The 230,686-nt window shown below is 44.2% G+C and carries 211 protein-coding genes and 1 tRNA gene; 88 read left to right on the top strand and 124 right to left on the bottom strand.

The features are described 5' to 3' along the window. Positions 1–47: 47 nt before the first annotated feature. A complete protein-coding gene (locus L3V35_RS13500; RefSeq protein WP_017092496.1) occupies positions 48–329 on the bottom strand; it encodes a DUF1315 family protein in 282 nt (93 codons plus the stop codon). 113 nt (positions 330–442) lie between these two features. On the opposite strand from L3V35_RS13500, the gene L3V35_RS13495 reads away from it, so the two are divergent. Then, positions 443–1,249, top strand: a complete 807-nt coding sequence (locus tag L3V35_RS13495; RefSeq protein ID WP_029222678.1) for a DUF2989 domain-containing protein — start codon at positions 443–445, stop codon at positions 1,247–1,249. 143 nt (positions 1,250–1,392) lie between these two features. Here L3V35_RS13495 and msrB read toward each other — a convergent pair whose 3' ends face one another. Next, positions 1,393–1,830 carry a peptide-methionine (R)-S-oxide reductase MsrB gene (gene msrB / locus L3V35_RS13490; RefSeq protein ID WP_017072517.1) on the bottom strand — a complete coding sequence of 146 codons (438 nt, stop codon included), beginning with the start codon at positions 1,828–1,830 and terminating at the stop codon, positions 1,393–1,395. A 319-nt stretch (positions 1,831–2,149) separates the two neighbouring features. Here msrB and gap point away from each other — a divergent pair, with 319 nt between their 5' ends. From gap to L3V35_RS13450, 8 genes are all read left to right on the top strand, one after another. Then, positions 2,150–3,145 (top strand): type I glyceraldehyde-3-phosphate dehydrogenase, encoded by a 996-nt coding sequence (gene gap / locus L3V35_RS13485; RefSeq protein WP_026012234.1) that lies wholly within the window; start codon positions 2,150–2,152, stop codon positions 3,143–3,145. Between the two features lie 287 nt (positions 3,146–3,432). Further along, positions 3,433–4,317, top strand: coding sequence for a D-hexose-6-phosphate mutarotase (locus tag L3V35_RS13480; protein ID WP_237300041.1), 885 nt, complete (start codon positions 3,433–3,435; stop codon positions 4,315–4,317). A 334-nt stretch (positions 4,318–4,651) separates the two neighbouring features. Next, entirely contained in the window at positions 4,652–6,688 is a 2,037-nt protein-coding gene (locus tag L3V35_RS13475) for a methyl-accepting chemotaxis protein (protein WP_237300039.1), read from the top strand. A gap of 193 nt (positions 6,689–6,881) precedes the next feature. Next, on the top strand, positions 6,882–7,697 hold the full coding sequence (rlmA, locus tag L3V35_RS13470) for a 23S rRNA (guanine(745)-N(1))-methyltransferase (RefSeq protein ID WP_237300038.1): 816 nt from the start codon (positions 6,882–6,884) through the stop codon (positions 7,695–7,697). A gap of 75 nt (positions 7,698–7,772) precedes the next feature. Then, on the top strand, positions 7,773–8,732 hold the full coding sequence (locus L3V35_RS13465; protein ID WP_237300036.1) for a ChaN family lipoprotein: 960 nt from the start codon (positions 7,773–7,775) through the stop codon (positions 8,730–8,732). A gap of 253 nt (positions 8,733–8,985) precedes the next feature. Then, on the top strand, positions 8,986–9,339 hold the full coding sequence (locus L3V35_RS13460) for a hypothetical protein (protein WP_237300034.1): 354 nt from the start codon (positions 8,986–8,988) through the stop codon (positions 9,337–9,339). A 193-nt stretch (positions 9,340–9,532) separates the two neighbouring features. After that, positions 9,533–11,419, top strand: coding sequence for a BCCT family transporter (locus L3V35_RS13455; protein WP_017079506.1), 1,887 nt, complete (start codon positions 9,533–9,535; stop codon positions 11,417–11,419). Positions 11,420–11,612: 193 nt separating this feature from the next. Next, a complete protein-coding gene (locus tag L3V35_RS13450) occupies positions 11,613–13,190 on the top strand; it encodes an alkaline phosphatase (protein ID WP_237300032.1) in 1,578 nt (525 codons plus the stop codon). A gap of 150 nt (positions 13,191–13,340) precedes the next feature. Here the strand turns inward: L3V35_RS13450 and L3V35_RS13445 are convergent, their stop codons facing one another. After that, positions 13,341–13,778 (bottom strand): YcgN family cysteine cluster protein, encoded by a 438-nt coding sequence (locus tag L3V35_RS13445; protein ID WP_017067609.1) that lies wholly within the window; start codon positions 13,776–13,778, stop codon positions 13,341–13,343. A gap of 159 nt (positions 13,779–13,937) precedes the next feature. Between L3V35_RS13445 and L3V35_RS13440 the strand changes: the two genes are divergently transcribed. Both L3V35_RS13440 and aqpZ read left to right on the top strand, forming a co-directional pair. Beyond that, positions 13,938–14,186, top strand: coding sequence for a YkgJ family cysteine cluster protein (locus L3V35_RS13440; RefSeq protein WP_237300029.1), 249 nt, complete (start codon positions 13,938–13,940; stop codon positions 14,184–14,186). A gap of 93 nt (positions 14,187–14,279) precedes the next feature. Next, a complete protein-coding gene (aqpZ, locus tag L3V35_RS13435; RefSeq protein WP_004734154.1) occupies positions 14,280–14,969 on the top strand; it encodes an aquaporin Z in 690 nt (229 codons plus the stop codon). A 95-nt stretch (positions 14,970–15,064) separates the two neighbouring features. Here aqpZ and recR read toward each other — a convergent pair whose 3' ends face one another. The 6 genes from recR to L3V35_RS13405 all read right to left on the bottom strand — a co-directional run bounded on the left by recR (position 15,065) and on the right by L3V35_RS13405 (position 21,068). Continuing rightward, positions 15,065–15,664: a recombination mediator RecR gene (recR, locus tag L3V35_RS13430; protein ID WP_017111149.1), complete on the bottom strand. Its 600-nt coding sequence runs from the start codon at positions 15,662–15,664 to the stop codon at positions 15,065–15,067. Between the two features lie 80 nt (positions 15,665–15,744). Then, entirely contained in the window at positions 15,745–16,074 is a 330-nt protein-coding gene (locus L3V35_RS13425) for a YbaB/EbfC family nucleoid-associated protein (RefSeq protein WP_004734156.1), read from the bottom strand. A 168-nt stretch (positions 16,075–16,242) separates the two neighbouring features. Beyond that, complete coding sequence (gene dnaX, locus L3V35_RS13420) at positions 16,243–18,507, bottom strand: DNA polymerase III subunit gamma/tau (protein ID WP_237300028.1); 2,265 nt, start codon at positions 18,505–18,507, stop codon at positions 16,243–16,245. 18 nt (positions 18,508–18,525) lie between these two features. Then, entirely contained in the window at positions 18,526–19,071 is a 546-nt protein-coding gene (apt, locus tag L3V35_RS13415) for an adenine phosphoribosyltransferase (RefSeq protein WP_004734171.1), read from the bottom strand. Positions 19,072–19,232: 161 nt separating this feature from the next. Further along, positions 19,233–19,604 carry a YbaN family protein gene (locus L3V35_RS13410; protein ID WP_065204975.1) on the bottom strand — a complete coding sequence of 124 codons (372 nt, stop codon included), beginning with the start codon at positions 19,602–19,604 and terminating at the stop codon, positions 19,233–19,235. A 360-nt stretch (positions 19,605–19,964) separates the two neighbouring features. After that, positions 19,965–21,068 carry a response regulator gene (locus tag L3V35_RS13405; protein ID WP_004734168.1) on the bottom strand — a complete coding sequence of 368 codons (1,104 nt, stop codon included), beginning with the start codon at positions 21,066–21,068 and terminating at the stop codon, positions 19,965–19,967. Between the two features lie 228 nt (positions 21,069–21,296). On the opposite strand from L3V35_RS13405, the gene L3V35_RS13400 reads away from it, so the two are divergent. Continuing rightward, a complete protein-coding gene (locus L3V35_RS13400; protein WP_004734167.1) occupies positions 21,297–22,172 on the top strand; it encodes a LysR family transcriptional regulator in 876 nt (291 codons plus the stop codon). Between the two features lie 79 nt (positions 22,173–22,251). On the opposite strand, the gene purF is transcribed toward L3V35_RS13400, so the two are convergent. The 10 genes from purF to fabB all read right to left on the bottom strand — a co-directional run bounded on the left by purF (position 22,252) and on the right by fabB (position 37,716). Then, positions 22,252–23,766, bottom strand: coding sequence for an amidophosphoribosyltransferase (gene purF / locus L3V35_RS13395; RefSeq protein WP_004734166.1), 1,515 nt, complete (start codon positions 23,764–23,766; stop codon positions 22,252–22,254). A gap of 33 nt (positions 23,767–23,799) precedes the next feature. After that, a complete protein-coding gene (locus L3V35_RS13390; RefSeq protein WP_004734165.1) occupies positions 23,800–24,291 on the bottom strand; it encodes a CvpA family protein in 492 nt (163 codons plus the stop codon). A gap of 61 nt (positions 24,292–24,352) precedes the next feature. After that, entirely contained in the window at positions 24,353–24,925 is a 573-nt protein-coding gene (locus L3V35_RS13385) for an SPOR domain-containing protein (protein ID WP_017084069.1), read from the bottom strand. Then, positions 24,926–26,188 carry a bifunctional tetrahydrofolate synthase/dihydrofolate synthase gene (gene folC / locus L3V35_RS13380; protein ID WP_108087026.1) on the bottom strand — a complete coding sequence of 421 codons (1,263 nt, stop codon included), beginning with the start codon at positions 26,186–26,188 and terminating at the stop codon, positions 24,926–24,928. Positions 26,189–26,230: 42 nt separating this feature from the next. Continuing rightward, positions 26,231–27,157 carry an acetyl-CoA carboxylase, carboxyltransferase subunit beta gene (accD, locus tag L3V35_RS13375; RefSeq protein WP_004734162.1) on the bottom strand — a complete coding sequence of 309 codons (927 nt, stop codon included), beginning with the start codon at positions 27,155–27,157 and terminating at the stop codon, positions 26,231–26,233. A gap of 176 nt (positions 27,158–27,333) precedes the next feature. Beyond that, positions 27,334–28,128, bottom strand: coding sequence for a tRNA pseudouridine(38-40) synthase TruA (gene truA / locus L3V35_RS13370; protein ID WP_004734161.1), 795 nt, complete (start codon positions 28,126–28,128; stop codon positions 27,334–27,336). A 196-nt stretch (positions 28,129–28,324) separates the two neighbouring features. Next, positions 28,325–33,652, bottom strand: coding sequence for a FimV/HubP family polar landmark protein (locus L3V35_RS13365; RefSeq protein ID WP_237300026.1), 5,328 nt, complete (start codon positions 33,650–33,652; stop codon positions 28,325–28,327). A 207-nt stretch (positions 33,653–33,859) separates the two neighbouring features. After that, a complete protein-coding gene (locus L3V35_RS13360) occupies positions 33,860–34,873 on the bottom strand; it encodes an aspartate-semialdehyde dehydrogenase (RefSeq protein WP_004734159.1) in 1,014 nt (337 codons plus the stop codon). 12 nt (positions 34,874–34,885) lie between these two features. Then, positions 34,886–36,019 (bottom strand): 4-phosphoerythronate dehydrogenase, encoded by a 1,134-nt coding sequence (locus L3V35_RS13355; RefSeq protein WP_237300024.1) that lies wholly within the window; start codon positions 36,017–36,019, stop codon positions 34,886–34,888. Positions 36,020–36,504: 485 nt separating this feature from the next. Continuing rightward, positions 36,505–37,716, bottom strand: a complete 1,212-nt coding sequence (fabB, locus tag L3V35_RS13350; RefSeq protein WP_010436883.1) for a beta-ketoacyl-ACP synthase I — start codon at positions 37,714–37,716, stop codon at positions 36,505–36,507. A gap of 128 nt (positions 37,717–37,844) precedes the next feature. On the opposite strand from fabB, the gene mnmC reads away from it, so the two are divergent. After that, entirely contained in the window at positions 37,845–39,920 is a 2,076-nt protein-coding gene (mnmC, locus tag L3V35_RS13345; RefSeq protein WP_237300022.1) for a bifunctional tRNA (5-methylaminomethyl-2-thiouridine)(34)-methyltransferase MnmD/FAD-dependent 5-carboxymethylaminomethyl-2-thiouridine(34) oxidoreductase MnmC, read from the top strand. 204 nt (positions 39,921–40,124) lie between these two features. Here the strand turns inward: mnmC and L3V35_RS13340 are convergent, their stop codons facing one another. The 3 genes from L3V35_RS13340 to L3V35_RS13330 all read right to left on the bottom strand — a co-directional run bounded on the left by L3V35_RS13340 (position 40,125) and on the right by L3V35_RS13330 (position 41,624). Further along, positions 40,125–40,646 (bottom strand): NADPH-dependent FMN reductase, encoded by a 522-nt coding sequence (locus tag L3V35_RS13340; RefSeq protein ID WP_017111158.1) that lies wholly within the window; start codon positions 40,644–40,646, stop codon positions 40,125–40,127. 174 nt (positions 40,647–40,820) lie between these two features. Beyond that, positions 40,821–41,084 carry a YfcL family protein gene (locus tag L3V35_RS13335; protein WP_102475303.1) on the bottom strand — a complete coding sequence of 88 codons (264 nt, stop codon included), beginning with the start codon at positions 41,082–41,084 and terminating at the stop codon, positions 40,821–40,823. Positions 41,085–41,093: 9 nt separating this feature from the next. Then, positions 41,094–41,624, bottom strand: a complete 531-nt coding sequence (locus L3V35_RS13330) for an elongation factor P hydroxylase (RefSeq protein WP_017079495.1) — start codon at positions 41,622–41,624, stop codon at positions 41,094–41,096. Positions 41,625–41,923: 299 nt separating this feature from the next. On the opposite strand from L3V35_RS13330, the gene L3V35_RS13325 reads away from it, so the two are divergent. After that, positions 41,924–42,547 (top strand): trimeric intracellular cation channel family protein, encoded by a 624-nt coding sequence (locus L3V35_RS13325; protein WP_108196203.1) that lies wholly within the window; start codon positions 41,924–41,926, stop codon positions 42,545–42,547. 108 nt (positions 42,548–42,655) lie between these two features. Here L3V35_RS13325 and aroC read toward each other — a convergent pair whose 3' ends face one another. Further along, complete coding sequence (gene aroC, locus L3V35_RS13320; protein ID WP_004734182.1) at positions 42,656–43,741, bottom strand: chorismate synthase; 1,086 nt, start codon at positions 43,739–43,741, stop codon at positions 42,656–42,658. A gap of 297 nt (positions 43,742–44,038) precedes the next feature. On the opposite strand from aroC, the gene L3V35_RS13315 reads away from it, so the two are divergent. Then, positions 44,039–44,542 carry a GNAT family N-acetyltransferase gene (locus tag L3V35_RS13315; RefSeq protein WP_237300021.1) on the top strand — a complete coding sequence of 168 codons (504 nt, stop codon included), beginning with the start codon at positions 44,039–44,041 and terminating at the stop codon, positions 44,540–44,542. Between the two features lie 113 nt (positions 44,543–44,655). Here L3V35_RS13315 and L3V35_RS13310 read toward each other — a convergent pair. Beyond that, positions 44,656–44,732, bottom strand: a tRNA-Arg gene (locus L3V35_RS13310). 210 nt (positions 44,733–44,942) lie between these two features. Here L3V35_RS13310 and folD point away from each other — a divergent pair. Then, entirely contained in the window at positions 44,943–45,800 is an 858-nt protein-coding gene (gene folD / locus L3V35_RS13305; RefSeq protein WP_004734180.1) for a bifunctional methylenetetrahydrofolate dehydrogenase/methenyltetrahydrofolate cyclohydrolase FolD, read from the top strand. Between the two features lie 158 nt (positions 45,801–45,958). Here folD and L3V35_RS13300 read toward each other — a convergent pair whose 3' ends face one another. The 5 genes from L3V35_RS13300 to L3V35_RS13280 all read right to left on the bottom strand — a co-directional run bounded on the left by L3V35_RS13300 (position 45,959) and on the right by L3V35_RS13280 (position 51,803). After that, entirely contained in the window at positions 45,959–47,773 is a 1,815-nt protein-coding gene (locus tag L3V35_RS13300; RefSeq protein WP_237300019.1) for a sodium:proton antiporter, read from the bottom strand. A 215-nt stretch (positions 47,774–47,988) separates the two neighbouring features. Then, on the bottom strand, positions 47,989–49,188 hold the full coding sequence (locus tag L3V35_RS13295; RefSeq protein WP_102445067.1) for a NupC/NupG family nucleoside CNT transporter: 1,200 nt from the start codon (positions 49,186–49,188) through the stop codon (positions 47,989–47,991). A 204-nt stretch (positions 49,189–49,392) separates the two neighbouring features. Further along, entirely contained in the window at positions 49,393–50,313 is a 921-nt protein-coding gene (locus L3V35_RS13290) for a LysR family transcriptional regulator (RefSeq protein WP_004734177.1), read from the bottom strand. A gap of 170 nt (positions 50,314–50,483) precedes the next feature. After that, complete coding sequence (locus tag L3V35_RS13285; RefSeq protein ID WP_017079489.1) at positions 50,484–51,482, bottom strand: lytic murein transglycosylase; 999 nt, start codon at positions 51,480–51,482, stop codon at positions 50,484–50,486. Between the two features lie 30 nt (positions 51,483–51,512). Then, positions 51,513–51,803 carry a YcgL domain-containing protein gene (locus L3V35_RS13280; protein WP_017079488.1) on the bottom strand — a complete coding sequence of 97 codons (291 nt, stop codon included), beginning with the start codon at positions 51,801–51,803 and terminating at the stop codon, positions 51,513–51,515. Positions 51,804–52,024: 221 nt separating this feature from the next. Between L3V35_RS13280 and minC the strand changes: the two genes are divergently transcribed. Genes minC through minE form a run of 3 tightly spaced genes read left to right on the top strand, consistent with a single transcriptional unit; the run spans position 52,025 to position 53,791 of the window. After that, complete coding sequence (gene minC / locus L3V35_RS13275) at positions 52,025–52,687, top strand: septum site-determining protein MinC (RefSeq protein WP_017084080.1); 663 nt, start codon at positions 52,025–52,027, stop codon at positions 52,685–52,687. 21 nt (positions 52,688–52,708) lie between these two features. Beyond that, positions 52,709–53,521, top strand: coding sequence for a septum site-determining protein MinD (gene minD, locus L3V35_RS13270; protein ID WP_009848498.1), 813 nt, complete (start codon positions 52,709–52,711; stop codon positions 53,519–53,521). Between the two features lie 6 nt (positions 53,522–53,527). Beyond that, positions 53,528–53,791 (top strand): cell division topological specificity factor MinE, encoded by a 264-nt coding sequence (gene minE, locus L3V35_RS13265; RefSeq protein WP_010436847.1) that lies wholly within the window; start codon positions 53,528–53,530, stop codon positions 53,789–53,791. Between the two features lie 113 nt (positions 53,792–53,904). Here minE and rnd read toward each other — a convergent pair whose 3' ends face one another. The 8 genes from rnd to L3V35_RS13225 form a co-directional block, all read right to left on the bottom strand. Beyond that, positions 53,905–55,023, bottom strand: a complete 1,119-nt coding sequence (gene rnd / locus L3V35_RS13260) for a ribonuclease D (protein WP_032500282.1) — start codon at positions 55,021–55,023, stop codon at positions 53,905–53,907. A gap of 144 nt (positions 55,024–55,167) precedes the next feature. Then, complete coding sequence (fadD, locus tag L3V35_RS13255; RefSeq protein WP_004734190.1) at positions 55,168–56,862, bottom strand: long-chain-fatty-acid--CoA ligase FadD; 1,695 nt, start codon at positions 56,860–56,862, stop codon at positions 55,168–55,170. A 106-nt stretch (positions 56,863–56,968) separates the two neighbouring features. Beyond that, on the bottom strand, positions 56,969–57,925 hold the full coding sequence (locus L3V35_RS13250; RefSeq protein ID WP_237300017.1) for an alpha/beta hydrolase: 957 nt from the start codon (positions 57,923–57,925) through the stop codon (positions 56,969–56,971). 47 nt (positions 57,926–57,972) lie between these two features. After that, positions 57,973–58,533 carry a Slp family lipoprotein gene (locus tag L3V35_RS13245; protein WP_065204983.1) on the bottom strand — a complete coding sequence of 187 codons (561 nt, stop codon included), beginning with the start codon at positions 58,531–58,533 and terminating at the stop codon, positions 57,973–57,975. 39 nt (positions 58,534–58,572) lie between these two features. Further along, on the bottom strand, positions 58,573–58,878 hold the full coding sequence (locus tag L3V35_RS13240) for a hypothetical protein (RefSeq protein ID WP_017074520.1): 306 nt from the start codon (positions 58,876–58,878) through the stop codon (positions 58,573–58,575). Positions 58,879–58,969: 91 nt separating this feature from the next. Further along, positions 58,970–59,671: a tRNA (adenosine(37)-N6)-threonylcarbamoyltransferase complex dimerization subunit type 1 TsaB gene (gene tsaB, locus L3V35_RS13235; RefSeq protein WP_102422979.1), complete on the bottom strand. Its 702-nt coding sequence runs from the start codon at positions 59,669–59,671 to the stop codon at positions 58,970–58,972. Between the two features lie 59 nt (positions 59,672–59,730). Further along, complete coding sequence (locus L3V35_RS13230; protein WP_017080713.1) at positions 59,731–61,659, bottom strand: ATP-dependent DNA helicase; 1,929 nt, start codon at positions 61,657–61,659, stop codon at positions 59,731–59,733. A 160-nt stretch (positions 61,660–61,819) separates the two neighbouring features. Continuing rightward, positions 61,820–62,020 (bottom strand): hypothetical protein, encoded by a 201-nt coding sequence (locus L3V35_RS13225; RefSeq protein WP_054547191.1) that lies wholly within the window; start codon positions 62,018–62,020, stop codon positions 61,820–61,822. A 282-nt stretch (positions 62,021–62,302) separates the two neighbouring features. Between L3V35_RS13225 and purU the strand changes: the two genes are divergently transcribed. Beyond that, positions 62,303–63,136 (top strand): formyltetrahydrofolate deformylase, encoded by an 834-nt coding sequence (gene purU / locus L3V35_RS13220; protein WP_017093523.1) that lies wholly within the window; start codon positions 62,303–62,305, stop codon positions 63,134–63,136. Positions 63,137–63,314: 178 nt separating this feature from the next. Here the strand turns inward: purU and L3V35_RS13215 are convergent, their stop codons facing one another. Beyond that, the gene (locus tag L3V35_RS13215; protein WP_017080714.1) at positions 63,315–63,911 is read right to left on the bottom strand and encodes a VOC family protein; all 597 of its coding nucleotides are present in this window, start codon (positions 63,909–63,911) and stop codon (positions 63,315–63,317) included. Between the two features lie 350 nt (positions 63,912–64,261). On the opposite strand from L3V35_RS13215, the gene argS reads away from it, so the two are divergent. After that, positions 64,262–65,995: an arginine--tRNA ligase gene (gene argS, locus L3V35_RS13210; protein ID WP_237300015.1), complete on the top strand. Its 1,734-nt coding sequence runs from the start codon at positions 64,262–64,264 to the stop codon at positions 65,993–65,995. A 268-nt stretch (positions 65,996–66,263) separates the two neighbouring features. Then, on the top strand, positions 66,264–66,692 hold the full coding sequence (locus L3V35_RS13205) for an HIT domain-containing protein (RefSeq protein WP_237300013.1): 429 nt from the start codon (positions 66,264–66,266) through the stop codon (positions 66,690–66,692). A gap of 137 nt (positions 66,693–66,829) precedes the next feature. Here L3V35_RS13205 and L3V35_RS13200 read toward each other — a convergent pair whose 3' ends face one another. From L3V35_RS13200 to znuA, 5 genes are all read right to left on the bottom strand, one after another. Then, positions 66,830–67,060 (bottom strand): FeoC-like transcriptional regulator, encoded by a 231-nt coding sequence (locus L3V35_RS13200; RefSeq protein ID WP_017074512.1) that lies wholly within the window; start codon positions 67,058–67,060, stop codon positions 66,830–66,832. Beyond that, positions 67,057–69,330, bottom strand: coding sequence for a Fe(2+) transporter permease subunit FeoB (gene feoB / locus L3V35_RS13195; protein ID WP_237300012.1), 2,274 nt, complete (start codon positions 69,328–69,330; stop codon positions 67,057–67,059). Before feoB ends, L3V35_RS13200 begins: the two co-directional genes overlap by 4 nt. Then, the gene (locus tag L3V35_RS13190) at positions 69,331–69,552 is read right to left on the bottom strand and encodes a FeoA family protein (RefSeq protein ID WP_004734203.1); all 222 of its coding nucleotides are present in this window, start codon (positions 69,550–69,552) and stop codon (positions 69,331–69,333) included. Between the two features lie 697 nt (positions 69,553–70,249). Then, positions 70,250–73,609, bottom strand: coding sequence for an AraC family transcriptional regulator (locus L3V35_RS13185; protein ID WP_237300280.1), 3,360 nt, complete (start codon positions 73,607–73,609; stop codon positions 70,250–70,252). Positions 73,610–73,878: 269 nt separating this feature from the next. Further along, positions 73,879–74,763, bottom strand: a complete 885-nt coding sequence (znuA, locus tag L3V35_RS13180; RefSeq protein ID WP_237300010.1) for a zinc ABC transporter substrate-binding protein ZnuA — start codon at positions 74,761–74,763, stop codon at positions 73,879–73,881. A gap of 83 nt (positions 74,764–74,846) precedes the next feature. Between znuA and znuC the strand changes: the two genes are divergently transcribed. Together znuC and znuB are read left to right on the top strand one after the other, a co-directional pair. Further along, positions 74,847–75,626 (top strand): zinc ABC transporter ATP-binding protein ZnuC, encoded by a 780-nt coding sequence (znuC, locus tag L3V35_RS13175; RefSeq protein WP_004734207.1) that lies wholly within the window; start codon positions 74,847–74,849, stop codon positions 75,624–75,626. Beyond that, complete coding sequence (znuB, locus tag L3V35_RS13170; RefSeq protein WP_004734208.1) at positions 75,626–76,411, top strand: zinc ABC transporter permease subunit ZnuB; 786 nt, start codon at positions 75,626–75,628, stop codon at positions 76,409–76,411. Before znuC ends, znuB begins: the two co-directional genes overlap by 1 nt. 174 nt (positions 76,412–76,585) lie before the next feature. Here znuB and sucD read toward each other — a convergent pair whose 3' ends face one another. The 8 genes from sucD to sdhC all read right to left on the bottom strand — a co-directional run bounded on the left by sucD (position 76,586) and on the right by sdhC (position 86,204). After that, a complete protein-coding gene (gene sucD / locus L3V35_RS13165; protein ID WP_004734209.1) occupies positions 76,586–77,458 on the bottom strand; it encodes a succinate--CoA ligase subunit alpha in 873 nt (290 codons plus the stop codon). After that, the gene (sucC, locus tag L3V35_RS13160) at positions 77,458–78,624 is read right to left on the bottom strand and encodes an ADP-forming succinate--CoA ligase subunit beta (protein WP_004734210.1); all 1,167 of its coding nucleotides are present in this window, start codon (positions 78,622–78,624) and stop codon (positions 77,458–77,460) included. The genes sucD and sucC overlap by 1 nt, the downstream gene beginning before the upstream one ends. 206 nt (positions 78,625–78,830) lie before the next feature. After that, the gene (odhB, locus tag L3V35_RS13155; protein ID WP_114633858.1) at positions 78,831–80,039 is read right to left on the bottom strand and encodes a 2-oxoglutarate dehydrogenase complex dihydrolipoyllysine-residue succinyltransferase; all 1,209 of its coding nucleotides are present in this window, start codon (positions 80,037–80,039) and stop codon (positions 78,831–78,833) included. A gap of 21 nt (positions 80,040–80,060) precedes the next feature. After that, the gene (gene sucA / locus L3V35_RS13150; RefSeq protein WP_017079473.1) at positions 80,061–82,880 is read right to left on the bottom strand and encodes a 2-oxoglutarate dehydrogenase E1 component; all 2,820 of its coding nucleotides are present in this window, start codon (positions 82,878–82,880) and stop codon (positions 80,061–80,063) included. Positions 82,881–82,977: 97 nt separating this feature from the next. Further along, the gene (locus L3V35_RS13145) at positions 82,978–83,691 is read right to left on the bottom strand and encodes a succinate dehydrogenase iron-sulfur subunit (RefSeq protein WP_004734213.1); all 714 of its coding nucleotides are present in this window, start codon (positions 83,689–83,691) and stop codon (positions 82,978–82,980) included. A gap of 12 nt (positions 83,692–83,703) precedes the next feature. After that, the gene (sdhA, locus tag L3V35_RS13140) at positions 83,704–85,470 is read right to left on the bottom strand and encodes a succinate dehydrogenase flavoprotein subunit (protein WP_009847321.1); all 1,767 of its coding nucleotides are present in this window, start codon (positions 85,468–85,470) and stop codon (positions 83,704–83,706) included. Then, positions 85,471–85,818, bottom strand: a complete 348-nt coding sequence (sdhD, locus tag L3V35_RS13135; RefSeq protein WP_004734215.1) for a succinate dehydrogenase, hydrophobic membrane anchor protein — start codon at positions 85,816–85,818, stop codon at positions 85,471–85,473. Then, a complete protein-coding gene (gene sdhC, locus L3V35_RS13130; protein ID WP_012604532.1) occupies positions 85,812–86,204 on the bottom strand; it encodes a succinate dehydrogenase cytochrome b556 subunit in 393 nt (130 codons plus the stop codon). The genes sdhD and sdhC overlap by 7 nt, the downstream gene beginning before the upstream one ends. A 414-nt stretch (positions 86,205–86,618) precedes the next feature. Here sdhC and L3V35_RS13125 point away from each other — a divergent pair, with 414 nt between their 5' ends. Beyond that, on the top strand, positions 86,619–87,908 hold the full coding sequence (locus L3V35_RS13125) for a citrate synthase (protein ID WP_004734217.1): 1,290 nt from the start codon (positions 86,619–86,621) through the stop codon (positions 87,906–87,908). Between the two features lie 136 nt (positions 87,909–88,044). On the opposite strand, the gene L3V35_RS13120 is transcribed toward L3V35_RS13125, so the two are convergent. Further along, a complete protein-coding gene (locus tag L3V35_RS13120; RefSeq protein ID WP_054547183.1) occupies positions 88,045–88,803 on the bottom strand; it encodes a Nif3-like dinuclear metal center hexameric protein in 759 nt (252 codons plus the stop codon). 90 nt (positions 88,804–88,893) lie between these two features. On the opposite strand from L3V35_RS13120, the gene L3V35_RS13115 reads away from it, so the two are divergent. Next, on the top strand, positions 88,894–89,652 hold the full coding sequence (locus L3V35_RS13115; protein ID WP_054547182.1) for a DUF1853 family protein: 759 nt from the start codon (positions 88,894–88,896) through the stop codon (positions 89,650–89,652). A gap of 135 nt (positions 89,653–89,787) precedes the next feature. Here the strand turns inward: L3V35_RS13115 and pgm are convergent, their stop codons facing one another. Both pgm and seqA read right to left on the bottom strand, forming a co-directional pair. After that, positions 89,788–91,434 (bottom strand): phosphoglucomutase (alpha-D-glucose-1,6-bisphosphate-dependent), encoded by a 1,647-nt coding sequence (pgm, locus tag L3V35_RS13110; protein ID WP_237300007.1) that lies wholly within the window; start codon positions 91,432–91,434, stop codon positions 89,788–89,790. A 92-nt stretch (positions 91,435–91,526) separates the two neighbouring features. Beyond that, positions 91,527–92,066 (bottom strand): replication initiation negative regulator SeqA, encoded by a 540-nt coding sequence (gene seqA / locus L3V35_RS13105; protein ID WP_004734221.1) that lies wholly within the window; start codon positions 92,064–92,066, stop codon positions 91,527–91,529. A 93-nt stretch (positions 92,067–92,159) separates the two neighbouring features. On the opposite strand from seqA, the gene L3V35_RS13100 reads away from it, so the two are divergent. From L3V35_RS13100 to fldA, 3 genes are all read left to right on the top strand, one after another. Beyond that, complete coding sequence (locus tag L3V35_RS13100; RefSeq protein WP_054547180.1) at positions 92,160–92,921, top strand: alpha/beta fold hydrolase; 762 nt, start codon at positions 92,160–92,162, stop codon at positions 92,919–92,921. A gap of 108 nt (positions 92,922–93,029) precedes the next feature. Then, positions 93,030–93,248, top strand: coding sequence for a DUF2788 domain-containing protein (locus tag L3V35_RS13095; protein WP_004734223.1), 219 nt, complete (start codon positions 93,030–93,032; stop codon positions 93,246–93,248). 57 nt (positions 93,249–93,305) lie between these two features. Continuing rightward, on the top strand, positions 93,306–93,839 hold the full coding sequence (gene fldA, locus L3V35_RS13090; protein ID WP_004734224.1) for a flavodoxin FldA: 534 nt from the start codon (positions 93,306–93,308) through the stop codon (positions 93,837–93,839). 96 nt (positions 93,840–93,935) lie between these two features. Here fldA and L3V35_RS13085 read toward each other — a convergent pair whose 3' ends face one another. After that, entirely contained in the window at positions 93,936–94,442 is a 507-nt protein-coding gene (locus L3V35_RS13085) for a DUF4442 domain-containing protein (RefSeq protein ID WP_146456020.1), read from the bottom strand. A 207-nt stretch (positions 94,443–94,649) separates the two neighbouring features. On the opposite strand from L3V35_RS13085, the gene fcrX reads away from it, so the two are divergent. Beyond that, positions 94,650–95,099 carry a ferric iron uptake transcriptional regulator FcrX gene (fcrX, locus tag L3V35_RS13080; protein WP_004734226.1) on the top strand — a complete coding sequence of 150 codons (450 nt, stop codon included), beginning with the start codon at positions 94,650–94,652 and terminating at the stop codon, positions 95,097–95,099. Between the two features lie 198 nt (positions 95,100–95,297). Here fcrX and glnS read toward each other — a convergent pair whose 3' ends face one another. Beyond that, positions 95,298–96,965 carry a glutamine--tRNA ligase gene (gene glnS, locus L3V35_RS13075; RefSeq protein WP_017085952.1) on the bottom strand — a complete coding sequence of 556 codons (1,668 nt, stop codon included), beginning with the start codon at positions 96,963–96,965 and terminating at the stop codon, positions 95,298–95,300. A 302-nt stretch (positions 96,966–97,267) separates the two neighbouring features. Beyond that, entirely contained in the window at positions 97,268–98,827 is a 1,560-nt protein-coding gene (gene nagE, locus L3V35_RS13070; RefSeq protein ID WP_017079465.1) for an N-acetylglucosamine-specific PTS transporter subunit IIBC, read from the bottom strand. Between the two features lie 475 nt (positions 98,828–99,302). On the opposite strand from nagE, the gene nagA reads away from it, so the two are divergent. The 4 genes from nagA to asnB all read left to right on the top strand — a co-directional run bounded on the left by nagA (position 99,303) and on the right by asnB (position 105,232). Continuing rightward, a complete protein-coding gene (gene nagA, locus L3V35_RS13065; protein ID WP_237300006.1) occupies positions 99,303–100,439 on the top strand; it encodes an N-acetylglucosamine-6-phosphate deacetylase in 1,137 nt (378 codons plus the stop codon). A 2-nt stretch (positions 100,440–100,441) separates the two neighbouring features. Continuing rightward, a complete protein-coding gene (locus L3V35_RS13060) occupies positions 100,442–101,656 on the top strand; it encodes an ROK family protein (RefSeq protein WP_004734232.1) in 1,215 nt (404 codons plus the stop codon). Between the two features lie 84 nt (positions 101,657–101,740). Continuing rightward, positions 101,741–103,327, top strand: a complete 1,587-nt coding sequence (locus tag L3V35_RS13055) for a cation:proton antiporter family protein (protein WP_017093863.1) — start codon at positions 101,741–101,743, stop codon at positions 103,325–103,327. A 234-nt stretch (positions 103,328–103,561) separates the two neighbouring features. After that, the gene (gene asnB, locus L3V35_RS13050; protein ID WP_237300004.1) at positions 103,562–105,232 is read left to right on the top strand and encodes an asparagine synthase B; all 1,671 of its coding nucleotides are present in this window, start codon (positions 103,562–103,564) and stop codon (positions 105,230–105,232) included. An 87-nt stretch (positions 105,233–105,319) separates the two neighbouring features. Here asnB and rfaH read toward each other — a convergent pair whose 3' ends face one another. Further along, on the bottom strand, positions 105,320–105,826 hold the full coding sequence (rfaH, locus tag L3V35_RS13045) for a transcription/translation regulatory transformer protein RfaH (RefSeq protein WP_004734235.1): 507 nt from the start codon (positions 105,824–105,826) through the stop codon (positions 105,320–105,322). 502 nt (positions 105,827–106,328) lie between these two features. Between rfaH and L3V35_RS13040 the strand changes: the two genes are divergently transcribed. After that, on the top strand, positions 106,329–107,714 hold the full coding sequence (locus L3V35_RS13040) for a peptide MFS transporter (protein ID WP_004734236.1): 1,386 nt from the start codon (positions 106,329–106,331) through the stop codon (positions 107,712–107,714). A 90-nt stretch (positions 107,715–107,804) separates the two neighbouring features. Here the strand turns inward: L3V35_RS13040 and hemH are convergent, their stop codons facing one another. The 3 genes from hemH to htpG form a co-directional block, all read right to left on the bottom strand. Then, positions 107,805–108,767, bottom strand: a complete 963-nt coding sequence (gene hemH, locus L3V35_RS13035) for a ferrochelatase (protein WP_171308855.1) — start codon at positions 108,765–108,767, stop codon at positions 107,805–107,807. 277 nt (positions 108,768–109,044) lie between these two features. After that, a complete protein-coding gene (gene adk / locus L3V35_RS13030) occupies positions 109,045–109,689 on the bottom strand; it encodes an adenylate kinase (protein ID WP_004734238.1) in 645 nt (214 codons plus the stop codon). Positions 109,690–110,077: 388 nt separating this feature from the next. Then, a complete protein-coding gene (gene htpG / locus L3V35_RS13025) occupies positions 110,078–111,982 on the bottom strand; it encodes a molecular chaperone HtpG (protein WP_004734239.1) in 1,905 nt (634 codons plus the stop codon). Between the two features lie 269 nt (positions 111,983–112,251). On the opposite strand from htpG, the gene L3V35_RS13020 reads away from it, so the two are divergent. The 3 genes from L3V35_RS13020 (at position 112,252) to L3V35_RS13010 (ending at position 114,148) form a co-directional block, all read left to right on the top strand. After that, positions 112,252–113,163 (top strand): transcriptional regulator, encoded by a 912-nt coding sequence (locus L3V35_RS13020; protein ID WP_237300002.1) that lies wholly within the window; start codon positions 112,252–112,254, stop codon positions 113,161–113,163. Position 113,164: 1 nt separating this feature from the next. Then, positions 113,165–113,680, top strand: coding sequence for a regulatory protein ToxS (locus L3V35_RS13015; protein ID WP_054547640.1), 516 nt, complete (start codon positions 113,165–113,167; stop codon positions 113,678–113,680). Between the two features lie 147 nt (positions 113,681–113,827). Beyond that, positions 113,828–114,148 (top strand): SelT/SelW/SelH family protein, encoded by a 321-nt coding sequence (locus L3V35_RS13010; protein ID WP_004734242.1) that lies wholly within the window; start codon positions 113,828–113,830, stop codon positions 114,146–114,148. Between the two features lie 30 nt (positions 114,149–114,178). On the opposite strand, the gene yfcE is transcribed toward L3V35_RS13010, so the two are convergent. Genes yfcE through L3V35_RS12985 form a run of 5 tightly spaced genes read right to left on the bottom strand, consistent with a single transcriptional unit; the run spans position 114,179 to position 117,041 of the window. After that, positions 114,179–114,724, bottom strand: a complete 546-nt coding sequence (gene yfcE / locus L3V35_RS13005; protein ID WP_004734243.1) for a phosphodiesterase — start codon at positions 114,722–114,724, stop codon at positions 114,179–114,181. Between the two features lie 47 nt (positions 114,725–114,771). Then, on the bottom strand, positions 114,772–115,179 hold the full coding sequence (locus tag L3V35_RS13000) for a CBS domain-containing protein (RefSeq protein ID WP_050651629.1): 408 nt from the start codon (positions 115,177–115,179) through the stop codon (positions 114,772–114,774). Then, complete coding sequence (locus tag L3V35_RS12995) at positions 115,176–115,526, bottom strand: P-II family nitrogen regulator (RefSeq protein WP_054547637.1); 351 nt, start codon at positions 115,524–115,526, stop codon at positions 115,176–115,178. Before L3V35_RS12995 ends, L3V35_RS13000 begins: the two co-directional genes overlap by 4 nt. Continuing rightward, positions 115,516–116,310: a DUF1538 domain-containing protein gene (locus L3V35_RS12990; RefSeq protein ID WP_017090179.1), complete on the bottom strand. Its 795-nt coding sequence runs from the start codon at positions 116,308–116,310 to the stop codon at positions 115,516–115,518. Before L3V35_RS12990 ends, L3V35_RS12995 begins: the two co-directional genes overlap by 11 nt. After that, complete coding sequence (locus L3V35_RS12985; RefSeq protein WP_017079455.1) at positions 116,307–117,041, bottom strand: DUF1538 domain-containing protein; 735 nt, start codon at positions 117,039–117,041, stop codon at positions 116,307–116,309. The genes L3V35_RS12990 and L3V35_RS12985 overlap by 4 nt, the downstream gene beginning before the upstream one ends. 300 nt (positions 117,042–117,341) lie before the next feature. Between L3V35_RS12985 and L3V35_RS12980 the strand changes: the two genes are divergently transcribed. The 5 genes from L3V35_RS12980 (at position 117,342) to L3V35_RS12960 (ending at position 121,956) form a co-directional block, all read left to right on the top strand. Continuing rightward, a complete protein-coding gene (locus tag L3V35_RS12980; protein WP_237300000.1) occupies positions 117,342–118,256 on the top strand; it encodes a TIGR01777 family oxidoreductase in 915 nt (304 codons plus the stop codon). Between the two features lie 43 nt (positions 118,257–118,299). Beyond that, entirely contained in the window at positions 118,300–119,127 is an 828-nt protein-coding gene (locus L3V35_RS12975) for an SDR family oxidoreductase (RefSeq protein WP_237299998.1), read from the top strand. 394 nt (positions 119,128–119,521) lie between these two features. Further along, on the top strand, positions 119,522–120,376 hold the full coding sequence (locus L3V35_RS12970; RefSeq protein WP_054547634.1) for a co-chaperone YbbN: 855 nt from the start codon (positions 119,522–119,524) through the stop codon (positions 120,374–120,376). Between the two features lie 197 nt (positions 120,377–120,573). Next, positions 120,574–121,503, top strand: a complete 930-nt coding sequence (locus L3V35_RS12965) for an SPFH domain-containing protein (protein WP_004734251.1) — start codon at positions 120,574–120,576, stop codon at positions 121,501–121,503. A 3-nt stretch (positions 121,504–121,506) separates the two neighbouring features. Beyond that, positions 121,507–121,956, top strand: coding sequence for an NfeD family protein (locus tag L3V35_RS12960; protein ID WP_017079451.1), 450 nt, complete (start codon positions 121,507–121,509; stop codon positions 121,954–121,956). Between the two features lie 582 nt (positions 121,957–122,538). On the opposite strand, the gene cueR is transcribed toward L3V35_RS12960, so the two are convergent. The 6 genes from cueR to zipA form a co-directional block, all read right to left on the bottom strand. Then, on the bottom strand, positions 122,539–122,931 hold the full coding sequence (cueR, locus tag L3V35_RS12955) for a Cu(I)-responsive transcriptional regulator (RefSeq protein ID WP_054547633.1): 393 nt from the start codon (positions 122,929–122,931) through the stop codon (positions 122,539–122,541). A gap of 123 nt (positions 122,932–123,054) precedes the next feature. Then, positions 123,055–123,858, bottom strand: a complete 804-nt coding sequence (locus L3V35_RS12950) for a DUF2057 family protein (protein ID WP_054547632.1) — start codon at positions 123,856–123,858, stop codon at positions 123,055–123,057. A 98-nt stretch (positions 123,859–123,956) separates the two neighbouring features. Further along, entirely contained in the window at positions 123,957–125,072 is a 1,116-nt protein-coding gene (locus L3V35_RS12945; RefSeq protein WP_054547631.1) for a porin, read from the bottom strand. Next, positions 125,053–125,208, bottom strand: coding sequence for a hypothetical protein (locus tag L3V35_RS12940; RefSeq protein WP_054547630.1), 156 nt, complete (start codon positions 125,206–125,208; stop codon positions 125,053–125,055). Before L3V35_RS12940 ends, L3V35_RS12945 begins: the two co-directional genes overlap by 20 nt. Positions 125,209–125,597: 389 nt before the next feature. Beyond that, a complete protein-coding gene (gene ligA, locus L3V35_RS12935; RefSeq protein WP_054547629.1) occupies positions 125,598–127,610 on the bottom strand; it encodes an NAD-dependent DNA ligase LigA in 2,013 nt (670 codons plus the stop codon). Between the two features lie 92 nt (positions 127,611–127,702). Further along, positions 127,703–128,761 carry a cell division protein ZipA gene (gene zipA / locus L3V35_RS12930; protein WP_054547628.1) on the bottom strand — a complete coding sequence of 353 codons (1,059 nt, stop codon included), beginning with the start codon at positions 128,759–128,761 and terminating at the stop codon, positions 127,703–127,705. 229 nt (positions 128,762–128,990) lie between these two features. On the opposite strand from zipA, the gene cysZ reads away from it, so the two are divergent. The 5 genes from cysZ to crr all read left to right on the top strand — a co-directional run bounded on the left by cysZ (position 128,991) and on the right by crr (position 133,979). Then, positions 128,991–129,749 (top strand): sulfate transporter CysZ, encoded by a 759-nt coding sequence (cysZ, locus tag L3V35_RS12925; protein ID WP_054547627.1) that lies wholly within the window; start codon positions 128,991–128,993, stop codon positions 129,747–129,749. Positions 129,750–129,972: 223 nt separating this feature from the next. After that, the gene (cysK, locus tag L3V35_RS12920) at positions 129,973–130,941 is read left to right on the top strand and encodes a cysteine synthase A (RefSeq protein ID WP_017079444.1); all 969 of its coding nucleotides are present in this window, start codon (positions 129,973–129,975) and stop codon (positions 130,939–130,941) included. A 302-nt stretch (positions 130,942–131,243) separates the two neighbouring features. Next, on the top strand, positions 131,244–131,501 hold the full coding sequence (locus L3V35_RS12915; RefSeq protein ID WP_004734263.1) for an HPr family phosphocarrier protein: 258 nt from the start codon (positions 131,244–131,246) through the stop codon (positions 131,499–131,501). A gap of 137 nt (positions 131,502–131,638) precedes the next feature. Next, entirely contained in the window at positions 131,639–133,363 is a 1,725-nt protein-coding gene (ptsI, locus tag L3V35_RS12910) for a phosphoenolpyruvate-protein phosphotransferase PtsI (protein WP_017079443.1), read from the top strand. A gap of 106 nt (positions 133,364–133,469) precedes the next feature. After that, entirely contained in the window at positions 133,470–133,979 is a 510-nt protein-coding gene (gene crr / locus L3V35_RS12905) for a PTS glucose transporter subunit IIA (RefSeq protein ID WP_004737851.1), read from the top strand. A 591-nt stretch (positions 133,980–134,570) separates the two neighbouring features. Here the strand turns inward: crr and L3V35_RS12900 are convergent. The 4 genes from L3V35_RS12900 to L3V35_RS12885 form a co-directional block, all read right to left on the bottom strand. Further along, positions 134,571–135,704, bottom strand: a complete 1,134-nt coding sequence (locus tag L3V35_RS12900; RefSeq protein ID WP_004736189.1) for a flagellin — start codon at positions 135,702–135,704, stop codon at positions 134,571–134,573. Between the two features lie 297 nt (positions 135,705–136,001). Next, positions 136,002–137,135 carry a flagellin gene (locus tag L3V35_RS12895; RefSeq protein WP_237299996.1) on the bottom strand — a complete coding sequence of 378 codons (1,134 nt, stop codon included), beginning with the start codon at positions 137,133–137,135 and terminating at the stop codon, positions 136,002–136,004. 122 nt (positions 137,136–137,257) lie between these two features. Beyond that, positions 137,258–138,181: a Dyp-type peroxidase gene (locus tag L3V35_RS12890; protein WP_237299994.1), complete on the bottom strand. Its 924-nt coding sequence runs from the start codon at positions 138,179–138,181 to the stop codon at positions 137,258–137,260. Positions 138,182–138,246: 65 nt separating this feature from the next. Further along, on the bottom strand, positions 138,247–138,708 hold the full coding sequence (locus L3V35_RS12885; RefSeq protein WP_237299992.1) for a DUF2919 domain-containing protein: 462 nt from the start codon (positions 138,706–138,708) through the stop codon (positions 138,247–138,249). Positions 138,709–138,817: 109 nt separating this feature from the next. On the opposite strand from L3V35_RS12885, the gene L3V35_RS12880 reads away from it, so the two are divergent. Then, entirely contained in the window at positions 138,818–139,162 is a 345-nt protein-coding gene (locus L3V35_RS12880; protein ID WP_237299990.1) for a DUF2956 domain-containing protein, read from the top strand. Positions 139,163–139,174: 12 nt separating this feature from the next. Then, positions 139,175–139,507: a DUF4156 domain-containing protein gene (locus L3V35_RS12875; RefSeq protein ID WP_171312551.1), complete on the top strand. Its 333-nt coding sequence runs from the start codon at positions 139,175–139,177 to the stop codon at positions 139,505–139,507. A gap of 122 nt (positions 139,508–139,629) precedes the next feature. Here L3V35_RS12875 and L3V35_RS12870 read toward each other — a convergent pair whose 3' ends face one another. Continuing rightward, positions 139,630–139,917 carry a helix-turn-helix domain-containing protein gene (locus L3V35_RS12870; protein ID WP_004734273.1) on the bottom strand — a complete coding sequence of 96 codons (288 nt, stop codon included), beginning with the start codon at positions 139,915–139,917 and terminating at the stop codon, positions 139,630–139,632. A 205-nt stretch (positions 139,918–140,122) separates the two neighbouring features. Here L3V35_RS12870 and L3V35_RS12865 point away from each other — a divergent pair, with 205 nt between their 5' ends. The 4 genes from L3V35_RS12865 to L3V35_RS12850 all read left to right on the top strand — a co-directional run bounded on the left by L3V35_RS12865 (position 140,123) and on the right by L3V35_RS12850 (position 142,645). Further along, on the top strand, positions 140,123–140,470 hold the full coding sequence (locus tag L3V35_RS12865; RefSeq protein WP_017079437.1) for an ArsC family reductase: 348 nt from the start codon (positions 140,123–140,125) through the stop codon (positions 140,468–140,470). A gap of 99 nt (positions 140,471–140,569) precedes the next feature. Beyond that, the gene (dapE, locus tag L3V35_RS12860) at positions 140,570–141,706 is read left to right on the top strand and encodes a succinyl-diaminopimelate desuccinylase (RefSeq protein WP_237299989.1); all 1,137 of its coding nucleotides are present in this window, start codon (positions 140,570–140,572) and stop codon (positions 141,704–141,706) included. Positions 141,707–141,752: 46 nt separating this feature from the next. After that, positions 141,753–142,427: a M15 family metallopeptidase gene (locus L3V35_RS12855; protein ID WP_171312549.1), complete on the top strand. Its 675-nt coding sequence runs from the start codon at positions 141,753–141,755 to the stop codon at positions 142,425–142,427. Between the two features lie 8 nt (positions 142,428–142,435). Next, positions 142,436–142,645 carry a DUF2897 family protein gene (locus tag L3V35_RS12850; RefSeq protein WP_065205017.1) on the top strand — a complete coding sequence of 70 codons (210 nt, stop codon included), beginning with the start codon at positions 142,436–142,438 and terminating at the stop codon, positions 142,643–142,645. 166 nt (positions 142,646–142,811) lie between these two features. Here L3V35_RS12850 and bamC read toward each other — a convergent pair whose 3' ends face one another. Both bamC and dapA read right to left on the bottom strand, forming a co-directional pair. Beyond that, positions 142,812–143,858, bottom strand: a complete 1,047-nt coding sequence (gene bamC, locus L3V35_RS12845; protein WP_065205018.1) for an outer membrane protein assembly factor BamC — start codon at positions 143,856–143,858, stop codon at positions 142,812–142,814. A gap of 49 nt (positions 143,859–143,907) precedes the next feature. Next, on the bottom strand, positions 143,908–144,786 hold the full coding sequence (gene dapA / locus L3V35_RS12840; RefSeq protein ID WP_004734279.1) for a 4-hydroxy-tetrahydrodipicolinate synthase: 879 nt from the start codon (positions 144,784–144,786) through the stop codon (positions 143,908–143,910). Between the two features lie 374 nt (positions 144,787–145,160). Between dapA and L3V35_RS12835 the strand changes: the two genes are divergently transcribed. Both L3V35_RS12835 and bcp read left to right on the top strand, forming a co-directional pair. Then, positions 145,161–145,703 carry a glycine cleavage system protein R gene (locus L3V35_RS12835; protein WP_017079431.1) on the top strand — a complete coding sequence of 181 codons (543 nt, stop codon included), beginning with the start codon at positions 145,161–145,163 and terminating at the stop codon, positions 145,701–145,703. 12 nt (positions 145,704–145,715) lie between these two features. Continuing rightward, a complete protein-coding gene (gene bcp, locus L3V35_RS12830; protein WP_017079430.1) occupies positions 145,716–146,186 on the top strand; it encodes a thioredoxin-dependent thiol peroxidase in 471 nt (156 codons plus the stop codon). 138 nt (positions 146,187–146,324) lie between these two features. On the opposite strand, the gene L3V35_RS12825 is transcribed toward bcp, so the two are convergent. Together L3V35_RS12825 and L3V35_RS12820 are read right to left on the bottom strand one after the other, a co-directional pair. Beyond that, positions 146,325–147,401: an AI-2E family transporter gene (locus tag L3V35_RS12825; RefSeq protein WP_054547617.1), complete on the bottom strand. Its 1,077-nt coding sequence runs from the start codon at positions 147,399–147,401 to the stop codon at positions 146,325–146,327. Then, positions 147,394–147,633, bottom strand: a complete 240-nt coding sequence (locus L3V35_RS12820; RefSeq protein WP_017107216.1) for a sulfurtransferase TusA family protein — start codon at positions 147,631–147,633, stop codon at positions 147,394–147,396. The genes L3V35_RS12825 and L3V35_RS12820 overlap by 8 nt, the downstream gene beginning before the upstream one ends. 178 nt (positions 147,634–147,811) lie before the next feature. On the opposite strand from L3V35_RS12820, the gene L3V35_RS12815 reads away from it, so the two are divergent. From L3V35_RS12815 to L3V35_RS12800, 4 genes are all read left to right on the top strand, one after another. Beyond that, the gene (locus tag L3V35_RS12815) at positions 147,812–149,266 is read left to right on the top strand and encodes a M48 family metallopeptidase (RefSeq protein ID WP_237299987.1); all 1,455 of its coding nucleotides are present in this window, start codon (positions 147,812–147,814) and stop codon (positions 149,264–149,266) included. A 140-nt stretch (positions 149,267–149,406) separates the two neighbouring features. Then, the gene (arsC, locus tag L3V35_RS12810) at positions 149,407–149,757 is read left to right on the top strand and encodes an arsenate reductase (glutaredoxin) (RefSeq protein WP_102557184.1); all 351 of its coding nucleotides are present in this window, start codon (positions 149,407–149,409) and stop codon (positions 149,755–149,757) included. A gap of 6 nt (positions 149,758–149,763) precedes the next feature. Continuing rightward, positions 149,764–150,357 (top strand): NAD(P)H:quinone oxidoreductase, encoded by a 594-nt coding sequence (gene wrbA / locus L3V35_RS12805; RefSeq protein ID WP_237299985.1) that lies wholly within the window; start codon positions 149,764–149,766, stop codon positions 150,355–150,357. Further along, on the top strand, positions 150,354–150,791 hold the full coding sequence (locus L3V35_RS12800; protein ID WP_004734315.1) for a DUF2069 domain-containing protein: 438 nt from the start codon (positions 150,354–150,356) through the stop codon (positions 150,789–150,791). Before wrbA ends, L3V35_RS12800 begins: the two co-directional genes overlap by 4 nt. Before the next feature lie 128 nt (positions 150,792–150,919). Here the strand turns inward: L3V35_RS12800 and L3V35_RS12795 are convergent, their stop codons facing one another. Beyond that, positions 150,920–152,185 (bottom strand): DUF2066 domain-containing protein, encoded by a 1,266-nt coding sequence (locus L3V35_RS12795; protein ID WP_237299983.1) that lies wholly within the window; start codon positions 152,183–152,185, stop codon positions 150,920–150,922. 278 nt (positions 152,186–152,463) lie between these two features. Between L3V35_RS12795 and L3V35_RS12790 the strand changes: the two genes are divergently transcribed. Next, complete coding sequence (locus L3V35_RS12790) at positions 152,464–153,702, top strand: uracil-xanthine permease family protein (RefSeq protein ID WP_004734317.1); 1,239 nt, start codon at positions 152,464–152,466, stop codon at positions 153,700–153,702. 149 nt (positions 153,703–153,851) lie between these two features. Here the strand turns inward: L3V35_RS12790 and upp are convergent, their stop codons facing one another. Then, positions 153,852–154,478 carry a uracil phosphoribosyltransferase gene (upp, locus tag L3V35_RS12785; RefSeq protein ID WP_004734318.1) on the bottom strand — a complete coding sequence of 209 codons (627 nt, stop codon included), beginning with the start codon at positions 154,476–154,478 and terminating at the stop codon, positions 153,852–153,854. Positions 154,479–154,647: 169 nt separating this feature from the next. Here upp and purM point away from each other — a divergent pair, with 169 nt between their 5' ends. Next, positions 154,648–155,688, top strand: coding sequence for a phosphoribosylformylglycinamidine cyclo-ligase (purM, locus tag L3V35_RS12780; RefSeq protein ID WP_054547613.1), 1,041 nt, complete (start codon positions 154,648–154,650; stop codon positions 155,686–155,688). A 120-nt stretch (positions 155,689–155,808) separates the two neighbouring features. Then, entirely contained in the window at positions 155,809–156,495 is a 687-nt protein-coding gene (gene purN / locus L3V35_RS12775; protein WP_237299981.1) for a phosphoribosylglycinamide formyltransferase, read from the top strand. A 141-nt stretch (positions 156,496–156,636) separates the two neighbouring features. Here the strand turns inward: purN and L3V35_RS12770 are convergent, their stop codons facing one another. Further along, on the bottom strand, positions 156,637–157,482 hold the full coding sequence (locus L3V35_RS12770; RefSeq protein WP_017079424.1) for a class II glutamine amidotransferase: 846 nt from the start codon (positions 157,480–157,482) through the stop codon (positions 156,637–156,639). A gap of 65 nt (positions 157,483–157,547) precedes the next feature. Beyond that, on the bottom strand, positions 157,548–158,123 hold the full coding sequence (gene lpcA, locus L3V35_RS12765; RefSeq protein WP_017063379.1) for a D-sedoheptulose 7-phosphate isomerase: 576 nt from the start codon (positions 158,121–158,123) through the stop codon (positions 157,548–157,550). 327 nt (positions 158,124–158,450) lie between these two features. On the opposite strand from lpcA, the gene fadE reads away from it, so the two are divergent. Further along, positions 158,451–160,916: an acyl-CoA dehydrogenase FadE gene (gene fadE, locus L3V35_RS12760; RefSeq protein WP_237299978.1), complete on the top strand. Its 2,466-nt coding sequence runs from the start codon at positions 158,451–158,453 to the stop codon at positions 160,914–160,916. 161 nt (positions 160,917–161,077) lie between these two features. Here the strand turns inward: fadE and L3V35_RS12755 are convergent, their stop codons facing one another. Next, positions 161,078–162,325, bottom strand: a complete 1,248-nt coding sequence (locus tag L3V35_RS12755; RefSeq protein ID WP_237299977.1) for a TIGR03503 family protein — start codon at positions 162,323–162,325, stop codon at positions 161,078–161,080. 9 nt (positions 162,326–162,334) lie between these two features. Continuing rightward, on the bottom strand, positions 162,335–163,102 hold the full coding sequence (gene dnaQ, locus L3V35_RS12750) for a DNA polymerase III subunit epsilon (RefSeq protein ID WP_017084141.1): 768 nt from the start codon (positions 163,100–163,102) through the stop codon (positions 162,335–162,337). A gap of 56 nt (positions 163,103–163,158) precedes the next feature. Here dnaQ and rnhA point away from each other — a divergent pair, with 56 nt between their 5' ends. After that, positions 163,159–163,623: a ribonuclease HI gene (gene rnhA, locus L3V35_RS12745; protein ID WP_004734327.1), complete on the top strand. Its 465-nt coding sequence runs from the start codon at positions 163,159–163,161 to the stop codon at positions 163,621–163,623. 118 nt (positions 163,624–163,741) lie between these two features. On the opposite strand, the gene L3V35_RS12740 is transcribed toward rnhA, so the two are convergent. Then, the gene (locus tag L3V35_RS12740) at positions 163,742–164,524 is read right to left on the bottom strand and encodes a class I SAM-dependent methyltransferase (RefSeq protein WP_237299975.1); all 783 of its coding nucleotides are present in this window, start codon (positions 164,522–164,524) and stop codon (positions 163,742–163,744) included. Between the two features lie 53 nt (positions 164,525–164,577). Between L3V35_RS12740 and gloB the strand changes: the two genes are divergently transcribed. The 3 genes from gloB to L3V35_RS12725 all read left to right on the top strand — a co-directional run bounded on the left by gloB (position 164,578) and on the right by L3V35_RS12725 (position 167,664). Further along, entirely contained in the window at positions 164,578–165,336 is a 759-nt protein-coding gene (gene gloB, locus L3V35_RS12735; RefSeq protein WP_171312532.1) for a hydroxyacylglutathione hydrolase, read from the top strand. Positions 165,337–165,406: 70 nt separating this feature from the next. Next, on the top strand, positions 165,407–166,981 hold the full coding sequence (locus L3V35_RS12730) for a LysM peptidoglycan-binding domain-containing protein (protein WP_237299973.1): 1,575 nt from the start codon (positions 165,407–165,409) through the stop codon (positions 166,979–166,981). Further along, positions 166,978–167,664, top strand: coding sequence for a YIP1 family protein (locus L3V35_RS12725; protein ID WP_004734331.1), 687 nt, complete (start codon positions 166,978–166,980; stop codon positions 167,662–167,664). Before L3V35_RS12730 ends, L3V35_RS12725 begins: the two co-directional genes overlap by 4 nt. Before the next feature lie 131 nt (positions 167,665–167,795). Here the strand turns inward: L3V35_RS12725 and L3V35_RS12720 are convergent, their stop codons facing one another. The 21 genes from L3V35_RS12720 to rpsB form a co-directional block, all read right to left on the bottom strand. Next, positions 167,796–168,638 carry an endonuclease/exonuclease/phosphatase family protein gene (locus tag L3V35_RS12720; RefSeq protein WP_237299971.1) on the bottom strand — a complete coding sequence of 281 codons (843 nt, stop codon included), beginning with the start codon at positions 168,636–168,638 and terminating at the stop codon, positions 167,796–167,798. 61 nt (positions 168,639–168,699) lie between these two features. Next, positions 168,700–169,038: a nitrogen regulatory protein P-II gene (gene glnB / locus L3V35_RS12715; RefSeq protein WP_004738609.1), complete on the bottom strand. Its 339-nt coding sequence runs from the start codon at positions 169,036–169,038 to the stop codon at positions 168,700–168,702. A gap of 130 nt (positions 169,039–169,168) precedes the next feature. Further along, complete coding sequence (locus L3V35_RS12710; RefSeq protein WP_029222103.1) at positions 169,169–169,480, bottom strand: cytochrome c; 312 nt, start codon at positions 169,478–169,480, stop codon at positions 169,169–169,171. Between the two features lie 58 nt (positions 169,481–169,538). Then, positions 169,539–170,873 (bottom strand): tRNA lysidine(34) synthetase TilS, encoded by a 1,335-nt coding sequence (gene tilS, locus L3V35_RS12705; RefSeq protein ID WP_237299969.1) that lies wholly within the window; start codon positions 170,871–170,873, stop codon positions 169,539–169,541. A gap of 124 nt (positions 170,874–170,997) precedes the next feature. Beyond that, complete coding sequence (gene accA / locus L3V35_RS12700) at positions 170,998–171,957, bottom strand: acetyl-CoA carboxylase carboxyl transferase subunit alpha (protein WP_237299967.1); 960 nt, start codon at positions 171,955–171,957, stop codon at positions 170,998–171,000. 45 nt (positions 171,958–172,002) lie between these two features. After that, entirely contained in the window at positions 172,003–175,482 is a 3,480-nt protein-coding gene (gene dnaE / locus L3V35_RS12695; RefSeq protein ID WP_061022344.1) for a DNA polymerase III subunit alpha, read from the bottom strand. A 193-nt stretch (positions 175,483–175,675) separates the two neighbouring features. Beyond that, positions 175,676–176,296 carry a ribonuclease HII gene (gene rnhB / locus L3V35_RS12690; RefSeq protein ID WP_102444482.1) on the bottom strand — a complete coding sequence of 207 codons (621 nt, stop codon included), beginning with the start codon at positions 176,294–176,296 and terminating at the stop codon, positions 175,676–175,678. Between the two features lie 33 nt (positions 176,297–176,329). Beyond that, positions 176,330–177,526, bottom strand: coding sequence for a lipid-A-disaccharide synthase (lpxB, locus tag L3V35_RS12685; protein ID WP_237299965.1), 1,197 nt, complete (start codon positions 177,524–177,526; stop codon positions 176,330–176,332). A gap of 129 nt (positions 177,527–177,655) precedes the next feature. Beyond that, on the bottom strand, positions 177,656–178,444 hold the full coding sequence (gene lpxA, locus L3V35_RS12680) for an acyl-ACP--UDP-N-acetylglucosamine O-acyltransferase (RefSeq protein ID WP_102475234.1): 789 nt from the start codon (positions 178,442–178,444) through the stop codon (positions 177,656–177,658). 1 nt (position 178,445) lies between these two features. Next, entirely contained in the window at positions 178,446–178,898 is a 453-nt protein-coding gene (fabZ, locus tag L3V35_RS12675; protein WP_004734341.1) for a 3-hydroxyacyl-ACP dehydratase FabZ, read from the bottom strand. A gap of 93 nt (positions 178,899–178,991) precedes the next feature. Further along, on the bottom strand, positions 178,992–180,023 hold the full coding sequence (lpxD, locus tag L3V35_RS12670) for a UDP-3-O-(3-hydroxymyristoyl)glucosamine N-acyltransferase (RefSeq protein ID WP_017079409.1): 1,032 nt from the start codon (positions 180,021–180,023) through the stop codon (positions 178,992–178,994). Positions 180,024–180,027: 4 nt separating this feature from the next. Next, positions 180,028–180,528, bottom strand: coding sequence for an OmpH family outer membrane protein (locus tag L3V35_RS12665; RefSeq protein WP_004734343.1), 501 nt, complete (start codon positions 180,526–180,528; stop codon positions 180,028–180,030). Between the two features lie 27 nt (positions 180,529–180,555). Then, positions 180,556–182,961 (bottom strand): outer membrane protein assembly factor BamA, encoded by a 2,406-nt coding sequence (gene bamA / locus L3V35_RS12660; RefSeq protein ID WP_004734344.1) that lies wholly within the window; start codon positions 182,959–182,961, stop codon positions 180,556–180,558. Positions 182,962–183,009: 48 nt separating this feature from the next. After that, complete coding sequence (gene rseP / locus L3V35_RS12655; RefSeq protein ID WP_171312522.1) at positions 183,010–184,368, bottom strand: sigma E protease regulator RseP; 1,359 nt, start codon at positions 184,366–184,368, stop codon at positions 183,010–183,012. Continuing rightward, positions 184,365–185,573 (bottom strand): 1-deoxy-D-xylulose-5-phosphate reductoisomerase, encoded by a 1,209-nt coding sequence (ispC, locus tag L3V35_RS12650; protein ID WP_065205031.1) that lies wholly within the window; start codon positions 185,571–185,573, stop codon positions 184,365–184,367. Before ispC ends, rseP begins: the two co-directional genes overlap by 4 nt. Positions 185,574–185,624: 51 nt before the next feature. Continuing rightward, positions 185,625–186,467, bottom strand: a complete 843-nt coding sequence (locus L3V35_RS12645) for a phosphatidate cytidylyltransferase (protein ID WP_017084153.1) — start codon at positions 186,465–186,467, stop codon at positions 185,625–185,627. Positions 186,468–186,482: 15 nt separating this feature from the next. After that, positions 186,483–187,235: an isoprenyl transferase gene (locus L3V35_RS12640; protein ID WP_029222668.1), complete on the bottom strand. Its 753-nt coding sequence runs from the start codon at positions 187,233–187,235 to the stop codon at positions 186,483–186,485. A gap of 98 nt (positions 187,236–187,333) precedes the next feature. After that, positions 187,334–187,891: a ribosome recycling factor gene (gene frr, locus L3V35_RS12635; protein WP_004734349.1), complete on the bottom strand. Its 558-nt coding sequence runs from the start codon at positions 187,889–187,891 to the stop codon at positions 187,334–187,336. A gap of 98 nt (positions 187,892–187,989) precedes the next feature. Further along, positions 187,990–188,721, bottom strand: a complete 732-nt coding sequence (gene pyrH / locus L3V35_RS12630) for a UMP kinase (protein WP_017072669.1) — start codon at positions 188,719–188,721, stop codon at positions 187,990–187,992. 156 nt (positions 188,722–188,877) lie between these two features. Beyond that, positions 188,878–189,723 carry a translation elongation factor Ts gene (gene tsf, locus L3V35_RS12625; RefSeq protein WP_017084154.1) on the bottom strand — a complete coding sequence of 282 codons (846 nt, stop codon included), beginning with the start codon at positions 189,721–189,723 and terminating at the stop codon, positions 188,878–188,880. 137 nt (positions 189,724–189,860) lie between these two features. Next, the gene (gene rpsB / locus L3V35_RS12620; protein ID WP_032500394.1) at positions 189,861–190,592 is read right to left on the bottom strand and encodes a 30S ribosomal protein S2; all 732 of its coding nucleotides are present in this window, start codon (positions 190,590–190,592) and stop codon (positions 189,861–189,863) included. 458 nt (positions 190,593–191,050) lie between these two features. Here rpsB and map point away from each other — a divergent pair, with 458 nt between their 5' ends. From map to L3V35_RS12605, 3 genes are all read left to right on the top strand, one after another. After that, entirely contained in the window at positions 191,051–191,929 is an 879-nt protein-coding gene (gene map, locus L3V35_RS12615; RefSeq protein ID WP_004734352.1) for a type I methionyl aminopeptidase, read from the top strand. Between the two features lie 138 nt (positions 191,930–192,067). Then, a complete protein-coding gene (glnD, locus tag L3V35_RS12610) occupies positions 192,068–194,689 on the top strand; it encodes a bifunctional uridylyltransferase/uridylyl-removing protein GlnD (protein WP_065205032.1) in 2,622 nt (873 codons plus the stop codon). A gap of 218 nt (positions 194,690–194,907) precedes the next feature. Then, entirely contained in the window at positions 194,908–195,291 is a 384-nt protein-coding gene (locus L3V35_RS12605) for a DUF3461 family protein (RefSeq protein ID WP_004734354.1), read from the top strand. A gap of 125 nt (positions 195,292–195,416) precedes the next feature. Here the strand turns inward: L3V35_RS12605 and truC are convergent, their stop codons facing one another. Then, a complete protein-coding gene (gene truC / locus L3V35_RS12600; RefSeq protein WP_237299963.1) occupies positions 195,417–196,166 on the bottom strand; it encodes a tRNA pseudouridine(65) synthase TruC in 750 nt (249 codons plus the stop codon). Continuing rightward, on the bottom strand, positions 196,166–196,480 hold the full coding sequence (locus L3V35_RS12595; RefSeq protein WP_102449914.1) for a YqcC family protein: 315 nt from the start codon (positions 196,478–196,480) through the stop codon (positions 196,166–196,168). Before L3V35_RS12595 ends, truC begins: the two co-directional genes overlap by 1 nt. Before the next feature lie 87 nt (positions 196,481–196,567). Here L3V35_RS12595 and L3V35_RS12590 point away from each other — a divergent pair, with 87 nt between their 5' ends. Beyond that, the gene (locus L3V35_RS12590; RefSeq protein WP_237299961.1) at positions 196,568–197,608 is read left to right on the top strand and encodes a DUF3549 family protein; all 1,041 of its coding nucleotides are present in this window, start codon (positions 196,568–196,570) and stop codon (positions 197,606–197,608) included. Positions 197,609–197,706: 98 nt separating this feature from the next. Next, the gene (locus tag L3V35_RS12585) at positions 197,707–198,015 is read left to right on the top strand and encodes a DUF3301 domain-containing protein (RefSeq protein WP_004734358.1); all 309 of its coding nucleotides are present in this window, start codon (positions 197,707–197,709) and stop codon (positions 198,013–198,015) included. On the opposite strand, the gene L3V35_RS12580 is transcribed toward L3V35_RS12585, so the two are convergent. Then, entirely contained in the window at positions 197,981–198,499 is a 519-nt protein-coding gene (locus tag L3V35_RS12580) for a GNAT family protein (RefSeq protein ID WP_102449913.1), read from the bottom strand. The genes L3V35_RS12585 and L3V35_RS12580 overlap by 35 nt on opposite strands. 770 nt (positions 198,500–199,269) lie before the next feature. Between L3V35_RS12580 and L3V35_RS12575 the strand changes: the two genes are divergently transcribed. From L3V35_RS12575 to L3V35_RS12565, 3 genes are all read left to right on the top strand, one after another. Further along, positions 199,270–199,554 (top strand): hypothetical protein, encoded by a 285-nt coding sequence (locus L3V35_RS12575; RefSeq protein WP_065205035.1) that lies wholly within the window; start codon positions 199,270–199,272, stop codon positions 199,552–199,554. 57 nt (positions 199,555–199,611) lie between these two features. Next, a complete protein-coding gene (locus L3V35_RS12570) occupies positions 199,612–200,055 on the top strand; it encodes a YaiI/YqxD family protein (RefSeq protein ID WP_004734361.1) in 444 nt (147 codons plus the stop codon). 118 nt (positions 200,056–200,173) lie between these two features. Beyond that, complete coding sequence (locus tag L3V35_RS12565) at positions 200,174–200,929, top strand: MipA/OmpV family protein (protein ID WP_237299959.1); 756 nt, start codon at positions 200,174–200,176, stop codon at positions 200,927–200,929. 105 nt (positions 200,930–201,034) lie between these two features. On the opposite strand, the gene L3V35_RS12560 is transcribed toward L3V35_RS12565, so the two are convergent. The 3 genes from L3V35_RS12560 to L3V35_RS12550 all read right to left on the bottom strand — a co-directional run bounded on the left by L3V35_RS12560 (position 201,035) and on the right by L3V35_RS12550 (position 203,395). Further along, on the bottom strand, positions 201,035–202,621 hold the full coding sequence (locus L3V35_RS12560; protein ID WP_065205037.1) for an AbgT family transporter: 1,587 nt from the start codon (positions 202,619–202,621) through the stop codon (positions 201,035–201,037). Positions 202,622–203,009: 388 nt separating this feature from the next. After that, positions 203,010–203,135, bottom strand: a complete 126-nt coding sequence (gene ykgO / locus L3V35_RS12555; protein ID WP_010436457.1) for a type B 50S ribosomal protein L36 — start codon at positions 203,133–203,135, stop codon at positions 203,010–203,012. Beyond that, on the bottom strand, positions 203,135–203,395 hold the full coding sequence (locus tag L3V35_RS12550) for a type B 50S ribosomal protein L31 (protein ID WP_237299957.1): 261 nt from the start codon (positions 203,393–203,395) through the stop codon (positions 203,135–203,137). The genes ykgO and L3V35_RS12550 overlap by 1 nt, the downstream gene beginning before the upstream one ends. Positions 203,396–203,518: 123 nt before the next feature. Here L3V35_RS12550 and tsaA point away from each other — a divergent pair, with 123 nt between their 5' ends. The 6 genes from tsaA (at position 203,519) to L3V35_RS12520 (ending at position 208,065) form a co-directional block, all read left to right on the top strand. Beyond that, positions 203,519–204,214 carry a tRNA (N6-threonylcarbamoyladenosine(37)-N6)-methyltransferase TrmO gene (gene tsaA, locus L3V35_RS12545; RefSeq protein ID WP_237299955.1) on the top strand — a complete coding sequence of 232 codons (696 nt, stop codon included), beginning with the start codon at positions 203,519–203,521 and terminating at the stop codon, positions 204,212–204,214. Between the two features lie 101 nt (positions 204,215–204,315). Continuing rightward, positions 204,316–206,034, top strand: a complete 1,719-nt coding sequence (locus L3V35_RS12540; RefSeq protein ID WP_237299953.1) for a proline--tRNA ligase — start codon at positions 204,316–204,318, stop codon at positions 206,032–206,034. A 199-nt stretch (positions 206,035–206,233) separates the two neighbouring features. Next, the gene (locus L3V35_RS12535) at positions 206,234–206,923 is read left to right on the top strand and encodes a tellurite resistance TerB family protein (RefSeq protein ID WP_171329167.1); all 690 of its coding nucleotides are present in this window, start codon (positions 206,234–206,236) and stop codon (positions 206,921–206,923) included. Positions 206,924–207,109: 186 nt separating this feature from the next. Next, on the top strand, positions 207,110–207,313 hold the full coding sequence (locus L3V35_RS12530; RefSeq protein ID WP_017072685.1) for a YaeP family protein: 204 nt from the start codon (positions 207,110–207,112) through the stop codon (positions 207,311–207,313). Between the two features lies 1 nt (position 207,314). Next, positions 207,315–207,506 carry a DUF4250 domain-containing protein gene (locus L3V35_RS12525; RefSeq protein WP_004736793.1) on the top strand — a complete coding sequence of 64 codons (192 nt, stop codon included), beginning with the start codon at positions 207,315–207,317 and terminating at the stop codon, positions 207,504–207,506. Positions 207,507–207,738: 232 nt separating this feature from the next. Further along, positions 207,739–208,065, top strand: coding sequence for a hypothetical protein (locus L3V35_RS12520; protein WP_146457461.1), 327 nt, complete (start codon positions 207,739–207,741; stop codon positions 208,063–208,065). A 338-nt stretch (positions 208,066–208,403) separates the two neighbouring features. On the opposite strand, the gene glyA is transcribed toward L3V35_RS12520, so the two are convergent. Beyond that, positions 208,404–209,654: a serine hydroxymethyltransferase gene (glyA, locus tag L3V35_RS12515; RefSeq protein WP_017084166.1), complete on the bottom strand. Its 1,251-nt coding sequence runs from the start codon at positions 209,652–209,654 to the stop codon at positions 208,404–208,406. A 347-nt stretch (positions 209,655–210,001) separates the two neighbouring features. Between glyA and L3V35_RS12510 the strand changes: the two genes are divergently transcribed. From L3V35_RS12510 to L3V35_RS12500, 3 genes are all read left to right on the top strand, one after another. After that, positions 210,002–210,604, top strand: a complete 603-nt coding sequence (locus L3V35_RS12510; protein WP_016784986.1) for a YitT family protein — start codon at positions 210,002–210,004, stop codon at positions 210,602–210,604. Between the two features lie 89 nt (positions 210,605–210,693). Further along, positions 210,694–212,202, top strand: coding sequence for a winged helix-turn-helix domain-containing protein (locus L3V35_RS12505; RefSeq protein ID WP_146457463.1), 1,509 nt, complete (start codon positions 210,694–210,696; stop codon positions 212,200–212,202). Between the two features lie 145 nt (positions 212,203–212,347). Continuing rightward, positions 212,348–213,277, top strand: coding sequence for a hypothetical protein (locus L3V35_RS12500; protein WP_171312514.1), 930 nt, complete (start codon positions 212,348–212,350; stop codon positions 213,275–213,277). Between the two features lie 98 nt (positions 213,278–213,375). Here the strand turns inward: L3V35_RS12500 and treC are convergent, their stop codons facing one another. From treC to gmhB, 5 genes are all read right to left on the bottom strand, one after another. Next, positions 213,376–215,061, bottom strand: a complete 1,686-nt coding sequence (gene treC, locus L3V35_RS12495) for an alpha,alpha-phosphotrehalase (RefSeq protein WP_237299951.1) — start codon at positions 215,059–215,061, stop codon at positions 213,376–213,378. A 120-nt stretch (positions 215,062–215,181) separates the two neighbouring features. After that, positions 215,182–216,606, bottom strand: a complete 1,425-nt coding sequence (gene treB, locus L3V35_RS12490; RefSeq protein ID WP_016791314.1) for a PTS trehalose transporter subunit IIBC — start codon at positions 216,604–216,606, stop codon at positions 215,182–215,184. Between the two features lie 204 nt (positions 216,607–216,810). After that, the gene (gene treR, locus L3V35_RS12485) at positions 216,811–217,755 is read right to left on the bottom strand and encodes a trehalose operon repressor TreR (protein ID WP_054547585.1); all 945 of its coding nucleotides are present in this window, start codon (positions 217,753–217,755) and stop codon (positions 216,811–216,813) included. A gap of 89 nt (positions 217,756–217,844) precedes the next feature. After that, positions 217,845–218,180 (bottom strand): MliC family protein, encoded by a 336-nt coding sequence (locus L3V35_RS12480; protein ID WP_054547584.1) that lies wholly within the window; start codon positions 218,178–218,180, stop codon positions 217,845–217,847. Between the two features lie 118 nt (positions 218,181–218,298). Then, a complete protein-coding gene (gene gmhB, locus L3V35_RS12475; RefSeq protein WP_004734374.1) occupies positions 218,299–218,850 on the bottom strand; it encodes a D-glycero-beta-D-manno-heptose 1,7-bisphosphate 7-phosphatase in 552 nt (183 codons plus the stop codon). Between the two features lie 240 nt (positions 218,851–219,090). Here gmhB and metN point away from each other — a divergent pair, with 240 nt between their 5' ends. From metN to L3V35_RS12460, 3 genes are all read left to right on the top strand, one after another. After that, a complete protein-coding gene (gene metN, locus L3V35_RS12470) occupies positions 219,091–220,125 on the top strand; it encodes a methionine ABC transporter ATP-binding protein MetN (RefSeq protein WP_054547583.1) in 1,035 nt (344 codons plus the stop codon). Further along, positions 220,115–220,798, top strand: coding sequence for a methionine ABC transporter permease (locus tag L3V35_RS12465; protein WP_004734372.1), 684 nt, complete (start codon positions 220,115–220,117; stop codon positions 220,796–220,798). Before metN ends, L3V35_RS12465 begins: the two co-directional genes overlap by 11 nt. Positions 220,799–220,879: 81 nt before the next feature. Beyond that, positions 220,880–221,689, top strand: a complete 810-nt coding sequence (locus tag L3V35_RS12460) for a MetQ/NlpA family lipoprotein (protein ID WP_065205049.1) — start codon at positions 220,880–220,882, stop codon at positions 221,687–221,689. A 92-nt stretch (positions 221,690–221,781) separates the two neighbouring features. On the opposite strand, the gene L3V35_RS12455 is transcribed toward L3V35_RS12460, so the two are convergent. From L3V35_RS12455 to L3V35_RS12445, 3 genes are all read right to left on the bottom strand, one after another. Continuing rightward, positions 221,782–222,987, bottom strand: a complete 1,206-nt coding sequence (locus L3V35_RS12455; protein ID WP_237299949.1) for a carbohydrate porin — start codon at positions 222,985–222,987, stop codon at positions 221,782–221,784. 394 nt (positions 222,988–223,381) lie between these two features. Beyond that, on the bottom strand, positions 223,382–224,158 hold the full coding sequence (locus L3V35_RS12450; RefSeq protein WP_146457473.1) for a Zn-ribbon-containing protein: 777 nt from the start codon (positions 224,156–224,158) through the stop codon (positions 223,382–223,384). A 229-nt stretch (positions 224,159–224,387) separates the two neighbouring features. Continuing rightward, a partial coding sequence (locus L3V35_RS12445; protein WP_237299948.1) for a VCBS domain-containing protein occupies positions 224,388–230,686 on the bottom strand: 6,299 nt, incomplete at its 5' end.

Genomic DNA, 230,686 nt, shown 5'->3' with positions numbered 1-230,686 from the left:
ACAGCTAAAGGGGTGGCACAGTGCCACCCCTTTGTTGTAATTTAAGCCTAATGATTCGGGTTAACCCTAACAATATCTTCTTGGTCTGACTTAAATTGCTTCTTAAGCTCAGACTTAGATTTAAAGCTAATATCACCACCAGCTGCAACTGTCATATGTTGAGCTTCGGAGTTATGTTTAGATTGATATAACATAACGGCTTGCATACACGAGTCGCGCTGTTCTTTAGAGAGCGCCGTACCTTCTGGCCATTTACCCGTCTCAACGGCGTAAGTTAAACGTTCGTAGACCTCGGGTGTCATTGCGCTAAGAAGTTGTTCTGCATCCATGATAAAGCCTTAGTTTTAACAATTTTCACCAGAAAATAACCCGTAACAGAATTGAGTCAAGAACCTGACCGATAATAAGTGCATTCGATCACAAGTGAAGGAATATGAAAATGATGAAACGGTTGGCAATTAGCCTATTACCTTTCACTCTGGTTGGGTGTCTTGAAGGAAATAAAAATACCGATCAACTCTGTCAAAGTAATCCGGGGCTGCAGTGTGAGGAATTGAACATGAACGATGGGCAATGTCGCGTCGCACGAACCGACCTCATCTGGCATCGATTTGAAGTTCAGAAGCAACCCTCAGAAGCCAATAAGATTAAAGAGTTCAAATTAGTCACGGCGTACAAAAAGTGCCTAGAGCTTGCGGCGCAGATCGAGACGATTGACCAATCTAAGCTGCAAGAGCGTCGCTTTACCTCTTTAATGCATAGCATCGAAGAGTCTGAGCGTATTGTAGATGAACTATCGCAATCCAATACACCGGAAACGCTTTACTTCTTGTGGTCGCAAACTGGGGATACCAATGCAAGGCGCAGTTTCTTACAGCTAGAAGGGAAAGAAGCGTTAAATACGGCAGAAATGCAATATGCCTTAGCAACCTTCTATACCACCCGTGATCATGCAAAAACGCTTAAGCTACTCAATAATGCGTTAACGCTTTCAAATGGTTCGGTCGTCAACACTGAAATCTTCAAGTCGATGGCCAGTATCAACCACAGCCTTGGTCATATGGAAAAAGCGTATGTGTGGGCAATGGTTGCCAAAGACTTTGATGTGCCCATTGCTTCTGAAGCTGAGCTCACTGTGCTGTATCGTTTCGACAAACCTCAATACAAACAATTCAATGATGATGCTGAAAAGATTGTCGAAGCCATTGAAGACGGCGTTTACACCGCGTCTATAGTGCCGAACTATTAGTTTTGATTTCTTAATGCATAAAAAAACAGCTACCGTCATGGTAGCTGTTTTTATTTGTACTAGAGTTAATTCTGAAATCTTGGGCTGTTCAATAGTCCTTAATCGACAAGTACGACCTGTAAGGATTAAACAATAGTTACAAGTTATTTCGTACTTTTGTCATTTTTGTTGAAAATTAACGACACAGAATTAACACAGAATCGCTCACCTGTTGTCTGCGGGCCATCAGGAAAAACGTGACCTAAATGGCTATCACATGCAGTACAACGGATCTCCACACGCTTCATTCCGTGACTTAGATCCTCTATATAGCGTACCGCTTCATCACTTACTGGGGCATCAAAGCTTGGCCAACCGCACCCAGAGTCATATTTGTTATCCGACAGAAACAAAGGGCTTTCACAGCATGTGCAGCTATAGACACCAGTGTTATGGTTGTGCAGTAACTTACCGCTATATGGGGCTTCAGTACCACGTTCACGGCACACAGCAAATTCGTCGTCCGTTAGGCGCTCACGCCAGTATTCATCAGGCTTTATCATATTTCCTCCCTTTTGAACCACGTTAATATCTCTCCACATTCTCAGTTATTATATTTACTTTTTTCTATAAAGGCTTGCATATCAGTCGTTTTGTAGCACATACTTTCTCACCAGGAAACATTGTACATATACACTCATAAGTGAATCATCATTTAGGGGTATTTTACCCAACTGGAAGGGTACAGAGCCACTTGCAATGGTCAATTTTCAACCACTTACGCCCAATTGTTAAGAAAAGCGTCGCTTTTTTTTGACATTAAACAAGTTAAGTCGGATTATCTATTGCAGATGTATACTGGATTCTGTAATTTTACTACCAGTTATCTTTAATCAGAAATTAAGTTGTGGAGCAACTACAATGACTATCAAAGTAGGTATTAACGGTTTTGGCCGTATCGGCCGTTTCGTATTCCGCGCAGCTCAAGAGCGTGCAGACATCGAAGTAGTAGGTATTAACGATCTAATCGACGTAGAGTACATGGCATACATGCTTAAGTACGACTCAACTCACGGCCGTTTCAACGGTACTGTTGAAGTTGAAGGCGGTAACCTAATCGTTAACGGTAAAACTGTACGTGTTACAGCTGAGCGTAACCCAGAAGATCTTAAGTGGGATGCTATCGAAGTAGACGTAGTTGCTGAAGCAACTGGTCTTTTCCTAACTGACGAGACTGCACGTAAGCACATCACTGCTGGCGCTAAGAAAGTAGTTCTTACTGGTCCTTCTAAAGATGCAACTCCAATGTTCGTAATGGGCGTTAACCAAGCATCTTACGCTGGTCAAGACATCGTTTCTAACGCTTCTTGTACTACTAACTGTCTTGCACCTATCGCTAAAGTACTTAACGATAAGTGGGGCATTGAGTCTGGTCTTATGACTACAGTTCACGCTACTACAGCAACTCAAAAAACTGTAGATGGCCCTTCTGCTAAAGACTGGCGCGGTGGCCGTGGTGCTTCTCAAAACATCATCCCATCTTCAACTGGTGCTGCTAAAGCTGTAGGCGTTGTTCTTCCAGAACTAAACGGCCTTCTAACTGGTATGGCTTTCCGCGTACCAACTGCTAACGTATCTGTAGTTGACCTAACTGTTAACCTTAAAGCATCTGCATCTTACGAAGAAATTTGTGCTGCAATGAAAGAAGCTTCTGAAGGCGAAATGGCTGGCGTTCTTGGTTACACTGAAGACCAAGTAGTATCACAAGATTTCATCGGTGAAGTTCAAACTTCAGTATTCGATGCTAAAGCTGGTGTTGCTCTAACTGACAAATTCGTTAAAGTTGTATCTTGGTACGACAACGAAATCGGTTACTCAAACAAAGTTCTAGACCTAATCGCTCACATCTCTAAGTAATTTCTTTTTAGAAATAGCTTTAGATAAGCATTAGCGAAGACTGTTTTGAGCAGACTTTGAAAAAGGCGACCTTAGTGTCGCCTTTTTAATACCTGCTATCTTTTAAGCGGCTTCGACCCCGATCACCAAAATGCCTTGGCTAGTCACACACTAAAACTTAACCTAAACCTAAAACTTAAGTCAAAACGCAAAATTTAATTCCAATACTGGCTCTGCTTGTCACTCACAAAATCACAAGCACTGTTCTAGCCAGCATTTGAATTCAATTTCCTTAGAAGGATCATGTAATGGATTTATCTACTCTACCTACACTGACAGTACTTTCTGACAACGTGACTATCGTTGAACACGAAGGTGTAAAATTGGTTCGCGTTATCCACGATAAAGCAAACGCAGCCATTTCATTGTTTGGCGGCCATGTGGTGTCATTCCAACCACAAGGTCAACAAGACCTTATTTGGATGAGCCAACAAGCTAAATTCGATGGAAAAACAGCCTTACGTGGGGGTATTCCAGTATGTTGGCCTTGGTTTGGTCGCATTGCTGCACCTGCTCATGGTTTTGCACGTTCAAGCGAATGGCAATTAGTTGAGCACCGTGAAAGCGAAGCGGGTGTGATTGTAAGTCTAGGCCTAAAGCCGAATGAAGAAACTCTAGCAGTATGGCCGCATCAGTTCGATGCACGTTTAAATGTTGAGATTGGTGACCAATTAAAAGTAACTTTGGATGTGAAAAACACAGATTCACAACCATGGACTTTCTCTGGCGCGCTGCACACTTACCTAAACGTTGGTGATATTCACAACACAACCACAACCGGTATGGGTGCTGAGTACATTGATAGCCTGCAAGGTGGCAAGATCTGCCAAGGTGGTTCTGAACTGGTACTAACCGACACGATTGACCGCGTTTACACGCAACCAGAAGCGCAAATCTTTGTTGCTGACAAAAATCTGGATCGCACACTAACGGTTGAGAACCACGGTCATAACTCTGCTGTATTGTGGAACCCGTGGGCAGAAGGCGCTGCAGCTATGGGCGACATGCAAGATGACGGTTACCTAACCATGATGTGTGTAGAATCAACACTACACGCACCAAGCCTAGAAGCTGGTAAAACGCTGCAGCCTGGCGAGAGCCACCAGCTTATTACGGTTATCTCTTCGAACTAAGCTTCTAGCTAATCGAATTAAAAAAATGCAGCTCATAACGCTGCATTTTTTATTGCCCCGAACCTCACACGTACCGTCCAGTAATCAACGTCTTAACACAAGCCAGTAGTCCATCGCCTCTCCGTTTAACTCCACGCCACATGGCTCTCATCACTCTAGTTTATAAATATAACCATCAATTCATTAATTCATTAATTCATTAATTCATTAATTCATTAATTCATTAATTATTATCAATCACTGCCGATAAATAAGTACCTATGATAGAAAGCTCAATAACAAACTTCCTTAAAACCACTTAACAACACCTCAATGAAGACAGGATAGTGAATTCATGTTCGAGAAATACAAAAATCAAAGTGTTGGTTTCCAACTTAAGTTGGTCATTTTGCTGTGCTTGCTTATTGCCTTTGGCTCCATAGCAACACTCGTGTACCGCAATGCCTCACAGGTATTATTAGACAACACGTTAAAAGAACACCAATCCAAAGTAGAAGCGATGGCCAAAACCATCTCTGGTCAGTTTGATGCTTACCTGCATACCGCTAAAGTTTTAGAATCCACTTTTCGTAACGGTTACCTAGCAGGTGTTTATGTTGAAAGTTATGACGTTGAGTTCAACGGTCATTCAATTCCCAACATGACTCAGTATGGTGAGAGCCTAATCAATGACACCAAACTCGTCGATAGCTTTACCCGCGACACCGGCGCCGTAGCAACCCTATTTGCCCCATTTGGCGACGACTTTATTCGTGTCTCAACTTCTCTTAAAAAACCTTCAGGCGAACGAGTCGTTGCGACCACGCTAGGGAAAAATCATCCAGGCTATAGCAAGCTCAAAAATGGCCAGCCTTATTACTCTCAAGTTAAGCTCTTCGGTCAACGTTACATCACCTACTATGCGCCTTTGACCAATGCTCAAGGCAAAGTAAACGGTGTCTCTTTCATTGGTCTGCCAGTAGAAGACGCGACTCAAAGCCTGTTTGAATCTTTACGCTCGGTTTCTTGGGGAGATACGGGATACACCATCATTGTCGATAACGAGAAAGATCATCAAGGCCAGTACTTACTGCACCCTACTAACGTTGGCGGTGGTAAATCGATTGTTGATGTTGCTGACTACGACGGCAACAAACCTTTCTATCAGATCTTTGAACAGCAATCCGGTTTGATTCTCTACCCTTTTGAGTACCAAGGAACTGTAGGCGAAAAGTATCTCGTCTACACTAAAGTTCCTGGTTGGGATTGGAAACTACTTGGCGGTACTTTTATCAAGGAAGTGACCAAGGGCAGTGATGAACTGTTGAAGCTCATCGCTATAATTGCCACCTTGATTGCTGCCGCTACCATCGTCGCGTTAACCTTCGTGTTAAACCGTACACTGACGCCACTAACGACGTTAAACGAGTACATGCTACGTTTAGGAAAAGGCGAAGTGAGCCTGCATATTCCAAACAATGGCAAGCAGACGAAAAACGAGATCAGCAACCTAAATACTGGCGTTGCGAACATGGCTGCTCAATTGAATACACTCGTGGGCGAGATACGTACGACCAGTGATCAAGTTCAGAATAGCTCGAGCAGTGTGTCACAAGATGCCAGCCACAACTTGAGTCAATCTGATCGCCAGCAAGCACAGGTTGAGCAAGTCGTTACGGCCATTGAAGAGATGGCCACCTCTGCAGAATCTGTAGCCCAGCAAGTGAACAGCATTGCTGAAAATGTTCGCCTTGCAAATGAAGACAGCCAGAAAGGTTTAGAAGTCGTTGAAGGTGTGTGTATTGATGTTGCCCAACTGAATGATCAATTAGACAAATCAGCATCGGCCATCGAGCAAGTGAGTTCTGATAGCGAAAGCATTCAAACCGTCACCAAGATGATTGATGACATCGCAGAACAAACCAACTTACTTGCGTTGAACGCTGCGATAGAGGCTGCGCGTGCGGGTGATCAGGGTCGTGGTTTTGCCGTTGTCGCTGACGAAGTAAGAACATTGGCTCATCGTACACAAACGTCAGTGCAAGACGTAGTGAGCATCATCGAGAAGTTGAAATCTTCAACTAACAATGCCGTGAACCTGATGACACAAAGCCAATCGAATGCCAACCAAGTACTCGATAAAGCGCAAGAAGCCGGTACGGCTCTAGAGTCGATTGCCTCTCAAGTTGAATCTATTGCTTCTCAAGCTGAAACCATCGCTGCGACATCAGAAGAGCAAGCTCAGGTTTCTCAAGAAATCGCCGCAAACGCACATGCGATCAGCGACCTCAACCAGCAGAGCCGTGAAACTAGCGCTAAGACTTCTCACAGTGCTGATGAACTTCAAAAACAAGCTGAGTCGTTAAAGAACCAAGTTAACTTTTTTAGCTAGAAGCCGAGTTCACGGTTTCTATCAGTGACTTGCTCATAACCAATAGAGCCAACCATACGTTGGCTCTATCTCTTCACTAACTGGCTCTACCTATTCACGGATTACCGTTAGCCAAGACAGCTGCGTTTATTCTAGCGCCCCACTATGCTTCCTGTTAAAATTTTGGACTTGAAATTTCTACCTCGAGTTCGCAATGACTTACCAATGCCCTTTGTGTCACCAACCTTTATCTCAAAACGATCGTACGTTTAAGTGTGAAAAGAACCATCAGTTCGACCTAGCGAAAGAAGGCTATGTCAATTTGATGCCTGCACACCACAAACGCTCAAAAGATCCAGGTGACAACAAAGAGATGATGCAGGCTCGTCGCCGCTTCCTTGAAGGCAACCACTACGATCCGATGCGCCAAGCCGTTGTTGGTCTATGCACTAGCTATCTGCCAGAAACAGCCCCTAGCCTATTAGATATAGGTTGTGGTGAAGGTTATTACACCAATGAAATTGCGGTAAACCTTCAAGAAAAGAATGGCGCTACTTTTGGTCTAGATATCTCTAAGATTGCTATCAAATATGCGGCTAAACGCTACCCAGCAGTCGACTTCTCAGTCGCTTCGAGTCATCGCCTACCCTTTGCTGAAAATAGCTTAGATGGCATTCTACGCATATACGCGCCTTGCAAGGCAGAAGAGCTGCAACGCACGATCAAAGACAATGGTGTGGTGATTACCGTGACACCTGCTAGCCGACACCTGTATCAGCTGCGCGATGCGATTTATGATGGCGTTCGTTTGCACGATGAAGATCCAGAAGTGATCGAAGGTTTTACTCTTGAGCACCAAGAGCAACTAAACTATATGATGGAACTATCGGGGTCAGACGCATTCGACCTGCTACAGATGACGCCGTTTGCTTGGAAAGCGAGTGAAGAATTTAAACAACAACTCACCGATGCAGAGCAATTCAACTGTGAAGCTGACTTTATGCTACGAGTGTACCGCAAACAACTTTAATTGATATTGATTATCGTTTGCATTGAAATCTCATCTTGCCTCCTTTAGTATGCGTGTTCTTCAAGGAGGCATTTCATGCAACGTATTATTCTTATCGGATTAGCGACCCTGCTTACAGCTTGTGCTAATCAACCTTCAAACAACACTTCTCAACAAGTGGCTAACACGCAAACGCAAGCCGTTTCCACATTCTACGACTACCAATTCGCGTCTCCACAAGGCGAAGCGCTTTCTCTCAATGCATTACCTAAACAGCTGATTGACGCTGATGTGGTTCTTATTGGCGAATGGCACACTCACTCGGCAATCCATCGCTTCCAAACCGATTTTTTAAAAGTGCGCCGCAACGCCACATCAAACATCGCGCTTTCAATGGAACAATTCACTCGAGAGCATCAAGACACATTAAACCAATATCTAAATGATGAGATTGGCGAACAAGTTCTTATGTCTCAAGCCGCTGCTTGGCCAAATTACGAAAGTGATTACCGCGCGTTAGTGGAGTTCGCTAAAACCAACGACGTCAATATCATTGCGGCAAACGCACCAAAACCCTTTGTACAGTGTATCGGCCGTAAAGGATTATCCTATCTAGATCAGCTAACGACGGAACAGCGTCAATGGATTGCTTCAGAAGTGGATACTGGCGATAGCCCTTATAAAGAAAAGTTCATGGCTTCGATGCATCACGGAACACCAGAGCAAACAGAAAAACAGTTTGCGGCTCAAGTAACATGGGACGAAACCATGGCAGAGTCGATTGTTGATTACCTCGCATCAAACCCAGACCAACAGGTGATTCATGTGGCCGGTAAGTTCCACACCGAAGGTGGTTTAGGCACTGCAGCATCGATTCTACGTCGTAACCCTGATTTGAAAATTGCCATCATCAGCCCAGTTGAAGAGATCTCATCGGATAGCAGTGACTATCAGCTTGAAGTTCTCTCGCCACCGGTTCGCTTTGTTAAGAAAGAGAACCGAATGAAGGCATATAAGCACCTATCTAAGCGCGGATCCGACCTCAAGTGCGACTAAACTCGCTATCCAGACTTAATCTTATTCAAGTTTAGGTCTGGCATGCTACAAGTCTGGCAAACTAAAAGCTTGTTCAATGGCGCCCTAAGATAAATATTGATATCGGCATAGGAATTGCTTAATTACCAAGCAGTTTTGATTAAGCAGACGAAGATATATTGTGCGAATAAAAAAACATCACCACGGTGATTAAATGCACAAGTTTTTCACACCTCTGCCGATACTATATTTAAGGATAGGTAAGGAGAGCGATATGACGCCAGTAGGAACGAGTAACACTCAGCTGTATTCACCTTCTCAAATGAACGCACAAGCTAAAAGCATTGAAGCTGACAAGCCTGCACCTCTTAAGGTTGAGCAAAATACCGTTAAACTTTCCGATGAGGGCAAAGCCCTATTATCTGCCCTTAAAGAAATCGATAAAGAAGCCAAGAAAGTCGAAGATGAAAACGCGACCGTTACTGATAAGGTTGAGTCATTTGCTCACGGCGCATTAGGTATGGATCACCCAGATAAGATTGAAGAAGAGGAAGATAACTCTTATTCAGCAGGGCAATACTTATCCGCAGCGGCAACGGTTGGTGGCATTCTTCTCGCTCTTATATAACCTTACTTTCCTTTACGGCATTCCTTTCACTACACCACGTGCATTGTTTGCACAGCACTGCTTACATTGTCCCTATTGCTCTGAGCCTCTTTCATTGCAAAAAATCGATTTGTCGTCACGACAACAGACCTGATTTGTCTTAAAAAACGAGTTCACGACATAATTCCGCTCTCATTTTAATGGAATAATACTCGTGAAAAACTCTTTTGCGCTTATTGATAAGCCAACCTTTTTTGGTGCGATAGCACTCCTACTCACGATCATCTTCCCGCTGATTATGTTCCCTACGCAAGGAGCAGACTGGATCGCGGTCGCTAAAACCTTTATGACAGACCAACTTGGTTTCTTGTACCTAGCGCTTGGACTCGCAGCTTGTGCCTTCATGGTTTACGTTGTGTTCAGTGATATGGGACAAATTAAACTGGGTGAAGCCGATGAAGAACCTGAATTTAAAACCGCTTCATGGGCAGCAATGCTTTTCTGTGGTGGTATCGGGGCAAGTATCTTGTACTGGGGCTGTATCGAGTGGGCTTACTACTACCAATCACCGCCTTTTCAACTAGAACCCGGCAGTGAAGAAGCCGTTCGTTGGGCTGCGACCTATGGTTTATTCCACTGGGGTCCAATTGCTTGGTCTATCTACCTAATCCCTGCTATTCCAATTGCCTACTTTTTCTATGTACGTAAACAACCTGTACTAAAAATTTCTAGTGCATTGATGCCAGTATTGGGTGAACACCATAGCCGCGGCGTTGCAGGTAAAGTTGTAGATATCCTATTCATCTTTGGTCTATTAGGTGGCGCAGCAACAACGTTAGGTTTAGCAGCACCTCTTATTACTGAAGGTCTTAACCACTTATTCGGCCTACCAAAAAATAACGTCACTCAAGTTATGGTGCTTCTGGTTTGTACTGCGATATTCGCATACTCATCGTATGCGGGTTTGGAAAAAGGCATCAAGATCCTCAGCAACATCAACTTCTGGGGCGCAATGGGACTATTGATATTCGTCCTAATCGCTGGCCCAACGATTTTCATGCTTGAAACGGGTCTAGACTCGATTGGTCGCCTATTGTCTAACTTCTTCGTGATGGCAACGTGGGCTGAACCATTCGGCGGCTACGGTACGTTCGAAAATACCCATTTCCCACAAGATTGGACCATTTTCTACTGGGCATGGTGGCTAGTTTTTGCACCAAGCATGGGCCTGTTTGTTGCGCGTATCTCTCGCGGCAGAACCATTAAACAAATGGTGTCAGGCTCTATCTTCTTTGGTTCATTAGGTTGTTTCTTATTCTTCATGATCTTAGGTAACTACGGTTTATCCCTACAGTTATCTGGTGAGCTAGATGTCGTTGCAATCCTAAACGAAGAAGGCGCAACCAAAGCTATCTTCTCGATGCTGGCACAACTGCCAATGAGTACGTTAGTGATCGCCGTATTTACACTGTTGTGTATTATTTTTACTGCGACAACCTTTGACTCTATCTCTTACATTTTGGCTTCTGTGGTTCAGAACAACGTGACCGAAGAGCCAATGCGTTGGAACCGTATGTTCTGGGCATTCACACTGTCGTTCTTACCAACGATTCTGATGTTCTTGGGCGGTCTAAGCACGCTTCAAACGGCTGCGATTGTTGGTGGCTTACCGCTACTGGCTATCTCTGTGATGTTGATGATCTCAGCCGTTCGTGCAACGAGCCTCGATTTACGTCACCAAGAGAGTTACATCGAGCCGACGATTAACATCGAAGAGCTGCCAGACATGGATCCATGGTCGGCAGAAGGGATGGCACTGGCACAGTTCGAGAAAGAGAAAGACGCAGCACAAGAAGCCGCAGAACTTGAACGTGAAGCTTATAAAGCCCTTGCTGATGTGAAGAAAGAAATCCGCGCTTATGTTCTTGAACAGGGTGCACAAATGGAAACACATGAGCTTCCTGAAAACCTACAACAAGCACTTGAGCAGGCTGAAAACAACCTAAGCACAGCTCAAGCGAAAAAAGTTGAGTTATCAGAGCAAGCTCAGAAAGCTCGAGTCGCGTTCAATCAGGTGGTTGCAGAACTGCCACTTGCTTGACATTAGCCATGACATAGTCCATTTATTTGGACTCTCCTAAATACGCCAAAGGCTCACAGAAATGTGAGCCTTTTTTTATGTTTTTCTGAAAATTTGAGTTATTGCTCAATTTCATATTGATGAAACAAATATGAAACGACTTTGACACAAATCGGTGTTCTAATCATCCCGCTTATATAAAAAGGGATAACTAATGAAGCACTTTATGAAACCAATTGTTACCGCAGTGGTAACCTCTACACTCTCATTCAACGTACTTTCAGCAGAAATCAAAAATGTCATTCTGATGATCGGCGACGGCATGGGACCTCAGCAAGTTGGCTTATTGGAAACCTACGCAAACCAAGCGCCAAATTCCATCTATAAAGGGAACAAAACGGCCATTTATCAACTTGCCCAAGAAGGGGTTATTGGTTCATCCCTAACGCATCCGGAAGACGCAATCGTAGTGGATTCAGCTTGCTCTGCGACCATGCTTGCAACGGGTATTTACAGCGGTTCAGAAGTGATCGGTATCGATTCCCAGGGTAACCATGTTGAGACAGTACTTGAGAAAGCAAAAAAAGCAGGCAAAGCGACCGGCTTAGTTTCCGACACACGCTTAACTCACGCGACCCCTGCTTCTTTCGCCGCTCACCAACCTCACCGTTCTTTAGAGAATCAAATTGCATCTGACATGTTAGCAACGGGCGCTGATGTGATGCTCTCTGGAGGACTGCGTCATTGGATTCCTAAATCGACCAACGACAAAGGTGAAACCTATAAGCAACTTGAGAAACTGACTCAAGGTGATGTTTATCTCAAATCGAAGCGTAAAGACGACCGTAACCTGCTGACTGAAGCAGAGAAAGACGGCTACCAACTGGCGTTTAATCGCAACATGCTAGACGACGCTAAGGGCGATAAACTACTTGGCCTATTCGCCTACTCGGGCATGGATGATGGCATCGCTTACAGCAACAAGAAAAAGAGTGGCGAACGAACTCAACCAAGCCTGAAAGAGATGACACAAAAAGCACTCAACATCCTATCCAAAGATGAAGATGGCTTTTTCCTAATGGTCGAAGGTGGCCAAATCGACTGGGCGGGACACAGTAACGATGCAGGCACCATGCTGCATGAACTGCTCAAGTTTGATCAAGCGATCCAAACGGTGTATGAATGGGCAAAAGATCGTGAAGACACAATCGTGATTGTGACCGCAGACCACGAAACAGGCTCTTTCGGTTTCAGCTACTCTTCTAATGACCTACCAAAACCACAGAAACGTTCTGGCGAAGCCTTTGCTGATCGCGACTATGCACCCAACTTTAACTTTGGCGCATTCGATATTCTTGATGGTTTATACAATCAGAAGCAAAGCTACTACGGTATGATCAGCGAATTTCAGAAGCTGGATAAAGCGCTGCAAACACCTGAAAAACTGGCTGAGATCGTCAACAAAAACAGTGAATTCCCTATCACAGCGGAACAAGCGAAAAACGTATTAGCCAGTAAGCCGAACCCATACCGATTGGCTCAGCACAAATACTTGTCGGCAGAAGAAGTGCCTGCTATCAACGATTTCGATGCTTTCTTCCCTTATAACGACCGTGGCAACCTGCTTGCTCGTGAACAAGCAACCGGTCAAAACATCGTTTGGGGTACAGGTACACACACTCACACACCAGTGAACGTGTTTGCTTGGGGCCCTGCTGAAAAGATACTGCCAGTTTCGAAAATCATGCACCACTCAGAACTGGGTGAGTACATTAAACAACAAGTAAACTAGCCTGAATCTTTTTTGCTCGTTTAACTTTAGCGCCCTTCGGGGCGTTTTTTGTTTTAAGCCTTTAAGCCTTTAAGCTAAGTGAGTAAGTTTTAAATTTGGGCGACGCCAAATAGCAAAACAGCCGCTAAAGAGCGGCTGTTTTTAGAATAACTAACGGTTTGGGTGATTCAAGATGTGGTCTTCCCAATCGACAACATCGATTTCGTATACCACTTTGTTACGAACACTCTCACCTGCAGCATGCATCTCTGATTTAGAACCCGTAATCAATGGGTGCCACTCAGGAATCGGCTTAGATTCAGATAGAAGACGGTAAGCACAAGTGTCTGGTAGCCAATGGAATTCATGAATCTTGTCACGAGTCAGCTTCAAACACTCTTCACCTGAAGTGAAGCGGTTCGGGTAGTCTTTACACGAACATGTTTTGTCGTTTAACCAGCTGCACGCCACGTTGGTGTAGTAAACTTCATCGCTATCTTCATCCATTAGTTTATGTAGGCAACACTTACCACAACCGTCACACAGTGATTCCCACTCGTTCTCGGTCATTTGCTCTAGTGTCTTTTCTTGCCAAAATGGATTCGTCATAGGATTACTTCTTACTCTTTTACTGGGGTGCGTGTTATACCGCTAGCCCATAAAAAGTTCAAGGATAATAATTGTTCATTCTTTGATTCAATCAACAGCTGTCACTCTCATCATTTTTTGCTACTATCGCGCACCCTGTTATTTAGTGAGTTTGATTTGATGGAATGTCGCCTAGGTTGTGGAGCTTGTTGTATCGCTCCAAGTATTACATCTGCTATTCCTGGAATGCCTAATGGCAAGCCTGCGGGCGTACGCTGCATTCAATTAAATGAGCAAAACCTCTGTAAGCTATTTGGTCAGTCTTCACGCCCTAAGGTGTGTCACCAATTTAAAGCTTGTCCTATCATCTGTGGTAAAACCGACCAAGAAGCGCTTGATAACCTTATTGAGCTCGAAGCAATAACCTAACAATACTTTTCTTTTTATATATGCCCAAGATTTAACAACTTTGATAAATCTAAACTATCTTATTGATACTGGTAAAGATTAATAAGGATAGTTATGAATAAGTATATCGCAGAAATGTTCGGTACGTTTTGGTTGGTGTTAGGCGGTTGTGGTAGTGCCGTCTTAGCCGCGGCTTTCCCTGATGTGGGAATAGGTCTACTCGGAGTTTCCCTTGCCTTTGGTTTAACCGTACTCACTATGGCTTTCGCTATTGGTCATATATCCGGTTGCCACCTCAACCCTGCTGTCACAATCGGTCTATGGAGTGGTGGTCGCTTTGATGGCAAAGATGTTGCGCCTTATATTATTGCACAAGTGATTGGCGGTATTATCGCGGGCGGCGTGCTATTTGTGATTGCTTCTGGCCAAGCAGGTTTTGACGTTGTCTCATCAGGCTTTGCTTCGAATGGTTACGGTGAACACTCACCGGGTGGCTATTCGCTAACCGCAGCACTCGTGTGTGAAGTGGTCATGACCATGGTGTTCCTATTCGTGATCATGGGGGCAACCGATTCAAAAGCACCGGCTGGATTTGCACCTATCGCGATTGGTCTTTGTTTAACCTTGATCCACCTTATCAGTATCCCCGTCACTAATACCTCTGTGAACCCTGCTCGAAGTACTGGTGTAGCCGTATTTGTTGGAGACTGGGCTGTTTCGCAATTATGGCTATTCTGGATTGCACCGATTATTGGTGCCGTGATTGGCGCTGCGATTTACAAAGCCGTGCGTGGCTCTGATTAATCGTTTGAAAAGGTTTTAGAGTAGACGCGTTTCAGAATAGAGCTTTATAACAAAAAAGAAAAAGCCGCTTAGTGATTATTCACCAAGCGGCTTTTTTAGATCTTATGACGACCGAGTAAGGAGTGCGAAAGCGTGGTGCCATCCACCAGCTCTAGCTCACCACCGACGGGAACACCATGGGCGATACGGCTAGCGTTCACTTCATGGGCATTACATAGCTCAGCAATGTAATGCGCTGTTGCTTCCCCTTCTACTGTCGGGTTAGTCGCTAGAATTACTTCAGTGATATCACCACGACGTAAACGGTAATCCAAGACATCGAGACCGATATCACTTGGACCGATACCATCAAGTGGTGAAAGATGCCCCATAAGCACAAAGTAACGACCTGAATATTGGCCAGTTGCTTCAATGGCTGCAATATCTGCAGGGCTCTCTACTACACAAATTTGACCGTTGTCCTGACGTTTAGGATTGGTACAAATGTGGCAAGTATCTTCTTCAGTAAAAGTACGGCACTCATTACAATGACCAATTTCGGTCATTGCTTGGCTAAGAGCTTCAGCCAACTGTAGGCCGCCTTTTCTATCGCGCTGTAACAAATGAAAGGCCATACGCTGCGCCGACTTGGGGCCAACCCCAGGTAGACAACGTAAGGCCTCCATCAAATGCTCCAGCATATGACTGGTACGCATATTTAACCGTTCTAACTTTAAATAACGGCTTATTCAAGAACAAGCCGTTGGAAGAGACAAGTCTCTTATAAATAAGTCGCTTAGAAAGGCATTTTCATACCTGGTGGAAGTTGCATCCCACCAGTTACGCCAGCCATTTTCTCTTTTTGAGTCTCTTCGACACGACGAGCTGCATCGTTGAAAGCGGCTGCGATAAGATCTTCAAGCATCTCTTTATCGTCTTCCATTAGGCTTTCATCGATATCAACGCGACGAACACTGTGACTACCAGTAATCGTAATTTTTACAAGGCCAGCACCTGACTCACCTGTAACTTCCATATTTGCGATTTCTTCTTGAAGCTTTTGCATGCGTTCTTGCATTTGCTGGGCTTGCTTCATCATGTTGCCCATACCGCCTTTACCAAACATGTTATTACTCTCTGGTCTAATTGGTTTATTAAAATCATTTAAGCTACTAAGGACTTAAATGGGGGTTAAAACACTGTGATTCAACCCCACGAGTTCAGTTCTCTGATTTGCTTTCCAAGGATGATATGCCCATCACTAAATGAAAGGCATATCGATATTGGAGGAACACTATATTGGACGAACGCTGTCTCTATCCAACTCGGCAGCAAAACGTCTTTCGATAAACTGTACGTTGGCATCGTTTTCCAAACTGGTAAACGCGTCTTTCAACTTGCTTTGATACAATCTTTCTCGCAGTTCTAGCGGTGTTTCTCCACCATCACCAATTTCAACACTCAAATGACACTCTTCTCCAAGCACAGTATTGAGAGACTGTAATAGCTCACTCTGTGCACGGTCGGTATTCAAGTGAGCCTGGCTCGCTCTTAACGTTAAGGTGATTGATGTGTCAATCTTAGTAAATACTGAGTTCAATGCTAACTGTTCAACAAGCTTGGCTGTCTCTAGCTTTTGAATCGTGGCGGACCATTCATCTTGAACAATCGACTCTTGAAGCAATTTATCGACCATTTCTGGTGTTTTAATATGCTCTAACGCACGCTTGATCTGAGTAGGTGTAAGCTCTTTGCTCACCTCTTTCACTACAGGTTTAGACGGTTTCCAGCGATAAGGTTCATTATCGTTGGTCACATTTTCTGTCGAAGAGGCTGATAAAGAAGCTGGCGACACCCGCTCAGAACCACCGTGTTGCTGAGCAACTCGGTCAAGAACTGAAGTTTTAGCTGGTGTCGCTTTAGCCTTTTTTGGCGCTGAACCTTTGTTTTCTGTTGCTGCACCACCTCTACGTTGAGAACGCAATTGGTGACGTAAACCACTCACAGGCGAAGTTGCACGCGCTGGTCGCTCTTGCGAAGCTGGTGGAACAGAAGGTGCAACGGGAGCAACATTTGGCTGCTCTTGATTCTGATAATTCGTTTGCTGAGTCATGGGACTCATCGGCTGCTCCGCACCGTAGCTAGGACGTTCATCATAAGCAGGTGGAGCGTCATACTGACTGTGCGGGTAATCCTGTTCTGGATAACCTTGGTTGCCTGAATGATCAGCGTAACCTTGCGAATCTGAATATTGGGTCTGATTCTGTGGCGGTTGCTGTTGCACAGGCTGCTGAATAGGAGCTTGCTGAGGCACTTGAGGCTGTGAAACCGCTGGAGCCTGAGCTGACTGTCTCGGAGCTGCCATTGGCGCAGCTTGACTCACTGGCTGAGCAACACTCTGAACCGGATTCTGAGCTGCAGGAGCAGGCGCTGGGCTAGTCGACTCAGTCGAGATAGCCGTAGCAACAGTTTGTTCAGCAGGTCTGAATGCCAACATACGTAGAACCACCATCTCAATACCAACACGAGCGGTTGGCGATAATGGCAAGTCTTGACGCCCTTTCAGCACTATCTGGTAGTAGAGTTGGATATCTTGTGGGCTTAACGCTTTGCTCAACAGTTCTAGCCTTTCAGCGTCAGGCTGAGCCTTGTCTAAAGTAGACGGCAGAGCTTGATACATCGCCAAACGGTGTAATTGAGTCGCAAGTTGACTCAGCAATCCATCCCACTCAACGCCATTTTCAGCAAGAGCTTGAATGCAAGCCATCGCTAATTGTGGTTGTTTACTGCTAATCGCTTCAAGTAGATGAATCGCTTGGTCTGTATCCAGCGTTCCAAGCATGTGAGCAACAGTGTCTGTCACTACATTGCCATTACCTAATGCGATAGCTTGGTCTGTTAGGCTCAGCGCGTCACGCATACTGCCATCAGCGGCATGAGCAATCATTCCAAGCGCACGAGATTCAGACGTCACATTTTCTTGTTCAAGAATATGATCGAGTTGCTCGTGGATATTATCAACGCTGATCGGCTTAAGATGGAATTGCAGACAACGCGACAATATCGTCACAGGAAGCTTTTGCGGATCCGTTGTTGCGAGCAAGAACTTCACATACTCAGGCGGCTCTTCTAAGGTCTTTAGAAGCGCATTAAAACTGTGCCTAGACAGCATGTGTACTTCATCGATTAGGTAAACCTTGAAGCGACCGCGTGCAGGCTTGTACTGAACATTGTCCAGAAGCTCGCGGGTATCTTCTACCTTAGTACGTGAGGCAGCATCGATCTCGAGCAGGTCAACAAAACGACCTTCATCGATCTCTTTACAGGTTGCACACTCACCACAAGGGGTTGCAGTAATGCCTGTTTCACAGTTAAGACCCTTAGCAAACAAACGGCCGATGGTCGTTTTACCGACACCTCGTGTACCGCTGAATAGGTAAGCGTGATGCAACCTATTTTGGCTAAGGGCATTCTCTAATGCTGTTAAAACATGGGCTTGACCAACCACTTCTTTGAATTTGGTTGGTCGCCATTTTCGCGCTAACGCAAGATAGCTCATGAATAATTCCGAAAAGGATTAGTGACCGTCGAATTCGCAGATGCTAAACACTTCTAGACCTAAGCCTTGTAAGCGCTTGTCACCACCGATTTCTGGAAGGTTAATAACAAATGCAGCGTGTTCTACCACACCACCAAGCTGACGAATCAGCTTTGTTGTCGCTTCAATCGTACCGCCTGTTGCTAGCAAGTCATCAACCATCAGCACTTTATCGCCTTCAACGATCGCATCGGTATGGATTTCTAGCGTATCAGTGCCGTACTCAAGCTCATAAGATTGTGCCACAGTTTGACGAGGCAACTTACCCGGTTTACGAACAGGGATAAAGCCGACACCTAGCTCAAGAGCAAGAGGCGCACCAAATAGGAAACCACGAGCTTCAGTACCAACGATCTTAGTAAAGCCCATGCCCTTGTATGTATCCACTAACAGGTCGATTGTCGCTTTGTACGCGGCAGGATCTTCCATCAAGCTTGTTACGTCACGGAACAAAATACCCGCTTTAGGGTAATCAGGAATGCTTTTGATGCTTGCTTTGATCAGAGAGATTTTTTCTGTGTTCATAATCTTATGCACTTCATTAGGCCGCTTTCCAAACTCTCGTTAACGAATCAAACATCAACGCTCGGAATTAAGGAAAGGTACGATTGGTATTCATTGCAACGAGAGTCATAACTCTGATTGCTGAAATAATAAACGCCCGCTATACAAGCAGGCACACTGGCTTAATGGTAGTGATTTTCTTTGCTGTCAGCAACCAACTCATGGGTTGGAAGTCGCATAAACCATGTGAGAAGAATAACAAGTACACAAATTAGGAAAACCTTGACCCAAATGAGCGGGGCAAAGTAGATCGATAACGCAAAACTCAACAAGATAAAGAACACGCCACGCGTTTTAACTTGCTTGGTCACAGCACCGTGTTGATACCAATTGTTCAACAAGGGACCCAGCGTTTTATGCTCATGCATCCATTTGTGAACTTTGGGGTTGCTTCGCATGAAACATGCACTGGCAAGAAGGAGAAAAGGCGTGGTTGGCAGAACGGGTAAAACGATCCCTAGAACTGCAAGAATGATACAAAGGCCACCAGCAATATTGAGGCTTAAAACTCGAACGCTAATTGTGGCCTCCTTGAGTTAGCTATCACCAATCGGCGACGATAGCTTAACTAGAATGTTGCGTAACCATTGAATACTCTGATCAACGTAAGGGTTGCTGGTAGTAATGGAATCGCTAAAAATGCGGCTAAAAATCCTAAAAAATAGAATACATTAAACGGGTCTTGAAAGTCTTTGTTATCTGCCATGATTGCTTCTTATTTTTGTTAGTAAAGGTAAGTATCTGGCGAACCAAACCCGCTTTGCTAAATCGACATTTAACAAAAAAGGCATAGCCACACCATTTGCGCAACTATACCTTAATCAATTATTCACAAAAACCGAGGAAATATAGGGTTAATCAGTGGACCCTTGGTGTATGTCTAAACTAAAACTGGCCGATCCAAGCAGGCTCAATGATAGCTGGCAGCCTTGTTCAATCGGAAGATCCCGTGTAATGAAGTTCTTCTTACAGTTCTCACCCAAGCGCTCGCCCGCCGCAATATGTTGATTCAATTCGCCATTCGACCATTGTCCATCTAAACCCGCAGGTAAAATAGAGATAGTTCCCACAGCAAGGTCAGCAACACCAAACAAAGCATTCACAGGGGTTGAACATTTAGAGCAACGAATCCCCTTCTCCAAAATTTCCGCAATATCTTTGAGATCAACGTTAAAATCTTTTCTATTTCTGATGTAATCGTGGAATAACGCTCTCACCAACAATGTGGCCGCTGAGCCGCCGTTATCAGAAGACGACGAATCGACAAGGTAAAAAGCAAACTGCCCGTTCATCATCCACGCATAATCAAACACAAGCGGCATCATTTCTGTTGATTGCAGTAAACGGTAGCTGCAACGCCATGAGCCTTGTCGTGTGTCTTTCTCTGGAAGCAGCGCGTGCAATAAGTCTCTTGCAGCACTCGGGTTATCTTGCAGGTAGTTTAGATGCCAATGCAGCTCTTGATCTTCAGGGATCTCGCCACCGTCATCAACGCAGAACCATTGGCTTGAAAAATCTCGTTGGTCTGAAATGTTATCGAACGAATCTGTCAATGTATTCGCAATCGCACTTCCTAAGTGACCGTGATCCTCTAAAGGTTTCGCTAAAAAGTCTTTGATACCAAATCGTAATGCTTTCGCCACATCAGACATATCATCGGTGCCAGACACAACGATCATAGGCAGTGACGGATACTCTAAACTGAGCTCTTCTACAAGCTCAATGCCATCCAGTATCGGCATTGATAAGTCACACACAATTAAATCTGGCGCTGAGTCTCTAAGCTTTTGCAGAGCGTCCAGCCCATTTTCAGCCTCAACCACTTTATAACCAATCTTGTCTAAGTACGCGCTGGTTATCCGGCGAAAAATAGGATCATCATCAACCAACATAACGCATTTTTGATTGAGAACTTCCTGAGCCGAGGTCATAACTGGCTGACTGTGAGTTTTGTACATAATCTCTAACCTCACAAAACTAAGTCGAATTATTATTGTTATCTGTTCTAAGAACTAATATAAAACTTAGTAATAAAATACTAAATACACAAATGTTCACTCTTTACTGGTAATTCGTGACAAGGGTTGGAATACTGGTAAATAGTGCAACGAGTTGACGTAACGCAAACATTGATCTCAATATTACGTATAAATTAGATGAGATTGTAAACAAATGTGTCTGGATTTATGAAATTAGATGATTTAAACCTCTTTCGACTTGTCGTTGAAAATGGGAGCTACACCGCAACATCGCGCAAGACTATGATTCCGGTTGCGACCATTACACGACGCATCCAAGCCTTAGAAGACTCTTTGAACCTAAGGCTTCTCAATAGACACGCGCGTAAACTCTCTTTAACAGAGGCTGGCGAACGTTTTTTCAATGAATGCTCACCGTTACTACAACGTCTATCTTCTACTGCTGAAGAACTCACAGACGTGTGTAAAGGTGCTTCAGGGAAGATTCGCATTACCGCCCCCTCAAACCTGACCAAGCGCATGATGATGCCGATGTTCAGTGAATTCATGACTCAATACCCTGATATCAATATTGAGCTGATGATGAACAACCAGGCTGATCAGCTTGATCCAACCGAGTGGGATGTCATTTTCAGAGTCGGCCCGCAGCGTGATTCAAGCTTAATCGCAAGAAAGATCAGTGAAGTGAAGGATATTCTTATCGCGAGTCCTGACTACTTAGCGAAGAACCCGGCACCAAGTCATGCAGAAGAGCTCGCGAATCATTCGCTACTTAAAGGCTATCCGCTGATTAAGTGGCAGTTGAGTAATTCGAATGAAGAGACGGTCGTGAATAGCGAGAAAGGTCGTTTCAATGCGAATGCGCTTAATGTCGTGAGACAAGCCTGTTCTGAGGGCCTAGGTATCACCCTAATGCCTGACGTGATGATCCGTGAATACATTGAAGATGGCAGCTTAGTGCAAGTCTTAGAAGACTGGAGTGCTAACCCTCGTGATATTTACATGCTTTATAACCACAAAGACCACCTGCCAGAGAAGGTTAGATTGTTTATCGACTTTGTGATCGCATACCACATTCACTAAGATTCAATCCCCTTCCCCCGCAAACAAAAAAACCAGAGCCGATGCTCTGGTTTTTTATTACTCATTTTTTATGAGTACGCTAAGCGCCTTCGTTATGTAACTCTAGGTTCGCGAGATCTTGTTGGATCTCACGCTCAACCTTTGAATCGTCATTACGTAAAGAGTCTAGGAAATCTAGGTACGCTTGGTCGATATCACCCGTTACATACTCGCCGTTGAATACAGATGTATCAAAACGAGAGATGTCTTGATTACCCATACCTACCGCCGAGATTAAATCTGGTAGCGTTTGGAAAATCAAAGCGTCTGCGCCGATCTGCTTACAAATCGTTTCGTTGTCACGGCCATGAGCAATAAGCTCCGTCGCGCTCGGCATATCGATGCCGTAAACGTTCGGGAAACGAACCTCAGGAGCAGCAGAAACCATGAAGACTTTGCTTGCGCCAGAATCACGAGCCATCTCAATGATCTGCTCTGATGTTGTGCCACGAACAATAGAATCATCAACCAATAGAACGTTCTTACCTTTAAACTCAGAACGAATTGCGTTGAGCTTACGGCGAACCGACTTCTTACGCTGTTGCTGACCAGGCATGATAAACGTGCGGCCAACATAGCGGTTTTTCACGAAACCTTGACGGTATGGCTTATTGATCGCTTGAGCAATTCGTAGCGCAATATCATTCGATGTTTCAGGGATTGGAATTACCACGTCAATGTCTAGGTCTGCGTACTCTTCTTTAATACGCTTGCCTAACATCTCACCCATCTCAACGCGTGCGCTATAAACCGAAATTTTATCGATGAATGAATCAGGACGAGCAAAATAAACAAACTCGAAAATACATGGGTTTAATTGTGGATTATCTGCGCATTGTTTAGTGAAAAGCTCACCATTGAATGTTGCGTAGATAGCTTCACCAGGGGCAACATCGCGCATAAAATCAAAACCAACAGCGTCTAACGCTACCGATTCAGACGCAACCATGTACTCTGTTTTACCGTTAATTTCACGCTTACCAAGACACAGTGGACGAATACCATGTGGGTCACGGAATGCGATCATACCGTGGCCGATGATCATCGCTGTCACTGCGTAAGCACCACGAATAGTACGGTGCACGTTTGCAACGGCGCGGAACACATCTTCTGAAGTCACATTACCTTTAACAGTATCGATTTCATGAGCCAATACGTTCAGTAGAACTTCAGAATCAGAGGTTGTGTTGACATGACGACGGTCTTTTTCGAACAACTTCTCACGAACTTCACTTGCATTCGTTAGGTTGCCGTTGTGCGCCAACGTGATACCAAAAGGAGAGTTTACGTAGAAAGGCTGCGCTTCAGAAGCACTCGAGCTTCCCGCTGTAGGATAACGAACATGACCAATACCCACGTTACCTTGGAGGCGTTGCATGTGTTTTGCTTCAAAAACATCTTTAACTAAACCGTTCGCCTTACGCAGACGGAAACGATTGCTTTCTATGGTACAAATACCAGCGGCATCTTGGCCACGATGCTGCAATACCGTTAAAGCGTCATAAATAGACTGGTTTACAGGTGTTGAACCCACGATTCCAACAATACCACACATGTCCTAATCCTCGATTTTCGACATTAACTGGCGCTAAAGCGCGCCAGATAAGAAACTAGATGTTGCTTGTAAATGCTCAAAGAACGGCGCAATGATTCGGCTAAACTCCGGAACCAACTGCGAATTCTCCCACCACTCAGAACTTGGGAATGCAGTAAACGCATCCATGAAAAACAACACTGCTGAGACAATCAGAACACCACGTAAGCCGCCAAAGACGACACCGAGGATTCTGTCTGTACCCGACAGGCCTGTTTTCTGAACTAGCTGACCGATGACATAGTTAACTAAGGCACCGACAACTAACGTTGCAACAAATAATGCTGCTATCGCAGTTCCGTTTCGAAACATCTCATCTTCGATATTGGTGAAGTACATGGCTAATTTAGCGTAGTACTGGCTAGCAATAAAAAATGCTCCAAACCAAATAACAAGTGACAACGCTTCTTTAGCGAAACCGCGAACTAAACTGATCACGGCAGAGAAGCCGATCACGCCTAAAATGACAAAATCTAACCAATTCATGAATTCTTCATCTTAAGTTGGCGCGCATTTTAACAGAAAAAATGCTGACGCAAACGTTTTCTTATGGATTTAACGGTTTAAATTTGAGCAATTGGCCTTTTGAACCCGTAATTTTTTCTAATTCCTTAATTTGTCGCTCAAGTTTGGATTTAGAGACATCCGGGCCAATAATTACTCGCGTAAACGTTTTTTCTTGCTTGGTGTGAGCCTGGTAACCACGCTTTTGTAAATCCTTAACAACGTTTTTTGCGTTGTCAGCATTCTTCAAAGCCATCAATTGAATAATCCAAGCACTGTCTTGGTATTCATTTTTTTCCGGTACGGGCTTAACCACCACTGCCACTTTATCCGCTTCTTTGTTACTGGAAGCCGACGCAGTTTGCTTATCTGAATTATCAACACCACTTTCAACCACTCGCTCAACCGGAGAGTCCGGCAGTGCAATCTGATCTTCAACAGGGTCGAGTACTTCAAAAACTTCTACATTACTATCAAGCTCTGGCTTAATCGGAATGCTTGCAAACTCTTCTTTATAGTGGAGCTTCTTACCATCCAGCACATCGGGTAATACAATCACACCAATGGCCACTAAAATGATGGTACCGACTAATCGGCTTTGGAATTTACTTGCCATTTAGTTTCCTTTTTTCTGCCAATGCTCCAATACTTCACCCACAGTATGGAAAGAACCGACCACCAGTACAACATCGTCACCTTTAACAGAAGCTAAAGCCGCTTCAAACGCTGCTACAGGGTTTGAATGCTGCTCTACGCCTTGAGGTAGGCTTTGACACAATTCAGCAGCTGTTGCGGCTCGTGGGCCGTTCAGCGAAGCTGGGTACCAATGTGTTGTGATTGGTGCTAATACTTCCAATGTCGCAGGGATATCTTTGTCATGAAGCATGGCGACTACAACGTGTAAATTTTTGCCTGCATACTTCTTCGTTACTTGCTGCGCAAAGTATTCAGCCGAATGCGGGTTGTGCGCAACATCAAGCACGATCACAGGTTGTTCGCTAATTTGCTGCATACGCCCTGGTAGCTGTGCGTTCTTCATGCCATTAACGATGTTCACATCGCTAATGCTAAGTTCCGAAGTACCTAATGCCATCAATGCTGTTGCTGCGTTAGGTAGCGGCAGGCTTGGAATAGGCAATGATTCTAGTTGGAATGCACCACTGCGCCAATTCCACGTATCGCCGTCTACATCATAGGTGTATTGGATACCCACCTGATAGAACTCGGCCTTAATGTCATCAGCATGAGCAGCAACCGTAGCTGGTGGTTTAGGTTGACCACAGATAGCCGGCTTACCACTACGATAAATACCGGCTTTCTCAAAACCAATCACATTGATGTCATCACCTAGCCAATCAACATGGTCGACAGCCAAACTGGTAATCACAGAAACATCATGCTCAACGATATTCGTCGCATCTAGGCGTCCACCTAGACCCACTTCTAATAACACAACATCAACCGCTTCAGTTTGAAAAGCACGTAACGCCGCTAAAGTCCCATATTCGAAAAAGCTAAGGCTGATCTCGCCGCGCTCTTTCTCTATGAAATTGAAAGACTGAACCATCTTTTCATCGGATAGATCTTGGCCGTTAATACGAACACGTTCGTTATAGCGAATTAAGTGAGGAGAACTATAGACACCGACTGAGTAACCAGCATCCAACAGAATAGCTTCCATTAGTGCACACGTTGAGCCTTTGCCATTAGTTCCGGCAACAGTAATAACGTGTTGAGCAGGTTTGGTGAGGTTTGCCTTAGAGGCGACGGCCTGAACTCGGTCTAATCCAAGATCAATAGCGCTTGTGTGGATGTTTGATAAATAATCAAGCCACATCTCCAAAGAGGATGTGGCTTGAGGAATAGGTTGTTGACTCATCTAACTCATAACCATGATTAAGTAGGTTTGTTAGAAGGTACTTTACCCTTTTTCTGGCGCTTCTGGTACTTCATAAGTAGCTTCATTCGGTGAATCGTTCACAGAAACTACTAATGGTGAAGGCTGGTTGGTCATTTTAGCAACAAGGCTTGCAACGCGCTGACGCATCTCACGACGGTCAACGATCATGTCGATAGCGCCGTGATCGAGTAGGAACTCACTGCGTTGGAAACCTTCAGGAAGGTCTTCGCGTACAGTTTGTTCGATTACACGACGTCCAGCAAAACCGATAAGCGCTTTTGGCTCACCGATGTTGATATCGCCAAGCATTGCCAAACTCGCAGAAACACCACCCATTGTTGGATCAGTCATGACTGAAACAAACGGTAGGCCTTTCGCAGATAAACGCTCTAGAGCAGCACTGGTTTTTGCCATTTGCATTAGAGACATCAATGCCTCTTGCATACGAGCACCACCACTTGCAGAGAAACAAACTAAACCACAGTTGTTCTCAATAGCCGCATCTACCGCTTTCACAAAACGAGCACCAACAACAGAGCCCATTGAACCACCCATAAATGAGAATTCAAAAGCACACGCTACGATTGGTAAACCTAGTAGTTCACCTTTCATTGCGATCAGCGCGTCAGTTTCACCACTGTTCTTTTGAGCAGTAGAGATACGCTCTTTGTAACGCTTAGAATCTTTAAACTTCAGTTTGTCTTGTGGCTCAAGATCAGCACCTAGTTCAACGCGCTCACCTTTGTCTAGGAATGTATCCAGACGGCGACGTGCCTTCATGCGCATGTGATGGTCACATTTTGGACACACTTCTAGGTTACGCTCTAGTTCAGCATGATAAAGAACCTGCTCACAAGAAGTACATTTAGTCCAAACACCCTCAGGGATAGACGCTTTACGAGATGTTACGATGTTGCTTTTTTCTAAAATCTTTTCAAGCCAACTCATGGAAGACCTTTTTGTTTCGATTCTTACGCTTGATTGCGAAAGAAATAAATTTGGGAATTATGCGTGGGAATTAAAGCACATAAAACAGCGACTGTAGATAAAAAACTGGTTGTACCTATTTTCTGGCACTATTTTACGCACGAAACCGTAATATTTTTTGAACCTAAGTCTCACATTTAGTTCAAATTATCCGGTAAAAACAGAGGCCCAATTGGCTCTCGTGGTAACTCAAAATGTTCAGGATAATCAACATCTACCAGATACAAGCCTTCCGCTTTGGCGGTTGCGCCAGCCACTTTTCGATCTTTAGCCTCTAAAAGCCACTGGATCCACTCTGGTTTTTGCTCACCTTTACCTACTGCAATTAGGCTACCCGTAATATTCCTCACCATATGGTGAACAAACGCATTCGCTTTAATATCGATCACTATGTAGTGCCCATGACGAGTCACGTTTAAGTGAATCATGTTTCTCCATGGACTACGAGATTGACAATGTGTCGCTCTGAATGAAGTGAAGTCGTTCTCGCCTAACAAGTATTGACCCGCTTCATGCATCTTTTTCTCATCAAGGTGACCATGGTAATGGCTCACGCCTGAATTCAGAATGCCAGGACGTAGTGCATGATTAAAGATAATGTAGCGATAACGGCGTGCAGTTGCAGAAAAACGAGCGTGGAAATCCTCATTCACCTCTGTAGCCCAACGAACCGCAATATCTTTTGGCATGTTGGCATTCGCGCCCATTGTCCAAGCAACCATTTTACGATCAACATTAGTTTCAAAGTGAACGACTTGTCCCGTACCGTGAACTCCGGCATCTGTACGACCTGCGCACATAACCTCTACAGGATGATTCGCGACAACTGAAAGAGCCTTTTCCAATTCTTCTTGGACACTTTTCACGTCTCGTTGGCGCTGCCAACCAAAGTAGTGGGTACCGTTATATTCAATACCTAAAGCAATTTTCATGTTCTTGTTCTCTTTGAAAATGGGCAAGAAGTATATACGGAAATGAGTGCTAGCCCAAATAGGATGGGGCTAAAACTGCAATAAACAATCACTACCGCCCTAGACGGTGGTTTTAAGAAGCCAAATAAAACAAAGGCGCTTGGGCTCATCTAAAAATAAAGGGTAGCCAACGCTACCCTTTATGATTTTTTTAAATTTATCGACCGTTTAAGGTATCGATAAGATTCTTTGCCTCTCGGCGAATATCATCGCTGCCGTCAACTATCGCCTCTTCTAGAAGCTTAATTGCACCTTGCGAATCACTCATCTCGATATAGATTTTAGCCAAATCGAGTTTGCCAGCAGCTTCTGCATTGTTGTCGACATCGTAGTTGCCGATATCACCGATAACATCAGGGAATTCATTGAGACCAACATCCAGCTTCAACTCTTCATCATCTGGATTAATGGCTTCTTCGCCTTCTTGCTCTACTTGAGCCATCAGTTCGTCAATCGTCATGTATTGCTTATCACGACTGTTACCTGACTCTGTTAGATTATCTTGTTGACCCCAATTCTCTTCTTTAATTTTAGGTTCAGCTTGTTTTTCAGCCGATGCCCAAATCTCTTGTTGATCGTCAGGTACACCATTGTGCATGCTTGATTGCTGCTCTGGAGCTAAGTTAAAGCCTTTCCAATCTTCACCGCCAACTTCAAGCATCGCATCGATATCGAGCCCTGCACTGTCAATTGATGTTGCATCTAGTGGCTTCTCAAACATATTGTCGACTGAGTCTTGGACATCTTCTGAAAGCAACTCAGCCAATGCTGTTTCATCAAAATCGTCAAAGCCTTCTAGTGGTTCGTCTTGAACCGCTGTAGGTGCTGAGTTTGATTCTAAAGGCGTTGAATTTAATCCTGAAGATGAACTCGGTGAATCATCTGGTTGTGCGAACGCTGCCAGTTCAGGTTCTTCTGCATCTGAGAGCCCTTCTTCGTCCGAGAAACCCTCTGTATCCGAGAAATCGTCAGCGTGACTAAAGCTTTGCGGGTTTGAGAACAAATCATGTAACGCATCTTGCTCTTCACCTTGCGGGCTAAAAGAAGTCAGTGGTGTCGGCTTCTCTGCAAACGCATCTGAGATGGCTTCGTCTTCACCGTATTCAGGCAAATCAAGCTCATCGAACTCGACGCCTTCTTCTTCCGCTACTGGCTCTGCGCTGCTTTGTTCAATATCATCTAAAACAGAGTCTGCTTTTGCGCTTTCTTCGTCATATTCAGGAAGGTCAAGATCATCGAACTCAAACTTTTCTGCCTCAGGAGCGAGATCTTGCTCTAACTGAGCTTCATCAGGCTCACTAACGACTTCCGCCAATGCATCTTCTTCACCAAACTCAGGCAGTTCGAAGTCATCAAACGAGAACTCGTCTTCTTGTCCTAGAACTTCAGCTTGTTCCGTAGCTTCAACTTGCGGTGCCGTTTCTGCTTGAGGCGCAGCGTCTGCTTGCGGCTCAGATGTTGATTGTGGTTCTAATACTGATTGAGGTTCAGCGTCTAGTTGAGTTTCAACAGCAGGAGTAACTGGTTCTGGTATTACTTCAACATCAGCTTCCGCCAATGCATCTTCTTCACCAAACTCAGGCAATTCGAAGTCATCAAAAGAAAACTCATCTTCGCTGTCTTGTCCTGGAACTTCAGCTTGTCCCGTAGCGTCAACTTGCGGTGCCGATTCTACTTTAGGCTCAGCATCCAGTTGAGAATCAACAGCAGGAGTAACTGGTTCTGGTATTACTTCAACACCGGCTTCTGCCAATGCGTCTTCTTCATTAAACTCAGGAAGTTCGAAGTCATCAAACGAGAACTCTTCTTCGCTGTCTTGTCCTAGAACTTCAGCTTGTTCCGTAGCTTCAATTTTCGGTGCCGTTTCTGCTTGAGGTTCAGTGTCTAATTGAGGTTCAACAGCAGGAGTAACTGGTTCTGGTATTACTTCAACATCAGCTTCAACATCGGCTTCTGCCAACGCGTCTTCTTCATTAAACTCAGGAAGTTCGAAGTCATCAAACGAGAACTCTTCTTCGCTGTCTTGTCCTGGAACTTCGGCTTGTTCCGTAGTGTCAACTTGCGGAGCCGTTTCTGCTTGAGGTTCAGCGTCTAGTTGAGGTTCAACAGCAGGAGTAACTGGGTCTGGTATTACTTCAACATCAGCTTCAGCGTCCACTTCTGCCAACGCATCTTCTTTAGCTGTATCGTCTCCAATCAGCCAATCACTGTCTTCTGGTACACCGAACTCATTTGGAATGATTTCTGGCATATGTGCAGCACGGACTGGCTCTGGCTCTGGCTCTGGCTCTGGCTCTGGCTCTGGCTCTGGCTCTGGCTCTGGCTCTGGCTCTGGCTCTGGCTCTGGCTCTGGCTCTGGCTCTGGCAAGGATTCAACGATATTTTCAAGTTCATCGCTACCTTGAATTTTCGGTTCAAAGTCAAAATCAGAGTCTATATTCGCAGGAGATTCAACATCATCAATGGCTTCGGCTAACCAATCTTCTACCGTTTCTTCATCGTCTTCAGAGATATCATTTAAAGACGCTGGCGAAGCTTGATCTTCAGTACTCGCAGCGATGTCTTCACGCTGATCTTGTACGTCGGCTTCTTTCGGTTCTAATTCTTGTTGCTCAGTGTCTTCTTGAGTCGGCTCTTCAAAAACTGGTTTGTCAAAGTCAGAATTCTCAGAGAGCAACGAGTCAATATCCAGTTCATCATCTTTAACAGACGACACCGCTTCTTCTGGTGATAATTCATGACTATCAGAAAGGTCCGTTTGTTCTGGCTCCAAAGCACTTTCGATTGATGCTTCAGCTGGCTCTTCAGTAGCTTGCAACGAATCGCTGTCATCAGAAGTCATCAACTCATCAATCAATGCTTCATCTGTTGTTTCTAGTGCGTCATCAAGCAACGCATCCGTTGCAGGCGCGACACCAAACAAGTCATCGATAAAGTCATCACGATTAAAGGCTTCATCATTTTCTGGCTTAACATCAGCACCGTCTTGAGTCAGTTCTGAATCTAATGAAGCATCACCAACAAGTTCAGGTTGTGGTGTTTCACTAATGTCCGCTATTTGCTCAGACTCGGCTTCAGAAGGCTCTGACGTTAATTGAGTATGTTCAACGTCTGAATCCTTGATAAGGTCGTCGCTAGCTTTATCAGAACCAAAGGCAGCATCTAGCTCTTTATCAAACGTCTGCTCTTCTGATTCAAGATCGTCTTCAATGCCACTTGTCAGTAAATCATCAAACGGGTCTAAAGATTCCGATTTTGGTGAATCGGCTTGGTCCGCTGAAAGCGCATCATCCGATAGTTCACTATCAAGGAAATCATCCAGTAAGTCGGTGCTCTCTGCATCGAGTTCGAAATCATCATCAGAATCTCCGATTAATTCATCCAGAGTTTCCGTGCTGTCTTCTGCAATGTTTAGCTCATCATCAGTCGATAAACCAGAAAGCTCTTCAAGTTCGGATAAGGCATCAAAACCTAAAGGCTCACTTTCAGGCTCATCATCCGATTCATCGCCCAGCATGTCATCAAGGAGTTCGGTCGAGTTGCTTAGGTCAACGTCATCCCCTTCCAACTGCTCATCAAGTAGATCAACGCTGTCTTGAGTCTCTTCATCAACGATTGGCTTATCAAACTGAGACAGGATGTTTTCGATATCATCATCAGACGCCAAACCATTGTTTAGGTTCGTCGCTATTTCATCGTCGCTATCGAGGTTGAAAGGATCATTCGCTTGCTCGTTCTGAGCGGCAACCTGAGCAAAGATGTCATCAATATCATCCTCTACACTAGGAGCTGCAGATTGAGTGGTCTGTTGTTCAGAGATCAGAGCATCAATATCAAAGTCGTCATTGCTTATGTCCGAAGGCGTAGCATCGCTTTGTTGTTCTGAGATAAGCGCATCGATATCAAAATCATCGGTTATTGATGTGTCGGCACTAGAAGTAGAATCACTTTGCTCTTCCGAAATCAAAGCATCGATGTCGAAGCTATCATCATCTTCGTCATCAAGAGAAAACAGGTCATCTAATAGTGACTGGTCTAATTCGTTAGAGCCTAAATCTTCAGTCTCGGATTCTTTAGATAGCAGTGCTTCAATGTCATCAGCAGACATTGCGTTATCATCTGAGAGATCAAAATCGACTTCATCGGTATCAAGTGCGCTTTCTGCGCTTTTATCGAGCGCGCGCTCCATCTCTTCAAGACCAAGCGCTTTCTCTTCACCATTAACACTAATGCCGTTGCTGCTGTCCAAGTCCAGATCATCAAAGTTAGTGTCTAAATCACCATTTTCGCCAATGCTCGCAAATGGGTCATCATCTTCACCGTCGAGATTGAAATCGAGATCAGATTCATCCAATCCTGCAAATACATCGTCTTCTTCAGCAAGAGCTTGGTCGTCAAACAACTTATTGGCGTCATCTTCAGTGCCAAACAGGTCATCGTCTAAAGACAGCTCGTTAAGGTCGTCCATCTCGTCGCCCAGTGTAATAGGCGCGACGCTGCTTGGTTCAGGCTGAATCGGTTGTTCTTGAGTGTTTTGCTGTTGTTCTTCATTTTTAGAACGACGGCCTATCAGCATCACGATGATCAAGCCAAGTAGAAGACCCGGAATAATCGCAAGACCCGCAACTAACCAACCATTAGATAGCAGTTCATCCATGGCACTTGGTGCCATTTTTTCAATTTCGGCGTTCTTTCTACGCTCTTCATCAAGCAGCTTTTCCACTTCGCTACGAATGCGATCTTCATCACTGAGTTCTGTTTTTAGCTCATCCACTTCCAATTGAACATTCGACAGCATCAAACGAAGTTGATGGTTTTTTTCTTCGAGTGACAGTAACTCAGTTTCTGAAAGCTCTAACTGCTTCTCAAGGTGGTTCATTTCCTTGGCGCCGGTTAGCGGCTTGTTATTCACTATATCTTGATTACCAATTATCGATTTATCGACAACTTTAGGTTCGCTAACCTTAGCTTTGGATTGTGCATTTTTAGGTGCTACATCTGGTCGACTTGACGCTTGCGCTACTTTAGGTTTTGAAGCGGTAGGCTTTGTCGCAGGAGCATCAAGCTTAGCAAGGTGCGAGTTCATGATGTTGATAGCTTGCTGCGTCGAACTTGCACGTGCTTGCTCTAAAGAAGGCACACGTAAATTACTGGCAGGCAGCAGGCTATGGATATTCTGATTTTCAAACGCTTGTGGGTTTAAGCGATAAATCGCCAACAATGTTTGTTGGACTGAAACGGAGTTATCAGGGCGTAACCTTGAAGCAATAGACCATAGCGTTTCTGAGCCACGAGTTGGACCATAGAAACGTGAAGGCTCAGCGCTATTCAATTGCGCTCTTTGAAGAGGTTCTGAAAACGTAGGCGCTGATTGTATCTGGCCATTAGGCCCTACAACTCGAATGGAATCTGCACGAACAACGGAAATCTGAGTCGCAATGATAAAGGCAAAAGGCATTAACCACGGCTTGAAAAATTGAAACATAAAAGGCTCAGCTAGGTGCTTAAATTCGGAAAAGTGATGATCTATTAAATATATCGGATAAATGACGTAAAACTATAGAGATGAAAACAAAAAATGTGTTGCAGCAACAATATTCGCAGCAATTTCACACAATTTGACTAACAATATTTTCAATCGATTAAAAAAGCCCCACTAAAGAGTGAGGCTTGATAATCAAAGCAATGAAGCTTAGAAGTAATCGCGAATCAGAACTTCAGCGATTTGAACTGCGTTCGTTGCTGCGCCTTTACGTACGTTATCAGCTACTACCCACATGTTCACGCCGCTGTGATGGCTGATGTCGCTACGAATACGACCAACCATTACGTGGTCTTTACCACCCGCATCACGAACCTGAGTTGGGAAGTCTAACGCTTGGAATACTTCAACGCCTTCCGTGTTCTCTAGAAGTTGAATAACTTGCTCTGCACCGATTGGCGCGCGAGTTTCAACGTGTAGAGATTCAGCGTGACCGTAGAACACAGGAACACGAACACAAGTCGGGTTCACCGTGATTGACGAATCAGCAAAGATTTTCTGAGTTTCCCAAACCATCTTCATTTCTTCACGTGTGTAGCCGTTCTCTGTAAATTCATCAATCTGAGGAATGCAGTTGAACGCGATCTGCTGTGAGAATGCTGACTTGTCAGCTGGCATTCCGTTAAGAAGCTTAGCCGTTTGACCTGCTAGCTCATCGATACCCGGCTTACCTGCACCAGACACAGATTGGTAAGTTGAAACGTTAATACGCTCAAGACCTACTTCATCGTGAATAGGTTTAAGTGCTACTACCATCTGAATAGTAGAACAGTTAGGGTTCGCGATGATGTTACGGTTACGGAACTCAGCAATCGCTTCTGGGTTCACTTCTGGCACAACCAGAGGAACATCGTATTCATAACGGAAACGTGATGTGTTATCGATAACAACCACACCTTCGTCAGCCGCGATTGGAGCCCAACGCTCTGAAAGCTCGCTACCTGCAGAGAAAAACGCAATATGTACTTGAGACCAATCGAAGTCTTCTACGTTTTGTACTTGTATTGTTTTGCCGTTAAAACGGGAAGTTTTGCCTTCACTACGTTCACTTGCTAGTAAGTGCATTTCACCGACAGGGAATTTACGCTCTTTAAGTACTTCAAGAATGGTTTCACCAACCGCACCAGTCGCACCTAAAATAGCAATATTAAATTCTTGGCTCATTGTTTCTCTCTTTTATAAAGTTGGCTTTACCATAAAACCGAGTTTAGATAACGGCGTTAAATTACAAGATTCGTCGCCCGTTAACTCGACTGCACTGTACTCTCTGCGGTCCCAATATTCTTTACGCATCTTGTCAAAAGAACCCGGCGTAGAGATATTGCGACGGAATAAGGCGTCGTCTTTGCGCACATCATAGATCAACTGAGTCAAATTGTGCAGTGTTGCTTCATCCCAAGCTCTATCTAATTTCATTTGAGGCACTGGGGCTGTCGGCAGAAGATCGCTTGCATAAGCACGCTGTTCAGTACCTAAAAACTCACAATAACTATTGAAGATCATCGTGGTACCACGTGCTTTACCCTCTAAACCGTAGCCCGCTACGTGAGGAGTTGCAAAAGCAAGCAGTGGAAGCAGCTCAAAATCGACTTCAGGTTCAAACTCAAACACATCAAGAACGGCAGTAAAACCATCGGCTTTTTGCAAGCGAGCTTTTAACGCTTGGTTATCAACAACTGGGCCACGAGCTGCATTAATCAAAATTTGATCAGCACGTAAGTTGTTCAGCACTTGCTCATTGATCAAGTGATGCGTTGGGAACTCACCCGTTTTAGTAATTGGTGTATGTAGAGTGATCACATCCGATTGCTCAAGCAGTGTCTCTAATTCAGTAAACTCACGAGTATCACCCTCTTGTTGTTTTAGAGGATCGTTCAGCAGAACTTTGATACCAATACCTTCAAGGCACTTCGATAAGTAGCTACCTACCTGACCACAACCGATAATACCGACCGTTTTGTCGAATACAGAGAAGCCTTGTTGCTGCGCAAGTACCATCATTGCGCTAAAGGCATACTCAGCGACACCCACCTTGTTACAGCCAGGCGCCGCAGTAAAGAAAATGCCACGCTCTTTCATCAATGCTTGGTCGACATGGTCCATACCTGCCGTCGCAGTACCGACAAACTTCAGCTTATTGGCTTTGCTAATCAATGATTCATTCACCTTGGTGACAGAGCGAATCATCAATGCGTCTACGTCAACTAGGTCGTCAGCAGTTAATGTGCGACCAGACTTCATTGTCACTTCCCCTAGCTGGCTAAATAGCGCTTCAGCATAAGGCATATTTTCGTCGATTAAGATTTTCATTTGGCGAGTACTTTAGTTGGGGTCTATCGACCTAAATGTGAATTGAAATGATTGTGCAAAATTCCACACTCGGTGTCGAGTAGCAAATGGAATACATTATATAAAGGGCTACGTTGGCATTTATCACACCATATCCCAAAACCGAATCAACACTGAAGATTGTGTAGCCCAGAAACGAAAAATGCCCGATTGAATAAACAATCGGGCAAACATCCAGAACAAAAGGATCCTATCTCGCTCTCCAGGAGACAGAGTCTTGCGTCTGTTCAACCAGTACTAACCAAAGTCACTACTGGTCAAGCTCTGGAAACCTTTTAATTTCTAAACCCAGATTTAAAAAGTCATGTTCAAAAAAACACGTATAAAACCTACATTTAAAAAGCTTTGTTCTGTTGGTCATGGTTAGTGGGCAACCTATGCGTGTTGAGTCTGCACTCACGTCACCCATTAACGATTAACCTTTATTAATTTAACCTTAGCTTCAATTAGCCTTGGTATTTTTTGATTACTAGCGTTGCGTTCGTACCGCCGAAACCAAAGCTGTTAGACATAACCGTTGTTAGCTCTTGTTCACGAGCTTCCGTTACGATGTCTAGGCCTGCGCCTGCTTCGTCTAGGTTTGCAACGTTAATGCTTGGTGCGATGAAGCCGTTATCAAGCATTAGCGTTGAGTAAATTGCTTCGTGTACACCAGCCGCACCTAGAGCGTGACCTGTCATCGCTTTAGTTGCTGAGATTGCTGGGCTGTTACCGCCAAAGACTTCTTGGATTGCGCCAAGTTCTTTAACGTCACCAACAGGAGTTGAAGTACCGTGAGTGTTCACGTAGTCAACGCCATCAACGTTTTGCATTGCCATCTTCATACAACGAACCGCGCCTTCGCCAGAAGGAGCAACCATGTCGTAGCCATCTGAAGTTGCGCCGTAACCCACGATCTCACCGTAGATTTTTGCGCCACGAGCCACAGCGTGCTCAAGTTCTTCGATAACTAGCATGCCGCCGCCACCAGAGATAACGAAACCGTCACGGTCTGCATCGTAGGTACGAGAAGCAAGTTCTGGAGTGTCGTTGTACTTAGTAGAAAGTGCGCCCATTGCGTCGAACATCATAGTCAGAGACCAATCCAGTTCTTCACCGCCACCAGCGAATACAACGTCTTGTTTACCCAGTTGGATAAGCTCCATTGCGTGACCAATACAGTGTGCAGATGTTGCACATGCAGAACTCATAGAGTAGTTCACGCCACGGATTTTGAATGGTGTAGCAAGACAAGCAGAAACCGTAGAAGCCATTGTACGTGGAACCATGTATGGACCAACGCGCTTAACGCCTTTTTCACGGATGATGTCTACAGCGTTAACTTGGTTTAGAGATGAAGCACCACCTGAACCCGCAACGATACCTGTGCGGTCATTAGATACTTGATCTTCAGTTAAACCAGAGTCAGCAATTGCTTGCTCCATTGAAAGATATGCGAATGCCGCTGCATCACCCATAAAGCGCATTTTTTTGCGATCGATATGGTCAGCAGGGTTCATTTTTAGGTTACCCCAAACTTGAGAGCGCAAGCCATTTTCCTTGAACTGCTCTGAAGCGGTAATACCAGATTTACCCTCTTTCAGTGATGCTAAAACTTCTTCGACGTTGTTACCGATACTTGAAACAATACCCATACCGGTGATTACGACTCGTTTCATGTGACATTCCTATAATTCTAAATTCAGCTAGATGATAACTAAGAAGCCTAACAAAAGTGGTCAGCTTTCCTAGAAATTCGTACAATCCCTACCAACATATCGCTTCAAATCACAAAATGATAGATTTTATGACTTCAATTACTAATGCAGAACTGGAATGGAATGAGTCTGGTACGCCAGTTTCAGACCAATTTGACGACGTTTACTTCTCTAATGTTAACGGTTTAGAAGAAACTCGCTACGTCTTTTTAAAACAAAACCACCTTCCAGAACGTTGGCTTGAACATCAACAACGCCGTTTTGTGATTGCGGAAACCGGATTTGGTACCGGTTTGAACTTTCTCGCGGTCTGGCAATGGTTCGATACTTTTATTAAAGATAACCCACAAGCGATGACCAAAGAGTTACATTTCATCAGTTTTGAAAAATATCCTTTAAATAAAGAGGATCTCATCAAAGCACATCAATCGTGGCCTGAATTAGCCGAGTATGCGACGCAACTCCAAGAGCACTACCCTATCGCTCTGCCTGAATGTCACCGCATTGTGCTAGGCGACGGTACAATCACGCTTGATTTGTGGTTTGGCGATATTAAAGATTGTATGCCTAACGTACCAACCCCACGTGAAGGTTTGGTTGACGCTTGGTTCTTAGATGGCTTTGCGCCAAGTAAGAACCCAGAAATGTGGAATCAAAACCTATTCAACGGCATGGCCAAACTGGCAAAACAAGATTGCAGATGTGCAACGTTTACCGCCGCTGGTTTTGTTCGCCGCGGTTTAATCGAAGCTGGCTTTGCGATGAAAAAAGTCAAAGGCTTTGGTACTAAGCGTGAAATGATTGCTGGCCGCCTTGACAAGAAGCACGCTCATACCAACATCAAACCTTGGTATGGCCTAGCTCAACACAGTGATTCACAAGATATCGCCATTATTGGCGGTGGCGTTGCCAGTGCTGCATTAGCCAAAACGCTAAGCCGCCGTGGTAAAAACATCACCCTTTACTGTGAACACCCACAAGCAGCGGGCAATGCCTCTGGCAACAATCAAGGTGCGATTTATCCGCTACTCAGTGAAGCGACATCCAATGTTTCAAGAATATTTGGCCCTGGCTTGTTGTTTGCCCGCCAATTTATCAATCAAGCAGCACAATCGGTGAACTTTGATCACAGCTGGTGTGGCGTGAATATTTTGATGTGGGATGAGGGCTCAACTAAAAAGCTCAACCGCATGTTGGAAGGCAATTTCCACACAGACTTGATTCAGCGCTTGACGCCCGAACAAGCGAACGAAAAGATTGGCTTACCGGTTGATAAAGAGAGTGTTTACTTCCCACTGGGTGGTTGGTTAAGCCCTCTTCAGCTTACTCAAGGTTTGATTGGTAAGTTAGAAGAGGCCAACCAAGTAAGCGCGCACTATCAACACCAAGTGACACAACTTGAGTGGTTAGAAGCAGAGCAACAATGGCTACTAACGATTGATACACCTCAAGGTGAAATTCAAACTAAGCACGACCAAGTGGTTGTCGCGAATGGACACAAGTTCACTCAATTTGAACAAACTCGTCCCGTACCTCTGACGCCAGTTAAAGGGCAAGTGAGTCATATCCCGACTACAGAAAATCTCAGCCAGCTAAAAACAGTGTTGTGTTTTGATGGCTACTTAACGCCACAGAATCCAAATAACGGCCACCATTGTATTGGCGCGAATTACGATAAAACCAATATCGATCAAGAGTTTGATAGCGAAGTGCAACAGCACAATGGCGAGCGTTTACACGGGTCGCTACCAGAACAAGCGTGGACCAAAGATGTCGATACCAGTGGTAACTTAGCACGCCAAGGTATCCGTAGCGTGAGTCGAGATCACCTACCATTCGTCGGTAATGTTGGCGATTTTGAATCCATCAAAGAGCAATATCAGAATCTGCACAACTTTAATCCGCAGCGTGATGCTATCGACGGTATCGAACCTGTTACCAGCTATCCGAACTTGTTCTGTTTTATTGGTTTAGGCTCACGTGGTTTGAGCTCGACCCCTCTTTTAGCAGAAGTCTTAGCCTCACAAATTTGTGGCGATCCTCTACCTCTTCCGGTTGGTGTGCTCGAAGCCATTCATCCAAGTCGAATGTGGATTAGAAGATTACGCAAAGGCAAAGCGTTAACAGAAGGCTGGGTTTCAACGAAACAAGCCAGTGCGGACTAGTCGATTCTAGACTAGGTCTAAATATTCAAATAAGTGTTAGTACAACCCAAACAAAAAGCCCGAGCATATCTCAATGCTCGGGCTTTGTTTTTTCAATCTTGTTTACGTCGCTGCTTCTTATTCTAGAGCAGTACGTTACTTTGCAGCGGCTCGTAACTTTACATCAGCTGGCTACTTAGCAGCTATTCGCTTTACGTTCCGCTTTTACAGCTTAGCAATCGCGTCTTTAATTTGAGCGGCAATCTCTTCATTGCTGATTGAACCTGACTCAAAATCAAAGTTATCGTAGAAGCTAGGTACTGAAAGCGATGCTTTAACGTTACCGCCAAAGTATGGCGCTGAGCCTGTTGCTGCGCCAAGTACCGTCTGTGCACCACCTGGGCCCGGAGATGTCGCTAAGTAAACCGCAGGTTTCTCACCAAATACTGAACGCTCAATGCGTGTCGCCCAGTCAAATAGGTTTTTGTACGCTGCTGGATAATGACCGTTGTGCTCTGCGAAAGAGATAACAAATGCGTCCGCTTCTGCTAAGTCACGCAAGAATGCTTGAGCACCTTCCGCTTGGCCAATCTCTTTTTCAGTGTCTTCACTGAACATAGGCACGTTGTAATCGTTGATGTTTAGAACTTTGACTTCAGCACCTTCAATCAAGTTAGCTGCGTAAGTTGCTAGAGTTTTGTTGATAGAGGTAGAGCTTGTGCTTGCGCCGAATGCGATAACTTTCATGATGTGACCTTTTCTGTGATTCCGTTAAGTGGGATTAGAATAACGTAGTCAGAAAATGGAACCATCACAAGGATTGAACGGACTCATTCAAAAAATTCGAATGAGTCTCAAATTATTGGTTCGCTCAAAAATGAGGAGGGAGAGTTGTGAGCGAATAACGCTAGACGAATAAAATTAAGCTTGGTTTTGCAGCTCAACCCAAAGGTCATTAACGATCGTACGATCGGCTGGCGTCAATTCAGAACGCGCGTCATCTAGGCTCTTCTCGATGCGTGCTTTAACTTCTGCTACGTCTTCAATGCCGTCTTCTTCACATGAAGCCACTGAAAGAGAAATATGACCACGTAAGTAACCACCAGCAAACAGTTCATCGTCTGATGCGTTTTCAATGCGAGCATCAATTACTTCAAGTAGTTTTTCTTCAAATTCGATAATCATAATATTCTCTTATTTCACAATAAATTGGCTAGTACATAAAGGTGCAACATCATAGAAACTGCGTAATGCTTCAGAGAGCATTTTCACGCGAGGCGGAAGACCAGCTTCAAAGATACCCATGACTTCGCTGTGTACTTTATTCATAAAGGCCAAACGATCTGGCTCAAAATCGCCGTGTAGATTGTCACAGCTGACATTAAAAGGAAAGCCTGCACTGGTCGCAATGATCCATTCATACGCTTGTGGGCGAATTTCTACTTTTTCAAATTCAGCTTGAACCGACTCAGTTCGGCCATCAGGCTCATACCAGTAACCAAAATCTTCCAATAAACGACGCTCAGGACCAGCCACACACCAGTGTGCTATCTCGTGAAGCGCTGACGCGTAAAAGCCGCGAGCAAATACGATACGGTGATGAGAAACCTCCCCATCGGCTGGCAGGTAAATAGGCTCGTCCGCTCCCAGTTCTAGCTTGGTATTAAAGCTCTCAAAAAAGGTTTGATTGAAAATGTCGATGATATCTGGGTATTGGTGCGTCATAAGATCAAATTTAAATAAAAAGAACTGGGGCATTTTGCGTTTTTTTAAGCGCTCGGTAAAGCCCTATCACTGGCAATGATATTAGGTTCATCATAATACTTTACGATGACAATCGATTGCTGATCCCAGATTACACCATTTTGAGGTGAATGATTAGTTTAGCTAATCTGAAATGCCTATTCACGGTACAAATATTCATTCGTCAATCAGCGTTTTTACTACTACACTCGCGCTTCATTTTTATATCCCTATGGCCTATAAGACTCCAATTTATAGACCTAAATTATAGAGCTACAGCAATGCTACTAAGTGTTTTGTATATCATTGGCATCACGGCAGAAGCCATGACCGGCGCTCTCAGCGCTGGCAAACAAAAAATGGATTGGTTTGGTGTAATGTTGGTTGCAAGTGCAACGGCAATTGGCGGCGGTACAGTACGAGATATCTTACTCGGCCATTACCCTTTAGGTTGGGTTGAAAACCCACAATATCTGGCGATCACCTGTATCGCGGGTGTTATCACAACAGGACTGGCTAAATGGGTAATCAAGCTAAAAGGCTTGTTCATTCGTTTAGATGCTTTAGGTCTCATCGTGTTCAGCATCATTGGTACTAAAGTCGCGATGACCATGGGTCTGCACCCAATGATCTGTATGGTGTCTGCCTTGGTAACTGGCGTGTTCGGTGGCCTGTTGCGCGATCTTATCTGCCGTCAAACACCATTGGTTCTGCATGAAGAGCTGTATGCATCTGTCGCCCTTGTCGCTTCAGGTTTATACCTAGGTTTGCTTGAGCTTGGCGTTAACGACGTAACCGCAACGATTGTTACTCTTGTGGTTGGCTACTTGCTGCGTATGGCAGCTGTAAGATTCAAATGGCGCTTGCCGTCTTTCCAGCTTGATCCGGAAAGCTCTGTACATTAGATATTCTGCGTAATTGAGAATATAAAAAGGGTTGCTTCATTACGAAGCAACCCTTTTTGGTTTCTCTCAAATCAGTTTCAAATCTGTTCTGAATAAAACGAAGCAGAACTAGATTTTTGGCGTTTCTGTTGTCACACCAAAGTTTTGACCACGGTGACGTAGCAAGTGATCAAGCAGCACGATAGCCAGCATCGCTTCAGCAATAGGCACCGCACGGATACCCACACATGGATCGTGACGACCTTTAGTGATTAACTGCGTTGCTTCACCGTCTTTAGTGATCGTGTCACCAGGAACAGTAATGCTTGATGTTGGTTTAAGCGCAATGCTCGCCACAATATCTTGGCCAGTAGAAATACCGCCTAATATACCGCCAGCATGGTTGCTGCTGAAGCCTTCTGGAGTTAATGGATCACGGTGTTCACTACCGCGTTGATTAACGACATCAAAGCCATCACCAATCTCAACACCTTTCACCGCATTAATGCTCATTAGAGCGTGAGCAATGTCAGCATCTAAACGATCAAATATTGGCTCACCAAGGCCTACAGGCACTTTAGTCGCAACCACTTGAATCTTCGCACCGATCGAGTTGCCTTCTTTTAGCAAGTCACGAATCAGTTGGTCAAACTCAGGCACTTTGTCGGCGTCTGGGCAGAAAAACGCGTTGTTTTCGATCTCATTCCAATCCACTTTATCAATTGAGATATCACCCATTTGAGAAAGGTAAGCTTGGATTTCAACACCAAATTCTTGTTTCAGGTATTTCTTCGCAATTGCACCTGCCGCTACACGCATTGCAGTTTCACGAGCAGAAGAGCGACCGCCGCCACGGTAATCACGTACACCGTACTTTTGATGGTAGGTATAGTCAGCATGACCAGGGCGGAATTTGTCTTTAATTTCGGAATAGTCTTTAGAGCGTTGGTCTGTATTTTCAATCAATAGACCAATAGAAGTGCCCGTAGTTTGGCCTTCAAATACACCTGATAAAATCTTTACTTCATCCGCTTCACGGCGAGCCGTTGTATAGCGAGAAGTACCAGGGCGACGACGATCCAAATCTCTTTGAAGGTCTGCTTCGGTAATTTCTAATCCTGGTGGGCATCCATCTACGATACATCCTAGTGCGATACCGTGACTTTCTCCGAACGTAGTCACGCGGAAATGTTGTCCGATACTGTTTCCTGCCATTACTTCCTCTAAATCAGCCATCAATCAGAAGGTTTGATTCCTAAACCAACCAGCTAATAGCTTTACTTGTCTATTCTTCGTGAATTCATAGTGGCTTTATTACTAAATGATGTAAACCCCAAAAAACGAACAATTTTAACTTTCTATTACATAAGCCGAATGAAATGAATAACGAGGGAAAATGAGTGGCGCTTTAAAGTGGTGATTTTGAATAGTTTCATGGCCAGTTAACAAAGGTTAATGAACTCGGTTTGAATACTCTCTATGTTGTAGCCCAAAATAATTAGGAGAAAAGTGATGATTGAGTGGAAAGTTAAAAAATTTGCGGACCTGTCTGTTCAAGAGCTCTATGATTTCTTACAGCAAAGAGTCGATATTTTTATCGTGGATATGAACACACCCTATAGTGACCTAGACGGCAAAGATAACCATCCAGAGACTTATCACGTCATGGGCTATGAGAACGAATGTCTAGTAGCTTACAGCCGAATTATGGCTCAGAAGCTTGGATACCCCGTAGATGTTCTCCCTTTGCTCGATTCTGATGCAGATGATGTTTGTATCGGGCGAGTGATCGTAGCGAAAGAATACCGAGGTAAACAGATAGGTAACCAGCTCATGCAAGTGAGTTTTGATGCCACTCGGAAGATTTACCCTGATTGCTCAATTTTTATTTCGGCACAAGCTCATCTTAAAGACTATTATGGTAAGTTCGGTTTCGACGTAGTGACCGATCATTACTTGGAAGATGGATGCAGTATGCTAGGCCTTAGATATACCCCACAGCTCGTTGCCGTTTAGCAAAAACTGAAAGACAAAGACACCTAAAGACACAACACGGTATTGAAAGATTAAGTCGTTCCGAAATGCAAAAAACCCGACAGCTCAGGGAGTTATCGGGTTTCTTTAAATAGTGGTACGCCCTGAAGGATTCGAACCTTCGACCACCTCCTTAGAAGGGAGGTGCTCTATCCAGCTGAGCTAAGGGCGCGCTACAGGAAAGGATTATACGAATTCGAATCAGTAAAGCAACGGCTTTATCTAACATTCTGATCCAAGTGAGTGAAAAAAGGGCAATAAGATTATAAGTGTTGGAAAATAGAACAAGGCAAACGTTTGCTTGATGGTAATCAAAAAGATTTTCTGGAATAATGCGCCAAAACATCAGCCACTAACTTGAATATCAATACTAAGGAAATTCATGACTGCTCAAAATATTGATGGAAAGCTAATTTCTCAAACGGTTCGCTCTGAAGTAGCGGCACGTGTAAAAGCTCGTACTCAAGCTGGATTACGTGCTCCAGGCCTAGCGGTTGTTTTAGTGGGTGAAGACCCGGCGTCTCAGGTTTATGTTGGTAGTAAACGCAAAGCGTGTGAAGAAGTTGGTTTCGTCTCGAAATCTTTTGATTTACCAGCAACTGCCACCGAACATGAATTGCTAACGCTAGTCGATCAACTCAACGAAGACCCAGAGATTGATGGCATTCTAGTTCAACTGCCTTTGCCTGCTGGTATCGATACTACTCACGTTCTTGAGCGTATCACACCTGAAAAAGACGTTGATGGCTTCCACCCATACAACGTAGGCCGTTTGGCTCAGCGTATGCCTAAGCTACGCTCTTGTACGCCTAAAGGCATCATCACGCTGCTTGACCGTTACAACATCGATTTACGCGGCAAGCACGCGGTTGTTGTAGGCGCATCAAACATTGTTGGCCGCCCAATGACTCTAGAACTGCTTCTAGCAGGTTGTACGACAACAACATGCCACCGCTTCACCAAAGACCTTGAAGGTCACGTACGTCAAGCAGACGTTGTTGTGGTTGCCGTTGGTAAGCCTAACTTCATTCCTGGTGCTTGGATTAAGAAAGGTGCTGTTGTGGTCGATGTTGGTATCAACCGTTTGGAATCTGGCAAGCTCGTTGGCGACGTTGAATACGATGTGGCTAAAGAAAGCGCAAGCTTCATCACACCAGTTCCGGGTGGTGTTGGTCCAATGACAGTGGCAAGCCTAATCGAGAATACTATGATCGCTTGTGAGCAATTTCACTCGAAATAGTCCGCAATGACAGCTTAGGTGGCATGAATTGCCTCGCCCTAGAGTAAAATAAGCTAGAGCAAAATTAGAAAGCCGCAGCGTGAAAACGTTGCGGCTTTTTTGATACTGAGCTATTCGTTTTTGATACAAAGCGACTCGCTTTAAATACAAAGCACTCACTACTTATCTGGAGTATCGATACCTTCAATCTCTTCCGAAGGCGGCAATAAACTAATGACCTGACACTCCGTTGATATGAGTTTTTCCAATTCAGAGCCTTGTGTCACTAAGCGAAAATCACCATCATTAATCACGCCAAGTGGAATCGCTTTAGGGTACAGGGCATTAAACTCATTAAGGTCAAACGCCTCGGTTAAACCCGTGCTCTTAATTTGGCTGCCTTGAGCCATCAAGGAGTTAAGTTTGGAATAGGTAACCCCTTCGGAAAACAGGCTTCTATTGCCATCACAGCTCACCTGATGCCTTTCATGTTTATTTTCTGAAGATTCAAGTTCAAACACCTTATTCTCACCAAACTCATCTTGATAGTGCATACTGACTAGTGGGTTGGTTTGACGATAAGGCGATACAATCATGGCACGCCCTATCCCATCCAATTCCAGATTATTTTCAGCATGGCTCGAAGCTGGATTACCGAAATAGACATTCAAGTTGTCCATGCGCGCTAAGCGAATGCTCTCCCAGTTGGTATCAGCAAGCACACTGTTGATGTTGTGTGTCGCCAGCACTTTGGCAAACTGACGTGAAAAATGAGTCGCACCAAAGAAAATAACCCCTTGTGCCTTCTCTTGAGTCACACCCAGCCTTCTAGCCCACCAACTCGCGGTTAGGCTCTGAATCACTACTGTACCAATAATGACCAAGAACACCATTGGCACCAGTAAATCTGCCCCTTCGATTAATTGCTTCTCTTGAAGCTTGATTGCAAACAGAGAAGAAACCGCGGCAGCAACGATCCCGCGAGGCGCCATCCAGCTCAAAAACCATTTATCTGCTGAAGTAAGATCCGTGCCGATCCCGCTGATCCACACACTCAGAGGACGAGCCACCAGCATGACGACCGCTAATAAGCCAATTCCACCCCAACCTATTGAGAGGAAAGTCCCCGAATCAAGCCTGCTCGCTAACAGAATAAACAACGCAGAAATGAGTAACACAGTCAGGGTTTCTTTGAATTCAATAATGTCTTCGAGATCCAAGCCTTTCACATTGGCGAGCCAGATACCCATGATGGTCACGGTTAATAAACCGGACTCTTCACTCAGATCATTTGAGAAAGAGAACGCCGCCAGCATTAATGTCAGGACCGCCACGTTACGCAAATAATGTGGAACCCAATGCCCTTGCAGCATCTTGGCAATCAAATAGCCACCGATGATCCCTAAGCCCAAACCAATGGCTAAAGTCAGCCCCAACGCCGACAGAACATGGCTTGTAGGATCGGCTGAAGAGACAATGTATTCGTAAACGAGAACGGCAAACAGAGCGCCAATCGGGTCAATCACTATCCCTTCCCAGCGCAAGATACTGCCTAGCGAAGATTTGGGTTGAATGCTGCGCAGCATGGGAACAATCACCGTTGGGCCGGTCACCACGACTAATGCAGCAAACAACGCCGCCAATGGCCAACTGAAATCGACAAAATAATAAGCCCCCACCACGATGCACGCCCATGTAATCAACATGCCGAAACTCACTAAGTGAGTCACCATGCGGCCATGGCCTCTGATTTCTTTGAAATTAAGAGTCAATGCACCTTCAAACAAAATGATGGCGACCCCTAATGAAATCAACGGGAACAGTACATCACCAAAAATGGCATCAGGATTAAGGATGTTGAGACCGGGACCTAATAGCAGGCCAACGATAAGCAAAGGAAGAATAGCGGGAAGACGCAAACGCCAACCAAGTAGCTGGCAAGCCAAGGACAAGAGTCCAATTAACGCCAAAGAAGAAGTGATCGACAAATCCATTTGTGCCCCTAAACATTTGTACCACACCCTGTGGTACAAACTTATTCACTGAAATAAGAAAGCCTACGTTCTTACACTATAGGCTCTCTTTATCATACTAAGCGAATATTATTGTGGTTAATCAGTCACTTTACTATAGGGAGAGCAAAGCCACGATTAGCTAACTGGGTGGTTACGGCCCAGTTAGAAAGTGCTTATAAGTCACCAATGATTACTTATAGAGAAAGCACCACGCCGGCAATCGCTGCGCTCATTAGGTTGGCAAGCACACCCGCACAAATTGCTTTAAAGCCGTATTGTGAGATGAAAGAACGACGCTCTGGAACTAAGCTGCCCAAACCGCCAATCAAAATGGCCATCGTAGAGATGTTGGCAAAACCACATAGCGCGAAAGTAACGATCGCTTTTGAGTGCTCACTCAGTGCGTCTTTTACGTCCATTAACTGGATGAAAGCCACAAACTCGTTCACAACGATCTTGTTACCGATCAGCGAGCCTGCAACCACAGCCTCAGACCACGGCACACCGATCAGCCATGCAACGGGCGCGAACACATAACCTAGGATAAGTTCGAAGCTTAGGTTTACGCCAAACCAGCCACCAACAATACCTAACAAGCCATTCAGCATTGCTATCACACTGATAAAGGCCAAAAGTGTCGCACCCACTGCAACGGCAATACGAAGTCCAGACATAGCCCCATCTGCCATTGCCTCAACTACGTTTGTTGCTCGTGGAATTTCAACGTCAGACTCAATATTTTCTTGAGCCTCATCTGCATTACCTGGTACCAAAATCTTGGCCATCAATAGACCAGCAGGAGCAGACATGAATGCCGCAGCGATCAGGTAGTTCAAATCAACACCAAGCGATGCATAACCGACTAGCGTGCCACCAGCTACAGAAGCCAAACCACACACCATGACGGCAAACAGTTGTGAATCCGTCATGTGCTTCAAGTAAGGTTTAACCACCAATGGCGCTTCAATCATGCCAACAAAGATGTTCGCCGTTGCAGACAGTGATTCCGCGCGACCTGTACCCAAGAACTTTTGCAAAGCACCACCGATAAGGTTGATCACCTTTGGCATAAAGCCGATGTGGTACAAACCTGAAATCAATGCAGAGAAAAAGATAATGATGCCGAGAACGTTAATAGCGAATACAAATCCGTTATTCGTTAGGCCACCAAATAGGAAGTTAATCCCCTCTTGACCGTAGTTGATCAAGCTAGACACTGCACCAGTGGCTGCATTCAGCACTTCTTTACCCATTGGCACATACAGAACCAGTAGGGCGAATGAGATTTGCAGTAAGAAAGCCAAAGAGACGGTTCTTAGCGGGATATTTTTTCTGTCCGTAGATAGTAACCAAGCGGTTACTAAAATAGTGATAATTCCAAGTAGGGAAGCCATGTGCGTCAACCTAAAGTTGTAGGTAGGAAAGGCGACGCATTCTATAGAGGAAATCGTTTGCGGCAAGTTGAGGTTGTTAATGTGATGTTGGTTGAATCACTCTTTAATAGTGAATTTCACTAAGTAATTGAATTTTAATAATTAACTTTGATTAAAAAACAAACTTTTTCCATATGGAAATTATATTTATAGATTGGGAAACAGTTAGCGGTGCAGTTCAACGCAAGTTTTGAGGTTTTTGTCCCAATAAGTCGGCGATCCGATATGATCTTTGATGAACTCAATCACTGCTGAAAGCTTCTTCGGCATGTTCTTTCTACTCGGATACACGGCATAGAATGGCATCAGCTGACTCGCTCGCCATTCCGGTAAAACTTGGATGAGCTTGCCCGTTCTAAACTCTTCTTTGACTAAGTAAGTCGCTAGGTAAGCAACGCCCCAACCTGATACTGCCGCGTCTCGTACCGCTTCAGCCAAATCCACCGAGTAATCGCCCGCCACTTTAACACTGAGATTTTCTTGGCCGTTATCAAATGCCCATGACGTGTAATCACGTTCACGGCTGCGGTAGATAAGGCAGTTATGGTCAATCAGATCAGATGGCACGTGTGGAGTCCCTGCCTTAATCAGATAATCCGGTGATGCGGCTACCACAAACTGGCTATCTGCTAAACGCTGCGCAATGTAACCTTCAGGCAAGTCTTCATTGTTAGTGATCCAGAGATCCAAGCGCTCCTCAATCATGTCCACTTTGTAATCGAACAAATGCACTTCAATTCTCAGCTGAGGGTAAAGCTGTCTAAGCTGGTCAATCGCTGGAATGATATGCAGTGTGCCAAATGACTGAGACAAGCCTATACGGAATATTCCAGAAATGTCGTCACGCTGGCTATCCATGTCCATTTGAGCCGCTTTCACCGTATTGAACAGCTGCTCACAATGCTGATAGAACACTTCTCCAGCTTCGGTTAACGTAAGGCTGCGTGTGGTTCTTTGCACTAACTTGATACCTATCGAATCCTCGAGCAAAGCAATTTGTTTACTGATGTGAGATACCGACACATTCAAGCTTTTTGCTGCACTGGTAAAGCCTTCATGCTTGATTAACGCATGGAATATCACCATCTGTGCGGCTCTATCTGTTAGCACAAAACCACCTTCTTAAATATCTGAAATATAAAATAAAAAGGACTCCGAAGAGTCCTTTAATCTGTTCTGCCTATAGTAGGCTAAATGCTATTCAAAGCGACCTAGTTCTATTAATCAGATTGAGTCTATTAATCAAATTAGGTCGATTAATCAAACTTAATTCTATCGGCTAGGTGGCTGACCGCCAACGCAAAGTAATAAGAACGATTCCACTTCATTAACACATTGTAGTTGTTGTAAATGAGGTACGAACGACCCGTTTCATCGTCCGGCATTATCAACCAAGCTTTGATATCTTCATCAAGTGTAGGCAGTGGGCGATCGTCATAACGCTTAATACCAAGTTCAGACCACTCTTTTAGGTATTTCGCTTTGTCTTCGTCTCGACCTTGCATCTCAATAGACACGGTTGATGGAACGTGAACCTGACGCCCCCAAGTATATTTGTCATCCCAACCCGATTGGCTGAGATAATTCGCCGCCGAAGCAAACACGTCTTCTTCAGTACCCCAAATATCTTTCTTGCCATCACCACTGCCATCAGCGGCGTAAGCTAAAAATGAGCTAGGCATAAACTGAGGTTGCCCCATCGCGCCAGCCCAAGAGCCTTTCATCTCTTTTGGTGCAATATGGCCTTGATCAAGTATCTTCAATGCCGCCATCGCTTCGCTACGGAAGAAGGCTTCTCTGCGACCTTCATAAGCCATGGTTGTTAGAGCATCAATAACACTGTAATTCCCCGTGAACTTACCAAAATTACTCTCTACACCCCATAGAGCGACAATGAATCTTGGTTGAACACCATATTCATCACCAATACGCTTTAACGCTGTGTAGTGTTTCTTATAGAGTGATCTCGCCTGCTTCACTTTCCAGTCAGGAACCGCACGTGGAATGTATTCATCCAGAGTCAGTTTCTTTTCAGGTTGGTTTTTGTCGGCTTTTACCGCTCTTGGCTTAAACGTCACACCATCAAAAGCTTCATCAATGATCGCTTCAGAAATACCTTCTTCACGACCTTGTTGCTTTAGTTTTTCTACATATTGCTCAAAGCTAAGCTCTTCAGCTTGAACCGAGCCAATGGTCAGGCTATTACCCAATAGTAATGCCGACACAGCCAATATGGTTTTCGAAAATTTACTCAACGATCACTCCTCCTTGAATTGAGGTGGCTATCACTCTTCGTCTTGACCTTTATTTTGAGCTTTACGCTCTTTATGAAGCTCAAGTTCGTTAACTGGTGGTGGCGGAACCTGCAAAAAGAAACCATCGGTGTTCAGTGATTCTCTCACTTTATCGATGTTCACTTGAGCCAGTTTACGGCCGTCCATTTTAATTACCATTACAAAACTAGGTTTACCAAACATTTGCATCAATGCGTCAGGAACTTGTGAAAAATCATCCTTCTTAGGGATATAAAGGTATGTTCCTTCTTTCTTTGAACTTTTATATATAGAACACAGCATGACAAACCTTTTTTAAATGTTTATGACTACAAAACTCTCACTTGCGAGATCAATAGTTTATGTTAGGGAAATATTGGGAACAAAACGTTCATTTGACAACAAGATTACTTGCTGTGCTTGGTTTGGGAATATAACATGATAAACCTAGTTTCAGGCAATGCCCTTTATTTTATTGATAAAGAAATTGTACCAATCCGCTATTGAGGTCCTGTAGTTTTTCGATGTCTAGTAACCCAGATCTAAAAGGTAGCAGTTTCACGCTATCTGTTTTGCACTTATCCGATGATCAAGTCGAAAATGCAGTGTCTTTTCTTCAAGAGAAGGTAGACCAGGCACCCACTTTTTTCGCAGCTGCGCCGGTTGTTATCAACATTAGCAAAGTCGCGGGCGATATAGATTTCGTGCAACTGAAAAATGGTATATCTCAAGCGGGCATGATCCCGGTTGGTGTGGCTGGCTGTTCAGATAAACGCATGCAAAACCTAGCCAGAGATGCAGGTTTTGCTGTGATGACAGCAAGTAAATCTCCTTCTCAAGCTCCGGCGAAGATGGCCCCGATAAAGGTGGTGAGAACCCCTATACGTTCTGGTCAGCAGGTGTATGCGAAAGATGGTGATTTGCTGATTCTTAGCCACGTAAGTGCAGGTGCAGAAGTGATTGCCGATGGCAGCATCCACATTCATGGCACGCTACGCGGTCGTGCAATTGCAGGTGCAAGTGGTCAAACTGAAGCAAAAATAATTTGTAATGATTTACAAGCCGAGCTGGTTTCCATTGCAGGAAATTACTGGCTCAGCGATCAAATTGAAAGCGAGTACTGGCAGAAGAAAACCATGTTCAGTATGGCAAACGATGTATTACACGTTGATGTCCTCGCAATATAAGAGAAATAAAAGGAAAACAGAATGGCACGCATTATCGTTGTAACGTCGGGTAAAGGCGGGGTAGGCAAAACGACCTCCAGTGCAGCTATTGCCTCAGGTCTGGCTTTAAAAGGGAAGAAAACCGCAGTCATCGACTTTGATATCGGTCTGCGTAACCTAGATTTAATCATGGGTTGTGAGCGTCGTGTTGTGTACGACTTCGTTAATGTTATCAATGGTGAAGCGACGCTGAACCAAGCGATGATCAAAGACAAGCGTACAGAGAACCTGTTCATTCTTCCTGCTTCTCAAACTCGTGACAAAGACGCACTAACAAAAGATGGCGTTCGTCGTGTGTTTGATGAATTGGATGAAATGGGCTTTGATTTCATCATCTGTGATTCTCCGGCGGGTATCGAGCAAGGCGCTCTGATGGCGTTGTATTTCGCTGATGAAGCGATTGTAACGACTAACCCTGAAGTCTCTTCTGTACGCGATTCAGACCGAATTCTAGGTATTCTTGATTCTAAATCTCGTCGTTCAGAAGACGGATTAGAGCCAGTGAAAACGCACCTTCTATTGACTCGCTACAACCCAGCACGTGTAACTCAAGGTGAGATGCTAAGTGTTGAAGACGTTGAAGAAATCCTGCACATCTCTCTACTGGGCGTGATTCCAGAGAGCCAGGCAGTACTGAACGCATCGAACAAGGGTGTGCCAGTTATCTTTGACGAAGCAACCGACGCAGGTATGGCTTACAATGATACTGTAGAGCGACTACTGGGTAGCCAAGTGGACTTCCGTTTCTTAACGGAACAGAAGAAAGGCATCTTCAAAAGACTGTTCGGGGGCTAATACGCAATGTCATTATTAGAGTTTTTTAGACCACAGAAAAAGACAACCGCAAACCTAGCCAAAGAGCGTTTGCAGATCATTGTTGCCGAGCGACGCAGCCATGACGACCCTGCACCGTCATACTTGCCGCAACTGAAAGAAGACATCTTGAAGTGTATTGCGAAGTACGTTGAAGTCGATCCATCAATGGTTGATCTGACATTCGAACATAAAGATGACGACATCTCAGTATTAGAGCTGAACGTTAAGCTTCCAGAAGAAGATCGATAAGTCGAGCCTGAGCTGTGCTTATCAATACTCAATAAAAAAGAGAGCCTAGGCTCTCTTTTTTGTGTCTGAAACTTTTATCTCTAAAGCATTCGTTGCTTACTACAAAACTAAAGTTACTTGATTGCTTTATTTAGCTTCTCGCCAACGACATCTAGGCGCCAACCTTGCATTACATCAGGCAGCTTCTCTGGGTTACGATCGTACTTCCAAATCCAGCTTAACACTTGGTTAAGTTGCTTCTTCGACGCCAAAAACTCAGTCGCTAAACCACTGTGTTGCGATGCTGTTTTCACTTCATCTTTCAACACTTTGAAAAGTTGCTTGTAACCAGGGTAGTCCATTAGACGTTCTACTGGCGCTGGGTACTCTTCTTCTGGCGTATGCTCAGCCAATTTCACGATTGAGCTGATCTTCGCACCATGGCGACGTACAGAGCGGTAATCAAACCCTTCCTGCTCCATATGCTTAGGATCTTTCATCGCGAAACGAGCTACGGCCCATAAGTCTTGTTCTTTAAAAACAAAGTTCAACGCTAAATCACGCTTAATCGCTTCTTTTAAACGCCAAGTTGCTAGAGGTCTTAAAATCGCTAGCTGTTGAGGTTTTAGCTGCCACGCGCCTTTAATATCAAGGTAAGCGTTGTCTGGGTTTGCTTTACGGATGCGCTTAGCCACTTGTAAATCAGACTCTTGTTGCGCCGCTTCCCACCAACCTGCTTCCATCACTTTTTCGAGAAGCTTGTTGTACATTGGCATCAAGTAGTGAACGTCTGCCGCTGCATAGTCGAGTTGCTTTTGAGAAAGCGGACGCGCTAGCCAGTCAGTACGAGATTCACTCTTATCTAGGTCAACACCTACAAACTCAGAAACTAGAGCCGCAAAGCCAGTTGAAAGACCGTGACCTAAGAAGGCTGCCATGATCTGCGTATCAACCATTGGTGTTGGCGTACAGCCAAATGCGTTCTGGAATACTTCTAGATCTTCGCCACACGCATGTAACACTTTCAGTACTGAAGTGTCTTTCAACAGCCCAACAAACGGGGTCATTTCATCAAGAGCAATAGGATCAATCAGTGACAGCGTTTCACCATCAAATAACTGAATTAAGCCTAATTGAGGGTAATAGGTTCTTGTACGAACGAACTCTGTATCAAGCATAACAACATCGGCTTCACGTGCTTGTTGGCAAACTCGCTCAAGGTCTTTAACTTGGGTAATGATTTGATAATCCACAAAAACTCTCACTGATTTTACTTTGATCGCCGGATACAAAAATGCCGACATTAACTGCCGGCATTCTAACACCATTTTTCAGCACTCGCTTAGATTAAGCGCTGCTATGGCTTGTGGTGCATCATCTTCTCGTAAATGAGCTCGTTACTCGCTTGCGCGTTTGGCAAGCTCTGCGTCGTTTTCTTCACGAAGCACTCGGCGCAAGATTTTGCCTACATTGGTTTTTGGTAGTTCTTCACGGAACTCAATCAATTTAGGGATCTTGTAGCCAGTTAGGTGTTCACGACAGTGCGCGATAATGTCTTCTTTGGTTAGGCTAGGGTCACGTTTTACCACGTAAATCTTAACCAGCTCACCAGACACTTCATGAGGTTGGCCGATAGCCGCAACTTCTAACACTTTGCCATGCAGAGCCACTACGTCTTCGATCTCGTTCGGGTAAACGTTGAAGCCCGACACTAGAATCATGTCTTTCTTACGGTCTACGATGTACAACAAGCCTTCGTCATCAAACTTAACGATATCACCAGTCGATAACCAACCGTCTTGGTCGATCACTTCTTTGGTCGCTTCTGGACGTTGCCAGTAGCCTTGCATCACTTGAGGACCACGAACCTGCAATTCACCCACTTGGTCATTACCAACCACTTTACCTTCATCATCAACAATACGAACTTCTGTTGAAGGTACTGGTAGGCCGATTGCACCTGTGTAGTCTTTCAGATCATATGGGTTACCCGTGACCAAAGGAGCACATTCGGTTAAACCATAGCCTTCAAGTAGGTGGACACCTGTCGCTTTCTTCCATTGCTCAGCAACAGCGCGTTGAACCGCCATACCACCGCCAACAGATAAACGCATATTACTGAAATCCAACTCGTGGAAATCTTCGTTATTGACTAGCGCATTGAACAAGGTGTTTACGCCAGTAATCGCGGTAAATGGAACCTTTTGCAGCTCTTTAATAAAGCCAGGAATGTCACGAGGGTTAGTAATCAGAAGGTTACGACCACCCATCTCAACAAACAGTAAGCAGTTCACAGTCAGTGCGAACACGTGGTAAAGCGGCAATGCCGTTACGACTAATTCACGGCCTTCTTGCAGAACAGGGCTGTATGCCCCTTTCGCTTGAAGTACGTTCGCAATCATATTGCGGTGCGTTAGGATTGCGCCCTTCGCTACGCCCGTTGTACCGCCCGTGTACTGTAGGAATGCGATGTCATCGCCAGCCATAAATGGCTTCACATACTGGAGGCGACGGCCTTTATGCAGCGCTTTTCTGAATGAGATAGCGCCCGGCAGATCGTACTTAGGCACCATGCCTTTTACGTATTTCACTACGAAGTCGACAATCGTACCTTTCGCTCGTGGCAGCATTTGCCCCAAGCTGGTTAGCACAACGTGTTTAACCGGAGTTTTATCAACAACTTTCTCTAGTGTGCTCGCAAAGTTAGAAACGATAACAATCGCCTTTGCACCAGAATCATTCAGTTGGTGTTCAAGTTCACGAGGCGTGTACAGTGGGTTGACGTTCACTGCAATCATACCTGCACGCAGTACACCAAAGAGTGCAATTGGGTATTGCAGCAAGTTTGGCATCATAAGCGCGACACGATCGCCTTTCTTCAGTTTTAGATCATTCTGCAAGTAAGCGGCAAAAGCACGACTACGCTCTTCAAGCTTACGGAATGTCATGATAGACCCCATGTTCTCGAATGCTGGTTGGTCTGCGTACTTCTGTACCGACTGTTCGAACATTTCAATAAGAGATGGGTACTGATCTGGGTTGATCGTCTCTGGTACGTCACTTGGATAACGTGAAAGCCAAGGTTTGTCCACTATGTTACTCCTCGTTTATCAGCTGACGACTGCTTCGCCGCTTTTTATCATTGCGGTATTACAGCACAGCTTTAGTGCATGAGCACTAAAAGGCTCAAACACTTGTTTAAATTTTGTTAACTACACCAAGAATTAGCTCTGAAACTAGCTCTGGGCTCTCTAAATGGCAATGATGTCCGCCAGGAACAGTCTCTATATTCAGAGAACTATGGGCTGATTTGTAGCGATTATGCTGCAAATGTCGGAATCCATCATTTCCTAAAACTATTAATTGAGGGCATTCAATAGCCGCCATGATCGCTTCAGCATGCGCTTGTGACATTCGATATAACGAGTCACATTTTAGGTTAGGGTCGCATCGCCATTGCCAAGAGTTATCAAACTCGGCACTACCTTGAGCTACAGTCGTTTGATCAAAAGCAGCTTGATTTACTGTCGCTTCCTCAAAAGCAACTTTAGCAACAACAGCTCGATCAACAGTACTTAGCTCAACGATTCCTCGTTCAACAATAGGAGCAATGAGTTCTGCTTTGATTTGATTGGCGTGAGCTCTCAGCTTAATAGCATCCTCAAGACTTGCCAGAGGACGTGAAGGCTTTCTTCGCTGTCGAAGACGACTGAGTACCCCATCTCTCAAACGAGAGACTGTTTCGTGGGGAGCTTCTGAAAGAGGTCCATGACCTTCAATTTGAATTAATCCTGACACCTTTTCAGGAAAGGCGGCACTATAGCAACTTGCGATCAATGCACCAAGTGAATGTCCTACCAGTACCAGTCTGTTTGGCGATAATTTAGTCACCAACTGATGCAAATCATCAATATAGTCGTGAAATGGGTAATAACTCCCCGGCTTATGCGACGAGAAACCGTGTCCGAAGAGATCGATAGCAACGAGGTGAGTATCTGGAGAAAGCTTGGCTATTTGCGGCATAACCTGAGTGAAACTTGCAGAATTATCTAGCCAACCATGAATAAAAACGACCGTCGTTGCGGTCGTTTTCGGGTTGCCAATCTGTTGTGTTGCAAGCGTCCCGCTCGCAAGGGAATATGACTTTTCAATCATTGATTGTATGGTGTCCCTATCGTTTAGTGTGTCGATTTCAGGTTCGACTATTCCACATCTTGAATCACACGGCCTGACTTAGGCATGGTTTGAAAGCTGCGACAATGCAAACTGCGGCAAGAGTAATAGGTTGGCGCAAAATCGTTGATGACCACTCGCTCGGTGATCTGCCATAAGCGTTGGTTGTAGACATTCATTACTGGGAAGGTATAAGGATATTCACCAACGGTGCCATCTTCAGTGCCATTTGATGTTCCAACTAAGGTGATTAAACGGCCTTCAGCAAAGCTCAAAGGTTCTACGTAACCATCAATGTAACCAACAAAACGCCCTTTTGGCTCGGCATCAATATCTGGTTTACCGTTACTTGAGATAGGTAAGTTAACCACTTCAACACGAGTCTTATCTTGTAAGTTAGTGACTTTAGCTATCACACCACCTAAGCGAACATCACCAGCGTCTGGCACTGTGTTTACCCACTCTTGGTAGTCCGTCACGACTTGTTCAGAGTTTGCATTAAGTTCTTCAGGCAAAGAGGAGCAGCCCATCACCATCGAAGAGAAAGCGACAAGGAAAAATAAGCGAGATTTAGAAATGAGAGAAAACATAATGCTGGTCCTTAGAACAGGATAAATAAAAGCACAAAGCTAGATATAAATATCGACCCCAATAAGCTTCGCAAGTTCCTCTTTTTTAGCTTGATTCATCACATCCATATACTCTTCCATCGCACGTCGTCCACGCCCTTCTGGAAGATCATATTGAACCTGAGCTTTGTGAATCTCAGATTCTTTGACTTGGCGAATGGAATGCGAGACAGCATTCGCGACCTTAGTTGGCTGACCAACTGAGGTTTTTGCATCGCCTTTTTTTACCTCGTTCTTTTTATTGGTTCGATTGGTTTTGGATGTGTTGCCTATCGAAGAAGGAGGTAAGCCGTTTATTGAAACCATGCTTAAGGAATTTTGTACCTAATTTTAATGATTTTGTATCTGTTTTAATTTTGGCTCTGCAAAGTGAATGCAGAACCAAAATAATACGTATTTACTCGCGACCTGGCAGTTTCTTCCACGTCACTTTGTCACGCAGGTAAACTGGCTCAGACTCTTCAGCTGCAACCGCTTTGCCTTCTGCATAAGCAAATTGAGCAAGGAACGCCATATCTTGAGCTTCTGGGAACAGCACTTCACACGCTTTGGTGTTGATCGCTAGTGTGTCCATATGCTCTGCATACGCTTCCCACCCCGTACCTACTTTTGCCCATGTCTCAGAATCCGCTTCAAGCTGTGCAGCCAATTCGCTTGGTGGTGTAACACATTCAGCATCAACTGCAGTCCAACGACCGTCTTGTTCACGGCTGTAGCGAGCCCAATATACTTCGCTCATGCGAGCATCAATCGCTGTTGCTACGTGAGTTTCACCAAATTTACGGTAGCTGCCTTGCGCCATCGCTGCCAGTGTAGACACACCGATCATCGGTAAATCAGCACCAAAAGCCAAGCCTTGAGCAATACCGATACCAATACGCACACCCGTGAAACTGCCTGGGCCTTGGCCAAACGCGATTGCGTCGATATCGGTTAAAGCGACATTCGCTTCTTTCAGTACTTCATCAACCATAGGTAGAATTTTTTTCGTATGGTCTCGAGGAGCCTCTTCGCTACGTGCGAACACCTGGTCACCTATTACTAGTGCAACTGAACAGTTTTCAGTTGCGGTATCTACTGCAAGAATTTTCGCGCTCATTCGTGTCTCAAATATTCGTTATCTAATCTAAAAATAATGGCTAAGCTCAACAATGCCAATTACTCAGCAGCGGTTGAATGGTCTTTAGCTAAGAATTCTCTAATGATCCCTAAGTCACGGGTACGTGGGATAGGCGGTAAACTCGCCAAAAACACACCACCGTAATCGCGGGTCACCAAGCGGTTATCGCAAATAATCAAAGCACCATTATCACGCTTATCACGTATTAATCGGCCAACACCTTGTTTCAAGGTAATCACTGCGTCTGGTAACTGTACTTGTGCAAAAGGATCACCCCCTTTTAGCTTACAGTCCTCAATTCGAGCCTTAAGTAACGGGTCGTCTGGGGCGGTAAAGGGTAATTTATCGATGATAACACAGCTTAATGCGTCGCCCCTAACATCGATACCTTCCCAGAAGGCACCAGTGGCCACCAGCAATGCGTTACCTAACTCCATGAATTCGGCTAAGGTTTTTTGCTTACTGGTCTCACCTTGTAACAGAACTGGAACCGAGAGCGTTTCACGGAATCGCTCCCCCAACTCTTTCATCATGCTGTGTGAGGTGCACAAGAAGAAACAGCGACCTTGGTTTTGCTCAATCACAGGGGTCAACATTCTTACTAGCTTATCCGCTAAGCCCGGGCTATTTGGTTCGGGAAGATAGCGAGGTACACACAAACGCGCCTGATTCGGATAATCAAAGGGGCTCGGCAATGAAAACTGTGCTGACGGTTTTAACCCGAGTCGAGAGGTGAAATGGTCGAAATCATCCGACACCGCTAGCGTTGCTGAAGTAAACACCCAAGCACCCGGTTTAAGCTCGATTTGTTCGTGGAATTTATCGGCAACCGAAAGAGGCGTGATGTGCAAAGCAAAGTGGCGTGGCGTGGTGTCATACCAATAAGAATAACCGGTAATCGACACGTCACATACACGTTCAATGCGCGATTTGATCATAGTGGCACGTTCAAAAGCCGTGTCTAATAACTGGCTTCGACCCAATGCTAATTTCAATACATCCACAGCCAGCTGCAACGCATCTTGTAAACGCACTAGCTCTCTTGCAATCGACTCTGACTTCAACGCCTCACGCCAGTTACCGCGAAATCCTGTGTCGCCGAGCACAATACGTAGGTCAGCAGCTGATTGAATTAGCCTCTCGCCAACCTTTTGCAACTGACGCATGTCTTTGGCTTCAGTGCGGTAAGCAATTTCAATGTCTTTAGCTAGTTCTTGGATTTGTCGGCTTGATACTGATTGTCCAAAGTACTGACTGGCGATATCTGGAAGTTGATGCGCTTCATCGAAGATAAACACATCAGCCTCTGGAATAAGCTCACCAAACCCGGTTTCTTTAATCGCTAAATCCGCAAGAAACAGATGGTGGTTTACTACGACCACATCCGAATCCATCGCTTTTTTGCGCGCTTTCAGCACAAAGCAATCGGTGTAGCTTGGGCATTCTTTACCTAAGCAGTTGTCGTTGGTTGAGGTAATAGTTGGAATAACTGGGCTATCTTCAGCAATGTCATCACAATCGCCTAAGTCACCAGTTTGAGTCGCCGAAGACCAACTGCGCACTTTCACCAACTGCGCTAACAATGTTGGATCGGTATGAGTGCCATGACTTTCGATCATCTGGCGGCTCAAGCGGTCTAAACACAAATAGTTTGAACGACCTTTCAGCAGGGCAACCTGACCATAAAAGCCAAGCGCATCAACCATTAATGGTAAATCCCGATGGAACAGCTGCTCTTGAAGGTTTTTAGACCCCGTACTGATAATAGTTTTCTTACCACTTAGCAGCGCTGGCACGAGGTAAGCAAACGTCTTACCGGTACCTGTCCCCGCCTCAACAACCAATTGGCTTTGTTGCTCAATGGCCTGTGAGACCGCTTCAGCCATGTCCAGCTGAGCTTGTCGTGGTTGGAACCCAGGGATCGCTTTACCCAGAGCACCATCAGCAGAAAACGTTTTAGATATCATAGAGTACGTGGTTTAGAAAAATAGAAGGCGAATTATGGCAGGTTTAGTGAGCCGGCGCGAATCAGAAATGACTGCGCACCGGAGGTGTCTATCGAATAGAACATGGCAGGCTAAGTCCTTCTTACCAACCTAGCCCAAAACAAATGAAAGGGTTGTTTAACTACTTGCGATTCAAATAACGAGATAACCAAGGCGCACCAGAAAAACCGGAATCACTTGGTTGCATAGCTTTAGCAGCATCAGTCGGAGAGGCCTTGTTTTCCCACATTTCATCAAGAACGTTGCCGTCCACCTGAACATCACCCACTAATGAATTTACACGCTTACAGTACAACTTTTTCGCTAGTAACTCTTTATCCATAAATGATCACCTATGCATGGCTGAAATGTTGGCTCGCTCTAGTGAAACTTGACCGAGAATATCGGTTAAAACCGTCAGAAATCTAACCTCTACCTGAATTTATTAAGCTTCTCAATTTATTAATCCCCTAAATGAACGGTAGATTTTGTTGAAACCAAATTGATAATAGATTAATTATAACGGTGATATTGCGGCTCAGTTCACCGTTCGACGGCCTGCATTAAATTTGAAGAATCCCGATTTCATATAATAAGTGCAACATTTCATGGAAGTAAGATGCAAATGGAAAGAAAAACTTTATTAACACATTGTACTGACGCCCCAGGCCTCATCTCAAAGATCACCAACATTTGTTACAAGCACCAACTCAATATTATTCACAACAATGAGTTCGTTGATAACACTAGCGGCCACTTCTTTATGCGTACCGAGCTAGAGGGTTACTTCAATGACGAAACCTTGCTTGCCGATTTAGACCAAGCGCTGCCAGAGAATGCGAAACGTAAGCTGATGGGCTCTTCTCGTAAGCGTGTCGTGATACTCGTGACTAAAGAAGCTCACTGCCTTGGCGATATTCTAATGAAAAACTTTGATGGCAGCTTAGATGTCGAAATCGCAGCGGTGGTTGGCAACTACGATACTCTGCAAAGCTTAACCGAGCGTTTTGATATTCCTTATCATCATGTTTCTCACGAAGGATTAAACCGTGAAGAACATGAGAAGAAGATGCTTGAAGTGATTGACCAGTACGAGGCGGACTATCTGGTGCTTGCTAAATACATGCGAGTGCTGACTCCGGGGTTTGTTGAAAAGTACAACCACAAAATCATCAACATCCACCACAGCTTCTTACCAGCATTCATTGGTGCTAAACCATACCAACAAGCTTATGAGCGCGGCGTAAAAATCATTGGCGCAACAGCGCACTTCGTGACAAACGATCTCGATGAAGGGCCAATCATCAAGCAAGACGTGATTCCAGTGGATCACAACTTCAGTGCGAAAGACATGGCTCAAGCGGGTCGTGACGTAGAGAAGAACGTGTTGAGTAAGGCTTTAAACAAAGTGATCAATGATCACGTGTTTGTTTACGGTAACAAGACTGTGATTCTGTAAGTCGCTTATTTAAATAATACTTCCAGTTAGAACCCAATAAAAAACGCGCAACAGGGTTAACCCATTGCGCGTTTTTTGTATCTGGTGATTAGACTAGCTTTTAGAGATTCCCAACTACGCTCCTTCGTCGCTATCGGGAATGACGAAGTCGGGAACCTCCAGCTATTCTCGGCTCAAATTAAGCCTGTTCTGACTCAACAATCTTCTTCAAAGAGTGTGGATGCAGCTTGATGCAAATACCTTGATGCTTAAAAGCTACCGTTGGGTTATTCAAACGTTCACCCTCGCCTTTCGGGCTAGAGAGTTTTATCTTAATACCTTGCTCTGCCAGAGTTTCGAACTTAGCAGCGAACTGCGGGTAAGTTTCTTTAAGATCCGCTAGATACTCATCAGCCGTTTGCGCGTGAGAAGGAATCACAAACTCGACATGTTCCCAATCTTGGCTTGGATAAATTTTACCTTCTGCTGGATATGGCAACTCTAAGCACTCAATCTTCCAACCAAGGCTTTGCAATGGCTCATCGAAAGCCAACACCACAATTGGACGGCCATTGATCATCGCTTCTGAAATTGTAGAGCCATATTCAGACCAAGCCAGATGTGCTGATTTCGCAAGCTCAGTTTCATTGATTCTTAATGCAATATGATCCGCTTGAGCAAAGCTTAAATCTAAACCCAATGCATTTCCTAGGTTCTCAATTTTCGCCATAAACGTATCAAGGCGCGCAATCATTTGTTGTGGTTCTAGTTCGGCTTGCTTCAGGCTCATCGTCATTGTCTTTGTTCTCCAAATAATGGCTGCATGGTATCAGTTTTACTTTCAGCAACAAGCGTTGCTTTTACAAAAAAACGTTCAAAAAGTACGGTGTCTTACTTTCCTAAATAGACAAACTTGGCTTGGTCAAAGTCGATTGTCAAAAACCCCTCAGGAAATGTTAATTTTCTATCAATTCGACCTATAAGAAACCCCACAAAATTGGTATGATTAACGCCATTTTTGTGAACTTAAACAGAGTCTGTTGTTCATTTCGGCATTAAATCGTTAACTCGAAGCATAATTAACCAAATTTAATACCCACGAAATAACGGCCACTCTTATTCATCCTTGAATTGAAGGAAACGCGTGTGAATATCCAAGCACTGATTAATGACAAAGTATCTCAGGCTCTAGAAGCCGCTGGCGCACCTGCAGGCTCTCCTGCGGCTGTTCGCCAATCTGCAAAACCACAATTTGGTGACTACCAAGCAAACGGCGTTATGGGTGTTGCTAAACGACTAGGCACTAACCCACGAGAATTTGCTCAAAAAGTATTGGACGTTCTAAACCTAGACGGTATCGCTTCTAAAGTTGAAATCGCAGGTCCAGGTTTCCTAAACATCTTCCTAGATGAAGCATTCCTAGCGCAACAAGCAGACGCAGCACTGGCTGACTCTCGCCTTGGTGTTGCAGCAGCTGAAGCACAAACCATTGTTGCTGACTACTCTGCTCCAAACGTTGCAAAAGAAATGCACGTTGGCCACCTACGTTCAACGATCATCGGTGATGCTGTTGTTCGTACACTTGAGTTCTTAGGTCATAAAGTTATCCGTGCTAACCACATTGGTGACTGGGGTACTCAATTCGGTATGCTTATCGCAAACCTTGAGCGTATCCAAGCTGAAACTGGTGAAGTTTCAATGGAGCTTTCAGATCTTGAGCAGTTCTACCGTGAATCTAAAAAGCTTTACGACGAAGACGAAGAATTCGCAGTAAAAGCACGTGGCTACGTAGTGAAACTGCAAGGCGGCGACGCATACTGTGCTGAAATGTGGAAAAAGCTGGTTGACGTAACCATGGTTCAAAACCAACGTAACTACGATCGCCTGAACGTATCACTGACACGTGATGATGTAATGGGTGAAAGTATGTACAACCATATGCTTTCAAACATCGTTTCTGACCTACAAGCACAAGGCCTAGCAAAAGAGTCTGACGGCGCACAAGTTGTATTCCTAGACGAATACAAAAACAAAGATGGCGACCCGATGGGCGTTATCGTGCAAAAACGTGACGGTGGCTTCCTATACACCACCACCGATATTGCCTGTGCTAAATACCGTTTTGAAGAACTGGGCGCAGACCGCGTACTTTACTTCATTGACTCTCGTCAGCACCAACACCTAATGCAAGCTTGGACTATCGTTCGTAAAGCGGGTTATGTTCCTGAGTCTGTCTCTCTTGAGCACCACGCGTTTGGCATGATGCTAGGTAAAGATGGTAAGCCATTTAAAACTCGTGCGGGCGGTACAGTGCGTCTTGCTGATCTTCTGGACGAAGCAGAAGTGCGTGCAACTCAACTGATTGAATCTAAAAACCCTGAGCTAGCAGAAGACGAGAAGAAAACCATCGCAAACACAGTTGCAATGGCGGCTGTTAAATACGCAGACCTTTCTAAGCACCGTACCACTGATTACGTGTTCGACTGGGAAAACATGCTGGCATTTGAAGGCAACACAGCACCGTACATGCAGTACGCGTACACTCGTGTAGCTTCAATCTTTGCTAAAGCAGGCATTTCTATGGACTCTCTTGAAGGTGAAATCAAAATCACTGAAGAGAAAGAGAAAGCCCTTATCGCGAAACTTCTACAATTTGAAGAAGCGGTACAGTCTGTTGCTCGTGAAGGTCAACCGCACATCATGTGTAGCTACCTGTTCGAACTTGCTGGTCAATTCTCTAGCTTCTACGAGGCGTGCCCTATCCTTGTGGCTGAAGATGAAACAGTTAAACAGAGCCGCCTGAAGCTTGCTGCACTGACAGCTAAGACTATCAAGCAAGGTCTGTCTCTTCTAGGTATCGAAACTCTAGAGCGCATGTAATTCCCTTCGGGTTACAATGAATAAATACAAAGGTTGATGTGAGAGCATCAACCTTTTGTTTTATCTAACGTATACTGATACCAATCGTAGTAAATAACTAATCATCCTAGCTGGTTAAAACGCTCGATAACTGCGTTAGAATTTTTGATTGTAGAATAACTACTTATCAAAAAATCTGCCTTGTTCTCAAACCTTTTTCCTGCGCTATTTCTGATCATTTACTTACTGTGATCGGTATGACCTCAAGAAATCGAAATGGACAATAATAATGAGCTTTGAACTTCACCCACAGTTAGCAAAAGACACCACGCTTATCGGCGAATTTCCACTAAGCTTGGCACTGCTAAGCAAAGACAGTGCTGTGCCTTGGGTTATCTTGGTACCAAAACGTGCCAACCTAAAAGAGTTGCACCATCTGCCAATGAAAGAACAACAGCAGTTCTTGCTTGAGTCTCAAGCGGTAAGCCAAGCATTAGAAGCTACGTTCCAACCAGACAAGTTAAACCTAGGCGCGCTGGGTAACATGGTGCCACAACTGCACATTCACCATGTTGCACGTTTCAAAGACGACATCGCGTGGCCAGGCCCTGTATGGGGCAATACCAAAGGCGAACAGCGCAATGAAGAAGAGCAAGCAGCAATCCATACTCGCATCCAGAATGTTCTGTCATTGAGCTCTATCTTTAAGAAAGCGTAATTCGAGTTCATCTCATTACGCTTTAAAGCAAGGCTGTTCAGAATAGACACATGACAAAAAGCCGCTCATCTAAAATAGGTGAGCGGCTTTTTTATTGTCTAATCTCGCCGTTTTCAACGAGAGTATGAAGCTCTGAACTACATCATCACATTCAGCGACAAACCATCTTGTTTGCTGATGGTGTAACGAATACGTGTTGTATGTCCATGCTTGTTGGTATCGATCAAGCGAGATATCTTACCTTTCTTGACCCACACACTCAGCATCGCATCGACACCGTCTTCGCTCATTCCAAACTTAGACGCAAGTTCACTACGAGCAGCAACACCTTCGTTATCAATGTATTGATGAAGTTCAGTTAAAATCATACTACTTGCACCTCTAGCGCTTTTTGCTTACTGCCGATTTTCTTGAAGACGCGATACGTCACCACAAAACCACCAGCAATTGCCACCATCCACACAGCACTACTCACTGGGTGTACTGCGAAATTTGCTGCTTGGTAGTAGAAGGTTGCACCGAAGTAACCAAGAGCCATTGTCCACACCGCAATGAAGCGGGCAAACGTCTGACCAAACTCACGAACATAAGCGCCCATCGCAGCAACACAAGGTGTGTAAAGCAGGATAAGAATCAAGTAAGCAAACGCAGCGTGGCCTGATACAAACTTGTCTTTCAAGTTACCAAAGATCGAAGTATCAACCTCTTGATCTGCAGCCACAGAGCTTGAGTCAGACAAGTCGCCCACTTCAATGCCTAATGGATCTGAATAGCTCAAACCAGCTAGGTTTTCAGGAATTGTCATCACGGCTTCTTGCAAACTTGCTGCTAAATCGAATTCAGCCGCTTCTTCGTCTGATGGCGTCGTGTACAAGCTATTTAATGTACCGACAACCGCTTCTTTCGCAAAAATACCCGTAATAATACCAACCGTTGCAGGCCAGTTCTCTTCTGTAATACCAATCGGTTGGAATACAGGCGTCACGACTTGTGCCGCTTTAGATAACACTGAATTCTCGCTGTCTTCGTTACCAAAACTGCCGTCCATACCTAATGAATTCAGGAAGCTAAGAATAGCCACAACCATTACGATGGTTTTACCTGCGCCAAGCACGAAACGTTTCAGCTTCTGCCAAGTTTTCAGCATCACGTTTTGCACGGTCGGCAACTCGTAATCCGGCATCTCCATAACCAAGCTATCACTGCTACCAGGATAGATAGTATTTTTAAGGAATAAGCCCGTAAATACAGAAGCAACAATACCCATGATGTACAGAGCGAATACTACATTTTGTCCCGCACCAGGGAAAAACGCAGCTGCGAATAGTGCGTATACTGGCAAACGAGCACCACATGACATAAACGGAGCCATTGATGCTGCCAGTTTACGTTCACGCTCTTGGTCAAGAGTACGAGTTGCCATGATTGAAGGTACGTTACAACCAAAACCAAGTACTAACGGAACAAACGCTTTGCCCGGTAAACCAATCTTCTGCATCACTTTATCAAGTACAAATGCTGCACGAGCCATGTAACCCGAGCTTTCTAATACCGCTAAGAACAAGTAAAGCGCGGCAATAACCGGAATAAAGGTCGCAACCGTTTGAATACCACCGCCGATGCCATCGGCAAGAATGGTGACTAGCCAAACCGGTAAATGGCCATCTAATAAGTGGTGTCCACCATCAACTAATATTGCGCCAACACCAATATCAAAGAAGTCGATAAACGCACTACCGATATTGATAGAGAACATGAACATTAGGTACATGATGACGAAGAAGAAAGGAATACCGACCCATTTATTCAAAATGAATTGGTCTGCTTTCTCAGTAAAGTTACGGCTTAGTTTACCTTCACTGCGACGAACACGTTTACAAAGGTCATGTAAGAAAGTGTATTTAGCGTCAGCAACAGCAAGGTCAATATCGAAATCGGCACCTAGGCGCACACTGTCGATTTGAGTACGAGTTTGAGGAGCCAATCCGTTCAATACTAAGTAATCATTTTCTAAAGCACGAATAGCCAGAGCTCGGTGAGATACGTCAGCATCATCAAATTGTGACTCAACAGAAGGGATAAGAGCTTCTAACGCGGCGTCGTAATCGATAGAGATAGGGTCAAGGCTCACACCTTGAACAAGTAACTTATGAAGGCGTTCTTTAAAGCGAACCACTTGGCCTTTGTCGTTTGCAGACAAGCTCAGAACTGGACAGCCAAGCTCTTTCTCTAGCGCTTTAAGGTTAATCACCTGACGCTCACGCTTTAATACATCCATCTTGTTCAATACAACGATCATTGGGCGACCCAACTCTCGTAATTGTAATGTCATGTATAAGCTTCGTTCTAAGCAGCTTGCATCTACAACATTGATGATCACATCTGCAGGGTGAGTTAGCACAGCACGAGACGCGATAGATTCATCGATACTGTTCGCATCATTACCACTGTCTAGTGCGTAGATACCCGGTAAATCCGTTAGCTGAAACTGATCACCAGCGTGCGAATACAAACCCGTCTTCTTTTCTACGGTTACACCAACCCAGTTACCAACGTGCTGCTTAGCACCAGTTAAGGCGTTAAATAATGTTGTTTTACCACTATTCGGGTTACCAACGGTAAGAACTTGATAATCCATTTAGATAACCTCGATTTGTTCTGCAATGCTTTCACGAATGGCGATAGAAACACCTCTCACCTCCACTTGAAGTGGATCACCCATCGGCGCACGACGGATTAGCGTCACCTCAGTTTTTGGCAACATGCCCATAACCATAAGTTTTTTTCTAACGTCCGGTGTTAAGCCTGTTAGTGCAACAATAGAAGCCGCTTTTCCTTGCTCGAGTTGTGAGAGTTTCATAAATGCCCAATTCGTGACTGATAATGAGAAAGATTGTTATTACCGCCATGATACACATACATGACCACAATTCCATTGTGTGAAATCAATGTTTTCGAAAATACATACTCGTAAATTTCGTTAAAAACGTTTACGTCAAAAACGTTACTTTCAACAAACAACGAGAACTACCTCACTAGTACCAATCAAGAAAAACCAACACAAATCATTAATTATCAACAACTTAGAATAATGTCGGTTTTCTCATGGCCATCTGTCGTTAATTTTATAAGTAAAATAAGTGGGCAGACGTATAGTTACTCCAACGAAGAGAAACTACTTCTCTTTAATTTTATTCCAGAGGTGATGTGGCTTGCCATATCACTCCGGCAGCAAGCGAAGGTGTCCTTGGCACCCGTGGTATAGTCCCCCCGGCTATACCACGATATTTTTTTTCTTCCTTTTGTTTTATCCCAACAGCCTTTTAAACTCCCCACAGCTCTCAATCTCAATCTCGTATCTCGTATCTCGTATCTCGTATCTCGTATCTCGTATCTCGTATCTCGTATCTCGTATCTCGTATCTCGTATCTCGTATCTCGTATCTCGTATCTCGTATCTCGTATCTCGTATCTCGTAGAAGCATAAAAAAGCCCCGACACGAATGTCGAGGCTAAAGTATCTTTATTTATGTGGAAATAGAGTAAATCCGCAGCTAGCTACTCTTCACTGTTTTCAGCAAACTTAGATGGCGACATACCAAAATGGTGCTTAAACCTTTGACTGAAATAGGAAGGGTCATTGAAACCAGAATCAAACGCGACGTCTGAGATCTTCTCTCCCGCAAGTAACCGCTCGCACGCATGCTCTAAGCGCACTTCATTCAAGTGCTCTTTAAAGGTCTTGTTATAAGCCGATTTAAAGCGTCTCTGTAAGCTTCTCTCTGACATGAACAAGTACTTAGCAGCAGTTGCAGTGCTGAACTCTGCATCGGCGTAGTTTTCACTCACAAGCTGCGACACCCTGTTTTTCCACTCTTGTTCAGCACTCAACCTTTGTTGCTCTGGCCTTGAAGCAGCAAGCTTAATGGTTTCTATCTGCTCAATTGTGCTGGCTTCCAGATTATCCAGCACTTGATATTCAATCGGCCACGAAAGCTGAACCTTATTTTGATAGTCAGAAACAAACGCGTTCAGTTCACCACCACTCTGATTCATCAATAGAGGTAATTTTTCGATATTTAGATCAGTCGATTTTCCGGTGTTGTCACTCATGCTTGATGCCAATTTAGGAAAAGGCATCCCATGATCTCGAATCGTAACGACAAGATGCTCCTTCACTTCTTCAACCAGAACCACCATGCTTTGTGACTTAAAGTTTCTCTTGATGATGCTCGCAACCAAGTTGTTGAAAATAATATCGAGATTAAAATACAGTAAGGATACGTATCGTTGTTTGGTATCAACTCTGATATCCAGTTCAATACCCGCTTTGGCTAAATCATCTTGCCAAGCTTTGAGTACCGCTTCTAAGATCAAAATTATATCGTAACTGACCTTCCCTTCTCCTTGAGGTGTATTGCTCAATTGAGCCAAGCCATTTTTCAGCGTTAAGATTGGCGACTTGCCTTTCTCATTCCAATTCGGGAGCATCGCTGCAATATGATTAACTTCAGATGAGAGTTCATTTGCTGTGTGCGACACAAGCGCACTCTTAACTGATAGCTGCTTTTTAAGCTGTTGATTGGTCGTCAACAGAATGCGACTTTGGTGCCTCAGTTGATCGGTTTTTAATGCAACTTGCGCTTTTAGGTGTCTATTAGCAAAAGTGACATAACGCGAACGCCAAAAGACCAAGATAGTCACGACACCAATCAGCAGCGCCAGAGAGCTTGCGGCAGCCCAATTGGTCAGATACCAAGGCTCAGCGATTGAGAAGCTTTGATTCGTTGACACAAAGCGATAATGCGAGTCCTTAACGGGTTTAACTTCCAGTGTATAGTCCCCCGGAAGAAGATGGTCGAGCGTTAACAAGCCTCCTTCAAATTCACTCCAAGGTTCATCGTCGCTCAGGCGATACTCCATCGCAGGGGCAAACGTCGCAGGTAGGATACCCAACTTAAAACTCATAGATGAACCATAAGGGATTTCATCCAAATCAGCTGTCTTGCCACCTAGTGATACGGTTTTCTGATCAACACTGATCTTACTCAGTAATGCTCTACTATGAGGTGTTGTTGATACCAATAACTCATCAGATAACGCACTGACTACGCCATACTTTGATCCAAAAGTAAGCCTCGTAGATTGGCTGCCTTCGCTGTCAAACAAGTCGCATGCCCCTGCTGCCAGTTCATTGGTGATCAAGCCAAATGGTGAACCAATATGTTTATGCAGTTGCCCATCCAGTCCGTAATAGCTGATACCTTTCGAAGAACCTAACCACACACCATTGTCATCGCTTATTAAGCAATTTGGGCTAATATTGTCTTCAACAAGCGTGACCTCTTGAATAATAGAGCTGTCATAAGGGATTCGATACACGCCATAACTGCTCGCAAACCATTGAGCCCCATCCTTCGCTTTTTCAATATCGACCACTTTGCCAAATCGTTCGCTTGAGCGACTAAAGCTAATCCGTTTATCAATAAAAGAGTAGAAGCCGTGGTCAGTGCCTATATATATACGACCTTGTAACCCTATATTGAGAGCCGTGATTTTTGCTGGCAAAAACTTATCAACTAACCAGTCAGTACCGTACCCCGTCAGCTTCATGGTTTCGATAAATAACGAATAGAGGTTTTGCCCCGATGTTATCCAAAGTACGTTATCAGCTTGAAGCGCAAAGTTCTCAACGTGTACGCCCTTGATAGACCTTGGTAAACCGAGTTCTTCAGGCTCTAACGTATTGGTATTAAAACTAATAATACCTTCTTCAGTAGCCAACCAAATGGAAGAACCAAAGATCTCAAAGTCCTGTACCGAGTTGGAATAAACACGAATTGGATTCTCTTTGCTTTGAGCATCGACCAAATAGAGGCCCAGTGAGGAAGCAACCCAAGATAATTGTTCACTAACCGGCTGTACTTTGTTTATCACGACGCTACTTGAGTGCATCCCCATACCCGTTAATGGCGTTCTTGAGAATGTCTTACTGAACAGTGAGAAATATCGGATGCCGTTATTTGTCGCAACCCACATCCCACCAGCATGGTCGTTGATTAACGAATATATTTTCTCTCCCGGTAACGAGAAATCTTGGTTAGCGGCTTGTTCGAATCGTGTAATTTGACCCGTAATGAAGTTGTAACTAATGAGTCCATGCTCTGTGCCAATCCAATATTGGTCTGAAGTTTCAGCAAGCGAGAGAACGTGCGACCCTTTTATTTTGTTCTCTTTATCTGGATTCGCGAGATCAACAATCACCGCCCCATTTAAAGTGCCGATCACTAACTCTCGTCTAGCATTAGAAAAATAAACCGTCTCAATATGGTGCTTATCTGATGCAGTGATGTGAGTAAACTCTTGCGCCTCGGAAAGGTAAGCACCAGAACTGGTCGCGAGTACCCATTTTGACAACACCCACTCCGCATCGTTAATCGCAATATCACTGCTATTGTTGTATCGATACAGTTTGAGTAGTGAGTAGGTGGTAAATTCTAAAGATTGAGTGTTGTATGTATAAAAATTACTGCCATCTGTGACCCAAATATAATCACCTGATGAGCCTATATTCGTGATCTCAGCACCCGGGCTTAAACTAAACGCAAGTTCATTGCCAATCCCCGGATTATGTCGGTACACCTCATTATCAAAAAATGTCCAAAACTCATCGTTAAGAAACGCGACTCTTTCTGAAGAAAATTGCAGAAGGCTACCCTGTCTAGGGAATAGGGTTCGGCCATCATAAAAGAGTACTTTTCCATGGACATCATGAACCCATAGCCCGCCACCGGCACCTAAGTACAAGTTTTTAGCCGCAAGAAAATTCCCTTGCGCTTGAACGGGCAAAGGATAGAAAACGGAGGGTGATGTATTTACCGCGAGAACGCTAAATGAAATGCTCATTAACATGAACATTCTGAAGATAATTCGATACAACTTTTCATCCTGAACAGCAATAACACATGAAATTATGGTGTCCACAACGTCTCAGTCGCTGCTTAACCAAAAATCCAGTTTTTTTGTGCTTATTATTATCTTTCTATTTTAGCGGAAATTAACAAAGGAGAAAGGAGGTTTGCTATTTGTTGAGAGGTTTTATCTTAGCGGTCACGAAAATGCCGCAAAAAGCGGCATGATTCATAAATTAACGAGAGCAAAGTGTCGTTAGGAATATTGGTTATTGATTACTTAGCACTCAAGCAGCTGGTGTAGCTGTCTGTAAGTTGCTGAAGAAAATCGAAATAACTTCCACTCTTCACTTCAACCTGTGAACCAACAGGATCAAGTTGCCCTTGCTTAGCATTGCTTCCGCGAGTCACCGATTCGATCACAGCTGGTGTAAATTGAGGCTCTGCAAATACACATTGAACATTTTCACGCACCAAGGTTTTCTTGATAGCTATCAAGCTTTTTGCACCCGGCTTGCGCTCTGGGCTCACGGTAAAGTGACCTAAGTTATTTAACTCAAACTCCTGTTCGAAGTAGCCGTACGCATCATGGAATACGTAGTAACCTTTGTCTTTCACTGGCGCAAGTTGTTCATTAATTGACTGCTTCTTTTCTTTCAAAGCAATCAAGAATGAGTCTAGGTTCTCTTGATACGCCATTGCGTTATCAGGGTCAGATTCAATCAACTTAGCTGAGATATATTTTGCCGCGACTTCAACTTGGTCGATGCCCAACCAAAAATGCGGGTCATGGCTACCATGATGATGTCCTTCATGAGCATCGTGGTCTTCATGCCCAAACTCTCTCAAGTTGATTCCAGGAATCTCACTGATCTTGATAACATTTTCTTTTGAACCAATCACCTTAGTCAAAAAGGCTTCTAGGTCAGGGCCGAACCAGATAACCATATCGGCACTATGAACTTTTTTGACATCCGATGGCTTAAGCGCATAATCATGCGGCGAAGCATTGCTGTTCATCAACACATCCGGCTCACTAACGCCTAGCGTTAATTCTGTCACAATCATTTGAATCGGTTTAAAGCTTGTTAGAATAGTATTGGCACTTGCGACACTTGGCGCTAAAAGCAAAGTAGCAAGTATAAAAGATGAACGTGACATAATCCCTCGATAATAGAAAAGTAGCTTAGGCTTGAGGTAAATGTTACATTATAACATTAGCGAATTGCAAATGAGTTCTATTCATGGATAACTTAATCCAACTAGATTCTGTGAGCGTCGAGTTTGACGGTCGAAAAGTTCTAGACAACATCTCTCTAAATATAGAGCGCGGCAGAATCACCACCCTCATTGGGCCAAACGGTGCAGGAAAGTCGACATTAGTAAAAGTGGTACTGGGTTTACAAACCAAATTTTCAGGCACAATAACAAAAGCTAAAAAACTGAAAATTGGCTATGTACCACAAAAATTAAAGCTTAATGATTCACTACCGCTTAATGTAGAACGTTTTCTAAAGCTCACTGGCAAGTTCAGTCAGCAAGAGATCCTTGAAGCATTGAAGCTCGTTGGTGCTGAACATCTGCAAAAGAGTAACATGCACCAGCTATCTGGCGGTGAAAACCAACGTGTGCTGATTGCTCGTTCACTGCTAAGAAGACCAGACCTACTGGTTCTTGATGAACCTGCTCAAGGCGTTGATGTACAAGGACAAATTGACTTGTATGACCTAATTGACACCATTCGTCACCGTTTTGGTTGTGCCGTATTTATGGTTTCACATGACCTGCATTTAGTGATGGCCAAAACAGACGATGTTATCTGCTTGCACCACCATATCTGTTGCTCAGGCGCACCTGCAGACATCAAACACCACCCTTCGTATATTGCGCTCTTTGGCACCGCGACCCAAGAAACACTAGCGTTTTATCATCACCAACACGAACATCACCATCATGATCTTGCAGGCCAGCCTGTCGAAGGCGACGTGCATGAATGTTCAAACCATAAACACGGACATCACTAATGCTTGAGTTTCTTCTTCCCTCTATTTTGGCGGGTTTGGGTATTGCGCTAATTGCAGGCCCATTAGGGTCGTTCGTAGTATGGCGCAAGATGGCTTACTTTGGTGACACGCTTGCTCACGCTTCTTTGATGGGCTTAGCACTTGGCTTTCTGTTCAACATTAACTTGTATTTCGCGCTGCTGATTTGTTGTTTGATGCTGGCCGTGTTGCTAGTGACTTTACAAAAACAAAAGCTAGTCGCGACCGATACCCTACTCGGTATATTGGCGCACAGTGCACTCTCTTTAGGCCTTGTTGCTGTCAGCTTCTTAGACAATGTTCGTGTCGATCTAATGAGTTACCTATTTGGTGACTTGCTTGCGGTGTCTCCAACAGATTTGGTGTTCATCTACGCGGGTGCTGCAGTGATTGGTTTAGTGCTTGCGATATTTTGGCGACCACTGCTATCAACGACAGTAAATGAAGATCTTGCAGCAGTAGATGGCATCAACATTGACTTAATGCGCCTAATCCTGATGTTGCTGGTTGGTATCGTGATTGCGGTCGGTATGAAATTTGTTGGTGCATTGATCATGACGTCATTGCTGATAATCCCAGCAGCAACGGCAAGGAAATTCGCTAATACACCCGAACAAATGGCATTCCTCGCCTCTGTAATTGGTTCTATCGCTGTGTTCGGAGGGTTGAGCTTGTCTTGGTTCTATGACACGCCAGCCGGCCCTTCTGTTGTTATCAGTGCTGCGGCAATGTTTATGCTATCTCAAATGTACAGAACCCGCGCCTAAAGTGAAAAGTCGGGATTCATTCTGGCTTTTAACAACACAACAGTTGATGCGGTGATTGTTTACAAAAGAGTCGCTTACAAAAAATCGGTCACAAAAGAAAAAGGCTTGGTCAATGACCAAGCCTTTCTTATATCGTTCAGTTAACTTCTATCTCGTTAGATAAAAGCCAGCTGATTACCAACCCGTGATTTCACGTAGGCCTTTACCGATGTCAGCAAGAGACTTAACAGTCTTAACGCCTGCTGCTTCTAGTGCTGCGAATTTATCTTCAGCAGTACCTTTACCGCCAGAGATGATTGCGCCAGCGTGGCCCATACGTTTACCCGGAGGAGCAGTAACACCAGCGATGTAAGATACAACTGGCTTAGTTACGTTTGCTTTGATGAACTCAGCTGCTTCTTCTTCCGCAGTACCACCGATCTCACCAATCATTACGATTGCTTCAGTCTCTGGGTCTTCTTGGAAAAGTTTTAGGATATCAATGAAGTTTGAACCTGGGATAGGATCACCACCGATACCAACACATGTAGACTGACCAAAGCCTTCATCTGTTGTTTGCTTAACTGCTTCGTACGTCAGAGTACCTGAACGAGATACGATACCTACTTTACCCTTCTTGTGGATATGGCCAGGCATGATACCAATCTTACACTCGTCTGGAGTGATAAGACCTGGACAGTTAGGACCGATCATGCGAACGCCAGTTTCTTCTAGCTTCACTTTAACGTCGATCATATCTGTAGTAGGGATACCTTCAGTGATCGTTACGATCAGTTCGATACCTGCATCAATTGCTTCTAGGATTGCATCTTTACAGAAAGGTGCTGGTACGTAGATAACTGTTGCTGTTGCGCCAGTTACTTCTACTGCTTCACGTACTGTGTTGAATACTGGAAGGCCTAGGTGAGTTTGACCACCTTTACCAGGTGAAACACCACCAACCATTTGCGTACCGTATGCGATAGCTTGGTCTGAGTGGAATGTACCTTGACCGCCAGTGAAACCCTGACAGATTACTTTAGTGTCTTTGTTAATTAATACAGACATTATTTAGCCTCCGCAGCAGCAACAACTTTCTGAGCAGCATCTGTTAGAGATACAGCAGCAATGATATCAACATCAGAATTAGCAAGTACTTCACGACCTAGGTCTGCGTTTGTACCTTCTAGACGAACAACTACAGGAACTGTTACGCCAACTTCTTTAACTGCACCAATAATACCTTCAGCGATCATGTCACAACGAACGATGCCACCGAAGATGTTTACTAGTACTGCTTTAACATTGTCATCAGAAAGGATGATCTTGAATGCTTCAGCTACACGCTCTTTTGTTGCGCCGCCGCCTACATCAAGGAAGTTTGCTGGCTTGCCGCCGTGTAGGTTTACGATATCCATCGTACCCATAGCAAGGCCTGCACCGTTAACCATACAGCCAACGTTGCCATCAAGTGCTACGTAGTTCAGTTCCCACTGAGCTGCGTGCGCTTCGCGCTCGTCTTCTTGTGAAGGATCGTGCATTTCACGAAGCTTTGGCTGACGGTACATTGCGTTTGAGTCAATGTTGATCTTGCCGTCTAGACAAAGAAGGTTACCTTCATTTGTAATAACAAGCGGGTTAATTTCTAGTAGAGCTAGGTCGTACTGAGCGAACATTTCACCAAGACCCATGAAGATCTTAACGAACTGTTTAATTTGATCGCCAGCTAGGCCAAGTTTGAATGCCAATTCACGGCCTTGGTAAGCTTGAGGGCCAACTAGAGGATCGATCGCAGATTGGTGAATCAACTCTGGAGTTTCTTCAGCGATTTTCTCAATGTCCACACCGCCTTCAGTTGACGCCATGAATACAATTTTGCGCGTTGCACGGTCAACAACAGCACCTAGGTAAAGCTCGTTAGCAATGTTCGATGCTTCTTCAACTAGGATCTTTGTTACAGGCTGACCATTAGCGTCTGTTTGGTAAGTCACTAGGTTTTTACCCAGCCACTTTTGTGCAAACTCTTTAACGCCTTCTTTAGTGTCATGTAGCTCTACGCCGCCCGCTTTACCGCGACCACCAGCGTGCACTTGACACTTAACAACTTTCTTGGCTGTACTAATACGGCCTGCAGCTTCGAAAGCTTCTTGTGCTGTGTCACACGCGAAACCTTCAGGTACAGGCAAACCGAATTCTGCAAACAGCTGTTTGGCTTGGTATTCATGCAAATTCATTTTGATATTCCGTTTATTTTCCCTTAAGGGATTATTATTTCCATAACGACACAGTTTCCTGTGGTACGTCTGTAGGGTCTTCTCAAATCAACTGCTGTCCATTTTCTAATGGCTTTACAGTTCAAGTGAAGGCCAGACGTTGAGCAGCCTAGCCTTTGAAACTTTTTACGTCTAGCTAACGGGGTTAACTAGACGTTTTAGAGATACTAAACGTCTAATAGCAGACGTGCAGGATCTTCTAGAAGCTCTTTGATTGTCACTAGGAAGCCAACTGATTCACGGCCATCGATTAGACGGTGATCGTAAGAAAGCGCTAGGTACATCATTGGTAGAATTTCTACCTTGCCATCAACAGCCATTGGACGATCTTGGATTTTATGCATACCCAAAATTGCCGCTTGAGGCGGGTTGATGATTGGCGTAGACATTAGAGAACCAAATACACCACCGTTTGTGATAGTGAAGTTACCGCCCATCAGCTCATCAACTGTTAGCTTGCCGTCACGGCCTTTGATTGCTAGCTCTTTGATGCCTTTTTCGATGTCAGCAAAACCTAGTGTGTCACAGTCTTTCAGTACTGGAGTCACTAGACCACGTGGCGTAGATACCGCCATGCTAATATCGAAGTAGTTGTGGTAAATGATATCTGTACCATCAATCGAAGCGTTAACTTCAGGGAAACGCTTCAGCGCTTCTGTTACTGCTTTCACATAGAAAGACATGAAACCAAGACGCGTATCGTGACGCTTCTCGAATTGGTCTTTGTACTGCTTACGAAGGTCCATGATTGGCTTCATGTTCACTTCATTGAAAGTAGTCAGCATCGCTGTGCTGTTCTTCGCTTCTAGAAGACGGTTTGCAACTGTCTTACGTAGGCGAGTCATTGGCACGCGCTTTTGGCTACGAGCCGCTGCTGGCGCTTCAACTGCAGGTGCAGATGCTGCTGCCGGAGCCGCTTTCGCTGCTGCTAGGTGTGCGTCGATGTCTTCACGAGTAATACGACCACCAACACCAGTGCCTTTGACGTCAGCTGGTTGTAGGCTGTGTTCTGCAAGAAGACGACGAACAGCAGGGCTTAGTGCGTCGTTGCTTTCTTCTGTCAATGCCGCTTTGTGGCGCTTATCAGGAGAAGCTTCTGTATCTTCAGTGGTATCTTTCGTTGGTTCACCAGCGACAGCACCAGGTTTGATCTTTGCAAGAAGCTGCTTAGAAAGTACCGTAGCACCCTCTTCTTCTAGGATAGCTTCCAGAACACCCGCTTCAGGAGCCGGTACTTCTAGAACTACTTTATCTGTTTCGATGTCTACAATGACTTCATCACGTGCAACGGCTTCGCCTGGTTTTTTGTGCCAAGTCGCCACTGTTGCATCAGCCACAGATTCAGGTAAATCTGGAACCAGAATTTCAATTGTCATGTGCGTATTTTCCTTTTACTTCTAGTTCTTAAGTAGGGTCAAAGCGTCGTCAACTAACGCTTTTTGTTGTTTCAAGTGTACCGACATATAGCCAACAGCTGGTGATGCTGATGCAGGACGACCTGCATATTGAATATCAGCACCCACTGGGATAGCAGCTCGGAAATTATGTTGGCTACTGTACCAAGCACCTTGGTTTTGTGGCTCTTCTTGACACCAAACGTAATCGACTACATTTGTGTACTGTGCGATTGCAGCTCTCACGTCCTCGTAAGGGAACGGGTAAAGTTGCTCAATACGTACAATAGCGACATCGTCTTGCTCGTTCTTACGTCTTTGATCAAGCAGGTCAAAGTAAACCTTACCTGAACAGAACACGACGCGTTTTACGTTCTCAGGAGCCAGATCATCAATTTCTGCGATAGCTGGTTGGAACGTACCTTCTGCTAAATCTTCCATAGAAGACGTACATAGAGGGTGACGAAGCAATGACTTAGGTGACATTACGATCAGTGGACGACGCATTGGTCGAACAACCTGACGGCGAATCATGTGATAAACCTGTGCCGGTGTTGAAGGAACAACAACCTGCATGTTTTGTTCAGCACATAATTGAAGGTAACGTTCAAGACGTGCAGATGAGTGTTCTGGGCCTTGGCCTTCATAGCCGTGAGGAAGCAGCATAGTTAGACCACATAAACGTGCCCACTTTTGCTCACCTGACGAAATGAATTGATCGATTACAACTTGTGCACCGTTTGCGAAGTCACCAAATTGCGCTTCCCAAAGGGTTAGACCGCTTGGTTCTGCCGTTGCATAACCATACTCAAATGCGAGTACCGCTTCTTCAGATAACACAGAGTCAAATACTTGGAATGGCCCTTGTTTATCATGAATGTTCGCAAGAGGAACATACGTGCTTGCATCTGATTGATTGTGCAGTACTGAGTGACGGTGGAAGAACGTACCACGACCTGAATCTTGGCCTGAGATACGAATACGCTTACCGTCATCAACAAGTGTTGCGTAAGCCAGAGTCTCGGCCATACCCCAATCGACTTGTTTCTCACCATTCACCATGGCAGTACGATCGTTGTACAGTTTGTTTACTCGGCTTTGCAGCTTATGGCTGTCTGGGTATTGGCAAAGTTTGCTACCAAGCTCTTTCAGGCGCTCGATATCAATCTTGTTGTCCCATTCGATGTTCCAGTCGTGACCTAGGTAAGGTGACCAGTCCACTGAGTGAAGTGCCATTGGGCGCCACTCTTTAACCACAACTTCACCGTGATCAAGTGCATCACGATATTCGTTAACGAGTTGAGTTGCCGTATCAATACCAAACTCACCGCGTTCCATTAGCACGTCAGCATAAAGCTTACGTGGCGTTGGATGCTTCTTGATTTTTTGGTACATCAAAGGCTGCGTTGCATTCGGCTCATCGGCTTCATTGTGACCGTGGCGACGGTAACAAACCAAATCAATAACAACATCACGCTTAAACGTATTACGGTAATCTAATGCAAGACGTGCTACGAAAGCGACAGCTTCTGGATCATCAGAGTTAACGTGGAAAATCGGAGCCTGAACCATCTTCGCGATATCGGTACAGTACATCGTAGAACGAGTATCGCGAGGGTTAGACGTTGTAAAACCAACTTGGTTATTTACAACGATACGAACCGTACCACCAACACAGAAACCACGAGCTTGAGACATGTTGAACGTCTCTTGTACTACACCCTGGCCAGCGATAGCTGAATCACCATGGATAGTAATTGGAAGTACGCGGCTGCCATCTTTATCGTCTAGACGATCTTGGCGAGCACGTACAGAACCGATAACTACCGGGTTTACGATTTCTAAGTGAGATGGGTTAAATGCAAGTGCTAAGTGAACGTTGCCACCTGGTGTTGCGAAATCCGCAGAGAAACCTTGGTGGTATTTCACATCACCAGTGCCCCACGAGTCATCGCTGTGCTTGCCCGCAAACTCGTCAAACAGGTCTTGTGGCTTTTTACCAAGCACGTTGACCAGCATGTTTAGACGACCACGGTGAGCCATACCAACAACAACTTCACGCATGCCTTGTCCACCTGCATGACGAATAATTTCCTTCGTCATTGGGATCAACGCATCACCACCTTCCAACGAGAAGCGTTTTGCGCCTGGGAATTTAGCACCAAGATAGCGCTCAAGACCTTCAGCAGCAGTTAGCTCTTCTAGGAAAGCTTGCTTTTCTTCTTTATCGAAAGAGGGTTGACCAGAAACAGACTCTAAACGTTGTTGGATCCAACGCTTTTGCTCTGTGTTAGTCATGTGCATGTATTCAGCACCAATCGAACCACAATAAGTTTGCTTTAAAGATTTGTACAAATCTCGAAGCACCATCGTCTCTTGGCCAATGGCGTAAGAGCCGACGTTAAACGTCTCATTGAGGTCATCTTCGGTAAGAGTGTGGAAAGAAGGATCCAGTTCAGCGACTGTATCTCTTTCCCATAAACCTAGGGGGTCTAGATTTGCTGATTGATGCCCTCGGAATCGATAGGCATTAATAAGTTGCAGAACCTTTACTTGTTTCGCATCGACATCTGGATCACTAACTTGGACACTGTAATGCTTTGTTTCTTGAGCGAGTCGACGGAAGTATTCACGAACACGAGAGTGTGGTTGTTCCACTGCTTCTGAAGCTTGCACAGGCAATTCTTCAAAAACACTTCTCCATTCGTCACTTACCGAATCGGGGTCACTTAGATACAGTTCATAGAGTTCTTCTACGTACGTTGCATTGGCGCCAGCCAAGTGTGAAGACTCGAGCCATGCCTTCATCACGCCGTTGTGCATATTTTCCCTTAACCAGTAGTTTTCACGTTTGCTGCGGTCTATGCCGAGCTATTAAAAGGCCGCCCCAAAACTTCTAGGGCGGCAATTTTTATATAACTTAAACCGAACGATTCACAAGCATGGTCTTGATGTGACCAATCGCTTTCGTCGGATTTAATCCCTTAGGACAAACACTTACACAATTCATGATGCCATGGCAACGAAAAACGCTAAATGCATCATCAAGATCGGACAGACGTTCGTCTGTCGCCGTATCTCGGCTATCTATTAGCCAACGGTATGCTGCAAGCAGGCCAGCTGGTCCGATGAACTTATCTGGATTCCACCAGAATGATGGGCACGAAGTTGTACAACATGCACACATGATACATTCATACAAACCATCTAAATGAGCACGCTCATCAGGGCTTTGTAGGTTTTCACGAGCCGGTGGCACATTGCCATCAGACACTAAGAACGGCTTAACTTTTTCGTAGTTATCGTAGAACTGAGTCATGTCTACGATTAAATCACGTACCACAGGCAAACCTGGAAGTGGGCGAATTACGATTTTATCTTGGCCAGTAAGAGCAGACAGAGGTGTAATACACGCCAATCCATTTTTACCATTCATGTTCAAGCCATCAGAACCACATACACCTTCACGGCATGAACGACGGAATGAAATCGTTGGATCTTGCTCTTTCAAAAGAATAAGCGCATCCAAAAGCATCATGTCAGAGCCTTCCTCCACCTCTAGGGTGTACTCTTTCATGTAAGGCTTCTGGTCCACATCTGGGTTGTAACGGTATAAAGAGAAATTCAGTTTCATGGTCATATCTCCTTAGTACGTACGTGCTTTCGGCGGGAATGCTTCACGATGGATAGGTTCCATGTTCACGCCACGCTTAGTCATACTTTCTGATTCTGGGTTGTAAAGTGAGTGGCATAGCCATTGCTCATCATCACGGTCTGGGAAGTCAAAACGAGCATGCGCTCCACGACTCTCTGTACGGAAGTTTGCTGCAACCGCAGTTGCGAATGCCGTTTCCATCAAGTTTTCAAGCTCTAAACACTCAATACGTTGCGTGTTGAACTCTGTCGACTTATCTGAAAGGTGTGCATTCTTAAGACGCTCACGAATCACTTTAAGCTCTTCTAAGCCATCAGCCATCGCTTTACCTTCACGGAATACAGAGAAGTTGTTCTGCATACATTGCTGAAGATCTTTACGAATTACCGCAGGGTCTTCACCGTCAGTACTGTTTTCCCAACGATTGTAGCGCTCTAGTGAACGTTCAATGTCGGCTTCAGTTGCAGGTTTTGCTTCAGCTTGCTTATTCAAAGTCTCACCAAGGTGAAGACCTGTTGCACGACCGAACACAACCAAATCAAGTAGCGAGTTGCCACCTAGACGGTTTGCACCATGTACAGATACTGAAGCGATTTCGCCACAAGCGAATAGACCTTGAATTTCAACGTCTGTACCGTCTTCAGTTTGTTTGATTGCTTGACCAGAAACCTGTGTAGGAACACCGCCCATCATGTAGTGACACGTTGGGATTACAGGAATTGGTTCTTTAACAGGATCAACGTGAGCGAAGGTACGAGAAAGCTCACATACACCCGGCAGACGAGATTCAAGCGTCTCTTTACCTAGATGATCAAGTTTCAGCTTGATGTGTGGACCCCATGGACCATCACAACCACGACCTTCACGAATCTCAACCATCATCGAACGAGCTACAACATCACGACCTGCTAAATCTTTAGCATTCGGAGCATAACGTTCCATGAAGCGCTCGCCGTCTTTATTGAGAAGGTAACCACCTTCACCACGACAACCTTCTGTTACCAAAACACCTGCGCCAGCGATACCCGTTGGGTGGAACTGCCACATTTCGATGTCTTGCATTGGAACGCCTGCACGAATCGCCATACCAACACCGTCACCAGTGTTAATGTGTGCATTCGTTGTTGATGCGTAGATACGACCAGCACCACCAGTAGCAAGGATTGTTGCCTTCGCTTTGAAGTAGCAAACCTCGCCCGTTTCCATACAAAGCGCGGTAGTACCTAAGATTGCACCATCTTCGTTTTTAACAAGATCCAGTGCATACCACTCAGAGAAAACCGTCGTTTTGTGTTTAATGTTTTGTTGGTAAAGCGTATGAAGCAGTGCGTGACCAGTACGGTCAGCTGCCGCTGCAGTACGAGCCGCTTGCTCACCACCAAAATTCTTAGATTGGCCACCAAACGGACGTTGGTAAATACTGCCGTTATCAAAGCGAGAAAATGGAAGACCCATTTTTTCTAATTCGATAACTGACTCAGGGCCATTTTTACACATGTACTCGATAGCATCTTGGTCACCGATGTAATCGGAACCTTTAACCGTATCGTACATGTGTTGTTCCCAGTGATCTTCATGCGCATTACCAAGAGCAACGGTGATACCACCTTGCGCAGATACAGTATGAGAACGAGTTGGGAAAACTTTAGAAAGCAATGCACAAGATAGGCCTTGCTCAGAAATTTGTAGCGCGGCGCGCATACCAGCACCACCAGCGCCAATTACTACAGCATCAAACTCACGAACAGGAATAGTCACTTACGCACCCCACAAAATAAACAGACCAGAGAAGAAATATCCTAGAAGAACCGCAACAACACCGACTTGAAGACCAACGCGCAATTTTGCACATTTGATGTAGTCAGTTAGTACTTGCCACAAGCCGATCCACGCGTGAACCAAAATTGAAGTAAGTGCTAACATGGTGAAGACTTTAGTGAAGGTACCACCAAAGAATTGCGTCCAAGATGCGTAAGAAATATCACCTGAGAAAGCACAGAAGCTCACTAGGTAGATAGTGTAAAGCGTCATAATGATGGCTGTTGCACGAATCAATAGATAATCATGCACACCATTACGACCAAAAGTAGAAACGTTGTTTACCATACTAAGATCCCCGCTAGTAGAGACAATACCGCTGTTGCTGCGAATGCAACCTTCGCGCTCTTAGCGCCAGATTCCAGCTCTTCAAAGTGACCAAGGTCCATAAGAAGGTGACGAATACCACCAGCAATGTGGTAAGCCAAAGCGGTTAAAATGCCCCACAGAATAAACTTCACGAAGAAACCGTCGACAATGTCGCTAGCTTCCATAAAGCCTACAGGGGAAGAGAGGGAAATGGATAGTAACCAAAGCAGAATTCCGATCGCAACAAAAGTAATCACCCCAGACACACGGTGTAGGATGGAAGCTATTGCTGTGATAGGAAAGTGGATGGTCTGTAAATCTAAATTAACAGGTCTTGTCTTTCTTTCTTTCACGGGCTCGCTCACTCAGCTCCATTGAGCATGATGGTCATTAAATAACCTTATGTATTGTTATGGACAAAATTTGATTGCAAACCTTCAAAATTTAACATTAACTTAACAAATAACGTAGGTTGAGCCTTAGATAATTGTAAAATAATTGTTAACAGCTAGGTTTCTGAAGACACCTCACATTTCTTCTTAGCCTTGCATTTATAAGGTTTTAACCAAACTTTTCAGCGCCACTATACGGCTGGCAACATTCTAATACAATTGATGCAACAAATAATGCTACACAGAACAGATTTTTAACGAATTTAATGTAAAAAACACTAACAAGTGCACACAAAGCTGCAGAAAAATTGACTTTCTCACGTAAGACCAGTAAAAAAATGGCACATAAACATCCTGGACGGATTAATAATAACAAAGGAGATTGTTATGGCGGATAAGAAAGCTACCCTTCATATTGAAGGTCAAGCACCGATCGAATTGCCGATTACAGAAGGTGTACTTGGTACTCCAGTCATCGACGTTCGTACACTGGGTTCTAATGGTTTTTTCACTTTTGATCCTGGTTTTCTTGCCACTGCATCTTGTGAATCGCAAATAACTTATATTGACGGTGGAAAAGGTATCCTTCTACACCGTGGTTATCCAATTGATCAACTGGCCAATAACGCTGATTACTTAGAAGTTTGTTACATTCTTTTATACGGCGAAGCTCCTTCTCGAGCTCAATACGAAGAGTTCAAGACGACAGTCACACGTCACACCATGGTTCACGAGCAAATTGCTAGTTTCTTCCACGGCTTCCGTCGTGACGCTCACCCAATGGCTGTTATGTGTGGTGTGGTAGGTGCGCTTGCTGCGTTCTATCATGATTCATTAGATGTTAATAACGACACACACCGTGAAATTGCGGCATACCGCCTAATTTCTAAGATGCCGACACTGGCTGCAATGTGTTACAAATATTCTATCGGTCAACCGTTTATCTACCCGCGCAATGACCTAGGCTACGCAGAAAACTTCCTACATATGATGTATGCAAACCCATGTGAAGAATATGAAGTAAACCCTGTTGTCGCTCGCGCAATGGACAAAATCTTTACGTTACATGCTGATCACGAACAGAATGCTTCAACGTCAACGGTTCGTTTAGCAGGTTCTTCGGGTGCAAACCCATTTGCTTGTATTGCTGCTGGTATCGCTTCTTTGTGGGGTCCTGCTCACGGTGGTGCTAACGAAGCTTGTCTAATGATGCTTGAAGAGATCGGTAGCGTAGACAACATTGAAGAATATGTAGCAAAAGCAAAAGACAAAGATGACCCATTCCGCCTAATGGGCTTCGGTCACCGTGTTTACAAAAACTACGATCCACGTGCAACAGTAATGCGTGAAGCGTGTCACGAAGTACTTAAAGAGCTAAACATTCAAGATCCACTACTAGACGTAGCAATGGAACTTGAGCGCATCGCTCTTTCTGACGAGTACTTTGTTTCTAAGAAGCTATACCCGAACGTAGATTTCTACTCAGGTATCATTCTGAAAGCGATCGGTATTCCTGTATCAATGTTCACAGTAATCTTCGCGATGTCTCGTACTATCGGTTGGATTGCACACTGGAACGAAATGCACAGCGATCCGACGAACCGTATAGGTCGTCCTCGTCAGTTGTATACTGGTGAAGAACAGCGTGATTTCCAAGCTCTACACGAGCGCGAATAGTAAAGTTTAAACTTTTCTAATCGATTGAAATCAAAAAGGGTTGATGTATTAACATCAACCCTTTTTTGTATTCCAGTATTTCGTATCACTTCAATGAAGGTACAAATATCCAGAAAGTCATAACCTCTAAACGTGGTTACACTGGATTATCAATATCGATAAATTCTACATCTAAGTCATGCTCTTTCGCTAACCACTCACCTAATGCCTTCACACCATAACGTTCTGTTGCGTGGTGGCCTGCTGCAAAGTAATGAATATCTTGCTCACGTGCAGAGTACGTTGTGCGCTCTGAAATTTCACCAGAGATAAATGCATCAATACCTTGAGACGCAGCTAACTCAATGTAGTCTTGACCACCACCAGTACACCAACCAACAGTCGTAATCATTTTATCTTGGTTTTCTGGAGTGATATGTAATGGCTTGCGGTTCAAAGCTTGGCCAATCTTTTCTGCGAACTCTGCACCAGTCATTGGTGAACTCAACTTACCAAACATCGCAACAGATTGTGGATGCCCTTCCAAGCCACCTTCAACTTCAATGTCGAGCAACTCTGCAAGCTTGGCGTTGTTACCAAGTTCAGGGTGGATATCAAGTGGTAAGTGGTAACCCAAAAGGTTGATGTCGTTTTTAATCAGAGTTCGAATTCGCTTACCCTTCATACCACGAATGGCTTCTGACTCACCTTTCCAAAAGAAACCGTGATGGACTAATAAAGCGTCTGCGTTCAGTTCTACCGCTTTATCAATTAATGCTTGAGAAGCTGTCACACCAGTAACAATGCGCTTTACTTGAGAAGTACCTTCCACTTGAAGACCATTAGGACAGTAATCTTTAATCTGCTGTGGCTGAAGTTTTTCGTTAAGTAGCTTTTCTAATTGTAAGTTATTCATTTTTCTTTCCAGCTTAACTTTATAATAACGTCGTTATATCAATTTACGGGTAGAATGTCGAAAGCCCCACGATGAGTTTATGAGGAACCGATGACAGCACTGCAACGTTTTTACCAATGGGTCATCGACTCACCGCCGTTACTGAAAATTAAGCCACCGATTTCCGATCTTGGTGCATTCTTAAGCACCCATGCCATCGACTCATCACACACTTATAACGGAAACCCAAGGTTAGGTTTCCTCTACCAGCATCTATGTGAACAAGTCATTGAAGCCTCACCTGATTATTCGGTCAAGTACGATGAGATTCAAATTAATGTTGAGGGAAGAACACTCGGTGCTATCGACTTTATTTTAGAAGAAGAAAATAGCCAGAAACTGCAACACTGGGAAGTCGCGATCAAGTTTTACCTGCTCCATGAACAGACATGGTTTGGTCCTAACTCTCATGACCAATTGGATAAGAAGTTAGACAGGATGCTCACCCATCAACTTGGCATGTCCTCTTCAGCGGCGTTTGTGGAGCAATATCCAGAGATCGATGTCGACTCAAAACATCTCCTCATGCAGGGTCGTCTATATACCAACCCATTCTTAGATCAAAAAGTACCTACTGAATGTTTGGGCTATGACATTAATTCAAGCCAAGTAAACGGTTTTTGGTGTTATCAAAACCAAGCCCATTTAATTACTGATGTACTCTACCCTCTCACCAAAGAGCAATGGGCAGCTGGCACTGATGACTTCACCTGTGAACCTATCACCGAGTTTGGTGATCGCTTCGTTCATGGGCAAACTAAATCAGGGCAGTTTTGGTTTGTGATGCCACAAAGTTGGCCACACGGTTAAGACAATCTACTCATTTGCAAATTAATTCAAACACTTAGCCTTAACCGCTATACCCACAAGCTGATAAAAAAGGGCTGATGCTTTCACATCAACCCTTTCACTATTTACTTGATGACTCTACTAATCGGTATTCGATTATAGGCCAGCGGCTGCAAATACTTGATTAACAATCTCTTGAGCTTCTGCTTCGATTGCTTTCAGGTGCTCTTCACCTTTAAAGCTTTCACAGTAGATCTTGTAGATGTCTTCTGTACCTGATGGACGAGCAGCAAACCAACCGTTTTCAGTCGTCACTTTTAGGCCACCAATCGCAGCGCCATTACCCGGAGCGTGCGTTAGGCGTGCGGTAATTGGGTCACCAGCCAGCGTCTCAGCAGAAACCATCTCTGGAGACAGCTTCTTAAGTACGTCTTTTTGTGCACCGTTTGCTACCGCTTGAATACGGTTATACTTAGATTCACCGTGTTTAGCAGCAAGCTCTTCGTAATATTCTTGTGGGTTCTTACCCGTTACTGCTGTGATCTCAGCCGCAAGCAAACAAAGAATTAGGCCATCTTTATCTGTTGACCAAGGCGTACCGTCTTTACGTAAGAAAGATGCGCCAGCACTCTCTTCACCACCGAAACCAAACTGACCGTTGTATAAGCCATCAACGAACCATTTGAAACCAACCGGCACTTCACAAAGTTCACGACCTAAGTCGGCAACAACACGGTCGATTAGTGCACTTGATACTAGTGTTTTACCCACTGCAACGTCTTTGCCCCAACCTTCACGGTTACGGTATAGGTAGTCAATACAAACCGCTAGGAAGTGGTTTGGATTCATCAAGCCTTTTGGCGTAACAATGCCGTGGCGATCGTAATCAGGGTCGTTACCAAACGCTAGTTGATAGTCATCTTTAAGCGCCAATAAGCCTGCCATTGCGTACGGAGAAGAACAATCCATACGAACCACACCATCTTTGTCTAGAGACATAAATTGGAACGAAGGATCAACCGATTCACTGACCAGAGTAAGATCTAGGTTGTACGCTTTGCCAATTTGACGCCAGTAATCAATACCGCTGCCACCCAGTGGATCAACACCAATCTTGATGTTTGCTTTCTGGATCGCTTCCATATCAACCACGTTAACCAAGTCAGCAATGTAAGGAGCAACGAGATCAACTTCTTTCACTAGCTCAGACTGTTTAGCCTGTGCGATAGGAGTACGCTTTACGCCTTGCATTTGCTCAGCAATGATGACGTTCGCACGATCTTCAATCGCTTGAGTTAGCTCAGCCTCAGCAGGGCCACCGTGTGTCGGATTGTATTTAATACCACCGTCTTGTGGTGGGTTATGCGAAGGCGTGATAACAATGCCGTCCGCTTTTTTGTCATTCACTAGGTTATGCGTAAGAATCGCGTGCGAGATACCTGGTGTTGGAGTAAAGCCATTGTTTTCTTGAATAATAACTTCAACATCGTTGGCTACAAGCACTTCGATTACAGTAGAAAACGCAGGCTCAGAGAGAGCGTGAGTATCTTTACCTAGGAAAAGAGGCCCTGTTGTACCTTGCTCAGCACGAACTTCAGCCACCGCTTGTGCGATCGCTAGGATGTGGTTTTCATTAAATGTTGATTTGTCTGCTGTACCACGGTGACCTGAAGTACCGAACAGTACTTTGTGGTCTGGGTTAGTAGCATCCGGTTGCTGTAAGAAATAGTTAGCAACTAAAGCCGGAATATTATGAAGATCTTCCTGCTGAGCTTTCTGCCCAGCACGAGGGTGCATAGCCATTTTTCGACATCCTTATATATAAAATTTAAAAACAAAAAAACCTCATAATATCTTCTTATCCATGGATATTATGAGGTTTAAATCAGATTTCGTTAAATTGAACCTGTTACTTTTTCTATCAATTCTGCTTGGAAACTCATGCGGCTCATAAGCTGTTCAACCATTTGTCTTTTACGGCTAGTGTTATTATTAGTTATAACCCAAAAAGGACTTTGTGGAATGGCTTTAGGCTTCGTTGTGTTGCCGTTTGCTAGCAAGGTCTCTTCGTTGTCTGCAAAGTAAACACGCTTGCGGCCTTTTACTTGAGTTGCTTCTGAAAAGCTTAAAGGGTCGATTTTATGCAGTGTCGATAACACAAGCATGAAACGATCAATGGCTTTCTTCAGTGATGCAAACTCATCTGATATTAGTAGTGAGCGCATTTCTTTAACACCATCGAACTTCTCTGGAGTAAAGCCTACCTCTTTGCTAACAACGATACCTTTTGGCTCAACGATCTCTTCGATCGGAACCATGCCTTGGCTATCAACCTGTAATAAGCGGCGCAGAATATCTGAAGCGCTTTCGCCAATACGTTCTGTCTGACCCGCAATAAAACGGTATAGGTCCTCATCAACCTCAATTGTTTTCATTCGCTTTTCACAATCTCAATGTTTAAACTCAGGGGGATTATAGCGAGATCCGCGCGGATACTCTACGTCAAACCCACCATGAATAAGATAAAAATGTCAGTACAGCTCAACTATAAATTAGAAGGTGCGGGTCACACCATTGTTTTGATCCATGGATTATTCGGTAATCTGGACAACCTTGGCTTGCTAGCTAGGGATCTAAAAGCCGATCACCAGGTACTTAGTATCGATCTACGCAACCACGGCCAATCCTTCCATAGTGACACTCACAGCTATAAAGCAATGGCACAAGATGTGGCTCAACTACTGAATGATCTTGAGTTAAATGATATCACTGTGATTGGTCATTCCATGGGTGGCAAGGTAGCGATGGCGCTGACACAACATCTTACGCTGCATAAATTGATTGTCTTGGATATGGCACCAGTCGCGTACACCCAAAGTCGTCACGACAACGTATTCGCCGGCCTACAAGCTGTGATAGAAGAAAAACCGACATCACGCTCAGACGCGCTTAAGATCCTCGCAAAACATATCGAAATTGATGGGGTTCGCCAGTTCTTGACCAAATCTTTGTTCAAAACGGAACAAGGCATCATGGAATGGCGCTTCAACGTTGCTTCGTTATTGAGCAACTATCCACAAATTATTGGTTGGGAACCGATCGAGAAAACCTCGGTCAAAACCTTGCTAATAAAAGGTGGGGACTCTGATTACCTCACAGCTGAGCATCAAACCGCCGTTCAACAGCAGTTTTCCAACGCAAAGGCTCATGTTATCGCTAACACGGGACACTGGTTACACGCGGAAAAGCCAGCCGAAGTACTCCGTGCAATAAGAAAATTCATCGCTTAGATAGGTTGATTAGTCGATATAAATGAGAGCTGTGTAATCACAGCAGATTAACTTTATCTCACAACAGTGATATAGTGCGCCCAAGCAAATTTGGTATATAAGGTTCCCATGCTTTACGACTACATGAACATCATTGAATCTATTGGTTTAGATCTTCTGTTTGCCGCGATTTTCTTTCTAATCGGAATGGCAATTAAAGACGTTCTAAAGGAAGGAAATGTTCCTGCATTTGGTCGTCGCATCGTATGGTTAGTACTTTTCCTTGGCTGCGCAGGTTTTATCGCAAAAGGGATAATCCAACTAAGCTGGGAAGGAACTGGAATCTAACGATTTCCTCCGAACTTTATTACACCGACAACAGACAAAATGAAAGGTAATGATTCTATGGCAAGTGTAGGTCTCTTCTTTGGTAGCGATACAGGTAACACTGAAGCTGTTGCTAAGATGATTCAAAAGCAATTGGGCAAGCAGCTCGTTCAAGTTCAAGACATTGCAAAAAGCAGCAAAGAAGACATCGATAACTTCGATCTACTGCTGCTTGGTATCCCTACGTGGTACTACGGCGAAGCACAATGTGATTGGGACGACTTTTTCCCTGAGCTAGAAGCTATTGATTTTTCAACTAAGCTTGTTGCTATCTTTGGTTGTGGCGACCAAGAAGATTACGCAGAATACTTCTGTGATGCTATGGGTACTATCCGTGACATCGTTGAAGCGAAAGGCGGTACTATCCTAGGTCACACATCAACTGAAAGCTACGAATTCGAAGCATCGAAAGGCTTAGTTGAAGGCGATGACAGCCAATTCGTTGGTCTATGTATCGATGAAGACCGTCAACCTGAGCTAACTGATGAGCGTGTATCTAACTGGGTTAAACAAATCCACGAAGAAATGTGCCTAGCAGAGCTAGAAGACTAATTCTCTAGCGATTGTTAATTGTTACAATTAATGACCGATATGTAGATATGAAAAAACCTCCTTATAGGAGGTTTTTTGCTATTTAATGTTCATCAATCAACACTCAGCTTCTAATGCTTCGTCATCCTCTCTGAACTGCGGCTTCTTTCTCACATACAGGGTTCGCTGAATTTCTGACACCACATTCCCCTGCTTATCTTTAACGTGGATAATAAATTCGGGGAAGCACTTCTCACCAAGCTGTGTCTGACGATAGATATCATCCAGTTGCCCTTGGCTTATCTCAAAATCTGCATACAAGTCGGATTGACCCGGCTTGATAAAGTTAATACTCGCCTCTTTATCCCAAACATAATATCGCTCACCTAAAATACCCATTAACATCAAAGAGTAAACTGGATCGGTAAGAGAAAAGATACTGCCGCCATATTGAGTACGATTGGCGTTCTTATTCCACCAGCGCAGCTTTAGTATCGTCTTAACAACCCTAAAGTCAGGGCTAATGTGAGCTATTCGAATTCCCGATCCCCAAAAAGGAGGCCAAATATTGAGAGCAAATTTTACAATGTTGGGTTTATATATTTTTGCGAGTTGCTTATTCATAACAACATTCCATGTTCATATCAGAAACACCGTCAGCTTGACTGGTCGTACCTCCACTATAAGTGAGATACTTCCAATTTACAAAACAGATTGTGATGTCAGTAAGTAACCCTTTGAAGTTCGTGGTTTATTGTTATGCCTGACTAAACTATAATGGTATTAATATTGAATTCTGTTAATTGCTGCAGATCATCAACAGGAAAGTATATGTCAGACAATAATCAAGCGCTAAAAGATGCTGGTCTTAAAGTGACCCTCCCACGGCTCAAAATTTTAGAAGTATTACAACAACCAGACTGCCAACATATTAGTGCTGAAGATTTATATAAAAAGCTGATCGACTTAGGTGAAGAGATAGGTCTTGCGACCGTTTATCGCGTACTGAACCAATTCGATGATGCTGGCATTGTAACTCGCCACCACTTCGAAGGCGGCAAGTCTGTATTTGAACTTTCAACACAGCATCACCACGATCACCTAGTATGTTTAGACTGCGGTGAAGTTATCGAATTCTCTGATGATCTTATCGAAGAAAGACAAAAAGAAATCGCTCAACGCTACAACGTACAGTTAACTAACCACAGTTTATATCTGTATGGTAAAAGCATCACTGGGGATTGCAAAGGCAACCCAGACGCACATAAAGCGAAGAAGTAACACAGAACGCTGGCTTAGGCCGGCGTTTTTTATTTGGGTTGATACCGTATTAAGAATCACAGTAACTTGGCCCACAATTTGGTTATTTCCCAGACACAAAAAAACCGGCTCTAAGCCGGTTTTTTATTAAGCGTATCTTGAGAAACTAAGCTTTAGGGCTCTAAGCTTTAGAAAGCTGAGCTATAGAAAACTAAGCCATTAAGCTTCAGTTTTACCCCAAGTGTCACGTAGACCAACCGTACGGTTGAATACTAGCGCGTCTGCTTTCGAGTCTTTCGAATCTACGCAGAAGTAACCTGTACGTTCAAACTGATACGCTTGCTCTGCCACACCTTCTGCTAGGCTAGGTTCAACGAAACCGTTTAGCGTAACAAGTGACTCAGGGTTAAGCGTTGCAGCGAAATCATCAGCAGCGGCTGGGTTTGCCACAGTGAATAGACGATCGTACAAACGAATCTCAGCAGGCAGTGCTTTATCAGCCGATACCCAATGGATAACGCCTTTCACTTTACGGCCATCTGCAGGGTTCTTACCGAGTGTTTCATTGTCGTAAGAACAGAAGATAGTCGTAATGTTGCCTTCTGCATCTTTTTCGATACGTTCAGCTTTGATCACGTAAGCACCACGTAGACGAACTTCTTTGCCAAGAACCAAACGCTTGTATTTCTTGTTTGCTTCTTCACGGAAGTCGTCACGCTCAATCCAAACTTCACGCGTAAATGGAACTTCACGAGTGCCCATTTCTGGCTTGTTCGGGTGATTTGCCACTGTCAGTGTTTCTACTGTATCAGCGTCGTAGTTTTCAATCACGACCTTGATAGGGTCAAGAACAGCCATTGCACGAGGTGCATTTTCGTTCAGATCATCACGGATACAAGATTCAAGTGAGCCGAACTCAATCATGTTCTCTTGCTTAGTCACACCAATACGTTTACAGAATTCGCGAATCGAACTTGAAGTGAAGCCACGACGACGCAAACCAGAGATTGTTGGCATACGTGGATCATCCCAACCTTCAACTAGGTTTTCAACCACAAGTTGGTTCAGCTTACGCTTCGACATTACCGTGTATTCAAGATTCAGACGGCTAAACTCGTACTGACGAGGTTGGCAATCAATCGTGATGTTGTCTAGAACCCAGTCATACAAACGACGGTTATCTTGGAATTCAAGCGTACAGATAGAGTGCGTAATGCCCTCTAGCGCATCAGAGATACAGTGAGTGAAGTCGTACATTGGGTAAATGCACCACTTGTCAGCAGTCTGATGGTGGTGAGCAAAACGAACACGGTAGATAACTGGATCGCGCATAACCATGAATGAAGAGCTCATGTCGATCTTAGCACGTAGACATGCTTTGCCTTCTTCGAAGCCACCGTCACGCATTTTTTCAAACAACGCTAGGTTTTCTTCAGGGCTGCGATCACGATATGGGCTCGCTTTACCAGGCTCTTTTAACGTGCCACGGTATTCACGGATCTGCTCAGGACTTAGCTCGTCAACATACGCTAAGCCTTTATTAATTAATTCCACAGCATAAGCGTAAAGCGTATCGAAGTAGTTTGATGAGTAACAAATATCACCCGACCATTCGAAGCCTAACCAGCTTACATCATTCTTAATTGACTCAACGTATTCAACGTCTTCTTTTTCAGGGTTTGTATCATCGAAACGAAGATTACATTGTCCCTGGTAGTCCTGAGCAATACCAAAGTTCAAGCAAATAGATTTAGCGTGACCAATGTGCAGGTAGCCATTTGGCTCCGGCGGGAAACGAGTATGCACGCTACTGTGTGTACCATCCGCTAAATCTTTATCGATAATTTGGCGAATGAAATTCGATGGACGAGCCTCAGCTTCACTCATCTATAGCACCTCTATGTATTTAGTATTGTCAGAGAAAGTTATCTTTCATATCCGAGACAAAGGCGGCTTTTGCTGCCTATCAAAGATAGAAAGATCATTGTTGCTAATCATCCACAATTCTTCGCCTTTGCACAATAAGAACCATCAGTTAATTGTGATTATTTCTGCTATTCGATGAAGAATAGAACGAACCTTGTTCACTGGCCTTAAATGACAGGCACAAAAAAGCCTCCCGTGTGGGAGGCTTTCAATTTGAAACTTAGTTAAGAGCCGTTGTTACGTCTTAACAAGTACTTCCTTTACTATGGAAGTTTTACATCAGATAGGTCTTCACCTGCGCCGATAGCTTTCATTTCGCCAGCGACGATTTCAGCTAGTGGGCCTAGGATAACCTGTAGGTTGTTCTCACCTAGTTTAACCACACCTTTAGCGCCAAGTTTCTTAAGAACAACTTCATCAGCGATAGAGCGGTCTTTAAGAGTTAGACGTAGACGAGTGATACAAGCATCGATTGAAGTCAGGTTTTCGTGACCACCTAGAGCTTTCAGGTATTGACGAGCAACGTCACCTTTTGGCGCGTCACCAGCAGGAGCTGCTGCAGCTTCGTCATCATCTTCACGACCTGGCGATTTCAAGTTGAAAGCGCGGATTGCGAAAGAGAAAGTGAAGAAGTATAGAGCACCGAATGCTAAGCCAATCAATAGTAGAGTGAATGGTTTAGTTGCTAGACCCCAGTTCAGTACGAAGTCGATTAGACCAGCAGAGAAACCGAAACCGTGCAGAGTACCAAACATGTTTGCCACTACTAGAGACAGACCTGTAAATACCGCGTGCATTGCGTATAGAGCAGGAGCTAGGAATACGAACATGAATTCTAGCGGCTCTGTGATACCTGTTAGGAATGAACAGAATGCAACTGAGAACAATGCGCCACCAACTTGGCTACGTTTTTCAGCAGGAGCAGCTAGGTACATTGCAAGTGCAGCACCTGGTAGACCGAACATCATTACTGGGAAGAAACCGTTCATGAATACGCCAGCGCCTTTATCGCCACCGAAGAAACGGTGTAGGTCGCCAGATTTAACTGTTTCAGTCACTTCTTTAACAACAGTAGTAATCTCTGGAGTTACTGAGTTAGCGAATGTGAATGTATGTTCTTGACCAACAACTAGAGTTTTAGCCAGTGCAGGGTCAACACAAAGTTGAGTGATGTTAGCGAATGCGCCTTGACCAGCAACGATGATTTCCTGACACGTACCCATACCGAACCAGAAGTATGAGTTCAATACGTGGTGTAGACCTACAGGGATTAGTGCACGGTTAAGAGTACCGTAAACGAATTGGCCAACAGCACCAGACGTTGATACCGCGTGAGCTAGTGCATCTAGACCAGATTGAATACCAGGCCAAACCACACCAGACACAGCACCTGCAACAAGTGCAAATAGACCGGCCATGATAGGTACTAAACGTTTACCCGCGAAGAAAGCCAGCCACTCAGGAAGGCGTGTTGCATGGAAAGCGTTGTAAGAGTGACCTGCGATGATACCTGCGAAGATACCGCCGAAGAATGACATGTTAACGTCTGCGTTAATTGTGGTTGCTGTTGCTGTTAGTACGAAGTAAGCAACTGCACCAGCAAGACCCGCTGCGCCGTTACCGTCTTTAGAAAGACCAATCGCGATACCTAGACCAAATAGCAATGGTAGGTTACCGAAGATAGCACCACCAGCTTCTGCCATGAATGGAATATCAAGTAAATCGCCTTGACCTAAACGTAAAAGAAGCGCCGCAATCGGAAGCGTTGCGATTGGTAGCATTAACGCCTTACCAAGCTTCTGTGCATATCCTAGAATATTCACCAGTTGTTTCCCCCTATAGGATTTTTTAGAATTCGTTTGAGAAACTTATTTTAGTCGCTCAATTTAGTCCTATTCAGTGTATTCAATTAATTTTGCTCCGCAAATTAAAACCTTACCATTTGTGATCGTAATCACCAGTTTTTACCAAATCCAGAGGTTTTTGCTAGCGAGATCATAAAACTTATTTTATCATTCAAAAAAATGAACGTTTATAGATAAAATCTAAACCTAACCATTAGGTAAAATGATGGTATCCCTGGGTTTACGCTGTCCAATAAACAATCATTAAAAGTGAACCTAAATGTATATCAATAATCAATTGTTCATATATTTTTCAACAACTTAAATCGCTTCCCATTTTGAAGCCGTTTGCCCATAAAAGATAAATCGTTACGTAAATGATGCTCGCAAACTAAGTCCACATTTAGGTAACGAACAAATTTTAAAGATCTCACGAAATAAGGATTAGCTGACTATGTACGCGCTAAGTAACTGTAAAATTTACACTGGTAGTGATGTTCTAACCGATCATGCTGTTGTAATCGAAAACGAACTGATCAAAAAAGTCTGTCCTATCTCTGAATTACCAGAAGGAATCGAAGTTCGCGACCTAAACGGAGCAAACCTAAGCCCAGGCTTCATTGACCTACAATTGAATGGTTGTGGCGGTGTTATGCTTAACGATGAGATCACTGCAGACACCATGCAGATCATGCACAAAGCAAACCTTAAATCTGGCTGTACTAGCTTCCTGCCAACGCTAATCACTTCTTCTGACGAAGACATGCGCGCGGTTATTACCGCAGCTCGTGAGTATCACAACCAATACCAAAACCAATCTCTTGGCCTACACCTTGAAGGTCCGTATTTAAACGTCGCGAAAAAAGGCATTCACAGCGTCGATCACATTCGTAAATCAGACAGCGAAATGATTGAGCTTATCTGTGAGAACAGTGACCTTGTTGCAAAAGTAACATTGGCTCCTGAGCTTAACGACCCAGAACACATTGAGCGTCTGCGCAAAGCTGGTGTGGTTGTTTCGATTGGTCACACGAATGCAACGTACGCAGAAGCTCGTCAAGGTTTCGAATCAGGTATCACTTTTGCCACTCATCTATTCAATGCAATGACTCCTATGGTTGGTCGTGAGCCTGGCGTTGTTGGCGCGATTTACGATACGCCTGAGGTTTATGCTGGCATTATTGCTGATGGCTTCCACGTTGATTACGCAAACATCAGAATTGCGCATAAAATCAAGGGAGAAAAGTTGGTATTAGTGACGGATGCCACAGCTCCTGCAGGTGCTGACATGGAATACTTTATTTTTGTCGGTAAGAAAGTATATTACCGTGATGGTAAGTGTGTTGATGAAAACGGCACACTGGGCGGCTCAGCTCTGACTATGATTGAAGCAGTTCAGAATACAGTTGAGCACGCCGGTATCGCTTTAGACGAAGCTCTTCGCATGGCTACGCTATACCCAGCTACGGCTATCGGTGTAGAAAGCAAGCTAGGTCGAATCAAAAAAGGCATGGTTGCAAACCTAGCCGTATTTGACCGAGACTTTAACGTTAAAGCGACTGTTGTTAACGGACAATACGAGCACAATTAAGTATGAATGGCGGACAAATAGGTAACGTAGACTTAGTTAAACAACTAAACAGTGCGGCGGTATACCGACTAATAGACCAACAAGGGCCTATCAGTCGTATACAAGTGGCTGATGTAAGCCAACTCGCACCGGCAAGTGTTACAAAAATTACCCGCCAACTTTTAGAGCGCGGCCTAATTAAAGAGGTTGCGCAGCAAGCGTCTACTGGCGGTAGACGCGCTATCTCCCTAACCACAGAAGTAGAGCCTTTTCACTCTGTCGCTGTGCGCTTGGGTCGAGATTACATTCAAATAAGCCTGCATGACCTTGGCGGTCGTGAGCTGGCTTTCCAACAGCAAGACCTGAATTACTCAGACCAATCAGACCTCACCCAAGGCTTGGTCAATAACTTGAAGGCTTTCATTGCTGAACACCAACCAAAGATCGACCAACTGATTGCCATTGGTGTCACTCTTCCAGGCTTGGTTAACCCAACGACAGGTGTCGTTGAGTACATGCCAAATACAGACATCGATAACCTTGCGTTAAGCGACATTATTCGCGACACATTCCATGTTGCTTGTTTTGTTGGTAATGACGTTCGAGGAATGGCGCTTGCTGAGCACTACTTCGGTGCAAGCAAAGACAGCCAAGATTCTATTTTGGTTAGCGTTCACCGTGGTACTGGTGCTGGTATTATTGTTAATGGTCAGGTTTTCCTTGGCCATAACCGCAACGTGGGTGAAATTGGTCATATCCAAATTGATCCACTTGGCGAGCAATGCCAATGCGGTAATTTCGGTTGTCTTGAAACCGTAGCGGCAAACCCTGCCATTGTTGAACGTGTCCAAAAGCTAATTAAGCAAGGTTATGAGTCCTCGCTAACAGAGATTGAACACATTACCATTCAAGATGTATGTGACCATGCTATCAATGGCGACGAACTGGCTAAGCAAAGTTTGGTTCGAGTAGGTAATCAACTGGGTAAAGCTATCGCAATGACGATTAACTTGTTTAATCCTCAGAAAGTTATCATTGCTGGTGATATTACAAAGGCACAAGAGATTGTTTTCCCTGCAATTAAGCGCAATGTAGAGAATCAGTCGTTAACGGCTTTCCATAGCGGCCTGCCTATTGTAGCATCACAGATCGATAAACATCCTACGATGGGAGCTTTTGCCATGATTAAGCGCGCCATGCTCAACGGTGTGTTACTTCAAAAGCTTCTTGAAGACTAAAGAAAAACAACTCTGATTTTCCGCGGGCCGTGTTTGTATAAACACGGCCCGTTTTTTTAAGCTAGGGAACTACTACTACAAGTTATGGAACTTATATTAATATCCACTGCGTTTATTGCAGGATTTATTGCTTTAAAGTGTCACCTTCCCCCATTGGTCGGCTTTTTGGTCGCTGGTTTCGGGCTCTTTGCTCTGGGTTTTGAAACCAATGACACCATCATTACCTTGGCTGACCTTGGTGTCACCCTGCTTCTATTTACGATTGGCTTAAAGCTCGATATCAAAACCCTGCTCTCTAAAGAGATCTGGGCTGGCGCAACAATCCACAACCTTTTATCCACTCTGTTTTTTGCGGTCGCCCTGTTTGGTTTTAAATTCCTAGGTATTTCCTCGTTGGCAGCCATGTCAATAGAACAGATTGTTCTACTCGGTTTTGCCCTTTCATTCTCTAGTACCGTATTCGCAGTTAAGTCTCTGCAAGAGAAAGGGGAAATGAATGCGACCTATGGAACATTAGCGATCGGTATTCTGGTCATGCAGGATATCTTTGCCGTGGTCTTCTTAACGGCATCGACAGGCAAAATTCCAGAGTGGTATGCCATCGCACTGTTCGCTTTGCCATTCTGTCGTCCGTTGTTCTACAAAGTCCTCGACTGGGTTGGTCACGGCGAAATGTTGGTGCTGTTCGGCATTTTCTTCGCATTGGTCGTCGGTGCAGGTTTGTTCCAGTTTGTAGGGGTTAAACCAGATCTAGGTGCTCTTATCTTAGGTATGTTGCTAGCCGGTCACCCAAAAGCTTCAGAGCTGTCGAAATCGCTGTTTAACCTCAAAGAGCTTTTCCTTGTTTGCTTCTTCTTGAATATTGGATTATCCGAGCAACCTACCATTCAAGGCTTTATGCTCGCCATCTTATTCTTGCTGTTGCTGCCAGTGAAAGGCGTGCTTTACTTCTTGGTACTCAACCGCTTCAAATTCCGTGTTCGAACCTCTCTACTCGCCTCTCTATCATTGTTTAACTACAGTGAATTTGGTCTTATCGTCGGTGGTCTTGCCTTTAAGATGGGGTGGATGTCTGGCGATATATTAGTGGCGGTGGCGATTGCGGTTTCGTTATCGTTCTTAATCGCTGCTCCTTTAAACAAAGCGGGTCATAAGCTTTATCAACAGTCAGGTAAGTGGCTCAAAGAGCACGCTGCTGAAAAGCTTCACCAACGTGATAAACGAATTGATCCTGGTCGAGCACAAGTGCTTATTCTTGGTATGGGGCGCATTGGTACTGGCGCCTACGATGAATTGCGTTCTCGCTATGGCAAGGTTAGCTTAGGTGTCGAAGTTCGTGAAGAAGCCGCACACAACCATAGAAGCCTTGGAAGAAACGTTATTTCTGGCGACGCAACCGACCCAGATTTCTGGGAGCGTATCTTAGATACAGCAAACGTGAAGTTAGTGATCTTGGCGATGCCTCATCACCAAGGTAATCAAACAGCCTTAGAACAGCTAAAATCACGTGATTTTAAAGGTCAAATCGCCGCCATTGCTGAATACTCCGACCAGCTAGAAACATTGAAAGAGAATGGTGTCGATGCGGCATTCAACATTTACAGTGAAGCTGGTAGTGGTTTTGCTCGACACGTATGTGAGCAATTAAACCCAAACATCAATAAGATCTAGTCCTAAACATTGTCTAATTAACCTCTCAAAATTGCTGTTCTTTTGCACTTTTGAGAGGTTTTTGTTTAAAAAACCAACCGCAATTAGACGTCACTCACCAAAACCACCTTAAAATTAGATAATTTCTAACATAAACCCCTTTATATTATTTTTTTGCTCACATTCGGTTGCTTTTTTTAGCCAGAATGGCAAATTGAATACAGTTGATTTAGAAATTATTTAAAAGGAAGTTCTATGTGTTCAGTATTTGGCATTCTCGACATTAAAAGTGATGCCGCAGCACTTCGCCCTATTGCTTTAGAAATGTCTAAAAAGCTTCGTCACCGTGGCCCAGACTGGTCTGGTATCTATGCTGGTGAAAAAGCAATTCTTGCTCACGAGCGTTTGGCTATCGTTGGTCTTAACAGTGGTGCACAACCACTATACAGCCAAGATAAAAAGCACATTCTTGCAGTGAACGGCGAAATTTATAACCACAAAGAACTTCGTGCACGCTATGAAGATAAGTACCAGTTCCAGACTGACTCTGACTGTGAAGTTATCCTAGCGTTATACCAAGAAATGGGCGCGGACCTTTTAGAAGAACTTAACGGTATTTTCGCATTCGTTTTATACGACGAAGAGAAAGACGAGTACCTAGTCGGCCGTGACCATATTGGTATCATCCCGCTTTACCAAGGCTACGACGAGCACGGCAACTACTACGTTGCTTCAGAGATGAAAGCACTCGCTGAAGTATGCAAGACGATCAGTGAGTTCCCTCCTGGTAGCTTCTATTCTTCGAAAGATGCAGAGCCTCAACGCTACTACATCCGCGATTGGAATGAATACGCTGCGGTACAAGGTAACAGCACAAGTAAAGAAGAACTGACTGAAGCGCTAGAAGCTGCAGTTAAACGTCAACTAATGACAGATGTACCTTATGGTGTACTTCTATCTGGTGGTCTTGATTCTTCAATCACTTCAGCAGTCGCTAAACGTTTTGCTGCAATGCGTATCGAAGACGATGAGCAATCAGAAGCTTGGTGGCCACAACTGCACTCATTCGCAGTAGGTCTAGAAAACGCGCCTGATCTGATCGCTGCTCGTGAAGTTGCTGATAAGATTGGTACCGTACACCACGAGATGACTTACACCATTCAGGAAGGCTTAGATGCAATCCGTGATGTTATCTACCACATTGAAACTTACGATGTAACGACGATTCGTGCTTCAACGCCGATGTACTTGCTTGCTCGTAAGATCAAGGCAATGGGTATCAAAATGGTACTGTCTGGTGAAGGTGCTGATGAGATCTTTGGTGGCTACCTGTACTTCCATAAAGCGCCAAACGCAAAAGAGTTCCACGAAGAAACCGTGCGTAAACTTCTTGCTCTAAGCATGTTTGACTGTGCTCGCGCCAACAAATCTCTTGCGGCATGGGGTGTTGAAGGTCGTGTTCCATTCTTGGACAAAGAGTTCATCGATGTAGCAATGCGTTTGAACCCTGAAGATAAGATGTGTGGTAACGGTAAAATGGAGAAACACATTCTACGTGAGTGTTTTGAAGACTACCTACCTGATTCAATTGCATGGCGTCAAAAAGAACAGTTCTCTGATGGTGTTGGCTACGATTGGATTGACACATTAAAAGCAACGGCTGAAGAAAAAGTAACGGATCAACAAATGGAAGCTGCGAAGTTCCGTTTCCCTTACAACACGCCAACAACCAAAGAAGGTTATGCTTACCGTGAAATCTTTGAGGAGCTATTCCCTCTAGAATCAGCGGCAGAATGTGTACCTGGTGGTCCTTCAGTTGCTTGTTCATCAGCGAAAGCGATTGAGTGGGATGAGTCATTCAAAAACTGTGTCGACCCATCAGGTCGTGCAGTACAAGCCGTTCACAACGATGCTTACAACGCTTAGCGCGTTTTGAACAAACCCTAAAGACTAAAAAAGGCGCATTATGCGCCTTTTTGTTTTAAGCCTATTTTTTGCTTTGTATTACTGCACTTATGCGTGAGCTTGTAGTGCTTCGTTCTCAATACTGATCGGAACCACTTTGCTGATCATTTTTACCAGCATAATAGATCGAGCTTCACCATCTTTCTGATGGAAAATAGCTTCAACCCCAGCAAACTGACCACTATTGATCTTGACCACTTGCCCTGATTCAAACTCAACACAGCACTCTTCAGGTTCATCTTCGCAACACTTCTCAAACTCTTTCAGTTCATACACTAAGTCGCCTTGGACTTCATGTGGCCTTGCTCCAAATTTAATAAAGTCGACAACGCCACGAGTCGAACGAACTGTCGTAAAACTAGGGCCTTGCTCATAATCAAAGCGAACAAAGATATAAGATGGGAATAGCGGTTCTTTGACCTGCTTCTCTTTCCCTCTCACGACCTTCTTGACATCGATTTGAGGATAAAAGCACTCTACCCCCTGGTTTTCTAGGTGCTGTTGAGCGCGTTTTTGATCACCACGCTTACAGTAAAGTAAATACCAACGTTTCATTTTACTAGCCATTTTCTATTTTGGGATATATTACCACAAGCCTAAAACCGTTAATCACCGTTAATAAAATGAATCCTGATAAGCAATAAATTATGCGTAACAGACCAACTTATCAACAAAAAGCCATAGGGACAAAAAGTGGTTAAGCATTGTACAGGGAACATTTACAGATAAAAAGATGCATTATTGTAAGGCTATGTATGCGACACGCAAAAGGAACGCGATACCATTTAAACCCAGAAACCATCCAACAAACCAATCAATTCGACGGTTAGCATTCGATAATTCTTTTAAAAAGAACACTATGCGCTCAACTCAAAACTGGAAAATTAGTTTGCAGCACGCATTATCTGGGCAACATTATCAATAAAACCCATTATTTTCATAAACTTATAAAAAACTAGTTATCGTGACCATAAAAGACGCCTATTGCAGATGGTTATTCCACTCTGTATACATAAGGAACTATAAAATCTTTTAATACCTAAAATTAGTAAAACTTATGCCAAGCAATCACAACATCTTTGGCCACCCTAGAGGCCTATTTCTACTTTTTAGCACAGAGCTATGGGAACGTTTCTCCTACTATGCAATGCGTGCCATCCTTGTTTTATTTCTTACCGATACCACTATCAATGGTGGCCTTGGTTGGTCAACAAAAGATGCCCTCGATCTTTATGGTATCTATACTGGTTTAGTCTATATCACGCCATTAATCGGCGGCTGGCTTGCCGATAACTACTTAGGACAACGTAAATCGATCCTAGTGGGCGGTGTATTAATGGCATTAGGCCAATTTACGCTTGCTCTTCCTAACGGCGCTATTGGCTTAGACCAAGTAAATGCTCTTTATCTGGGTTTAGCACTGCTTATCAGTGGTAACGGTATGTTTAAACCAAACATCTCGACCATGGTTGGCGACCTATACCAAGAAGGCGATAACCGACGTGACGGCGCTTTCACCATTTTCTACATGGGCATCAACTTAGGCGCGCTACTGGGTGGCTTAATTTCAGGTGCTGCAGTCGATTCATTCGGCTGGAAAGCTGGCTTCCTAGCCGCTGGTATCGGTATGGTTATTAGCTTAGTTATGCAATTGACGATGGCTCAGTCATGGTTAGGCAACATTGGCTCAGTACCTGCAGCTGCACGAGCGAAAGCGCTGAATAAATCGAAAGAGAAAACACCACTGACCAAAGAAGAGTTCGACAGACTAAAAGTTATTCTAGTTATGGGTCTGTTCGTAATCGTTTTCTGGGCTGGCTTTGAACAAGCTGGCGGTCTGATGAACATCTACACTCAGCAATATACTGATCGTATGATTGGTGGCTTTGAAGTTCCTGCAGCTTGGTTCCAATCTCTGAACCCATTCTTCATCATTACACTTGCACCAATCATTGCTGCATTTTGGGTCAAGCTTGGTAAGCGTGAACCAAACTCGCCAGTGAAATTTGCGATGGCGTTGTTTTTCTTAGCACTAGGCTTTGTGTGCATGATGGGCGCAGTAATGGAGCAAGGTGGCGACCTAACAGTCAAAACATCAATGCTATGGCTAGTCGGTGCTTTCTTCTTCCATACCCTTGGCGAGCTTTGTCTATCTCCTATTGGCCTGTCGTTGGTCACTAAGTTAGCTCCGCTTCGTCTGGCATCGTTAATGATGGGCGCATGGTTTGGTTTTAATGCTGTCGCAAACTACGTCGCTGGCCTTGTGGGTTCTCACGTTGGTGAGCTTGGCGCAATGTCTATCTTCGGTGGTATCGCAATTACAGCGACAATAAGTGGCGTCTTACTGCTTCTTTGTGCAGGTAAACTTGTATCATGGATGCATGGTGTAGAAACTAACATGACGCTTGAAGCAGAGCCAAAAGCAGAAACTTCTGTTGCTTAATATCTAGATCTATTTCAAAAAGAAACATCAAGATCAAAAAGGGCTGCTCAATGAGCAGCCCTTTTGTTATTTATTCTATTGGTATATTAGTTAGCGATGAAGCGCCACTAGCTCAGCCATCATATCGATGTGTGAGTCTCTGTCGTTAAGACACATAATGTAGCTAAAGCCTGAGCCACCAGCATCAATGAACGTCTCTTTACACTGGTCAGAAATCTCTTCCAACGTTTCCAAACAGTCAACCGAGAACGCAGGAGCCATGATATCAATCTTCTTGATGCCCTTACTCGGCAGTGATTCAAGTGTCTCGTCAGTGTAAGGCTTCAACCACTCTTCTCGACCAAATCGAGACTGGTATGTCATGGTGATATCGTCCGCTGATAAGCCTAACTCAGCAGCAAGTAATTTGGTCGTCGCTTCACAATGCTGAGGGTAGATGTCACCTTCATCAGCGAGTCGCTTCGGAATACCGTGGAAAGAACACACTAAATGATCGGCCCTACCATTTTCTTCCCAATGGCTACGAACACTTTCAGCCAGTGCTTTCGCATAGCTAGGGTGAGAATAATAATCTCGAATAAAGCGATAGCTCGGGATAACAGGCATTTTTTTGAAGGCTTTAGTTAAACCATCAGAAACGGCCGCTGTCGTTGTTCCTGAGTACTGAGGATACAGAGGTAGTACGATGATGTCTTCGACACCCTGCTCCATCAGTTGTTCGACACCCATCTTAAGACTTGGGTTGCCATAGGTCATACCCAGCGCAACAGGCATTTGCAATTTCTTCTGCAGTTTCTCAGCTTGTCTTTGTGAGTACACAAGCAGCGGTGATCCATCATCCATCCAGACAGACTGATACAATTTAGCCACTTTCGGAGCTCGAATCGGTAAGATCACCCCATGTAAAATAGGACACCAAAGCCAACGCGTTAGGTTTACGACTCGCTTATCGTGTAAGAATTCACTCAAAAATCGACGAACGCCAGCTGGAGTCGCCGAATCTGGTGTTCCTAAGTTCACCAGTAAAACGCCCTGCTTTTTATTATTTTCCATAGATACCTGAGACCAATGTGTGATTTTCTGGAACGTAATATACTAATCTGCATAAGTTTAAGATCATTGTTACGCAACTAAATTTAAGAATAGTCGTTCTTAACCTGAGTTATCGCAACATCACCTTGATCGTTAGCCGCGTGAATCTAAGCCGCAGCGCGGAAATTATGCACAATCGATTTTATCTAGATTGGTATATGACTAAAAATTGAAACAAAAAAAGCGACCTTAACGGTCGCTTCCAATATATCAAATTCTAAAACTGGCTGTTAGCCAATTATGCTAGTGCTTTCTCAAGTTCTGCACTAACTTCAGCAACTTGCTTAGTACCATCAAATTTAAGGTACTTAGTGTTACCTGCTTCTGCTTCCTTACCGTAGTAAGAAATAAGCGGAGCCGTTTGATCGTGGTATACGCCTAGACGTGCACGAACTGTTTCTTCTTTGTCGTCATCACGTACAACAAGCTCTTCGCCAGTGATGTCATCTTTACCTTCTTCTTTAGGTGGGTTGTACACACTGTGGTATGTACGACCAGAAGGAAGGTGAGCACGACGACCAGCCATACGCTCAACAATCACATCGTCAGCTACGTCGAATTCAACAACGTAATCAACAGCAATGCCCATTTCTTTTAGGCCATCCGCTTGTGGGATTGTGCGTGGGAAACCGTCTAGTAGGAAACCTTTTTCACAGTCATCTTGAGCGATACGCTCTTTGATTAGACCAAGGATAATTTCATCAGAAACTAGCTGACCAGCGTCGATTACTGATTTTGCTTGCTTACCAAGCTCAGTACCCGCTTTGATAGCAGCACGTAGCATGTCACCAGTTGAAATTTGAGGGATACCAAATTTGTTCATGATGAAGTTAGCTTGAGTACCTTTACCCGCGCCAGGAGCACCTAGAAGAATGATGCGCATGTTTAATCCTCTTATAAAAATTATGATTTATACCGAAGCTCACTATCCCGCCTTTCTGGTTCAATTTAAGTCGAACAAGAGAGGTTAGGTAACAACTGAGGCTAAGCACAACTGTAAACAGAAGCAAAACGGTAAGTTTCGGTATAACGTTTAAAAATCATACAACTGGAGATGATAGGTTCATAGTCCCAGCTGATTAGGTCGAGCATTCTATCACATTAATATTCAATTTGGCTGAAATTAAGACTAAAGAATGTATCGACAGCGTTTGCGTTCGTCTTGTTAGCGACTTTAGCTACATTTCGATGAATTTAAGCGACGTTCATAAAAAAAGCCCGCATTCGCGAGCTTTTATTCATAATTATGGGCTTAGTTCAAAGTCGAAAGACTAACGTTTTGTCAGTAGTTCGTTGATTGCACCTAAGAATTGTGACGGATCTTCCATTGAGCCCTTTTCAGCCAGCATAGCCTGGCCAAGTAATAGCTCAACCCAGCGACCAAACGCTTGTTCGTCCGCTTCATCAGCCATCTGTTTCACCAGTGCGTGCTCAGGGTTAATCTCAAAGATGTACTTAACTTCAGGTGCAGCTTGACCCGCAGCTTCAAGAAGCTTAGCCATTTGCGTGCCCATTTCGAAGTCGTCAGTGACTACAACCGCTGGCGTTGTCGCTAGCTTGAAAGTGGTACGAACTTCTTTAACACGATCACCTAGGTAAGATTGAGTGCGCTCAACAACAGATTTGAACTCTTCTTCTGCCTCTTTTTGCTTCTCTTTCTCTTCTTCGCCTTCGAACTTGCTTAGGTCTAAGCCCGCTTTGGTGATCGATTGGAACTGCTTACCATCAAAATCAGTCAGGTAGTTCATTACGTACTCATCAATACGATCGTACATTAGAACCACTTCGATACCTTTTGCTTTGAACTGCTCCAAATGCGGGCTGTTCTTAGCGGCAGCGTAGTTATCTGCTGTTAGGTAATAAATCTTGTCTTGACCTTCCTTCATACGTTCAACGTAAGACACTAGGCTGATAGCTTGGTCAGCAGAGTCAACTTCCGTTGATGAGAAGCGAAGTAAACCAGCGATTTTTTCTTTGTTCGCCATGTCTTCCGCTGGGCCTTCTTTCAGTACAAGGCCAAACTCTTTCCAAAACTCTAGGTACTTATCATTGTCATTCTTCGCCATGCGCTCAAGCATAGTCAGGACACGCTTGGTACATGCGCCACGAAGAGACTGAGTTACCTTATTATCTTGCAAGATTTCACGAGACACGTTCAGTGGTAGATCGTTTGAGTCAATCAAGCCGCGAACGAAACGCATGTAAGATGGCATGAACTGCTCTGCATCATCCATGATGAATACTCGCTGTACATAAAGCTTAAGGCCGCTCTTATGGTCACGATTCATCATATCCCAAGGTGCTTTAGCAGGGATGTAAAGTAGGCTTGTGTAATCGTTCTTACCTTCAACTTTGTTATGGCTCCACGTTAATGGATCAGCAAAGTCGTGAGATACGTGCTTGTAAAACTCCTGGTACTCTTCTTTCTCGATATCAGACTTGTTACGAGTCCAAAGCGCTTGAGCCTTGTTAATCTGTTCCCAATGTTTCTCTTCGGTGTCTTTACCTTCGTCATCTTTAACCGCAGTTAAGATTGAAACAGGGATACCGATGTGATCAGAGTATTTACCAATGACTTCACGCAGACGCCATTCATTTAGGAATTCTTTACCGTCTTCGCGCATATGAAGAATGATATCAGTACCACGAGACTCTTTAGTGATGTCTTCGATGGTGTAATCACCTTCCCCTGCAGAGTGCCACTGAACAGCTTCATTACTCGCTAGACCTGCTGCACGTGTGCGAACCGTTACCGCGTCTGCAACGATGAATGCAGAATAGAAACCAACACCAAATTGACCAATCAATTGAGAGTCTTTGCTTTGGTCTTCAGACAGCTTTGAGAAAAAGTCTGCAGTACCCGATTTAGCAATCGTACCTAAATGCTCAATAACGTTGTCGCGGCTCATGCCGATGCCGTTATCTGAAATCGTTAAAGTATTAGTTTCAGCGCTAAAAGATAATTTTACGCCTAGGTCTGCATCACCTTGGTAAAGGTCACCGTTTGACAAGGCTTGGAAACGAAGCTTATCAGCCGCGTCAGATGCATTAGAGATCAGCTCACGTAAGAAGATTTCTTTATTTGAATACAGTGAGTGAATCATTAGGTGAAGTAGTTGTTTTACTTCAGATTGAAAGCCACGAGTCTCTTTATTTTGCGTTGCTGTTTCGCTCATTTTTACTCCAAAACATCTATACTTTATGTTGAATACCATAGGGGCGTAACACTTGATGCCACTCTTATGTTCATTAACATGAGGATGACAAATGTAAATTCAAGGTCAAAAATCATAAAAACACTGTTTTTTTGATCTGTTTTTATTATCCTTGAGTCTGATAAATATAAAAGAACATAAAAGAAGCCATGATTTGGTGAAGAATTAACGGAACTTCACCTGAGATTTGTCTATTTCGCACTCAAAATCATCCAAAATAGAAGAATTCAATGAGCAATATCGGCACAAAGTTTATTCTCGCACAGCGGTTCGTATTCGACCCAAATAGCAATTCACTTGTTGATCAAATGAGCGACGGCGAAGTCGTGCGCCTTGGCAGCAATGAAAGCCGCATTCTCCTGATGCTGTCAGAAAGACCCAATGAAGTTATCACTCGTAATGAATTGCACGAGTATGTTTGGCGAGATCAAGGCTTTGAGGTTGATGACTCAAGCTTAACGCAAGCAGTTTCGACCCTGAGAAAGATGCTCAAGGACTCGACCAAATCTCCAGAATTCGTAAAAACGGTACCTAAACGCGGTTACCAATTTATTGCAACCGTTGAACGCTCTGCACCACTTTCATCAAATGATCAGCCAGCAGCGGCTGAAATTGCAGAAAATGACGTAGAACCTATCTTAACGTTTGCAACGCCTACAATGACCGAAGAAGCAATGACTGAAGCTGTTGAGCCCGACTCAATTACAAAGTTTCAAGAAACCAAAGTTGAAGTGGAACCAGCAACAACACCAACTGCGACCCCGGTTAAAAGCACCAATAAGTGGTTAGCGTTTTCGTTATTGCTTGCGGCTTTCATCATGCCAATTCTGGTTTTAACGTTTACTAACCCCGCAGAATCCGAGTTCAGAACATTGACTGAAGTGGATGGTGTAAAGATTCAAACCCCAATCAATCATCCTGATCTCAGCAGTTGGCTACCTGCGATAGAGAAGTGTGTATTGCGCTACAACACCAATCACACTGGCATGCTGAAACCGACTGAGGTGATTGCAACTGGTGGACAAACCAACAACCTTGCCCTCAACTACATTCACCCGCAAGATTACTCTAGCGAAAATGTAACCCTAAGAATTTACGCAAACCAGTCGGATGTAAACGACATTTGTAACGGTGGTCAGTAACATGAAACTAAAAGTATCGATTATTTTACTGGTTCTATCTGCATTTTTAAGTGGTTGGTTATATTGGGGCAGTGATGCAAAAGTAGAGCGCTTGCTCACTCAGCATGAATGGCAATCGAAAATGGTGACTCTGATTAGCGATAACAAGCAAGCTGATTCAATCGGGCCGCTTCGTAAAGTTGAATTGTCATCGAATGCGAAATACCTACCAAATGGTACGTACCTGAGGATGTCAGTGGTTAGGCTGTACAGCACTCAAACTGCACCTGCGAATGTCATCAACATATCTGAAACAGGTCAGTGGGATATTAACGATAACTATTTACTGATTTCGCCAACAGAGTTTAAAGATGTAACTTCTGCTGAGCGCCAAGACTTTTCGGAAGAGCAACTCGAACTTATCACTCAAGTGATTAAGATGGATGCAGAGCAAAGCCGACGCATTGATATTATTAATCAGAAGGCACTGCTGCTCACTAGCTTAAATCACGGTTCTACCGTTTTGTTCTCAAACTAAAACTGGTTCAAACTAAAACTCTGCAGTTATTTATGTATATCAATAGCTGAATACCATTCAACGGTATATCAATAGAAAGGGGCATGATGCCCCTTTTTTGTTAGCCGTTGGTATCAAATTACGGATGTAGCATTTTAAGGATTAACTATGAATACGGATCAACCAAATCTGACGCCAGCAAAAGAGACAGCAACAAAAGCGACAATCGCAATACACTATTGCCGTCAGTGTAATTGGATGCTTCGTTCAAGTTGGTTATGCCAAGAGCTGCTGCATACCTTTAGCGAAGAAATTGAACAAGTGAGCTTGCATCCAGACACCGGAGGCAGGTTCGAAATCTTTTGTAATGGTGTGCAAATTTGGGAAAGAAAAGCAGATGAAGGTTTTCCAGAAGCGAAAGTTCTGAAGCAAAGAGTGCGAAACATCATTGCTCCAGACAGGGACCTCGGCCACGTAGACTCAAAGTGAGCCTTTTCTAGCGCCGCCGATTGAGTTTATTTAAAGCTCGCCACTCACAATTACGTCACCTTCAAGGCTAATGACTTTAAAGGTATTATTTTCATAGATGCCATGGCTCGCAGCGTGACCATCTCGTGGGAATGTCACCGAACTAGGGTTAAAGATAAAGATATCATCTTGGTATTCGGCAACTGGAATATGGGTATGTCCATGGGCAATAATATCACCCGCTTTTAGTGCTGGTCGTTTAGTGGTGTTATACAAATGACCATGGGTTAGAAAGATACGCTGACCTGATTCCAATAACACCCATGAGTAATCCATCATCATTGGAAAAGACAACAACATCTGATCCACTTCACTGTCACAGTTGCCACGAACGGCAATGATCTCTTGAGAAAACGCATTCAACTTCTCTGCAACCGCCGGCGGATTGTATCCTTCGGGGATCGGGTTTCTTGGACCATGATTCAGAATGTCACCCAATAGCACTAAATATTGCGCACCAGACGCTTGGTAGAGTTCTAATACCTTTTCTGTTGCTGGCAGCGAACCGTGTAGGTCTGAAGCAAAAAATAATTTCACACGTACTTCTCCATAAAATTTATGAGCCTATTGTACGTATCTAAATGCTACACGTCATCTCTCACCATACCGTTGATCACGATATTATTGTAACTAACCATACCGACTATTTTGTTATCACGAACTACTGGCGCGCGACTGATACCAAAGCGTTCAAACAGGCGAGCGCAATACTTTACGTTCATCTCAGCAGACACGCTTAGCGCTGGCTTGGTCATGATTTCATAAACATTGGTTCGCTTGGGAGATCGATTCTTAGCCAACACTTTCTTTGCTATATCATTCATCAACACGATACCGTACTCATCATCCTCGTGGCGTTTATCGACAATGATTGCCTTCACTTTGTGCTTCTTCGCCATCTCTATCGCTTCTAACACCGTAGTTAGCCCATCGATAATCACATACGTATTGGCCATGACATCGCCTACTCGGATCTTTTCACTGGTACTCATAGCTCATCCTCCACAACCTTTGTTAACGTCTCAACTTGGTGCGCAACGCCTACTGCATCTTCCACATCTATCTGTACTGCAATACCCTGTCCCGATTCTTGGTCAAACTCCCCCACTTCACTAATTCTTTCGAGAATATGCCTTGCTAGATGCTCCTCAACGACAAACAGCAGCACATCTTTTTGCACCTCTAATGTTAATCCGAAGAAGGTGCGCTTTTGGTTTAAGCCCTGCCCTCTGGCATTATTAATCACGGTTGCTCCGGTTGCGCCCGCATCACGCGCGGCATCGAGCACAGTGTCGGTTTTGCTCTCTTCTACAAATGCTAGGATAAGTTTAAAGCGCATCTTTGCTCTCCTTAGAGGTGTGTAAACGGTTTAACCATTGGGTTATTTGGGCGTAGCTCATCACCGAAATGATGGGGAACAAACTCGCAAAGGCGATTAAGCCGAAACCGTCTATTACTGGATTTCGCCCCGGTACAGTTGAAGCAAGCCCTAATCCAAGAGCCGTCACTAAAGGCACAGTCACGGTAGATGTCGTAACCCCGCCTGAATCGTAGGCCAATGGAATGATCAATTTGGGGGCGTAAAAGGTTTGAATCACCACAATGACATAGCCACAAATAATGTAGTAATGGATAGGATCGCCCGCAACAATACGGTAGCTACCCAATGAGATACCGATGGCAACGCCTAATGCCACGGCGATTCTCAGTCCGTTAACACTGATACTGCCACCGGATACTTGGTTTGCCTTAATCGCTACAGCAATTAAAGAAGGCTCGGCTATCGTGGTACTAAAACCAATACAAAACGCAAACAGGTAAACCCAGTAATAATCAAACCAAGCCAATGAAAGACCAGAGCTGATCTTAAACTCAGTCAAAAAGCTTGGTTCGGTGAGTTGCATTGCCATCGTCTCCCCTAGAGGGAATAACGCGAGCTCCAACCCCATCAAAAAGAGTGATAAGCCAAGAATGACGTAAAAGAAACCGATGAGCACTTTGGCAAGGTTATTGACAGGCTTACGCAGTACCGCTAACTGAAAACCGAAGATGATCACCGCAATCGGAATCACATCCATTACAGTGCCTAGAAAGGTGTCGATAAATTGCTGCACACTGATCATGTCACCACCATCCCGTACACCATGACAAACATCATCGGCAGAAGTGAAGCAAACGCGATCAATCCAAAGCCATCAATCATTGGATTTCGTCCTTTAATCGCCGAGGCTAAACCTACGCCTAATGCGGTCACTAACGGAACGGTGATCGTCGATGTTGTGACGCCGCCAGAGTCGTACGCAATCCCAATAATGTTTTCCGGGGCAAATGCAGTGAGCACCACAACTCCAATATAACCACCGATGATCATGTACTGAATTGGCCAACCTTTTAAGATCCGAAGTACTCCTAATAGAATGGCAATACCGACCGATAACGCCACGGTGAAGCGCAGGCCATCGGCATATTGTTCCCTTTCATCTAAAGAGTTGGGAATAACACCACCTTCAGCTGCAACTTCTGCTGCTTCAGCAGCCACTGCGGTTAACGCGGGTTCGGCAATGGTGGTACCAAAGCCTAAACAAAAAGCGAAGGTCAATAACCAAAACACGCTCCCCTTGCGAGCAAAAGCTTGAGCCATCGACTCGCCAATTGGGAACAGACCCATTTCAAGGCCAAAGATAAAAAAAGTCAGTCCAAAAACCACCAGCACTAAGCCAGTTAGAATAGACAAAAGATGAGGGAGTGGCTCTTGCAAAACAGCAAGCTGGAAGAAAGCAATCACCGCCACGATCGGCAAGAGATCCCTTAGACTACCTAACATGGCTCGAAACAAAGCAAGCACTGCCGTCATCGCAACTCCTAGTCATTGAAATTGTGTCTGGTTATTAATTACTAATAATCATGGCAAATCCTTATCATCCCTTATGTGACAAATATTACGCAGTTGGTAACATATCCGAGTAAAGTCCATAAGTGTGATAGCGGTATACATCCTAACTTGATGAATTTAATTTCATTCTTTCGTAAATTGATACGGCGTAATTTGGGTATCACACAATTGAAACCAACTGATCGTTATAGTGATTTTTTCGTATTGATTGGCGTTCAAAAACAAGCCATGTCTATAATTATGTTTAATAGGGAGATTGGTATGAAGATATTGTTAACTGGTGGTACGGGATTTATTGGTTCTGAATTGGTCAAAAGCTGGAACACTGACGACGTGACATTATTGACGCGGAGCCCCGAAAAAGCGAAGCAAAACCTAAATCATCTGAACCAGAATAACCTTCATTACATTCAATCTCTTGATGGACTGAGCGATCTCAATGACTTCGATGTAGTGGTCAATCTTGCTGGCGAACCTATCGCTGACAAGCGTTGGAGTGCGGAGCAAAAAGAGAGGATCTGTAACAGCCGCTGGCACATTACTGAAAAACTGGTCGAGTTAATTCATGCCAGCAGCAACCCGCCGAAGGCTTTTATTAGCGGCTCAGCCGTGGGTTACTATGGTGATCAACAGCAACATCCGTTTGACGAATCACTACAAGTAGAAGATGAAAGCTTTCCTCACAAAGTTTGCGCTCATTGGGAAGATATAGCCAAGAGAGCACAATCAGAAAGAACACGCGTGATACTACTGCGAACAGGTATTGTACTTGGTGAAAATGGCGGTGCGCTCAAAAAGATGCTTATGCCGTACAAACTAGGAGTTGGTGGACCGCTAGGTTCAGGCGAGCAATACATGCCTTGGATTCACATGCTGGATATGGTGAGAGCCATCAACCACTTATTGTCGATGCCTCACGCTCAAGGGGAATTTAATATGTGTGCCCCACACCCTGTCACCAACAAACTGTTCAGCAGCACACTCGCCAAGCAACTACGTCGACCTCATTTCTTATTCACGCCTAAATGGGCAATGTCGCTACTCATGGGTGAATCTTCTTGTCTGCTCTTTGACAGCATTCGTTCCAAACCAAAGAAGCTCACTGAAATTGGATTTATCTTTAGTTACTCAAGAATCGAACCTGCTCTGAAAAACTTGTTACAACATCAAGACTAATTCTTTACTCTAGAGAGATAGAGACTCTAATAAAGGATTAAGTGTGAACAAGTCGATTCTTATCACTGGCTGCTCAACGGGTATAGGCTATACATGTGCTCATGCACTGCAAAAACGTGGTTTTAATGTCATTGCATCCTGTCGCCACCCACGAGATGTAAAACGCCTTCAAGATGAAGGCCTCACTTGTATTCAATTAGATCTTTCCAACCAAGAGAGTATCGAGAATGGCGCCAAGCTTGCGATTGCACTCGCACCTAACGGGTTGTATGGGTTATTCAATAACGGCGCTTACGGTCAAGCAGGCGCGCTAGAAGACTTACCGACCCAAGGTCTCAGGGAGCAATTCGAAACCAACTTCTTTGGTTGGCATCATCTTGTTTGTCAGATCCTCCCGCACATGCGCGAACGTGGTGAAGGCCGAATCGTGCAAAACAGTTCCGTATTAGGTTTTGCCGCCATGAAATATCGTGGCGCTTATAATGCGTCAAAGTTCGCTATTGAAGGCTGGACGGATACCTTGCGTTTAGAGCTGCATGGCAGCGGTATACACATCTCGTTACTGCAACCTGGGCCAATTGAGACTCAATTTAGAACCAATGCCCTGAAAGCATTCAATAAATGGATCAACATTTCTGGCAGTGCTCACCAAGACGCCTACCAACAACAAAAAGACCGACTCGAAAATGAGTCATCGAACAACGCTTTTGTTCTGCCACCTGAGAGTTGTATCGAACCTGTATTTCACGCACTTTCGGCCAATAAACCCAAGCTAAGATACCGAGTTACGACCCCGACTAAAGTGTTCGCGGTATTGAAAAGGATTCTGCCGAGTCGCTGGCTAGACCCTATTTTGAGAAAAGCTGCATAATTTTCTAACTTTGAATGCACAGTCGCAAACTTTAATGTAACGATGTAATTTTTCCGTAACAATAAGATGTCATGATTTATCCTATCTCATCAATTACTCCCAATTGGTGAATCTAATCTGGACATTTCATGACTTTAAACCGCCTTAATTGGGTAGGTGTGAGTGTGGCGATTACGTTGTTTATTCTGTTTTGAGTATCTCACGCAATACCTCACTGACCACCTCAATGATTACGCTATGCCTTCTATGTAGAGATAAACATCCTACCAACATCGAAGCATAGCGTTTTTATTTTTGTCTCTTTTTATCTGAGATACTCCAGTTAGATCTTGAAGTTACCGACTTATCCCCCCATATTTGCAACGTATCCATAAACAAACCTCAAGGAACGTAAATGCAATCTCCGCATATTGTTGAACTTAATGAGCAGAACTTTCGTCAAGTATTAGAAGGTTCGATGCAGACCCCTGTACTCATCCAATTTTGGGCACCAATGAGCCAAGAGAGCGCCCAAGTCATTCCTGAACTGCAAACATTAACTCAGCAATACAATGGCGCTTTCACCTTAGCTTTATTGAACTGCGAGCAAGAGCAAGCCATTGCTAGCCAATTTGGGGTTCAAGCACTACCGACCATTGCACTGTTTGTTAACGGTCAGCCTGTCGATGGGCTTGGTGGCCCTCAGAGCTTAGAAGCCATTGTTGAAATGCTAAACAAGCACCTTCCTAGCCAAGATGAACTTGCATTACGTCAAGCTCTAGAGCAAATGCAAGCAGGTGAGCACACACAAGCACTAGCAGCTATGCAGCAACTCCCAGCAGAGCTGACGAATAAAGGTGAAGTAAAACTGGCGATCGCAGAGTGTTTGTTAGAAACGCAACAGTTTGATCTTGCTGAAACTCAGCTAGCCACCATTCCTCTAGAGTACCAAGACAACTACTACAAAGGCTTAGTCGCGAAACTTGAACTTCACAAGCAAGCAGCAGACAGCCCTGAAATACAGGCATTAGAAACCGCTCTGCAGCAAGACCCGAATGACGCTAAGACTGCCTCTGAGTTAGCATTGCAATATCACCAAGTGAACCGCAACGAAGAAGCGATGGAGCTGTTGTGGTCTTTCCTAGCAAAAGATCTAAATACTTGCGATGGCGATATGAAAAAAGAGTTCATGGACATCTTAAGTGCGCTTGGGCAAGGAAACCCAGTTGCCAGTAAGTACCGTCGACAACTGTACTCTCTGCTTTACTAACAAAACCCTAAAATCGTTAGATTGAACATCGAAAACTGACAATTTAATCAATTAGTTTATCGAATTAAATAATATAAAATGGACCATAAAATCAATATTTTATGGCCCATTTCTCGTTTATAAATTTGCTCAGAATTTAAATATGAGCCAGTATCAATAGTGAACTATCAAAAACTTAAACTTGCAAAGGATTTTGTATGGCTATTGATACATTGATTACTATTGGCGTCTTTACTGTCGTCGCACTACTGTTCATTTTCGCTGGTGTCAAAACCGTTCCACAGGGCAATAACTGGACCGTAGAACGCTTTGGCCGCTATACACAGACACTCAAACCAGGCCTAAACCTGATCATTCCATTTATCGATAAAGTCGGACAACGCATCAGTATGATGGAACGAGTTCTCGATATCCCAGCTCAAGAAGTCATCTCCAAAGATAATGCTAATGTCATGATTGATGCAGTTTGCTTCGTACAAGTTATCGATGCACCGAAAGCGGCTTATGAAGTAAATGACCTTGAGCATGCGATCCGTAATTTAACCCTCACCAATATCCGTACTGTGCTTGGCTCTATGGAACTGGATGAAATGCTTAGCCAGCGTGACATGATCAATACCAAGCTGCTAAATATCGTGGATGAAGCAACTAACCCATGGGGCGTAAAAGTTACTCGTATCGAAATCAAAGATGTACAGCCACCAGCTGATCTAACCGCCGCGATGAATGCCCAGATGAAAGCTGAGAGAAACAAACGTGCCGACATTTTATCGGCTGAAGGTGTAAGACAAGCTGAGATCCTAAAAGCGGAAGGTCATAAGCAATCAGAAATCTTAAAAGCGGAAGGTCAAAAGCAAGCAGCAATCCTGCAAGCAGAAGCTCGTGAGCGTGCAGCAGAAGCAGAAGCTAAAGCGACAGAAATGGTCTCGACAGCCATCGCTCAAGGTGACATGCAAGCGGTCAATTACTTTATTGCACAAGGTTACACCGACGCACTGAAGTCTATTGGCCAAGCTGAAAACGGCAAGATAATCATGCTACCACTCGAAGCGACTGGCCTAATGGGTTCTGTTGCAGGTATCGCAGAGATGTTTGCACAAAGCAACGACAAGGGTAGTAAGGACTAACTTATGTTCGAGTTACTAGAGCAAGTAAACCACTGGCATTGGTTAGCATTTGGTCTAGCGCTGCTAGCCCTAGAGCTGGTTGGTACTGCTGGTTACTTTTTGTGGATAGGCATATCTGCCATGTTGGTCGGAGCGCTATTAGGCGCGCTACCAATCGGTTGGCAGATGCAATGGTTGTCCTTTGCGAGTTTTTCACTTATCACCACTTGGTTGTGGTGGAGAAGACAACTATCTAATGACAAGCAGTCAGACGCTGGACGAGAGCTAAATCAAAGAGAAAAACAACTTGTAGGGCAAACTGTTTTTCTTACCGAAGAGGTCAAAAGAGGCAACTGCCGAATTAAGGTAGGAGACTCTTCTTGGTCAGCAAGAGCTAGCCAAGATATTCCATCAGGCACAGAAATTAAGATTGTGGCATTAGACGGAATAATTCTAATAATTCAGCCTTTATAGCTAATTAGCATATTAGGCCTACATTATCGATAAATGTAGGCTTTAATAACTTTAGAGAGCAAAGAACATTCGAATTATCATTGTGATAGATTGAATTGAAAAAAAAATAAGTTCTTATTTCGTAAAGCTAAAAAGTTTGATTGAACTAAAAAGATATAAGAAAGTCAGTTTTCTTATCCAAAATATATATGAATAGTTAACCTTACTCTCCCTTAATTATAATTATTAAAAATGTTAAGCCCGTCCAATTTTTGAAATTTTCTTTTCCTTGTCCATACTTTCAATTATCTCAACTAGAGATAAACCTAATGGAGTTTGTATGAGACATTTTTTAATAATTCTAACGGCTATTTTCAGCTTAACATTCGGAAGCGCTCTGGCGAGCAGTCAGTCTCCAGGTAACGGAAACATGGGGCCTATTGTTAAGTGTTCAGATGGAAACGCGGTCACTCATGTGCCACTTTTAATCTGTAAACACTATGGCGGAAAGGTACTTTGATAGGTAACTAATGTCAGGCAAGTAATATTCTTTTTTGCCTGACACACTATTTGATTGTTAGGCAAGCTTTAAAGAAAAATATGTTATTTTCGGCCTGACAAATTGTTCAAAATTGGGCATTCGTTTGAAGCATCTCCCGGGCAATCATGCACCCAAGACTGTAACTGAGCCTTCATTTTATTTAACTCAGCAAGTTTCAATTCAATTTCATCTAACTTCTGAGTGGCCTTCTTTTTTACTTCGTAGCTTTGTCTGTTTGGGTTCATTGCCAACTCGACAAGCGACTTACACTCATCGAGAGTGAATCCAACCATTTTAGCTCTCAGTACGAACTCTAACTGTTCGATATGAATCTCGCCGTATTGCCTGTAACCATTTTCTGATCGGTGTGGTGGGCTCATCATGCCTTTACTTTCGTAAAAACGAATGGATTTAGCTGTTGTACCAACACGTTTTGCTACTTCACCAATATTCACTCTATTACCTACAATTCAAATTGTTACCTAAAACAAAGAGCGCGACCTAAAACGAAAAACCGCAGTACTGCTGTTATACAATACTGCGGTTGAAAAACATAGCTAGAGACTTACGTTAAAGGCTTACTCTTGCTCTAACAGCCAAATCATAGTTTGAGATTTTTCTTCGCTGTCTAGCTTATTGAACCAATATGAAACCATCTCGATTTCTTTTGAGCCTTCAATTGATGCTGGAGAAGCGTTTTTACGATTTTTGAATGCCCAATCTGTCACTGCAGACTGCTCCTCTTTTGTTGCTTGGCTATACCAGTAGTTAACCATCTCTTGAGCTTGAGAAGCTTTTGGTTCTTCAGCAACAACCGCTGCTACAGGCACCGCGACTGGGGCAACCGCGATCGCAGTATGATTATTCGCACCATTGTAGATCGTGTCTATATACGCTTTCGGCACAATAAAGTTTGTACTCATTGTTGAGTTTTGTCCATCAAGCGTAAACTCTAAATTTTTTTCTCTTGCTTGCTGGATATCAGCGTCGCTTAATGGAAATTTAATATATTGAGTCTTTGTACAGTGCTCGCTGCAACTTTCTCTTGGAACCTGTCTCTCTTCTAGCTCTATCGTCTTGCCGAAAAAGCTTACAGTTTCATATTCTTTATAGCTCTGGAAGTAGCTCACATCCATTATAATTGAAGATTCTGGAGCCGAATTCTGTGTTACTTCTTTGTTGTACGTAAAGTAGAGTGACGATTTCAGGATGTCTGCTCCAACATTCGCTTTACTTTCCGCAACGTAAGATTGCCCAGTTACCTGAATATAACCACCTTTAGGCTGTACATCCGCAACTGAATCTGAAAAATTACTTTTTGAATCGAGTGAACTACAAGCTCCCAAAAATAATGATAATACAACTACACTAACTTTATTCATTATGACTAATTCCTTATGTTCACTATGGAAAAACGCTGGCAAAATAATTTACCAGCGTTTTGATTTTATTTAACTATTTTTAAGCTGATAACTTTAGCTTAGAAACCGTATTCAAGACCAATACGAGTTACGATATCTGATGAAACTGCGCCACGAGTTTTGTCATTAAAACTACGGCTAGCAACACGTAGGTAAGGTACGAAACCATTATGAACAGCCATTAGCTGACCAGAAATAGTATCGCTATCTGTGTTAGCATCCTTAGAACCGTTTGTTTCAGAATCAAGGTTAGCTGCGTAACCTAATTTGAACCCAATTGGACCGTTCCAGTATTGACCAATGATAGAGTAAGAATCTTGAGTCACTTTACGAATACCGTTGTCTAGCTCTTCGCCTTTATATGCTGCAGCGAAACCGAAACCAGCTGGTAGGCTCGCTTCAAAACCAACAATGTATGCAAATGTGTCGTCATCGTAACCAGCAACTTCAGGAGCTTGTACTGGTTTGCCATCCTCATCAAAAGACCAATCACCGCCAGAATCACCAACTACACGTGTACCGGATTCAACTGCACCCATAAATGTTACTTTTTCGAAGCTGTACTTAGCGCTCGCGCCAACAAAATTCGCATCGCGAGTCGCTGCGCCACCGCCATTGTCGTTATCATCACGACCAACAGAAGCTGCAAAAGAGAAACCACCGAATTTTGGCGAATCGTAACGAACTTGGTTCGATTGACGATCGTAGTGACCGTTGATACCGCCCCAATCGAATACAGAACCTAGACCCGGGTTAGAGAATGGCCAGTCGACGATTTCGTATAGCGGCGTAAGAACACGACCCACACGTAGATTACCCCAAGAGCCAGAAGCACCAACGAACGTATCACGGAAACCTAGAACACCACCTGAAACGCCACCGTGAGACCAGTCTGTGCTATCTACGTAGCCAGATTCGATCTGCATTGTAATTGTAAAGTCTTCGAACATATCTTTATGAGCACGGAAGCCGATACGAGATTCGTTTTCAACAACATAACCATCGCTCTTGTCATCTTGATCTGTTGTGTTGTAGTTGACTAGTGAAATAGCTGCAACCCCGTATACGTCAACGTTAAAGTCAGAGTTGATACCAACTTCTTTCGCCATTACGCCTGTCGATAAAAGTGCAACGGATGCACCTAGTAGAGTACGTTTAAAAAATTTGTTTTCCATGGAATAAAACTCCTAAAAATGGATATAGCTGTTTGAATATTTCCCGCCTAAAGTTGGCCGCCGTAGAGAGAAATACCTTTTCTTGTTTGAGAACCCTAAAATCTGAATTCTCTATTTCCTTTCTGGTTATGCACATCATGTGCATCCATGGCATTAAGACTAACTTCGCCCTCAAAAAGATCAATGAGAACTTAATTTTCATCTAAAAAAATATGAGTTGGTGCAAATTTAGTAGGTACTTAGTGATCCAGATCGACAAATTGTAAAGATCATAACCGAAAGCACTAAAATAAATTAATATCAATAACTTACACCGGATGCACCCTTAAAAAAATAGAAGTGACTCGCATTTTCAATACAACTATAACGGCATTTCATTAATGTTGAGCAGCGTCACTGTCCTGATTTTAGAGTTCGTATAGGAACAAAATTCTCAACAATTAAAAAGACATCATTTTTATATCAGAAACAAAAAAGGCACTCCCTTGAAAGGAGTGCCTTTGAGCTTTTTTTATCTGTATTTACTTACGAAATAAGGGCAATTAGATCTTCTTCCGTTCTTATTTCGATACCTAAATCTTGTGCTTTAGTCAGTTTAGAACCAGCGGCTTCACCAGCAAATAAGATATCCGTTTTCTTAGACACGCTACCGGTTACTTTTGCACCTAAAGCCTGCAAAGCGGCTTTCGCTTCACTGCGTCCTAATTTAGACAGTGAGCCCGTCAACACAACCACTTTACCTTCTAACGGCAGCTCTTGGTCATCCGCAACAGCTTCGATTGCAGGCCAGTTAACACCAAGCTCTAGCAACTGCTCGACTACGGCTCTGTTTTTCTCCTGCGAGAAGAAGCTCGTGAGGTGACTTGCGACGATGTCACCAATATCTGACACTTCAACCAGCTGTTCATGGGTTGCTGCTTGAACCAACTCCAGCGTCTTAAAGTGTTGAGCTAAGTTCATAGCCGTCGCTTCGCCCACTTCTCGAATCCCTAGAGAATAAAGAAAACGCGCTAATGTCGTGTCTTTGGCTTTATTAAGCGCACTCACTACATTCTGTGCCGATTTAGGCCCCATACGGTCAAGAACCGTAATAACGCCCGCACTTAACTTAAATAGATCGGCTGGAGTTTCTACCATTTCACGGTCTACAAGCTGCTCGATCACTTTTACGCCAAGACCATCAACATCCAACGCCTTTCTAGACACAAAGTGCTTAAGCGCTTCTTTACGCTGTGCCTGACAGACTAAGCCACCAGTACAACGCGCTACAGCCTCTCCCACAACGCGCTCTACTGCAGAGTTACATACTGGGCAAGCATCAGGGAATACAATGTCTCTAGCGCTATCAGGGCGGCGATCTTGCACAACAGCTACAATCTGAGGAATAACATCACCAGCACGGCGAATGATTACGCTATCTCCGACCTTCACACCTAAACGAGCAATCTCATCAGCGTTGTGCAACGTGGCATTACTTACCGTCACACCACCAACAAAGATAGGTTCTAGTTTAGCCACCGGCGTAATTGCGCCTGTACGACCCACCTGAAACTCAACATCGTTAAGTAATGTAATCTCTTCTTGAGCGGGAAATTTGTATGCAATCGCCCAACGAGGTGCTCGTGCGACAAAGCCGAGAGTTTCTTGTGCGGCAATGTCATCAACCTTAATCACCACCCCATCAATTTCGTAAGCGAGAGCATCACGACGAGTCATGATATCTTGGTAATAGGCTTTCACGTCTTCAAGAGAGCTCAGTTGCTTAGTCTCGGGACACATAGGTAAGCCCCAGCCTTTCAACTGCAAGAAACGTTGATAGTGGCTATTTGAAAGCTCAGCGCCCTCTACAACACCGACACTGTATGCGTAGAAAGCCAAGGGACGTTTAGCTGTAATACGAGAATCTAGCTGACGTAAACTGCCTGCGGCGGCATTACGTGGGTTCACAAAGACCTTCTCGCCTTTCTTCAATGCCAGCTCATTCAATTTGTCGAAGCCCGCTTTTGGCATAAACACTTCGCCACGTACTTCGATACGTTCTGGCCAGCCTTCACCTTGTAATTTAAGCGGAATCGAGCTGATCGTACGCACGTTTTCAGTAATATTTTCGCCAGTAGCGCCATCACCACGCGTCGCTGCCTGTACTAAGGTGCCGTTTACATAGAGTAGGCTTACCGCTAAGCCATCAAGCTTAGGCTCACAACAGAAGGTCTTTAGGTTCGCAGTTGGCGCTCGATCAGACATGCGCTTATTAAACGCATCTAAATCGTCATCAGAGAATGCATTGTCCAGAGAAAGCATTGGGATTTCATGAGCCACTTGCGTAAACCCATCTAAAGGCTGCCCACCGACACGTTGGCTTGGCGAATCCACCGTCACAAGCTCAGGGTTCTCTTCTTCGATTTTTAGCAACTGTTGCATTAATCGATCGTACTCAACATCAGGAACCTCGGGGCTATCTTCTACGTAATAACGAACGGCATGATAGTGCAGAGTTTCTCTTAACTGCTCTAAGGTAACTTGAATCGATTCTTTCATATCATTCTCTGTCGTGATTGAAATATCAAAAAGGGCTCCCTTAGGAGCCCTTTTCTGTAAATATAGATTATTTACAAGGCTAAACAATACGGCTAGGCATTCGTAGCGGTCATAAAATCTCTGATTTGTTTACGGTAGTCAGACAAGCGATTAGGTGTCATTAAGTTACGTGACTCGTCCAAAACGTTTCCGCCCATATCATCAGCAATTTTCTGTGCTGCACTTAGCATTACATTGAAGTTCTGATCAGCTTGACCATAACAAGGCAGCGTCATGAAGAACGAAATACCTTTCGTTGTAAAATCAGCAGGATCATCATGTTCTAGAGTTCCCGGCTGCATCATGTTCGCAATACTAAAAATAACTTTTGGCTCATCGCTAGATTGTGCAAAGCAGTGGTAGATAGACATCTCACCATAAGTTAAGCCGTTGTTCTCCATGCTACGGAAAAGTTCAGTACCCACAAACGGGATCTCTCCAGCACAGTGAACATTGAGAACAATAACTTCTAGGCCAAGCTCTTCATCTAGCTCAGTTTCTTCTATAGGCGCGGTGCTTTGTGAAGCAACGACTTCTTTCTCAACGTCTACTTGAGCAACAAGCGGTTCACTTGGCGTCAGTGCTTTGTTAGGAGCTAGCGGCTCAGTAACGGTATCAGTAGTTTCTTCAAACGAACCATACTGCTCTTTAAAGCCAGCATGGTTTTCTTTTTGTTCGTCAGTCAATTCAAAGTTTGGAACCTCAGGCTCGACAACTTCTTCGATCTCTTCTGGCTCACTTTCGATCTGAACTGGCTCTTCTTTTACACTGAAAGAAGGAAGATCATTCAATTCGATGTCGTCTTCGATAACTTCTTTCGTTTGTGGCGCAGTAAGTGGATCTGAGTCAATCAGCGGATCAGTCTCAGATGGTGAGACTGCAAAATCCGGCTCTTTACGCTCTTTTCGGATTATCTCAAAATCATCTTCTGGGGCGAATGAACGGTTTGGGATCGTTTCTGCTTCATCTAAGCTGTCGTTATCAAGCTTACCAAGCGGCTTATCTCCAAACTTTGCTTTCCCTTCTTTTTTACTCGTCCATAGACCATGGAACAATAATGCGGCGATAGCTAATGCGCCAACAATAATGAGTACAAATCGCAATTCCTGCATTTTTCGCTCTCAGCTTTCTTAGTCGACTAGCTATAAACACGCTGTCACTAAGTTGGGTTAATTTGGCTAATCTCACTACTCTATCAAAAGTAGCCACTGTTTTAGAACAACTTAATACAATTAGTTCCTTACATGGTGTGATTTTCACCACGCTTTTTTTCTTAATTTCGGTCTAGTACACTAGGGATGTTTGCTATTTAACCAAATTCACATGTGACCTAATTTTAATATGACTATTGAATCTGTTCCCCGCTCAGGCTTTGGCTATTTTATTTTCGGAATAAAAATCGCTTTGTCGCCGAGCATTCGTAAGTTTGTTTTACTTCCACTAATCGCTAACGTGTTACTCGTTGGTGGTGCTTTGTTTTATATCTTTTCCAACCTCAACACTTGGATTGAAGGATGGATTGGTGCATTGCCAAGCTTCTTGTCGTGGTTGTCATACATTTTATGGCCGCTACTTGTCATAACCGTCTTGGCCACGTTTTCGTATTTCTTTAGCACGCTCGCTAACTTCATTGCTGCGCCGTTCAATGGATTACTCGCAGAAAAGGTAGAAGAGCTGCTTAGTGGCAAAAAAGTCAATGACGATGGTTTACTTGATGTCCTCAAAGATACGCCACGTATATTAGCGAGAGAATGGCGCAAACTTGTCTACGTTCTGCCAAAAGCGATCGGTTTATTCCTACTTTTGTTAATTCCAGCACTCGGACAAACCGTTGCACCGTTTTTATGGTTCATCTTCACCGCATGGATGCTCGCTATCCAGTACGCTGATTACCCATTTGATAACCATAAAATCAAATTCGATGATATGAGAAACATTTTGAAACAAAAACAAGGTAAGACCTACAGCTTCGGCGCGCTTGTTTCTGTGTTTACGACAATTCCAATTTTAAACCTGATCGTAGTGCCTGTTGCGGTTTGTGGTGCCACAGCCATGTGGGTTGTTGAATTCAAAGAACAAGCATTACACTCTCGTCGATAAACGCCCCCACTTACCTGTCCGCGCCTATCTTTTGAAAATTCAATGACCAGTAAAGATAGGCGTGAACTCTGCTACATATCTATATGATATAACTTTTTAATCCTTTTACCTTTTTTTCAAGTTGTTTAATCTAAATTCAAGCTGAACAAACATCGAAAGACACTAGACGGTAAAGTGATTGATATACTACGTTTAGTTCTGTCATTAAATGAAGGAATATCGCATGAGCAAGATCTACGAAGACAACACCCTAACGATTGGTAACACACCGCTAGTCCGCCTTAACAAAGTAAGCAAGGGTAACGTCCTAGCTAAGATCGAAGCTCGTAACCCAAGCTTCAGTGTTAAGTGTCGTATCGGTTCAAACATGATCTGGGAAGCAGAAAAAGCAGGTACTCTTAAACCAGGTATCGAGCTTGTTGAACCTACCAGTGGTAATACAGGTGTTGCTCTTGCATTCGTAGCAGCCGCTCGCGGTTACAAGCTAACGCTAACTATGCCTGAGTCAATGAGCCTAGAGCGTCGTAAGTTGCTTAAAGCACTAGGTGCAAACTTAGTACTGACTGAAGCACCAAAAGGTATGAACGGCGCGATAGCTAAAGCAGAAGAAATTGTCGCTTCAGACCCAGAAAAGTATCTGCTGCTTCAGCAATTCAACAACCCAGCGAACCCACAAATTCACGAGAAGACAACTGGCCCTGAAATTTGGGAAGCAACAGATGGCGAAATCGATGTATTTGTCGCTGGCGTAGGTACCGGTGGTACGCTTACTGGTACAAGCCGTTACATTAAAGGCGAGAAAGGTAAAGCGATCACTTCTGTAGCGGTTGAACCAGCAGAGTCTCCAGTGATTGCACAAGCGCTTGCTGGCGAAGAAATCAAACCAGCTCCGCACAAAATCCAAGGTATTGGTGCAGGCTTTATCCCTGGAAACCTAGATTTAGACCTTATCGACCGTGTAGAGCCAGTAACTTCTGAAGAAGCGATTGAGATGGCTCAACGCCTGATGAAAGAGGAAGGTATTCTAGCGGGCATCTCATCTGGCGCAGCAGTAGTAGCGGCGAACAGAATCGCGGAACTACCTGAATTTGCAGGAAAAACTATTGTTACCGTACTGCCAAGCTCTGGCGAACGTTACCTAAGTACAGCCCTATTTGCAGGCATCTTTACGGAGAAAGAGAACCAACAATAATATGTGGTCAAATCAATTTTTCGTCCAAAAAAGCCCCGTTTAGGGGCTTTTTTGTTGATCCCTGCCCCACCTTTGGTAATATCGGGTCTGTTTTATTTTTCGCTTCAAAATAAAAGAAGCAATAAACAAATTCTGAAAGTCATGAGTACTCAACAAAAGACGACCATGGCTGGATAAAAATTTATAACCAGTCTAAGTTCTAACACGAACATAGCGTACTAGCCTCTAGCGAACTTACGTTAAAGCAGTTAAGCTGAACTGGTTACAAACTTACAAAAAATAAATTAATTGGGGTATATCAAATGTACGAGAAGCAAGTAGAAATCACAGCAGAAAACGGCCTTCACACACGTCCAGCTGCACAGTTCGTTAAAGAAGCAAAATCTTTCGATGCTGACATCACAGTGACTTCTAACGGCAAAAGCGCTAGCGCTAAAAGCCTGTTCAAACTACAAACTTTAGGCCTAGTAAAAGGTACTAACGTTACTATTTCTGCTGAAGGCCCTCAAGCTCAGCAAGCAGTAGACCACCTAGTTGCTCTTATGGATCAACTACACTAATACGGTCTCCTTCTTTCAAAGCCATTTTGCACAGCAAAGTGGCTTTGTTCGAAATAGATAGCGATAAGCGCGACATTTAGTCGACGACTTAAAGTCACACATTCTCCCGTTTACAGTTGAACAACTAAGGTAAGGCTATGATTTCAGGCATCCTAGCATCTCCTGGTATTGCTTTCGGTAAAGCACTACTACTTCAAGAAGATGAAATTGTCCTAAACACTCAATCTATCTCAGACGATCAAGTTGAAGCAGAAGTTCAGCGTTTTTTTGACGCTCGTAACAAATCTTCTCAACAACTTGAAGTTGTAAAGCAAAAAGCACTTGAAACTTTTGGCGAAGAAAAAGAAGCAATCTTTGAAGGCCATATCATGCTGCTTGAAGATGAAGAGCTAGAAGAAGAGATTTTAGCACTCATCAAGAAAGACAAAATGCACGCAGACAACGCGATCTACACAGTGATCGAAGAGCAAGCTGTTGCACTTGAGTCACTTGATGATGAGTACCTAAAAGAACGTGCGACTGATATCCGTGATATCGGCACTCGCTTCGTTAAAAATGCACTAGGCATTAACATTGTGTCTCTAGCAGATATCAATGAACAAGTTATCCTAGTTGCTTACGACCTAACGCCATCTGAAACTGCACAAATCAACCTAGACTACGTTCTTGGTTTCGCTTGTGACATCGGCGGTCGTACATCTCATACTTCAATCATGGCACGTTCACTTGAGCTTCCAGCTATCGTTGGTACTAACGATATCACTAAGCAAGTTAAGAACGGCGACATGCTTGTGCTAGACGCGATGAACAATAAGATCATCATCAACCCTTCTGACGCTGAATTAGCAGAAGCTAAGAAAATCAAATCTGATTTTGAAGCAGAAGCGGCTGAACTAGCAAAACTTAAAGACCTACCAGCTATCACGCTTGATAACCATCAAGTGGAAGTTTGCGGCAACATCGGTACAGTTAAAGACTGTGACGGTATCCTGCGCAACGGTGGCGAAGGTGTTGGTCTGTACCGTACTGAATTCCTATTCATGGACCGTACAGCACTTCCTACTGAAGAAGAGCAATACGTTGCTTACAAAGAAGTAGCTGAAGCAATGCACGGTGAGTCAGTGATTATCCGTACAATGGATATCGGTGGCGATAAAGATCTTCCATATATGGATCTTCCACAAGAAATGAACCCGTTCCTAGGCTGGCGTGCAGTACGTATCAGCTTGGATCGTCGTGAAATCTTACGTGACCAACTACGCGGCATTCTTCGTGCATCTGCACATGGTAAGCTACGTATCATGTTCCCAATGATCATTTCTATCGAAGAGATCCGTGAACTGAAAAAAGCAATCGAAGAGTACAAAGTTGAACTTCGCGCTGAAGGTCATGCTTTCGATGAAGACATCGAAATTGGCGTAATGGTTGAGACTCCAGCAGCTGCTGCTATCGCACACCACCTTGCTAAAGAAGTGGCTTTCTTCTCTATCGGTACTAACGATCTAACGCAATACACTCTTGCAGTTGACCGTGGTAACGAGATGATTTCTCACCTTTACAACCCACTATCTCCAGCGGTTCTTCTTGTAATCAAGCAAGTAATCGATGCTTCTCATAAAGAAGGCAAGTGGACAGGTATGTGTGGCGAGCTAGCAGGCGATGAGCGTGCAACTCTACTTCTTCTTGGTATGGGTCTAGATGAGTTCTCTATGAGCGGTATCTCTATCCCTAAAGTTAAGAAAGTAATCCGTAACTCTAACTTCGCAGAAGTTAAAGCTATGGCTGACGAAGCACTATCTCTACCTACAGCTGCAGAAATTGAAGCTTGCGTAGAAAAATTCATCGCTGAGAAAACTCAGTAATCACCAAGAGCTTAATAAAGTTAGACGGCTAAAAATAGTCGTCTAATTTGTTAGATTGGTATAGTATATTCTACAGAATAAAACTAAACGTTAGGAGCATGACACAATGGGTCTGTTTGACAAACTGAAAAAGCTTGTATCTGATGACAGCGCTGATGCTGGTGCAATCGAAATCATCGCACCTCTTTCTGGTGAAATCGTAAACATCGAAGACGTGCCAGATGTAGTTTTCGCTGAAAAAATCGTTGGTGACGGCATCGCTATCAAACCAGCTGGCGATAAAATGGTAGCTCCAGTTAACGGTACTATCGGTAAGATCTTCGAAACTAACCACGCATTCTCTATTGAGTCTGACGACGGTGTTGAGCTTTTCGTTCACTTCGGTATCGATACTGTTGAACTTAAAGGCGAAGGCTTCACTCGTGTAGCTGAAGAAGGTCAATCTGTTAAAGCTGGTGACACTATCATCACTTTCGACCTAGCGCTTCTAGAAGAGAAAGCGAAATCTACGCTTACTCCAGTTGTTATCTCTAACATGGACGAAATCAAGGAGCTGAACAAGCTTTCTGGTTCTGTAACTGTTGGTGAAACTCCAGTTCTTAAAGTAACTAAGTAATTTCGATTACTTAACTGCTTTAATAAAAACGCTGCCTAAGGGTGGCGTTTTTTGTACCTGTTATATTGATCGAGTTCCTTAAACAACGGTTCTGACTGACGCTCTTCACCTCGTTGTAGACTGTCTCTCGCAATACCAATCCTTAATTGCCAACTAACCGCCCTGCTTTGTAATTAAACCGCGTTAAACGCCATTCTCGGCGCAGATACCGCATGTTAAATCACGAGGGGTGACTTTCAGCCACAAAAAAAGCCCTGACATCTAATTCGCATCAAGTCTCTCCACCAAAAGAGATCCCTGATATCTCGTTCAACTCGATTCTGGGATGACGGCATGTGGACTTGTCGACTTATAGTTAACCCGTCATTCCCTACAGTGAGGAACGAACATGATAGGGAATCTCGCTTTCGCTTCTATCAACCAACATCGCACCTTCTCCAACGACACCCCTAGCTAAATAACATGCAATAAAAAACCCAGCCGAAGCTGGGTCTGTTTAGCGCTCATCTCTCACCACGAGCTAATTTGTGGAAGCCTAACGTTAACGCTTATGAGCAACAACGCTTATAGTCAACGTGGCCTTTCAATCGATTAACCTAGTAAGCTAAGTGCCGAGTTCGGAGCTTGCTTCGCTTGAGCAAGAATCGAGCTTGAAGCTTGAGAAAGGATCTGAGACTTAGTCATCTGAGTCGTTTCTTTCGCGAAATCGGTATCTTTAATACGGCTCTTAGATGCGTTAACGTTCTCGTTAATGTTGTCTAAGTTGCTGATAGCGTGGTCGAAACGGTTTTGGAAAGCACCCAGTTCAGCACGGTGGCTATCTACATACTTAAGTGCCGCATCGATTACTGCTACAGACTCTTGTGCGCCGCCAACTGATGTTACGTCGATAGTATCAACGGTTACATCTTTGCCAGGTTGCATGCCTAGTTCACCAGCAAGGCTGCCAGAGAATGCTACTTCGCCTTCAACTTTGTTGTTACCAGTAAACATTTGTAGCTTACCGTCTTCAGTTACAGACGCTTTAACAGAGTCTTGTTGACCGTTGATGTACGTTGCTAGCTCTTCGATGTCGTCGCCCGCTTTCGCAGACACATCGATTTCTTGTGCTTGGCCGAAGTTATCAGTGAACGACATTTTTAGGTCGTTTGCGCCAGCTTGAACGTTCCAGTCTTTGTCTTTCGCGTTCTCAGTTTGGTAGCTCTTACCACCCATCTGAGCGTTATCAGAACGCATGTCTTTCAGTTGAAGCATTACCGCTTCACCGTTATCCGCACCGATTTGGAATGATTTCGTACCGTGAGTACCGTTAAGCAGCTTGTTACCACCAAAAGACGTGGTTTCCGCAATACGGTTCAGTTCGTCGTTTAGTGCTGTTACTTCTTCTTGAATCGCTACACGCTCAGATTTTGAGTTTGAGCCGTTTGAAGATTGTAGAGACAAATCACGCATACGTTGCAGGATGTTTGTTGTCTCGTTCATTGCACCTTCAGCAGTTTGTGCAATAGATATACCGTCGTTCGCGTTACGTACAGCAACATCAAGACCACGACTCTGAACGTTCAAACGGTTCGAGATTTGTAGGCCCGCAGCGTCATCTTTCGCGCTGTTGATTTTAGAGCCTGAAGCTAGACGCTCCATTGATGTTTGTTGTGCGCTGTTTGCGTTATTTAGGTAACGTTGTGCTGTCATCGCTGAAACGTTGGTATTTACATTCACTGCCATGGTGACTTCTCCAATTGATTTTCCGGTATAGCGGTTTCCGACGTCTCGGAAAACCAAGTAGTTATCTCTAAGTTACTATTAATAACGGCGTGAATACTGAAACCTTTAGGAAAAAAACAATAAAATTAAAGAAATAGCGAGAAAGGGGAAGAAAGCGTGACTAGCAGTAAAATTATCAAAAAAAGATGAGAAAAACGCTAAAGTTGTCGAGATGTCAGTCGAGCGAAAAGTTGTATTTTTATTAACCAAGGGGCTTTAGTTAAGCTGAATTACCTTTATAAGATTCGAGGCGATTTATTAACCCAGTAAGGTTAAAGCAAGATTCGGCGCTTGTTTGGCTTGAGCCAATATTGTGGTGCTCACTTGCTGCAATATTTGTTGCTTGAGCATTTGAGTGGTCTCTTTGGCGTAGTCGGTATCTTTGATTCGACTGTTAGATGTCGCCAAGTTCTCATGAACGTTTTCGAGATTGTTTATGGCATGATCAAAGCGGTTTTGCATCGCGCCGAGTTCAGAGCGGTGACTATCTACATACTTCATCGCTGTATCCAAAATAGAGACAGCACGCTGCGCGCCACCCACATCGGTCACATTGATGTCATCGACTGATTCGTAATAACCCGCCGACATTGAAAGCTCATTGGCTAACGAACCTGAGAAAGAGATCGTGCCTGCCGTCTCTTCGCCTGACATATAGATCTGAAGCTGTCCTTCATCATTAACTGAAGCCGAGATCTGATCCGTTTGACCATTAATGTAAGTCGCCAACTCTTCGATATCATCGCCCGCTTTCGCGTTGATGGTTATCTCTTGTGGCTGACCAAAACGGTCGGTAAACGACATCGTCATATCATTCTGGTTGGATTTGACTTCCCACGAGTCACTTGCCATGCCATTGGCGACATAGCTAAAACCACCCATATTGATGTCATCGGTACGCATGTTTTTCAAACCTATCTGCACCGCTTCACCAGAACTGCCACCGATTTGAAATGACGAGCTACCAAAGCTACCGTTAAGGAGTTTTTTACCGCCAAACGAAGTCGTTTCAGCAATTCGATTCAACTCATCATTTAAGGCGGTCACTTCTTCTTGAATAGCCGTCCTTTCCGACTGGCTATTCGAACCATTACTCGCTTGCAGCGACAAATCTCGCATGCGTTGCATGATATTGGTGGTTTCATTCATCGCTCCTTCTGCAGTCTGCATAATGGAGATTCCGTCGTTAGCGTTTCGAACCGCGACATCAATACCGCTCATCTGCGCTTCTAGTCGATTTGAAATTTGTAAGCCAGCCGCATCGTCTTTTGCACTATTAATACGACTCCCTGAAGCTAAGCGCTCCAAAGATTGGTTCAGCATGTTGTTGGCATTCGACAGATTCCTCTGAGCCACCAGCGCTGAGACATTTGTATTAACAGTTATAGCCATAGACCTTCACTTACAAAAAGATGAATAAAACTCACGATTGCTTTTATATCGACCAATTAATATAAAGCTTTAATAAAAAAGGAGCCCTGAGGCTCCCTTTGTTTATTCTATTTTGAGACGATTTACTTAACCGTTAATGCACTCAACATGTCAATTGAAGGTGTAAAGTAGTAAGCGCCTGTAACCGCTTTAGTAAAACGAAGCAGTTGGTCTGTTTTACCATCTGTTACGCCGTACATGCTCTCTAGCATCGCATCAAAGTTATGACGGACATTACAGTAAGCAATGAACAATAAGCCATGGTCGCCCGTAGCTGTACCGTAAGGCAGGCTGTGACGAACAATTTTAAGGCCCTTGCCTTCTTCTTTGATATCCACTCGACCAACGTGAGACGCCGCAGGAACATCGTCTAGCTCAATTGAATCTGGCTTAGTACGACCAACGACTTTCTCTTGTGCCGATACATTCAATCGGTTCCAAGCAGGTAGGTTATGCACAAAACGTTGCACCATCACATAACTACCGCCAGCAAATTCACCTTCAGGTACAATCGCCACTTCAGCGCGCTGTGCGTCTTTCGGGTTTTCGGTGCCATCAACGAAATCGGTCATGTCACGTGAATCTAGGAAGCGGTAACCGTAGGTTTCATCAACCACTTCAACGTCTACCGCTACTTCAGATAGCAATTTACGTAGGATGAAGAAGTGCAGATCGTGTCGATTTGAATGACAGTGAATCAGAACATCAGACAATGTGCTCGGTGCAGTGACATCACCTTCACCAAGCGCTGGAAAATCAATGAGGTCAGATGGAGCAGCTTGCTCGAACTTATCCCAAAAAGCCTTTGAGAACGCAACCGACGCCGTTAAGTTCGCATCTGGTTGAGTTTGGTTAAGCTCTTCGATTAGCGAAGGAATCTTTTGAATTTCTGCTAGTACATTAGCAGTGTTAGCATTCACTTTTAATTGAACGTAAAGAGCAAAAGGCCCAGCTTCTGGCAAGATAGCACTTTGAACGTTAGGCTGCTCATTTGAGACATTAAGCATAGATTATTCCTTCCAGTTTTAGCTTCTAAGTATAATTGTGAATGGGACAAATGTTTTGATGAGAATCAGTCTTCGTGCTCAACCACTTTAAAGCAATCCCTAGCGGCATGACTATTGGTTAGAAAAAGCGCTAACCATAGGAGCAACAACAAGGTGATGCCATTTGACCAACGGAACCATCCGTTATCCAAATAGATTAAATAAAGTGTATGAGACCCCTGTGCCAAGATAGCCATAATGGTGACCCAACGCCCCCAAGATACGACTTTATTGAGACGCTTTCTCTCTGGTGTTCTGAGTCCAAACAACCACATGAGTAACAAGATCGGAATACTCAATGCAATCCCAACATAAAACATTTGATGATCTGGATAGATGATTTCGAGGATATCAGTGCCCGACTCTCGGCTTGCACCTGCAACAATGAAAACGACCAAAGCTTTCGCCAAGAATAGCCAACCTAACCATAATAGGATTGGGGCTTTTAAAAAGCCGTGCTTGTCGTATTGTTCTATGGAGTACCGCACAAATCTCACTTTCACTTATTTTCAAACCAACACTTTAACGCAAATCATTCATACTTAACTAGGTTTGCGTTATCTTATTGGTTAATCCGTTTTAATTATCGAACTCAGTATGAAAAAGAAAACTAATACACCGTCTGTTGAATCACAACAGGAAGCACTGAAGATAGCCAAAGCGACACAAAAGCCAGCTCAAACCAAAGAACAAACCAAATTGATTGCTCAAGGTATCGAGAAAGGCATCGCACTCTATAAAAAGCAGCAGAAAGAACGTGGCCGCCAAGCCGATAAAGCTAAAAAGCGTGTACAGAAAGAGAAGCAAACTCTACAAGCAAACCAAGACCAAGAACAGAATGTCGACTCGAATAATGAAACAACATCAAATCACGCCAGTAAATTGCCGTGGTTATTATTGCTCGCAAGCTGGATAGGCTTCGCGATTTATTTGATGAAATAACAGGATAAGCGTATGAAAAAGGAATTAATCGCTTTGGCTATGAGTAGCGTGTTACTTGGTTGCACGACACCGACATCAATGCCTCATAGCGAAGCTGACAACGTGCAAATGGATTTCCACGGCCTTATCAACATTGAGCAGTGCGAGTATAAAGGGGAAGTCACTGGCAGCGAGGGCCATTGGTATAGTTACCTGTTTTACCCAAACGACACCTTGATTCAGGGCGCCATGAATGAGCTCAAGTCAAATACGATTGAGCTAGGTGCAGATACCGTGATATTTACACTCCCCCAAGACTTTTCCACTTCCGTGACTATGTTGGGCACTGCCTATCTGTGTAATTAGGGAGAAACATAATTAGGTAGCTCGGTGCTCAAATGAGCAAGATACTACCACTTCGATTTCTACTTCTACTTCTACTTCTACTTCTACTTCTACTGCAAAAAAGAAAGCCAGCTTTCGCTGGCTTATGCACTAAATCCAAGGCTTGTTGCTATATCGCCTTTACGTTGGATAACCCATTGACTGTCAAATGGACCCCAGTCGGATAACTGGTAATAGCCATCATTATGACGTCGCCCATCTTGAACAAACATAAGTTCGATACCGATCCCCGGTAACGCCTTGAGTACATCTTGAATAGTACGACGAGGCCAACCCGTTTTTTCGATGAGTTTAGGCACATTTGGCCTATCAAGGCTTTCCACTAACAATGCTAAATATAGCCGCCTTGCAAAAACAGGACTCAACTCCATTGACACCTCCTATATATGTGCAACTCAATTATTTCTTTTTTCGCTGACAACATGTTGAGGTTGATCAATAAGTCTCCAATAGTGACATTTTCTTACTGTTTTTTTTCACTCTATGAAATATTCCTCACTCTATTTTGTCTGAATTGCAGCTTCCTGATAGGATTCAACTCATAACAACGAAATAAAATCACCCAAAGGAAGAACAATGACTATCACTATGTTTGGCATTCCGAACTGCGACACCATTAAAAAAGCAAAAAAATGGCTCGAAGCTGAAGGGATCAAGTTCGAATTTCACGATTATCGCAAACAAGGCATCACTGAAGAGTTGGTTACGACCTTCTGTTCAGAACTTGGCTGGGAACTTGTATTGAACAAACGTGGTACGACTTATCGCCAACTTTCACAAGAACAGAAAGATACATTAACGGAAGACAAAGCCGTGACTCTGCTTGTTGAGCAACCAGCAATGATTAAGCGACCGATACTAAAAGTAGACGGCAAGCTTCATATCGGATTTAAAGCCGACCAATACGCCGCTATTTTTGCTTAGAGCGTATTATTTACATAGACAGACAACTGGACGTTGTTCTCGGAATCAGCGTCCTAAAAATTAATGACTAGACGTTTTATTTAAACAAGGAATTCAAGGATGACAGATAGCCCAACTTTGGCTCTGGCAAAAGACCTCATTAGCCGCCAATCAGTAACCCCTGAAGATGCAGGCTGCCAAGATTTAATGATTGAACGCTTAAAAGCACTCGGATTCGAAATCGAAGTGATGGTATTTGAAGATACGACGAACTTTTGGGCTCGCCGTGGTACAGAGGCGCCTCTGTTTGCCTTTGCTGGCCACACTGATGTTGTACCTGCAGGCCCAATTGAGCAGTGGAACACTAAACCATTCGAACCGACTATCGTAGATGGTTTCCTGCACGGTCGCGGCGCGGCAGACATGAAAGGTTCTTTGGCTTCAATGATTGTTGCTGTCGAGCAGTTCATTGCTAAACACCCGAACCACAGCGGCTCAATCGGTTTCCTTATCACGTCAGATGAAGAAGGTCCTTTCATCAACGGTACGGTACGTGTTGTTGAAGCACTGATGGCTCGTGGCGAGAACATCGACATGTGTATTGTGGGTGAACCATCAAGTACTGAGTACGTCGGTGATGTCGTGAAAAACGGCCGTCGTGGTTCTATCACTGGTGACCTAACAGTTAAAGGCACACAAGGTCATGTTGCTTACCCTCACCTAGCGAACAACCCGGTACACAGCTCTCTGCTTGCGATCAACGAACTGGCTACTACCGAGTGGGATAAAGGTAATGACTACTTCCCACCAACAAGCTTCCAGATCCCAAATGTAAGTGCGGGCACAGGCGCATCAAACGTGATTCCTGGTGAGTTTAATGTTCAGTTTAACCTTCGTTTTAGCACAGAGTTAAACAACGACATCATCGTTGAGAGAATCACAAATACACTCGACAAATACGATTTCGAATACGATTTGAAATGGACATTCAATGGCGACCCGTTCTTAACAGACGCAGGCTCACTGCTTGATGCTATTGTTGATGCCGTTGGCCACGTTAATGACGTAAAACCAGCACTACTGACTACAGGTGGTACATCTGACGGACGCTTTATTGCGCGCATGAAAGGGCAAGTCGTAGAGCTAGGTCCGGTTAATGCCACCATTCACAAGGTTAACGAATGCGTGAAAGTGGCTGACTTAGAGAAGCTAACCGACATGTATGAGAGAACATTAGTGAACCTGTTCGCTAAATAGTTCTTTCATCAGCGATTGATAGCTTCTAATTATTGAGAGACGCGTTATGACACCAGAGCAGCTTACCGGGCAATCAGATTCTCATCTGGAACCTAACCTGATTGGCACCAAGACATTCTTGGTTCACAGTAATGTCAAAGATGACCTAAACAGTTTGATTGAAGCTGCTCAACTCGCTGGCTTTAAAATGGAGATTGCCAGTGGCTTTCGCGACTATGAAAGGCAATCTCTGATTTGGAACCGTAAGTTTTCTGGTGAAGCACCAATATTAGACTCAGAAAGCCAACCACTTGATGCTTCAAGACTCAGTGAACAGCAAAAGTTGTCAGCGATACTGAGGTGGTCTGCACTGCCTGGGGCGAGTCGCCACCATTGGGGTTGTGACTTTGATGTCTTTGCTCGTAATCACTTGCCTGAAGGCACACAGCTGCAACTGGAACCATGGGAATACCTTACTGGCCACCAGCAAGCGTTTTACCAATGGCTTTATGCTAATGCATCTCAATTTGGGTTCTTCTTTCCGTACAGTCAAGACCTCGGCGGTGTGGCGATAGAACCTTGGCATATCAGCCATCGAAAAGTATCGGAGTTGTGTTTATCACAGTTATCTCCCTCTTTACTTGGCAAGCAACTCCAATCTAAGCCAATATTAGGGTATGAGATTATTATGGAGCAGCTAGACGAGATCTATGCGCGCTTCGTGGCGAATATCAGTCATTAGGAGCGCTTATGTTGGAGTGGCTTACAAACCCTTGGGTTATCATCATCATCGTGGTTAGCGTTGTGGTGGGTAATATTGCTGCGCTCAAACAGACCGCCAATATGGATCTGACAGGTCGTAACAAAACAGAGAAAGACTTAGACAAGCTCAATCAATTGGATAAACAGAACCAAGAGAAAGCTCAAAAAGATGAGTCTACGGACAAAAAAGACGCTTAATTTTGTAGCTCTAAGGAGCCAATCTAATTTGCTAATAATCCGCTGACGACTAATCAACGAATACAAAAAAGAGGACACAATGTGTCCTCTTTTTTATTGGCTTTAGCTAACCACAGGGCTGATATGACTAACTCTGTGGTTTTCCAGCTATGCTCACTCAGTTTACTTACTCTGCATCAGCTTCTTTGTCATCTTTGGTTTGGTCAGCAACATGTGCTAATACCGGTACCATAGACTTAAGTAACGCTTCTTCTACTGGTTTACCTGATGCATCCGTTACGTTAATTGACGTACGGTTACCAAGATCACCAAACAAGAAGGTGTAAGTGCCTGGAGCCAAATCAATGGGTTGTAGGCCAATTGTTTCCCAGAATTCATCATCTGGTGCAGCATACTTAGCTTTTACAGTACCTTGAGACTGGTTACGCTCTTCAAGCTCAAAGCCCATCGTCGGTAGCAAAGTAGGCAAACGCTGCCACAATACATTGTATGGAGTACGAGCAATGATCACAGGGAAGCCACTGCGGTCAGCACCCATTGAGATTGGAATGCGTTTAACCAGCTCTTGCGCTTTCAACGCCGCTTCAGCACGAAGGTTTTCATCATACTTAGCCATCACTAGGTTCGTTAAGAACGCGTTGTAACGCTCCTTATTGGTTGCCGATACCGGCTTCTCTTCAGAGCCTTCACGCCAATCGATAAGGTTGATCTTGAAGCCATGGCGGTTGTTCGCTTGGAAACGAGAGATAGAGTAGCGACTGCCGATCTCTACTTCTTCATCTTCAGAAACCCAAGTAACCCAATCGGTCTCAATATCGTTTTCTGACTGTTCACGAATACCAATGCCACGTTGTGCCAGCATATCTACTGCCGTTTGCCACACGCGGTCTGCTTCTTCAGCACGAAGAAGCCATAGTGTCACTTCACCATTCTGACGTTCAGATCGAGCTCCTGGGATCAGCTCAAGAACCTGTTGCGGCGGACGAATATCCACTTCACGGCCTGTACCACCACTGAACTCACCGTTTGGGATGTCAAAATTGGGATAGAACTGAGGTTGAGCATCTTCAGGCAGCTGCCATTGTGAAAACTCAGGTGTTTCTAAGTATTCGAAATCATCTTTGGCTTGGCGACGTTGAGTCGGGCTGCCAGAACATGCTGTAAGAACGAAAACAGCCAGTGATCCAATCACTAGCTGGTGAGAATACTTCATTTATACTCCTAAATGCCGAAGGTTCACTTCGGCATCACTTCATACATTTTTAGTAAATACACGCTTCAGTCATTGCTTGAGCAACAACGGGTTGAGCTGGCTTTGACAATTCAGTCAACGGTAGACGTAAGCCACCTTCAGCAATCAGACCCATTTTATGAACCGCCCATTTTACGGGAATAGGGTTGGACTCAACGAACAAATTCTTATGTAGAGGCATCAAACGCTCATTGATCGCTTCTGCTTCTTCAAACTTGCCTTCTTTCGCTAACTTGAACATGGTTGCCATATCAGCGGCTGCAACATTGTTTGTTACAGAGATCACACCATCGCCACCACGCTTAACAAATTCTAGACCTGTTAAGTCATCACCACTTAGTAAGATAAAATCTTCGCCACAAAGTTCACGGTGAATTGCAATTCTGTCGAGATCACCCGTCGCATCTTTAAGTGCAACGATGTTTTCGATCTCAGCAAGGCGAGCAACCGTTTCAGGTAACAAGTCTACAGCAGTACGACCCGGTACATTGTATAGGATTTGTGGAACATCACTGACTTCAGCAATCGCTTTGTAGTGTTGGTACAAACCTTCTTGAGTCGGTTTGTTGTAGTAAGGAGTTACGCTCAAGCAACCAGCAATACCAGAACCATTCAGCAAACGGCTGAATAGAACAGATTCGTGAGTTGCATTTGCACCTGTACCAGCGATAACGGGAATACGACCATCAGCAAATTCAACGATCTTATTGACGACTTTGACATGCTCTTCAATAGTGAGTGTTGAAGACTCACCTGTTGTGCCAACCGCAACCAGACCATCACTACCTGCAGCAACATGGTGCTCAACTAACTTTTTAAGGCTGTCGAAATCCACTTCACCATCTGTATTAAATGGCGTAACTAGCGCAACGATACTTCCTGAAAACATGTCTATCTCCCTTAATTTATTCTTTTTGCATGTTACTGTAAGCCAATCAATAAACACAAGACATTAAAGTGGCTTACCGGCAACATCTGCATTAAATATTGTCGTATGTTTGAGGTAAAACGACTTCTAACGGCGTTCTACCGAGAATTTGGGTAACCTGCGCTCAATCTAGCGGATAGCACAGCACTGGATGTCAGTAACAAGTAAGCTGTACTCTCACCGCTCAATCTCATTTTTTAACGCTCTCGATATTCTTATCATTGGTTGCATGTTAGAAGCAAGGAGCCTCATAAAAAGCACCGTACGCACGCTTATTCCACAAGCTAACTGTGCTAACATGCATGAATCAATGGAATATAAAGAGACGTGATTTTATGACTCAACATCTAGTAATCACAGCTGTGGGCACAGATCGCCCAGGTGTATGCAACCAAGTGGTTCATTTAGTCACCCAATCAGGCTGTAACATTATTGATAGCCGTATCGCTCTATTTGGCGAAGAATTTACGCTTATCATGCTGCTGTCTGGAAAGGCAAACAACATCACCCGCGTTGAAACCACCCTGCCCTTGCTTGGACAAGAGCACGACTTGATTACGATTATGAAGCGAACCTCAACTCATGATGTTATTGAGAACTCTTACACCGTAGAGGTGTTCGTTGAGTCAGACGATAAAATCGGCCTTACCGAGCAGTTTACCCAGTTCTTCGCAGACCGAAACATCGGCCTCGATTCGTTAAGTGCGCGAACCATCAATAAATCTAAAGTTCAGCTCGATAACGACCAATTCCATATCTCTATTACCGCTTCTGTGCAATCAGAATGTAATTTGATGCAGCTACAAGAAGAATTTGACGCGCTGTGTCAGAGCCTATCCGTACAAGGCTCGCTCAACTTTATCAAAAACAGTTTTTAAAAAGGAAATATCATGAATACGCTAACGGCTGGTGTTCCAGCACCTGCTTTTTCTCTTCCTGATCAAGATGGCAATATCGTATCTCTTGGTGACTTCAAAGGTAAAAAAGTCCTGTTCTATTTTTACCCAAAAGCAATGACTCCAGGTTGTATTGTGCAAGCTGAAGGCCTGCGTGATATCAAAGCACAACTTGATGACCTAAATGTGGTTGTTCTAGGTGTGAGTGTTGATCCAGTAAAACGCCTACCCAATTTCGTCGAGAAGAAATCTCTAAACTTCACACTGCTATCTGATGAAGACCACAGCGTTGCTGAACAGTTTGGCGTTTGGGGCGAGAAGAAATTCATGGGTAAAGTGTACGACGGTCTGCACCGTATTAGCTTCCTAATTGATGAAGAAGGCCAGATTGAACACGTCTTCAACAAGTTCAAGACTAAAACTCACCACGAAGTGGTTCTAGACTACTTCAATCCAGAAGCTTAATGTTGTTTCTAGTGAATTAATGACCTAATTTCATACCTAGATGATCTAAGTTAACAATTGACTAAGCCAAATACAAAAAGGCCGAATATCATGGATATTCGGCCTTTTTAATACTTACTCAACTGTATTGTTCTTCAATTACGATTGATGCTCAGGGTCATCGTCGAGAGCATGACTCGGTAAAGCATTCCAAACCGCTTTTACCAGCGTAGCAAGCGGGATAGCGAAGAACACGCCCCAGAATCCCCACAATCCGCCAAACACCAATACCGCTACAATAATCGCTACTGGGTGTAGGTTCACGGCTTCAGAGAACAGAACAGGAACGAGCACGTTGCCATCTAGTGCTTGGATAATACCGTAAGCAAGAAGCAGCCAGTAAAATTGAGGCTCTAATCCCCACTGGAACAAGCCAACAATCGCAACTGGAACGGTCACAGCTGCCGCACCGATATAAGGAATCAGTACCGAGAAGCCGACCGCGACAGCCAACAGAGCTGAATAACGCAAATCTAGAATCGCAAAGGTCACATAGCTGACACCACCGACGATCAAGATCTCAAGCACCTTGCCGCGAATATAGTTCGAGATTTGTTGGTTCATCTCAACCCAAACCTTGGTCGCTAGACGACGATTTTTCGGTAGCACGCCACTCGCCATGCTGATCATCTCTTCTTTATCTTTTAGTAAGAAGAAGATAAGCAGCGGCACAAGAATCAAGTAAACCGCAAGCGTAGCCAAGCTCACAAGAGAAGCTAAAGAACCTTTAACAACACTTTCACCAAAGCCCAATGCTTTATTTTTCGCGTTAGACACAATCGATTCAACGATCTGCAAGTTTGCTAATTCAGGATAGCGCTCAGGAATCGTCGCGATGAACTTCTGTAAGCCGCCATACATGCTTGGAATATCATTGATGAGATTACCCACTTGCTCCCAAATGGTCGGTACCAAACCAAATATCGCCAATAGCATCACGCTAAAGAACATTAAGATCACCAACATCACTGAAGGGGTTCTTGGAACACCGAGTCTTTGAAGTTGGGTAACCGGCCACTCAAGTAAGTAAGCCAACACAATAGCCACCAACAATGGCGCGATGAGATGACCAAAGAAGTAGATCGTAATAAAGCCGAATAGAATGATGGCAACCAAACTGACAGCATGGGGATCAGAGAAACGTCGTTTATACCAACGATTGACCATTTCAAGCATCTGACTGCAATTCCTTTTTAGTGACGAGGATATGATGGTAATTAGAGCAAACCTCAGCGATGACGTCATAGGCTTGCTTAGACAAAAAAGTAACAATATCTTTCATCGAGCTGTTATCAGAGACATAAATTGACAATGACTGTCCTACTTCTAACTTTACACTGTGACGCTTGGCTAATAATAAAGCCATTGGACATCGCTCTTGGCGTAAATCTAGAATATTAGGTGTCATTCTTGGGCTCGATGCTTATTATAAGGGTCGTATTGTAATCTGTTTTTGAAAACGCGCCATCATTCATTCATCTTCCTTAATGATAGCGCACGCACTTAGTAAAGGTTAAATCAGATAAAGAACCAATTTGCATTGCTCTTGTCTTACTGTCAGAAGAAACGGAGTATTACTGACTAATATGTTTAAACGCGCTCGTTCAATTGCTTGCTTATGCATCGCAGCCACATTAAGCACCCCAACTTTGGCAAATACCAATGGTTTGGAGCTACCGGATATCGGCACCGCTGCTGGCGGCACCCTCACTATCGACCAAGAACTTATCTATGGTGATGCCTACATGCGCATCATCAGAAGCAGCCAGCCCATCGTCAACGACCCTGTTCTAAACCAATATATCGATACGCTCGGCCATCGCCTTGTCGCGAACGCGAATGATGTAAAGACCCCTTTTCAGTTCTTTATGATCCGTGACCGCAACATCAACGCCTTTGCATTCTTTGGTGGTTATGTTGCTTTGCACTCAGGTCTGTTCCTGCATGCACAATCTGAAAGTGAGTTGGCTTCAGTATTAGCGCACGAAATCGCGCACGTTACCCAACGTCACTTAGCGCGTAGTATGGAAGATCAAGCTCGCCGTTCTCCAGCAACCATCGCAGCGCTAGCAGCCTCTGTATTATTGGCCATTGCAGCACCTGAAGCAGGTATCGCAGCTCTAACTGCCACAACCGCTGGTAACATGCAGAGCCAGATCAACTACACCCGTAGTAATGAAAAAGAAGCTGACCGCTTTGGTATCAACACACTGGCGAAAGCAGGGTTCGATGTGAATGCGATGCCGCGTTTCTTCGGCCGGTTGGCTGATGAATACCGTTATGCCAGCACACCACCCCCAATGCTGCTGACTCACCCATTACCAGAAGATCGAATCACCGATTCACGCGCTCGCGCTCGCAGCTATCCGCCACTAAAACTGGCCCCATCACTGGACTACCATCTAGCAAGAGCTCGCATTGTCGCGCGCTATGCGGGCATTAATAATGATGCTGCTCTAGATTGGTTTGAACGTAAGCTGAAGAAAGCACCTAAAGCCTTGGTTCCATCATTAGAGTATGGCCAAGCACTGGTTTACCTAGATTCTAAAAAATTAGACAAAGCTGAGTCGATTCTGACCAAGCTCATCAATAGTGATCCAACCAATCTATTCTATTTAGATGCGATCTCAGACCTGCACATTGAACAGAAAAAGCCTGAGATTGCGATTAAAGAACTCGAATCAGCGCTGGTTCGCCAACCAAACAACCCTGTTCTAACCATTAACTACGCCAATGCGCTGATTGAAAATGAAGACCTACAGGAAGCCGTTCGCGTGTTGCAACGTTACACGCACGATAACCCGAACGACACCAATGGTTGGCACCTACTTTCAAAAGTAAATACAAGCCTTGGTAATAGCGACGAAGAACTGGCTGCTCGTGCAGAGATCTTGGCACTGCAAGCCAACTGGAACAAAGCGATTCAGTACTATACGCAGGCTAGTCAAATCGCAGAGCTCGGCAGCCTAAAACAAGCACGTTACGACGCCCGAATTGATCAACTAATGATTCAGCGTGAACGCTTCTTGTCGTTACAGTAAGTGTATTTATTGGCAGCAGTTAGTTGTCAGAAGAAAAGGAAAGCTCAACGTTACATAGTTAAAAAAGCCACTCAAGTGGCTTCAACTGAACAATTGCTTCAACTGAACAATTAAATCAAAAATAATAATGAGGAAGAACCATGTCCGTCGTGATTTATCATAACCCACGCTGCTCAAAGAGCCGTCAAACTCTAGAACTGCTTGAAACAAACGGCGTACAGCCAGAAGTTATCAAATACCTAGATACGCCTTTAACTATCGAGCAACTTAAAGTGCTTTTCACGCAGCTTGGTTTTGACAATGTTCGCGAAATGATGCGCACCAAAGAAGCGGATTACAAAGAGGCTAATCTTGGCGATGCATCGGTTACCGATGAAGATCTATTCTCAGCAATGGCGACAAATCCAAAACTGTTTGAACGCCCTGTTGTTGTTGCGAACAACAAAGCAAAGATTGGTCGTCCACCAGAGCAAGTGCTAGAGATTCTGTAAGCCAATATGAGCATCAACATTCTTGTTCTCTACTACAGCCGCCACGGCAACACACGAGCGCTAGCAAGGCAAATTGCACGAGGGGTTGAATCTATCCCTAATTGCGAAGCCATGTTAAGAACCGTGAACGACGTATACACAGCAGAAGAGCAGCCTGATTCGCGTCATCAGCCGACCGATCCTATCGCGACATTGCAAGAGCTCCGTTCTTGCGATGGTTTAGCACTAGGCAGTCCGGTTTGGTTTGGCAACATGGCTGGACCTATGAAGCACTTTTGGGACAGCACAACATCACTGTGGATAAATGGCGATCTGATCGATAAACCAGCTTGCGTGTTTACCTCTTCTTCATCACTGCATGGCGGGCAAGAGACCACACAACAAAGTATGATGCTGCCACTGCTTCACCATGGCATGTTAGTGGTGGGCATCCCCTACTCAGAACCTGCGCTGCATACCACTCAAACTGGTGGCACACCCTATGGTGCGAGTAGTACCGGAGAGAGCGCTTCATTAAGCAAAGATGAAATTGAGTTGGCGCAAAACCTAGGCAAACGCCTAGCGCGCATCGCAATAAACCAGAAGGGAATTTCTCAATGATGTATATGCCAGAGAAGGCGATGTCTCCCACAACCAAGCTATTCCGCTACCTTGCTCTAGCGGGCAACTTGTCGCTTTTATTCTGGGTGATTGCTTGGCAGATGACACTTTCGCCGCACCCTCATCTAAGTAATGTAACGCTTGCGATCGCTTGGGCTATACCGCTGTTACTCCCATTACCGGGGATTTTAGCGGGCAAACCCTATACGCATGCTTGGGCGAACTTTGTCTTAATGCTCTACTTCCTACACGCATTAACTATTTTGTATGTAGACGGTGGCGAGCGCTTATTAGCGGCTGTAGAACTGCTTCTGACGACTCTAGGCTTCGCGGGCAATATCTTATTTACTCGCTTTCGAGCCAAAGAGTTAGGCATCAAACTTAAGCGCCTTTCTGAAGTAGAAAAGACCGAGAAAGCTAAGTTCGAGCAGTAACCTGGATTAGGTTGTCCAGACCTAGTATCAATAGAAAAAAGTGACAACAAACAAAAAGCCCTGCGAGATTTCTCTTGCAGGGCTTTTTTCATGAATTCATTTCAATCGGTCATGTCAGAAGACAATCACTAGCGAACCCATTCGTATACTAGGCTTGGCTTAGCATGTACTGGCGCAACAACTGTTAGCTCTTCCGAGCCAGACGTATTCGTTAGCTCAGCATCCGCTTCAGTTGATAACTTACTACCTTTGATGACTTGAACACTTGGGTCTGCTTCGTTAACCGTCGCTTCTGCGCCATCGTTCAGGGTCGTATCAGTAATAGCTGCTGAATCATCGCCTACAGAGATGGCGTTGTCTTGCGTTTCAAATTCAGGGCTCACTTCAGGTTCAATGTAAGACTCTTCAACCTTCGCTATTTGGCGAATGCTTTCAACCTCTTGCTCAAACTCTTGTTGAGTCGACAATAAGTGAATTCGGAACGTAACTTCATTATTTTGAATCTTCAGAATATCTAAGCTTGCAACTGAATTTAGACGCTTAAGTGCATTCTCCAGTTTGAAGAAGTCCTGAGCGTTATTCAGGCTAATAAACTGCGTTAAAATAGATTCTGATGATTCACTGGCTACAGTCACAGCACTCTTACCTGCGTAGTAGTTACTGATTTGGTCAACTAACTTCTTAGAAGTCGTCGCGCTGTTACCCGATAAAGAACCACTTACTGGTGATGTTGGTTCACTCGTCAATTGGTTTGGTTTTTGATCGTATAGAGTCCAACGTAGACCTGAAGATTGAGCCTTTATTACCAGAACAGCATCAACCGGGTAACGCTGACTCGCTTTACTGATTGGTGTAACAAAGCTACCCCAAAGATCAGAAGTCGCAATACCCGTAATGTCATCAAAATCACCCACAGGTAGCGTTAGAGGCAAACCGCGCTCTTTTGCGTTGGCTTGTAAACCTGCCGCTAATTGTGAGTTGGAGTGTTCCCACACAATATTCTTGTCGTAGTTCTGTTCTTCCACCAGCCAAACAAGGATATTTGAGCGAGTATCAGGCCAGTACGGCAATTGTGCTTGAGTCAGTAGCGAACGGATTTGAGCGCCGTTAAAACGCATGCGCAATGTTGATTGGTCATTGCTTTCACCAAAACTCATTTGAGACATGTACTGCGAACTCTTACGCATCGCCTTTTGAACCGTCTCATTCGAAGCGACATCAGTTTGGCCAGTCGCACGTATCAAAACCTGCTCCATGCCGGTATTTCTTGCCACTTGTTCTGGCTGTTTGTTTTCAGCGTTAATCGCAACTTCAGCACTAAAAATATCTACTTGAGTTAAGGCATAACTCGGAGAGGCTAATAGTCCCATCAACAACAATGCTATGTAGCGCATACTGATCCTAATATTCAAATCTTGTGCCTAGATGATAAGCAACTATGGATTGAGGGGCAAGGTCGATAGCGCCCACTGTGTTTAATAACCTTAAAATATCACCTGGCCATGATAAATCGCTCACTTATAAACTGAGTTTTTCAGGCGAGGATGGATATAAAACATCACTAAGATAAATAAATTTGATCTATTTGGTGTGGCAATCGATTGCTAAGTGATAGAATCCCGCGAATTTTATTTTTCACTTTTCATATAACGACCATTTTTAAGGACATAACATGAAAAATGCTCTGCAAGGTGCGCAAATGCTGTTTGTAGCGTTTGGTGCGCTTGTACTGGTGCCGCTACTAACAGGACTTGATCCCAACGTTGCACTCTTTGGCGCGGGTATCGGTACCCTTTTATTCCAACTTATTACACGCCGTTCAGTGCCAATCTTCTTAGCGTCTTCTTTTGCATTCATCGCGCCTATCATGTTTGGTATTCAAACTTGGGGTGTTGGTGCAACCATGGGCGGCCTAATGGCAGCAGGTGTTGTGTATGTCTTAATGGGCGCGTTGATTAAAGTGCGTGGCGTAGCCTTCATCCATAAACTGCTTCCACCCGTGGTGGTTGGCCCTGTGATCATGGTTATCGGCTTAGGTCTTGCGCCTGTTGCAGTAAACATGGCGCTAGGTAAAACCGGCGATGGTGCGGTTCAACTTATCGATGCAGACGCCGCGTTATGGATCTCGTCTATTTCATTGCTAGTGACGATTGTCATCAGTGTTTTCTCGAAAGGCTTCCTTAAATTACTGCCTATCTTTGGTGGCATTGTAGCGGGTTACGTAACGAGCTTGGTATACGGCGTAGTTGATTTTACCCCCGTAGCTCAAGCAGCTTGGTTAGCACTACCAAACTTCACTGCACCAGAATTCAACATCAACGCTATTTTCTTTATGGTATTTGTGGCAATTGCACCTGCTGTTGAGCACGTGGGCGACATGCTTGCTATCTCGAACGTTACCGGCAAAGACTACCTTAAGAAGCCAGGTTTACACCGCACTATTACTGGTGACGGTGTGGCAACAATTGCCGCTTCAATGCTGGGCGCTCCACCAAACACTACGTACAGTGAAGTAACAGGTGCAGTAATGCTGACCAAAGCATTCAACCCAGTGATCATGACTTGGGCTGCGGTAACAGCGATTGTTCTTGCATTGGTCGGTAAGCTAGGCGCGCTACTTCAAACGATTCCTGTTCCTGTGATGGGCGGCATCATGATTCTACTGTTTGGTTCAATCGCGACGGTAGGCTTGAATACTCTAATTCAGAATAAAGTAGACCTACATAAATCACGCAACCTTGTGATTGTGGGTATTACGTTAGTCTTCGGTATTGGCGGCATGGCATTTGGCATCGGTGACTTTAGCCTACAGGGCGTAAGCTTATGTGGCATCGTGGCAATCCTACTTAACCTAGTCCTTCCAGAAGAATTAGGCGACAACACCGTAGTAGACAAAGCTCAAATCGATTAATTTATCGGTAAGGCTGGATTCAAAAAAATCACAACCTAACAAGATCAAAAAAGGGAGAGCATCGAATGCTCTCCCTTTTATTTATACGGCTAATTAAGCAGGTTCAGTTAAATTTAAAACTCTTTGAATTAATTTAAACCGAAACCGAATTACTTAGTACCGAAGATCTTATCACCAGCATCGCCAAGACCAGGAACAATGTAGCCCTTGTCGTTTAGCTTCTCATCGATTGCAGCCGTGTACAGCTCAACATCTGGGTGCGCTTTTTCTAGAGCAGCGATACCTTCAGGAGCAGCAACAAGCACAAGAATCTTAAAGTGCTTACAACCTTTCTCTTTCATAAGGTCGATAGTCGCGATCATAGAACCACCTGTCGCAAGCATTGGATCTACCACTAGAGCAATACGCTCATCGATGTTAGATGCAAGCTTGTTAAAGTATGGTACTGGCTCAAGCGTTTCTTCGTCACGGTAGATACCAACAACGCTGATACGTGCACTTGGGATGTGCTCAAGAACGCCGTCCATCATGCCTAGACCAGCACGTAGAATTGGCACTACCGTTACTTTTTTACCTTTAATTTGGTCAACTTCTACTGGACCGTTCCAACCGTTAATCGTCACACGCTCAGTTTCAAAATCTGATGTCGCTTCGTATGTTAGAAGGCTACCCACTTCTGTCGCTAGCTCACGAAAACGCTTAGTGCTAATGTCACCTTCACGCATCAGGCCAATTTTATGTTTTACTAGCGGGTGTTTCACTTCAACAACTTTCATTTCCAACTCCGGCAATATTTAAACAAACCTGTAGATTATACACGAACTGTGGGGTTATTTCAGAATCTTTATTCTAATAAAAAAAACCGCGCAAACGTTTGCTCTTGGTAATCAAGCCCTGTTAGAATAGCGCCGTTTTCACATCCAACTTAAGTTCGAGGACTATCCCGTGAGTGGTAATACTTCTTCTCTAAGCTACAAAGACGCTGGTGTTGATATCGACGCAGGTAATGCACTAGTAGACCGTATCAAAGGTGCTGTTAAACGCACTCGTCGCCCTGAAGTAATGGGCGGTATTGGTGGCTTTGGCGCCCTATGTGAACTTCCAACGAAATACAAAGAGCCGGTACTTGTTTCAGGTACTGATGGTGTTGGTACTAAACTTCGCCTTGCTTTGGATCTGAAAAAACACGACACCATTGGTATCGACCTAGTGGCAATGTGTGTGAACGACTTAATCGTTCAAGGTGGTGAGCCGTTATTCTTCCTAGACTACTACGCAACAGGTAAGCTAGATGTAGATACAGCTGCAGACGTTGTTTCTGGTATCGCTGAAGGTTGTGTTCAAGCTGGCTGTGCACTAATCGGTGGTGAAACGGCTGAAATGCCTGGTATGTACGAAGGCGATGACTACGATGTTGCTGGCTTCTGTGTTGGTGTCGTAGAAAAAGCTGACATCATTGATGGTACTAAAGTAGCAGCAGGCGACGCACTTATCGCTGTTGGCTCAAGTGGTCCACACTCAAACGGTTACTCTTTGATTCGTAAAGTTCTAGAAGTTTCTGGTGCTGATAAGAATGAAGAACTAGAAGGTCGCACTATCGGTGAGCACCTACTAGAACCTACTAAGATTTACATCAAATCGGCACTTAAGATGATCGCAGAGCATGACATTCATGCTATTTCGCACATCACTGGTGGTGGTTTCTGGGAGAACATCCCACGCGTACTTCCTGAAGGCACTAAAGCAGTGATTGATGGAAAAAGCTGGGAATGGCCTGCTATTTTCAGCTGGCTACAAGAGAAAGGAAACGTGGAGACATTTGAAATGTACCGCACTTTCAACTGTGGCGTAGGCCTAATTGTTGCTCTACCTAAAGATCAAGCAGACGCTGCTGTTGAACTACTGAAAGCTGAAGGCGAAAACGCTTGGGTTATCGGTGAGATCGCAAACGCTGAAGCTGGCGAAGAGCAAGTTGAAATTAAATAAGTGATACGTTCACTTACTTAGTTAATAAATGAGGACCTATTGGTCCTCATTTTGCTATTTAGCACGCAGAAAACCTTAGTTTATGTAGGTAAATTGTAAATACTTTAGTTAACCAATCGCATGACCCACTCTATGAAGAACAGCCATTCTATGAATAACAGTCACTCTAAAAAAAACATCGTCGTTTTAGTCTCAGGAAGCGGAAGCAACTTACAAGCTATTTTGGATGCCTGTGACAGCCACACGATTGACGCCTCTGTTAAGGCAGTTTTCTCAAATAAAGCGGATGCTTTTGGTCTAGAGCGCGCAAAATCAGCAGGTGTTCACGCTCACTCGGTGAATCCAAAAGAATTTAACTCGCGTGAAGAGTTTGATCATGAATTGATGGTTCAAATCGATGCTTACCAACCCGACCTGATTGTACTCGCTGGCTACATGCGCATTCTGAGTTCAGAGTTTGTTCGTCATTACGCGGGTAAAATGATCAATATCCACCCTTCTCTATTACCTAAGTATCCTGGGCTCCACACCCACCAGCGTGCCATTGATGCGCAAGACAAAGAGCATGGCACCAGCGTTCACTTTGTTACCGAAGAGCTCGATGGTGGCCCTGTGATCTTACAGGCTAAGGTGCCAGTATTTGAAGATGATGATGCTGACATGTTAGCACGTCGAGTGCTGACTCAAGAACACTGCATTTACCCTATGGTCTGTAAATGGTTTGCCGAAGATCGTTTATCGATGGTAAACGGGCAAGCTGCCTTAGACGGTAAAGTATTAGGCAATCACGGTTACGCAGAAGAGTAATTCGTATAGCTGTTCTCGCAAAGTAAATCACTAAAGAGCAAGCCCTTAAAAATCAGAAAATAAAAAGGCCGCTTATTGACTTATTGGTTCAGTAAGCGGCCTTTCTTATGTTCGGATCAAAAATGATACTATTCGGAACGTTTAGCTCAATGGCTCAGTTGGCGCTTGGCTTGCAACTTTTTTAGGTGCGTAAGCAACATCTTCCAACGCTTTATGGTTATTACCGATCAGCTCACCAAAATGAAACAATGCGTATTCGCCCGGCTTCATTCTAAACCACTCTTCATTGCATGTTAGAGGCTGAGTTGCTACCACCGTGACCACATCATTCGGCGTGGTCTCTTCTTGGAAGTTTATCTCAACATCTTCATCAATCAGGCTCGCATTACCAAAAGGCGCGCGTCTTGTTATCCAGTACAAATGATTCGTACAGTAGGTCATCACGTACTCACCATCACTGAGTAACATGTTGAAGACGCCTTTCTCTCTTAGCTGATCACAACACTCAGCGACAAAGCGAAACATACCTTCCATGTCTTGAGGAGGCTCAGGAAAACGATCTTCTAGTTGTTTCACTAACCAACAGAAAGACAGTTCACTGTCCGTCTCACCGACCGGTCTGAAACGACCACTAACCAGATCATCGTAATCCGTTAATTGGCCATTATGGGCGAAGGTCCAGTATCGTCCCCAAAGCTCACGGGTAAATGGGTGAGTATTTTCTAGATTAACGCCACCACGATTAGCTTGACGGATATGACTGACAACAGCTTGACTTTTAATTGGGTAGTTTTGAACCAACTCAGCGATCTTGGATTCACAACTAGGGTTAGGATCTTTAAACGTACGGAAACCCTTTCCTTCATAGAAAGTAATACCCCAGCCATCGCGGTGCGGGCCGGTATTGCCTCCACGCTGCATAAGACCAGTAAAGCTAAAACAAATATCAGTTGGCACATTCGCGCTCATACCGAGCAATTCACACATGGTTTAATCTACTCCCTTTTAAAACCAATGGAGCCTAAGCTGGGCTCCAAATGTCTGTAAACCTATTATTCCATTTCTTTTTCGACAAGCTGAATCACAATGTGAATGATCTTAATGTGAATCTCTTGGATGCGGTCAGCGTAACCAAAATGCGGCACTCGGATTTCGATATCAGCACAACCTGCCATTTTACCGCCATCTTTACCGGTTAGCGCGATGGTTTTCATGCCTTTAGCTTGAGCGGCTTCAATTGCTTTCAAAATGTTGGCAGAATTACCTGAAGTCGACAAACCAAACAACACATCGCCTTTACGACCTACCGCTTCTACATAACGAGAAAATACGTGATCGTAGCCAAAGTCATTACTCACACAAGACAGATGGCTAGGGTCTGAAATCGCAATACCAGCGTAGCCTGGACGATTTTCACGGTAACGGCCAGTTAGCTCTTCCGCAAAGTGCATCGCATCGCAGTGTGAACCACCGTTACCACAAGAAAGCACTTTGCCTTCTTGTTTAAATGAGTCAGCAATCAATTTTGCCGCAGCTTCAATTTGAGCGATATTGTGGTCATCGCTCAAAAACTTGTTAAGAACGTCAGCAGCTTCGTTCAATTCACTTTTGATTAGGTCTTGGTACATAAGGCTTATCTCTTATATTTTTTTACGCAACTTAAAGTACGTGAAATGAGAGCTGAGGGTTTTTCCCTCTATTACCTGAGTTTACCCACAAACATGAAATAGTGTCGACACTTAAGCCCAAAGATTGCCACCTTTATTAGCCTGTCGCTGCCGATCCGCCCAAATATTCGCCACCAACCTCTCACAATTAGAACTTTAACTCTATTGAGATCACTTTTTACTCACTTTAGAGTTTTACAAATATTTAATATTTTGTTTACACTTGACTGGTTAGACCTCTTACCTAAACTTAATAACAATAAGTGATCTCTGAAAAGGAAATCGATCATGAACATATTGCTCTCCCTACTCGGCATGACAGCAGTCTTAAGCGTCTGTCTTTACCATAGAGTTAGCCTTGTACGCGCATTAATCGTATTAACCGGCACAATGGTAGCATTAACACTATTTGGCGGCGTAGCTGTCACTGGTTGGCTTTGTTATCTCTTAGCCATTGCGATTTTTGCTGTACCGGCAATTCGTCAGACTATCATCAGTCAAAAAGCGCTTTCTTTGTTTAAAAAAGTACTGCCTGCAATGTCTCAGACAGAAAAGGAAGCATTAGAAGCGGGTACTGTGTGGTGGGAAGCAGAGCTGTTCAAAGGCAAACCTGAATGGAAGAAACTTCAAAACATCGCGGATCCGAAGCTGTCTGAAGCTGAGCAAGCATTTTTAGATGGTCCAGTAAATACAGTGTGTGAAATGGTCAATGATTACCAAGTAACGCATGAGCTGGCTGATTTGCCACCAGAAGTATGGCAATACCTGAAAGACCATAAATTCTTCGCAATGATCATCAAGAAAAAGTATGGCGGTTTAGAGTTCTCGGCTTACGCACAGTCTTTAGTGCTACAGAAGCTAACAGGCGTTTCTAGCGTATTGTCATCAACCGTTGGCGTACCTAACTCGTTAGGTCCCGGTGAGCTATTACAGCACTACGGTACAGAAGAACAAAGAAACCACTACCTACCCCGCTTAGCGGAAGGTAAAGAGATCCCTTGTTTTGCCCTAACCAGCCCAGAAGCAGGCTCAGATGCTGGCTCAATCCCCGATTACGGCATCGTATGCAAAGGTCAATGGCAAGGCGAAGAAGTTCTAGGTATGCGCCTCACTTGGAACAAGCGCTACATTACCCTTGCACCTGTCGCAACAGTATTGGGACTTGCGTTTAAATTACGAGATCCAGACGGCCTACTTGGTGACAAGCAAGAGCTCGGTATCACTTGTGCGCTTATCCCTACAGATTTAAAAGGCGTGAAGATTGGTAATCGTCACTCCCCACTTAACGTACCGTTCCAAAATGGCCCAACCCAAGGTGATGATCTCTTCGTTCCTATCGATTTCATCATTGGTGGTCAGAAAATGGCAGGACAAGGCTGGCGTATGCTAGTTGAGTGTCTATCTGTTGGTCGTGGTATCACACTGCCTTCAAACTCAACGGGCGGCATTAAATCGGCTGCGCTGGCAACCGGTGCTTACGCTCGCATTCGTCGCCAGTTCAAACAACCTATTGGACGTATGGAAGGGGTTGAAGAGCCGCTTGCACGCCTAGCAGGTAATGCCTACGTAATGGATGCAGCGAGTAACCTAACGGTTGCAGGTATCGATCTTGGCGAAAAGCCTTCGGTTATCTCAGCAATTGTGAAGTACCACTGTACTCACCGTGGCCAACGCAGCATCATCGATGCGATGGATATCGTCGGTGGTAAAGGTATTTGCTTAGGTCCATCAAACTTCTTAGCTCGTAGCTACCAAGGCGCGCCAATCGCGATTACCGTGGAAGGTGCCAACATCCTAACTCGTTCGATGATCATCTATGGTCAAGGTGCAATTCGTTGTCATCCTTACGTACTGAATGAAATGGAAGCCGCTTATTCTGAAAGCAGCGATGCACTGGATAAGTTTGATTCAGCGTTAGCAGGACACGTTAGCTTTACGATGAGCAACCTAGTCCGCAGTGTGTGGTTTGGTTTAACTGATGGTCGAGGCTCAGACACGCCAACACCATCGAATAAAGCGGACAAACAGACTCAACGCTACTACCAAAAATTGAACCGCTACAGTGCCAACTTAGCGCTACTTTCTGACATTTCAATGGCCGTTTTGGGTGGTTCACTGAAACGCAGAGAGCGCCTATCAGCAAGATTAGGCGATATCCTAAGCCAATTGTATCTAGGTTCCGCAACACTCAAGCGCTTCGAAAGTGAAGGCAGCCACGCTGAAGATTTACCGTTAGTACATTGGGGGATGCAAGATAGTTTACGTCAGACTGAAGTTGCTATTGATGAGTTCCTAGCGAACTTCCCTAATCCTGTGATTGGTCGTTTACTTCGTGTTGTGTTGATGCCATTCGGTCGCATTCGTCGCGCACCAAACGACAAACTGGACAGCCAAGTCGCGCACATTCTACAAACGCCAAGCGAAACGCGTTCTCGTATCGGCCGTGGCCAATACTTGGAAGCGACTGAATATAACCCAGTGGGTAAGATTGAAAAAGCGTTAGAAGTGATTCTTCAAGCAGAACCTCTATTCGACAAAGTCTGCAAAGAGACGCACCAAAAGCGCGCTTTCTTACGACTAGATCTTGTTGCTCAATTAGGGCTAGAGAAAGGCATCTTGACGCAAGAAGAGGCAGACCTGCTGGTTAGCGCCGAGGAACACAGGCTGTACACGATCAACGTTGACGACTTCTCTCCAGAGGAGCTAGCAGCAAAGTCTGAGTATCCAGACCAATCGATTGAGAACGTCGCTTAAGGTCAGAAAAGAAACAAAAACGGGACTCCTATGAGTCCCGTTTTTTTTGTTCATGACATCGTTATCACAAATTTTAATGCTGACATTCTCGAAGCATACTTTCTCGAGATTTGTTCTCTCGAAGTTTGCTCTCTCAAGACAACTCCAATGATATAGACAAGTTACTTTGGTGCCTTAAGCTGCATTTCTGGTTGAGCTTTTTTCTTCGCCTTTACCCGACGAACCACAAACCAAATCAATAAACCTAATAGAATCGCGACCACATTACCCACCGCAATAATGATCATACTGCGCTGCCTGTCATCTTCACGCTTCTGAAGTATCATCAACTCTGCTGCGATACGCTTTTTCTCAGCAAGCGCTTGTTCTTGCAGGCGTCGTGACTCCGCTAAGTCGATATCTTCAACAACGCTGTACGAGTGCTCGGTAATGGGAAAGATCAGTGGACGTTGGCTTGAGGCATCAGTGGCGTAAACCATCCCCGACCAGTTATAAATCCCCAAATCGCCATTATAAGGCAGCTCTAAAGCGACTTTCATTGCATCGACCTCAGCTTGGCCCTGCCTATACATTTCGTATTCATCCGGAGCTTTGTGTTCAACATGAACCGCTAACGAACTCGGCGCAATCATACCCGCCTCCCCTGAAACGACAATCGTATGAAGCTGCCCCTCTTTTCGAGACTGAATGAAGGTTGTAGTGATCGGTGTTGGGTACACCAAAACTTCTTGCTCTTGCGCTCGCAGGAACACACCATTGCCAGAAGTAATACGCGCGCGGTATTTACCTGGCTCAATATCAATCGGCAACGACACAGTGAAAACGCCATCTCCGGCTTTTTCATCAAGACCACTGCCATCGTCGGCAAACTCGCCCATCACAACCGGAATTGGGCGCGCCTCTCTCACTAAAGACTCTTCATTTTCAACGAACTTAGTAAAAGTGACCTTAAGTTTCACGCGATCTAAAAAATCACGCAGCACAAGAGGCTTGCCGTCAGAGGTCAAACGAGCCGTAAATTTAATGTGTTCGGTTTGATACAATTTGTCTGGGAAGTCATTGGCATCTAAAACAAGGTGAGACAATAGCTTGATGTTGTTCTTAGGTGAGACTTTACCAACCGCTTGCCAAGGTCCTGGCATCGGTTTGTCGATAGATATGATGTCCATGGATGACTCTTCGTACCAACGGACATTATCAGCATTGCGCCAAGAGTAGTATTTTTTGCCATCCGGACGAACCAAAACGACAGGTTTAGAGTTATCGGCTCGATAAATCACAAAGGTGACTTGTTCAATACTGGGATCAACTCGAAAACGGTTGTCCAATAAACTCATTACGGATTCTGTTGCCGCATGTAAGCTAAAGCTTAACAGCAATAAGTAACCGGTAGCCAATACCCTTAACATAGTTTCTCCCTACTGACGCCAGAGGCAGCTTCCGCTTTTCTCGACGAGATCTAAACGACTTTGATGCGCTTCTACTTCATCGGCCGTAGCTCGTAAAACCTTTAGGGATTTTCGACCACTTTCTGCTCTTCGTATACTTTCACCTTCACCTTCCTTTTGCCCGGCGTTAAATTGCAGCGAAGTTTGCCCACCTGTCATCAATAAATAGACGTCGGCTAGGATCTCCGCATCGAGCAATGCACCGTGGAGGGTACGGTGCGAGTTATCAATACCGTAACGATCACATAAGATATCTAGGTTGTTTCTTTTGCCTGGAAATATCTTCTTCGCCATGGCCAAGGTATCGGTAACTTTACAGTAGTCATCCGTTTTACCTATCGCTGGGTTGAGCTTCTCAAACTCATAGTCCATAAAGCCCGTATCGAAGGGCGCGTTATGAGCTACCAGCTCAGCACCTTTGATAAAGTCGAGAAACTCTTTATGTATGTCTTGGTATTCTGGCTTATCAATCAAGAATTCATCGGTAATACCGTGAACGCCAATCGCCTCTTCTTGAATCGCACGATCGGGCTTTATATAGACGTGGAAGTGACGCCCGGTCAGCCTACGGTTGATGATCTCTACCGCACCAATTTCAACGATGCGATGCCCCATATAGTGAGGGCCACCTTCTGTATTCATACCGGTGGTTTCGGTATCGAGTACAATGATGCGCTTATTTTCGTCCGAACTGTTTTTTTCGTTCGTGTTTTGTTCTGGAGTGCTACTGGTATTCATAAGGATAACTGTGTCAGACTATGCCGATAATGTGCTTGAGGTAATAGTATCAAATCATGACGAAACAAGTTGAAATTTTCACTGACGGTTCTTGTTTAGGCAACCCAGGTCCTGGTGGCTATGGCATCGTACTTCGCTATAAAAAAGTAGAAAAGACACTAGCCGAAGGCTTTACACTAACGACCAACAACCGTATGGAAATGCTCGCAGCTGTCATCGCTCTCCAAGCACTCAAGGAACCTTGCTCTGTGATTCTGACCACGGATAGCCAATACGTTCGCCAAGGCATCACACAGTGGATCCACAACTGGAAAAAGCGTGACTGGAAAACCGCCGACAAGAAACCGGTTAAAAACGCAGACCTGTGGCAAAGGCTCGATAAAGAAACTGCTCGTCATAGTGTTGATTGGCGCTGGGTTAAAGGACACGCTGGGCACCGAGAAAATGAAATGTGTGATGATTTAGCGCGAAATGCAGCGGAGAATCCGACTCAAGAAGATACGGGCTATCAACCAAGCTAACCGTCTTTTAAATGAGATGCAGATTTCAGAAACAGATTCATACTTTCCAAACCTGATTGATAGCTTCTTAAACTAGTTGATAATTGATTAACCTAATTAATAGATGAAAAGCCGACTACTAGTCGGCTTTTTCTGTTTTCAACGGATATGAAGCTTTAGCTGAATCCATGGTACGACGCGTATTGGTCCTAAAGCTTGCTCCAACCGGAGAGAAACGTCGCTTAAGGTGCCAATGTGGCTTGATAGGCTTAAGTGGGTAAGTTCGTTTACGAGCAACAATAAAGTATTGGCTACCAGCAAAGGAAGCACAGCCGCCTAAACTATTCTCCAACCACGTCCACATCGCCTGATACTTACTCATCGGAAATAGTGCATAGGTATCGCAGTGAATCACTTCGTAGTTCAATACACCTAACCAGTCTTTAATTCGGTTTGGCGTGTACATACGTCCACTCCAAGGCAAGCTGTTCTTTCGCCAAGGCAGTAAACTTGCGAGTCCGGTAATACTAAACGGATTGAAGCCAGTAATGATGATATAACCATCGTCCATCATCACTCGGTCGACTTCTCTCAATAATCGATGCGGGTCATTGCTATAATCTAACTGATGACTCAGCACCACAACATCAAAGCTTTTCTCCAAAAAGGGTAAATTATAGCCATCCGCTATCACATTATGTAATGGGTTCTGGATATCTAGGTTTACTTGATGTTGAATGTTGCATGTGCAGCTAGAAATCTCACTACTGAGACCGCCAAGCTTGAGCATATGGTAACCAAATAGCTTTGGGCACCACTCATCGAGTCGAGTTTGAATAGATTCTCTCAACCAGTCCCCATTGTGCAATTGTGCCCAAGTGTAAGGACGCTCAAACTTCTTTCTGCTACGTGCTGGCTTCATCAATAACCTGTCTCACTTATTCTGTCTCACTAAAAGTGACTGGAGAATCAATAATGTTACATATCAAAAGCATACCTGCATTTAACGACAATTACATCTGGCTGATTCAAAATAGCGATCGCCGTTGTGCTGTCGTCGACCCTGGTGATGCGGCTCCAGTATTAGAGTACTTAGCACATCATGAGCTAACTTTAGATGCAATTTTGATTACACACCACCACCATGATCACATTGGTGGCGTTCCAGAACTAGTCAGACAGTTTCCAAGCATCGATGTTGTGGGTCCAAGGAATGAACCAATCCCGACCTTAACTCACCCCGTTGATGATGGTGATCAATTAGAATTGTTTGGTGAAGTCTTTTTAGTACTCGGGCTCAGTGGCCACACAGCTGGTCACATTGGTTATGTAGGCGATGCCAAACTATTTTGTGGCGATGTGATGTTTTCAGCAGGTTGCGGTCGAATCATGGAAGGCACGCCACAGCAAATGTTTGATGCACTGAACAAGATCACAGCACTTCCTCAAGAAACCGAGGTTTACTGTGCTCATGAATACACCGCCGCGAACATCGCTTTCGCATTAGCGGTTGAGCCTGACAACCAACATTTGCAGCAATATCGCGACCAAGTAAACCGACTGCGAGCTCAGAATAAGTCGACCATCCCCACAAATTTGAGACAAGAGAAGTTTGTGAACCCTTTCTTGCGCTATACCGAGCCAAGTGTAGTGAAATCAGTATCTAATCGTACTGAGCAGACCGATCCTTTATCGGTATTTACCGCTTTACGTGCGTGGAAGAACGAATTTTAACAAATACAGACTTGTCACTCATAGGGGGTGGCAAGTATTATCACCGGCCGTTAATTAAAAAGGCTGTAACATGCGAGTTAAGTACAGCTGGGCTTTGGTATTACTACTTTCTGGTTGCCAATTAACTCAGTCAGAGAATCCAGACCAAGCTTCCGAGCAAACCAACACACCTCCTACTAAAGAAGTTTCTCAAGCGAACGTTTCATCAGAAGCAGCAGCCAAAGAAGATCAAAAAGTTGAAGCACCTGTCGTTACTCCACAAACACAAGAAGATGTTTGGAAACGTATTGCGATGCAACTAGAAATGGAAGTACCCGACCAAAAGAAGGTTGATTACTACCGAACTTGGTATTTAAAACACCCTAGTCATCTAAAAACCGTCTCACAACGTGCTGAACCTTTCCTTTATCTGATCACCACTAAGATTGAAGAAAAAGGCTTACCACTAGAATTGGCACTATTACCCGTTGTAGAAAGTTCTTTCGATGCATTTGCCTACTCTCATGGCAGCGCAGCAGGTCTATGGCAATTCATTTCTGGCACAGGCAAAGACTACGGACTTGAACAGAACTTCTGGTACGACGGTCGTCGTGATGTCGCTGCCTCTACTGACGCCGCATTGGATTTCCTCTCAGACCTTAACCGACGTTTCGATGGCGATTGGAACCATGCCATTGCTGCCTATAATAGTGGCGGCGGTCGTGTAAACAGTGCTATCCGCAAGAACAAGAAGCTGGGTAAGCCAATCGACTTCTTCTCTTTGGACTTGCCAAAAGAGACCAGCAGCTACGTACCTAAACTCCTTGCTCTAGCTGATGTGATTGCCAACCAAGAAAAGTATGGCATCGATATCCCTGCGATTCCAAACAAGCCAGTACTGACCCTGGTTAACCCAAACGAACAGCTTGATTTAGCGATTGCTGCAAGCTACGCAGGTATTCCAGTCAAAGAACTGCAAGGCTACAACCCCGCTTATAACCAATGGGCGACCGCACCTGAAAAACATCAGCAATTATTGCTTCCCCTAAGCTCTGTTGAAAAGTTCAACAAAGAAGTGGCGGCCAATAAAGGCAAAGGCATGAAGTTGGTGCGTTACAAGGTTCAGTCTGGTGACAGCATTAGCGTACTAGCAAGTAAATATAACACCACCAGCAAAGTGATCCGCTCTGCAAACGGTTTGAGCAACAACAATATTCGTATTGGACAGCACTTACTTATCCCAACATCCACCAAAGACGACAAGACATACGCACTAAGCGCTTCAAATCGCCTAGCAAGCACACAGTCGAAGAGTCGTGGTCAATATAAGCTTAGTCATACCGTAAAAAGTGGTGACAGCCTATGGACGATTGCACGCGCAAATAAGGTATCTCACCAATCACTGGCTAAGTGGAATGGTATAGGGCCACGCGACACGCTTCGAATTGGTCAAGAACTGGTCATTTGGAAGAATAGTTCCGACGGTGCCATCATCCGAACTGTCTTTTATAACGTAAGATCAGGTGACACAGTCAGCGGTATTGCATCAAAGTTCAAAGTAAAAAGCGCAGATGTTGTAAAATGGAACGCTTTGCAGAACAAGAAATACCTACAGCCAGGACAAAAACTGAAGCTGTATGTTGATGTAACTAAGGTAAGTGTATGAACCCGTCAAGTAACCCACTCGTCATGCTGTTGGATATATTCCGTTCACCAACAGCTTGTTTCTTAGCGCTTTATCAGCGAAGTGCTTGGGGATGGCAACCCTACGTCGTATTAATGCTCAGCCCGTTTTTATTCTGGGGTGCTTATTTTTCGAATGTAGATTTTGCATGGTTAAGTGCAGAATTGTCACAACAACTGGCTCAAACGAACCCTGACCAATTGGCGTTACTTGACAGTAATACCCTACTCGCCAGTGAAATCATCAGCGATGTGTTTGGCCGTACGTTAACCATTATTCTGTTGGCATTCTGGTTTAATCTAGCAACCAAACCAAGCCAGCATCAACATAGCTTTTGGCGATGGTTTGCAGCGGCATCGGTTGTGATATTCCCGGCTGTTTTAGGTGATGTAGCAAGCTACGCAAGCCTGATACTCAAGCATGGACAAGTGATGAGCTACGCTGCTGACTTGAACAGCTTAAACGGCTTAATCAAGTTACCACTAACCAATGATTGGTCGCAGTTTGCCAGCTCTTTACCACTGTTATTACCATGGTATATCGTGTTGGGTTACGCCGCGGTATTAACGTGGACTGAGTTTGAGCGTGGTCAAGCATTGGTCATCTCTGGCTTGCCATGGGTTGGCTACTACCTAATCTGGGCGCTCTACATTTTAATCTTTTAAGTTGAAGAGGTAAGGCTAGCGAAAACTCTCTAGCCTATTAGCTTATTAGCTTATTACCCAAAGTAACCACAGTGTGAACGGTGAATGGCAAATAGCTAAGATCCAATGACTAATAAGCTAATAACTTCTTACTATTTAGCCTTAAAGGTCACTCGCATAGGGTTATGATCAGAAGCGTCCGTAATGGGCGCTTTTGCATTTTCTACCTCTAGCCCTCGATAGAACACATGGTCGAGCACCAATCCTGTCATAAACTGAGTTCGGTTATCCGGTTCAAAGGCAACCTCCGTCAAACCGACCTGTTCCAACGCATCTTTCAATACCGCAAAGCGAGCCTCACTCCAGCTATTAAAGTCCCCAGCAAAAATAACAGGCCCACGATACTGTTGCAGATTGTCAGTTAAGCTCTTGAGCTGAGCCTCGTAATCTTCCGTGCCAAAGGTAAAGTTCACGGCATGGATATTAATCACAGCCAACTCTTCTCCATTGCTTAGTTGGTAACGCGACCAAAGCGCCGATTTAGGCAATTGAAGCCAAGGTTCTTCATGAGTATACGCACAAGCTTCGATCGGTAAATGCGTCGCTAAGTTAAGTACGCCAGCACTTTGTTCAAAGGCTTCAAACGCATTCACACGAGTGCTTCCCCACTGGCCGCTTGTCACCCATTGGCGAAGCTCTATTGTCATACTCGCTTCTTGCAGCAATACAAGATCGCTTCCTGCCGTCAATTTGTTCAGTTCACTCTGCCAATTACTGCGATTTTGCTTGTAGATATTCCACACGGTAATGCTTAGTCCATCAGACACATCAATCGCTTTCGGTGCGGAGTTTTGGTAGCAACTGTAGATGTCGTTACTGGTACTTTGAGAGGAAGTGATCAGGTTGGGTTTATTCGGGATCACGAAGATAAAATGAAAACTAACGACAGCAAGCGTTATCAATACGGCGATAACAATGATGGTTTTCTTAAACATACAGCACCCTACCAGAAATGAAAAAGGAGCGATAAACGCTCCTTTTAGGGTAATAGTTTTTTTATACGGCGTCTTCGTCTTCTTCGCCAGTACGAATACGTACCACACGTTCAACGTCAGTAATGAAGATCTTACCGTCGCCGATTTTACCAGTTTGAGCCGTTTCGATAATGGTATCAACACACTGGTCAGCCACTTCGTCGGTCACAACGATTTCCAATTTCACTTTAGGTAAAAAGTCGACCATGTACTCTGCGCCGCGATATAGCTCAGTATGACCTTTCTGGCGTCCAAAGCCTTTAACTTCAGATACTGTCATACCCGTAATACCCACTTCTGCAAGTGCTTCACGTACATCATCAAGTTTGAATGGCTTGATAATGGCTTCAATCTTTTTCATGTTCATCCCTTAAACTGTGCGAATAGCTCATTATCGGTTAGCTATAGTAAACATTCAATGAAAAAAGCCAGAGCTTTAAAGCTCTGGCTCGAAATTTATCATCTTGTTTAATCAGCGCTTTGAGAAGGTTTTACTTAAGGCTTGCGTAGTAAGCGGCTAGATTCGCGATATCTTCATCACTCAGCATAGAAGCTTGAGCCTGCATCACAGCGGCCAAGCCACCATTACGCTGTTTTGTTTTGTAAGCGTTGATCGATGAAACGATGTACTGCTCGTTTTGTCCTTTCAGGTTTGGGTAACCTGGGATCATAGCGATACCATCGGCGCCATGACAAGCCGCACAGATTGCTGCTTTAGCTTGGCCCGCAGCAACATCACCCGCCAGAGCGTTACCACTCAATAGTCCAAGTCCGAGAACTAATCCTAGTGTAATTTTCTTCATTGCATATTCCATTAATTATTTTTATTAAAGTGACGGTGAATTGTGACACAAACTTTTTCTACTTGCTCCAAAGCGCTTCACAATCTTGACCTTCGTAGTTTTTATCTACGAATAAGCCTAAAACAGCGATCACTCGATCGCCATCCATTAATATCGGCGTTCTGCGTCTTAACCAACTGGGTACTTGGTATTCTTGAAAGAGCTTCTTGAGCTTTCTACTATGCCCGCGCCCAACAGGATGAGCCGAAAGTCCTTCAGGGTTAAAGATCACTCTTAGTGTTGCACTTGTATCCGACAAACTAAAGCTTTGCACATCACGGTTGTTAGATTCGCCCTCACTCAGTGCTGAATTTAAGCGTAGCTCCCCTAAGCCATCGGGTAGCGTCACACTCTCTCCCATTAAAAGATGGCTTTGCCAGTCGGATAGATCTTTAGTCTCTCTCACCAAATAGAGCTGATTATTAAAGCGCCTAATCTCAACATCATTCAACACCAGCTTAGGATTGGCATCTGCCTGAGCACAAGCCACTTCATCCCAAATAAGTTTTAGCTGCTTTTGGCTTGGCATCGGTTGATTACAATGGCTGACCCACATTCTGATCAAACGTGCTCGTAACAAATCAGAATGCTGAGATAACGCCTCAATGCTTAAGCTCTGGCTATCTTCCAAAGCTTGCTGGAAGTGTGATTCAAGCAACTCATCGAGCAGCAACTCTTGCTCTGCGCAAAGCTGAGCACTGCGACTGACCGCCTCTCGAAAATTGGGCCAGCGCTCAGTCAGCGTTGGCGTTACTTGATGGCGAATAAAATTGCGGTCAAAGCGAACGTCTTGATTACTCTCATCTTCGACCCAAGTTAAACCCATGTCGTGCGCCGACGCTTCAATGTCTGATCGAGTCACTGAAAGTAGCGGTCGAACGATAAACGCTTCGCCAAACGACATCACTTTCGCCATTGAAGAGAGCCCTTTAGGACCACTTCCCCGCTTCAACGCTAACAAGAATGTCTCAAGTTGATCGTCAATGTGCTGACCTGTAACAAGCACATCGCCCTGTCTGGTGTGCTGCTGAAAAGCTTGGTATCGAGCATCTCTAGCCAGCTTTTCAACGCTTTCACCACTGTTGATATCCAAAGAGACTCGCTCTACAGCTAACGAAACTGACAAAGCATCACACCATGTCTGGCACTGCTCTGCCCAGTGATCAGCATTCTGGCTTAAACCGTGGTGAACGTACACCGCGCAGCACTCAATGTCATAAGTTTGTGCGTACTGTGCTGCTAACTCCAATAAGACTCGAGAATCAACACCGCCACTGAAAGCCACGATCAATCGACTAGGCTTGAGTGCGCTTTGATGAAGTACAGATGTGAAGGTTTCGATTAAGTGAGTCATGAGCGAGTGAACCATGAGAGTAGGTTTGAAGGGAGAATATTTTAATAATAAAAAAGGGTTGGCACTGAGTCCAACCCTTTCATCATCTTGTTACTTGAAGCTGCCTCATTTCAAGGCACGCTTATCAGCAGTAACCGTAGCTCATTAGGCGTTGGTAACGACGCTCAAGTAGTGCTTCGTTATCAAACTGCTCTAGCTCTTCTAGCTGTTTAACTAGCATGTCTTTCATGTTCTGAGCCGTTTGTACTGGATCGCGGTGCGCGCCACCTAGAGGCTCAGGAATGATTTCGTCGATAAGCTCAAGATCTTTCAGACGAAGAGCAACTAGACCCATCGCTTCAGCAGCTTGTGGTGCTTTATCTGAATCACGCCATAAGATTGAAGCACAACCTTCTGGAGAGATTACTGAGTACGTAGAGTACTGAAGCATGTTCACGTAGTCACCAACACCAATCGCTAGTGCACCACCAGAACCGCCTTCACCAACAACGTTACAGATAACTGGAACTGAAAGGCCCGCCATTACTTTAAGGTTCTTTGCGATCGCTTCAGATTGACCACGTTCTTCAGCACCAACACCTGGGTAAGCACCCGCTGTGTCGATGAAAGTAATAATTGGCATGTTGAAACGCTCAGCCGTTTCCATTAGGCGAAGTGCCTTACGGTAACCTTCTGGCTTTGGCATACCAAAGTTACGGATCACTTTCTCTTTAGTCTCACGACCTTTCTGGTGACCAATAACCATAACAGGACGACCATTTAGACGAGCCATACCACCCACAATAGCTTTGTCGTCAGCGTAAGCGCGATCGCCCGCCATCTCTTCAAATTCTGTGAAGGCATGCTCCAGGTAATCTTTGGTGTAAGGACGTTGAGGGTGACGAGCAAGTTGAGCTACCTGCCAAGCACCTAAGTCACTAAAGATTTTCTGTTTAAGCTCTAAGCTTTTTTTCTCTAGTTGTTCGATTTCTTTGTCTAGATCTACCGCTGTGTCACCACCGTGACGCGAAACGTCACGTAGCGCTTCGATTTTTGCTTCAAGTTCAGCGATAGGCTTTTCAAATTCTAGAAAGTTCAGGCTCATCTATGAATCCTTGTTGATTCAGCTCCGTATTCACGAAGCTAAATTTTAGTTAAATTCGAGTTCTACTTGGCTATTTCCAAGCAGCTGTTTTAATTCGTCTAGTAATGTATCACTTGGCGTCACACGCCATTCTGTGCCCAATGTTAACCGCGCTCTAGCGTCGGCACGCTGGTAGTATACATTGACTGGGACCGTTCCGGCTCTATAAGGTTCTAAGATTTGACTAAAGCGTTCAAAAAATTGACCGTTAATTTGGGATTGATCGATAGATATCGACACCCCACGAGCATATTTCTCACGGGCGCTTCCTAAGTCCATGACCTCGCGCGCGGACATTTTAAGCCCACCATTGAAATCATCAAAGCTGACCTGTCCAGAAACGACCACTATTTTATCTTTTTCGAGTAATTCAGCGTAGCGATCGAGCGCATCCGAGAACAACATCACTTCCATTCGCCCCGATCGGTCGTCGAGGGTCATCAAACCAATTCGAGTTCCGCGCTTCGTGGTCATTACCCTAGCAGCAATTACCAAACCTGCAATCGTTAAAGACTGGTCACGACGAGTTGGCGTGGCGTCTTTCAAACGACAGCTAGTGTATTTCGCGAGCTCTTTAATGTACGCATTAACCGGGTGACCCGTTAAATACAAACCTAACGTCTCACGCTCACCTTCAAGCCAAACCTTTTCAGGCCACTTCGGTACTTGGGTATACTTGTGTTCCACCTCTTCCGGAGCGTCAGTCAACACGCCAAACATATCCGATTGACCAAACGACTCAGCGTGGTGATGTTGGCTTGCCGCCTTAACCGCATCTTTCAATGAGGCCATCATCGCTGCTCGGTGAGGACCTAATCTATCTAAGGCGCCTGACAGAATCAACTTTTCGATAACACGCTTGTTCACTTTTTTCAAATCGAGTCGTGCACAGAAGTCGAACAAGTCTTTAAAGTAACCGCCCTTATTACGCGCTTCAATAATGGCTTCAATTGGGCCTTCACCCACCCCTTTAATCGCACCGATGCCATAAACAATCGCGCCATCTTCATCGACATTAAAGCGATATAAACCTGAGTTAATATCGGGTGGAAGAAGCTTGAGCTTCATACGGAAACACTCATCGACAAGGCCAATAACCTTTTCGGTGTTATCCATATCTGCGGTCATTACCGCTGCCATAAACTCCGCTGGGTAGTGGGTTTTCAGCCACAGCGTTTGATAAGAAACCAGTGCGTATGCAGCCGAGTGAGATTTGTTGAAGCCGTAGCCCGCAAACTTCTCTACCAAGTCAAAGATCTTCATGGACAGTTCGCCATCAACACCATTGGCTTCGGCACCTTCTTTAAAGGTACCGCGCTGTTTTGCCATCTCTTCAGGCTTTTTCTTACCCATCGCACGACGCAACATATCGGCTCCACCAAGCGTATAACCCGCAAGGATCTGAGCGATTTGCATTACCTGCTCTTGATAAAGGATGATGCCGTAAGTCGGTTCTAGTGTTTCTTTTAACGATTCGTGTTGCCACGTTTCATCAGGGTAAGATACAGCCTCTCGGCCGTGTTTACGGTCGATAAAGTTATCTACCATGCCTGATTGCAGAGGGCCCGGGCGGAACAAAGCTACCAATGCGATGATATCTTCAAAAGAGTCGGGTTGTAGACGCTTGATCAGATCTTTCATACCGCGTGATTCCAGTTGGAATACCGCCGTCGTTTCAGAATTTTGTAATAGGTTAAATGACGCTTGGTCATCTAGAGGGATCGATTCAATACGAACCGGCTCTTTACCCTCTTTCTTCAAGCGTGGGTTTACGAGGCCTAACGCCCAATCGATGATAGTCAGGGTACGTAGACCCAAGAAGTCGAATTTAACCAAACCGGCGGTTTCAACGTCATTCTTATCGAATTGCGTTACCGGGAAGTTGCCTTCCGCATCGGCATAAATAGGTGCAAAGTCGGTAATCGTGGTGGGTGAGATAACAACACCACCCGCGTGCTTACCGGCATTTCGCGTACACCCCTCAAGAATACGACACTTATCAATCAGTTCGCGTACTTCTTCATCACCGTCGTAGAGTTCTGGCAATGCTGGCTCAGCAAGGAAGGCCTTCTCTAGCGTCATGCCCGGATCTGGCGGAACCAGCTTAGAAATACGGTCAACGAAACCAAACGGGTGGCCCAATACACGGCCAACGTCACGAATTACCGCTTTTGCCGCCATAGTACCAAAGGTGATGATCTGAGAAACGGCATCACGACCGTACATCTCGGCTACGTGATCAATAACTTGGTCGCGTTTATCCATGCAGAAGTCGATATCGAAATCGGGCATAGATACACGTTCTGGGTTCAAGAAACGTTCAAACAGCAAGTCATATTCAAGTGGATCAAGATCTGTGATATCCAATGCGTAAGCCACCAAAGAACCGGCACCAGAACCACGACCCGGACCTACTGGTACGTCGTTATCTTTTGACCACTGGATGAACTCCATTACGATCAAGAAGTAACCCGGGAACCCCATGTTGTTGACAACTTCAAGTTCAATCTTGAGTCGCTCATCGTATTCAGGTCTGCGTTCAGCTCGAATTTTCTCATCAGGGAATAGAAACGCTAAACGACGCTCAAGGCCTTCTTCTGATTTTTTAATCAAGAAGTCTTCAATCGCCAAACCTTCCGTTGGGAAGTTAGGTAAGAAGTATTCGCCCAGTCGAACAGTTACGTTACAACGCTTAGCAATCTCGACACTGTTTTCCAGTGCTTCAGGGATGTCTGAGAACAACTCACACATCTCTTCTTCACTACGCAAGTATTGTTGTGAGCTGTAGTTTTTCGGTCGACGTGGATCAACCATTGTAAAACCGTCGTGAATCGCCACACGAATTTCATGGGCGTCAAACAAGTCTTCAGAGATGAAAACCACTTCGTTGGTCGCGACAACAGGCAGGTCTTCTTGTTCAGCAAGCTCTAGTGCAAAGTGCAGATAAGACTCTTCGTCCGGGCGCCCAGTACGAATTAGCTCCAGATAAAAACGGTCTGCGAAATGTGTTTTGTAAAACTCAACGCTGCTTGCAACCAACTCTCGATTGCCTTTCAGCAGCGCCTTACCAATCTCACCCTCTTTTGCTCCCGATAGAAGAATCAGGCCTTCGGCATGTTCAATCAGCCACTCTTTATCAATAACTGGCTGATGTTGAACATGACCACGAAGGTAAGCTTTTGAAATCAATAATGTTAGGTTGTTATAACCTTTATTATTCGTTGCAATAACAGTGAGTTTGGTTAATTCATCGCCAAAATCCGGAGACTGCATCAAGAAGTCAGCACCAATAATTGGCTTAACCCCACACCCATGTGCAGTACCGTAAAATTTCACCAAGCCACATAGGTTAGTAAAGTCGGTCAATGCTAGAGCGGGCATACCCATTTCAGCGACTTTTTTAACTAATGGTGGCACCTTAGAGAGGCCATCCACCATCGAAAAATCACTGTGTACGCGTAGGTGAACAAATTTTGGATCTGACATTATTTTTCCTGAGTTCTAGGTTTAGGCCTAGGATTACAACTGTGTGTATTCTATTTTTTTCTACCGCAAATAAGCAACTTTATTCGATGCCTTGCTCCGGTCAACATGAGTCTAAGCAAGATAAAGCTCTAATCAGTATAAAGCTCTAACCAATACTAAGCCCTAATCAATATACAGCCTTAGCCGACGAGTTTTAATCGAGACCTAAAATGCGCTTTACTGGCTTAAAGCTTTTGCGGTAATGCTCGGTTACACCATGTTTTTCAATCGCTTCGAAATGCGCTTTGGTCGGATAACCTTTATGTTTAGCAAAACCAAACTCTGGATGAAGTTTATCAAGTTCTTCCATCTCTTGGTCACGAACGACTTTAGCGATGATAGATGCCGCACTGATTTCAGCAACTCGCAAGTCCCCTTTTACAATCGCAAGACCATCCATCGGCAGTTCAGGAACGCGGTTTCCATCGATTAGTGCCATATCAGGTTGAACGCTTAGCCCTGCGATCGCTCGCTGCATAGCAATCATGGTCGCTTGCAGAATATTCCACTCATCAATTTCTTGCGGGGAACAACGGCCAACAGACCAAGCCAAGGCTTTCTCTTTGATTTCAGGAAACAGAGCTAGACGCTTCTTCTCAGACAGTTTCTTTGAGTCGTTCAAACCTTCGATTGGATTATTAGGATCGAGGATAACCGCAGCAGTAACAACATCGCCAACTAACGGCCCGCGCCCTACTTCATCAACACCAGCAAATAACTGGTAGCCTTGAGGATACTCAAAAGGAGGAAGCTCTTTTTTCTCTTTTACTGCCATAATTCTTCTCTTAATGTTCTGTAAACAAGCACTTTATGACTCAACACATGGTCGATCTATCAATTTCAATACCGCATTAGCGGCTTGTTTATCCGCGTCTTTACTAATCCAATGATGCATATCGGTAAAGCGTTCGATTAATGCGCTGTTATCAGCGGATAGCATCTTATCGACAGACGGAAACAAGAAGTCTGGGTGACACTCTTCAAGAATATGCTCTTTCACAATCTCTTCGCCAGCCAAAATGTTCGGCAACGATACGAATTCAGTAATCGATAATTTCTTAACAATATAACCCGTCAGTTTATTTACTTTGTAGCCAACGACCATCGGGCGTTTCAGCAACATGCATTCGAGAGCAACAGTACCCGAAGCTAACAGAACAGAATCAGCAGCGGTAATCACGTTGGTGGCGGTATCTTCTACCAACGTAAATTCAAGTTCAGGTGCCGTCGATTGCCAAATTTCAGTGAACTGCTTTTTACGCTGCTCATTAACGAGCGCAACAACAAAATTGATATCAGGGTATTTCTGCTTAATGCGCTGGCACGTTTCGATAAATGGCTGAGCAATCAAACTCATCTCACCACCGCGACTACCCGGTAATACGGCTAACCAAGGCTTATCTTGATCTAAACCTAAAAGCTCGCGAGCCTCTTTCTTATTCGGTTCTAGTGGAATGGTGTCTGCCAATGTATGGCCAACAAATTCACAAGCAACGTTATATTTATCGTAGAACGCCTTTTCGAACGGCAAGAAAGCCAGTACCAAGTCGGTTGCTTTGTCGATTTTAAAGATACGCTTTGGACGCCATGCCCATACTGAAGGGCTGACATAATGAACGGTCTTAATACCCGCGTTCTTAAGATCCAATTCAAGTCTTAGGTTGAAGTCTGGCGCATCGATACCAACGAAGACATCTGGCGGGTTTTGAGTGAAATACTTAACCAGTTCCGCTTTCACTTTTAACAAACGAGGTAAACGACCAAGCACTTCTACAAGCCCCATCACGGCAAGCTCTTCCATTTCGAAAAGAGACTCACAACCCAACGCCTTCATTTTTGGTCCGCCAATACCCACGAATTCAGCATTCGGATATTGTAATTTGACCGCTTTAATAAAACCCTCGCCAAGCGTGTCACCCGAGAGTTCTCCAACGACGATACCTACGCGTAGAGGTTCATTCGAAACGAAGTCCGAGCTATTGGTTGCTGCTTCTTGCTGTGCCATAGTTTTCCAATTCCCTTCTTGCCTAAAACAAAAAAGACCGCCCAATGAGTAGCGATCTTTTTGTTATACCAATCTGATTAAGTCATTATTGTCGTACTTGCGCTGATTGGTAAACAATCATATCAAGTATTAACGAATAATACCGCGCTCAGAGTTCTCTAGCATTTCTAGCATAGGAGTAACCGAAGTAAACTCTTTCGCCATTTCAACTAAAGCCGCTTTCGCTTCTTCAAGTGTTTTACCTGAACGGTATAACTCTTTGTACGCTTTCTGTAGTGCACGAATTTCTGGTTTCTCAAATCCGTTACGCTTCAAGCCCACTAGGTTAAGGCCAAATGGAGCCGCATGGTTACCCTGTGCAAGCACGTACGGCAGTACATCTTGAACAACAGCAGAACAGCCGCCAATGTAGGCGTAAGCACCTATTGAACAGAACGGGTGAATCGCAGATAGCGCCATTACACCAGCGTAGTCACCCACTGTGACGTGACCGCCAAGAATAGCGTTGTTACCAATGTGAGTATGGTTACCAACAATAACATCGTGTGCTACGTGAGCATTAACACAAAGTAAGTTGTCATCCCCGATCACTGTGGTTGCTTTGTCTTGAGTTGTACCACGGTGGATCTGAACTGCTTCACGAATCACGTTGCGATCACCGATCACAACAGTCGTGTCTTCACCGCCGTATTTTTTATCTTGATTTTCTTCTCCAATCACTGCGTGTGGGAAGATGCGGTTTTCTTTACCAATGGTTGTGTGACCTTTGATCACAACATGCGACATCACTTCAGTGTCGTCACCAATTGTCACGTTACCAGCAATGTAAGTGAAAGGCCCAACCGTCACGTTAGCACCGATAGTTACATCACCTTCGATTACTGCTGCCGGGTGAATTTTCGCTGTTTCATGAATCATATTAAAACTCTCTACGAGCACATTTAAGTTCAGCTGAACATACAACTACGCCGTCAACCTTAGCAACGCCGTTAAACGATGCAATACCACGACGCTCTTTTAAGAATTCAACTTCGATAATCAGTTGGTCACCTGGCACTACTGGCTTGCGGAATTTAGCTTTATCTACACTTGCAAAGTAGTAAAGCTCGTTACCAGAAGGGGCACCAAATGATTTAAATGCTAGAAGACCAGTTGCTTGCGCCATTGCTTCTAAGATCAACACGCCTGGGAATACAGGAAGTTGAGGGAAGTGGCCAGTGAACTGAGGTTCGTTAACAGAGACATTCTTAATCGCAGTCAGTGTTTTTTCTTTTTCAAAGCTAGTCACACGATCAACCATTAAGAATGGGTAGCGATGAGGTAATAGTTCCTGAATTTCAGTAATGTTCATCGTTGTCTGTTCAGTAGTCAAAGTCGTATTCCTATGTATATTCTTTATTTAATTAGAAGGATTATAAACGAAAAAGACTCGCTGTACGCGAGCCTTTTATTAGAAATGCTGGAATTATGATTCCGCGCTCTTCTCGATAAGTTTTTCAACGGTTTTCAAACGCTTGTTCATTTCATCAATACGATGTACACGCGTTGCTGTTTTACGCCAATCTTTGTTTGGCTGTAAAGGAATACCCGAAGAGTACATGCCTTTCTCAGTGATACTGCGCATTACCATCCCCATACCGGTGATTGTAACGCCGCCAACGATTTCAATATGACCATTAATCACACAACCGCCACCAATAATACAGTACTTACCTATAGTCGTGCTGCCTGCGATAATAGTACCACCTGCAATAGCAGAACCATATCCGATGTGAACATTGTGAGCAATTTGAAGCTGGTTATCTAAGATAACGTTATCTTCAATGATTGTGTCATCTAATGCGCCACGGTCGATGGTTGTACACGCGCCAATTTCTACACGGTTACCAATGCGAACTGAACCGACTTGTGGAATCTTAACCCACTCACCTTTCTCGTTCGCATAACCAAAGCCATCAGAGCCAATGACAGTGCTTGATTGAATCAAACACGCGTCACCAATCACGACTTCATGGTAAACACTTACGTTAGCCCATAGCTTAGTGCCTGTGCCAATATTTGCATTTTTACCAATAAAACAACCAGCTCCGATGATCACATCATCACCAAGCACCACACCAGACTCAATCACAGCGTTCGCACCGATAGACACATTTTGTCCAATGGTTGCATCGCTTGAAATTGAAGCAGAATCAGCGATAGCCGCTGCGGGTGCAGGAGTAGTATCAAGCGCTTGAGCAACTTTAGCAAAAGCAACGTAAGGGTCACTGACCACAATCACGTTGGTCTTACACAGTTCGCGCTCACTCTCTTTAACCATAATAGCGGATGCTTTACAGTCACCAAGGTGCTTGCTGTACTTCACGTTCGAAAGGAACGTAATGTTTCCTTCTTGCGCTTTATCCATAGGAGCAACTGCTGAAACGGTAACCGTACCGTCTCCGTGTAGCTCTCCCCCGGTAATCGTTGCCAATTCGGCTAAAGTCAGGTTCTTCATAAACTTATTTCAGTGATTTAATTACTTGCTCAGAGATGTTGTATTCCGGCTTGCCGTACTGCAGAGCTTGAATATCAACAATCATGTCGTAGCCTTCTTTCTCTGCAACTTTAGTTACAGCATCTTGAATCACTTTGAATAGCTTCTGCTTCTCTTGTGCTTCACGACGTTGGCTTGCTTTTTCTAGAGCTTGAGCTTTGATTTTGTACTTACTATCTAGTTGACCGACTTCGATACGAAGCTTCTCAACTTCGTCAGGACCTAGTAGTTCACCATCACGCTTAAGCTTTTCAATCTTAGTTTTTGCTTCTGCTTGAATGCTCTGCAGCTCAGCTGCTTTATCTTTGAACTCTTCCTGCATTTTTTGAAGAACAACTTCGCGTTGAGGTAGAGCCTGGAATACTTGTGCAGTGTTTACATAACCCACTTTTTGCGCAGCTTCAGCAGCTGTTGCAAAGAAAGAAGAGCTAAGAACTACAAGGCCTAAACCTGCTGCTTTAATCATATTTTTCAAAATATTGTCCTTTAAATATTAGAAAGTTCTACCAATGGTAAATGTGAAGAATTCCTCATCATCACCTTCGTAAATTTTAACGGGTTTCGCTAGAGAGAAAACCAATGGGCCCATCGGCGACATCCATTGAAGGGCTGCACCATAAGATGAACGGTAATTTGTTGGATCAGAGTAATCGTAGTAATACTGGCTGCCACTGTTAGGTGCACCACGGTCTACGAACTCGGTATCCCATACACTTGCCATGTCGAAGAAGACACTGGTTCGAATCTGGCTACGTGCTTCGTCAGAAGCAAACGGCGTAGGTACAATTAACTCTAAACTTGCCAAGGCAACCGCATTACCACCAACCGAATCATCGGTTGCAGAGCTGTACGTAGGGTTGTTACCCGTACTGCTCCCGTAAACGGCTTTTGGACCCGCTGAGTTAGAGCCAAAGCCACGCAACGTTGTAAAGCCACCTGCGTAGTAGTTCTCGTAGAATGGGAACAAGTTATCATTACCATCCGTTTGACCGTAACCATTACCATAGCCTAATCGGCCACGCATCAAAAGTGTGAACTCATGCTTTTTGGTCAGCGGGATGTAATGTTTTACATCGTACTGAGCTTTGAAGTACTTAGCGTCAGAGCCTGGTACAGTCATTTTGGCGAAAGCACGTTGGTGGTTACCCTCGGTTGGGAAGAAACCACGGTTAAGGTTGTTACGAGTCCAAGAGATATTGATATCGAAGTCATCGGTTAAGATGTTTTCGTCACCATATTGGTCAATACTTCTCGCGAACTGTTCCACTTGGATATAAGTCGGAACGTTACCGATCTTGTTGTGCGTATAGCCAACACCAAATTCGATACGGTTCAGTTCATCCATAGGGAAGCCCCATGTCAGGCTGGTGCCGTAACTTTGGTTGGTATAGTCGACAATACCCGCTTCAGAGGCTTCGAATTCGTTATAGAAGATCTTACCGCCTAAGCTCACACCATCAAGGTTCCAGTATGGGTCTCGGTAGTCTAAGCTCACGTTCTTTTGGTAATCGTTCATCATGGCACTTACGCCAACACGGTTACCTGAACCCGCAAAGTTATCTTGTTGCAAACCGACTTGGAAGCTGACACCTGATTCGGTACCGTAACCAACACCAAAGTTGATGCTGCCTGAGTTCGCTTCCTTAACGTTGTAAACCAAGTCAACTTGGTCTTCACTGCCAGGAACACGCACTGTTTGTACATCAACCGTTTCAAAGAAACCTAAACGGTTAAGGCGGCTCTTACCGGTGTCAATTGACTTAGAGTTAAGCCAGCTGCCTTCCATTTGACGCATTTCACGACGTAGTACTTCATCTTTGGTCGAGTTATTACCCGTAAATCGAATATCACGAACGTAGATACGGCTGCCCGCTTCTACATTAATAACCAATGACACTTCTTTGGTCTCATCGTCAAATTCAGGAATAGTACGTACTTGTGGGTACGCATAACCAGACTCACCAAGAATACGCTTTACGCCCTCTTCTAGTGATGTCACAGAAGAGCCGTTGTACGTATCGCCGTCTTCAAATGGTACTAATGCTTCAAAATCAGCCTCACGACCAATCAGCTCACCGCGAAACGCGACATCTTTAACGGTGTAGGCTTCGCCTTCATCAATACCAAGCGTGATGTAAACGCCTTTCTTATCTGGAGAGATCGCTACTTGTGTAGAATCCACCTTAAATTTAAGGTAACCACGGTCAAGGTAGTACGATTTCAACGCTTCGATATCACCCGCTAATACTTGCTTCTGGTATTTTTCATCCGCAAGGAAATTCCACCATGCAACATCAACATTCAGGTTGAAACGGCTCAGTAGCTCAGCATCAGAGAAGACTTCATTACCAATAAAGTTGATTTGCTGAATCTTAGCGGATACGCCTTCAGTAAATACAAACTTAAGGTCAGAACGGTTACGAGGCAAAGGTGTCACAACCGCTTTTACTGTCGCGTTGTATTTACCAACACTGTAGTAAAAATCTTCAAGGCCTTTCTCGATGTTACTCAGCGTTGTGCGGTCAAGCGCTTCACCTTCACGAACACCAGATGCATCTAGGTTCTGTTGAAGTTGCTCTTCTTTGATCGCTTTGTTCCCTGAAAATGAAATGCTTGCGATGGTCGGTCGTTCTTTTACTTGAACAACTAAAACACCTTCATCGCGAAGGACCTTAACATCCTCAAAGTTACCTGAAGCATACAGTGCACGAATGATCTCAGATACATCGCCTTCATCCACTTCATCGCCAATACGCACTGGCATTTTCAGTAGAGCTGCACCAAGTGCAACACGCTGTAAACCTTCGATCTTGATATCTTGAACTACAAAGTTTTGTGCTCCGTTCGCTGCCACACTAGTGGCCAATAGACTTGCGAACAGAATTTGCTTAATCGCCATATTTATTCTAATTATTCCTTGCTACTACCAATGCCTGTGAGAAACCATTCACAGACGAGTAAAATCATTAAATATTGCCAGAGCCATCAAAGAGAAGAGGATTGCACCTCCCACTCTGTATCCCATTTCCTGAATTTTTTCAGGGACAGGTTTACGAGTAATGGCCTCAATAGCGAAAAAGAGCAAATGTCCGCCATCAAGCATAGGCAGCGGAACCAAATTAATAATACCCAAATTGACACTAATCAGAGCCAAAAAGCCTAAGAAGTAAACCAAACCGTAATCGGCGGTTGTACCTGCGCCTTTAGCAATTGAAATCGGGCCACTCAAGTTGTTTAAGCCGACATCGCCAACGATGAGCTTCTTGAGCATTGTCAGCGTCAAACCAATGATTTGACCTGTTTTATCAAATGCTTTTCCTACAGACTCAATTACACCAAATTGTAACTCAAAGCGATAATCTTCTGGCCATTCTGCGACTTCTGGAGCAATACCCGCATAGCCGATTATTGAACCATCAGAAAGCTCTCGACTTTTTGGCGTCATAGACAACGACTGTTCAAAACCATTACGCAGTACAATAAGGTTCATGGATTTCATCGGGTTCGAGCGAATCAACTCAACAACCGACTGCCACTGTTCAATTGGCTGCCCATTAATTTCAACAATTTTGTCACCAGCTTCTAGCCCCGCAGAGTCTGCAGCACCATCATCAATAACTTGAGCAAGCACTGTTGATATCTCTGGAGAGTACGGTCTAAAACCAAGCGTTGTCATTGCAGACTCAGTTTCTGGGTCGAAAGACCAGTCTGAAATATCCAATGTCATCTGTTGCTCAAAGCCAATATCGTCTTGAGAAGAAACCGTTACTGTCATGGATTGGTCACCAATATGAGATATCAAACCCATATTGACTGATTCCCAATCTGCGGTTTTGATTCCTGAAATAGATTTAAGTTCCATTCCAGTTTCAATTCCGGCTTGTGCAACAATAGATTGCGGGGTGACCTCACCGATCACCGGTTTAACCGCAGGCACGCCAATCAAAAATACCAGCCAATACGCAAACACAGCAAAGATAAAGTTAAATGCTGGGCCTGCACCGACTATGGCCGTGCGTTTCCACAATGGCTTCTTGTCAAAAGCGTATTGCTGCTCTTCTTCAGAAAGGTCGTCAACACGCCCATCGAGCATCTTAACGTAGCCGCCCAGCGGAATCACTGACAAGCTGTATTCAGTACCATCACGGCCGATCTTGCTCCAGATTGATTTACCAAAACCAATCGAGAATTTTTCTACTTTCACACCACAACGACGAGCAACCCAGAAGTGTCCAAACTCATGAACAGCAACCAGAATACCAAGCGCTACAATAAAAGATGCGAAGTTCCACAGAATTCCACTCATGCTAGCTGCTCTTTAATAAATTGAATGGCTATTTGACGAGACATATTATCTAGCTCAAGAAGGCTTTCCAAGCTATCTAAGCCCTCAGAGCTATATTGTTCACATACTTTGCTCATAACATGCTCGTTAATGACAGCAATATCGGTAAACTTAACCCGATTGTTCAAAAAGGCATCGACTGCAATTTCATTGGCAGCATTAATTGCTGTTGTTGCATGCTGCCCTAGGTAACACGCTTCAATTGCTAATCTTAAACATGGGTAACGGCTAAAATCGGGTTCTAGAAAAGTAAGCTCGCCCACTTTGGTGAAATCCAGAGGCTTAACGCCAGCTTCTGTACGCTCAGGATAAGACATCGTCAAAGCGATTGGCGTCGCCATATCGGGTTCACCCATTTGAGCAAGTACCGAGCCATCCTTGTACTGGACCATTGAATGAATCACAGACTGAGGATGAATAATGACTTTTAATTGTTCTTGAGAAGCATTAAATAGCCACTTAGCTTCAATGTACTCAAGACCTTTATTCATCATGGTCGCAGAGTCAACAGAGATCTTAGGGCCCATAGACCAGTTAGGGTGTGCAATAGCGCGAGCCGGTGTTACCGATTCTAACTCAGCAACATCCGTATAGCGGAAAGGACCACCAGAACCCGTCAAGAGAATATGGTTGATACCGTTCTCTTCCAGATTACAACGACCTAGATGGGTTTGTACATTTTGCGGTAGACATTGGAAGATAGCATTATGCTCACTGTCTACAGGAAGTAGTTCAGCACCGTACTTTTCCACGGCGTCTATAAACAACTGCCCTGACATCACTAAAGCTTCTTTATTAGCAAGCAAAATACGCTTACCAGCCTTAACCGATGCCATCGTAGGAAGCAAGCCTGCTGCTCCCACAATCGCAGCCATTACCGTGTCCACTTCCTCTAGAGAAGCAACCTGACACATGCCTTCTGGGCCTGAAAGTACTGTAACGTTAGGATAATTAGCGGACAGCATTTCAGTCAGCTGAGATGCTGCATCTGGGCAAGCCATAGCAATATAGCTTGGTTGCCACTTTTCAACTAACGCCAACATCTTTTCGACATTCGACCCGGCAGCCAGTGCCACGACCGAATAGAGATCTGGGTTTTGTTCAACGACTTTTAGTGTACTTGCACCAATTGAGCCGGTAGCGCCAAGGATAGTTAGATTTCGCATCACATATGACCGTAGAAATGAAATAAAGGGCAGAATCACTGCCCTTTATTATTAGAATGCTAAATAAAGCAGAGCAAAGACAGGGAATGCAGCCGTTAAGCTATCTATTCTATCAAGTATACCACCATGACCAGGAATCAGATTACTGCTGTCTTTCACCCCGGAAACACGCTTAAACATGCTTTCAACAAGGTCACCAAGAACAGAGATAACGACAGTCACAAGGGTAATTACAATCATGTGAAGAGGACTTGTGAATTGGATATCAAACAAGTCAGCAAAAATCCAAGCTATGATCACCGCTGTAATAATACCACCAATAAGACCTTCAATCGTCTTATTAGGGCTTACCGCCGGTGCCATTTTACGCTTACCAAAACTCTTTCCTGAAAAATAAGCACCGCTGTCAGCAGCCCAAACGAGCAAACAAACAAACATCACCAATTTTGCGCCGTGGTAAGGATCAACATCGATACCGTTAGCGCGCAGAATAACCACACTCCAGAAAAATGGCAGCAGAGTCAGCACGCCAAATGCGTGACGAAGGAGAGAAGAATCTTTCCATGCGGGCATAGACTTAGGATAAGTCACTGCCATGCCACTCGCTATTACCCACCAAATAGAGCCAATCGTTAGAATGGTGTAGTGAGCGCTAGATAAATGATTAAGGCTAAATGCATCAAAAGGGATAAAAGCAAAACTTGCAGCACTGACTACAACCGTTGGAATCAGCGCTAAATAACGCGATTTGCTTTCGACAAACTGAGTCCACTCCCAAAAGCCCAATAGCGAGATTACTGCTAGTGAAAGAATAAACGTGGGAAGTGATAACTCGAAAATACCTAGAATAACTAGGGGAGCTAAAATCAACGCCGTAATAATTCGTTGTTTCAAACCAAAAAATCCTTATTAACTGTCCATCAGAGCTTTAATTTGCTCACCAGTGCATCCAAAACGACGCTCGCGGTTTACAAACCAAGTCACAGCTTCTACTAAGCTGTCTTCATTAAAGTCTGGCCAGAATTGTTCAGTGAAATACATTTCGGCGTAAGCCAATTGCCAAAGCATAAAGTTACTAATGCGGCACTCGCCACTGGTGCGGATAAGTAGGTCAACTTCAGGAATATCTGCCATAGTCAGGTGCTGTGTAATCATAGCTTCATCAATGTCATCTACATTAATATCGCCAGACTTTACCTGTTGAGCAATTGAGGTCATTGCCTGCTGGATATCCCACTTGCCGCCATAGTTAGCAGCAATATTAATAACCATACCCGTATTGGTGCTAGTCAAAGCTTCTGCTTCTTCTATCTTCTTTTGTAGTCGATCATTGAAACGACTTTTATCACCAATAACACGCAATTGTAGATTATTTTTATGAAGTTTTTTCACTTCACTCGACAGCACTGAAATAAACAGTTCCATCAAGATACCGACTTCTTCTTCAGGACGACGCCAGTTCTCGCTACTAAACGCAAAAAGTGTAACGGCCTTAATGCCAAGTCTGGCAGATGAAGAGATGGTTTTACGAACGGCTTGAACACCGTTTTTATGACCAAAGACGCGAGGCTTGCCCTGAGCTTTTGCCCAGCGGCCATTACCATCCATAATGATAGCAATGTGTTTAGGAAGAGAGTCTGTGAACGCTTGAGAATTATGCATAAAAGAGTGAATCAAATTCTAATAGTCGAACAGAGTAGCATAAAAAAACGCTGAACCGTGAGTACAGCGTTTTTCCGGAAAGAAAAGAATATGGAAAATTAAACTTCCATCAACTCTTTTTCTTTAGTTGCTAGAACTTCATCTACGTTCTTAACCGCAATGTCAGTTAGCTTTTGAATTTCGTCTTGTGCTCTACGATCTTCATCTTCAGAGATTTCTTTGTCTTTCAGAAGTGCTTTTAGATCGCCATTCGCGTCACGACGGATATTACGGATAGCAACACGGCCACCTTCAGCTTCACCACGAACGATTTTAACGAGGTCTTTACGACGCTCTTCCGTTAACGCTGGAAGTGGTACACGAATAACCGTGCCAGCAGACATAGGGTTTAGGCCTAGGTCAGATGTCAGGATTGCTTTTTCAACTAAAGGAGTCAGTGTTTTATCAAACACTGTAATTGCTAGTGTACGTGCATCTTCTGCAATAACGTTAGCAACTTGAGCCAAAGGCGTTGGTGCACCGTAATACTCTACAGTAAGACCAGACAGTAGGCTTGGGTGAGCACGGCCTGTACGAATCTTTTGCAGGCTATTTTTAAGTGCATCTACACTTTTATCCATACGCTCTTGAGCGTCTTTTTTGATTTCGTTAATCACAATTTCACCTTGATTATGTTCTTTCTTCAAGAAAGCTTTTTATTTGGAGTGATAAGGATAAGCTTACCAAAGCATAACACCTCAGTAAGCCCGAAAAATTAGTCAGCGTCGCTGATTAATGTACCTTCAGTTTCACCCATAACCACGCGACGTAATGCGCCTGGTTTATTCATGTTAAATACACGGATTGGCATTTTGTGATCACGTGCTAGCGTAAATGCAGCCAAATCCATCACTTTAAGTTCTTTTTCAAGAATAGTGTTGTAAGACAACGTATCATACAGCTCTGCGTCTGGGTTTGCTACTGGGTCAGCAGTAAATACGCCATCTACCTTTGTCGCTTTTAGAACTACGTCAGCTTCAATTTCGATACCACGTAGACACGCAGCAGAATCTGTAGTGAAGAATGGGTTACCAGTACCCGCTGAGAAGATCACAACACGACCTTGACGTAGTTGGCTGATTGCATCTGCCCAGTTGTAGTCGTCACACACACCTTTAAGAGGGATAGCTGACATTACACGTGCATTTACGTAAGCACGGTGCAGAGCGTCACGCATTGCAAGGCCGTTCATTACCGTTGCTAGCATACCCATGTGGTCACCAACAACGCGGTTCATACCTGCTTCAGCAAGGCCTGCACCACGGAAAAGGTTACCGCCACCGATAACAACGCCTACTTGAACACCTAGTTCAACCAATTCTTTTACTTCTTGAGCCATACGATCAAGGACCGTCGCGTCAATACCAAAACCTTCTTCGCCTTGTAGTGCTTCGCCGCTAAGTTTTAACAGAATACGTTGATACGCCGGTTTAGGGTTCGTAGTCATGGAGTTTACCTTCCAAAGAGTTGATGATTAACAGTCATGGATAAAAACTGAAGAGCTCAGTTTGCATTCATAACAGCTAACAGCCAAAAAATAATTCATTATTCATAAAAAGACCGCAGCATTTGCCACGGTCTTTTTCAATCAATACACTAAGGATTAACCTTGTTGTACCGCTGCAACTTCGTCTGCGAAGCTCATTTCAGCCGCTTTCTCGATACCTTCACCAACTTCTAAACGAACGAAGGTAGTAACTGATGCGCCTTTCTCTTTAAGAATGTCAGCAACAGTTTTCTTAGGTTCCATGATGAAAGCTTGACCAGTAAGAGATACTTCGCCCGTGAATTTCTTCATACGGCCGATAACCATTTTCTCAGCGATCTCTTGTGGTTTGCCTTCGTTCATAGCGATTTCAACTTGAACAGCTTTTTCTTTTTCTACTACGTCTGCAGGTACGTCAGATGGGTTAACGTACTCAGGCTTAGAAGCAGCAACGTGCATAGCGATGTGCTTAAGCGTTTCAGCTTCGCCTTCACCAGCAACAACAACACCGATTTTCTCGCCGTGACGGTAAGAAGCTAGTGCAACACCTTCAACAAGCTCAACGCGACGGATGCTGATGTTCTCACCGATCTTAGTTACTAGAGCGATACGTGCGTCTTCAAATTTAGCTTGAAGTGCAACGATGTCTAGACGTTCAGCTAGAGCAGCTTCAGCAACTTCGTTAGCGAATGCAAGGAAACCTGCATCTTTAGCTACGAAATCAGTTTGGCAGTTCACTTCAAGAAGAGCAGCAACGCCAGCGTCTTCTTTAATGATGATTGTGCCTTCAGCAGCAACGTTACCAGCTTTTTTAGCTGCTTTCGCTGCGCCAGACTTACGCATGTTTTCAATTGCTAGCTCGATGTCGCCTTCAGCAGCAACAAGCGCTTTTTTACATTCCATCATGCCCGCAGCTGTGCGTTCACGAAGTTCTTTAACTAGAGCTGCAGTTACAGTTGCCATTCTCTATTCCTCAGTAAATTCTAAAAAAGATAAAAAACAGGGGCCTAATTAATTGGCCCCTGATATTGACTGTATTCAGTTCTTAAGCCATCGATTATGACCGCTTAATGTGAACTAAATATGGCTCAGAGCCGCTATTATTCAGCTTCTACAAAACCGTCTTTTTCAGCAGCTACAGCAGCAACATCTTTGTTACGACCTTCTTTAACCGCGTCTGCAGCAGCGTTTAGGTAAAGCTGTACTGCACGGATTGCATCATCGTTACCAGGGATAACGAAGTCAACACCGTCTGGGTTAGAGTTAGTATCAACTACAGCGTAAACTGGGATACCTAGGTTGTTTGCTTCTTTAACTGCGATGTGTTCGTGATCAGCATCGATAACGAATAGAGCGTCTGGAAGGCCGCCCATGTTCTTGATACCACCAAGAGATTTCTCTAGCTTCTCCATTTCACGAGTACGCATTAGAGCTTCTTTCTTAGTAAGCTTGTCGAAAGTACCGTCTTGAGCTTGCGCTTCAAGTTCTTTCAGACGCTTGATAGACTGACGAACAGTTTTGTAGTTCGTTAGCATACCGCCTAACCAGCGGTTGTTAACGTAGAACTGGTTGCTGTTGATAGCAGCTTCTTTAACAGCTTCAGATGCAGCACGCTTAGTACCAACAAAAAGAACTTTACCTTTCTTCTCGCCAACTTTAGCAATTTCAGCTAGAGCTTCGTTGAACATTGGTACAGTTTTTTCTAAGTTGATGATATGAACTTTGCTACGAGCACCAAAGATGAATGGCTTCATTTTTGGGTTCCAGTAACGAGTTTGGTGACCGAAGTGAACACCAGCTTTAAGCATATCGCGCATTGATACAGTTGCCATTTTAAAATCCTCTATGGGGTTAGGCCTCCACACTCCCCATGAATCCGACCCCTAACAACTAACCACTTTTCAGCCGTTATCTGTGTTGTTGAGGCACCCCGGAACATGTGTCGGAATGTGTGTGATTTAAAGAAATAAGTTAGTAGACACAAAGCTTGTTTCGCCAAATGGAGAAAACAGTCCTGATGTCCGGCGCGCTTTATACCATATTTTGTCTATCTATGGCTAGAAAAAAATCTAAAAATGGCGACTGCTATACTGATCCCTAGCGGTGAATTTTCTCTATAAAATAGTGTCCTATTCAAATCGCGTCTACGTCATTAAACCGAACATTATCTACTCAGACTGAGCAGTATCCACCAACATTGTGCGGACATGGGAATGTTGCGCTAAAATGCTGCACTGATAGAATAGCCCCAATATGCACACTTAGGTGCTACCAAATTAAGAGATATGCAATGGCTGTAAAAATTAAAACTGCTGAAGAAATTGAAAAAATGCGCGTTGCCGGCAAGCTGGCTTCAGAAATTCTAGAGATGATTGAACCTCACATCCAAGTGGGTACAACGACAGAAGAGCTAAACCAAATCTGTCATGAGTACGCTCTAGAAAGAGGCGCATACTCAGCACCACTTGATTACCACGGTTTCCCTAAGTCAATCTGTACGTCTATCAACCACATCGTGTGTCACGGTATTCCAGCATCACAAGATGAGACGGGTAGCACAGGTCAATTCAAACCTGCAGTATTAAAAGATGGCGACATTCTCAACGTTGATATCACTGTGATTGTTCCTGATGACGAAAATGCTGATCTAAGTGTTCGTCCACAAGGCTACCACGGTGACACATCTAAGATGTTCCTTGTGGGTGAAGTTTCTCCAGCAAACAAACGTCTGTGTATGGTTGCTCAAGAAGCACTTTACGAAGGCATGCGTCAGGTTAAACCAGGTGTTCAACTTGGCCAAATCGGTACTGCTATTGAGAAGTACATCAAAACAAACAACAAGAACAACCCACGCGCTAAATTCTCTATTGTAAAAGATTACTGTGGCCACGGTATTGGTTCTGAGTTCCACGAAGATCCACAAGTCGTTCACTACAAAAACAGTGACCGTACCGTACTGAAAGCAGGCATGTGTTTCACAATCGAGCCAATGATCAATGCGGGTAAGTTTGGCTGTCGTCTAGATGACGAAGATAGCTGGACAGTGTACACAGCAGACAGCAAGAACTCCGCTCAGTGGGAACACACTCTAGTTGTGACCGATACTGGTTGTGAGGTACTAACACTACGCAGCGACGATACGATCCCACGTATCATGAAGAACGCTTAGTTCAACAAGCTGAATACCTCAGACTTTTAAAAATATCCTCGCCTGTCGAGGATATTTTTTTATCCCCTCAATTTCGATTTTCCATCAGCTTCTGTTAAATTGTTTACTATTCTCATTTGCTTGCACGGATAGCAGACTATGCCTTATCAATGTCCCCTTACGTTCAATGACGAACAAATTGAAATCTGCGAAATAAAAAATCAGCTCGAAATCTTCACGCAGTATCAAAAAAATGAATTTCTGAATCATCATCCAGTCACCGATTTGGTGCTGCTTCGTTCCGAATACATGGATTTGCTTCTCAATCGTTTATGGGAGCATTTTGGATTCAACAAACTGCCTCATATTTCACTTGTTGCGGTGGGAGGCTATGGCCGTGGTGAACTACACCCTTTGTCTGATATTGATATTCTCATTGTCTCGCAAAAAACACTGCCACCCGCACTGGGTGAAAAAGTCAGTCAATTCATTACCCTACTCTGGGACTTGAAACTCGAAGTCGGCCACGCGGTGCGTACCATTGCAGAGTGTCTTGATATCGGCACCGATGATTTAACCGTTGCCACTAACCTGCAAGAGTCACGCTTACTGTGTGGCAGCGAAGACACCTTTCAAGAACTTAAGCTAAAGATTCATTCTGATTCATTTTGGCCAAGTGAGACCTTCTACAAAGCCAAGATTCAAGAACAGAGAGAGCGTCATGCTCGCTACCACGACACCACCTATAATCTAGAACCGGACATCAAATCGACTCCGGGAGGGCTCAGAGACATCCACACCCTGAGCTGGGTTGCGCGTCGACATTTTGGTGCAACGTCTTTATTGGAGATGAGCAAATACGGCTTTCTAACCGATGCTGAATATCGTGAGTTGGTCGAGTGCCAAGATTTCTTATGGCGTGTTCGCTTTGCACTGCACATTGAACTGCGCCGTTACGACAACCGTCTCACGTTTGCCCATCAAGCTCAGGTAGCGGAACACCTGGGTTACAGTGGTGAAGGCAACCGTGGCGTAGAGATGATGATGAAAGAGTTCTATCGAACACTTCGTCGCGTAGCCGAGCTCAATAAGATGCTGCTTAAGCTGTTCGATCAAGCGATCATCAATGGCGGTCAAACACAAGAAGCCGAGATTCTCGACAACGACTTCCAACGTCGAGGTTCATTAATCGAAGCGCGTAAGCCGGCTCTATTCCAAGCAAGACCAGAAACGATTCTCGATATGTTTATCCATATCGCGAATGACTCTTCTATCGAAGGGGTAAGCCCACCAACATTGCGCCAACTGCGAACCGCACGTCGCCGATTGAATCGCTTCTTACATACCATTCCTGAAGCTCGTGACAAGTTCATGGATTTGGTTCGCCACCCAAATGCACTGCACAAAGCCTTTAGTTTGATGCACAAATTGGGCGTGCTATCGGCCTATTTGCCACAGTGGAGCCAAATTGTTGGTCAAATGCAGTTTGATCTGTTTCATGTTTACACCGTGGATGAACACAGTATTCGCCTACTCAAACACATCAACCGCTTTGGCCAAATCGAGAACCACGATAAGCACCCTATCTGTTGTGAAGTGTATCCACGAGTTCAAAAGAAAGAGCTGTTGATTCTGGCGGCTATCTTCCACGACATAGGTAAAGGCCGCGGCGGAGACCACTCAGAAATTGGCGCTGTTGAAGCTTACTCTTTCTGTATTGAACACGGGCTATCAAAGCCAGAAGCCAAACAAGTCGCGTGGCTAGTACAAAACCACCTGTTAATGTCAGTGACCGCTCAACGCCGTGATATCTACGATCCGGACGTAATCACAGAGTTCGCCAAGAAAGTACGCGACGAAGAATCGTTAGAACTGCTGGTGTGCCTAACAGTAGCCGATATCTGTGCAACCAACCCAGAACTATGGAACAGCTGGAAACGTACCCTACTCGCAGAACTGTTCCATTCTACGCAGCGCGCACTGCGCCGCGGCTTGGAAAACCCGGTCGATGTCAGAGACCGTATTCGTCATAACCAGCAAATGGCATCTGCACTGCTGCGTAAAGAAGGCTTCACGGCTCGTGAGATTGAGGTGTTGTGGCAGCGTTTCAAAGCTGACTATTTCTTGCGTCATACACACACTCAAATCGCATGGCACTGTGAACACTTACTTCGCTTAGAAGATCCGAGTCAACCTTTAGTGCTTATCAGCCAAAAAGCGACACGTGGCGGCACAGAGGTATTCGTTTACTGTAAAGACCAAGCTGCACTTTTTGCGACCGTGGTTGCCGAGCTCGACAGACGCAACTTTAACGTTCACGACGCACAAGTCATGGTCAGTAAAGATGGCCACGTTTTGGATACCTTTATCGTACTGGATCAGCACGGTGAAGCGATTGATGAAGCAAGACACAAAGCCGTCGCTAAGCATCTAACTCATGTTCTGGCTGATGGCCGCCCAACTAAGATTAAGACTCGTCGTACGCCACGTAACTTACAGCATTTCAAGGTAAAAACCTTAGTTGAGTTCCTACCAACCAAGAGTAAGAAACGCACCTTGATGGAGTTAAGAGCTCTTGATACGCCGGGGTTGTTGGCTCAAGTCGGTGCAACCTTTGCAGAATTAGACATCAACTTACACGGTGCGAAAATCACCACCATAGGTGAGAGAGCTGAAGATTTGTTTATTCTGACCAGTGACGCGGGAGGCAGACTGTCTGAAGAACAGGAACAAGCGCTAAGAGAAAGATTAACTGAGCATGTTTCAGAGCTCGCACCTTAGAAAGCTAATTTAGTGCTAGAAGTAAGTTATGACTAGGAAACAAGTTTAGCTCTAGGAACAGCTTTAATAGCCAAATAAGTGTGGGCAAAGATAGAGAGCGATCTTGCCCACAACTTACAATCAATTCACAGATATCAACTATCTAGCTCGTCGTTAGGCTGCTACATTGATCAAGTCAATTACATAAAAGTATTACATTCATAACCTAGAGGTCGCTTATGTATCCAAACCTCACTGGCTTAGGTATCCACGAACCTAAACAGATTGAACGTTACTCCCTTCGCCAAGAAGCTCATAAAGATATCCTGAAGATTTACTTTCGTAAGCAAAAAGGTGAACTGTTCGCGAAAAGCGTTAAGTTTAAGTACCCACGACAAGTAAAAAGTGTGCTTGTTAGCGGCGGCAATAATCAATACAAAGAAGTGACAGAGATTAACCGCAACCTCACTCTTGTGATTGATGAACTCAACAAGATCACCAAACCTACGCCAACCGCTGAGGTCGATGTGAAGCAGAAGATCCTTACCGACTTACGCCACTTAGAGAAGGTTGTATCAAGTAAGATCGCAGAGATCGAAGCCGATCTAGAAAAGCTAAAATGATCCCGCGATGAGCGACTAGCTAACATTAGTTTTACCGCTACGATTGCATAGACACAACAAGGGCTGATATCACTATCAGCCCTTTATTTTTATTCTATTTTCTATGTTGACTAGACGCCTGGTCTTTACTTAGACGACCGTGCTTCAGCATTCACCAAGCTGGTATCCCACTCAAAGGTTTCAAACAACCTTAACCACGTTTCATCTAGGCTGGCCTTCATTACTAATTCTTTCTTTGTAAAAGGATGAATGAAACGCAACTCAGAAGCGTGCAACAACAAACGGTGCGAATCTAAATCATCGCGGAACAGTCGGTTGTGCTTACCATCACCATGTGAAGTATCACCAACGATTGGATGTCTTAGATGAGCCATGTGACGACGCAGCTGATGTTTACGACCTGTCTTAGGCATCATCTCAACTAAGCAATAACGACTGGTAGGAAAACGGCCTGTTGAATACGGCACTTCGACTTTCGCTAACGGCTCGTAAACGGTGACAGCTTCTTGTGGTTCTTTATCTTCTTTTGCAAACTTGTCTGCGATCTTATCCAACTCGACCTTGAGTGCATAATCGAGCGTGTCGCCATCTTCTATCCAACCACGAACAATCGCATGATAGGTTTTTTGCATCTCATGGTTAGCGAACATCGGCATCACCTCAGAGGCTACCTCACTCGAAAGCGCAAACACCAATACACCGGATGTTGGGCGATCTAAACGGTGCAGTGGAAATACGTGCTGACCAATTTGATCTCGCAGTGTTTGCATCACAAATTGTGTCTCATGTTTATCCAACCACGAGCGGTGCACCAGCATGCCCGCAGGCTTATTCACCGCGACAAAGTACTCATCTTGATAAATGATCTCTAACATTACGCACATACCTCATCAATGCTCAGAATCGTCACTAGCAGCTCGGTTTTATCTGCCTCATTTTTCCATACTTCACCAAAATAAGGATGAATCGCAAAGCCTCTCGGTAGGCTCATTTGGGCATCCATCATTGCGTTGATCTTTACGATAAAGATCCACTGCAACCACTCTTCTGGCTGTAGCGAGTCAATCGCAAAAGGCTCAACGCTCGCCAGAGCTTCATCCGAAGGTGAAACATCGCTCCATAGGGAACATTGGCGCATTTGTTGTTCTAATTGTTGAAGTAAAAGAGGTAACTTTGTGGCTGCTGTCATTTTTCACCAAGTTATTTATCTAGTGACCTTGAAATTGGGGCATAGAGTACCATCTATTTAGGAAAGAAAGTTAGGAGCTTTATTACTATGGAAACGATTCACACGCTCACTCAGTTGCTAAAGAATAGCGGTTGCCAATACGACATCTACGACCTAGGTCGTCGTATCCAGAAAATCGACAACACCCTATTCTCTGATGTTGAGCAGGGGAAACAGCCATACCCGTTTCCACTTCAGAAACAAGCTCACTTAGCGATTAGCTACTGGAACGAACACAAGCAACCTTGGATCTGGTTTCTAAAATTCAAACTAGACGAAAGAGGCCTACTGCATCAAGGTGATGTGGGTAATTTTCTTAAGTTTGTTATCGAAGCAATGGGCACGCGTTTGAACGGCGATATCAGCGAAGAGCAACAGCAAAAGCTGTCAAACAACCCTTATACCTTCAAGCCTTCTGAAGACAAAATGGCTGTATTTCATAGCCAAGTAAGAGCAGGTTTAGACCTTGCGACGAGCCAATATTACGAGCACGCTCAGCATTACTTCACGGGTGAGCTTGGTTGGGATAACTGGAAAACGGTTGGACTACAAGGCATCACTGATATGTGTGCGCGTTTAGGCAGCCAACAAAACGGTGTCTCTATTCGCAAAGCCATCAATAAGCTGCCATCAGAACCGCTATACGCGACGTTAGGTGCGCTTGAGCACACACAAATCAATGACAAACTCGCGCAACGCTTACAAGAGCTTGCAGAGAATGAGATCGCTAGTAAAGAGCCTGATTTGTTCTTACTTTCAGCTTTGGTTCGTGCCCTTTCCGGTGCAGAACAAGGGATCGCGAATAACATCATTAACCAAGTTCTCGCTAGTCCACGCTTGAGCCACCAAGAAGTGTTGATTGGTTTAGCTGGTCGCAGTTGGCACGCACTACAAGACACTGCTATTGCTGAGCAATTCTTGCTGCGTCTCGCACAAACGGGCAATCAAAACCTGTTCAATCAGTTATTTGCAGATTTAGTGATGATTCCGACACTAAGAATGGTATTTTTACCCTTGTTGAATTCGAACCCATCACCTGAGCTCGCCAACGCATTGATTGAGTTACAACAAGCGGCTAAGTCTCAATAACGGACTGACGACTAACCCAAGAACTGGTTTGCTCTATAGCTCGTTGAAATACGCTGTAATGACAATTGGAATAGAGATAAAAAGGAAGTATGGATTAAATGATAGATAACTTATTGGCTATTTTGATGCTGTGCTTCTTTTGCTTTTTCTTTTGGCAGCAGCGCAGGCAATCAGAGCTTGCGAAAACTGCCATTGCGAGAAAATGTAAAGAGCTCGACTTGCAACTATTAAGCGTTGCCTTCAGTGGTCATAAATTTAAGATGCGCCATGAGCTAACCACCATTTGGCGCTGGCACACTGTGTACCAATTTGAGTTTTCGGCATTGGGTGATGACCTGTACCAAGGAAAACTGACCATGGTGGGTTTCCGCTCTATGCGGTTTGAGCTACAGCCTCATAGAATGTAACGTCGCAATACGCGGTATAACTATATTCATGATAAGGGCCAAACTGATCTTGTTTGGTCTCTTTAAATGCAAAGCCTAACTTTTCAAGTAACTTAATCGATGGGTTATGACCAACATTAACGGTCGCGACAACATTCGTTAGGTGTTCTTCAAAACAAACTAAACTAAAGAAAGGTTTTAGCACTTCACTAGCAAGGCCTTGATTCCAAAACTCCTTGTCCAGAATAAATCCCAGTTCATGCTTCCCTTCTTCAGACGAAACAAACAAATGCCCGAGGTATTCGCGGGTTTGGTTATGGATAATTGCTCGGCAAAAACCAACGTTGTCGTTAAGTATTTCTTGAAATAGGTATTTTGCAGAGGCAATAGAATGCGGCCCGTTCATTTCAGCACGATTAATGGGGCAGCAATTCAACTTGATAAAGTCATGTTCTAACTGCTCGGTATAAGGTACCAGCAGCGTTCTTGAGGTTGCTATCGTCATAAAACACTCCTTGTGTTGACCATTAGCAGAAAAGCAGATGTCGCGCGCTTAGATAAAAAGCTCCTGAATTAAAGAGAGCCCCTAGGTAGAGAAAAAGCCTCAGGAAAAGAAAAGCCCCGACACCGAAGTGTCAGGGCTAGGGTCTTACTCGCAGCAGTCCGGCTACTAATAAATGCTCCATGCATCATCCATAATAGTGGCTGTAATCCTTCAGCTCTTTCCTTTACTTCGCCGTCCTAGCGGTGTCCAATCATCCTGAAAGCTAACAATCCTAGTTAGCGCACATCACTTGTTCCGTGAGCGGTGTCCTTTACATCGTCCTGATGCTAATCCAACCCTTTAAATCCTAAAGGTGTCCATTGTCATTCCGTTGCAGCTAACTTCCTGTTAACTGGCTGTATCCCTACAATGTCCTTACGCTCCATGCTTGACTACTCAATCCTAAGTAACCAAATCTTCATCCTGAAGATAACCAAATCCTTGGTGCTTTCCTGTTCCGTGTCAGAATCCTTCCGACAAGGTTTAATTTACGCGATTTAGGATTTTGGACAATAGATTTGCATCACACTTTCAATCCAATAAAGTTGTTAATTATATAAAACAAATAAAATTCAACACCTTAGTCATATGCACTTAAATCTCTCTAGTGATGTATTCGTGTTATCTCACAGCCTTTGTAAGAGATCTCTCACAAGCTATGGGCGGTTTTATGATTCGCTATCATTCACTGGAGCGAGTAAAATGACCAAAGACTAAAAATGGAGGTCAACATGCTGACAAAAGATGTGTCTGAAGAGTTGAAATCAGTGCTTGAAGGACTACAAGCACAAGGGAAAGAGCCGACAGTTGCTTTAGTTAAAGCTCGTATGAGCACATCTGTGCCGATGCCTGCTTTGATCACAACTATCAAGAGCTGGAAAAGTGCGAATCGCGTCCCTAAAGTGGAAGTCGCGACACAAGAAGAGCCGGCACTTGATCGTGTTAGCCAACTGGAAAAGCAAGTCCTTGAACTTACCGCTCGCGTTGCCACGCTTGAAGCTAAATTAACTGAGTAATAAGTTAACTGAACAATAAGTTGACCGATAAATAAGCTAACAGAGAAATAGAACACTATGAAGATATGGGTTGATGCGGACGCTTGTCCAAAGGTTATCCGTGAAACAATCGTACGCGCAGCTGAACGCACAGGGGTGGAATGTACCTTTGTCGCGAACCATTTGGTTCCCGTTCCCAAGCGTAACAACATTCACTCAATTCAAGTCCCAAGCGGATTTGATATTGCAGATGATGAAATCGTAAAACGCACTGAACCCGGCGATCTGGTGATTACCTCTGACATTCCTCTGGCTGACGAAGTGATCACCAAAGGTGCGCTTGCTTTAAGCTCTCGCGGCGAGCTTTACACCAAAGAGACTATTAAAGCGCGTCTCAACATTCGTGACTTTATGGATACTATGCGTTCAAGTGGTATTCAAACTGGCGGACCAAGCACCCTTTCTCAAACCGACCGTCGTGAGTTCGCAAACCACCTCGATCGCCTATTAGCAAAGCGCTAACCACAGCTTTCTAATGACGACAGCTTTAGAAGTCGTCTCTTACATCGTTGTAGCCCAGATGAAATTTTAATCGACATACTCCGTTCTTGATATTTATTACAATAACGGAGTATTGCTTATGATTCGTCGAATCGCCCTCTCGCTATCCATTGTTTTTGGCAGCACCCAACTTTCTTTTGCTGATGAAGACTTTGCCGATGAACACTTTGCTGATCAAGAATACGGAATCATCGGAGGCAGCATCACCTATGGTGAAAGTGTTTTCTCGACTAAAAGTACCCCTCAATTTGGCGCGACACCCAACCTATTCTATTCAGGTCCAAAAGGCTTTATCGATGGTAGCTTAGCCAATTGGCAACTGCTGCCTTACGTAGGGTTATCTGGAAATTGGCGCTTTGCAGAGGTGTCAGACACTTTTGTAGAACTACCTAACGGCATTCAAGACAGAGATGGTAATGGAGAACTGGGGATAACTTTAGGAACGGTAGGGGCACGCCTCACCTACTTACACGATGTGACTTCAGAACATAACGGCTACGAAGTTCAGCTTCACTTAGGCAGAACATTAGAAACCTGGACGCAACCATTCACTATTACGCCTTACATAGAAATCGACTATCGAGACAAAAAGCTCTCAAATCATCTTTACAGTATTTCCAGCGCCGAATCTTCTTCCTCAGGATTGAGTCAGTTTGATTCTGGGTCAACCCTTGTCTATCAAGCCGGATTCATCGGACTCTACGAGTTTACGCCGACTTGGATTGGTATCGCGAGAGCAGACCTTATTCATCATGATAGCGACAGTACTTTAATCCAACGAGATTTGGGCTGGTCATTGGAGTTTGGCGTCACCTATCGGTTTGCAGGATTGTAAGTTTACTGGCTCATACAAAAAGAGCCTGCATCAATGCAGGCTCTTGGGTATATCATCTTTTATTCAGTTAATAAGCGAATCGAAATGTTCGCCCATCACTGTTAACTAAGGCGTGTAGAAAGTTGCAGCACCTGGACCTACTGGTAGACCGAATACGAATACCCATAGGTAGAACAAGATGCTCCAACCGAACATGAATACCATTGAGTAAGGCAACATTGTCGCGATCAGTGTACCGATACCTAGGTTCTTCATGTAGCGAGTCGCTACGGCAAGGATAAGACCGAAGTAGCTCATCATTGGTGTAATGATGTTGGTTGTTGAATCACCGATACGGTAAGCCGCTTGAATCGTTTCAGGTGCGTAGCCTACTAGCATTAGCATTGGAACGAAGATTGGCGCTGTTACTGCCCACTGTGCAGAAGCTGAACCGATCATCAGGTTAATGAAGCCACACATTAGGATAAATGCGAAGAACAACATTGGACCCGTTAGGCCGATATCCTGAAGGAATGTTGCGCCGCCTACAGCGACCACTTGACCAAAGTTCGTCCACTTAAAGAAAGCAACAAACTGTGCAGCAAAGAATACAAGAACAATGTACATGCCCATTGAAGACATAGACGTTGCCATTGCATTAATCACATCACGGTCATTCTTCATTGAGCCAGTAACTTTGCCGTAAACAAAACCAGGAATAGCAAAGAATACAAAGATAAACGCGACGATACTTTTCAGGAATGGAGAACCTGAAATCGTACCTGCCTCTGAACGCAGAACACCGTCAGCAGGAACCACAGTCCAAGCTAAAAGTGCACTCACGATTAATACAGCAACACCCGCTAGCTTAAGGCCTTTCTTCTCAATAGCAGTAAGCTTACCCATTGAGTCATTTGAAAGATCTTCAGACGCGTCTTCGTCGTTGTATTTACCCAATTTAGGTTCAACAATCTTCTCTGTTACCAATGCACCGGCAATCGATATAAAGAAGGTCGAAACAAACATGAAGTACCAGTTTGATTCAGGGCCAACAGAGTAAGAAGGATCAAGCATTTGTGCCGCTGTTTCTGTAATACCAGAAAGCAGTGGATCAACCGTACCGATAAGTAGGTTTGCAGAATAACCACCAGATACACCAGCAAATGCTGCAGCTAGACCTGCTAATGGGTGACGACCCAATGAGTGGAAAAGCATTGCTGCAAGAGGAATAAGAACTACGTAACCCAGCTCAGATGCCGTGTTAGAGATAATACCGGCAAATACCACGGTTACAGTAACCATGCGCTGAGATGCGCCCATTACCATGCCGCGCATTGCCGCAGATAATAGACCTGAGTGTTCAGCTATCGCAACACCTAGCATTGCAACAAGCACAGTACCAAGTGGCGCAAAGCCAACAAAGTTCGAAACTAGATTCGTTACGATGAGTTGTAAGCCTTCAGCATTAAGCAGGCTTACAACGTGGATCATGCCATCAGCAGCACGACCGCTAGCACCTTCTGGGCGAGGATCCATTACAGATACTTCGAAGTAACCAGCAATTCCTGAAGAGACTAGGATTGCGACACAGAAGATTGCAAAAAGAGTGATTGGGTGGGGTAAAAGGTTCCCCAAATATTCAACGCTGTCTAAAAAGCGAGTGAAAATAGGTTTCTTTGGTGCGTTGTTTTTTATTGAAGCAGATGAACTCATCTGTTCCCTCCTTGTGTAGTGATTCCTGTGCAATTGTGACAAAGATGTTCAAATTGCCAGCGAAGGGTACGCGACAAAATTATCAATTAGAAATTCAAAATGTTACAAGATGTGTAACAAACGACTACTTTTAACTCCATTTGAACAATTAATTAGCAAATAAATCTACATTAAATACAAAAACTAGATTTATAATTCACAATTACACATTCACTACAGATATAACTAATGATATAACTCATTGATTAATTTAAAAACAAAGCACAGCGTACTTTAAATAAGCACTCAATATTCAGCAAGGTTCCTCTCGAAGGAAAAGAAAAACAGACAAATGAATGAAGTTTGACTTTCCCCTCGTTTTTACACACGTGTCACATCATATTGACGGTTATTTTTGAACCGCTTTAAATCTTGGATTGGATTTACAGATCACATAGTGACGCCCTCTACGCTTAACTATCTGGCAATCAGGGTGACGGCTTTTCGCACTTTTAAGTGATTTAACAACTTTCATTATTTAGATCCCTTACCTAATTGACCAAAGCGACGAGTAAAGTTAGCAACACGCCCTTCTTTATGTAGCACTCTCTGTTTACCCGTATAGAAAGGATGCGATTTTGCAGACACTTCAATCGTGAAATAAGGGTAAGTATTGCCATCTTCCCATTCGATAGTGCGGTCTGTTTTCAGCGTAGAGCCGATTAAAAAGCACTCATCAACGCTGGTGTCATGGAACACCACTGTGCGGTAGTCAGGGTGGATATTCGGTTTCATTGTATTTCCCTAAATAATTAAATTGATATGTTATAACATATCAAATGATAATTATTATCAAAAGAAAAACAAGTGATTTTATGATATTTTTCCGTCTTAACTGAAACCAGAGAACACCTTGCTATGTACACCATTGAACCTGTTGGCTTTATTGAGTCTCCTTATAAAGAGAAGTTCGCTGTGCCAAGACAGCCTAGGTTAGTACCCACTTCTATCTCAAGAGTCAGGCTGGTTGACGCAGCAAACTGTCTTGAGTCTGTTCGTGCTATTGAGCAATTTAGTCACGTATGGTTGTTGTTTTTGTTCGATAAGAACCTTGAAGCGGGCTGGAAACCAACAGTGAGACCACCTCGACTTGGCGGTAATGAACGCATTGGTGTCTTCGCATCGCGTGCCACCTTTAGGCCGAATGGAATTGGAATGTCTGCGGTTGAACTCAAAGGTGTATCTCAAGAAAAGGGACAAACTTGGTTGGACTTGGGCAGTGTTGATCTCGTTGACGGCACTCCTATCATAGACATCAAACCTTATATTCCCTACTCGGATTCAATTCCCGATGCACGAGGAGGGTTTGCCGCCGATGAACCTGAAGTGTTAGATGTGAACTTCTCGCAGCAAGCCCAAAGTAAGCTGTCTGGTCACCCACAGGCGCGCCATATCATTCAGGTGATCAAAGAAGTGCTAGGCCAAGATCCACGCCCCGCCTATAAGAAAGGTAAGCCAGACAGTAAAGAATATGCGGTAAATTTGTTCGATCTTAACGTGAAATTCGTTGTTGAAACGCTTTTCATCAATGTTACCGACATTGAACGCTTTTGAGATCCCAAATAGGCTGATATTATATGCGGCTATATCAGATTTGCTGTCGTCACTAACTGCAGCAAGTTTTCTTTTATCAATGATGAAACGGATACCATAGAATGCGTACCAGTAACTACCTTCTTTCTACTCTGAAAGAGACTCCAAACGACGCAGAAGTTATCAGCCACCAGCTGATGCTACGTGCAGGTATGATCCGTAAGCTAGCTTCAGGTTTATATACTTGGCTACCTACTGGTCTACGTGTACTGCGTAAAGTCGAAAATATCGTTCGCCAAGAGATCGATAATGCAGGTGCCGTTGAAATCTTGATGCCCGTAGTTCAACCGTTTGAGCTTTGGGAAGAGACTGGCCGTTCTGAAAAGATGGGTCCTGAGCTACTTCGTTTCACAGACCGTCATTCTCGTCCGTTTGTTCTTAGCCCAACAGCAGAAGAAGTGGTAACGAGCCTAGTACGTAACGAGATCAGCTCTTACAAACAGCTTCCTCTAAATCTGTACCAAATCCAGACTAAATTCCGTGATGAACGCCGCCCTCGTTTTGGCGTAATGCGTGCTCGTGAATTCTCTATGATGGATGCGTACAGCTTTGATATCGATAAAGAAGGCTTAGAAAAGTCTTACCAAGCGATGCACGATGCTTACTGTAAAGCATTCGACCGCATGGGTCTTGAGTACCGTCCAGTATTGGCAGACTCTGGCGCAATCGGTGGCAGCGGCTCTCAAGAGTTCCACGTTCTTGCTGAAAGCGGCGAAGACCTAATCGCATTCTCTTCAGAATCTGATTACGCAGCGAACATCGAGAAAGCAGAAGCACTAGCTCCTACTGAAGAAGTTGCAGCGCCAACTCAAGAGATGGAACTGGTTGATACGCCAAACGCAAAAACTATCGCAGAACTTGTAGAGCAACACGGTCTAGCAATCGAGAAGACAGTTAAGACTCTATTCGTTAAAGCATCTGATGAAGTAGAAGCAGATATCATTGCTCTAATCGTCCGTGGCGACCACGAGCTTAACGAAGTGAAAGCAGAAAACCTTCCACAGATTGCTTCTCCACTAGAGATGGCCTCTGAAGAAGAAATCCGTGCACTTGTTGGTGCAGGTCCTGGTTCACTAGGTCCTGTTGGCCTAGAGCTGCCATTCATCGCTGACCGCTCTGTTGCTGTAATGAGTGACTTCGGCGCTGGCGCAAACGTAGACGGTAAGCACTACTTCGGTATTAACTGGGGTCGTGACGTTGAGCTTGCTCAAGTTGAAGACCTACGTAACGTTGTTGAAGGCGACCTAAGCCCATGTGGTCAAGGTACTATCCAGCTTAAGCGCGGTATCGAAGTTGGTCACATATTCCAACTAGGTAACACTTACTCTAAAGCAATGAACTGTAACGTGCTTGGTCCTGATGGTAAGAGCGTAATCCTAGAAATGGGTTGTTACGGTATCGGTGTTTCACGTGTTGTTGCATCGGCTATCGAGCAAAATCACGATAAATTCGGTATCACTTGGCCAGACGCACTAGCACCGTTCCAAGTTGCTATCGTACCAATGAACATGCACAAATCTGAGCGCGTTAAAGAAGCAGCTGAGAAGCTATACGCTGAATTAACAGCTATGGGTATCGAAGTACTATTCGATGACCGTAAAGAGCGCCCAGGTGTTATGTTTAAAGATATCGAGCTAGTGGGTATCCCTCACACTATCGTTATCGGCGATCGCAGCATGGACGAAGGTAACTTCGAATACAAAAACCGTCGTACTGGTGATAAAGAAGCTATCGCTATGGACACGGTTATCGAGCACCTTAAGGCTCAACTAGCTAAGTAATCCTATTTGCTAGCTAATAAATATTTAGTTAGATATTGAAAGGCTGCCATTAGGTGGCCTTTTTTGTGCCTGTCGTTTCTCTTTAAACTCCCTTCTATTTATCACTAGAGTAAATAACGTAAGTTAATCCCCTGTTCATCTTCAAATCCGTATATTGGTGTCATCAACTTTTTGGACATGCTCACCATTGGAGGTATCGATGGATATCAAAAGCTTACTGAACCAAGCACTTAAATCAGATCTCGTTAAACAAGGCACTCAGAAACTGTCACAAGGGTCTTCAAATTTAAGTGGCCTTTCTAAAGGCAGCAATGGCAAGAGTAGCAGTAAAAGTACACTAGGCGCCTTCGGCGCAGGCGCAGTTGGCGGCGGTCTGTTAGGCGCGTTAATGGGTTCTAAGAAGACCAAGAAAATGGGTAAGAAAGTGGCTGGAATTGGCGGCGCAGCAGCACTGGGCGCTTTGGCTTATAAGGTCTACAACGACTACCAATCTAAACAAGGCCAAACACCCAATGCCGAACAAGCTCAATTTGATGAGAACGATTCAAACCATAGCGTACTGATTCTAAGATCGATGATTGCTGCGTCTAAAGCCGACGGGCATGTTGACGAAGAAGAGATGGCTAAGATTGAACAAGCCATCGAGAACATGGGCGCAGATTATCAGCTGACTAAATTGGTGTCTGAAGAATTGCACAAGCCACTCGACCCAACCGAGATCGCTCAGTTAGCTACTTCACCTCAACAAGCGAGTGAGATCTACTTAGCCTCTTTGATTGTGGCTGACGAGCAGAACTTTATGGAGAAGGCCTACCTCAAAGAGTTAGCTAAGCAACTCAACCTTGCAGATGAAGTCACTTATCAACTTGAACAGCAAATATCCGGCTAATCATTAGATACTAAGCGACTCGTAAAGAACGACTCAAATGGCAAGCTAGCAAAGTAATACATTGAGCATTAACAGAATGAGATATTGAGCAAGAACAAACTAACTCTGAACTTAATCAGATCCACTTTGTTTTTGCTTATCTCTATGTGTATATTGAGATCAGTTATCATTTGGTTAGGTATAAAAATGAAAGTATACGATTGTTGTGATTTGGTGCGTGCACTGTATTCTCAAATTGGCAGTGGCGACCAAGGCTATATCCCTAAAGCGATCACCTGCGCGGTAAAAACATTGAATGACCTTGCTGCGGATGAGTCTCTTCCTAAAGAAGCAAGAGATAGTGCTGCATTTGCCGCAGCTAACCTACTGATTTCAGATTTCGAGGACTAATATGAACCTCGCTAACTTTGAAAAGATGGACTCTGTGATGTTGATGAGCATCGTCAACATGAAGCTCCGTGACGACTTCGGCGGTGATTTGGATCGAGTAGTCAACTTCTACGAAATCGACAAAGCAGCCTTGATCGCAAAACTTGCGTCTGCTGGTTTTGAGTTTCTTCCAGAAGCCAAACAGTTTCGATAGTCATTTAAAATAAGCTTGATTTTGAAAGGCCAGCCTCAGTGTTGGTCTTTTTTATTGGTAATACGTATTGGATAAACATGTAGTTAGCCAGTTATAAATTATCTGTCTACATCTATACTTTTATATCTTAGAGTGAACCAACGCTCCTTGAACCAAAGCGTATTGTTGTATAGGCTACCTCAAATAGCATATAAAACTCATCACCCAATCTGATGATAGCGAAGGATTAACAATGAAAAGACTCGGACTTTTGGCAGTTTTCTCTGCAACACTGACTGCAGGTTGCGCTTCAAATACACAGCAAGACAACTTTCGTGAAGCCTCTTTTGAGCTGTGTAATACCGAAGTCGATATCTACTCAGTAAGCCATGATGAGCGAATTCGTATCGTCTGTTCTGATGGTTCTAAATTCGCTTTGAACAGCGAAGATACACTAGAAGTAATGCGTGATATCAACATCGACTATTGTGATGGCGAAGGCTTAGGCAAATTCAACGAGAGCCGCAGCTACTACTCGTTTAGATGTAAGTCAGGTACTTTACTGAGCATCAAAAAGTAAAACCGATACCAACAAATAGCAAAGGGTTGATGTGCAAACATCAGCCCTTTTTAGTACCTGCCTTTCTGTATTCTCAGATAACCCAACGCTCATACCGACCAATACAAAAAAGGCCCCTATACAGGAGCCCTTCAAATCGTATGTTTCAATCAAATAGATTTAGTTCAAGGAAAAGGCGCGGAGTTTTCAGCACCTTTCCCTAAAACAAAAAGGGACTCAATGAGCCCCTTTAAAAGTACTTTTCAAAGTAGTCGTTTGAAATTTTAGGAGAGCACGCGGAGCTTACGGATGTAAGTGAGCATGCTCGACAACGAAGTTCAAATTACTACGAAGAAAAATTAAGCGTAAACCGGTAGACGCTTACAGATCTCTAGTACTTTTGCTTTAGTTGCTTCGATAACAGACTCATCACCCATGTTATCTAGGATGTCACACATCCAACCTGCTAGCTCTTTCGCATCGGCTTCTGAGAAACCACGACGAGTAATAGAAGGAGAACCGATACGGATACCTGAAGTAACGAACGGGCTACGTGGGTCGTTTGGTACTGAGTTCTTGTTCACTGTGATGTTAGCTGAACCTAGTGCTGCATCTGCTTCTTTACCTGTGATGTCTTTGTCGATTAGGTCAACTAGGAACAGGTGGTTCTCTGTAGAACCTGAAACGATGTTGTAACCGCGAGCTAGGAATTCAGCAACCATTGCTTTTGCGTTAGCAACTACGCGTGCTTGGTATTCTTTAAACTCTGGCTCTAGAGCTTCTTTGAACGCTACTGCTTTACCAGCAATAACGTGCATTAGAGGACCACCTTGGCCGCCAGGGAATACTGCTGAGTTCAGCTTCTTGTATAGATCTTCGCCTTCGTTAGAAAGGATAAGACCACCACGAGGACCAGCAAGCGTTTTGTGCGTTGTTGTTGTAACAACGTGAGCGTGTGGAACTGGGTTCGGGTAAACACCTGCTGCGATTAAACCAGCAACGTGAGCCATATCTACGAAGAAGTAAGCACCTACTTTGTCAGCGATTTCACGCATGCGCGCCCAATCACAAACTTGAGAATAAGCTGAGAAACCACCGATGATCATCTTAGGTTTGTGCTCGATTGCGAGAGCTTCCATCTCTTCGTAATCGATTTGGCCAGCTTCATCGATACCGTAAGGAATGATGTTGTAAAGCTTACCAGAGAAGTTTACTGGAGAACCGTGCGTTAGGTGACCACCGTGCGCTAGGCTCATACCTAGAACGGTATCGCCAGCATTCAATAGCGCCATGTATACAGCGTTGTTAGCTTGAGAACCTGAGTGAGGTTGTACGTTCGCGTATTGAGCGCCAAACAGTTCACATGCACGTTCGATTGCTAGAGTTTCAACTTTATCTACGAACTCACAACCGCCGTAGTAACGCTTACCAGGGTAGCCTTCAGCGTATTTGTTTGTAAGTTGAGAACCTTGAGCTTCCATTACACGTGGGCTTGTGTAGTTTTCTGAAGCGATAAGTTCGATGTGCTCTTCCTGACGAAGAGTTTCTTCTTGGATAGCTGCGAATAGGTCCGCATCGTAATCAGCAATGTTCATGTCACGCTTAAGCATCTGTATCTCCTGACTCAGATTGTACTGAAAGTTTCAAAAAAACCACACAACGACCGAAAGCAAACGTTTCCGTCACCGTTTTGATGTGACGCATTCTACATAATTTGATCTAGGTCATAAAGAGCTAATTGCAATTTTATCATGCAGTTTTTTCATAATCACATATAAGATTCATCATGGTTATTAAGCTTATCCAACCAAAGATGACGCTTACTGTCAATTTTACGCTTTACACCCTGTAAAACGCAGATTACATAGGTTTACCTTAATTTTACCCCTCAAGCTACCGAAAGCTAAGGTTTTTCTCTACTATGCACGCCTTTATTGGTTAGGTAATTATTAAAACGATGGAAAAACACTCACGTAAAGAAGATTGGGTAGCTATTCTCACTGGCACGTTTTTAGTGGCGTTAGGCGTTTTCTTTTTACAGTCAGCGAACCTGCTTACCGGTGGTACTACTGGCTTGGCTCTGCTTTTGAGTCAATTCTTACCTGTAACCTTCGGTATTTTGTACTTTGTGGCCAACTGTCCATTCTATTTATTAGCGTGGAAACGATTTGGCCGTAGCTTTGCCATTAGCAGTGCAATTGCTGGTGCGTTAGTTTCTGTGTTTGCCGATCATTTATACCTAGTTATCTCACTAGAAGTTCATAACGAGATCTACTGTGCTGTTGCCGGTGGCTTATTAATGGGCTTAGGTATGTTAATCCTATTCCGTCATCGCTCCAGCTTGGGTGGCTTCAACGTATTATGTTTGTTCATCCAAGACCGCTACGGCATCTCTGTAGGTAAAACTCAGATGGGCATTGATGCCTGTATTCTGTTTGCTTCTTGCTTCTTCGTATCGCCTTGGGTAATTGCCGTTTCGGTATTGGGCACCGCAGTATTGAACATCGTATTGGCAATGAACCACAAGCCTACTCGTTATTCAGTCAACTACGCGTCTTAATTCCAGTTATCCAATCAATGAATTACTAGCTGTTTTTCATAACAAAAACAGCTAGTATTTAGCTTTTATAAGCTACCCTCTCTTTTCTTATGCAAGATTACCTCTCTAACGCCAAAGACACTCAAACCTCGATCTCTATTGAAGGTTTAGAATTCAACCCAGTCACACGTGTCTTGAGTAGCAACGAGCAGGTCATCGATTTAGAACCTCGTTCTATTGAATTACTCGAACTGTTTCTTACTAGCGTGGGTGAGCCTATCGCAGCTGAGCAGATCATCGAATCAGTTTGGCAAAGTAACTTCATTTCAAAGAATGTTCTCACTAATAGAATCAGTACATTGCGTTCTGTATTGCAAAAGCACCTACCAGAAAGCGATGCTACTAAGATCTTGGTGACCTATCCACGCAAAGGATACTTTCTCAATCCGAGCTCAGTGAGTCTGGCCAATACAGCAGTCGAAATTACAGAAGTAACCGAGCCACCTCAGGCCAGCCAAAAGACGTCGCCGCTTAACCTCTTATTACTGTCATTCTCTGTTGTGTTGCTGATAAGCACTGCGACTCTAGGTTATATGTTTTGGCACTCGTCAAACCAAGCCTCCGAGCTAGAACGCACACAGAGGCTGATTCCTAAGGTCGAACTATTACTGAACCGCATCGATGCCATTGGTGATAATGCGAGAACGCGCCGAAAATCCGTTAAAGCGCTACTGCTCCAACAGCAAATTGAATACGCTTATACCGATTTAGCCAACCAAGATGCTCCGAGTTACTTCGTTGACCCAATAGACAGTACTCCTTTCTTTCCGGGCGCAAAAAACATGCGTACCAGTGACTACCTGCTCAATATTCAATTAAAGGATCAGGAGGTCGATACAAGTCTTGCAGCTAAAGTCAGCCTTATTTATCCAAGCTCGGGCAAGCTTGCCTTTCGTGGGGTCTACTCAATAGAGTTAGATAACCTCAATGAAGACTTGATGGAGATAAATAGAGAGCTGGCAAACTACTTTGCTCTACCTGCTCCGCTATCACCAGAATGGTCTGTCAGCGATAAAGAACTAAACCATTTGCTTAATGAACAAACGCTAAAGCTGGATAGCGTGCCACTCAACGTGATGACTGCAACATTGATTGCACGACAAATGGCGCTCTTTGAGACTGACCACCAGCGACTGATCAGTTTCACTAGCCTTGTGCAAACACGCTTTAAGTTGATTCCCGATGAGCTCAAACTCTGGCTTGGGATTATCCACTTCAAGTTAAGAGACCTACAAACTGCCAAAGAGTTTCTGACCAATACGGCGGGTAACTCGACCATCGAGAACGCACTGGTCTATATGATGATTTCCCATATTGCCTACAAGCAAGGGGATATGGATAAGTTTCGCCTCAACTACATGGAATCCTTGGTCGCGTTACTGCGAGTGGTTCCTTCAGAAGAGTTGTTTGCTCGCTTATCCAAACCTGAGTCGAAATCGACCTGTCTCCAGCCTTGGAAAAATCTAAAATTGAGCATCAATGAGCCACTGATCATCAAGCAATGGGAAAACCTAATGCTCAACTACTGCACGAATGTCGGCCATCAATTTTCCGAATGAATAAATATAAATCACTTAAAAACAATAAGTTAAACATAAATTAAGATCTTATGTATCTTCGTTTTTTGCCCTATTAACCCTCTCAACAATAGCATTCCTAAAAACAACAGGCCGCTCTAGGCCAACTATATTAGGAATGCTCAACATGAATAAATCTATGACGCTGCTTGCGACTTCTCTCTTTGCTTTATATGGCTGTGGAGGTGGCTCTTCTTCATCAGGCTCAACTGGTACAACTCAGTTCGATTACCCGATCAACAACTCTCAGTTTGCACCGAAGAACATCACACTATTATCGTACCTAGTATCAGAAGATGGTGAAGAGAACACAGTGTTGGATCTTGCATACCGAGACATCAGTTCTGAACTGATGTTGGCCAATATTCAGTTGGAATTGGATAAGCTAGCTATCTCTAACACTACTAAAGGTGTTGCTGAACTAGAGAAGCTAAAGGCAACGGTAGAGAGCATGGTAAACAGCGGTATCAACGACTTCTATGCTGCAGATGTGACGGTGCAAAGTGAGACAGACAGTGAGCTGTTTTACAAAGGCAGTGATGGCTTTGTTAACTCAGTTGATGCCAATATAGAATTGAGCAACGGTGAGACTGTCGACTTTTTAGTGACCAACCCAGTATTCAAATCCTCAGGCAGTACAGTAAAAGAAAAAAGCCCAAATATTAGCCACAGCAGTAGTTCAGTCGGGCTTTCGTTTGAGGTTACTACTGGCCAACTAGAAGCCTTGCTTGATGATTTTTATGAAGGTGATATTGATGATTTAGGACCGTCAGACACACAATGTGAATTCCATTGGCAGCAACAAGTTTCTGAAAATGGTCAGCGCTCAACGGTAACGGTTAAAGGTAAGAAAATTGAAACGGCGTACCTGAAAGTTGAAAACACTTACAACGTTGTTTGTGATGGGTATGATTCAGCTGAATTTCAAAGCAATACCGAGACATGGTTTAACCCAAACTTTGGGGTTGTGAAAATGATGGACTGGGATGAAAAGAATGGCACGCAACTGAGCGAAACAGTGTGGGTTCTCGATTCATTTACGGTCAATAAAGGCTAAGCAATCGAATAAGACGTCAATGTTAAATTAGAAGAAAGCTTTGAGCCTGACATTTAGAATTCAGGCTCAAAGCTTATACTCGCATAGGGGAACGAGTATTATTGCTCTATCAAGAGAATTCTTGTTTCATACGGTCGCAAGATCATCGTATTTACAGAAACTGGCGACGGATCTTCAGGGTAATTCCCCAATAGCAATTGCGCTTCATCCAGATCAAGTTCATTAGGCAACTCAACCTGACACGCTTCACCATAATAGTTGTTAATGCACAGCAGAGTTTGTCCTTCACTCTCACGAGAGTACGCAAATACCGACGGGTGCTCAGGCAATAAATCTTGATAGCTGCCATGAGTAATCACGGACACTTCTTTACGTAACTCAATCAAACTCTTATAGAAATAGAATACCGAGTCTTTATCTTCAAGCGCTTGCTCAGCGTTGATCTCAGTGTAGTTATTCGCAACATCTAACCATGGCTGTGATAGCGAAAAGCCAGCGTACGTCTCACTGTTCCATTGCATTGGTGTACGAGAATTATCACGTGATTTCTGCGCTAAAATAGCCATCATATCTTGATCAGCCACACCATCACGGTTCACCATGATGTCGTACATATTGGTACTCTCTACATCACGATACTGGCTGATCTCGGTGTAACCCGGGTTGGTCATACCAATCTCTTCACCTTGATAGATATACGGTGTGCCTTGCATCATGTGGACTGACGCAGCAAGCATCTTGGCTGATTCAACGCGATATTGCTGGTCGTTACCCAAGCGGCTCACGACTCTTGGTTGGTCGTGGTTACACCAGAATAGTGCGCCCCAACCTTTGCCGTTCAAACCGGTTTGCCAGTGATTGAAGATCGACTTGAGCTGTAAGAAATCAAACGGTGCATTAGTCCACTTCTCACCATTGGTGTAATCGACCTTAAGGTGGTGGAAGTTAAACACCATTGATAGCTCGCTGTTATCAACATTTGAATATTGCTGACAATGTTCCAACGTGGTTGAAGACATCTCACCAACCGTCACGCTACCGTACTTCTGGAATACCGCTTCACTGATCTCTTTCAAATATTCATGCACACGTGGGCCATCGGTATAGAAACGGCGACCATCACCAATATCATCATTCGGGAAATCTTGCTGCTTTGAAATCAGGTTAATCACATCTAAACGGAAACCATCGACGCCCTTCTCAGCCCAGAAGCTGATAACGTCTTTTACTTCTTCGCGTACAACCGGGTTCTCCCAGTTAAGGTCGGCCTGTTCTTTGGCGAATAAGTGTAGGAAGTATTGCCCTGTAGCCTCATCGAGTTCCCACGCATTACCACCGAACTTAGACTGCCAGTTAGTTGGTGCTTGGCCATCTACGGGATCTTTCCAGATATAGTAATCGCGATACGGGCTGTTTTTATCGCCCAAAGCAGATTGAAACCATGCATGCTCTGTCGAGGTATGGTTTACCACGATATCCATCACGATGCGGATACCACGTTGATGCGCTTCAGACAGCAGTAGGTCGAAGTCTTCCATGGTGCCGAATTGGGGGTTAATCGCATAATAGTCTGAGATATCGTAACCATTATCGATCATGGGTGACGCGTAAACTGGGGTTAGCCAAATCGCATCCACGCTCAAATGTTTGAGGTAATCCAGTTTCGAAATGATCCCTTTGATATCGCCAGTACCTTTATTGCCGCTGTCACAAAAGCTCTTTGGGTAGATTTGATAGATGGTTGCGGTTTTCCACCAACTTTCATCATGCTGAGTCATCGCCATCTCTAACACTCACTTACCAGAAAATATAAATAAAAAATCACCATGCTTACATGGTCGAATAGGAGTCATTCCTAAGAGAAAAAGCGATGACTCACTTGAAGTCATCGCTTGCTAAATGCATTACGCGTTGGCGGTTTCTAGTTCGCCTTTCATCTGTGCTCGTTTATAGAAGAACAATGTCAGCGTTATCGGCAGTACAACCGCCACCAGCATCGCGACTAAGTAAATCGACCAATATTGCGGTTGAATCGATAAGATACCCGGCAAGCCACCAACACCGATACCATTCGCCATCACACCTGCACTACCACAGATTGCAGCCGCTGCGGCACTGCCGATCATTGCGCTCAACATAGGGAATTTGTATTTAAGGTTGATGCCGTACATCGCAGGTTCCGTTACACCTAGGTAAGCAGAGATTGCTGCTGGTACCGAGATGTCTCGTTCACCTTCACGTTTACTCAAAATAATGATGCCGACAACCGCTGAAGCTTGTGCAATGTTTGATAGTGCAATCAAAGGCCAGATTGGTGTGCCACCTAAGTCTTGCATTAGTTGTAAGTCCACAGCGTTGGTTGTGTGGTGAATACCCGTAATAACCAAAGGTGCGTACAGGAAGCCAAATACCACTGAACCAAGAATCGCGAAGTCACCAGTCATTGCCACTTTGGCAGCGAAAGCCACACCATCACCCAACATACGACCAAATGGGCCAATAAAGGCGTGAGCTAGAATCACAGATAAGATGATCGAGACAAATGGCACAACAACTAGGTACAGATAAGAAGGTACAATGCGCTTAAGGTTTGTCTCAATGAAGGCCAGAGCCACACCCGCTAACATTGCGGGGATCACCTGAGCTTGATAACCGACTTTCTCAATCACGAACAAGCCAAAGTCCCACACCTCAGGTACCGATTTACCTATCATGTAAGCGTTCATCAACTGTGGAGAAACCAAGGTCACACCGAGCGTGATACCCAAAATAGGGGTTCCGCCAAGCTTCTTAACCGTCGCCCAACACACACCAACCGGTAGGAAGAAGAAAATAGCTTCGCCGATCAACCATAAGAATGAGTGAACGGTTGCCCAGAATTGGCTGATTTCAACTAAGGTTTTGCCATCGAACATGCGAATGTCGCCAATCACATTACGGAAACCAAGAATCAAACCACCAGTAATAATGGCAGGCAGCAGTGGTACGAAAATTTCGGCTAAATGGGAGATACCACGCTCAAGGAAGTTCATATTTTGACGAGCAGCCAACTTCGCCTCATCTTTTGATGATGCATCTTTACCAGTTTGCTCAATCAAAAGTGCGTACACCTCATCAACCTCGGTGCCAATCACGACTTGGAATTGACCTGCGTTAGTAAAGCAGCCTTTTACCAGTTTAAGCTTCTCTAATTCTGCTTTGTTCGCTTGTTCCGTATCGTTCAATACAAAACGCAGCCGAGTTAGACAATGGCTGACACTCGCAATATTCTCTTTGCCACCGACTAACTCGATAAGACGCGCAACGTCTTGCTTCGCTATCTTACTCATACTACCCCACCCTGGTTTCATTCAATTACTCTTCTAAACCATGCAGCTATAACCACTTCGATTTAGATTAATGGGAACATTCCCAATTACGGTTATTATAATGCCCACATGAATGATAAATTAAAATGGGAACAGTCCCATTAATTGAAAGAGATCACACTCTAATTTTAATCTAAGCGGTTCAATTTCGCTTGATTGAGTGGATTATAGAATCGGAGATTGAGTGTGATGAGAGATCTCTGAATTGCCTAAAAGCTGAGAGATCAATAGATTAGCGGCCAATTTACCCGCAGATTGATACCCAGGATCAATACTAAATACTCGCGGGAATAAGAAAGAGAGAAGATCATTGCCACCGACACCAGTCACCACCACATCTTCACGTTGTAGCTCTTGTAGACGTTTGATTACGCCAAGAGCCAATGTGTCACTGGCACACACAATCGCTTGAGTCGCAGGAGCAAGCACCTCATCCACCAGCTGATAAGCACTTTCATGGTGAAGTTGGCCAGTACGATAGTTGGCGATCGAGCCTGTGACTTCACACCAATCCAGGTAGGCCTTAAGACGAAGCTCACCGGTTGATTTATCGCTAGGATCAACGCCAATGAAGCCAACATCAGAGATCCCCTGCTCCGATAGATGCGTTAACGCACTATTGATCACTTGTTGATTATCATAGTTAATCGACGTCACGTTCTCGGTATCCAGAGCAATCACTACCGCTTTGTGTTCCCAAGCTTCAATCGCAGGAATGTCACAATCCGTAAAACCAAACACAATGATACCGTCTACATTGCGACGCTTGAGAACCTGCAGATGCTCATTGGCTTTTTCTCTATCAAGCTGACTTTCCATGATCACCACATCGTAATCCGCTCGATACAATTCGGCCAGCATCGTACTTACCGCTTTGTTTTCAGAAGGAGAGTCCAGACGAGAAATGATTACGCCGATGACTTTTTGACTGCCACCGCGCATAGACTGTGCAGACTTTGAAGGCGAGTACCCAGATTCTTGAATTACTCTTTCCACCCTTTCACGGGTTTCAGGTTTCACTTTTGGATCATTGGTCAGAACGCGAGATACGGTTGACTTACCAACACCGGACAGCTTAGCAATATCGAGAATAGTGAGTTTTTTGCTCATAAAAAGTCTAACGTTAAAGGGAAGAGAGGAAAAAGCGAGGGTATAACCCCTCACTTAACTGTTTGTAAATCCTAGAAGTTAACTATGACTTACTTTCGGCAATTTTTATAGACGACACGACCAAGTTCTAGACGTGCGTTGTCACCTTTAGTGCGTAAAGTGACGCTATTGATCAGTTCAGAGGTTCCATCATCTAAGATGTACTTCGTTCCTGAACCTGCCGCTATTTGAGTTAGGCGATATTCATTCTCTGGCAAACGTAATACCGCTTTTTCATTACCAAGGTAAGCGACCTTAAATGAAGCGTCAGACTCACATTGATAAGTCACGAATTGATCGTCCGAGACTGCACCATCAGGCGCCGCGGATTTAGAACACCCAACTAACGCTACCGTACATAGAGATGCTGCCAACAATGCTTTCATACTGCGTTCCTCATCTTTATATAGTTAACGGCGCTGATATCTTATTTATGGGTTAGTACCCCAGTTGACTGGTTAGAACACACGAAATAAGTAAGCCTGTTAACGATAGGAAAATGTATCAGCCTTTCAGGAAAGCTGGTACATCCTTAATGCTATCCAGCACAACACTGGCAAGTGCCTCACCCTTTTCAGTCACGGGTTTACCGGTTCTCACCAACACTCGGGTACCAACACCAGCAGCTTCTGCTGCCATCATATCTTCAGCTTTATCACCGATCATGACAGAGTTCGCCATATCAATTTTCAGAAAGTCACGCGCTGAAATGAACATACCAGGTTTAGGCTTGCGACATTCACAATCTTGCTTGTAGTCGCCAATGCCGTGTTCAGGGTGATGAGGACAGTAATAGATACCATCTAACTCAACGCCATTATCGACAAAGTTCCAATCCATCCACTGCGTCAAAGAAAGAAAACGATCTTCGCTAAACTTGCCACGAGCAATACCAGATTGGTTGGTCACAAGTACCAATAAATAGCCCATATCTTTAAACGCTTTTGCCGCTTCAAACACACCATCGATGTATTCAAAGTCATGCTCATCATGTACGTAGCCATGATCAACGTTAATCACACCATCACGATCTAAAAAAACAGCAGGTTTAGACAAAATTCAGTTCTCTATCAACTCTCTATTAATCATTAATTATTACACGCTTTATTTGCTTCATCACTATCTATTTAGTTTTGCGTTCGTTAACGATTTGTTTCTACCTTAGCAACACAATCGACGTTTAGCCGTCTAGACGTAAAAATATCTATTGACTTAGATCATAGAACACCATAGCATCGTCTGTAAATCGAGCGAGCTATCGACATATTATTCTGTTCCACCTGCACGGGTTTCTCTATGATTAAAGTGAATCAAGTCAACAAGGTTTTTTATCAAGGCACTAAAGAAATCAATGCCTTAATCGATATCAACCTTCACATACCTCAAGGTCAAATCTTTGGAGTTATCGGCTCTTCAGGTGCAGGCAAAAGTACCCTGATCCGTTGTGTAAATATGTTGGAAGCCCCGACCTCAGGTGAAGTGATTGTTGACGGTATTGACCTGACAAAACTCAGCAAATCAGAACTCAGCGAAGCTCGCCGTAACATCGGCATGATCTTCCAGCACTTCAATCTGCTGTCTTCTCGTACTGTATTTAACAACGTAGCACTGCCTTTAGAGCTTGCTGGTAAAGATAAAGCTGCGATTGAAGCGAAAGTGAGTGAACTACTTGAGCTTGTTGGTCTATCAGATAAGCGTGATACCTACCCTGCGAACTTAAGTGGCGGTCAAAAGCAGCGTGTCGCGATTGCTCGTGCGCTAGCGTCAGACCCAAAAGTACTGCTATGTGATGAAGCGACCAGTGCGCTGGATCCAGCAACGACTCAATCTATTCTTGAGCTGCTACGTGAAATTAACCGTAAGTTGAGTATCACTATCCTACTGATTACTCATGAAATGGATGTGGTTAAAAGCATCTGTCACGAAGTCGCAATCATCGGCGGCGGTGAGTTAGTAGAGAAAGGCACCGTAGGTGAAATATTCGCACACCCTAAAACAGAACTGGCACATCAGTTCATTCGTTCAACGCTCGATCTAACGATTCCTGAAGATTATCAAGCACGCTTGCAAGAGACTCGCGTAAACAGCAGCTATCCACTGGTACGCCTTGAGTTTACAGGCGCAACGGTCGATGCTCCGTTGATGACGCAAATCGCACGCAAATTCAACATCGACGTCAGCATCTTAAGCTCTGACCTTGATTACGCCGGCGGCGTGAAGTTCGGCATGATGGTTGCTGAATTGTTCGGCAATGAAGCAGATGATAATGCTGCTATCCAATTCCTACGCGACAACAATGTAAAAGTAGAGGTGCTTGGTTATGTCCTTTAGTTTCAACGAGATTGCTGACTGGATCAGCCTTAACGGTAACCTTCTATTAGGCGCAACAGGCGAAACTCTTTACATGGTTGCTGTTGCAGGCATCGTTGGTTTCGCTGTCGGTATCCCATTAGGCGTGATTCTACATACGACTAAAAAAGGTGGCCTATTAGAGAACACCAAGCTAAACAAAATTCTTGGTGCGGTTGTCAACGTAGGCCGTTCAGTGCCCTTCTTAGTACTGATGGTTGCGATCATCCCACTGACTAAGATGTTGATTGGTACCTTCATCGGTACAACAGCAGCGATTGTTCCACTAACAATTGGCGCTATCCCATTCGTGGCTCGACTTATCGAAAGTGCGCTACTTGAAGTACCAACAGGTTTAGTAGAAGCCGCTCAATCAATGGGCGCAACACCAACACAAATCATCAATAAGGTTCTGCTTCCTGAAGCACTTCCGACTATCATCAACTCAGTAACGATTACGTTAGTGACTCTTGTGAGCTACTCAGCAATGGCCGGAACTGTAGGCGGCGGTGGCCTAGGTGATGTCGCGATTCGTTACGGATTCCACCGCTACGATGTGACCATCATGGCTGTGACAGTAGTAATGTTGATTGTGCTTGTACAAATTATTCAATCAATCGGTGATTCATTGGTTCGCCGCGTTGACCACAGATAAAGACTCAGCGTTAAAACGCAAACTATCTAAGACAAGAGTCGTCTGAACCAAATTAAATAGATTTATTAAAAGGAGATTATTATGAAATTTAGCCTTAAAGGTTTACTGACTATCGCAGCGGCAGCTTCAGCGCTAGTACTAGCAGGTTGTGGTGAGAAAGAAGTGGATACTTCTAAAATCAAAGTTGGCGTAATGGCAGGTGCTGAAGCACAAGTTGCAGAAGTAGCGGCTAAAGTCGCAAAAGAGCAGTACGGCCTAGATGTTGAGTTAGTGACTTTCACAGATTACGTAACACCAAACGCAGCACTGGATGACGGCTCTATCGACATCAATGCATTCCAACACGCACCGTACCTAGATCAGCAAGTGGCTGACCGTGGTTACAAGCTAACAATCGCTGGTAACACGTTTGTTTACCCAATCGCGGGTTACTCTAAAGAAGTGAAATCTGTAGACGAAATCCAAGACGGCGCTCGTATTGCAGTACCAAACGATCCAACTAACCTAGGTCGCTCTCTACTGCTTCTTGAGCAACAAGGTCTTCTTGAGCTTCGTGAAGGTGCAGGTCTTCTAGCAACAGTTCGTGACATTGTAGGTAACCCTAAGAACCTAACAATTGTTGAACTAGACGCAGCACAACTACCACGTTCTCTTGATGATGTAGCACTGTCTATCATCAACACAACTTACGCGAGCTCTATCAACCTGACTCCGCAAAAAGACGGTATCTTCGTTGAAGACAAAGATTCTCCATACGTAAACCTAATCGTTTCTCGTGAAGATAACCTAAACGCTGAAAACGTACAGAACTTCGTTAAAGCTTACCAAACTGAAGAAGTGTACAAAGCAGCTTCTGATATCTTCCAAGGTGGCGTAGTTAAAGGTTGGTAATCAACTAAACTACAGCAATCTATAAATACCCGAAGGGGCTGACATAACGTCAGCCCCTTTTTTATTGGTTAGGATTTACAAGAAAGTTCGACTTACCACCAAGCTTCCACTTGCATACCAACGCTCATTTCACTGTTTTTACCTTCACCGAAGGCATTGTCATTTTCAGCATCGTTTAGATAAGTCGCAAAGATACGGAATTCAGGACGAGACCAGAAACCTACTTGTGGAACCCAAGCCTGAGCGATTGTGAATTTACCACCCGCACCATCTTGGTTATTAATGGTTTCAACAAAGCCACCAATTTCAAGGATAGTACGCATACGCTTGTCCCACTTGTAAAGCGGACGAATGACCGCACTGAAAGAATCATCATCGCTATTATTCGCACCAACACCCGTCGACATTGCATAACGAACAGTGTGGCCAAACTCGATGTTCTCACCAACAGCAAGCACACCCCAGTTAATCAATCGAAAGCCTTCAGCGTCATTATTGTTTGCATCACGTACGATGCCTTTACCGGTACCAAAGGTTGTCATCTGCTCGGCATAGCCAGAGTTAGCCACTTGGAGAATAGTTTTGTTGAAGCCACCTGACAGGTTTTGATTTAAGCTTGCCGTTAGCATCACGCTATCATCCGCATCGACCGTTTGGCCTTGTTTTTCATTGGCAAAGTTCATATCAATACCGACTTCAAGGTCCGCGTTATTCCATAGTGGTATCCCTGCATAGCGCACGTCAGCAATCATGGCTGTGGTTTCTTTCCCATCAAAAACATCACCCGTAACCGTGTCTTGAATCAGGGCGACCGATAATTTACCTGGGCCCATATTGATGTGCTCAACGCCAGCACCAATACCACTTACATCCCAATAGTAGTTATCAACAATGTGTACATCATGACGTTGGTAATAACGCTCACCCGCCCAAATGCCAATATCCTTATCTTCAAAAAGCCCGACCGCTTGAACATTCAATTGCACCACATCAACACTTTTATCCGCGGCGTTCTCATCTTGGCCTTGCCAGTACGACAACATGGAATCAACTAAAAATGAAACGTCGTCCTCTGCATACACCTCTTTCTTAAAACCAAACTCGCCATATAGGTCATTTTCGTTACCGAGTCGTCCAACTTTACTCACCTCCCATTTGCTATTTGAACCACCTTCATTACTGAGGCCAACGCCGCCGCGCATGTAACCATTGAACTCCAATGGTGTGGTTTCGTCAGCGTATAAATTAGGAGTAAGTAAAGCAGTAGAGAGTGCAGCAGCAATAGGTAACAGTTTCATCGTCCATTCCTTTTCAATCTAGAATTAGGTCACTTTCAAAATGGGAACATTCCCATGGGATCGGTCCCATTTATATTGAGTGGAATATAAATTGAAAGAGAACTGATTGATTACTGTGATCCAGTTAACTATTGAAATGAGCAAAAGTTGATGGGTGTGGAATTATTCTGGTGAATACCTAAGGGCTACAGAGCGAGAGATAAAACACAGAATGAACGTATTAAAGTGCAAAATTCGTTCGACAAGATGGGTTCTTCCAATACTGATAAATGATCAATATTAAGGAATAAAAAGAGAAAGAAACGGGAAGCTAACAGGGAGAAAAGCAGAGGAACAAGTATCGAAGTATTGGCTCATACTTCGATACTCTGAATCTAGAATAGAGCTAAGTGGGTTACTTAATATGATCCCAAGAAATGTTTGACACCAATCGGCAGTCATCACACTTGAAATAAAAAATATCGTGAATAGGCGCATCAAGCAGCCATTCACCATCACATTGCGGGCATTTACGCTCTTTTTCAGCTTTTAGGCTAATGCCACCGACACGGTATAAGTAGTAATACGTTGGGATCTTAGTGAGGTACTCAATGCGCCCTCTTAAACCCCAGCCGCGTTTGAATAATACGCTTTTGGTATCACTGATCTCGGTTAAGGTTGCATGTTCAGCTCGACAACCACCGCCCATTTGTACTTCATCACAGGCTTGCCATTCTGTCTGCCATTTCAACACGGCTTTATGGTCACCATTGAAGGTTGGCGGGTTGCGGTACAAAGGGATCGGCAACAAGCTATCGCCACTACGCAGCGGCGAACAGGTATGCACGAATGTCGTGTATAGCACCTGCCAACTTGGCGTTTCATCTTCTGCCACTTCTTCTGAGTTCAGATCTCGACCAAGCAGACGCATCTTAGGCGCTAATAAACTCGCAGCTGATAAGCGTTCAAAACAGACCTTTACGAAATCTGAATGATTACGTGGGTGTAAGCTGTCTTGCTCAGGGCACACAACGCGAACATAGAATTCGCCGTCGCCCATCACAATTGGAAACTCACGACCTAACACTTGTCCGTTGTAACGAAGTGCATCCATTAAGCCATTAACTGCCTTATCGACAGCGCTGACCGTTGTGTTATCAAAACACTCAAATTGAAGCTCTAGTACGTACATCTATTTACTATATGTGGTTCTATTAATAGCATCATTATAACGACTATTTATACTATTGTACTTAGCTTAATAATACGGATGACCCCGAATTAAATAAATATTCGCTTATAGCTTAATCCTACTGCCTGGAGCTCTAAAGCAGCCAGTTAAAAATGCATATCATCTTCAGGCAAGTAGAAAACCAATTGATTGGCTTTCTACTCTGTTCAACACAAGTTAAACCACGTTTTTACGTAAAAGTTTGTTGTTGGAACAACTGCTCTACAATTTCATTGGATGTTGTCATAGCGCTCATATCGAAGCCTGATAAATCCAAGTTGGTCATCTCAACTGCAACAGATTGGCCAGATTCCGCTTCGATCGCTAACTCAATACTACTATCCGCAGTTAATGAAGCTGTAACATGCTCTAGTAGCATTTCCATATTAGTAACATCATCTCCAGTCAGGTCAAGAAGGTCTGTGAGGTCAATATTGTCATCACCAAAAGTGAAATCAGTAATAGTATCGCGTGACAAACCATCCACTGAGTCTTGCTCAAAAACAAAAGCGTCTTTGCCCTCTCCCCCCGTCAAAATGTCATTACCTAAGCCACCAATGAGTACATCATCACCTTCACCGCCAAGTAAAAAGTCATCCCCTTGGTTACCATGTAAGGTATCACTGCCTTGCTGGCCGAGTAGTATATCAATACTTTCAGAACCAAGAATCGTATTACCCAACTCATCGCCAGAAAGTGTCACACTATCTTGGATGACAGGGACTGCTCCTTTTTCGGTTAGAATTAAACTAAATACATTGTCACTGTTTTGCCCTTTACCGTCCGTAACCTCAAAAGCAAAATTCATATTTATTTGCTGACCATTCGACAAGTTGAAGTTCTCGTCTTGGGTAAAGTTATAACTTCCATTTGAGTATACTTCCAAGACACCAAACTCTGTTGTCACACTCAGAAGACCATTTTCACTAGCAACAGAAGAGGTCACATTGGGCGGTGTATCAAAGCCCATAAACTCGGTATTCATCAATCTAAAGTCATTAGTTTGAGTAGACACCTGTAGCGTATCACCATCGGGATCGAAACTACCCGACAATAACTCACCAGCAATAGGCTCTGGCGTGTAATGTTTAAGCAGTTGTCCTAAACTTTCTCCAGAGTCTACATATACGACAGTATCAGTAATGCCATTCATTGCATCCGCAACACTTTCGTCACCACGCGTCGCAATACCAATACCATAAACAGAAGCTTGGTTATCTTGAACATATTGCTCCCAGCGGTCAGTTAGGTCATCAGCAACCACAGCTCCGTCTCTAGGGTTCGGAGCTCCATCTGACATGAAGAAGATAGAATCATGGCTCTCGATTGGCTGCTCTTTAAGTAAAAGATCCCAATCCAGTTCACCTTGAGCGTTTAGGCCATCCTGCCACGGGAAACGATTAGAACTATCACTTGGTGCCATGACAGCTTCCAAGGCATCATTGTAATCGGTGTTCATTCCTCTATTGTCGATCCAGCACCACTCATTCACATACTTATTGACATCCGTCAGGTAAGTCATGTCCGTGAGCTCACGTCCATTCAGCTCTGGCGGACGTGTCATCTCAAGAACGTCACCAAGTTCAAACCAACTTTGCTCTTCAGTTTCACCTGCAAATTTAACCAAGCGAATGTAGCTATTTGAAGCTCCACCTTGTTGTATTAGATCTTCAACCATTTCATGTAGAGCTTCTGCTGCCTTATACGCTCTTGACTCTGTACGTGAAGCAAGAACTTCATCCGGTAAGCCATTATCTCTATACGTATTCGTCCCATCAAAAGTCCGAGTCATACTGCTAGAAACATCGAACACAACTGTGATCTTATTTATAGGTTGCTCTTCGACTTCAGCAAAACCAACTACTGCGGTGTTCTCCGGCGCCCTATTTTCAACAACATTCAGAGTAACTGTAGTTTGATCTAAGTCGCTGCCATCACTTGCTTCTACGATCAATTCATGAGCTGAAGAAAGATCAAAATCTAAAGCGTCTGAATCTTTTAACCAAATCTCTCCCGTATTACTGTCTATGCGGAGTTTGTCACTATCATCCCCTTTAAGGGTATAAGTGATCGTATCGTTGTCAGGGTCAAATGCTGCAACTTTACCAACCAAAATTCCGCTCTCATGCTCAGCAACGTCAAAACTAATGGTGTCGGTGGTTGCTAAACCATGTCCATCAGAGCCTCGAATCTGATCTTCATCGTTTGGAGAAATAAATTCTGGGGCACCGTCTTTGATATTTATTGTAATATCGTTAGTTGCAATATCACCATCAGCATCAATGACTTTGAATGCAAAGCTTTCACTTTGATCACCATCGACATTATTCGCTTTATAGTCATACCAACCATTTTCAAAATTAATCGTTAACTGGCCAAAGTTCGTTTCTACTTCAAGCAGAGAATGTTCTGAAACTTGAGAAGATATCCCATTAACATCCGTTTTCGATACTGTGCCTGTTTGTTTATCAAACTGGTAGTTTTCACCTTTGATTTCAATAGAATTAACCCATTGAATTTCACCGCCAACTTGAGAAAAAACATCACTTTGAACTTCACCTGGGACGGTAGTCACTAAAACATTCTCTACATTTGACTCATCAACAACCAATGCCGAACCAGAACTAGTCGCCACTGGTTTGAGATAATTCAAAGAAGCACTATCGCCAATACCAAGCGCCCAAATATTATTAAAGGTATGGCCATTGGCAGACACTCCATTTTCCATCGCTAATTCGAGAATCAACTTTTCTTCGGCATCTGTCGGAGCCACTCGGCCTGATAACAAGTCATCATAATGTGATTGGTTGCTAAAATGCGCCGGGTCTAAGTCATCCATTAAGCTTGTTCGAGCTTGAGAGGAATAGAAATCTTGACGAGTCCAGCCACTGAAATCTGAAGGCTGTCCATCAGAGATAAAGTACAACTGGGTATTGGAGCCAGCGACTTGGCTAGAGAAATCATCAGCTGAAACAATGTCTTCAACCTGCTCAATCGCTTCATAATAGGGTGTCCAACCAGCTGGAGATACAGTAGCAAAAAAGTCTGTAATATCTTGCTCTGACTCGATCCAGTTAGAGGTTTTACCGCTTGGTGAACCAGAGTGAGTAGCAATTTGGAACTTCACATCTCCCAGTTCATCATATTTCTCAAACATACTTTTTATTGAAGTTTGTGCTAAATCCCATCTTGTCGTTTGCAGACCATTTGAATCGAGAACAGTATCATTCATAGAGCTAGATGCATCTAGTGCAATCACGACTGAGTTAGACTGAGGTTGAACATCTTTTATCGTATGTTGATGAGTTCCAGCTTCGGGAATAACATCGACCACTTCAATATTTAGCTGCGCTTGCTCCACTTGATGACCGACATCTAGCGTGATATTTAAATCAAGCATCAATGAATCATTACCCTGTTCTAGATGATCAAGTGCCGCATGTTGCGATACTTGATACTCACCAGTAGCTTGATCTATCTTTGCCGAAAGCACATCAACTCGATGACCATTAACCTCAGTAAACGCACTAAATTCTGTTTGGTCTTGAGAAAGTTCAAACTGGACTACCAGACCGTTACTCGTTAAACCAGAAAGATCTTGTGTACTATCGAATCGATACTCTGCTTCTTCCGCTGAACCAAGGTCTGCATCCAGTTCACCTTCGACAAATACGGTCGGATTCGCACCTAAGTCAGATTCTTCAAGAGTAACTGATTCATTATCAAGTGAAATCGACTCGCCAATTATCGTGACGGTTACCTTAGCAGTATCAGTTAAACCTTCTTCATCTTTAATTGTGTACTCAAACTCTACGGTTTTAACTTCCCCTACACTTAATGTTTGCTCAGCTAAAGGTAGGCTATCTAGATACTTTTCAGCATCAAAAACAAATTGACCGTTTTTAAATGTTATGTAGTTCGCCTGTGGGTAATCAACAATAGTTAGCTCATCGTTCTCTGGGTCACTATCATTGGCGAGCACATCTAAAGTTAATAGACCGGTTCCGTGTGTGTGATAATTACTATCGAAAGACGTTAAATCAGCAGATACTTCAGTAACGAAATATTCAGAACCTTTAGGGTCAACAACCCCATCTTTGTAGCCAATTGCAGACAATTCAATCGTATCAAAGTATCGTCCGGAGGCATCAATAGAAACTAATTGGCTGCCACCACGATTCCCTTCAAATATACCTGTCGCAATTAATTCACCATCAAAATAGGCTTTCCATACGCCTTGCTCAATGCCTGGTTCCCAGCTTCCGTTGTTTGTATCTGTCCATAAGTTTTTAACTTCAACTTGTGCATGATTAGCAAGTTGATTATTAGCAAAAGAGAAACTCATCGCTTCACTCTTCTGAGTTGCATCATCGTAACCAATTTGGCCAGATTGAACACGATCAGAAGGGTTATCAAGATCAGAATGCACACCGTATTTATTGTCACCATCCCCGGTGTAATCTGCCAGAGTAGCATCTGCAACTTTTTCTCCAGTCACACTGTCAATTACATAGACATCGACTTTGATATCGTCGCTGGCTATCCAATTCGATGAATCTAATGTTTTAGTTTCAGTCGTAATACCCTTGTCATCTAAAGCAGTCGGACCTTCATTAACGTCACCGACTGTTATTTGAACTTGAGCGGTATCCGTCTCTCCGGATTCATCAGTAACTAGCACGCCTACACTGTAGCTTTCGATGTCTTCGTGATTGAGAGATACGCCTGGTTTCAACGAAATTTCACCTGATACAGCATCAATCTGAAAGAGGTCGGTATAATTGCTAAGAGAATAGGTCAATTGACTTGCGCTATCGACGTCAAATGCACCGACCTGACCAACAGTTTGACCTGGGCTATTTTCAAGCACAGGGAATGAATAAACATCATCATCAACGAGTCCCATACTGTTTAGGCCATGCGAGTCGTTATTGCCACTGACAAATTCAGGTTTATCATCTGAGCCAGTGATGGTCACTGCAATCTCATGCGTGCTGCCATCCGCAGTTTCTACCGTGAAGGTGCGAACAATTGGAGTCGAGTCGGCATCCAGCGCTTGGACATCGGCGTGGTCATTGTTGAGCACATAGGTCCACTCACCGTCTGCATCGATACTGAAGGTGCCGTAATTGCCATCTTGAATATCGGTCTGCGCGGTAAACACCGCTTCGCCTAAATCGGGATCGTCAACATTGAGGTTGCCGCCCGTGGTCAGCGTCACGTCTTCTTGCACGGCGCCTTTATCATCGCCAGCTTTGCTTGGCGTGATGATTGCCGCGTCGTCAGTACCAGTGATAGTCACTTCAACATTGTGAGTGCTGCCGTCTGCGGTTGCTACAGTAAAAGTGCGAACTATTGGGTCAGAATCGGCATCCAACGCTTGAATATCCGCGTGGTCATTATTGAGAACATACGTCCACTCACCGTCTGCATCGATACTGAACGTGCCGTAGTTGCCATCTTGAACATCGGTCTGCGCGGTAAACACCGCTTCGCCTAAATCTGGATCGTCAACATTGAGGTTGCCGCCCGTGGTCAGCGTCACGTCTTCTTGCACGGCGCCTTTATCATCACCCGGTTTGCTTGGCGTGATGACCGCGGCGTCGTCTGAGCCCGTGATGGTCACTGCAATCTCATGCGTGCTGCCGTCGGCAGTTTCTACCGTGAAAGTGCGAACGATTGGAGTCGAGTCAGCGTCCAACTCTTGAATATCGGCGTGGTCATTATTGAGAACATACGTCCACTCACCGTCTGCATCGATACTGAAGGTGCCGTAGTTGCCATCTTGAACATTGGTCTGCGCAGTAAACACCGCTTCGCCTAAATCTGGATCGTCAACATTGAGGTTGCCGCCCGTGGTCAGCGTCACGTCTTCTTGCACTGCGCCTTTATCATCACCCGGTTTGCTTGGCGTGATGACCGCGGCGTCGTCTGAGCCAGTGATGGTCACTGCAATCTCATGCGTGCTGCCATCCGCAGTCGCGACCGTGAAGGTGCGAACAATTGGATCAGAATCGGCATCCAACGCTTGAACATCGGCGTGACCGTTATTCAATGTGTATGTCCACTCACCGTCCGCATCGATACTGAACGAGCCGTAGTGACCATCTTGAACATCAGTCTGCGCGGTAAACACCGCTTCGCCTAAATCCGGGTCGTCAACATTGAGGTTGCCGCCCGTGGTCAGCGTCACGTCTTCTTGCACTGCGCCTTTATCATCACCCGGTTTGCTTGGCGTGATGACCGCGGCGTCGTCTGAGCCCGTGATGGTCACTGCAATCTCATGCGTGCTGCCATCCGCAGTTTCTACCGTGAAGGTGCGAACGATGGGAGTAGAGTTGGCGTCTAGAGCTTGAACATCCGCGTGGGTATTGTTGAGTTGATACGTCCATTCACCTTTGTCATCGATACTAAACGTGCCGAAATTGCCATCTTGAACATTGGTTTGCGCGCTAAAGACGGCTTCGCCTAAATCTGGATCATCAACGT

Origin of the sequence: Vibrio sp. L5-1, assembly GCF_021728315.1 — a bacterium.
Classification (GTDB): Bacteria; Pseudomonadota; Gammaproteobacteria; order Enterobacterales; family Vibrionaceae; genus Vibrio; species Vibrio splendidus_K.
This window is presented reverse-complemented; position numbering and strand designations above follow the sequence as displayed.

Bases quoted from the DNA above. Each gene is read 5' to 3' on its own strand.
- L3V35_RS13500 (WP_017092496.1), bottom strand. From the start codon at position 329: ATGGATGCAGAACAACTTCTTAGCGCAATGACACCCGAGGTCTACGAA.
- L3V35_RS13495 (WP_029222678.1), top strand. From the start codon at position 443: ATGAAACGGTTGGCAATTAGCCTATTACCTTTCACTCTGGTTGGGTGT.
- msrB (WP_017072517.1), bottom strand. From the start codon at position 1,830: ATGTGGAGAGATATTAACGTGGTTCAAAAGGGAGGAAATATGATAAAG.
- gap (WP_026012234.1), top strand. From the start codon at position 2,150: ATGACTATCAAAGTAGGTATTAACGGTTTTGGCCGTATCGGCCGTTTC.
- L3V35_RS13480 (WP_237300041.1), top strand. From the start codon at position 3,433: ATGGATTTATCTACTCTACCTACACTGACAGTACTTTCTGACAACGTG.
- L3V35_RS13475 (WP_237300039.1), top strand. From the start codon at position 4,652: ATGTTCGAGAAATACAAAAATCAAAGTGTTGGTTTCCAACTTAAGTTG.
- rlmA (WP_237300038.1), top strand. From the start codon at position 6,882: ATGACTTACCAATGCCCTTTGTGTCACCAACCTTTATCTCAAAACGAT.
- L3V35_RS13465 (WP_237300036.1), top strand. From the start codon at position 7,773: ATGCAACGTATTATTCTTATCGGATTAGCGACCCTGCTTACAGCTTGT.
- L3V35_RS13460 (WP_237300034.1), top strand. From the start codon at position 8,986: ATGACGCCAGTAGGAACGAGTAACACTCAGCTGTATTCACCTTCTCAA.
- L3V35_RS13450 (WP_237300032.1), top strand. From the start codon at position 11,613: ATGAAGCACTTTATGAAACCAATTGTTACCGCAGTGGTAACCTCTACA.
- L3V35_RS13445 (WP_017067609.1), bottom strand. From the start codon at position 13,778: ATGACGAATCCATTTTGGCAAGAAAAGACACTAGAGCAAATGACCGAG.
- L3V35_RS13440 (WP_237300029.1), top strand. From the start codon at position 13,938: ATGGAATGTCGCCTAGGTTGTGGAGCTTGTTGTATCGCTCCAAGTATT.
- aqpZ (WP_004734154.1), top strand. From the start codon at position 14,280: ATGAATAAGTATATCGCAGAAATGTTCGGTACGTTTTGGTTGGTGTTA.
- recR (WP_017111149.1), bottom strand. From the start codon at position 15,664: ATGCGTACCAGTCATATGCTGGAGCATTTGATGGAGGCCTTACGTTGT.
- L3V35_RS13425 (WP_004734156.1), bottom strand. From the start codon at position 16,074: ATGTTTGGTAAAGGCGGTATGGGCAACATGATGAAGCAAGCCCAGCAA.
- dnaX (WP_237300028.1), bottom strand. From the start codon at position 18,507: ATGAGCTATCTTGCGTTAGCGCGAAAATGGCGACCAACCAAATTCAAA.
- apt (WP_004734171.1), bottom strand. From the start codon at position 19,071: ATGAACACAGAAAAAATCTCTCTGATCAAAGCAAGCATCAAAAGCATT.
- L3V35_RS13405 (WP_004734168.1), bottom strand. From the start codon at position 21,068: ATGTACAAAACTCACAGTCAGCCAGTTATGACCTCGGCTCAGGAAGTT.
- L3V35_RS13400 (WP_004734167.1), top strand. From the start codon at position 21,297: ATGAAATTAGATGATTTAAACCTCTTTCGACTTGTCGTTGAAAATGGG.
- purF (WP_004734166.1), bottom strand. From the start codon at position 23,766: ATGTGTGGTATTGTTGGAATCGTGGGTTCAACACCTGTAAACCAGTCT.
- L3V35_RS13390 (WP_004734165.1), bottom strand. From the start codon at position 24,291: ATGAATTGGTTAGATTTTGTCATTTTAGGCGTGATCGGCTTCTCTGCC.
- L3V35_RS13385 (WP_017084069.1), bottom strand. From the start codon at position 24,925: ATGGCAAGTAAATTCCAAAGCCGATTAGTCGGTACCATCATTTTAGTG.
- folC (WP_108087026.1), bottom strand. From the start codon at position 26,188: ATGAGTCAACAACCTATTCCTCAAGCCACATCCTCTTTGGAGATGTGG.
- accD (WP_004734162.1), bottom strand. From the start codon at position 27,157: ATGAGTTGGCTTGAAAAGATTTTAGAAAAAAGCAACATCGTAACATCT.
- truA (WP_004734161.1), bottom strand. From the start codon at position 28,128: ATGAAAATTGCTTTAGGTATTGAATATAACGGTACCCACTACTTTGGT.
- L3V35_RS13365 (WP_237300026.1), bottom strand. From the start codon at position 33,652: ATGTTTCAATTTTTCAAGCCGTGGTTAATGCCTTTTGCCTTTATCATT.
- L3V35_RS13360 (WP_004734159.1), bottom strand. From the start codon at position 34,873: ATGAGCCAAGAATTTAATATTGCTATTTTAGGTGCGACTGGTGCGGTT.
- L3V35_RS13355 (WP_237300024.1), bottom strand. From the start codon at position 36,019: ATGAAAATCTTAATCGACGAAAATATGCCTTATGCTGAAGCGCTATTT.
- fabB (WP_010436883.1), bottom strand. From the start codon at position 37,716: ATGAAACGAGTCGTAATCACCGGTATGGGTATTGTTTCAAGTATCGGT.
- mnmC (WP_237300022.1), top strand. From the start codon at position 37,845: ATGACTTCAATTACTAATGCAGAACTGGAATGGAATGAGTCTGGTACG.
- L3V35_RS13340 (WP_017111158.1), bottom strand. From the start codon at position 40,646: ATGAAAGTTATCGCATTCGGCGCAAGCACAAGCTCTACCTCTATCAAC.
- L3V35_RS13335 (WP_102475303.1), bottom strand. From the start codon at position 41,084: ATGATTATCGAATTTGAAGAAAAACTACTTGAAGTAATTGATGCTCGC.
- L3V35_RS13330 (WP_017079495.1), bottom strand. From the start codon at position 41,624: ATGACGCACCAATACCCAGATATCATCGACATTTTCAATCAAACCTTT.
- L3V35_RS13325 (WP_108196203.1), top strand. From the start codon at position 41,924: ATGCTACTAAGTGTTTTGTATATCATTGGCATCACGGCAGAAGCCATG.
- aroC (WP_004734182.1), bottom strand. From the start codon at position 43,741: ATGGCAGGAAACAGTATCGGACAACATTTCCGCGTGACTACGTTCGGA.
- L3V35_RS13315 (WP_237300021.1), top strand. From the start codon at position 44,039: ATGATTGAGTGGAAAGTTAAAAAATTTGCGGACCTGTCTGTTCAAGAG.
- folD (WP_004734180.1), top strand. From the start codon at position 44,943: ATGACTGCTCAAAATATTGATGGAAAGCTAATTTCTCAAACGGTTCGC.
- L3V35_RS13300 (WP_237300019.1), bottom strand. From the start codon at position 47,773: ATGGATTTGTCGATCACTTCTTCTTTGGCGTTAATTGGACTCTTGTCC.
- L3V35_RS13295 (WP_102445067.1), bottom strand. From the start codon at position 49,188: ATGGCTTCCCTACTTGGAATTATCACTATTTTAGTAACCGCTTGGTTA.
- L3V35_RS13290 (WP_004734177.1), bottom strand. From the start codon at position 50,313: ATGGTGATATTCCATGCGTTAATCAAGCATGAAGGCTTTACCAGTGCA.
- L3V35_RS13280 (WP_017079488.1), bottom strand. From the start codon at position 51,803: ATGCTGTGTTCTATATATAAAAGTTCAAAGAAAGAAGGAACATACCTT.
- minC (WP_017084080.1), top strand. From the start codon at position 52,025: ATGTCTAGTAACCCAGATCTAAAAGGTAGCAGTTTCACGCTATCTGTT.
- minD (WP_009848498.1), top strand. From the start codon at position 52,709: ATGGCACGCATTATCGTTGTAACGTCGGGTAAAGGCGGGGTAGGCAAA.
- minE (WP_010436847.1), top strand. From the start codon at position 53,528: ATGTCATTATTAGAGTTTTTTAGACCACAGAAAAAGACAACCGCAAAC.
- L3V35_RS13250 (WP_237300017.1), bottom strand. From the start codon at position 57,925: ATGATTGAAAAGTCATATTCCCTTGCGAGCGGGACGCTTGCAACACAA.
- L3V35_RS13245 (WP_065204983.1), bottom strand. From the start codon at position 58,533: ATGTTTTCTCTCATTTCTAAATCTCGCTTATTTTTCCTTGTCGCTTTC.
- L3V35_RS13240 (WP_017074520.1), bottom strand. From the start codon at position 58,878: ATGGTTTCAATAAACGGCTTACCTCCTTCTTCGATAGGCAACACATCC.
- tsaB (WP_102422979.1), bottom strand. From the start codon at position 59,671: ATGAGCGCGAAAATTCTTGCAGTAGATACCGCAACTGAAAACTGTTCA.
- L3V35_RS13230 (WP_017080713.1), bottom strand. From the start codon at position 61,659: ATGATATCTAAAACGTTTTCTGCTGATGGTGCTCTGGGTAAAGCGATC.
- L3V35_RS13225 (WP_054547191.1), bottom strand. From the start codon at position 62,020: ATGGATAAAGAGTTACTAGCGAAAAAGTTGTACTGTAAGCGTGTAAAT.
- purU (WP_017093523.1), top strand. From the start codon at position 62,303: ATGGAAAGAAAAACTTTATTAACACATTGTACTGACGCCCCAGGCCTC.
- L3V35_RS13215 (WP_017080714.1), bottom strand. From the start codon at position 63,911: ATGACGATGAGCCTGAAGCAAGCCGAACTAGAACCACAACAAATGATT.
- L3V35_RS13205 (WP_237300013.1), top strand. From the start codon at position 66,264: ATGAGCTTTGAACTTCACCCACAGTTAGCAAAAGACACCACGCTTATC.
- L3V35_RS13200 (WP_017074512.1), bottom strand. From the start codon at position 67,060: ATGATTTTAACTGAACTTCATCAATACATTGATAACGAAGGTGTTGCT.
- feoB (WP_237300012.1), bottom strand. From the start codon at position 69,330: ATGGATTATCAAGTTCTTACCGTTGGTAACCCGAATAGTGGTAAAACA.
- L3V35_RS13190 (WP_004734203.1), bottom strand. From the start codon at position 69,552: ATGAAACTCTCACAACTCGAGCAAGGAAAAGCGGCTTCTATTGTTGCA.
- L3V35_RS13185 (WP_237300280.1), bottom strand. From the start codon at position 73,609: ATGTTCATGTTAATGAGCATTTCATTTAGCGTTCTCGCGGTAAATACA.
- znuA (WP_237300010.1), bottom strand. From the start codon at position 74,763: ATGTCACGTTCATCTTTTATACTTGCTACTTTGCTTTTAGCGCCAAGT.
- znuC (WP_004734207.1), top strand. From the start codon at position 74,847: ATGGATAACTTAATCCAACTAGATTCTGTGAGCGTCGAGTTTGACGGT.
- znuB (WP_004734208.1), top strand. From the start codon at position 75,626: ATGCTTGAGTTTCTTCTTCCCTCTATTTTGGCGGGTTTGGGTATTGCG.
- sucD (WP_004734209.1), bottom strand. From the start codon at position 77,458: ATGTCTGTATTAATTAACAAAGACACTAAAGTAATCTGTCAGGGTTTC.
- sucC (WP_004734210.1), bottom strand. From the start codon at position 78,624: ATGAATTTGCATGAATACCAAGCCAAACAGCTGTTTGCAGAATTCGGT.
- odhB (WP_114633858.1), bottom strand. From the start codon at position 80,039: ATGACAATTGAAATTCTGGTTCCAGATTTACCTGAATCTGTGGCTGAT.
- sucA (WP_017079473.1), bottom strand. From the start codon at position 82,880: ATGCACAACGGCGTGATGAAGGCATGGCTCGAGTCTTCACACTTGGCT.
- L3V35_RS13145 (WP_004734213.1), bottom strand. From the start codon at position 83,691: ATGAAACTGAATTTCTCTTTATACCGTTACAACCCAGATGTGGACCAG.
- sdhD (WP_004734215.1), bottom strand. From the start codon at position 85,818: ATGGTAAACAACGTTTCTACTTTTGGTCGTAATGGTGTGCATGATTAT.
- L3V35_RS13125 (WP_004734217.1), top strand. From the start codon at position 86,619: ATGGCGGATAAGAAAGCTACCCTTCATATTGAAGGTCAAGCACCGATC.
- L3V35_RS13120 (WP_054547183.1), bottom strand. From the start codon at position 88,803: ATGAATAACTTACAATTAGAAAAGCTACTTAACGAAAAACTTCAGCCA.
- L3V35_RS13115 (WP_054547182.1), top strand. From the start codon at position 88,894: ATGACAGCACTGCAACGTTTTTACCAATGGGTCATCGACTCACCGCCG.
- pgm (WP_237300007.1), bottom strand. From the start codon at position 91,434: ATGGCTATGCACCCTCGTGCTGGGCAGAAAGCTCAGCAGGAAGATCTT.
- seqA (WP_004734221.1), bottom strand. From the start codon at position 92,066: ATGAAAACAATTGAGGTTGATGAGGACCTATACCGTTTTATTGCGGGT.
- L3V35_RS13100 (WP_054547180.1), top strand. From the start codon at position 92,160: ATGTCAGTACAGCTCAACTATAAATTAGAAGGTGCGGGTCACACCATT.
- L3V35_RS13095 (WP_004734223.1), top strand. From the start codon at position 93,030: ATGCTTTACGACTACATGAACATCATTGAATCTATTGGTTTAGATCTT.
- fldA (WP_004734224.1), top strand. From the start codon at position 93,306: ATGGCAAGTGTAGGTCTCTTCTTTGGTAGCGATACAGGTAACACTGAA.
- L3V35_RS13085 (WP_146456020.1), bottom strand. From the start codon at position 94,442: ATGAATAAGCAACTCGCAAAAATATATAAACCCAACATTGTAAAATTT.
- fcrX (WP_004734226.1), top strand. From the start codon at position 94,650: ATGTCAGACAATAATCAAGCGCTAAAAGATGCTGGTCTTAAAGTGACC.
- glnS (WP_017085952.1), bottom strand. From the start codon at position 96,965: ATGAGTGAAGCTGAGGCTCGTCCATCGAATTTCATTCGCCAAATTATC.
- nagA (WP_237300006.1), top strand. From the start codon at position 99,303: ATGTACGCGCTAAGTAACTGTAAAATTTACACTGGTAGTGATGTTCTA.
- L3V35_RS13060 (WP_004734232.1), top strand. From the start codon at position 100,442: ATGAATGGCGGACAAATAGGTAACGTAGACTTAGTTAAACAACTAAAC.
- L3V35_RS13055 (WP_017093863.1), top strand. From the start codon at position 101,741: ATGGAACTTATATTAATATCCACTGCGTTTATTGCAGGATTTATTGCT.
- asnB (WP_237300004.1), top strand. From the start codon at position 103,562: ATGTGTTCAGTATTTGGCATTCTCGACATTAAAAGTGATGCCGCAGCA.
- rfaH (WP_004734235.1), bottom strand. From the start codon at position 105,826: ATGAAACGTTGGTATTTACTTTACTGTAAGCGTGGTGATCAAAAACGC.
- L3V35_RS13040 (WP_004734236.1), top strand. From the start codon at position 106,329: ATGCCAAGCAATCACAACATCTTTGGCCACCCTAGAGGCCTATTTCTA.
- hemH (WP_171308855.1), bottom strand. From the start codon at position 108,767: ATGGAAAATAATAAAAAGCAGGGCGTTTTACTGGTGAACTTAGGAACA.
- adk (WP_004734238.1), bottom strand. From the start codon at position 109,689: ATGCGCATCATTCTTCTAGGTGCTCCTGGCGCGGGTAAAGGTACTCAA.
- htpG (WP_004734239.1), bottom strand. From the start codon at position 111,982: ATGAGCGAAACAGCAACGCAAAATAAAGAGACTCGTGGCTTTCAATCT.
- L3V35_RS13020 (WP_237300002.1), top strand. From the start codon at position 112,252: ATGAGCAATATCGGCACAAAGTTTATTCTCGCACAGCGGTTCGTATTC.
- L3V35_RS13015 (WP_054547640.1), top strand. From the start codon at position 113,165: ATGAAACTAAAAGTATCGATTATTTTACTGGTTCTATCTGCATTTTTA.
- L3V35_RS13010 (WP_004734242.1), top strand. From the start codon at position 113,828: ATGAATACGGATCAACCAAATCTGACGCCAGCAAAAGAGACAGCAACA.
- L3V35_RS13000 (WP_050651629.1), bottom strand. From the start codon at position 115,179: ATGAGTACCAGTGAAAAGATCCGAGTAGGCGATGTCATGGCCAATACG.
- L3V35_RS12995 (WP_054547637.1), bottom strand. From the start codon at position 115,526: ATGCGCTTTAAACTTATCCTAGCATTTGTAGAAGAGAGCAAAACCGAC.
- L3V35_RS12990 (WP_017090179.1), bottom strand. From the start codon at position 116,310: ATGATCAGTGTGCAGCAATTTATCGACACCTTTCTAGGCACTGTAATG.
- L3V35_RS12985 (WP_017079455.1), bottom strand. From the start codon at position 117,041: ATGACGGCAGTGCTTGCTTTGTTTCGAGCCATGTTAGGTAGTCTAAGG.
- L3V35_RS12980 (WP_237300000.1), top strand. From the start codon at position 117,342: ATGAAGATATTGTTAACTGGTGGTACGGGATTTATTGGTTCTGAATTG.
- L3V35_RS12970 (WP_054547634.1), top strand. From the start codon at position 119,522: ATGCAATCTCCGCATATTGTTGAACTTAATGAGCAGAACTTTCGTCAA.
- L3V35_RS12965 (WP_004734251.1), top strand. From the start codon at position 120,574: ATGGCTATTGATACATTGATTACTATTGGCGTCTTTACTGTCGTCGCA.
- L3V35_RS12960 (WP_017079451.1), top strand. From the start codon at position 121,507: ATGTTCGAGTTACTAGAGCAAGTAAACCACTGGCATTGGTTAGCATTT.
- L3V35_RS12950 (WP_054547632.1), bottom strand. From the start codon at position 123,858: ATGAATAAAGTTAGTGTAGTTGTATTATCATTATTTTTGGGAGCTTGT.
- L3V35_RS12945 (WP_054547631.1), bottom strand. From the start codon at position 125,072: ATGGAAAACAAATTTTTTAAACGTACTCTACTAGGTGCATCCGTTGCA.
- L3V35_RS12940 (WP_054547630.1), bottom strand. From the start codon at position 125,208: ATGTGCATAACCAGAAAGGAAATAGAGAATTCAGATTTTAGGGTTCTC.
- ligA (WP_054547629.1), bottom strand. From the start codon at position 127,610: ATGAAAGAATCGATTCAAGTTACCTTAGAGCAGTTAAGAGAAACTCTG.
- zipA (WP_054547628.1), bottom strand. From the start codon at position 128,761: ATGCAGGAATTGCGATTTGTACTCATTATTGTTGGCGCATTAGCTATC.
- cysZ (WP_054547627.1), top strand. From the start codon at position 128,991: ATGACTATTGAATCTGTTCCCCGCTCAGGCTTTGGCTATTTTATTTTC.
- cysK (WP_017079444.1), top strand. From the start codon at position 129,973: ATGAGCAAGATCTACGAAGACAACACCCTAACGATTGGTAACACACCG.
- L3V35_RS12915 (WP_004734263.1), top strand. From the start codon at position 131,244: ATGTACGAGAAGCAAGTAGAAATCACAGCAGAAAACGGCCTTCACACA.
- ptsI (WP_017079443.1), top strand. From the start codon at position 131,639: ATGATTTCAGGCATCCTAGCATCTCCTGGTATTGCTTTCGGTAAAGCA.
- crr (WP_004737851.1), top strand. From the start codon at position 133,470: ATGGGTCTGTTTGACAAACTGAAAAAGCTTGTATCTGATGACAGCGCT.
- L3V35_RS12900 (WP_004736189.1), bottom strand. From the start codon at position 135,704: ATGGCAGTGAATGTAAATACCAACGTTTCAGCGATGACAGCACAACGT.
- L3V35_RS12895 (WP_237299996.1), bottom strand. From the start codon at position 137,135: ATGGCTATAACTGTTAATACAAATGTCTCAGCGCTGGTGGCTCAGAGG.
- L3V35_RS12890 (WP_237299994.1), bottom strand. From the start codon at position 138,181: ATGCTTAATGTCTCAAATGAGCAGCCTAACGTTCAAAGTGCTATCTTG.
- L3V35_RS12880 (WP_237299990.1), top strand. From the start codon at position 138,818: ATGAAAAAGAAAACTAATACACCGTCTGTTGAATCACAACAGGAAGCA.
- L3V35_RS12875 (WP_171312551.1), top strand. From the start codon at position 139,175: ATGAAAAAGGAATTAATCGCTTTGGCTATGAGTAGCGTGTTACTTGGT.
- L3V35_RS12870 (WP_004734273.1), bottom strand. From the start codon at position 139,917: ATGGAGTTGAGTCCTGTTTTTGCAAGGCGGCTATATTTAGCATTGTTA.
- L3V35_RS12865 (WP_017079437.1), top strand. From the start codon at position 140,123: ATGACTATCACTATGTTTGGCATTCCGAACTGCGACACCATTAAAAAA.
- dapE (WP_237299989.1), top strand. From the start codon at position 140,570: ATGACAGATAGCCCAACTTTGGCTCTGGCAAAAGACCTCATTAGCCGC.
- L3V35_RS12855 (WP_171312549.1), top strand. From the start codon at position 141,753: ATGACACCAGAGCAGCTTACCGGGCAATCAGATTCTCATCTGGAACCT.
- L3V35_RS12850 (WP_065205017.1), top strand. From the start codon at position 142,436: ATGTTGGAGTGGCTTACAAACCCTTGGGTTATCATCATCATCGTGGTT.
- bamC (WP_065205018.1), bottom strand. From the start codon at position 143,858: ATGAAGTATTCTCACCAGCTAGTGATTGGATCACTGGCTGTTTTCGTT.
- dapA (WP_004734279.1), bottom strand. From the start codon at position 144,786: ATGTTTTCAGGAAGTATCGTTGCGCTAGTTACGCCATTTAATACAGAT.
- L3V35_RS12835 (WP_017079431.1), top strand. From the start codon at position 145,161: ATGACTCAACATCTAGTAATCACAGCTGTGGGCACAGATCGCCCAGGT.
- bcp (WP_017079430.1), top strand. From the start codon at position 145,716: ATGAATACGCTAACGGCTGGTGTTCCAGCACCTGCTTTTTCTCTTCCT.
- L3V35_RS12825 (WP_054547617.1), bottom strand. From the start codon at position 147,401: ATGCTTGAAATGGTCAATCGTTGGTATAAACGACGTTTCTCTGATCCC.
- L3V35_RS12820 (WP_017107216.1), bottom strand. From the start codon at position 147,633: ATGACACCTAATATTCTAGATTTACGCCAAGAGCGATGTCCAATGGCT.
- L3V35_RS12815 (WP_237299987.1), top strand. From the start codon at position 147,812: ATGTTTAAACGCGCTCGTTCAATTGCTTGCTTATGCATCGCAGCCACA.
- arsC (WP_102557184.1), top strand. From the start codon at position 149,407: ATGTCCGTCGTGATTTATCATAACCCACGCTGCTCAAAGAGCCGTCAA.
- wrbA (WP_237299985.1), top strand. From the start codon at position 149,764: ATGAGCATCAACATTCTTGTTCTCTACTACAGCCGCCACGGCAACACA.
- L3V35_RS12800 (WP_004734315.1), top strand. From the start codon at position 150,354: ATGATGTATATGCCAGAGAAGGCGATGTCTCCCACAACCAAGCTATTC.
- L3V35_RS12795 (WP_237299983.1), bottom strand. From the start codon at position 152,185: ATGCGCTACATAGCATTGTTGTTGATGGGACTATTAGCCTCTCCGAGT.
- L3V35_RS12790 (WP_004734317.1), top strand. From the start codon at position 152,464: ATGAAAAATGCTCTGCAAGGTGCGCAAATGCTGTTTGTAGCGTTTGGT.
- upp (WP_004734318.1), bottom strand. From the start codon at position 154,478: ATGAAAGTTGTTGAAGTGAAACACCCGCTAGTAAAACATAAAATTGGC.
- purN (WP_237299981.1), top strand. From the start codon at position 155,809: ATGACCCACTCTATGAAGAACAGCCATTCTATGAATAACAGTCACTCT.
- L3V35_RS12770 (WP_017079424.1), bottom strand. From the start codon at position 157,482: ATGTGTGAATTGCTCGGTATGAGCGCGAATGTGCCAACTGATATTTGT.
- lpcA (WP_017063379.1), bottom strand. From the start codon at position 158,123: ATGTACCAAGACCTAATCAAAAGTGAATTGAACGAAGCTGCTGACGTT.
- fadE (WP_237299978.1), top strand. From the start codon at position 158,451: ATGAACATATTGCTCTCCCTACTCGGCATGACAGCAGTCTTAAGCGTC.
- L3V35_RS12755 (WP_237299977.1), bottom strand. From the start codon at position 162,325: ATGTTAAGGGTATTGGCTACCGGTTACTTATTGCTGTTAAGCTTTAGC.
- dnaQ (WP_017084141.1), bottom strand. From the start codon at position 163,102: ATGAATACCAGTAGCACTCCAGAACAAAACACGAACGAAAAAAACAGT.
- rnhA (WP_004734327.1), top strand. From the start codon at position 163,159: ATGACGAAACAAGTTGAAATTTTCACTGACGGTTCTTGTTTAGGCAAC.
- L3V35_RS12740 (WP_237299975.1), bottom strand. From the start codon at position 164,524: ATGAAGCCAGCACGTAGCAGAAAGAAGTTTGAGCGTCCTTACACTTGG.
- gloB (WP_171312532.1), top strand. From the start codon at position 164,578: ATGTTACATATCAAAAGCATACCTGCATTTAACGACAATTACATCTGG.
- L3V35_RS12730 (WP_237299973.1), top strand. From the start codon at position 165,407: ATGCGAGTTAAGTACAGCTGGGCTTTGGTATTACTACTTTCTGGTTGC.
- L3V35_RS12725 (WP_004734331.1), top strand. From the start codon at position 166,978: ATGAACCCGTCAAGTAACCCACTCGTCATGCTGTTGGATATATTCCGT.
- L3V35_RS12720 (WP_237299971.1), bottom strand. From the start codon at position 168,638: ATGTTTAAGAAAACCATCATTGTTATCGCCGTATTGATAACGCTTGCT.
- glnB (WP_004738609.1), bottom strand. From the start codon at position 169,038: ATGAAAAAGATTGAAGCCATTATCAAGCCATTCAAACTTGATGATGTA.
- L3V35_RS12710 (WP_029222103.1), bottom strand. From the start codon at position 169,480: ATGAAGAAAATTACACTAGGATTAGTTCTCGGACTTGGACTATTGAGT.
- tilS (WP_237299969.1), bottom strand. From the start codon at position 170,873: ATGACTCACTTAATCGAAACCTTCACATCTGTACTTCATCAAAGCGCA.
- accA (WP_237299967.1), bottom strand. From the start codon at position 171,957: ATGAGCCTGAACTTTCTAGAATTTGAAAAGCCTATCGCTGAACTTGAA.
- dnaE (WP_061022344.1), bottom strand. From the start codon at position 175,482: ATGTCAGATCCAAAATTTGTTCACCTACGCGTACACAGTGATTTTTCG.
- rnhB (WP_102444482.1), bottom strand. From the start codon at position 176,296: ATGGCAGTAAAAGAGAAAAAAGAGCTTCCTCCTTTTGAGTATCCTCAA.
- lpxB (WP_237299965.1), bottom strand. From the start codon at position 177,526: ATGGCACAGCAAGAAGCAGCAACCAATAGCTCGGACTTCGTTTCGAAT.
- lpxA (WP_102475234.1), bottom strand. From the start codon at position 178,444: ATGATTCATGAAACAGCGAAAATTCACCCGGCAGCAGTAATCGAAGGT.
- lpxD (WP_017079409.1), bottom strand. From the start codon at position 180,023: ATGAAGAACCTGACTTTAGCCGAATTGGCAACGATTACCGGGGGAGAG.
- L3V35_RS12665 (WP_004734343.1), bottom strand. From the start codon at position 180,528: ATGATTAAAGCAGCAGGTTTAGGCCTTGTAGTTCTTAGCTCTTCTTTC.
- bamA (WP_004734344.1), bottom strand. From the start codon at position 182,961: ATGGCGATTAAGCAAATTCTGTTCGCAAGTCTATTGGCCACTAGTGTG.
- rseP (WP_171312522.1), bottom strand. From the start codon at position 184,368: ATGAGTGGAATTCTGTGGAACTTCGCATCTTTTATTGTAGCGCTTGGT.
- ispC (WP_065205031.1), bottom strand. From the start codon at position 185,573: ATGCGAAATCTAACTATCCTTGGCGCTACCGGCTCAATTGGTGCAAGT.
- L3V35_RS12640 (WP_029222668.1), bottom strand. From the start codon at position 187,235: ATGCATAATTCTCAAGCGTTCACAGACTCTCTTCCTAAACACATTGCT.
- pyrH (WP_017072669.1), bottom strand. From the start codon at position 188,721: ATGACTACGAACCCTAAACCGGCGTATCAACGTATTCTGTTAAAACTT.
- tsf (WP_017084154.1), bottom strand. From the start codon at position 189,723: ATGGCAACTGTAACTGCAGCTCTAGTTAAAGAACTTCGTGAACGCACA.
- rpsB (WP_032500394.1), bottom strand. From the start codon at position 190,592: ATGGCAACTGTATCAATGCGCGATATGCTTAAAGCTGGTGTTCACTTC.
- map (WP_004734352.1), top strand. From the start codon at position 191,051: ATGGCTGTAAAAATTAAAACTGCTGAAGAAATTGAAAAAATGCGCGTT.
- glnD (WP_065205032.1), top strand. From the start codon at position 192,068: ATGCCTTATCAATGTCCCCTTACGTTCAATGACGAACAAATTGAAATC.
- L3V35_RS12605 (WP_004734354.1), top strand. From the start codon at position 194,908: ATGTATCCAAACCTCACTGGCTTAGGTATCCACGAACCTAAACAGATT.
- truC (WP_237299963.1), bottom strand. From the start codon at position 196,166: ATGTTAGAGATCATTTATCAAGATGAGTACTTTGTCGCGGTGAATAAG.
- L3V35_RS12595 (WP_102449914.1), bottom strand. From the start codon at position 196,480: ATGACAGCAGCCACAAAGTTACCTCTTTTACTTCAACAATTAGAACAA.
- L3V35_RS12590 (WP_237299961.1), top strand. From the start codon at position 196,568: ATGGAAACGATTCACACGCTCACTCAGTTGCTAAAGAATAGCGGTTGC.
- L3V35_RS12585 (WP_004734358.1), top strand. From the start codon at position 197,707: ATGATAGATAACTTATTGGCTATTTTGATGCTGTGCTTCTTTTGCTTT.
- L3V35_RS12580 (WP_102449913.1), bottom strand. From the start codon at position 198,499: ATGACGATAGCAACCTCAAGAACGCTGCTGGTACCTTATACCGAGCAG.
- L3V35_RS12575 (WP_065205035.1), top strand. From the start codon at position 199,270: ATGCTGACAAAAGATGTGTCTGAAGAGTTGAAATCAGTGCTTGAAGGA.
- L3V35_RS12570 (WP_004734361.1), top strand. From the start codon at position 199,612: ATGAAGATATGGGTTGATGCGGACGCTTGTCCAAAGGTTATCCGTGAA.
- L3V35_RS12565 (WP_237299959.1), top strand. From the start codon at position 200,174: ATGATTCGTCGAATCGCCCTCTCGCTATCCATTGTTTTTGGCAGCACC.
- L3V35_RS12560 (WP_065205037.1), bottom strand. From the start codon at position 202,621: ATGAGTTCATCTGCTTCAATAAAAAACAACGCACCAAAGAAACCTATT.
- ykgO (WP_010436457.1), bottom strand. From the start codon at position 203,135: ATGAAAGTTGTTAAATCACTTAAAAGTGCGAAAAGCCGTCACCCTGAT.
- L3V35_RS12550 (WP_237299957.1), bottom strand. From the start codon at position 203,395: ATGAAACCGAATATCCACCCTGACTACCGCACAGTGGTGTTCCATGAC.
- tsaA (WP_237299955.1), top strand. From the start codon at position 203,519: ATGTACACCATTGAACCTGTTGGCTTTATTGAGTCTCCTTATAAAGAG.
- L3V35_RS12540 (WP_237299953.1), top strand. From the start codon at position 204,316: ATGCGTACCAGTAACTACCTTCTTTCTACTCTGAAAGAGACTCCAAAC.
- L3V35_RS12535 (WP_171329167.1), top strand. From the start codon at position 206,234: ATGGATATCAAAAGCTTACTGAACCAAGCACTTAAATCAGATCTCGTT.
- L3V35_RS12530 (WP_017072685.1), top strand. From the start codon at position 207,110: ATGAAAGTATACGATTGTTGTGATTTGGTGCGTGCACTGTATTCTCAA.
- L3V35_RS12525 (WP_004736793.1), top strand. From the start codon at position 207,315: ATGAACCTCGCTAACTTTGAAAAGATGGACTCTGTGATGTTGATGAGC.
- L3V35_RS12520 (WP_146457461.1), top strand. From the start codon at position 207,739: ATGAAAAGACTCGGACTTTTGGCAGTTTTCTCTGCAACACTGACTGCA.
- glyA (WP_017084166.1), bottom strand. From the start codon at position 209,654: ATGCTTAAGCGTGACATGAACATTGCTGATTACGATGCGGACCTATTC.
- L3V35_RS12510 (WP_016784986.1), top strand. From the start codon at position 210,002: ATGGAAAAACACTCACGTAAAGAAGATTGGGTAGCTATTCTCACTGGC.
- L3V35_RS12505 (WP_146457463.1), top strand. From the start codon at position 210,694: ATGCAAGATTACCTCTCTAACGCCAAAGACACTCAAACCTCGATCTCT.
- L3V35_RS12500 (WP_171312514.1), top strand. From the start codon at position 212,348: ATGAATAAATCTATGACGCTGCTTGCGACTTCTCTCTTTGCTTTATAT.
- treC (WP_237299951.1), bottom strand. From the start codon at position 215,061: ATGGCGATGACTCAGCATGATGAAAGTTGGTGGAAAACCGCAACCATC.
- treB (WP_016791314.1), bottom strand. From the start codon at position 216,606: ATGAGTAAGATAGCGAAGCAAGACGTTGCGCGTCTTATCGAGTTAGTC.
- treR (WP_054547585.1), bottom strand. From the start codon at position 217,755: ATGAGCAAAAAACTCACTATTCTCGATATTGCTAAGCTGTCCGGTGTT.
- L3V35_RS12480 (WP_054547584.1), bottom strand. From the start codon at position 218,180: ATGAAAGCATTGTTGGCAGCATCTCTATGTACGGTAGCGTTAGTTGGG.
- metN (WP_054547583.1), top strand. From the start codon at position 219,091: ATGATTAAAGTGAATCAAGTCAACAAGGTTTTTTATCAAGGCACTAAA.
- L3V35_RS12465 (WP_004734372.1), top strand. From the start codon at position 220,115: ATGTCCTTTAGTTTCAACGAGATTGCTGACTGGATCAGCCTTAACGGT.
- L3V35_RS12460 (WP_065205049.1), top strand. From the start codon at position 220,880: ATGAAATTTAGCCTTAAAGGTTTACTGACTATCGCAGCGGCAGCTTCA.
- L3V35_RS12455 (WP_237299949.1), bottom strand. From the start codon at position 222,987: ATGAAACTGTTACCTATTGCTGCTGCACTCTCTACTGCTTTACTTACT.
- L3V35_RS12450 (WP_146457473.1), bottom strand. From the start codon at position 224,158: ATGTACGTACTAGAGCTTCAATTTGAGTGTTTTGATAACACAACGGTC.